The sequence below is a fragment of the Chryseobacterium sp. 22543 genome, assembly GCF_052044565.1.
GTDB lineage: Bacteria > Bacteroidota > Bacteroidia > Flavobacteriales > Weeksellaceae > Chryseobacterium.
Genome location: NZ_JBQENH010000003.1, coordinates 187,212 through 417,897, shown reverse-complemented (window position 1 = coordinate 417,897; position 230,686 = coordinate 187,212). Strand labels below are relative to the sequence as shown.

The following is a 230,686-nucleotide window of genomic DNA, read 5'->3' as shown; positions in this document are numbered from 1 at the left end:
TCTGTGTTTTGGATAAAGATTTCTCTCTAAAAGATGTCAATCCGACTTTTGAAAGTGTATTTCAATTGGAGAAGTCTCAGGTCATTGACCGGGATTTTCTTAGTGTTCTGGGCAGTCATAACTCCCAGCTGCAATTACTTACCAAAAATCTGCCCACTACAGAGGAAGAAGTAACATTTACCACTTCTACAAACATTGGTGATACACAGACTATTATAGAGTGGTACCTGAAACTGAATCAGGATCATTCTGAAATTTTCTGTTTTGGAATCAATATTACTCAGCGCATCGAAGAGAAACTGAAACTTGAAAGTTCTGAACGCCGTTTCAGAAGCTTCTTCGAAAATGCAATAGGACTGATGAGTATGCATGATATGGAAGGGAATATTACTGCTGTAAACGAAAAAGGCAGAGAAACCCTGCAGTATTCTGCAGAAGAAGTGGAAGGACTGAATCTGAGAGATCTTGTTCCTGAAAAAAACTGGCCTCTGTTGGAGCAGTACCTGGAAAGAATCAACAAAAACCAGGAAGATTTCGGAACCATGATTTTGAAAACAAAAGGAGGTGAAGAAGTGATCTGGATGTACCATAATCTGGTAGAAATCAACAAAGAAGGAAAACCTTATGTAGTAAGTACCGCGCTGAATGTTACCGAAAGAATGACGTTGGAAAAAGATCTTGTTCATACCAAAAAAATGCTGGAACAGACAAGTGCTGTAGCCCAGGTGGGAGGATGGGAAGTGAATCTTAAAAAGAATACCGTATTTTGGTCACAGTCAACCAGAGAAATACATAAAATAGACAAAACATTCCAGCCTGATCTGGAAAATGCGCTGGGCTTCTATAGTGAAAACAGCCGCGAAAAACTGAAATTATTATTCGAAAGAGCTGTAAAAGAAGGAGTTCCTTACGATGAAGAATTACAGCTTGTCCGGAATGACGGTGTGACGATCTGGGTAAGGGTAAAAGGAATACCGGAATTTGAAGAAGGGGTCTGTATCAGAGTCTACGGAATCATTCAGGATATTGATAATTTCAAAAAAATCTACCTTGAGCTGGCCAAAAAAGAGGCGATGCTGCAGTCATTCGTTACATATGTTCCTGCAACTGTGGCTATGTTTGACAAAGATCTTAATTACCTTTCTGTAAGCAGCAGCTGGAAAAATGAATTCCAAATGAATGACATCAGGCTTCTCGGAGAAAATATGTTCAAGATTTCTCCTAATGTACCGGATGAAAGGATAAAGATCTACCAGGATGCCCTGGCAGGAATTGCCTATAAAAATGAAGATATGGCAATAGAAGTTCCCGATAAAGAAATAATTCAGCATTATAATATTGAAGTTACTCCATGGTATCTTTCTACTCGTACAATAGGCGGAATTATTGTTTCTGCACAAAATATTACAGCATCGGTAAGAATCAATAAAGAGCTTAAAAATGCCAAGAAAATGGCCGATATTGCCAATAAAGCAAAATCTGAATTTTTAGCCAATATGAGCCATGAGATCAGGACTCCGCTGAATGGTGTTATTGGTTTCTCTGATCTTCTGTTAAAAACGCCGTTGAATGAGATACAGACTCAATACCTCAATTATATTAATGAATCCGGAGAAAATCTGTTAAACATCATCAATGACATTCTTGATTTTTCTAAAATAGAATCCGGAAAAATGGATCTTTCCATTGAAAAATCCAATGTATATGATATTGTAAGCCAGGTGATCAATGTGATCCTTTACCAGTCGCAGAAAAAGAATATAGAATTACTGTTAAATATAGAGCAGGGACTTCCTGAAACCATCTGGGTGGATGAATCCAGATTGAAACAGATTCTGATCAACCTCCTCGGAAATGCTGTCAAATTTACCGCACAGGGAGAAATAGAACTTAAAGTGGAAAAGCTGAAAACTGACAATAAAGATATCACATTAAGATTTTCAGTCCGGGATACGGGAATTGGTATTCCCAAGGAGAAACAACACTTTATTTTTGATGCCTTCACACAAGAAAACGGCTCTATCAGCAAACGTTATGGCGGAACAGGACTTGGCCTTACTATCTCGAACAATATTCTGAAATATATGGGAAGCAGTCTGTCTCTGGTGAGTGAGGTTGATAAAGGTTCTGTTTTCTATTTTGACATTCAGATCCCTTGTGAAATGACAGAACGCCCTGAAGATGAAGATCTGAAAATAAACAGAGTTCTTATTGTTGATGATAATGAAGCCAACAGAGTGATTCTTCAGCATATGCTTGCCTATAAAAATATAGATTCAAAGCTGGCAGCCAATGGTATGGAAGCCCTTCAGATACTTCTTGCAGGGGAACGTTTCGATGTCATTCTTATGGATTATCACATGCCAATTATTTCGGGGCTGGAAACGATAGAAAAAATCAAGGAACTGTTTAACAAACAAAACGAACTTTCACCTCTGATTATCCTTCACACTTCTTCTGAAGAGCATGATGTCATCAATTCTTTCCGTCAGGAAAACAATTCTTACTTCCTGCTGAAGCCTATCAAATCTGAAGAGCTGTATAAAACATTGAAACAGGCTGTAAAGTACACAGAAAAGGAAATCAGCCAAATTCCACCGCCAGAAACAGAAGCTTCACCACTGATGCAGGCACCTCAGGTTTTGCTGGTAGATGACAACCCCGTAAATATGGTCCTGAACCACAAAATGATGCGTTCATTGATTCCAGATGCAGAACTCACAGAAGCAACAGATGGTCTTCAGGCTTGGGAACACTGCAAAGAAAAAACATTCAATATCATTTTAATGGATGTTCAGATGCCGGTAATGGACGGTATTGAGGCAACAAAACAAATCCGTTTACTGCCTGGCTATGCCAGTGTTCCTATTATTGGAGTAACAGCCGGAAATGTGTTGGGTGAAAAGGAAAAATGTATAAATTCCGGAATGAATGATTTTCTGCCTAAACCTTTAAGACAGGCCGATCTCCTGGAAATGCTGAAGAAATACTTGATGAATAAAGATCACATGGTTTCTGAGGATGCTCTGGATCATTCAAAACATCTGGATATCAATCTTTTGAATGAACAAATAGGTGATGATGATGAAGATTTCAGAAAAGTATTTTTGGACCTCGTAATACAGCAGCTTACTCAGGCTGAAGAAGATATTAAAAAAAGCACAGCTGAAAAAGACAGTACCAATCTGAAATTGATCCTTCACAAACTCAAAGGAACTGCCGGAACTGCCGGACTGCTAAAGCTTACAGAATATACTGCAAATTGGGAAAGAAAAACAGATCCAGATATGGATTTTGCTTCCATGGAACAGGAAATTATCCAGGAAATAACTACAGGACTACAATTAATTAAACATTTAATACAATAAAAAAATAAAACTATGTTGATTCTAATCGCGGAAGACGATGAACTGATTCTAAAAACGATAGAGCACAAATTATTAAAAGAAGGGCATGAAGTGATCCTCACCCGCAATGGTAAAGATGCTATCGAAACCCTTAAAACCAAAGAGGTAGATCTGGCTATTACAGATATTATGATGCCGTTTGCCTCCGGAATTGAAATACTTTCAGCCATCAAAACGATGGACAAGCAGATCCCCGTGATCATGCTTTCCAGTATGGGGCAGGAGGAAGTGGTACTCAATGCTTTTGACCTCGGAGCTGCCGATTTTATAGTAAAACCATTCAGTCCCAATGAATTGATATTAAGAATTAAAAGATTTTCAAAATAAATTACATTCATGTTTCTCACCACTTCCGTGCATTTTCTTTTTCTCGTATTTCTGGGAATGTTGTCCTTAGTACTCTTACTGATCATAGCCGTACTCATTTACAGCTTTTATCAGTATAGAGAATCTGTCCATATTTTCAAATGGTCGGAAATGATCAATAAAAGAATCTCAGAAGTGATTGTATATGGTGAAGAAACCTATGCAGACAGCAACTTTTCATCAGCATCCGCAAATCCTTTATTCAGAAATTTATTCCTTCAGAAACTGGCAGAATCCGAGAAGAAATTTTCCGGTGCAGCACAGCATAAACTTAAAGAGCTTTTCCAGGAATATGGCCTTCAGAAGGAAGCTTTAAAAAAATTGAATCAGAAAAAGATACATTTAATTGCAGGAGGTATACAGGAGCTTACAGCGATGAATGTGGAAGAAGCACTGCCAAAGATTTCTACATTTTTAACACATCCTTCAGCACAGGTTTATCAGGAAGCACAATATGCCATGGTTCATTTTAAAGGATTTGAAGGACTTCATTTCCTTACCAGCTTTTCAACAAAAATATCAGAATGGCAGCAGCTTCGTCTGCTTATTTCAGTCACCAGTATTCCTGAGAACTCCAACGATAGTATTAAAAGCTGGGTTGAAAGTTCAAACGATTCAGTGGTCATTTTCACCCTTAAACTATTAAGAAAATTCCAGGTATTATCTCTTTATCCTACAGTCGCTGACTTACTGGATCATCCCTCTGTTGAAGTGCGGATACAGGCAGTACAGACATTATTATCCCTTGAAAATCCTTCAACTGTTGCTTATCTAATGGAAATGTATCCTCATCAACCTTTTGAAGTACAGAAAGAGATCCTGAAAGTAATGAGGAAGTCAAAAGACCAATGCTCTGTAGATTTTCTGAAAGATCAATTGTTAAAAGACACTGATTCAGGAATAAAGGTTTATGCAGCAGAAGCCTTATGCTCAATGGAAAAGCAGGACTACCTGATAGAAATATCTGAAAAAGAGACCTCATCAGAAGAATTAATTCAAATCATTAAATACGCAGTACAGGAAAAAGTATGTTAGAATTCTCACACATCATCTATGAAGTTGTTATCTGGTTGTTTCTGATTTACGGAACAGCAATAACCCTTATCTATGGCTGGATAGGAATTTATGCACTTGGAGCTGTACTCCGTTATAAAAAAGAAAATACATTTACAGATTACAGCCTTATTGCGGCAAACCCCAATGCTCCGGTATTCAGCGTTATCGCTCCGGCTTATAATGAGGGAATGACCATTGTAGAAAATGTTCGCTCTCTGCTATCCCTTTATTACCATAACCTGGAAATTATTATTGTAAATGACGGAAGTAAGGACGACTCCATCCAAAAGCTTATCGAGGCTTATGAATTGGAATCCATAGCTTACTTCATTCAGGGAAAAATAGAAACCAATACCGTAAGAGGAGTTTATAAAAGTAAAAACCCTGCCTTTAAAAAGCTGATCGTTGTTGATAAAGAAAACGGAGGAAAAGCAGATGCTCTGAATGTGGGAGTGAATATTTCTTCCGGTGAATACCTGGTTTGCATTGACGTAGATTGCATTCTGGAGCAGGATGCGATTCTGAAACTCGCAAAACCAATGCTGGAGCAGACCGATAAAAAGTTTATCGCCTGCGGTGGAGTTATTCGTCTGGCCAATAACTGCGTGATAGAAAATGGTAAAATAGTAAGTGTCAATATGCCGAAAACTCTTTTGGGCAGAACCCAGGCATTAGAATACATCAGAGCTTTTGTACTCGGACGTATGGCGTGGTCCAGGGCATCAGGACTGATCCTAATCTCCGGTGCTTTCGGAGTTTTTGACAGAAATATTGTACTCGCCTGCGGCGGTTATGATAAAAATACGGTGGGAGAGGACATGGAGCTGGTGGTAAGAATGAGAAAGTACATGGAAGAAAAGAATGAACCTTATGAAGTACTTACCATTCCGGATCCTTTATGCTGGACAGAAGTCCCTGAATCTAAAGATATTTTGAGAAAACAGCGCAACAGATGGATGCGCGGAACGATGGAAACCCTGTGGAAGCACAGAAAAATGATGTTCAATCCGAAATATGGAAAATTAGGAATGGTCAGTCTTCCTTATTGGTTCTTTTTTGAATTTCTGGGTCCGCTAATCGAATTTTCAGGATATATCATCTTTATTATTTTTTTACTGTTGGGAATTATTAACTGGCCATTCTTTACGGTTCTGTTTGCCCTGGTGATCTCAATGGGATTTCTTTATTCTATCTATTCAATATTAGTGGATCTAGTAAGCCACCAGGTTTATACCAAAAGAAAAGACTTCCTCACCCTTATTGTAACGGCTTTTTCCGAACCTTTTTATTTCCATCCTATCGTGGTAAAAGCAGGAGTAAGCGGATTTATAGATTATTTCAAAAAATCCCACGGATGGGGCGAAATGACAAGACAGGGCTTCAATCAAAGCACACAGCATTTACCTTTCAAAGAAAGAATGTATGCTATTCTTCAGTCTGGTCTTAAAAAATGGGGAATACTCACATTAGTGTTCTTTGCCTTGTTTTTAGTGGGAGTAACCGCAGAGTGGTTGTGGTACCGGTATAGTTTTTCCAAATTTAACACCTCTGCAATTGTTGGAAACCTTTTTACAGAGAATATTTTATTTGCCCTCAGACTCACATTTTGTGTTGGAATTACTTATCTCATCATCAATTTCATCAGAGAAGGCTGGGCAAAGACTCTGGCTATTGCAGCTTTACTTATTGTGACCGTTACCCAATATATTTTATTCCTGTATTTCTCAGAAACCCGCAACGTATTGGGTGCAGACCTTTTATACTACAGCAAAGAAGAGATGAAGCAGATTTTACAGGCAAGCGGAATGCTTAATTTTAAGAACTTTGCCCTGATGGGTATTTTAATAACAGCCTCTTTCATTCCTATATGGATAGCCGGTAAATCAGCTTTGAAATCCATCTACCCGGGACTTGTATTGCTTGCTTTCGGGTTTGCAGCCTTTTTTATTCCCTCCAATATATTAGGATCCAAAACCTTGAACTCTGAGAATGAATTTAACCAAAATGCGGCAAAAAGTAAATGGGCTTATTTCCTTAAATCCAATGAGGACAATTTCATCAGCGATCATCCTGAACTGAATGAATTACTGAGCGAAAATGAAGATTTCACCACCAATGCCGAAATGCTCAATAAAAATTTCCCTTTCTGGAGGAAAGAAAATACCCCGGATTTTTTAGGGTCTTATTTTAACAGATCTGAGAAAGTTCCCAATCTTGTTTTCCTTGTCATGGAGGGGTTCGGACATGCCTATACTTCCCCAAAAGGATATATCGGTAACTTTACTCCCTATCTGGATTCTTTATCCAACAAAGGATTATATTGGGAAAACTCGTTAAGCTCAGCAGGAAGGACTTTTGCCGCATTGCCATCAATCACAGGATCACTTCCTTTTGGAAAGAATGGCTTCCTTGAAATTGAAAAGACACCGGAAAACTTCAATCTTTATAACATTCTGAAAGCAAACGGCTTTGAGACAGGTTTTTATTATGGAGGTCATACATCCTTTGACCGTTACCGTGAATTCCTGGAATATAGCGGGGTAGACCATATCACAGATGAAACCTCATTCGGCAGTCCTTACCGTAAGCTTCCTGCCAATAACGGAGAAAGCTGGGGATATGAAGATCAGGCCGTTTTTGGTAAGATGCAGCAAGAACAAAAGCCACAGGATAGACCGTATTTCAATATGATTCTCACCCTTTCAACGCACAATCCTTTTTTAATCAACAATAAAGATTATTATGAAAAACTGTACAATCAAAGACTGAATTCAGGTATTTTAAATTCTGAACAGAAGAAATGGGCCGCAGCTCACAAAGACCAGTTAATTTCAGTTCTTAATGCTGATGATGCCATTAAAGATTTCTTCAAAAAATACAGCAAACGTCCGGATTTCAAGAATACCATTTTTGTGATCACAGGAGATCACAGCATGCCTGAAATCACACTACAGGCCAAGATTGATAGATTCCATGTGCCATTATTGATCTACTCACCCTTATTGAAAGAATCAAAACGTTTCTATAAAACCGTAAGTCATTTTGATATTGCTCCTTCTATTTTAGCTTATTACAGAAATAATTATAAAATCAGCACACCTGCTACAATAACATGGGTAGGAAGAGGATTTTCTCCGGATTCTGAAATCAGCAAAACCGGAATTCCAATGATGCAGAGTAAAAACCAACTTATTGATTTTGTCTCTGAAAAGTATTATATCCATGACGGACAGCTTTTTACCCTGAAAAATATGGAAGAAGATGCTTCCAATGATAATGCAGCCCTGAATAAGATGAATGGCAGATTTAATCAGTATAAAAGCATGAATTCCCAGTTTTATTCTACTAAAAAACTGATGCCTGATTCGGTAATGGTGAACTTTAAGAAAAAAGTAAAATCAAAGTTTTAAAACTTTCTGGTGTAGCCTAATGTAATATCAAACTGATTCCCTTTTTCTCCCGGGCGGTATTCCTGGTTATAATACATTGTTCCCACTGAAAACAGATTGGAATGGTAGGAGAAATTGTATTCACCTCCAATTTTAAAAGTTTTAAGCTTAAAGGTTTCGTTTTCCAGAAGATTATTACGGTTTTCTTCCGGGCTGATCCCGGTTCCGATCTGAAAAGCAAAATAATCCTGAGCACCTTTTGTATAATACCTTACAGTTCCCGTATAAGAATGTGAAATATTCTTGCTGTCAGGAGTGATATAAGTACGCAGGTTAAACCAGAAATTTTTATAATATTTCCCTATAGCAGCGGTATACATCCAGATACTGCTGCTGAAATAAAGCTGACGGTAACCTAATTCTGCTTCAAAACTATGGGGAAGGTTTGCATTCAGAGAAACTCCGGTACGGTACTTCGGAAACAATCCCACATCATCAGAATATCCTCCGCCAACATACAGGTAGAACATTTTAGAAAGCCTTGGGTATGCCTCCAGTTCAATCTGTGTGCCGCCCTCGGCAAATTTATTGGCATAATTTCCGCGAACAATCACGGAACCAATAGGAGTAACTCTCTTATAACTTACTCCCACAATATGCCAGTCGTTATCAAACTGTTTGTCAAAATGAGAATAATTATAAACAATTCCTATTGCATTTTTAGACGTAAGCTCATTTATTCTTACTGCAAGAGCTCTTGCTTCAGTGTTTTTAGGATTGATGAATAAAAGAGTACTTACAGCTTTATCTGCTTCCTCGTAATTATCCTTTCCAAAATATACTTTCGCTTTCAACAGTAATAATGTTTCAGATTTAGCATGATAGGAAAGTCCTTTATCTATGATTTCAATAGCTTTTGTATTCTGATCATTCCAATATTCCAATGAAGCATAAGCCAGAAAATAATCTTCATCCTGAATCTCTCTTTTTCCAAGCTCTTCAAATATAGCCCTTGCGGAAACCAGATCTTTATTCCAGGTATATAGCCTTCCCAGGAAAACTGAAATATCAGTATAATTGGGAGCTTTTTCCAATGCCTCTTTGGCCAGAGCAATAGATGCAGGATAATCTTTCTGTTCAAAAGCAGCGGTTCGGGCTTTAAGGAATAGTTCATCAGCTGATAAATTCTGCTGACTGTACATTGTGATTGGAAAAAGTAAAGCAAATAAAAAGGTTGAATATCTTTTCATTGAAAGTTTAATTATTAATGAACTACATCTGGTATCACAAATATATTGAACTTTTACATCACAACCCAGAGATTATTCGTCAAACCTTATTTTTTTTAGATTATTTTTCAATTAAACAATGCTTAAAAAGCAATTATGATGGAATAATTATTGCCATAATTAAAAAAAATTAATTTCTTCAAAATTTCATTATGAAAATAGCCACATATAATGTTAATGGAGTCAACGGCCGCCTGCCTGTTTTATTGAAATGGCTGAAAGAAGCCTCTCCAGATATTGTCTGTCTTCAGGAACTAAAAGCACCTCAGGAACGTTTTCCTGTAGAAGAAATTAACAAAGCAGGTTATGAAGCTGTCTGGAATGGACAAAAAAGCTGGAATGGAGTTGCTATATTGGCAAAAAACAAGGAAATTACAGAAGTACAAAGATCTTTACCGGGAGATCCTGAAGACATTCAAAGCCGTTATATTGAAGTGATTATTGATAAAATGGTCATCTGCTGTCTTTATCTCCCGAATGGCAATCCTTATCCAGGACCTAAATTCGACTATAAATTATCCTGGATCAAACGTTTTAAAAGAAGAGCCAGCCAACTCATCACCATGGAACTTCCCGCCATCCTTATCGGCGATTTTAATATTATTCCGGAGCCTATTGATGTGTACAAACCTGAACGCTGGGAAAATGATGCCCTGTTCAGAACAGAAGTAAGAAAAGCGTATAAAGATCTTCAGAAGAAAGGATGGCTTGATTCGATACGAAGTCTTTATCCCGAAGAAAAAGTATACACATTCTGGGATTATCTATATAAAGCTTATGACAGGAATGCAGGCATAAGGCTGGACCATATTTTATTAAGTTCTTATCTACAGAGCCGGCTGAAATCAGGTGGAGTAGACAGCCATGTGCGCGGCTGGGAGAAAAGCAGCGATCACGCTCCGGTATGGATTGAACTTGCGGACTAATTGTAATTCAAGAATTGCAGGATCATATACATTATAATATGCTCCTGGTTTATAAAATCAGGAGTATACAATATATAATACGTTGGTATGAATACTAAGACTGTTTTCGGCGGCGACCAGAAACCTTTTTATCAAGATCCCTGATGTCCTGTCTCAGTTCGCGGAACATTTCTTTAAAATTATAACTTTCATAGTCACCAGGCTCAAAATCTTCCGGGAAAATTCCTGAAGCATACTGCCAGATTTCTACAACTTCCTCAAACGGAATCTCATAAGACTCATAAAAAGAATTGTCAGCACTTACACAGATTGCATTTTCTTTTCTTTCCTTAAAACGTTTATAGGTAATCCCGTCATTCAATGTTACAAAAACATAGGTTTTTCCCTGTTTCAAATCATTGATTCCTTCCACATATTTTCCTACAATATAAGACCCGTTTCTGAATGGAGGCATAGAATCTCCATCTGCAGGGAATGCCCTGTATTTTCCATTAGTAAGAAAGGGAAGAGCGATACGCTGAAGGCTCTCAATATAATCTACATCACTGTAACCTTCCAGATATCCCATAGAAGCTTTTTGAGGGATAATTTCTATTGTATCATTTCCATGGGTATCTACTGCCACAGGAAGAACAATTCTGTTGTCAGGCAATTTCAGCATATCATCCATAGGGTACTTCTGGATATCTACGGACAGCATAAGATCAATGCTTACATGAAAATATTTAGAGATTTTTATAAGAAGTTCGATAGGAGGTTCAGATATTCCGTTTTCATATTTTGAATAGCGAACTCTGGAAATCATCAGTTCATCAGCTACATTTTGTTGGGAAAGCTTTCTCCTGGCTCTTAAGAAGCGTATATTATTTGAAAAAATTGACATTGATAAAAATATGTAAGCAAAAATACAAAATTTGAATGCGTTACCAACCACCGAAGCAGGTTTTACTATAAGATATAAGGAAATTTCACCACTAAGGTCTCCATTTTTACTAAAACGGGTAAATTTTCATGCCTGGATATTTAATTTCCGCACGCTGAAAATTGATTTATGAACAAATATAGAAGGCTTTACATAGTTTAAACAATAATCATCAATAAATAGAATTTAGTGCATAAATAATAACTCTAAATTTCATAAATTGAGTTATTATTTTTAACATTTAGTAAATCAATCACATATAAGTGAAAATCATATTTATACTAAAAAACATATATATTAATGAAATATTAAATAATAAAAACATATAATTAATTTATTGAAAATAATTTGCAATTGTATTATTATTATTCATATATTCGTGATGTAATAATCATATAAAATTATAGTTATGAAAAACTTAAAAAAATTAGACAGAAACGAATTAAAAGCTATTTCAGGTAACGGATTACTAGATCCAATCGGTACTTTACTAGGTGGACTAGGAGGTGTAGTTGGTGGAGTAGTAGGCGGAGTAGGTACTATCGTAGGTGGTGTAGTTACTGGCGTAGGATCTACTGTTGGTGGTGTAGTTGGCGGTGTAAGCACTGTCGTAACTAACGCTTTATGCCAAACACAATGTGTTGTAAATGGTGTAATTCACATCAAATTACTTGAGTGTGGTTCTACTTGCTAATCTGCAAGAATAGACATTAAAAATCATTCCGCTCTTTTCAGAGCGGATTTTTTTTATATCCCAAACAGAAAATAAAAGCAACGTATTACACTTACAATCAATCATTTATTTTTATTTTGAGATCTTTTGATTGAAAGAATATCAATCCTGAGCTTCCTATGCCGGCATTTCATTACTGAATGTACGTTTAGCCTATAAAGACAACCGTTTATCCCTGGAATTAATATTTCAGCAGGTATGAAAATAACAATATAAATAATCTCATTTCTGCAGTTGTCATTCAATGATAGCTGCATATTTTTTGTGGTTTTTTATAAGGCTAATTAATCAAAAAAATATTAAAAAAAAGTAATAAAATTTTAATACGACATGTTTTGACGCTGCGCGTCTATATCTTTATGTTAGAGATAAGATAAAGAATCCCGGGAAATTATTGTCTTACTAATCCAAAATTAACTTTTTTAACAACTATTTTTTAAATTATGCACAAAAAACAACTAGTAATCATTTTTCTATTTCTATTTTTCTGTTCTTATGCACAGACTGAATTTATTACTTTATGGAAACCTAATGTAAATGGTACCATTGACCATGCAATATCTTTTGGCGGTACAGGAACCAATTATACCATTAGCTGGGAAGAAGTGGGATACCCACAACATAATGGAGTCCTTAATTCTGTTACATCCAATAGCACCAATCCGATTACCATTCTTTTTGGACCTTCATTACATACAAACCCTATCCAGGCAACCTACAAATTGAAAGTATACAATGGCAACGGGCTATTTTACGGGTTCAGGGCCAGTACAAACTTTATTGATCCTAATGCTAATCTGGAACTCACCGAAATCAGTCAGTGGGGAGACATCATTTGGCTTCAGCAATTTAATCAGGGATTTGCGGGCTGTCCAAACCTTAATGTAACTGCTGCAGACATTCCCAATCTAACACAAATAAACAATTTATCGGAAATGTTCTATAATTGTTCATCTTTGATCGGAAATAATTCATTTTCAAGTTGGAATACAAGTACAATTACTAATATGAGTAATATGTTTAGCAGAGCAAAGCTATTTAACCAGAATATTGGAAGCTGGAATACAGCGAATGTAAAAGATTTTAATGGAATGTTTTCTTTTGCCTCTGCTTTTAATCAGAATATTTCCGCCTGGAATACTGCATCCGGAACTAATTTCTCTGCAATGTTCAAAGATGCAGTAGCTTTTAACCAGCCATTAAATTCATGGAATACATCAAATGGTGTCAATTTTCGCTATGTATTCTCTAATGCAGCAGCATTTAATCAACCTCTTAATAACTGGAACACCGCTAAAGTAACAGATTTTGAACATATGTTTGAAAATGCAGTCTCATTCAACCAGCCGATTGGAAACTGGAATGTAGCCAAGGTTAGTTATTATTCAGGTTTTAACATGTTTAATGGTGCTGTACTTTTTGATCAGGATCTTTCCGGCTGGAATATCCGACTTCAGAATTTCTTCGGAGGATCAATCGCTTTCGGATTAAAAAATTCCGGTTTATCATGTACAAACTATAATAATTTTCTAATTGCTCTCAATAATAATCCTACATGGGCGAACACAACATTAACATCTGGAAGTATAGATGCAACAGGGCTGATCTATTCTACACCGCAGGCCATTATGGCAAGAGCTCAATTGGTTAACAGAGGCTTTACTATTGTTGGAGACACTTATAACCCGGGATGCTACTTATCAACAGCAGAAGTTTCAAAAAAACTAAAAACTCCAGCTTATCCCAATCCAACAACAGGAGTGATAACAGTGGAGGCAGCTGTAAATGAAAATGTTTCTTTATATGATATCAACGGCAAACTCATTAAAAATGTGACGTTTATAAAAGGAAAAAACACGATCGATCTTACCGGATATCCCTCAGGGAATTATCTATTAAAAGGCGAAACTATTTTCAGTAAAATAATTAAGAAATAATAGATCAGCCGAAAGGTTACCTCTATCAATTAAGCTCCAAGGTCTTTGTACTTTGGAGCTTTAATTTTAAGTGTGTTATATTTGTGTCAACTAAGAAGAATAACCAACGACTCACTAAGAATTGATGACAGAGAAATTCCCCACAATAAACAGTACACTTTCACCAAATGTGCTCGGCAAATTTATTCAACGAAATTATGGACTAATTGACAAAACGGAATGCAGCATATTTCGGCTTGCTATGAATCATTTATACATTGTTCATGATGATGAAAACAAATACGTTTTTAGAGTGTACACCCATAACTGGCGGACAAAATTAGAAATTGAGGAAGAATTAAGACTTTTAATCCTGCTAAAAGAAGCAGACCGACAAGTTGCTTTTCCAATAGCTGATCAATCGAACAAATTTATTCAAGAAATTGATGCTCCGGAAGGAAAGAGATTGGGCGTTTTATTTTCGTATGCTAAAGGCATAAAGACAGCAAAATTTTCATCCCAAACAAGTTTTCTAATTGGACAGGCATTAGCAAAAGTTCATCAGTCCACAGAAAATATTGAACTGATGAGAATGTCTTACAATGTTCAAAACCTGCTTAAGAACCCTGTCTTAAAAACAAAAGAATTCTATAGTAAAAATGTTGCTGAAATTGAATTTTTAGAAACCCTTTCTGCTTTTTTAATGCTAAAAATGGAAAATACAGACAAACAGAAAATGAGATATGGAGCCGTTCATCTTGACGTTTGGTTTGACAATTTGCACATTGACGATGAAAAGGAAATAACATTTTTTGACTTTGATTTTTGTGGAAACGGTTATTTATGCTTTGACATTTCTTATTTCCTGTTTCAGCTATTTACTACCAATTTGAACGAAGAGGAATATCAGGTAAAAGCAGATAGTTTCATAAAAGGTTACGAGACTGTAACTAAAATTAGTAGCGAAGAGAAAAAGTTTTTACCCTACGCATGTTTAGCAATTATGACCTATTACATAAGCGTTCAGTGTGACAGATTTGAATATTGGACAAATATTTTCCTGAATGAAGATCATTTAAAAAGAATGGTTGGAAATTTAAAACGATGGATTGTTTACAACCACATTGAGATTAATAACAAACTTGTAACAAACTAAAAGGGATAGGTTTAACAGTTATTATCTACTCATTTCTGTATTTTTTCCCCCAGTATCTTAGGGTTATCAGCACATCCTGAAGGCTTCTGCCTTTATCACTGATGCTGTAATGAACCCGGGGAGGCACTTCTTTATAATCTTTCCGGATGATAAGTCCTTCATCCTGCAGTTCTTTAAGCTGTTTGATCAGCATTCTTTCGGTAATGTTATGCAGCCTCCCTTTTATTTCAGAATAACGGAGTTCATCATTATCCAGCAACGAAGCCAGTATGCCCACTTTCCATCTACCTCCGATAACTGATAAGGTATAGAACATCCCGCAGTTTTTAATAAGGTCTGTTTCGTTTAAAAAATTTGTTGAATTTTCTTTTCTCATATACATGGGTGGGTACATACAATTTTGTAGGTACTTGTTTATGGTAAAGGTATAAAATATTTTTGTCTAGATATAAAACAAAATTAAAATGGGACAAAAAGTATGGCTAATTACAGGTGTTTCCAAAGGATTGGGAAAAGAACTTTCAAAACAAATCCTTGATGCCGGGGATATTGTTATAGGAACTGTGCGGAATGAGGAGGATCAGCAGACCTTCGACAAGAATGTAAATGCAAAATCTTTTATTATTGATCTTGCCAAAACAGATCATATTGATTCACTTATTAAGGAGGTCATTGAACAATACGGTCAGATTGATGTTTTGGTAAACAATGCGGGTTTCGGTGTATTTGGAATGATTGAAGAGTTTGAGGAACAGGAGATTATCAGGCAATTCAATGTCAATTTTATGTCTGTATGGAAACTTTGCCAGGCCGTCATTCCATATATGAGAAATAAGGGACAGGGAGTGATTGTGCAGCTTTCTTCAAGGGTTGGCATTACGGCTGGTATTGGGAACGGTATTTATGCAGCCAGTAAATTTGCTCTTGAGGGAATGAGTGAATCACTTGAACAGGAAGTGAAACAATTTGGTATAAAAGTGTTGCTGGTAGAGCCTGGTGCTCTGCGTACCGATTTTTTTGGGGAATCTGTGCATTATGTCCGGAACAAATTTCCTCTATATGCAGAAAAATTAGGGGATATAAGGATAAATACAAAAAAGATCAACGGTAATCAACCCGGTAATCCTGTTGCCGCTGCACAGGCTATCATCAGGGCTGTAAATAATGATGTTCCAACCTTCAGGTTACCTCTTACAGCGGGTACTATCGAAACTATGAAAGCTAAAATTGCTGATTTACAGAATTGTATAGCATTAACCGAAGAGATTGCAGTAAGTGTGGATTATTAATAGCTGAACAATGAAAATAACTTTTAAAAACATTCTGTACTGGGTTTTGTACATAGGATACCTGTACATCATAGTACCATCCTCATTGTTTAAAATTTTTCAACGTCCGGCGATGATGCAAAGCATGGAATCATTAGGTTTTAACAAAACATGGACTCTTGCCATCGGAATTGCCGAAGTGATCGGAGTTGTTCTGGTGATTCTGGGACTCTACAGGTCTCAATTCAGAACTATAGGCATATTATTCCTGTTTCCCTTTGCGATTGGTGCCTTTACTACTCACATGGCACATCAGGAGTATCATCATTATGGGCATTCACTCATCATGTGTTGTCTTTCTGCAATCCTTTTATTTTTAGACAACAGGATCAAAATAAATCTTTCCAGTACTAAAAAATTATAAAGAAATAAAGCAGCCTAGAAAATGATCATTTTTTTATCATAATAAAAGTATTCAGCATAAATGAAAGCAAAATACTTTTAATAGATATTTATTTTAATTAATTTAATATAAAATAACATTTTTCAATACTGTATAATACTGATAATGAGCGACTACTATTAATTATTTTTTCTTGTCAAAGTGAAATAATTTATTAATTTAGCTATACAAAGTTTTGTGAAAAAATCAGTAAACAGAAAAGTTCTTTCCAGAGAAGGATTGAAACAAATTTCAGGAAATAGATTTATCTTCCCATGCACTTACAAATGCTGTGATGATAGCTCATTACCACGATGTTCCGATTTTCAATGTCCCGCAGTAGTACAGCCTAAATAATTTAATATGAATGTTTTAAAGTTTAAATTATTAGCATTAATTATAACAGGTATAATGTTAATTTCCTGCTCTTCAAGAAGTAAATTCACCTCTGAATCATTGAGCATTGGAATGACAAAAGAACAGGTTATATCAAAATTTGGAAAACCCTATAAATCTTCATTTACAGAAAATAAAGAAGCCGGAGAAATTAAAGAATCTTTATACTATAGAGAAAGTTTAAATATGGGAAATAGATCAATAACAAATATTTTAACTTTTAAAGGTGGAAAATTGGTTTCTCTTGAACAAGGGCAGGAATCTGAAAACAATTCTCCGGTTATAATTCATCCCTAATCAAATGCTTACTGTAAAAGAAAATTGAGTAGCAACTCTCATCAAATCTGAATTACATTTAGATTAACATAACAATTTTATTATTTTGTTCTGTTTTTGATTTCATCAGAAGCATTATTGAAATCACGTATTTTTTCAATTTTTTTGTTTCCGAAGTTATAAGAGATAGAAATATTTAATTGACGTGGATAGTTATAAATATTGATATAATTGTAGTTTCCGTTTTGTTGCGGATCATTAATTATAACCCTATTGGTATTTAAAACATCATAAACAGTGGCTGCAAAGGTCCAGTCATTCCATATTTTTTTGAGCCCTATTTCCAAACTACCGAGAGGCCTTAACTGGCCCAGTTCTATCTGGTAATTGCCAACGTACCAATAGTTAATACTGGCAAACCATGTTTTAGCCTGATCAAGTCTTATATTATTATTAGTTGAAATTGTTATTCCATTTGATTTTCTGGAATTAATATATGCCGGAAACTTTTCACCTGTTAACGGATCCGTATCAATACTTCCATCATTAATATTATGCTGTAAACCAATACTTACATTGGTATTCCAATACTGTTTAAAAAATGATTTCTGGAAACCGATTGTAAAATTGAATTCTTGACGGTTGCCAAAATTGGTTCTTATATACCTTAATACATTTACATGGCTGCCGTTACTTTCAATTATTCCCTGCAAAGGTATTTGCAGGATAACATCTTTATAATATTTATGACCGACAATGAAAAAATATGAATTTTTGAACATATAATTAAGTTCCTGGGAATAAACTGCGGAAGCTTTCATAAACGGATTATTCTGAACATAATTGGTTTCCGTTAAATAAGTTCTTACAGGGTTTACTTCCCAAAATGAAGGTCTTTTCATACGGCCTGAAAAAGAATATGAAAGATTATGATCTTTATTGATAGAGTAGTTCAGGTTTAGGTAAGGTAAAATATTATGATAGTTTCTCGTAAGATTTTTTAAGTTGTCATCCTGAGCATTATAAGAGTTTCCTTTATTTTGTGTTAATTCATAACGGATTCCGGCTTTTGCAGAGATTTTATCGTTTACTTTTTTTTCAACAGTCAAATATCCTCCGTAAATATTCTCCAGATAAAAAAAATGATTTGGATTTCTAACTGCTACACCGGTAGCCAATTGATATAGACTTGTTTCTGTATCATTATCTGTTTTCGTATAGCTGTAATTTCCTCCAAAAGACAGTGTGAAATCATTTTTAAATTTCTTATAATAATCTACCGTTACAGAAAAACTGTTAATAATCTGTGGTGTTTCCTGAATAATCTGGCTTATATCTTCTCCCATATTTCCATTGGAATCTGATGCTGATGTCGTATTGAGGCCATTCTGTTTTTTTCTGAAGTTTAGATAGGCTGCATTTAGATTTAATTTACTGCCGATAGAATCCGTTTTTAATTCATAGTTTAAATTGACAGAATTATTATAAGATTGAGCGTTTTCATGATTTATGCTTCGGTTGTAAGAAGTTTTCCAGACGGTATCATTTAATACATTTACAGTGTTAAATAAATTGGTAACCGAAGTAAAATTTTTGTTATACCAGTTGTTATAGCTCAATGCAATGCTGCTTTTGTCATTTAAAGCATAATCTATATTCAGATATCCTCCATAGTCCTTGTTCGGAATAGATACGGTTCCTTCCGAACGATTTGAAGCTATATTGCTGCCATTTTCCAATATATAATACTGCCGTTTGGTGTTTTCACTACTATTAAAACTTGAATTAATTCCGAGATTATTTTTTCTGTAATTGATAGAAAATCCCATTCCCGGATTGTTATAATATCCCTGATTATTGCTCATTCTTAAGCTTCCGTTCAAGCCATTTTCTGTTATCTTTTTTAGAATAATATTAATAACCCCATCTGAAGATTCAACTTGAAATTCGCTGCCGGGCATCGTAATAATCTCTATTTTCTGTATGCTTTCAGATGGCATACTTTTTAAAAAGGCTGCCAGAGCATCAGCATCCATTTGATTTTTTTTACCATTGATATATATTACAGCATTTGATTTTCCGGCAATCCGTAAAGTTTTATCATCCATTGATGAAATCAGGGGAGTTTCTTTTAAAAGACTAAAGACCGTAGTCCCTTTTGCTGCCGGGGAAGCTCCTACATCATATATAAACCGGTCATTTTTTCTCTGGAATTTATTTTTTTTCAGTACAATTTCATTTATTTTCTTTGTTGCTACTGTATCTTTTTTTTCTTGTGCAGTTACAATTGTTCCGCTCAGTACAATGATTAAATGGATCAGACGTTTCATATATTTATGTTTTTTATTTTATGCATTACAATGTAGCTTGTTATGCAATATACATGTATACAATTCATGAATTAATCATGAATCTATTTAAATAAGACATTCGAGATATCACAAGTATTACATCGCGAGCCAAATAGTACTGCAGATGTCCTGAATTATAATGAGAAAAGCTATAAACAGAAACCCACTCAATAGAGCTATATGCAGAATGTGTATATATAATCAGCCCGGATAGATTATTTGTTTATCCGGGCTGACTGAAGTTTAAATAAAAATTAAATCCTTAAGCAGGACAGATAGGATATCCTCCGTTTGGACATTTTAATGTACAGTCTCTTATCACATAGCTACCATTGGAAAGTCTGCAGACTCCTTGTACATTACCTCCGGCAATGCTTTTCAATTGTTCTCTGGAAAGGCTTTTTTGGTTTTTTAAATTTTTCATTGTAATATTTTTTGGTTAAGAAATATGTTAATTATTGTGGACATACCACTGCTGGGCATGCACTAAGGCTTGGGCACCGGGGGATCCCGGCAGGAGGGCAGCATTCATATGAACATTCTTTGATAGTGATATTCATTCCATTGCCCATTACATTTTTTAAATACTCTCTTGAGAGCACCTTTCTGTTTTCTGATTTTTTCATTTTTAAAATTTTAGATTAGTTATAATTTATATGATTTATGAATAATTACTTATTTTTTCTATCATGTATTTTGATCTTTTTTGGAGATTTGATTCGAACGGATAATCATTACCGTTGGAGTAAAGATCATATTATAATTGATTAATAATGCTTTATTTTTTAAAGAATAAAGGCCGAAAAACCTTTGAATCAAATTTTTTACTACCAGATTGATAAAGATCAGAACAATAAGTTGAAAGTCTCTTTTGCATTAAGTAATGCAACTACTTTTGGAGACCATGTGTTGAGAAGTATGCATACCGTTACTTTTTGCTTTGGGAAATAATAGGATTTACCGCCAAAGCCGAATACGTGTCCGTCATGGCCCAGGGCCACTCCCTGGTTGGTATCCAGTTTCATTAATCCCAATCCATATTGTTTATTGTATTTTAAGTCTGGTTCCAGGCGATCAGGATCATTATCTACAAAAGTCTGAAGCTGCTGCATTGAAGCAGGAGAAAGTATTTTATTCGTTAACAGGGTCTCCAAAAATTGAGCTACATCAGAAGATGTTGAAATCATTCCACCGTCAATTGCTCCTTCACCACCGATTCCGTTATTATCTATATGCGTTACTTCAGTCAATGCCTCATTAGCGGTTTCAGCATAATAGGATCGGGTGAGCTGATCGGGGAGCAGAGTGCTTGCTATTGTGTTTTTCAGCCCCAGGGGGTTGATTATTTTCTCGGTAATTACCTGATAGGAAGGTTTTCCCGTTACTTTTTTTATAACCAGGGAAAGCAGAAGATAATTGGAATTACTATAATATCCCTTTCCAACCGGATCGTCGGCAGGTTTATCAAAGATCAGCTGAAGAGTCTGCTCTGCGGAATAATTGACAATACTCCCGTCAAAAACACCGGGGGCGATATCCTGTAAATAATTCCGGATTCCCGCTCTGTGATTAAGGCACTGCTCAATCGTTACCTCATTAGCATTGGCAATACGATCTGTAATAGTGTGAGGAAGATATTTATTGATTTTATCCTTGATATTCAGGAGACCTTCTTCCTGCAATTTCAGAATAGTTGTGGAGGCAAACATTTTCGTCATACTTCCGATGCGGAGCCTGTTATTAGCAGACATCCTGATACCTTTTTCCCTGTCGGCTAGTCCGCCTGAACCGCTCCATATTCCTTCAGGAGAAATGACTGTAATGTTAACGCCCACAGCACCGGCCGCTATAAACTGATCAACGATACGCTGATATTTTTTTGCATTCGGATGCTCGGCAGGTACATTAATAGATTGATCATCCCTGCAGGAATTCATTGCAGCAAAAGCAGCAGTTAGAAATGTTAGAAACCATAGTTTTTTCATAGAAAAATTTTAATGAATTAGTATTAAATTAAACTGAAGCAGATAAATTTTTCTTCTTATGGTATTCTTTTATATTTTCTTAAGATATCGATCACAGGCTGATGGGGAAGGGCATACGATTTATTTCCATTGACACCTTCCATTGTTTCGGCGGCGATCATGGCATTAATGATAGATTCTTCGACGGCTTGTACAGTTGCATCAAATAGAGGATCTATCAGATCATTGGGAAGCACCTTCACTGTGGAAAAATCTTTCCTCTGGAAAGCTGTGGGATTGGCTGTTGAAAAAGCAATGAAAATGTCCCCTGAACTGTTCATTCCATAGCCGCCTACATTCCCGATTCCCAAAGGAACTCTTGATGCAATACGTTTTAATTGATGGGGTAATAACGGCGCATCGGTTGCAATGACCACAATAATGGAACCGTCACCTTCCTGCCGGTAAGACTGTGAAGGCAGTTTTAATTCGCTGCCCACTGTATGCTCCAGTTCTTTTCCTACCGGTACACCTGCGATCTTCAGGGATTCTTTTCTCCCAAAATTAGCCTGTACCAGAGCACCAACGGTATAAATAGAATCTCCGGTTTTCACAATCCTTGATGCCGTTCCGGTTCCGCCTTTAAAACCAAGGCACATCATTCCGGTTCCTCCGCCAACATTTCCTTCCTGGATTTTACCAGATTTCGCACTATTTAACGCCTCGTAAACATTACTTTCTTTTACCTGAAAACCATAGATGTCGTTTAAAAAACCATCATACGTTTCAGCCACTACAGGATAAGTGTACCACCAATCTTCTTTATACCAATGTTCCTTCACAAACCATTTGAGAACTGCATCTCTCACTACTCCCACACTATTGGTATTGGTAATCATGATAGGGGTTTCTAAAAAACCGGATTCCGTTACCCAGGTAGTACCTGTCATTTCGCCATTCCCGTTCAGTGAGTACCAGTTGGCAAAAACAGGATTATTATTCCGGCCCCTTGGTAAAATAGCTGTAACTCCTGTCCGGACAGGTCCTTTCCCGATTGTATTTTTACCTTTTCCCGAAATAATTGTACTATAGCCTACCTCAACTCCCTTTACGTCTGTTATAGAATTAAATGTGCCAGCGGTTCCGCTAAATGGAATTCCTATATCCCTGGCCCGTAATTTCTGTCCAAATGTTAAACTTTGCATATATATTAGTAAAAAAGAGAATATTATATTTTTCATAATTATCAGTTATAGAAGGCGATCAGGCAGCATGAAATACCTTTGAAAACTTCTATATTAAAATTAAATTATTGATTTTTAGTTTATTCGTGTGATGATTATTTAACCGAGAAACGTTAAGAGTTCTTTTATAAATGCCTCCGGATTTTCTTCAGCTATCCAATGTGCTGTTTTAGGAATGCGTACTGATGTAACCCTTTCGGCTACTTCTTCCATCATTTCTTTCATAAAAGGTCCACTTGTACTTATTTCTCCTCCAACTACCAGAACGGGAATAGTTAGTTTCCCATTTTTGGCCAAGCTTTCTTTATTGTCCAGTATATCTTGGTCAAATGCCCGGTAAACTTCCAATCCGGCTTTCATAGCACCGGCTGAAGAATATGCCTGACTAAAAACATCCATATCAGTTTCATTAATGGCAGCTGTATTATAAATACGATAGTTGAAAAAATAATGTAAATATTCCCGTTCACGACCAGTAATAAGCATTTCAGGCAGGTTGTGTACGTTATGGAATGCAAAATGCCAGACCCTGTGATCTGTTCTTATTTTATCAAATATTTTTGTGCCGGGTAAAGGAGCATCTATTACCACCAGCTGAGATACAGATGTACGGTATTCTTGTGCATAAGCATACGCAATCATTAAACCTATATCATGTCCTATAAGGACTACAGGGGTTTGTATCTTAAGGTGTTCCTTTAACAGGTGGTGAATATCACTGGCCATAGTGCGTTTATCATATCCACCCGCAGGTTTCCAGGAATCTCCGGCTCCTCGGTAATCCAAGGCAATAACTCGAAATCCCTTATTAACCAATACAGGTATTACAAATCGCCATTCCCACCATGTCTGCGGAAAACCATGTATCAGAATAATTATAATCTCTCCATTTCCTGCTTCTGCGTAATGTATACGTAATGTACTGCTGATAACAGCCATCCCATGATTCAAGCTAACATCACCAGGTAATTCTTTATCTTTCATATTCTTATAGGTATGTTTCAGTATTAAATTTTTATCTTTACAAAGATCTGACAGGGGCATTTAAATCGGGCTATCATTTTGATAGAAGTAGCTGCTTCAAACTTTCGAATCAATGTTTTTTAATTATTTTTATTTCGATATGCAATTAGATAAACTGCACTACGCAATTTTAAACGAACTACAATTAAACGCCAGAGCGAGCAATGCTGAAATAGGCAGAAAAATAGGACTCACAGCTCCGGCTGTTGCAGAACGTATAAAAAAGCTGGAGGAAGCAGGGATAATAAAAGGCTACACTGCTGTTGTGGAATATACAAAACTGCAATACACACAAAATGTTTTAATTGCAATAAAATTACACCCCAATATTATGATTATGTCCTTTTTGAAAGAAACTGAAGAAATAGAAGGGATTGTAAAAATGGTACATACTACAGGAGAATATTGTTTCTTTTTACATATGTTTCTGAAATCTACACAAGAAATTACTTTAGTTCTGGACCGCTTGAATAAATTTGGCACAACAACAACTTATTCTATTCTGTCGGTGCCTATTGATCACAAACCAATTACTTTTAAGTAGTGTTAGCCTCCATGAAAGAAATAAGACAAAATGAGGCAGTAGGAGTTTTTTTCTTATCAATGATTATTTAATTATAACAAAACTTCCTTCAACAAGGGTTTTGCAATAGTGGTGCGAAACTGCAAAGTTCAACGGTATTTTTTCAATTCAACTTTTGTATAAAATTGAAGATTTGAATTTTATTGCTGCACCATCACAAAGCCACAAATAACGTTTAAAATGAATATAAAAATCTCATAAAACGATTATATAAAAAATATTAGGAATAATTTTATTTCATATGTGATGGAAATTCTGACTCAAAGAATAATTAATTATTATAAAAGAGTAAATAAAGAAGTCAATACAAAATCTCAAAAACGATTAATTAAATTTTAATTTAAATTCCGAAATTCATTAGGGGTAACACCAGTTCTCTGCTTGAATAATCGAATAAAATGCTGCGGATATTTAAAACCCAATTCATAAGCAATCTGACTAATAGATTTATCAACATTGAATACTCTTTGCTTGGCTATATCAATAATTTTATTCTGTATGTATTCCTGCGCAGTTTTCCCTGTTTCTTTCTTAATCAGATCTCCAAAATAGTTAGGCGAAAAATGTAATTCATCTGCACAATATGCTACAGATGGAAGCCCAATAGTATTAGGTTTCTCAGATGAAAAATAGCTGTTTAGTAATTCTTCAAATTTTTCTAAAATACCTTTATTCACATTTTCTCTGGTGATAAACTGACGGTCATAGAAGCGGTCACAGTGATTAAGAAAAAGTTCAATATTCGATGTGATGACTTTTTTACTGTGTTTATCTACTGGGCGGCTCAATTCAAATTGAATATCAGCAAACATTTCCAAAACCATTTGTTGTTCTTTTGCTGATAGATGCAGCGCTTCATTGGTCTGGTAACCAAAAAATCCATATTCAGAGATGCCCTTACCTAAAGAAGTTCCTTTAATTAAATCCGGATGAAATACTAATCCATGCCCCAAAGGCTGATACTTATCAATTTTGTTTTCTACATCAACAACTTGTCCCGGAGAAACAAAAACCAATGTTCCTTCCTGATAGTCATAAGTTGCCCGACCATATTTCAGATCACCACATTTTACATCTTTTAAAAAAATGCAATACAGATTAAAATACATTTTAGATCCTGTTCTTTTATGTGCTTTCGAAAAATCTATTACACTTACCAAAGGGTGAAGGGTCTCGTGATTATTAAATTGATTATAATCGTTTACTGTTTCAAAATAGATTGATTGGCTCATAACGGTATCATTTTGTAATACAAATCTAAAGATAAAAATACCCGCTTTTTTACATTATTCCCCAGAACAGTAATATTGGTTACAAGTTCCGTAATCTATCTACCAACAGGCTTGTCAATAAGTTGGAAATTTGCAGTAACAAATTGATTAACCAATTTTATTCTTTGCGAAACAAAAAATAAATAAGATAAAAAATGAAAAAAGTAATATTGAACAATAGCATAGAAATGCCGGTTTTAGGATTCGGAGTATTTCAGGTCCCGGATCCCGCAGAATGTGAAAAAGCTGTTATTGATGCAATTGATACAGGCTATCGATTAATTGATACTGCTGCATCTTACGGTAATGAACAAGCGGTTGGTAATGCCATTAAAAACAGTGGAATTGCGAGAGAAGATTTATTTATCACGACAAAACTTTGGGTACAAGACACAGGATATGAAAAAACTTTAAAAGCTTTTGAAACATCATTGAATAAACTTCAGTTGGAATATCTGGATTTATACCTTATTCATCAGCCGTACGGAGATATTTTCGGATCTTGGAAAGCAATGCAGGAATTGTATGAACAAGGAAAAGTAAGAGCTATAGGAGTTTCTAATTTCCATCCTGACAGGATCGCAGATTTGATTGCCAACAGTGGATTTACACCAGCAATCAATCAAATCGAGACTCATCCTTTCCATCAACAGGTTGAAACACAAAAATTCCTAATTGAAAATAATGTACAGATTGAATCCTGGGGGCCTTTTGCAGAAGGAAAGAATGATATTTTTAATAATGAAGTTTTAAAAACGATCGCAGAAAAATATAACAAATCTGTAGCTCAGGTCATTTTGAACTGGTTGACGAGTAGAAATGTTATCGTTATTCCAAAATCTGTAAGAAAAGAAAGAATGGCTGAAAATTTTGACATTTTTGACTTTGAGCTTTCTTCTGAAGATATGGATGCTATCGCAACTTTAGACACTGAATCCAGCTTGTTTTTTGATCATAGAGACCCCAATATGGTTAAATGGCTAAGTGAAAGAAAATTGGACTTGTAATCCAATTTCATCAGTAAAAATATGATCAAATGAATAGGTTAGCAATGAAAAATAAGACAATAAAATATATAAGTTTAATCACCTTAATTTTAGTCTCCAATTTTTTTGTTAAAGCACAAAATAAGGTGGCACAAAAACCAATTACTATTGCGTCACAAGGCAATTTCTCAGCCGGAGGTTCGGTTATCAAAAGTGAAGGCGTTTTCGATCCGTTAAAACCATGGAATGTGTCTCAAGGAGGGCAAACAAGACACGGAGATCACGCTGATGTTTTTTACCAAATTCCTGTCAAATCTAAAAAACTTTCGATGATTTTCCTGCACGGTTACGGACAGTCTAGACGAAGCTGGCAGACCACAGCGGATGGAAGAGAAGGTTTTGCCAATATTTTTTTAAGAAAAGGTTATAGTGTCTATCTGGTTGATCAACCAGGTCGTGGAGAGGCTGGGCAAACTACAAAACCAGGACAAATTAGCGGTACGCCAGATGACCAGACTTGGTTTACCCAATTTCGAATTGGTCTATATCCCAAATTCAATGAAGGCGTTCAGTTTCCAAAAGACAGCATTTCTATGGATCAATTTTTCCGTATGATGATACCGGATACAGGAAATGTAGATGAAGCAACGATTGTGAATGCAATGTCTTCTGTTATGGATAAATCCGGAAACGGGATTCTTTTCACACATTCGGCAGGAGGCTCACCTGGATGGAAAACAGCCATTAAAAATGAAAAAATTAAAGCTGTCGTTGCCTATGAACCCGGAGGATTCACCTTTCCGGAAGGAGAAGAACCTGAAGGAAACCGAGGAGGAAAAGGTGTTCCGATGAACGAATTTATGAAACTGACTAAAATTCCCATTGTAGTTTACTATGGGGATTATATTCCAACTGAAGAAACTAATGCAGCATCATTAAATTTTTGGAAAAACGTTCTTACGACAGCAAGACAATGGGCAAAAGTCGTCAATAGTCACGGTGGAGATGTTACTATTGTTCATCTCCCTGAACTGGGCATTAAGGGGAATACCCATTTTCTAATGTCTGATTTGAATAATGTAGAAGTTGCAGAGCTATTATCAAAATGGCTGAAGGAGAAAGGTTTGGATAAGTAATATTGATTAAACAATAATTGATATATGGAAAAGTTGAAAAATTTTGGCGTATGGCTTTGTGCAGTACTTCTACTATTATCATCTTGCTCAAAAGCTCAGAAATCAATATCTGAAAAAAAAGAAATGTTGAAAGACAAAAATGTATTGATTGTTTATTTATCACGAACAAAAAATACAAAAACAATTGCCGACATCATTCATCAAAATATTGGTGGAATCTTAATTGAGTTGGCATTACAGAATCCTTATCCCAAAGATTACAAAGCAACTGTAGATCAGATAGCGAAAGAAAATGAAACCAATTTTTTACCTCCGCTTAAAACAAAGATTGAAAATATTGAAAAATATGACGTGATCTTCTTAGGGTTTCCAACCTGGGGAATGCAGTTACCACCTCCGATGAAAAGTTTTTTAAGCCAGAATAATTTTAAAGGAAAAACAATTATTCCTTTTAATACCAATGCTGGCTACGGGATTGGAAGCAGCTTTGAAACTGTGAAAAAGCTAAGTCCTGAAAGCAGAATATTAGAAGGTTTTACGATTAAAGGAGGAGTTGAACGGGATGGAATTTTATTCGTAATGGAAGGAAAGAAGAAAGTTGAAACGGAAAAGAAAGTGAAAGAATGGCTGGCTAAAATCGGGATGTCAAAATAGCATAATTATAATAATTTTTAAAAGTAAAAAGAATGAGACAACTGAAATATTTGGGTTTTATAGCAGTATTAATGTGTGTTTCACTATTTACAAATACCATAAACGCACAAAAAATGACAAGCTCCAATTCGCAGCTAAGCGAAAAAGATAAAAACATCATCATCATTTCTTCATTTACGGCACAAGGTAAATTAGAGGAATTAAAAGCAAGTTTAAATAAAGGTCTGGATTCAGGATTAACAATCAATGAAATAAAAGAAATTTTGGTACACACTTATGCTTATTGTGGTTTTCCGAGAAGCATAAGAGGTTTACAGACTTTTATGGAAGTTCTTGATGAAAGGAAGGCAAAAGGAATTAATGATACTGTGGGTAAAGAAGCTTCAACTATTGCAAATGACAACAGCAAGTACGAAAGAGGAAAGGAAATTCTGGCTCAACTTACCCAAACACCACAGCCAGACAAACTTTCGGGCTATTCAGCATTTGCACCGACAATAGATACATTTCTAAAAGAACATCTATTTGCTGATATTTTCGAGAGAGATCTTTTGACTTATGCGCAAAGAGAACTGGTGACGATTTCTGTAATCAGTGCTATTGGTAATGCAGAACCAATGTTGCAATCTCATCTAGGCATTTCACTAAACGTTGGTTGGTCACCACCGCAGTTGAACGAGTTTGTTCCTGTTATCAGCTCTACCATTAGTATTGAAAAATCAAATGCAGCAAAAATGGTTTTAAATCAGGTTTTAAAAAATAAATCTAAATAAGCCATAAAAATAAAAAAATGAAAAAGATAACAATATCAATAATAGCATTCATCTTGGTTGCTACAAGCGTTAGCGTTCATGCCCAAACGAAAAAAAATAGTCAATCAAAAATGGGAAAAATTGAAGTAATCAAACGTAATAATCCTTTCGGATTGGTTTATGATGGTGCAATCACAGAAAATGTAACAGGAAAAGTAAATATTCATCCTGTAAAGTATAAATTGAATGGAATTGAAATTGCAGCCAATGTTTATACTCCTGCAAATTATGACTCTTCAAAAAAATATGCAGCAATCACTGTCGCACACCCAAATGGAGGTGTTAAGGAACAGACTGCGGGACTTTATGCACAACGCTTAGCGGAAGCAGGCTATATTACAATTGCTGCAGATGCATCTTATCAGGGAGCAAGTGGGGGAGAACCTCGTCACACAGATAAACCTGTTTATAGAACAGAAGACATTCACGGAATGGCAGATTTTATTTCACAATATCCCGGAGTTGATACCAATCGAATAGGCGCATTCGGTATCTGTGGTGGCGGTGGCTATACTTTGAAGGCGACTCAGTCTGACAAAAGATTTAAAGCGATTGCTACTTTAAGTATGTTTAACTCCGGTGAAGTACGAAGAAACGGATTTCAAAATTCGGGATTAAAAACCATCCAGGAACGATTGAAACAAGCTTCTGACGCAAGAGCACAGGAAGCTGCAGGTGGTGAAATTCTTTATTCCGGTGTTGCAAGCATTACCGATGAAGAAATTAAAAAGATCAGTAAAGATCTTTATCGTGAAGGATATATTTATTACTACAGAACCAATGCACATCCCAATTCAACATTTTTATATCCGACCAGTAATTTAATGGATTTAATGACCTGGGATGCTGTAGAAAATATGGATTTGATCAATCAACCTTTATTGATGATGACTGGCAGTAAAGCAGATACAAAATATATGACAGATGAAGCATTTCTAAAAGCGGTAAATGCAAAAGAAAAAGAATTGTTCATTATTGACGGTGCAACGCATATCCAAACTTATTGGAGACTAGAATATGTAGAAAAAGCAATGCATAAACTAACTGAATTCTTTGAAAAAAATTTATAACCAATAAAAGCTCTAATATAAAATGAAACAAGCAGTTGTATTATTTCTATCAGTGTTATTGTTATCAAGCTGTTGTACTAAGTCTATATTAGAAGTTGGAAGGACTTACATTTTTCCAAAAGGTGAAAAAGTTACCAATAAAAATTTTACAGGTAACGTCTGGCTGCAAATGCTTGCCCAGGATGAGCAAATGAGTATAGGTAATGTAACTTTTGAACCAGGAACAAGAACCAAGTGGCATTTGCATCCTGGAGGGCAGATTATACTTGTAACTGAAGGTATTGGTTATTATCAAGAAAAAGGTCAATTGAAAAAAGTATTGCATAAAGGCGATGTTATAAAATGTCCACCAAATGTTGAACATTGGCATGGAGCAAGTCCAAACAGTCATCTTGTTCATTTGGCAATTTCAAATAATGGCAAAGGCGCAGTAGTGTGGTTAAAACCTGTAACTGATACTGAATATCATAAAGGTGATTGAAAAGCAAATACTACATTCTATTTAACATAATATAAATTATAGGACATTTATTATACCATTTGAAAGAGAGTACTAACCACTCCAGAATCCGTTATTTTTTAATTTTTCCTTCATATATTCTTTAACGGTTTCTAAGAACTCTTCTTTAGTCATAAATCTGTCCAGAAAATTTTCCAGCTTTCCTTCATTCTCGATTTCCTGAAAATAAACTTCGTGGTCTGTGCTGTATACTGTTGGATTGGTCTGATCCGGATCTGTTGTGCAAACAAAAAAATGATCAGGATATCCATAAAAATAAAATATACAGATGAAATCCATTTCAGAGCCTTCTACCATTTTTTTTACTTCATGTTCCTCTATAAGTCCATCTAGTTCTTCGTAATCGTCTGTATCTTTCTTAAACGGCGTAAAAAACCAATCTTTGAAAAAATATTGTCCGTACGCCAATTCATGGTCAGAAAAATAATGCTTCAATAATTCTTTATAAAAACTTTCCTGATCATTATGATATACGGTTGAATTTTCTTCATAATACTGATCTATCCCGTAGACATCCCAATCTCTGTCATAAAGATGATGTCCAAATATGATACTCCGCCAATTCTCTGCAAAATTTTTGTCAGTATGTACAGCGTCTGTATTTCCTCCTAACATTCTGATTTTATTTACAATACTCTCATTCATAGGCTATAATTTAGTCTTCCAATATATTATGTTAAATTGAAACCACTATGGAAACTAATCTCTCTTTGATCTAAAAATACAAAATCTTGCCACATGGCAGTTTTTATAATCATGAAACTGAGTACCTTTATCCTACCAAAAATAAGTAATATGAAACCAAAAATGATCTGGGCCAATCTGGCAGTAGCCGACCTTGAACGCACACAGAAATTTTATACAGAGCTGGGATTCAAGCCCAATAATCCGCACAGCTCTAATGAGTTGGTAAGTTTTTTTATGGCTGGAAATGAATTTATTATTCACTTTTTCTTAAAAAATATCATAGAGAGAAATTTAAAACCCATGAAATTCGGGGATCCTCAAAGTTCCAACGAAATCATCTTCACCCTCTCTGCAGAAAATAAAGAACAGGTAGATGAATGGGCTCAGGAAGTAAAAAAAGCCGGTGGAACTATTGTTTCGGAACCTGAGAGTTTTGGAGAAAATTATTATGGATTTGTGTTTGCAGACCCTGATGGGCACAAGTTTAATGTATTTTTTATGTAGAATTAAAAAATATCTTCCAGTGTTCGGGTTTCAATTTATAATAAAAAGTAATCAAATATTATCAGATAACTACGATATTTTATGCTGAACGCGTTTTGCCCATATACCCCCTCTATTTTTAGTAAGATAGCATAGTGTCTAACTTGAAAAACAGGGCTTATTTGGGCTTTTAATCGCTTTTTTGTACAGTTAGCTTAAAGGTGATGTTTTCGGAGGTTTTGAAGAAAACATCTGTATTTACAGTTAAAGAAAGTAAAATAAAAGCTATTTTATTTATTTATTCCCAAACTGTTATATAATTGCACCTGCCATATTCCCACTATCTCCTTAAGCATGACGAATGTAAACGCAGCATTATAAGTGTTAGGAAATACCGTTATTTCAGTATCTATAAAATCTGATGCCTGCGGAATGGGCTTTAATCCAAATATCTGAAACAGAGCAACAGATCTCTTTATATGAAAACCCGAAGTAACCAAATAAACACTTCCAGGAGCCATCTTTTTTACTATCGGACTTGAGAATTTTGCATTCTGATAGGTATTCATGCTTTTATCTTCCTTAATAATATCAGAATCTGACACCCCCATTTTTTTGAAATTTTCACTGAATAATTCCGCTTCACTGGTATGTCCTCTGCCCTTTCCGGAAATCACTATTTTGCAGGGTATATTCTTTTTCTTGAATTCCTGATACAATTGATAGGCTGTGACGATTCTTGAATAAGACATCGTATGCAGTTTTTCAGTATTGTCAATATCTACAACTCCACCACCCAATACAACAATAACGGGGTTCTGAGAAGCGGTATTCTTTATTGCAGAAGTATGGATATAGCTTTTCTGCAGATATTCTGAAGTTAATTTACCCAAAAAGCCATTTCCTATAAAGATGATCATTAAAACGACCGATACACCAATTCCAATTCTCAGATTTTTGCGTTTATTTTTTCTTTTCAGCAGAGCGATTATAACTACCGCAAGAAATAATAAGAAATAAGGTTCTGCAAAAAGCTGTAAAACACGAAATAAAAGATCCAATAAAAATTTCATTTAAGATAATATTGATTAATGTATAGAAAACATCAGAACCTCAAAGGTAGGCATTTCTAAACTTTACCAACGACAAAAGTCACAAAAGCACTATTTGAAAACACTTAAGTAAGTTTTAAATAATGCCGAAGAAAAGATCATATTAAGATGAAAATCAAATATTTTCACAAAACTTAGGTGTACTTATTATACATAAAGCCTGGTTCTAAAATAATTTAAACGTTACAAACTTTTGTGTCTTTTGTGGTAATGAAGTTCAGATAACTTAAATTTTATAATCAGAACAAATTTCGTATCATTTATCTTTCTGTTTATACAATTATTTTATACATTTGCACTCACTGAACAGCACACTTTTTGGTGTGCTAATGAAAAAGATAAATACCACCCAATGAAAAAGCAGAAAAGCATCACCGTTTTGATGACCGTATTCCATATATTTTTGGACAGGCATTTTTGTAAAGAAAAAAACAAAAACTCTTCCTTAAATCTCAAGAAACGATCTCTACCTTAAATAGATGGATATTTCTGCGATAACCATCAAAGAAATATCATCTCCCGCTGATCAAGCAGACAGCACAGATTATCACATTCCCCAAAATCAGTATAATCTGTGGGAGACAATCAAAGATCAAATTTTATTCCTCACAATTTATTTCCCTTTTCAAAATAAGCTGGTTTCTACTTGCCGAAACTACTATTGATCTGCCCAAAAACCACATTGCCGTACCCACTGCAATCTTCATCTCCGTAAATTAAAGAAAATCACCACGTTAAAATTTTATTTTAAATTAAAAATAAGATATCTCACTGATTAATTACAGGACCATATTATTAATACGATTTTAAAAAAACTTAATATCAAAATTAATATTATCTAAATGCGATATGGTTTTAAAAAAAATACATTTGTCTTGTAACCTTAATATAATCAATGAAATGTCAACAGTTCTCAAAACATTTGTAGCTTATCTCAAAAGACCTGCTCTCTATCCTGAACTGGGCAGAAAAATCATTAAAAATACGGTAAGCAGAAGAAGTCCGTTCAAAGGAAAAGCAAAAGCAAATTTCTGGGCTGCATCCATAGCAGTTTCCCAAAAAGAAGTAATCTCCAGACTTTTCTCTATGGATACCGATCGTTTCAGATCTATCTATGCTGAGACCCTTGAAAAAGCCAGTTTAAAAGAAAAAGAATGCCCCATTACAATGGGTGGCCCTGGTGCTCTGGAGCTTATTTATTATGCATGTGAATTCACCAAAGCACAAAACGTTCTTGAAACAGGAGTGGCTTATGGATGGTCTTCCTTAGCCATATTGCTTTCGCTTCAAAAAAGAAATGGTACGCTCTATAGCTCAGATATGCCTTATCTTGCTCAGGATGGTGATCAGTATGTAGGATATATTGTTCCTGAAAACCTTAAAAAATATTGGCAGCTGTTCCGTTTTGCAGACAGAGAATCTTTGCCTAAAATTTTGAAAAAAGTTTCCTCTTTCGATGTTTTCCACTATGATTCTGACAAAAGCTATCACGGAAGAATGTGGGCTTATCATAAGATCTATAAAAGACTGAGACCTGGTGCAGTGTTTATCAGTGATGATATTGGAGACAATTCCGCTTATCAGGATTTTTGCAATAGAATGAATATCAGCACTCTTGTTGTAGAATACAATGGGAAATACATCGGCGTTTTTGTAAAACAATAGCCTATTACTGATCAAGCATATATAAATAATCAAAAAAAATCTGCGGAAAGCTATTCGTTCGCTTCATCTGGCAAGCCAGTAGTCAATAAAAAATATATAGAAGCATTATTTAAATAATAAAATGGAGAGCATTAAGCTCTCCATTTTTCTTTTAAAAAGCATACTTACAATTAATTAATAAAAATTTTTTCAAAAAAAAGCTTGCGTAGCTAAATAACTACACATATATTTGTAGTCAAATAACTACACGATGAATTTAAGAAGAGATGTATTTCAGGCGATAGCAGATCCTACAAGACGATCTATATTGATGTTGGTGGCGGCACAGTCGATGACAGCAGGAGCTATTGCCTCCAATTTTGATACGGCGAGACCTACCGTTTCAAAGCATCTCCAGATTCTTACAGAATGTGAACTGCTAAGATCTGAACAAAACGGCAGAGAAATAATCTATCACCTAAATCCCAATAAAATGAAAGAAATAGCCGATTTTATAGAACCTTTCCGCAAAATGTGGGACGAAAAATTCAACAAGCTGGAAAGTGTGATGAAAGCGTATCAGAACAATAATGATAAGAGATAAAAGATGAGAGACGCTTATATTCTCAAACCCTCAAACTCTCCCACTCTCAAATCCAAGAAACCCTCAAACACCAACATCATGGAACTTAAAACAAAAATCCACGCCGAAGACGGAAAACAGGAAATTTTCATCACCAGAGAATTTGATCTTCCGGTAGAACTCCTTTTCAAAGCGTATACAGAAGCTGAGCTTTTCGAACAATGGATGGGTACCAAAGTGACAAAATTTGAAAACAAACAACACGGAAGTTACCGCTTTGAAACCTCCAATCCACAAGGTGACATAGTTTTCAGTGCCAATGGAACTATTCATGAAGTGATAGATAACGAGAAAATTATAAGAACTTTTCAGATGGAAAACACTCCTTTTCCGGTTCAGATCGAGTTTTTAGAATTTGAAAAAATAACGGATACCACCAGCAAAATCACGATCCAAACCATCTATAAATCTGTAGATTTCAGAGACCAACATATGAAAATGCCATTCGCCCAGGGTATTAATATGGCACATAATCGTTTGCAGGAGATGTTAGGTAGCAGATAATAGTAGAATACGTTCGATCCGGAATCCGGGATACGAGCTTCGAGGTTTAAATTCCATCTAAATAACCCGAACCCCGTAACTCGCAACATAAAAAACTCAACCACATGAATCCAAAAGTTAATTTCTTCTTTGATAAAAGCCATCAATGGCACAAAGAATTTGAAAAATTAAGAACAATTGCCCTAAGCACCGATCTTGTAGAAGATTTAAAATGGGGATGCCCGTGTTATACCTATGAAGGGAAAAATATTTTCCTGATCCATGGTTTTAAAGAATATTGTGCGATCCTTTTCTTTAAGGGTGCTTTGATGAAAGATCCCGATCATATTTTGATCCAGCAGTCTAAAAATGTACAGGCTGCAAGGCAGGTTCGTTTTACAGAGGTAGAGCAAATCAATGATTTGGAAGATATTCTTCGCAGCTATATGTTTGAAGCCGTTGAAATTGAAGAATCAGGTGCTAAAGTTGAAATGAAGAAAACTAAAGAGTTTGAAATGGCTGAAGAGTTTCAGAATAAGCTGAATCAGGATCCGGCATTGCAAGAAGCTTTTAAGACACTAACTCCCGGAAGACAAAGAGCCTACCTACTCCACTTTTCCTCTGCCAAACAGCCCAAAACCCGGGAAGCCCGTATTGAAAAATGCATTCCACAAATCATGGACGGTATAGGATTAAACGATTCACTATAAAAAATTAAATCATGAACACACCACAATCACAAAAAAGAACAAAGATCATCTATTGGATATTCACACTTTGGATGGCCCTTGGAATGGTTTCCACTGCAATTGTCCAGCTGATGAAAAGTAAAGATGAACTGCTGAATTTTACCAATTTGGGTTATCCTTCTTACCTGATGACCATTATTGGAATATGGAAAATATTGGGCGTAATTGCCATACTGATTCCCAAACGCCTGCTTTTAAAAGAATGGGCGTATGCAGGATTTTTCTTTGTGATGTCAGGAGCTGTTATTTCCCATCTGATCGTAGGTGATACGGCAGGAAGAACTTTTCCGGCAGTATTATTACTGGTACTGGTTATGATCTCCTGGTATTTCAGACCTGCAGACAGAAAAATTACTAGTACTGATTAATCATTTTTAAGATAAAAAGCCATAAATTTTATCGCAGATAAAATCCTTGCGCCTTAAAAACTTTTATTTGTAAAACCTGCGCCTTTGCGATTATCCAACAAAATAAACCAATTCAATCAATAGTAAAACAAAATTTGATATGAAAAAGAAACTGACACAGGAGCAAATCAACGAACTTTTAAAAACACTAAAAGCCCGTTTTGAAAAAAATATGGACCGTCATAAAGACCTGAAATGGGAAAAAATACAGCAAAAACTGGAAGCCAATCCTGAAAAAATAGGGTCTCTATACGAAATGGAAACTACAGAAGGTGAACCCGATATCGTAGATTACAATAAAAAAACAGATGAATATTCTTTCGTTGACTGTTCCCCGGAAAGCCCGAAACGAAGAAGTCTATGCTATGATTATCAGGCTTGGGATGCCCGAAAAGCCAATAAACCGGAAAGCAACGTCATTGACAAAGCTAAAGAAATGGGCATTGAACTTTTAGCAGAAGAACAATACCGCAATCTTCAGGAACTTGGAAAGTTCGATCAAAAGACATCAAGCTGGATAAAAACGCCATCACAGGTAAGAGAGCTTGGAGGCGCCCTTTTCTGTGACAGACGATACAACACCGTATTCACCTATCACAATGGTGCAGATTCTTATTATGCAGCAAGAGGATTCAGAGGAGTACTAAAAGTATAAAAAGGAGAACTGACTGAGATTTTTTCTCAGAATATATCAGGAATCTCTCAACCAGGGAGATTCCACACTCCAGAAAATAATTCTTACTCCCAGATAATTTTCACCATATTCTACAAATTCTTCCTTGGTAAAAGGTTTTTTAGTTTTAGGATTTTTGTACGTAAGAGTTGGCTCCTGAACCGCCATAGCAACTAAAGGCAGCTTCCCTTTGTATTGATTAAAGAAAGGATAAGAGTTCTTCATCTGCCCTTTTTTATTCGGAACAATATCAGGCCCTCCCAGCCCTATATTATTTTTATACGCAAAATCAAACAGTCTGGACATGTATTGATGGTCATTGTCCCATTCACACGGAAAAAAGTTGACATACTGCAATACATTGGATTGATGGAAAGCATCTCTCGCAAACTTCAGATTTTCCAGTTCGGCCTGGAAATAACGGTCACAGCTAAAACCTGTTTTATCTGCTTTCATTTCTATATCTATTGATGTTTCGGGAAGATTAATCCCTTGAATTTTACCGTCAAACTTCTGTGCCAGCGCTCCTATAAGCTTCTGGAACCTTTCGCGGACAGCAGGATTCCATTGCTGGGTAACCCATCCGCTTCCTACAGGTCTATTTTCCCCGGGATTATCATATTGGGGAACCAACCCTCCTGTATACTCTTTATCATTCAATACATAATCAGGAATATATCTGGCCTGCGGTTCAAAAAATCTATCCTGAAGCTGAATAAATAGTTTTCTGTTGATGGAAGTTAAATATTCCAGATCTTTTTCAATAACAGAAAAATCATACACATCTTTTGAAGTTTCCAAAGCTCTCCAGTTGTAAACAATCTGTACCCCTCCGATATCCTTGCGAGTGATCATTTTTTCTATTTTCTTAAGGTCTCCTGAAGAAGTATAAATATAATTCTGAGGGGTCTGACCCGAGATAAAATACAACCCAAGCATAAGCAATCCCAATCCCAGCGCTTTAGTAATCTTTTTCATTAAAATCAATTTTGCTAGGCAAATCATTTTCCGTGCCTAAATCCGTTTAATAATTAAAGATTAGGATTACAAGGTTATAGGAACTGAGTCCTGTGATAGAAAAAATAAGAATCAATTGAACATATAAAACCATATTCTAATTAATATTTTTTGTTAAAATCTTTTCTAAAAAACACTAATTTTCATCATAAAATGATTATCTCTTTATATCCTATTTTTAATATACAAATACTATTGTTATTTTAGCAGAATAGAAATTTGATTTAACAATTAAGGATATGAAAAAATTAATCTTATTGGGCGCTGTATCAGCTTTTTTAATCAACTGTAATAAGAAAACTGAAGCTCCGGCTCCCAAAGCAGCTGCAGATACCATAGCTGTTGAAGAACCTGTGATAGATACTCTTGGACCAAAATCGTTCTGCTATATCGGGGTAACAGGAAAAGATAGTGTTTTTGCTTCTATTGATGACAATTTAGGAACAATCACCGGAAAATTATCTTATAAAAACAGTGAAAAAGACAGTTCAAAAGGAGATGTAACCGGTTTCAAATCCGGAGATACCCTGAAACTGACTTACGAATTTGCTTCAGAAGGTAAAAAAAGCAAAAGAGATATTTACTTCATCCAGAAAGACAATGCTCTGACAGAAGGAATTGGAGATCATAAAGAGGAAGACGGGCAGTCTAAATATGCTGATGAGAAAAAAATCAGCTATAAAGATGGACAGAAGCTAAGCACTGCAGACTGTAAAGTAGTGAATGAAGCCTTAAAAAAATAATGCATTATCAATAAAAAACAGCCTTAAAGATAAGGCTGTTTTTATTTTATGGTAATTCCGTTTCTATAATTTCAATAAAGCGGTTTACTGCTTCATCACCTGTATTCCAGGAAGTAATAAGACGAATGGCCGAAAAATTCTCATCTACTTTTTTCCAGACATAGAATTCAAATTTTTCAGACAGAATCTCAATAAGTTCGTTACTCAGAATAGGAAAAATCTGATTGGTATAGGTATCTGAAAGAAATGCCGTTCCTTTTTTCTGCAAAGCATTCTTAATTTTCATAGCCTGATGATTGGCATGCTTTGCCAGATCAAAATACAGATTGTCCTTCATCAGTTCCATAAACTGTATTCCCAACAGCCTTCCTTTCGCTAATAATGCACCTTTCTGTTTGATATTAAATGCAAAATCCTCCTGAAGAACCGGATTATTAATAACAATAGCTTCTCCTATCAGCGCACCGTTTTTGGTTCCTCCAAGGTAAAAGACATCCGTCAGAAGAGCTACTTTTTCCAGGGTAAGATCACTGATTTCTGATGTCAGCCCATGTCCCAATCTTGCTCCGTCCATAAACAGGTATAGCTTATTTTGCTTACAAAATACTGAAAGCTCTTCCAGTTCTTTTGCCTGATAAATAGTTCCCAGCTCTGTAGAATTGGATATATACACCAGCTTAGGCATCACCTGGTGTGGTACATTGCTATGTCCTTCTAAAACCGGGATGATGTCTGACGGTCTTAGTTTTCCATCTGCAGTTTCAATACTCAATACTTTATGACCTGTGGCTTCAATAGCTCCTGTTTCATTATTTAGAATATGGCCGGGAGCGGCAGAAATCACACATTGATAAGGTTTTAAGATTGCTGAAATAACAATTAAGTTAGCTTGCGTTCCTCCTGAAACCAGAAAAACTTCAGAATTGTGATTGTTGATTTTTTCTTTAATTAATGTTTTTGCTTTTAATGAATACTCATCTTCTCCATATCCGGCCTGCTGATCTAGATTATGCTGTAAAAGAGCCTGTAAAATATTGGGGTGGCATCCTTCAGAATAATCATTTTTGAATGAAAATTTCATAGAGTAAAAGTAAAAAAAGTTAAAATAACAAGAGTAAACTTTTCATTTTATTTTGTTAGATTTGTATTGAAAATCATCTAACATTTTGAAAACAACCCTAACAGAAGAGAATTACCTGAAAGCTTTGTTTCATTTAGTTGACAATGAAGGAAAGGTTACGATTAATGAGCTCAGTAAATTTTTGAATGTAAAAATGCCGAGTGTCAATAATATGATGAAAAAGTTTGCAGAGAAAAAGTGGGTCATTTATGAAACCTACAAACCTTTACTTGTTACAGAGAACGGAAGACGGGAAGCTGCTCTGGTAGTTCGAAAACATAGACTTACCGAAATGTTTCTGGTCAAAAAAATGAATTTTGGCTGGGAAAACGTTCATGAGATTGCAGAACAACTTGAGCATGTACATTCTCAGATCTTCTTTGATAAAATGGATGAAATCCTGGATTATCCTAAATTTGATCCTCATGGAGAACCTATTCCTGACAAAGACGGAAATATTATTTCTCAGGATCTACAGAAACTAAGCAACTGTGAAGCTGGTGAAAACGTTACTTTTGCCTCAGTCACCTTATCTGATGATGCTTTTTTAACTTATCTCAACGATAGGAAACTTCTCCTCAACACTAAAGTAAAAGTCGTTAAAGTAGAAAGTTTTGATAAATCTATGACCATAGAAATTGATGGCAAAACGGAAATTTTAAGCAAAAAAGCGACTGAAAAAATATTGATTAAGAAATAATCTTAAACAATCAAAATAAACCTCACAGACTTTACAATCTGTGAGGTTTTTCATTCCGGCAATATCCATACTAAATATTTTTTGAACTCTTAAAATAACATATTTCTATTCCTATAACTGTTAAAAAACGGTTAAACTCTCTTTCATAAAATACCTGAAAATTAATTTTTAATTAGGTTTGCAAAATATTCTACAAACTTTGTCTTTCTGACAAATACCAACATTTTAATTATTACCAAAAAAAATTATGAAAAAAAGCATTCCGTTTTTTATTATTTCGATGTTATTAAGTCCATTTACAAACGCTCAGACAACTCAGGTAAGAGATTTTGTGATTGAACCACAGATTAAACCCAACTTTTATATTTACAAAACTTTTGGCGTATTTGGAGGTAAAGAATATTCTACCAATGCTGTTTATCTGGTTACAAAAAAAGGAGTGGTCTTATTTGATGTGCCATGGCAGAAAACCCAATATCAAAGCTTACTGGATACGATTCAAAAGCGTCATAATCTTCCTGTTATTGCAGTATTTGCAACACATTCACATGAAGACAGAGCCGGAGATTTAAGCTTTTATAACAACAAAGGAATCAAAACTTATGCAACAGCAAAAACCAATGAACTGTTGAAGAAAGATGGAAAAGCTACTTCTACAGAAATCATTAAAACAGGGAAACCTTACCGTATTGGCGGGGAAGAATTTGTGGTAGACTTTCTTGGAGAAGGACATACCGCCGATAATGTAGTGGTATGGTTCCCAAAATATAAAATTCTGGACGGAGGATGTCTTGTGAAGAGCAAAGCAGCAGTTGATCTCGGCTATACCGGAGAAGCCAACGTCGCACAGTGGCCACAAACCATGACAAAGCTGAAAAACAAATATTCACAGGCAACCCTGATTATTCCAGGTCACGATGAATGGAAAGGAGGCGGACATGTAGAGCATACTCTTGATCTTCTTGACAAAAACAAAAAGCCGGAATAATAATTTATTTCCATAATCTGTATATACCATAAAAAATCCCGAATTTTCATTCGGGATTTATATTTTTAATGATGGGCTGTATTAGTCTAATACACTCCAACCTCTCTTAGGGTTTGTATTTGTAGAAACCTCTTGTTCGTTAACGATGATGTTTTCTTTTCTCTGACCGATGTAATCAAGCTCGCTCAGTTTAGAGAAAATTGTTTCAAGGCTTCTCAGCATCTGCTGAATATAAAGCAATGGCTCACCACAGTTATGATGATCATAATTGGTCTCTGCTACAATAGAAAGCTGGTTCAATAAGGTGTGGGGAGCAATCTCACTCCACTCTAAGCTATAATTCAGCATTTCTTCCAATTCAGCAGGAACAAGAAGCTGGGTAGAATTATATAAATGAAGGGCTAATCTCGCAAAAGACTCGATCAGAAATACAGGTGGCTGCCATGGAGTAATATTTCTGAACTGGAAATACATATCTCCAAATGTATTCACCATGGTACTGCACAGAAACTTAACATTTTGTGCCAAAGCTGTATTTTGATTTTTGTGAGAGGTCTTCTGAATAATTTTAAAAGCATACTGCTGAAGATTCCCGATAGACTTTGCATAGCTGCTGTAATACTCTACCAAAGCCGGATGACTCTGTACAGAAGTACATGGCGGAATAAAGTTGGAATCTACCTGAGCAATATTTCCTTTTAAATCTACTTTTCCAATGATTAGGTAGTTCCCTCCCGAATAGCTGCTGTTTAAAGAAGTTACAGGAAGCAGTTCAATATGGTGATTCGGCTGTGCACTTGGGTGGCGCGGCGGAATTTCTTCAGGGTCAATATCTCCAAAAGGAACTTTATCAAAAGGATTTACTGAGATTAAGATATAATATTCTCCGTCTGCCTGCTCTTCATTCATGGATTTTGCCAAAGACTTCACGCTGATTCTTCTGTCTGTCAGCTCAATACGGTATCCAGCCATTGTCACAGCGCTGCAACGCTTGATAACAAGCTGTACATCATTGGTTGCCGTATTGTGAACATCAAAAATGGTACGGTCTGTAAATTCGTTGGAAATAGGCAGAAGTCCGTAATTATATGTAGTAATTCCAAGGGAATTGGAATCTCTGATGGTATCAATTAAGAAATTATCCTGATCATTCAGATGTCTCTGGGAAACCTTCATCCCATCCACCCAATTGATTGCAAAATGTTTAATAGGCTGTATCATGTTTAATACTTTTTAATTTTTTGTGATTATGATTTTTTTGCGACTCCCTCCTCTTCATGCTGAATAACTCTCTTACAAATCACCACTTCATTTTCAGAAATGCTGTTTGTTGTAATGTCGTGGTCGAAATCTATATATTTTCTAAAGCTGAAAAACGATTTTTTAGTGTAAAAGATCCAGTAATAAGGTTCATTTCCTTCGTCTGAAAGATGAATAACAGAACCCGGATTCTTATGGTTATAATCATCCACTACCCTGTAGAACCAATCTCCGAAAGTAACTCCCGTTGGAAGTGTTTTCGCCTTGATTCTGAAACGGTTGGTATCTTCTAATTTTTTGCTCAATTCAACATTCAATACCATTAATCGGTCAAAATCGGCACCCTCGAAATCAGGCAGCTTCTGCTCCGGTGAATATCTCCATGTTTTATAAATATCAAAAGGAATCGTGATAAACTGGATATAACAGTAATAAAATACCATTGGAACTACAAAGATCAGCATACTTGTTGCCGCCATTACAGAATATCCCAATCCTTTACTCATCCAGTTAAAGATCAGTGTAAAAAGATACCCTCCCAAAGCAATACACGTTAATGAAAGTATAGACTCAAACAGAATACTCATTGCCAGAGATTCGATATGTTTTTTGAAATATTTATGCAATAAATTCACATGAATAATCCCAAAAATAAGGTAAATAACCTGTGCGATGAGATACCAGTACGGATTAAAGAGATTTCCGGCAAATCCAAAAAATCCCGGAATAGCCAGGCATAGACTGCACAGAAGCACGTATATAATAATTACTTTAATTTTTATTGCAGGTTTATTTCTCCGGATTACACCCAGTATAACCATCATAATAATTGCGATTAAAGGCATTAAGATATACCTTAGAAAAATACCTTTTACTGAAGAAATTTCCATTTGTTTCTTTTCGAATTTATACTTTGTTGGTAGCTGTAAATATAATAAAATAATTTAGAGAAATGTAGAGTATCCAAGGCGGCTGGCATTTCTTCCATCGTCTTCAAGACTGAATGAATATTCCTCTTTTTCTGTAACAAAATTCTCTTCCACGTCAACTGTTACCGGAAGAAAATAATCATAGAGTGACTGAAGTACATTTCTGAACGGACTTCCCGGGATATATTTTTTCATATCTTCATATCGAATAGGACCAATATTCACCACCCAGTTTCGCTGCCCGTCCATATGCGGACCACTTGGAATATAGGTTACTCCTAATCTTGAATTTCCCAATAGCATGGAATTATCATTTTTCTCAATCTCATCAATGATGTTGGGTGAAAAAGTTACGTTTACCGGTACCTGCAGAAAAGCAGTCATACACCTTTCAAACCATTTTTTGTCTCCCCGGATCTGGTGGAAAAATGGCAGAATATGCATAAAAATATAAGCACTCTGTTTATCCAGCATCTTTATCAGAGGCCAAAGCTCACTTACCGTTTCCAATAAAGAATCCGTATTGCTCGTAATATCAAATTCTGATTCTTTAAGTAAAGCACTGATTTCCGTAAAAAAAACTTCCAGTTCAAAAGGGCGGAAAAACTTACGGGCATCATCTTCTACTCTTTTCTGTTTGCGGATTTCCCTTACCACAGTATCTACATTCTTTCTGGAAGCTCCAAGAGATGGCGGATGAAATAAGCCTTCCGGAAGATAGTCATAAATACCCTCCCTGTAACTCTCTATGGTAAATACTTCCTCATCAAATCCCAAATAACTGCTTGAAATGCTCTTTATATCCTTCAGGTAAGCACGGTCGTTCACGCCAACACGCTCAATGAATATATTACTTACCGCACGATGGTATTTCAATAGATTAACAGCCACAGCTTCAGCTTTAAAGTCTGTCTGCAGCTTATTGTAATGCATATCTACAATATTAGTCTCATACATAGTGTTTCCTCTGATTATGACTTGTAAAGATAATATATCTCATAAGTTTGAAAAAATATTTTACTAATAATTTTATCCTAAAAATAATAATTTATTGACATTAAAAGGAATAAATTCAAGCAAATTCCGTAAAAATACGGTAAATAGAAGGTTCGTTTGTTTTTTAAAATATAAAATTAACTATTCATAATCAAATGGTTAAGGGTTCAAAATTCTAGGCTTAGGGTTTAAGGTTGAGATACCGTTTTTTAGGTCTTCCTTATATAAAGAACCTTATGCTCTCCTACTTCTCATCAGTTATTTATCCTCTTTTTCTGAAAAATATCAGTTTTCAAACGTAATATAAATAGGTCTTTTATTTAGATTAAATTTTATTAACATCATCTTATGGAATAAATTCAGGATAATGCATGCTCATTCCGAAAGCGGGCCGTATCTTTGCAGCCTGAAAATTGTTATTTAAAATGAAAAGTATTTATTCTAAAATTCTGATTTTAGCATTCATGGCCTCTTCACTTTATTCTTATGCATGGGGATTAACGGGACACAGGGTTATTGCAGACATTGCAGAAAACCATCTTTCCCGAAAAGCAAGAAGAGAAATTAAAAAGATGATGGGAAAAGAACGCCTGGCGTACTGGGCCAACTGGCCGGACTTCATCAAATCTGATACCACTGGAGCATGGAAACAGGCTTCATCATGGCATTATGTAAATATTGATCCGATGACCGACTTTAAAGCTTTTGAACAAAACTTAAAAGCACAGGCAGGACCAAGCCTTTACACTCAGGTAAACACATTATCCAGCCAGATCAAAGACAAAAAGACTTCTGAAAAAGACAGAAAAATTGCTTTAATCTTCCTTATCCATATTATGGGAGATCTTGCACAACCCCTTCATGTGGGAAGAGCAGAAGATTTAGGTGGAAACAAAATCAATGTGACCTATTTCGGGGAAAAAACTAATTTACACTCCGTTTGGGACGGGAAATTGGTGGATTCTCAAAAATACAGCTACACGGAGTATTCTAAGCTTCTGGATATCAAATCTAAAGAAGAAGTAGCACAGATACAGTCTGGGACACTGGAAGACTGGTTGTACGATTCTCATAAAATTGCCAACAAGATTTATGCACAGACTCCTAACGATTCTAAATTATCTTACGACTATCAGTATAAGTTCAATGATACTGTAGAAAGACAACTATTGTACGGAGGATTGAGACTGGCAAAAGTATTAAATGAGCTTTTCTAAATACGGATTGTAAGTTGTGGATTAAGTAAAGACAGCTTAAAAAGTATTCTTAGATATAAAAACGAGACTTCGGTTTCGTTTTTTTTGTTTAAAGTTTAGGGTTTAGGGTTTAGGGTTTAGGGTTTAGGGAATTTACGAGGTTTTTTAAAGAATTTCAGACCCTCTTATTGATGTATACTTTGGTTTTTAAATGAAATAAATCATAACATGCTATTTATCAATTTATTAAAATATATCTGAAAAAATATTCATTTATTTTACTTTTTACATTATAAAAAAACACTCTACTTAAATCATTTTAATTCACTTTTTATCAATCAATTACATAAAAACAAAAAGACATTCATACATTTTACTTTGTACATTTTACAAAAAAAATAAAACTTGTGTAACCTTTTTACCTTTTCATACGTATATATTATAGTAACTCTTTTTTGAGGATAAAATAAATGAGACAATTAAAAATCACTAAGCAGGTTACCAACAGGGAAACTGCTTCATTAGACAAGTATTTGCAGGAAATTGGTAAAGTGGAACTGATCACTGCGGACGAAGAAGTAGAATTGGCACAAAGAATACGTGCAGGCGACAGAGCCGCACTGGAGAAATTAATCAAAGCCAACCTTCGTTTCGTAGTTTCTGTATCCAAGCAATACCAAAATCAAGGTCTTTCTTTACCCGATTTGATCAATGAAGGTAACCTAGGATTGATGAAAGCGGCAAAAAGGTACGATGAAACTAGAGGTTTCAAATTTATCTCTTATGCAGTATGGTGGATCCGTCAATCAATTTTACAGGCATTGGCTGAGCAGTCAAGAATTGTAAGACTACCATTGAACAAGATTGGTTCTATCAACAAAATCAATAAAGCATACGCTCACCTTGAGCAGGAAAATGAAAGACCACCTTCTCCGGAAGAATTGGCTGAAGTTCTTGACATGAGCGAGGAAGATATCAAAGAATCAATGAAAAACTCCGGAAGACACCTGTCTATGGATGCACCTTTAGTAGAAGGTGAAGATTCTAATCTTTATGATGTATTGCGTTCAGGAGAGTCTCCAAGTCCTGATAAAGATCTGATGCTTGAATCTCTGCAAATTGAGATTGAAAGAGCATTGAATACTTTGACGCCAAGAGAGGCTGATTTGGTAAGATTATACTTCGGACTGAACGGAAAACACCCAATGACTTTAGAAGAAATTGGTGAAACTTTCGATCTTACAAGAGAGAGAGTTCGTCAGATCAAAGAAAAAGCAATTAAGAGACTGAAACACAATACCAGAAGCAAGATTCTTAAATCTTACCTGGGTAAATAATTTTAGCGTAAAAAATTTTATAGGCGGAGTCTGTTTTTCAGGCTCCGTTTTTTATTGTAATTCATCGATAAAGCAACCTATTTAATATGTATTGTATAATTGATGTAACATTTTTAGTTGGTTCAAACAACACATCAATTTCACTTTCTTTGAGATCAGATACACAAAAAACCCGGAGAAATATCCTTCTCCGGATAACTAAGTACCGTAATATTATCGTCAATTTATTCGGAGACGATATCCCGATTTCAAAAAAACAAGCTGGTTTTAGTCATTTCTAGTAAGAGTTACTTTGTAATTTCTCGCTACGTTTCCGTTATTTATTATATTGATCTGTCCTGCAGTTGGCATAGTTACCGTATAATTAAATGCTGTTGCATTACCACCATCAGCACACCCTCCAAGGCCTGACCATGTCACAGCAACAGTATTCCTTGATGTCTGAGCATATGTTGGAGAGCCAAAAGTACTGGTTAAAAAACCATTTATTCCTTTAAGACCGTAATAACTGTTAGTTGAATAACTATGAACCAAATAATTTACAGTAGTAGCATCACCACAACCGTTAACATTTGTAATAGTAAGCCTGTATAAACCATTCGGGATACCTGACAAATATAAACCATTAACGCCCGCACCAATAGTACCGCTATGAGATCTTACTTCACCAGTGGTTGAACTTTCTTGTTTCATTACAACCCCCGTAGCATCTACATAAACAGAAGACAAAACGGTTCCTGATGAGGCAGAATTGATAGTTCTTATTCTTGCAGTCCCATTAACATCAAGAGTGTTAGTCGGAACCGTTACCCCAATTCCCACAGCTCCGGCAGGAGTTACAGTAAAATCATTAGCCTGTTGAGCTGTGGAAGGAGCTCCTGTAGAAGGATTGTCTTTAGCTCCATCAACATGGAAAGTGCCTTGAGGGTTAGTCGTATTAATTCCAACCTGAGAATATGCCACTGATGAGATGATCAAAGAGCATATGAGAATAGTTTTTTTCCCCATTACTATTTTTTTTAATATTTAAGCCGCAATAATATAAAAGAGTAAAACCCACTTCTAAAAAATGCCTATTACACAGATATGACATGGGTATAGCACAGGTATGACATTTTTAAATATGTCATTAATTTTATAAGCGGAGTCTGCTTTCTTGTTTACATCAGAGGTTATAAACAGGACTAATTACATTCAATCTGCAGATTTATGTAACATTCTTCACCATTTGTTCAACTAATCAAAATCATATCCTTTACTCATTTGCAATAAAATCTAAATGAGTAATTTTAGTTGTTGGGATATGACGTTGATAATACACCAAAATAAAACAGACTATGAAAAAAATACTTTTCGCCTCTATCCTGGCTTTCTCCGTAATTTCCTGCAAAGAAAACAAATCACGGCAAGCTCCTATAGTAGAAAATGCAGTTGACAATGCTGAATCTTCAGTTTCAGGATCTATTAAGAAAAATGCCACATACTCACGTGGTGGAAACCTTGTTAATGAAATCTATGAGGAACTTATAAAAAATGATAAATCCTTACAGGAACTGGACAACAGAATAGAAAACATTCAAAAAGAAACCGAAACCGCTATTTCGGAATATGATGATATTATCGGAAAATCAGAAATATATTATAATGATGCTACTACATTATCTAGCTCTGTAACCGATTCCATTACCAAAAAGCAGATTGAAGAAGAAATAAAGGCAAGCTCTAAAAAATATGATGTAAAAACACAAGCTATCAGAGATCTCATCGGCAAAATAAAGGCGAATAAAGCAGTGCTTTATGATCAATATATTGTATTCAAAATCAGAAATACTCTTCCTGAAATTGAAAAATATCAAAATGCTCATCCTTTGAAAACGGACAGCCTTAACCAATTTATCAATAAGCAGAATCAACTGCTGGGAGAATTGAAAAAATTAAAATAAACACCATTACACCTCATGAAATATACTACAAAATGGCTCACTGATAAAGCCCGCGTTAAAGAACTGGTAGACTTTTTTATTACCCATAAAACAGATTCTTATATTTCCCATGGCGAAATGATGTCCGGCAGAGCTATTGATTCCCATCACTGGAATCCGGATCTTGAACTGATTCTTACCGAGCAGCTGATTACTGATTTTAATTCTGATGGCAGCTCCAAGCTGAATATTTTAATTGCAGAAAATGAAAATGGGGAAATTGTTGGAATGATGGTTTTCAATGTGATCAACAGCCCTTTTAAAAAGTATGCAATTCTGGAGGATATGCTGCTGGATCAGTCTGTAAGAGGTCAGTCACTTGGAAGTAAGCTTTTGGAGAAAGCTATTCATGAATCTAAAGACTGGAATATCAGCTTTATCCTATTGGAAAGTGGGGTCAACAATCATGGAGCTCACAACTTTTTTAGTAAGTATGGTTTTAAAAAGGTATCGGAAAGCTATATTTTAACAATATAAATTTAAATATGCAGAATCAAATTTTAAAGGTAAAATCCTCGCCTTAAAAACTGCATAACATCAAGAGTCTCAATCATCCAACAAAAAACTTATGAACACCATTTCAATCATCGGGGCCGGAATCGGAGGGTTAACTCTCGGAAATGTACTGAAACAGCATCAGTATGATTTCACGATCTATGAATCCGCTTCCGAAATAAAACCTGTAGGAGCCGGGATTATGATGGCGGTAAATGCGATGCAGGTCTTTGATCAACTGGGTTTAAAGGAAAAAATTGAAAAAGCAGGTAATAAAATTCACAGAATTGTTATTGCCAATGAATCGTTACAAACTATCTCCAAGACAGAAATTCTGGAACTTGAAACTCAATACAATTCATGCAATGTTGCAATTCACCGGGCTGAGCTCCAGAAGATTTTAGCTGAAAACCTTCCTTCCGATTCCATTAAACTGAATCATTCTCTACAAAAAATTGAAAAAAAGGGAAACTATATTTTAGATTTTGAAAACGGAAATCAATTTGAAAGTCAGATTGTTTTTGGAGCTGACGGCATAAAATCCCCTATCCGAAACCAGATTCTAAAAACCGGAATGATCCGTAATTCAGGGCAAAAATGCTGGCGTGGTCTTTTAGATTTCGATCTGCCTGAGAAACATCATCAGGAGGCCTTTGAAATGTGGGGAAAAGGAAAACGTTTTGGATTTGTAAAAATTTCTGATAAAAAAGTATACTGGTATGCCTGCGTGAATGAAAAAAGCTTTGGGAAATATACTGAAATCGCAGAGATTTTTAATGATTTTGATTCTTTGGTATTACAACTTATCGAAGCTACCGCAGACGAAAATATTATTTGTAACACAATTTCTGACCTCTCACCTATTCCCAAATGGTATTCTGAAAATTTATGTCTGATTGGAGATGCTGCTCATGCCACAACTCCCAATATGGGACAAGGTGCCTGCCAGGCAATTGAAGATGCTTATATCATTGGAAAACTGCTGGAAAAAAATCAGGATTTCAATGCGGTTTTTGAAGCATTTCAAAGCATCAGAAGAAAAAAAGTAGATTATATTGTCAACACAAGCCGAACCATAGGAAAAGTTTCTCAATGGGAAAGAGGAAATTCAATACGTAATTTTCTGATGGATATGATTCCGGAAAGCATCAATCAAAAAATGGCTAAAAAGATTATACAACTGGAAATGTAGAAGTCCGGTTTAAGAAAAATTTAAAAAATTATATTCGATTTATTAATAACAACTAAAATTAAAAACATGAAAAAAATCTTTTACGTATTGCTCTTATTCATAGGAGTACATACAGCACAAGCACAGGAGGTCCCGGTACTGGACAGAGGATTATTTTTTGGAAATCCGGAAATTTCCGGAGGACAGTTGAGCCCGGATGGAAAATGGATTTCCTTTACAAAAGAATATGGCGGTATCATGAATATATGGGTAAAAAAAATTGATGAACCTTTTGAAAAAGCCCGTCCACTCACGGATAGCAAACGCCCGATGAACGGATATTTCTGGTCAGAAGACGGAAAGTATATTCTTTATGTAAAAGATGGTAACGGGGATGAAAACATGAATATTTTCGCCGTAGATCCTATGGCAAAAGTTACCACCGGAGTTCCGGAATCCAGGAATATAACACCTCTTAAAGATGTTACAGCACAGATCTATATGGTGAGCAGAAAAGATCCTGATTTATTGATGATTGGATTAAATAACCGTGATAAAGCATGGCATGATTTATATTCATTGAAAATTTCTACAGGTGAGCTGAAAAAGATTTATGAAAATACAGACCGTATCACAAGCTATGAATTTGACTGGGATGAAAAATTGAGAGTCCTTTCCAAAACGGATGATAAAGGAACTACCCAGTTTTTTTATAAAGAAGGCGATAAACTGACTCCTATTTATGAGACTTTGGTAACAGAAAGTGCCTATATCTCAAACTGGAATGAAGATAATTCTAAATTCTATCTGGTAACCAACAAAGGGAATCTTGATAAATCTACCTTATTCCTGATGGATCCGAAAACCAAACAGATTACAAAAATAGAAAGTGACCCTAAAGATAAAGTAGATTTTGGAGGGCTGTTTCTGGACAGAAATACCAGAAAGATGATCTACACCTCTTACACCGGAGACAAAACAGAATACTACTGGAAAGACAAAACATGGGAGGACAATTATAAATTTCTGCAAAGTAAATTTCCTGGAAGAGAAGTTAATTTTTCAAGCTCTACCAAGGATTATTCTAAATTCTTAGTTGCTGTTGGAGGGGATAAATATGCTTCTGAAGCGTATTTTTTTGATGCAAAAACAAAACAGCTGATTTTCCAGTATACCCCAAGAACAGAATTAAAAAAGGTTGAAAAGTATCTGGCTGCAATGACTCCTATTTCTTATAAAAGCAGTGACGGACTTGAAATTCCGGCATATCTGACTCTACCTGTAGGTTCATCAGGCAAAAATGTTCCTGTCGTTGTTCTTGTTCATGGAGGTCCGAAGGGTCCAAGGGATTATTGGGGGTACAATTCAACGGTACAGTTTTTAGCCAACAGAGGATATGCAGTATTACAGCCTAACTTCAGAGCGAGTGGTGGTTATGGTAAAAAGTTCCAGAATGGCGGAGATCTTCAGTGGGGAAAACTGATGCAGGACGATATCACATGGGGTGTAAAATACCTGATTGATAAGGGAATTGCAGACAAAAACAAAGTAGTGATCATGGGAGGAAGCTATGGTGGATATGCAACACTGGCAGGTTTAGCCTTCACTCCGGATGTATATGCTGCGGGAGTAGATATTGTAGGACCAAGCAACCTCTTTACTTTATTGGATTCTGTACCTGCTTACTGGGAAGCGGCACGTGCTTTCCTGTACGGAATGGTAGGTGATCCTAAAACCGAAGAAGGTAAAAAACGTATGCATGATGCCAGCCCTTTATTCAGTGTGGATAAAATCAACAAGCCATTATTGATTGTTCAGGGAGCTAATGATCCAAGAGTGAAGCAGGCTGAAGCAGATCAGATTGTCATTGCGCTTCGTGATAAGGGTAAAAAGGTAAATTACATTCTTGCTGATGATGAAGGCCATGGATTCCGTAAGCCGGTTAACAGCATGGCAATGTATGCTGAAACGGAGAAATTCCTTGCTGAAGTAATCGGAGGTAGATATCAGAAAGAAATGCCTGAAAATGTGGCAAAACGTCTGAAGGAAATGACCGTTGATATTTCAAAGGTGACTTACACACCCAAAAGCGAAAAAACTGCAGGAGCTTCTAAATAAAGCTGCTGTATAAATAAAACAAAGCCATCTCATTTTTACGAGATGGCTTTTATTTTTTAAGTCCTTATCTTTCATTTTCAACCTGCATTTGCTCTACCCAACGGACCATTTCTTCTATCTGTTTTTCGGAAAGTTTAGCTTCCGGATGAAGATAAGTATAAGAGGTAAGCGGCATTTTCTTCTGTTGTATCTGATGAGCAATAGATTCTAATTTATTGGCCTGTTTACGGCGGCTGTAACTACCCCATTCATTAAAATTCAATTCTTCTTTTCCTTTTTTAATATGTTTTTCAAGATAATAACTTAAAGGCTGTATATAGGAATAAAACGGATAATGAGTAGAATTGCTATGACAATCATAACAGGAATTTGTAAGAACAGATTGCACATTCTCAGGAAGTTTGTACACCTTTGAAATATCTGTTGAAGGAACCTGCCCGTAATCAATATTACGGGCAGGCTGAATGATCTGAATAAGTAAAAAAATTAGAACAAACCCTAACAATATGTTTTTCATGTGCCGGTTCATCACTTTTTACAATTTTAAAATACTTTTTTTATAGATCCACAGTTGATCATTTTTTGCCCTTCATACGGATTGATGATCTCTTCCGACTCACTGATCCAGGTTCCTCCTTTTCCATTATTGTACATTGGACAAAAGTCCTGGTATAATTTTAATCCGTCGGTTCCTTTTTCTTTGATTAAATCGGCAATATCATTACTCAGGGACAGCAGATGTTCCCTCTGATGGGCTATATCGTCAGATTTTTCACCTATATGTTCTGCATTCTCTGCTGCACTTTCCAAAATATCTTTTACTTCAGAATTTAGCTTACTTCCATCCTGTTTTTTTAAGATAGAATACAGTTTTTTAGCTTCTAATGAGGCTGTTTTAGAATCATCCTTTGTTAAAGCATTTTTTAAAGGCAGATACCCCTCCACAATTTGCTTTATTGAAAATACTGAAGAAACTGTTGATTTTTTTATATCTTTTTCAGAATCATTCTCTGCTTTTAGTGGTACAGCTTCTACAGACTGCTCTTCCTGCGTTTTAAGATCAGTTTCTGCTGTCTTTTTTGAGGAACTGTTTTTATTACACGAGTATAAAAGAACTCCTATTAAAAGAACGGTTAATATGTTTTTCATTTTTTTTTAATTAATTTTATAAAATTCTATTGTGTATCAGTAGGTTAAAGTAACACCTGCACCCCAGCCCATTTCATTATCATAGTTTCCGGAAACGGATAACCATTTTTGAAGAATATATCTCATTCCTGTTGAGAATTCCCCATCAGAATTGACACTGAAATTTCCTCTCAGTCTTCTGGAAAGTGGAATATCCTCACGGCTCAGCTCCAATAATACTTTTCCGTTTTGGTCCACACTTGCATCAGCGGTAATCAACATGGGAAGTACATACTGCATACCTATCATGAATGCAAATTTGTTTTTGGAAGCTTTCTGCTGTCCGAACCAGGTTTTTTTACCATGAAAATCCATACCCATATCCTCTGTCATCTGTCTTTCCATGATCTCATGATTTTTTTGAACTCTGACTCCTGCATAAGGAAGCGCCCATTGGAATTTTCCTAAGAAGCGTCCTACTTTTGCACTTCCTTCAAAATGATCAAAATTCCAGTTGGAATGAAACTCGTTAAGGTTTGCCCATCTCGGTCCGAACATTGTCATTGTTTCTGCATGAATTTTATTGCTTGCTATATCCAGCATCGCCATAGAACTGGTCATTGTATTATCCTGTATAAAATTTTTCCAGGCTAATTTTCTGTTCGGAAGCTGTGGATTCGGTTTTGAATTTTCATAACTGAAAACTCTTCCCATTCCTGCCATCATATGATATAAAATATGACAGTGGAAAAACCAGTCTCCATCCTGATTGGCAGCAAACTCTATTGTTACGGTTTCCATCGGCATGATATCTACCACATTTTTCAATGGAGAATACTCTCCTTTTGAATTGATTAATCTGAAATCATGCCCGTGAAGGTGCATCGGGTGGCGCATCATAGAATTATTATACATTTTAATTCTAAGAATTTCTCCCTTTTTTATCAGTATTTTATCTGTTTCTGTAACAGTTTTGTTGTCCAGCGTCCACAGATAATGGTTCATATTTCCTTCCAGTATAAATTTCATTTCACGAATGGTATCCGTAGGAAGAATGGTTTTTTCAGGAGATTTTAAAATATTGTAAGACAATCTCTTGATTGTTTTTTCTTCCTTCATCTCCATTTCTGAGTGTTGAGAGTGATCTTCTTTTTTATCTTCCTTTGTCTTCATTCCCATCATTTCATTGATATGTTTCGCTGTAGTTTTTCTTTGATTTTCAGATAATTCCGGGTACATCACTTCATTCATATCCATCATCTGATTTCCCATCGTCATATTCATCGGTTTCATATTTCCGCTCATCTCCATCATTCCGTTCATCATTTTCATTCCTTCAAAAAGCATCAGCCTTGGAAGATTGGGTGCTTCAATTTTTTCACCTGAACCCAGCCAAAGGGAAGCATGTCCTATTCTATCTTCAGAAGTCGCTCTGAATTCAAAGCTTTTATTCTCAGGAATGGTAACTTCAATGTCATACGTTTCGGAAACCCCAACAATCAGACGGTCAACTTCTACCGGGACAACATCATTACCGTCATTTCCAACTACTTTTATCTTTCCTCCACCATAATTCAGCCAGAAATAGGTGGATGAACCTCCATTGGCGACTCTCAATCTTACTTTATCACCAGCTTTTAGATTAGAATAATCAGAACTGGGAGTACCATTAATCAGAAATTTATCATAATAGACATCACTTACATCCATGGCTTCCATTCTTTTCCATTCATTCAATGCTTTTGTCCCGAAGTTTCCGGACTTGATGGCTTCCCAATAACTCTGTACTGCATTTTTCTTTACCGCATACCAGTCTGTATTGGCCATATGAAGTCGTCTTGCAATCTGCATGGGATCATCATCACTCCAATCGCCCAGCAAAACAGGAATTTCCGCATTGTATTCTGTTTTAGGCTCACCTTCTCTTTTATTGAAAACCAGTATTCCATTCATTCCTATCTGCTCCTGAAGGGCTTCATGGGAATGATACCAATACGTTCCGTTTTGGGAAACTCTGAATTTGTATAAGTGGGTTTCTCCCGGTGTCACAGGTTTTGTAGTAAGATAGGGAACTCCATCATGCTCATTGGGCAGAATTACTCCATGCCAGTGCAATCCTGTATTTTCTTTAAGCATATTGTGCAGGTAAATCTCGGCAGTATCTCCTTCTGTAAAATATAAAGTAGGAGCCTGAAGTTTCCCGTTGATCGCAATAGCTCTCCTGCTTTTTCCAGTGAAATTGACAATGGTATCTTTTACATACAGATCATAACGAACTGTTTTCCCACCAAAAGTAATTCTTCCGTTTTCAGAATTACGTTTTAAAATAGATTTCTCCTCTTTCGGATTTTCTGCCTTTACATGAGAATGATCTTCCTTTTCAACCAGATCCATCCCACATTTAGGACATTTTCCCGGCTTATCGGAAACTACTTCAGGATGCATCGGACAGGTATAAGTAGTTTGAGCTTGAGTTAAAACCTGGGTTTTAGCTGGTGATAGAGCTTTTTTCTCTGGCTGAACAGAAGGCTTTATTACTTTTGCTTTCTCAACCTTATTGGTTTCCTTTGTTTTACTTGCCTTTTTAAGGTCTCCATTTCTCTCAACTTTTACCTTATTTATTTTTGTTTCTGCAGGCTTTGTCTTCGTTTCTGTTTTAAGTATAGGTTTCGCATAAGGCTTTACAACGACCGTCTTTTTAACCAGAGTCATTCCGCATTTCGGGCAGTCTCCAGGTTTTGAGGACACCACTTCAGGGTGCATCGGACAGGTATAATATGTTTTTGTAGTTTGTGCGAAAGTAAAAACAGAGAATAAAAGCACCAGAAACATTATCAGTTTTTTCATAATATTTCAAAGTTTTAGAAGCTGCACAACTTAAAGTTAATTATAACTTAAGATATACAACTTATTATTTTAAAGAATAATAGACTAATTATTTAATCTCTGACTTTACACTTCCGCATGAAAGCATAGACTTCCCGTAGTATGGATTAAGGATCTGTTTTTCGTCGCTCAGCCAGCTTCCGTCAGCCATTGGGCAATATTGTACATAGACTGGTTTTTCAGAAAGTTTGAACTGCTTGGTCAAAGCGATCATATTATCTGAAAGATTGAAAAAAGTTTCTCTTTGGGCAGCAACGTTTCTTGCTTCAGAAATAGCAGACGCATCTTTTCTCAGAACATTCAGGTTACCTTCTGAAACCATTTTATAATCAATGGTTGAAGCTGTTTTAATGAATTCTGTTGCGGCTTTTAATGTTTTGTCAGCATCATCTGAAGCTAACGCTGATTTGATTGCGATATAGTTCTGATACAGCTTAGAAACCTGAGCATCCTTTTTAGATTGTGCTGATAATGAAATGATTGAGAATAAAGATAAGGCTGCTGTGATGATATATTTTTTCATTGTTTTAAATTTTAGAATTAATTTTTAATAAAGAATAATGGTGACGCATCAGAAATATGCGTCAGAACATGTCGCCAGTAGCTGTATACGGTAATGATACAGAAAACGACAGACGGATTCTAAATTCTAAAATTACAATGATTGATGTAGATAGGAACCGGCCGGTATTCTGGTGGTCCATTAATCTGAATTTGAGTATACTTGGTTACTGAAAAAGACTTGTCAACAACAGCAAACTGATGTTTCACCGGGACTTCTGAAATTGAACTTAAAAAATCGATGTTCAGAAGATCAGACTTCTGGGAATCATCTACTTTTACTACTTTGATCTCTGTTTTGCAGCATCCTTTTTTGTCTTTAACACCGCATTTAGCACAGATACCATCAGTTTTCTGGCTTACAGAAACAAATTCCTTCATGCAATAATGAATGCTAAAAGCTGCCCCGGAAGAAAATCCGAAGTAGAAAATAGAAAACAATATGGCAAGAATCTTTTTCATTGATAAGACAAAATTAAAAATATCTTTGAGACCATTGTTATAAAATTTGGTAATGTTGTTATAAAATTCGGGTAAAATAAAAAGCTTCCGAATTTTTCCGAAAGCTTTTATTTATTTTTTGAGAGATTAAAGTCAACCTCAACCTCTAATTTTTACAGTTTGAATTCCAGTTTCACATTGAAGAAACGTCCTGTAAGACGTACTGGAACCGGATACATATAATTGCTGTTATAATCGGTGATCCATTGGTTCGCTACCGTGTTGTTGATGTTGAATGCGTTGAAAACCTGAACTCCTAATGTCAGTTCTTCAAAATTACCCCAGAAACCAGATCTCTTATTCTTTTCTTTCGGATCGATAAATACTTTTGTCAATCCTAAGTCTACTCTTTTATAGGCAGGAAGAGTCTGCTGATAATTATAAGCAGAACCAAAATCCGGCTGCCCGTTACTGTTGAATAGTACAGGAGCTCCTGTAGGCAATCCCATAGCATAGACCAAAGTAAGATTCACGCGCATAGACGGAAAGCTTGGCATATAATCCTGATAGAACATGGCAAATCTCAATCTCTGATCTGTAGGTCTCGGAATATCTCCCCTTCCATCAATATTTTCATATACTCTGGCATAACTTGCAGACAGCCAAGAATCTACACCAGGCACAAATTCTCCGAATAATCTGGTATCAATACCATACGCATATCCTTTGGAATTATTCTGCCCGGAATAACGGATCCTCACATTATCCATATAATACGGAATCAGATTATCCATTTTCTTATAGTAAAGCTCTGTTGTAAGCTTAAATGGTCTGTCATACATCTGGAACTCATAATCGTTGGCAAGAATTACCTGGATAGAGCGCTGTGACTTTATATTAGAATTAAAATTACCGTCTAAATCTTTAATTTCTTTATAGAAAGGAGACTGATAATAGATCCCTCCTGAAATTTTGAACAACATATCACTGTCCCAATCAGGCTTTATCGCAAACTGGACTCTTGGAGAGAATATTGTTTCTTTATTGAAACTCCAGTTGGCAACACGTACTCCGGCATTTACAAACACTTTGCTCGCTCCCCAGTAGAATTTCTGCGAATACTGTGCATAGGCTGAAAGTCTTGTAGGTTCAATATTGTTTTGTCCGGCAATATAATAAGCAAGCTTAAGATCTCCTGTAGTTCCGGTTCTGGGATCAATAATTTCCGGTCTTGGAATACTATATCCTGCGGAATCTACCAATTTCCATTCGTTGGTAAAATCTTTCAGGTTTTCTTTCTCATATTTAAATCCAACTTCAAAGTCGGTATTTACATTAGGAGAAAATTTGGCTCTGAACTGTGTTCCGTATGTTCTTACAAATAAATCATTCCTTGCATGTTCTATCTGTCCGCCAACATCGAAAGATGTCACAGGCTGCTGTGTTACCGGATCAAATGTCTGAAGCTCATATGCTGACTGTATTGTATAATATTCTCTTTCTCTGTTCTGATAGGCAAAGGCATCCAAAGTAAGCTTCCATTTGTCGGTCGGCTTATAATTCATGGAGAATGTACCCATCATATTTTTATACTGGTCATTTTCTTTACCAGCATATCCTATATTTACTGTAATAGGCTGTTGAAGGCTTCCGAAAGTAACACTTTTTGCTTTAGGAATCATTTCGTAATCATTCTTGGAATAATATCCGATGAATGACACAGAGAATTTATCACTGACATGATAATTCAGATAAGACTGGAAATCCCAATACGTAGGGTTAAAGTCTGTATCTTCCTTCAAGGTATTAAGAACAAGATTGGTATTTCTGTATCGTCCGGAAAATAAAGCTGTAAATTTTTTATTTTTTGAAGCCAGCCCTGTTGTCAGCCTGCCTCCTATTAAACTAGCCTCTCCTGAAACTTCAAATTTTTCAGGTTCACGATAATAGATATTCAAAGCGGAAGACATTTTATCACCATACTTGGCTTCAAATCCTCCTGCAGAGAAATTCACTGCAGAAACCATATCCGGATTGATGATACTCATCCCTTCCTGTTGTGAGTTTCTGATCAGGAAAGGTCTGTAGATCTCAATATCATTGATGTAGATAAGATTTTCATCATAGTTTCCACCACGAACCATATATTGGGAAGACAGCTCGGTATTGGAGTTTACGGAAGGAAGTGTCTTAAGCAATCCTTCAATTCCACCGTTGATAGAAGCTATAGATTTTGCTTCTTTTGCTGAAATTCTCACATTGGTAAGGTCGTTGGTTCTTCCTGTTGTTTTTTTCTGGAAGACAACTTCCTCTATATCGGTCACTTTAGTGGTCGCTGTATCCTTTTTTCTGTGTTGTGAGAAAATCAGAAACGGGACCATAAGGCTTAGCGGTAAAACTAGTTTTTTCAAAAGAAATGTTTTAGAATTTCTAAAATTAATGTTTTTTTAACAATTACAAAATTGATTCTCTAATTCTTGTTAGTTTTTGTAACAAATCTTCTAATAAATCTAATCTTAACATGTTGGCACCATCAGACAATGCTGTTTCCGGTGTAGGGTGTGTTTCTATGAAAATTCCGTCTGCTCCTACTGCAATTCCTGCTTTGGCAACGGTTTCAATAAGGTCCGGTCTTCCACCTGTAACCCCTGAGTTCTGGTTAGGCTGCTGCAGAGAGTGTGTAACATCTAAAATAACAGGAGCATATTCTCTCATCGTTGGAATTCCTCTGTAATCCACGATAAGGTCTGTATATCCGAAAGAATTTCCTCTTTCAATGATCGCTACTTTCTGGTTATCAGAATCTGTTACTTTCTGAACAGCAAACTTCATGGCTTCCGGTGAAAGGAACTGTCCTTTTTTCAGGGTAACACATTTTCCTGTTTTCGCTGCTGCGATTAATAAATCAGTCTGACGAACAAGAAATGCGGGAATCTGCAGAACATCTACATACTGTGCTGCCAGAGCTGCGTGTTCATTTTCATGAATATCTGTTGTCGTAGGAATGTTAAATGTCTCTCCTACTTTTTTTAGAATTTCCAGTGATTTTTCCTCTCCAATAGTTGTGAAAGAATCTACACGGCTTCTGTTGGCCTTTTTGAAGCTTCCTTTAAAAATATAAGGAATATTATATTTATCCGTGATATTGATTACTTTTTCAGCAATTCTTAGTGCCATATCTTCCCCCTCAATAATACAAGGTCCGGCAATAAGGAAAAAGTTCTTTGAATCTTTGTGCGAAATATTATCTAAATACTGAATCATTTTATTGTAATTAAAAAGTTCAGTAAAAATACTGAGAAAGTTTCACAAATGGAAATTATTTGGTACTAAGAGTAATTAAAGATATCCTGCATCAATGCTGCAAAGAAAACTGTAATCAAAAATGAAGCAAGGAAAAAAGCAATGATATAAAAAGGATATTTATTGATTTTAAACACTTTCCTTAATAATAAATGTATTCCAAAAAGCAAAGTATAATACCCGGTGAGTGTAATGAAACCTTCCAATACACTTGCTGAATAATTAAGTGAAACCACTAACGAAATAATAGAAATAAGGATAAAGAAAAGGATAAAAAGCTTAAAAATCTTTGAGGGATTCTTAAAAACGTAATAATAGAAATTAGCAATTGCGAACATCACTATTAGATAAATCAACAACCCAGGCATCAGAACTTTTTCAAAACCTTCTCAAACGTATTCACATTTCTGCTGGTAAACTGATCTTTAAGGCTTTTTTTGCCCAGCACCTTTCCAAAAGTAGAATCCAAAGTATTGCCTTTCGGAACCTGCCAGTAAAATATATCATTGCCAATTTCTGCCTTTTCATTTTCAACCTGAGCAGCTTTTTGAAATTCTTCCATCAGAACTTTTTCAATCCCTGGAATACCAACAAAGCCGTAAATATGAAGTTCTTCATTCTTTTCAAAAGGGATACTTTTCCAGAAAACCTCAGTCTCTTCCTGAGATTTTACAAACAAAAATGCTTCATAAGAAAAGTAATCTGACATTGCCTTTTCCAGAATCACCTTTAAATCCTGAGTATTTTTATCCGAAGAAAAAACAATATTTCCTGAAGCCAATATTGAAACCACATCAGTCATTCCGGCATCTTTAAAGACCTTGCAGACATCAGCCATTTTCATATTGGTTCCTTTTACGTTGACACCACGGAGAAAAGCACAGTATTTCATTTTTTCAGGGATTAGGGATTAGATCATAGGTTGCAGGGTTTGGAGCTAAGGGAGTTCCTTATTTTTTAAATCTTTAAATGCTTAAATATTTTAATCAACTCTAATGTACAAATTATAGTCTGTACCGGAAGGTTTCAGGTTGTAAATTTTCTCTAAAATTTTATTGTCACTTCTCAGATGATCTTTCACTCTGAATTCTTTCAGAAGTTTATAATGAGTTTTATAGTACTCTGAATTTGTATTGTTCCCGTCATATAGATTTTGGTAAGAAAGAAGGTATTTCGGTTTTCTTGTCTTTACCGTATTGATCCAGTAATTTACTTTGTCTTTTTTAATTTCTGACTGAATCTGCTTATCTACCAATCCAACCTCATCAATCGTTTTTAATCCTGAAAAATAAGGTACATAACCAGCAGGTTCCAATAGTATCCACTGGTTTTTATCCTTTTCATATTGATTTAAAAAGGTACCAATCGTTCTGCGGTAGTTCCACTCTCCGTTTCCGGTTGCAATACAGTGAACAGTCTGGAAAACAAGCATCGGAAAAATATAAAATACAACAAGTAATGACAGCCATAAATTTCTCTTTTCTTTCTGTTCCAGTACAAAAATAAGAATAGGAACGAAAAGCAAAAGCTGAGGCACCCAGTAATACCAGTCGAACAAGCTTTTCTGAGAAATAAAAATAATCTGTTTTACCCATCCGAAAATGAAGATCATCCATAAGAAGTAGTTTCTCTTTTCTCTTTGTCTGATCAGATAAATGAAGCAAAGAAGTTCAAAAATCAATATTACAACTGTCATAGGATTGAAATCTCCGGGAACTTTCAGCATTCCCCAGAAGTTTCCGAAGCTCTTAAAAAAGTAGCCGATATGCTGCTGGATCGTAAAGTTCTCGCTATAAAGAAGTTTTTTTGCTGTAATGGTATTATTAACCAATTCGCCAAAGTAAAACCAGTTGAAAGCAACCGTGGATAAAACACCCAGAATTCCGCCAAAAATATAGTTCCATCTGATTTTTCTGTTCCAGCATAGATCTACGAGAAATACAATTCCCAGGAATATCACAGTATCAATTCTTGTAAACATAATTAACACTGGAAGAAGTGTCAGCATCCATTTTTTTCCTTTATGGAAACCATAATACAACAATGACATCTCAAGGAAAAACAAGATTCCATACTCCATTCCGAGAATTGAAATTTTAATGGCTGGAGGTAAAATGCCGATCAAAAATATAAAGACTGCCTTATGCCATGGGTTTTTAAGAACCAAATGGGAAAGAAGCAACGTTCCTATCGTAAACAGTATAGAATTGAATATTAAAAGAGGTTCAATAAAGTTTTCTTTTCCAAAAACAAGATTGAAAAGGTAAGATACAAAAACATAAAAATGGGTAGTAGATGCAGAAATTTTGGCATCACCATTGAAACCGATTACTCCGTAATCCAGTAAATTCTGAGCCACTCTCCAGGTAATAAACGCATCCTCCTGGATATAATGTGTCAGTAAAAAAAGAAGTTTAAAAGCAACTGTAGCAATTACGGCATAGATAGGGAATCTGCTATTTTCTGTTTCAGCCATTATGTATTTTTAGTTTCACAAATATAATCTTAATATTCAGGAATCCCAATAATAAAAAACGGGACCGAAGTCCCGTTTTAAAGTATGTTATTTAGTTGCTTTGATAATTGCTGTCGTTATCTGATTTTCTTTTTCTTTTGAATACGTAGAATCATATGGTTCCATCACATCAAATAAGTACTGATAGAATGGCGTGATCTGCTGAACATTTTCAGACTCTTTCATCGCCTTTTCTTTGCCCATTTCCTGAAGATCTTTGACAAATACATTGAACTTCTTGTCAATAGGCTCTATAGATTTTACCAGATAAGCATATGCTTTTTCTTTCTGCCCGATCTTCGTGTAAGCATCCGTTACAGCAGCTACTACAAGAGAATATTCCATAGGTTTTGTTCTCATTTGTCTTCTCAGGTAGCTTTGATCTGCTTTGGAAAGGCTTAAATAATAATCGTATTCTTCAAAGATTCCTTTTTTAAGAACCTCAGCAAGTTGAAGACCTTTCTGCTCCTGTCCTGCAATAATATATCCTGATACAATTGAGCTTAATGAACGAGGGTCGTTATATTTCTCAGCAGGAATTTCTTTTGCTGCAAGATCCAGAATTTCTAATGCTTTAGCTTTCTGTCCGTTTAATGCAAGTGCAGCAGCAGCTCTGCTCGCCGACATTCTATAGCTGATAATATTGGAAGTCGCTGTTTCATCAAAGTGAGCATTTAAGTTTTTGAAGTTCCCCCATCTGAAGCTTTTCACCACGTTATAAAGAGAATTAGCATCTACTCTTCCCATGTCTCCATCAGCTGTAGGAGGTGTTTGGATGGGAATTAATCTGTAGCTGAATCCGTCAAACTGAAGGTAATCGTTCAGATAGAAAATATTCTCACTGTCATAGATACCTCCTGATGAGAAGTTGATTGGACGTTTCCAATCGAAGTTTGCCAAAAGATCCATCAAAATAAGGTTGTTCTTATATAATGTATTTCCTTTGTAAGTAATCATGATCTGATTCGCAACATTTGGAAGATCTTCTTTGTTGATGATTCCTGCTTTTAAAGCATTTTCTTTATTTACCGGAAGAATGAATTTATTTACCGGAAGAATATTATACTTTTCAAATTTCTCTTCCCCAAAATACATTTTCAACAATTCGTCTTTCTCAGGAGATTTGAATTTAATGAAATTGATTGCTTCTTTCAATGTTAAAGAATCCTGAGTAAGATACTTTCTGAAAGACTGGAATTCTGTCTCAGGAGCTCCCTGCTCTTTCAACATAGAGAAAACACCTTCCCAATCTTCTTTCTTCATCATATAGATCTGGTCATTTACACCGTCTCTGTAATCTTCGTGGGTCAGCTGGCTAGGGATTCCCATAGCGTTATAAGTTCTTCTTTTTATCTGATCAAGGTTCCATGGAGTTGAAGCAAGGGTAAAGTTCACTACCTTCACATCATCTCTGAATCTTTCTGTTTCCTGGATCGCCCAAACCGGATAAGTATCGTTATCTCCGTAAACGAAAAGAATATCGTTTTTCGGTAATGATTTTAAAACTGAATACGCGTAATCATACGCTGTATATCTGTTGCTTCTGTCATGAACATTGTAGTTCTGGAAGCCCATCATGAAAGGTACACCTAATAAAACCACTCCTAAAGCAATATTAGCTCCGTTTGATTTTATTTTAGACTGCAGGAACCATAGAATTGCTCCTGCTCCCATACCAATCCATATTGCAAATGCGTAGAATGAACCTACCATTGCATAATCTCTTTCTCTCGGTTCAAAAGGTTTTACTCCTGTATAGAAAACAATCCCGACACTTGTTAAAATAAATAAAGATAACAGTGCATAGAATCTTCCGAAGTCTCTGTTTAATTGGAAAAAGAATCCAATAAGACCTAAAATTAACGGAAGGAAGAAGAATTTTACCGTACTTTCATTTTTGAATTTAGCAGGCATTTTATCCTGGTTTCCTACAGTTACATTATCTATAAAAGGAATTCCTGAAATCCAGTTTCCTTTTGTGCTTTCCATGTTTCCTTCAAGATCATTCTGTCTTCCTACATAGTTCCACATCAGGTATCTTACAAAGTAATATCCATTTTGAAAAGAAATAAAATACTCCATATTCTGAAGGAATGAAGGCTTCTGAACATTGATAAGGTTATAAGGTTTTACTTTCAGATAATCTGCAGCAGTAATTGACTTGTCTTCATATTTTGCTCTCAGCTCGTCAAAGATCTGCTTGGCCTGTGGATTATCTGCCACATCTTCATTAGTATAATTAAATGTAAAATCAGGCGCACCATACATTGAAATATAGTTAGCCATTACATCCTTATCCTCATTAAACATTCTCGGCATTAAGCTTACCTGAGATTTATTGAAGACATAATTGAAACGGTCTCCGGTCTTTCTGTACGTTCCGGTTTTTTCATCTTTTTCGTAGATCTCTCCGGTTTTTTGTGTCTTAAAGCTTCCGTCTTCGTTTTTCTCAATTCCGTTAGCATCAAGGAATGCTGTATAGTTTTGTCCGTAGATTGTAGGCCAGTCACCATACTGCTCTCTGTTATAATAATCCAGCATACCAATTGCAGTATCCGGATCATTAAGGTTCATCGGTGGATTAGCATTGGCTCTGATAGGAATAACCATCCAGCAAGAGAATCCGATCATCATGAAAACCACAGATAAAGCTGCAGTCTGGTAGATGTTTTTCTTTGCTTTCTTTGCATATTTGATTAAGAAATAGCAAATCGCTACCATTAAAACAAAAGCGGCAATCGTTCCTGAGTGGAAAGGTAGTCCAAGACCATTCACAAAGAAAATCTCAAGTCTTCCGAACATTGTCATAATCAAAGGGAAGATAATTTTGAAAACAATAATCAAAATCCCCAATGTAATAAGGTTTGCCCAGATAAAATTTTTCCAGGTAAACTTGTAGTTTCTTGCATAATATACCAGACATACTGCAGGAATTGCCAGCATACCCATCATATGCACCCCTACAGAAAGTCCTAAAACGAAGAAAATAAGAATAATCCATCTTTCACTGTCTCCCGCTTTGTACTCATTTTCCCATTTAGTGATCAACCAGACCAAAAGCGCGATAAACATAGAAGCCATAGAGTAAACCTCTCCCTCTACTGCTGAGAACCAGAATGTATCTGAAAAGGTAAAGCAAAGTGCTCCTACCGCTCCGGCAAATAAAATAGAGATTTCCTGATGTTTTGTAATTTCTTCAAAATCTTTGTTCAGAAGTCTTCTCACAAAATGTGTGATCGTCCAGAACAAAAATAAAATAGTCAGCGCACTGAACAATGCAGACATCGCGTTGATCACGATAGAATAATTTTCGCCCTTCCCTAATGCAAAAATGGCTGCCACGGCACCCACTATCTGGAATAAAGCTGCTCCGGGAGCGTGCGTTACTTCAAGTTTTACTGCAGAAGAAATGTACTCGCCACAATCCCAAAAACTGAAATTGGGTTCTATGGTGGACAAGTACGTGAAAAACGCAATGACGAAAATCACCCATCCTGAAACGGTGTTCCATTGCCTAAAAGTCCAATTTTTCATAGTATTAAATCAATTATGCGAAAATAAGGCTTTTATCTTATTTTATGCGGGTTTTAACAAAATTTAAAAATTTTGGCGTAGTATTTGCGATTATAGACGTGTCAAAACTGTAAATAAGAAAATGACTTTTTACAAAACTATGCCCTAGAAACCAAACAAAAGTTTAGTAATTATTTATTTTTTTGTATTTTTGCAGTCAGATTTTTATTGAAAATAACAAATAATGAGTAATGTTTACGATAATATTCTTGGCCTAATAGGACATACTCCGATGGTGAAGCTAAATACTGTTACAAAAGATATTCCAGCAACCGTTTACGCCAAGTTAGAATCATATAATCCTGGACATTCCACCAAAGACCGAATCGCACTTCACATTATAGAGAACGCAGAGAAAAAAGGCCTTTTAAAAGAAGATTCTGTAGTTGTAGAAACTACATCAGGCAATACTGGGTTTTCTATTGCGATGGTATGTATCATTAAGGGATATAAGTGTATTCTTGCAGTAAGTGATAAAACAAAACCTGAGAAAATTGCTTATCTGAAAGCATTGGGTGCTACGGTGTATATATGCCCAGCCAATGTACCTGCAGATGATCCGAGATCATACTATGAAGTTGCTAAAAGAATTGCCCAGGAGACTCCTAATTCTATTTACATCAATCAATATTTTAACGAGCTTAATATTGATGCGCACTATCAGACGACGGGTCCAGAGATCTGGGAACAGACAGAAGGTAAGATCACTCACCTTTTTGCCTGTACAGGAACTGGTGGTACACTATCCGGTTCTGCCAAGTTTTTGAAGGAAAAAAATCCGGATATCAAGATCATTGGTGTGGATGCAGATGGTTCTATATTGAAGAGCTATCACGAGACAGGAGAAATCCATAAAGAAGATGTACATCCTTATCAGATTGAGGGAATGGGTAAAAACCTGATCCCTGCTGCCCTGCTTTTCGACAAGGTAGATGAGTTTGTAAGGGTAAATGATGAAATGTCCGCGTACAGAACCCGCGAAATTGCTTTGAAAGAAGCCATTATGGGAGGTTATACTACCGGAGCAGTAACGCAGGGTCTGATACAGTATGCCCAGTCTCATGAGCTTACAGAGAATGACCTGATTGTTTTAATATATCCTGACCACGGTTCCAGATACATCACTAAAGTATACAGTGATCAATGGATGGCCGAACAGGGATTTGTCAACAACTGTGTTCACAATTATGACGAAGTTTTCAAAACGGAGTTTATCAAATAAAAACGAATAAAATCAAAATACAAATAAAGCCTTTTGCGTGTTCTGACAAAAAAGGCTTTATTACTTAAAAATTACGATACAATGTTGGATATTTTTGAAAGAATAAAAGAAAATCCAGGACCACTTGGACAATTTGCAGATTATGGTGAAGGCTATTTTATTTTCCCAAGATTAGAGGGACCTATTGGCCCTAGAATGCAATTTCAGGGTAGAGAAGTAATTTTCTGGAGTGCCAATGACTATTTAGGATTGTGTAATCATCCTGAAGTAATAGAAGCGGATGCAAAAGCGGCGGCAGAATACGGAATGTTCTATCCAATGGGAGCAAGAGCAATGTCTGGTGAAACAGATCAGCATCTTCAGCTGGAAAGAGAATTGGCAGACTTCGTACAAAAAGAATCAGCATACTTATTGAATTTTGGCTACCAGGGAATGGTTTCTACCATTGATGCTTTGGTGAGCAGAAATGATGTAATTGTTTATGATATGGATTCTCATGCCTGCATCGTGGATGGAGTAAGACTTCATGCCGGTAAAAGATTTACCTACAAGCACAACGATATGGAGAGCCTTGAGAAAAACCTTCAGAGAGCAACTAAGGTGGCTGAAGAAACAGGAGGAGGTATTCTTGTGATTACAGAAGGAGTTTTCGGGATGAGAGGCCAGCAGGGAAAAATCAAAGAGATTTGTGATCTTAAATCAAAATATCAGTTCAGACTATTGGTAGATGATGCACACGGTTTCGGAACACTTGGTAAAACGGGTGCCGGTGTGGGTGAAGAGCAAGAATGTAATGATCAGATTGATGTGTACTTCTCTACGTTTGCTAAATCAATGGCAGGTTTCGGAGCATTCCTTGCAGGTGATAAAGAAATCATCAGATATCTGAAATTCAACCTGAGATCACAAATCTTTGCAAAATCTCTTACAATGCCAATGGTAATCGGAGGATTGAAAAGATTGGAACTGTTGAGATCAAAGCCTGAGATCAAAGCTAAACTTTGGGAGAATGTTTACAAACTGCAAAACGGACTTAAAGAAAGAGGATTCAACATTGGAGATACCAACACTTGTGTAACTCCGGTAATGATGCAGGGAACTCCGGTAGAAGCAACTCTATTAGTAAAAGACTTAAGAGAGAATTACGGTATCTTCACATCAGTGGTGGTATATCCGGTGATTCCGAAGGGAATGATTCTTTTAAGATTAATTCCTACCGCTTCTCATACAGATGCAGAGATTAACGAAACTCTGGCCGCATTTGAAGCGATTCATGATAAATTAGTAAGTGGTTACTATAAAGAGCAGGAACAAAAATTACTGCAGGAACAAGGATTAAGTTTTAAACCGATTTAATTTTAAAATAATAAAAACCACTGATTGATTCAGTGGTTTTTTATTTAATACCGATAACAATACATGAAACTTAGAGGTTACGCATTGGGGATTCTGTCAGCTGTTTCATATGGGCTGATTCCGATTTTCATCCTGCCTATCAAGCAGGTACATTTTTCAATGGATATTACATTGTTTTATAGATTTTTCTTTTCAGCTTTGATGGTGGGAGGATATCTGCTGTATTCCAGAGAGAGTTTTAAAATCAATAAAAAAGAAGCATTAATTCTGGCAGTGCTTGGGACCTGTTATGCTCTTTCTTCGGATTTTTTGTTTTTGGGTTATGATTTTCTTACTCCGGGAATTGCTTCCACCGTGTTGTTTATCTATCCGGTTATTGTAGCTTTGATCATGTTTTTCTTTTATAAGGAAAAACTTTCCAGATTATCTGTAGTTTCATTATTGTTTGCTTTTGCAGGGGTGATTGTTTTATGCTTAAAAGGAAACGGATTGGAAATTAATTTCACAGGTTTAGGAATCGTGATGCTGAGTTCTCTTTTTTATGCCCTTTATATGGTCATTGTGAACAAGGCAAACCTAAAGGTATCAGGATTTAAGCTTACTTTTTTTTCCATGTTTTTTACTTCGCTGTTTTTTATGACAAAGGCAGTTATGGGTCATGAATCATTTGCTATTCCTTCCATATCCATCTTTCTGAACTTTCTTGTTTTTGCATTTCTTACTACAGTGATCTCAAGTTTATGCCTGGTATATGCCATTAAACATATTGGTTCTACACCAGTGGCCATTTTAGGAGCATTAGAACCGGTAGTTGCGGTAATGGTAAGTGTATTGCTATTTCATGAAAAATTTACTACAAACCTGCTGATAGGAATCACTTTGATCCTTTTGGGAGTTACCCTAAATGTAATTAGTAGTCAAAAGAAGATAGAACATATCTAGAAATTAATATAAAAAATAATACAAAAAGCCGGGTTCTTAATGAATCCGGCTTTTTGTATACTTAAGCAAGTGTTTTCTATAATTTAGACTTCGCTTCTGAAAGGCTCACTGTTTTCCCCAATGCACCGAATTCATGCAAATCTCCAAAAACTTCAATACGAATAGACTGATCAATCCCTCCTACTTTTAAAGGATCAAATCCTGCATTTTCTATCACTTTTTCAATATCCTTGTCAATAGATGAATCATCTGAAGCATAAAACAATACTGCTTTTTCAGGATTTCCGTTGGATGCTCCGGCAAGATTTCCAGCCCCTAATGTTCCGAATGCTTTTACAAGCTTGGCTCCCTGGGGAAGTACAGATCTATTAAGCTCTCCAGCAGATTCTTTCTCTCCGATAATCTTTTTAAACCCTCCATTTCCATCTGGAGCAATAGGATTGGATACATCAACAATGATTTTATTTTTCAGCATATCCCCATAATCATTGAAAAATTCCTTAAAAGCCCCAAACCATATTGCAGGTATCACAATATCTGCCTCGTTGATTGCCTGATCAATATCCATACTTTGAGCAAAACCGTTGGATTGCTGAGCGAAGTCCGCAGAATCTTCATTATTTCTTGATGCTACAATCACCTCATGACTGTTATTGACCAAATCACCTGCGATTGCTTTTCCAATATTCCCCAGACCGATAACGGCCACTTTTTTTAATGTTTCCATTTCTTTTGATTTTTAATTATTTATCTAGATCAAAATTAGGAGGAAAGTCATTCAAAAAAGGGCAAACTAGTTTAAGAAATAATCTTGATAAATGGTAAGGCGAAACATTAAACTAGTTTCATATAAACATCATTCTTGAGATTGAAACGTAATAAAATAAACGTTTTGGGCATGTGATGGTAGGCAAAACGAATACGAAACTTTCAACTATATCACAAAATTGTAACAACACACAATCGTGGATTGAAAAATTTCAGCCCCGCTGTTGCTAATCCTTATCAGCACAAGTATTATTCTTAGTTATTATTGTTAATAATTGGAGCGAGTTCTTTTTTTAATTCTTCAAACTGTTCTTTGCTCATCATCTCAATTTCCACTAGTTCTTTCGCTTCTTTTAATTTTGCAATCGCTTCATCTCTGGTCATTTTTTTATTTTTTAAAAGAATTTCACCAGACTCAATCCCTAATTCGGTATCCATTACACTTAAATATTTATTTATTCCAAAAGCTCTGCCATTTATTTCTCCCAGAACCATAACTACATACAGAGGTTTATTTTTACTGCCTCTATGATATGTTTTTATTTCATTGACAATAACTCTAGTATTTTTTAAACTGTTATCTGCCATATTCTGTGCATCACCACCCATAGCAGACATAATACTTCCAAATCCAGCTGGTCTTCCCATTTGTATAAATTCATACGTTTTTTTTGAAGTACTTCTTGATTGTGAAATACCCCCTCTTGCCTTATTTCCATAACTCCCTGAATAAGTTCTTGTATTCAGTTCTTCAGAGGTAGGAGATCCTAATATTAAAGTGTCCCCCACCTTCACACTATTTTTACTCGTTGTTATATATTCCTTAACCTGAGTGCCACTTTTAATAGTGTTAAAAAATTTAATATCCTGAGTGTTTTCGTATGTCAATAAATCAATATTTTCCTGAGCTTGAATATTAATTACTGATAAAAGAATAGTAAAAAAAGCAATTGTTTTTTTCATAATTGTTATTTAATATAGTTGTTTTACTTAATATTTCTACTAACCTGTAAATTTATGTATTACAGAATCAAAAGTCCCATCATCAGTCATCGATCTATTAATTCCAAGGGTTCTTACCTTTCACTTCTTTTTGATATTTAGAAAATATGATGAGATTCTTTAATTAAAATCATCAGTAATAATTAAAGAATAATTTCAGTAAATATCCTTCAAAAAACTATGAAATTGAAGTCCTATTAATTAGTAAATCAACTATGCTGTCGGCTATTTGCTCAAGTTGTCGTTGTATCAATTCTTCATTATCAGAATAAGGATTTGTTATTAAAAATCTTTCATTCCAGTCAAGCGAAGAGATTTGAGAGTTTGCAGTTCTATTGCTATCTATAGAATTTGTCCAAAAAAGCCCATTCACGTTATAAAACATATTTCTGCCATTTGTTATCATTTGTTGAATATCTGAAAGAACTAAATGCGAAGAAATAAAAGCAATATCTGCTGGATGAAAATGATTTTGAAAATAATTATCAACCGTTTCATAGTCGCCAATTTTTTCTTGATAACTTCTATTACCAAAAGAAATACTTTGATACTTTCTTTTTATTTCGGGATGGTTAATATCAAACAGTTTGTTTACTGGTAAACGTTCATAGCCTAAACCACAAAGTCGATCAATTAAAAGTTTCTGAAGTGTTGTCTTACCTGTTCTGTCATCTCAGATGATAATGAAAAGTTGTTTAGATTTTATGGTCATTATATTTAATTTTGTTAATTAATAGCTAAAAAAATAATGTTTTATTCCTAAATATCGGGTTCACCTATTTAATCGGACAATATTAATTATTTGTTTTAGACATTAATTATGGAAAACCGTAAATAATTCAAATCAATCCCTCTCATTAAGAGTTTGACCTCAACAAAAAATCCCGGATTAACGGGATTTTAATTTCTTATATTTAAATTTATTTTACCTCTACAGGAACTGAGATTTTATCCCAATCCATTGTGAATCCATTATTGTTTATTTTATAAACTAAAGTTTCCTGTGTTGCCGGTAAAGCCTTTGTTTTTACATCAACACGCAAAGCATCTTTTGCTTCTTCGTATTTATAAGCACCCCATTGTTTTGGCTCTTTGTTGAAAATGGCAGTCCAGGTTCCGGATGCCTTAGGAATTAAGAAAAAGCTGTATTTACCTGCAGGCAGTTTTTTACCCTGAACGGTAATATCTTTATCCGTTTCGAAAGTAGTTGCTTCATTGGCACCTGCACGCCAAACTTTATCATAAGCTTCTAAACCGCCCCAGATTGTACGTCCTTTAACAGAAGGACTGCTATAGGCAATGGTAATGGTTGCATCTTTAATTTTCCCTGTAGCAGTAGCCGGAGGGCTGGCAGGTTTTTTAGTTTCCTGTGCAAAGGCATTCACTGAAATCGTCATTGCAGCAAAAATCATGGTAGCAGACTTAATCATTGTATTCATAATATTTTGTTATTTGGTTATTTTCATTTATCCGTTTACGAATTTACTGCTTTTGGCTTATAAAACAATAACCCAATTGTCGAAAATATAATTACCGCAGCAGCCCCAATTACATTAAGCCAAAGGAAAGAAACGATATCAAACTGATAAACGGCAATGACGGCAATTTCTGATAAAATGGCAGCAATAAATACATTCGCACCATTGATTTTTTTATAGTAAAATGCGACAAGAAAAATCCCTAATATCGGGCCATAGAAAAGAGAGCCTAATACATTCACCGCTTCAATAAGGGAACCCATCTGCGTGGCAAACATGGCTACACCAATTGAGAAAATACCCCAGACTAAAGTGTGCAGCCGGCTATACTTCAATTCGGTTTCCTGATCAGGAAGTTCTTTGCTAAATATCAAATGAACATCTTTTAATGAGCAGGCGGCAAGAGAATTCAGCGCTGCAGAAATTGAACCCCAGCTGGCCAGAAAAATGACGGCAAACAGTAAGCCGATCATCCCTACAGGCAAGGTATTTTTTACGAAATACAGGAAAATATAATTGGTATCCGTTTTCTCCGCATTATAGTTTGAATTATTGATCGCTTCCTCTACCCTTCCGTGAAGCGCTTTTACCTGGGTTTGTGTATTTTTAAAATCCTGAATTGTCTTTTTAAGTTGGGGAGAATGAGTTTCTTTCAACTTTAGAATTTCTTTAGATTCTGCATTAAATTTTATTTGTAAATCCTGATGCTCTTTTTCAAAAATCGCAGCCTGTTCAGGTTGTGATTCCTTTAAATATTGATAAGATCTTTCATTAAAATAAATCGGAGCCGGTTTCAGAGAAAAGAAAGCGAAAAGCAAAGCACCGATCAGGAGAATAGCAAACTGCATCGGAATCTTAACCAATCCGTTCAACAGCAAGCCCATTTTTGCATTGGTATTGTCTTTCGCGGTAATATATCTCCCAACCTGACTCTGGTCCGTACCGAAGTAAGAAAGTGCCAGAAAAAAACCGCCAATAATCCCGCTCCAAATATTGTACTTATCTTTCCAATCGAATTCTGTGGTGATTACATTGAGCTTTCCGGATTTCCCCGCCAGATAAAGCGCATCTTTAAAACCAACTCCATCCGGCATATTTTGAACAAGCAGAAAACCAGCAAAAGCCATGGTTCCCAGAATAATGAGAAACTGTAATTTTTGGGTGTGAGCAATCGCTTTTGCTCCGCCAATATAAGTGTAAATCAACAGAATACCGCCTGTTAAAACATTGGTTAAATAAATATTCCAGTTTAAAACGCTTGATAAGATGATACTCGGAGCATAAATGCTGATTCCTGTTGATAAGCCTCTGGAAAAAAGAAATAGCAGTGAAGTAAGTACCCTTGTTTTTTTATCAAAACGGTTTTCTAAATATTCATAGGCCGTATAAACATTTAAGCGCTGAAAAATCGGGATGAAAGTGATACAGATAACAATCATCGCCAAAGGCAGGCCAAAGTAATACTGAACGAAACGCATCCCGTCTGTATAAGCCTGGCCCGGTGCTGAAAGAAATGTAATGGCACTTGCCTGCGTAGCCATAATACCGATAAGCACAATGTACCAGGGCATTTTATTATCTGCTTTCAGGTAGGATTCGTTGCTTTTTTGGCCACGACCGATAAATACGCCGTAAACAACCACTACAACAAGTGTAAAAATGAGAACTGTCCAATCTATATTGCTCATGCCCAGAATTTAGTAAACAAATAATAAAATGCGATCTGGAATACTAATGCAGCTGCTAATAGTATGTACCAGGTATTCCAATTTTTAAGTTTCTTGTTCATCAGTTTTTCTGTGCAGATAAAAAGTTTAAAAATAAACGTGCCGCCCCAACATTTCCCGCAGGAAGCTGTCTGAAAAATGCCAACGGTGTATAAATAAAATTACCCTTTCCATATTTGGCATATAAAGTTGATCCCTGCAGAGGTTCCTCATCTGTATCGTGCATTTCAAAAAGCGGTTCATACGCTGCATCCCATTGAGCAGGGAAATAGGCACCACGCTCCTGTACCCAGCCTTTAAAATCATCCGCAGTAATTTTATTCGGAAAGTTCAGTACTTTATGATTGGGATTTAAAAACGTAACTGCAGCATTTTCTTCGGTAACCCGCTTATTGGCAATACTGAAATTGTAAATCCCCAATTTGTCAACAGTGGTATCCTGATTGGTGTTGTACTGCATCACCAGATTACCGCCAGCTTTTGCATAAGACCATAAAAAAGGCATCCAGCGACCCAGCTTTTTCTCTGTGTTATTGGCACGAACACCCATTACGATGGCATCATATTGTGACAGCTTGTTTTGACTGCCGCTTCCACCGGATTCATTTACGCTGCCATAAAAATCTTCGTCCTTCAGGACATCTACCTGAATACCTGCTATACGCAGAAAATCAGGAATGAAATCACCAGCACCTTCTATATAACCCACTTTTTTAACCGCTGCCTGAATATCACCTTTCATTACGGTTACCGTTGCAGGCGCAAAATATTGCAAGGTGGGTAAATGCGGGTACTGAATTAATACTTGTTTTTTATTATAAGTTACTCCGTCTGCCACAAAATTTGCATCCAGTTGCAAACGATCCGAATGTATGGAGGCAAGCTTATTTTTAGGAATAATATATTCGATGGTAGTGTCTTTCCCTTTGAGCGAATTTACATCAGCACTTCCCAATCTCTCTCCGTTATACATCAGGTTGAGAATACCGTTGCTGTACTGTTTGTTAGAATTAACCTTAACATTTAAACTCAAATGTAAATCTTCATTTTCTTTGACTAAATAAACCGGTTGTGTAAATTTCAGTTCCAGTGCAGGAACAATGCGCAAAGCTTCGACAACATCACCATGCACCGGATCTAATTTCTTGAAAGATAAAGGAAGCTTAACCTGAAGCTTTTCCGAACCGATTTTTAAATCAAGCAAAACATTAAGTGGTGATTCTGCCTCAGGCAAACCAACTAAAGTATCATTGGGAACAGAGAAAATTGCCGGGTTCACAGCTGGTTTTGCCAGCCAGTAAGGCTCCGTGAGTGCTGCATCTGCAGGAATCTGAATGTCATGCTGAATGGTAACTAAAGAATCTTTTGATAGTTTTTTGTTGATGCTCTCTGACTGACCTAGCCATTTTACATTTTCTAAAACAACAGGATTTACAGTTCTTGAAATCAGATTGAGCCTGAAATTGTAATGATCTCCGGCAACAGCTTCAGCCTGACTGGTAACCACCTCGCCCATAAAACCGGCGCAGCTTAGAATGATATTATCAAGTGCCGTAATCTTATCCTTTTTTAGGTCTGCATCAGGCAGCGCCAGAATCTTTTTTCGCAATGCAAGCAATGCAGGCAGGCTATGTTCCGGATTATTGAAATTGAAAGCAGAAATAATTTCATCTAACGAATGGTCAATATCAGCATTTCCTTTTGAAGTCCAGGTTTTAACAACTCCGTCAAAAAGTGTTTCTTTTGCAGGCTCGCCGGTAACATGGGCAAAATATTCAGTTCTGATGCCAGCTACAGACTGTGTTCCCGCACCCTGGCTTTTATGTAAACTTCTGCTTAATCCTGCAAGCTCACCGTAGCCCATTCCCAGTTGCGCATCATATTGCCCAACGGTAACTTTCAGTTGATTTTCAGCAGTCGTATTGACTCCGCCAAATCGGAAAGTATTCCACAATACGCGTTTTGGCTGCCATACATTCACATATTTTAGTTGATCTGGAAAAGCCGTTTTATCACCTGCCAGCTTAAAAGCTTTTTCCGCTACCACAGCCGAAGCCGCATGTTGTCCGTGGCCTGCCGCAGCAGTAGGAGGAAAACGACAAATGATAACATCTGGACGGAATTTACGGATGACCCAAACTGCATCAGCGATAATGCTGTTTTCGTCCCATTGTTTAAAGGTATCGGTTGTATTTTTAGAGAACCCGAAATCAATCGCCCGGGTAAAAAACTGTTGGGCGCCGTCTAACTTTCTTGCTTCTAAAAGCTCATGTGTTCTGATTAAACCCAATGCAGCACCTTGCTCTGTACCTAATAAATTCTGACCACCATCACCTCTGGTTAAAGATAAATAACCCGTTTCTACATTTTGGTCGTTGATTAACCAGGAAAGTAATCCTGTATTTTCATCATCGGGATGAGCGGCAAGGTATAAAACTTTAGGTAGATGTTTAAGTGTTTTGAGTTCGCGGTAAATTTCAGATGATTTTGAGGGCCGAACCTGTTGGGCCGAACAAAAAACCGTATTAAATCCAAGGATAGATACAATGATTACTTTTTTGAACATTTGAATTTGCTTTGCGAGGCAAATATAAGTAAATCCTCTTTCTTTCAACCGTAAAAGAATCAGACTCTGAATTTCACAAAATTAAATAAGCATTGTTGTTCATTCCTATAAAGCTGTTTAATTTTTTTATTAAACCACAAAAGAGACACAAAAGCTTTTTAAACACTTAAGTTATTTACTTTTTTGTATAAGAAGTACACTAAAGTTGCTGAAAATCAAAGTTTTTCATCTTATGTGAACTTAATTGTAAGGTATTTTCTAAAGTTTTCTAAAGTATTAAAAGAATGAAAAATTTTCATCAAAGAACTTATAATCAATGAATTGTATTTTTAATCAAAGAACAATTAAAGAATTTGATTGAGAGAAAAATAGAATTTGATATAAATAATTTTACCACAGATAAAATATTAAAATCAAATAGAATATTACTAATTAGTTAATTCTTCTCAATTATAAAGGTGTTTTTTTTATTTTCCATAAAAAAAAAGTTATATTTGACTTACCCAAAATAACACCTTAATATGAAAACAAAATTTATACAAATCAGTGCTATTCTTATTTCAGGATTCTCATTTGCCCAAGTAGGGTTCAATACAGCATCACCAAAAACAACGGTGGATGTATCTGCTAAAAGAGATATTTCAGGAGTGATTACAGATAACGCACAAACATTCGGATTACAGGCTCCGAGGCTTACAAGAGCTGAACTTACTGTAAATACGGCTACCTATGGCAGCGATCAGAGAGGAGCATTAATTTATATTACGGATGTTACCGGTGGAGATGCCACAGGACAACGTATCAATGTTACTGCTATGGGCTATTACTATTTTGATGGATCAGTATGGCAAAGATTGACACAGGCAACAAATACCCTCTCTCCTTCTATTTCCGCATTACAATGTACTACAGCTTACTTAAATCCTTCTACTTATACTCCCGGTACTCCTTTCAACGGAAACCTGAGAGTTATCTATAGCCAGGGAAACGGAGGTTCATATAATTCAGGAGCTCCTTTTACAGTAAATGGATTAACCTTCCAACTAAGACCTGGAACGCTAGAGTTTGGTGATGGCGAATTGGTATTCTCAGTGAGTGGAACTCCTACCACTGGTAATGATATGACTCTTCCTATGACCAGCGCTGCAGTTCCTTTCTTAACGGCCGGACAAAACTGTACCGCTACAGTGGGAAATACCAGTCGTGCAGACATTTCATCTGTCGCTGTGATGGGATATCCCACCCTAACAACCGATCCCAATGGGAAACAAGCCTATACTTTTCCTCTTGCTACCCCGGATGGTAAATATTCAATCAGGGTAATATTTGATACCACAAGTGGTACAACCGCTGCAGTTCCTAATGTACAATTATATAATAATACAGGTTCTACCGTTAATCTGTATTGGAATTATAATACCGAATATGGTGGTTATATTGGTTCAGCGGTAACAACAAACAATATTACTTCAGGAGTATGGGGCGGTATGGCAGATTCATCAGCTACCTGGTTTCCTCAAGGTACAGGGGCAGTGGGTAATGCTTACTGGGGGAACGTAGGGATTATAGATGGAGCCGGTGGCGGACCTGAACATAGAAGATATACCTGGATAGACAGTAATTCTTCTTCAAAAACCGCTTATACCGCAACCATTATGGCAGGAGCCCCCACTTCAGGCAGTGCCCAACCCAACCTCTCTAAAATATTCATAAAACTAGAGCAAGTAAAAGCACAATAATATAATGAGGCTGTCTCAAAAAGTCATATAATTGAGTTTTTGTCTTGGCTATGTTGAATCTTCGATTTCTGACGAAGGAAGAATCTTATTAGGAATCAATTATTTGAGATTCTTCATTGCATTTCATTCAGAATGTCATTTTTGAGACAGCCTCATTTTTTATTTATCTACGAAGTAAGATAGATATAATTAAATATGCAAAATATTGCTGCCACCCCGAAAGTATACCATAAAAAATGTGTTCCGAAACTCAACCATTCCTTTCTTATCATTTAATCGTATGCTTTTAAATGAGCTTAAAAATTTTGATACAATTCCCATACTATATTAAGACATTTTGAGGTTAGGGAATCTATCCTGAGAAATTTTTACAAATTTTTCACCAACTACCTGATATTTTGTTCTTGTTTCCAATTGCTTTTTTAGATGGAGCATATCTTCCGGATCAACTCCGTAATTAAGTCTATCATGAATTGCAAGAGATAATGAACTTCCGTCAATATCAAAGGTGATAATATATATTTTTGGTAAATATTCTTCTGATGATTTTGAATAAACACCCAGTTGTGATTTCAAGAGACCTCCATATTGAAGGCTTGCTTTTTCAACTCTAAAATTATCAAATACAATGTGTTCATTTAGTTCTCCAACAGTATCGGTACTGAAAAAATGCAGATCATTTCCACTTAACACCCAGAAACAATCTGTTTCAATTCGTGTAAGCTTTACCCCAATCGTGGATAATGCTACATTTTTTATCCCGTCGGTTACGAGGTCCTGCACTTTATTGGCTGTTGACTGGGGAACAGAGGCCGAAGTAAAAGCATCAATGGACTTACCTTCCATCCACTGTTTCAATTTTGAAAAATCCTGAGCCAGAAGCTCTTGTTTGTACCGGTCATATTTAGTTCTTTCAGAATCTAAATCAATTTCTGATTTTGCAGCTTTATGCTTATTATTCATGATAATCATGAAAGCTACACCTGCAATTATTACTACTATTGGAATTAAAAATAATAGGTTCATACTTTTGGGGGTTAAGTTTTTGTTTTTTAAATATTTATTGGATCTATTTTTTAATAATCTTGACTTCTGTTTTCAGCGAATCTCTTGTTAAGATGACAGAGTTTACCTTTCCATTGCTAAAATCAAATTTTAACAGGTTCGGATAATCTACAATTCTGAAGGTTCCATTTTTCAGATAGAGTAATTCATACTCATTTTTCCCTTTAAAATGTTCTAAAATTGGAGACTCTACATACAGACGGTTATTCTTTTCAAGAATTTTCGTTTCCATTCCCTGTCCATACAGAAAATCATCATAGGTTCCGATGAGTTGTTTTTTAAGATTTAATGGGAGTTCCTGAATATCTTCATGAATTGTTTTATTCCAATCCATCAATGTGAGAACCTTTGTTCTGGTATAATTCATTACAGGAAAACGATTCGGTTTCTCACCATTGGCAAGATATACCATCCCATTACCATCTGTCATAGAAGCCAAAATATTGCCACCAACTCCAGTATTGGAACCATTACACGAGAACCAATCATAATTACTATATCCAAAAGATTTTTGCCAGCCATAGCTCCATCCTCCAACTGCATTTTTCAAAGCAGTCACTTTTGTTACTTCTTTTGCTACCTGATGAGAAATCACCTTATTGTTTTTATTGCGTAGCGCATTTTGGATCTCAATGGAAAGCTTAGCTAAATCTGTAGGAGTAGACCATAACCCTGATGGTGCAACCTGAGGCGTGATGGGTAGACCTGTTTTTATCACTTTTCCTTCTTTATCATGTACAAAAGCCACATTCTTTAGAAATCCTTTTTCATTAGGCTGAATCATTGTGGTATTTTTCATTCCAAGAGGAGAAAAGATATATTCTTGTGCCAATTCTGCAATAGATTTATTCAAAGTATCTTCTAATGCCATTTGGATGATTACATAGCCACCACCGCTATATTCAAAGCTGGTTCCCGGTGTGAACAAAAATTCAATTTCCTTATCATATCTGGGAATCTGCCCTAAAAGGCTTTGTGTTATCGTTGGAATTTTTTCTCCTTCATAATGATCTTCAAATCCCCCCTGACTTGTACCGGCTGTATGATTTAAAAACTGTTTCCAGGTTGGGCTATTATTTTCAGTAAACTTACTTTTTGGCAAATGCCATCGCTTTAAGTATTTATCTATTGGATCATTCAGGTTGATTAAGCCTTTTTCTTCAAGAATATGGCAAAGAAGTGCGGTGATTGGTTTTGTAATAGATGCTGTAGAAAAAGCAGTGTTTTCATCTAACTTTTCTTTAGAATTCATTGATTTTACTCCCACCTGGCTTGAGTATACAATCTTATAATTTTCAAAAACAACAAGGCTGAATCCAGGAAGTTTGTACTTTTCTAATTGGGGTTCAATATTTAAACTATCAGTAAGAAAGCTGTAATCTCTTTTTTCCGAAAAAACTTTTTTACTTGTTTGGCAGCTTGAAAGAAACGCTATAAGAATTAGTAAATAAAAGGAGCTTTTCATGGTATCGTTTTTTTATGTTAAAAATTATTTCGATACAAAGATGTGGAAGACATTAAAGCTATGCGACCGAGTACATGTAATCGGTCAGATTTGTCTAAAAAAATGAGTACGAATCTTTATAAAAAAGAGTACGGATAATTACAAAACACTGTCTTGTAGATTTTTGCGGTAGGAAGTCGGCGTATTGCCAGTGTGCTTTTTAAAAGCGGTATTAAAGGAAGATTTTGAATTAAAACCAACTTCGTATAGAATTTCTAAAATCGTTACCTTACTTTTTGAAGTATCTTTTAAAATATCCTTAGCACTTTCTATCCGATAAGCATTTACGAAATCATAAAAATGCTGCCCTAATTGATGATTGATTAAAAGAGATAAATCCCGGACAGGAATTTCAATATCATTGGAAACATCCTGAATGGTTAGCGAAGAGTTCAGAAAAGGTCTTTTCTCAACCATATATTTTTTCAATTTCAAAAGTTCTTCATTATATTCTTTTTCATCTCCCATTGATTGATTACTGCTTTTTTCTTCGGAAACAATCTCAGAAACAAGTTTTAGTTTTGAATCAATATTTCTAAAAAGATCAGGGTTATTTAACGCTTTGAACAGATACCAACAAAAAATAAAAAGAGATGATACGAAAAGTCCGATCTTGATCCATTCCGAAACATTTTGATAATCAGAGAATTTCAAAATATTTTTTAAAAGAGCTACCGCATATAAAATGCTCAGTACAACGGTAAACTGGAATAACCAGTTATAGGAACTGATGTTTTTTCCTGCATAGTTTTCAAGATATAATTTCTTCGATTTTCTTAGTACTCTAAAAACGGCAATGATATATAGAACCATCTGCAGATGTATTAAAATATGAATAAACTGAAACTCTATCATATTTTGACGATTCTGAATAAAACTCATTTTTGATGCCGCGTCCACAGTATAAAAACGAGGCAGTAAAACAAGATTAACAATCAAAAACGGAAGCAGATGCAGCAGATATTTTGGCTTTAGCTTAAAATCAGAGTAACAGACTGATATGATATAAAGATAAAAAACAGGAATCTGCAGAAAAGCAAAGGTGGTCCTAAACATTCCCAGGTTGGACGGACCATCAGTTACCATGCTAAACAAAGGCTCACTAATATCTATTGCATTTAATATTAGAAAAAAAGCAAATAAAGAATTACTTATTTTGTACTTTGTTTTAAGGGTAATCAGGAAAAATGCCAGAAACAACGAGATGAATAAAGAGATTATATTTACAATAATTAATAAACTAATATTATCCATTCTTTATTCTTATTTGTTTATTGCTATTTTATTTTTAAATTTTTATTGGAATTCCGAAAGTCTATCAAGGTTAAAAATCCAACAGGTGCAAATATAAAAATTAGATTGACTTTTGTTTGAGTTTTTTTCATCAAAAGTATATTAAATAGCTATCCATCAGACGAGCAAATTACAAATTGATGATTTTCAACAATATAAATGCAAAATATTTCCAAGATTAAGATTATCCATTTCATACTTTATATTTAAAACGATCTCACTCATCCGGTCTTCCCAACTGAAGTAAAAAAAATATGATAACTATTACTGATTAGTTGTATCAGTTTATATGAAAGAACTATATTTAAAAACATCTTTTATATTCAAAAATTGATTTATACAACACTTTTAAATATTGCGATTTTCCAGGGAATAATCTTAGGCTTAATTATTTTAAAGTCTTCCCTATTCAATAGCAATTCAAATAAATATTTGGCATACTTGCTATTTGCACTTTCCATTGTCTTACTAAATTATGTTTTTGAAATTGAGGGAGCTTTCATATCCTATCCTTTATTGCGTTTTATAGACAATATCGACTGGGTATTTTTGTTACCCGTTTTTACATTTTTGTTTATTATAAATCGTATTGATAATGCAGTTAAAAACAGGCAAAAAACGTATTTGTATTACATTCCATTTGTCTATAATAGTATTCTTAATACTGCCATCTGTCTTGATACTGTAGCAGGAATTTATAAAATCCCTGAATCTTACATGTATCTAGTCAATATACTTCAAATGATTCAGCTTTTATTGGCGGTAATTATTATCTTGTTTCTTCCTTTCTATTCTTATTTTATGATAAGGCATTTAAAAGACTCACAAGAGAAAAAATGGGTCATTACCTTATTAACCATTATCTATCTGGTGTTACTTGTCTGGCTTACGACCTATATGACTGGTTTGTTTTTTGGATTAGATATTTCCTCTACCATGAGCGTCCTTGCTTTATGTGCAACATTCATCATGCATTGGACAGCTTATATAGGTATTTACAAATATAAACTGGCCAAAAACAAAGATGCTATCTATAATTTACTAAATAATAGTTCTGTTATTTCATATCCCGATTTGCAAATTGTACAAAATAGTACACCGCAAGAATATAAGGAATCTATCACCGCTGATAATCTTTATTTTCAAAAACTGGAACTTCTTTGCAAAGATCAGCACATTTATACTGACAGTACATTAAACAGAGAAAAAGTGGCTGAAAAACTAGGCATAAGCGCGGGATATCTTTCACAAATTGTAAACACAATAACAGGAGATAATTTTGCCCATTATATCAATCAATATCGAGTGAAAGCCGTCAAGGAAATGATATCAGATCCTGAATTTGAAAACTATACTTTGCTGACGATGGGATTAGAATCCGGGTTTACTTCAAAAACAACTTTTTATAATTCCTTTAAAAAAGTGACTGGTCAGACGCCAAATGAATATAAAAACACCCTCAAATAAGTACCATTTTCTCCATTTTTAAGCTTTTGAAACCCGTTCTAATTTGAATTATTTGAGTTTTGCATTCAAATAATTCAAATTAATTTTTATGAAAAAACCCTTTTTACTAGCCATCATTTTGTTTGCTTTTAATTCTGTCAATGCTCAAAATGGACCTGATGCAAATCCTTATCAGAAAAACAATGAAATTAAACTGAATCTAATTTCGCCATTATCCGGTGCTGTAGAAGCAGGTTTTGAGCGGTACCTCAGCAAAAATTCGTCACTGGGAATTTCTGTATTTAAGGTTTATGATAATACAAGAGAAAAAGATATGAATTACTACATCTCTCCCAATTACAGATATTATTTGGGGAAAAAATATGCTTCCGGTTTTTTTGTCGAAGGATTTGGAATGTTCACTTCCATTGATGGAAAAAAAATATATGCCGCAGACAATCTGACATTCACTGAAGGTAAAGATGTATATGATCTTGCACTGGGTGCAGGTTTGGGATGGAAACTGGTTACAAAGAAAGGATTGGTTTTTGAAGCCAACACTGCCTACGGAAGACTAGTCTTCAATGCAGATAAAACAGATCACAATCAGGTTCTAAAGCTAGGCTTAAGTATTGGTTATCGATTTTAAAATCAACTCTATCTAAAAGAATAAATTATTTATTAAAGTATTTTGATGATGTCCTTGTTTTGGTCACTGAAGGAGACAATTATTTCATAGTTGTCTCTTTTTTCACAGGTATAAAAAACTGTTGAACAAAAATTACAGTAAAACATCAAATATTTTAATTTGGGAAGAATTAAATTTGTATTTCTATTAGAAACAATGGACAAATACAACTTTTTAGAACTCGTTTCCTCTATTGGGATTTTCATGGTACTTTTGCTTGCCTTGTTTTTGATTACCGTAAAAGCCAAGCACAGACTTTCAAATTGGCTTTTTGCTTTTTTTGTTTTTACCAATGCCGTAGATGCATTAAAATTTTTACAGCGAGAATTTCCTGTTAATTATATCAACCTGGAGGCGTTTCGTTGGAGTATTGTTTATTTGGTCCCGGCATCGTTTTATCTCTATGTATTGTCTGTTTGTTACTCCAATTTTCGCTTAAAACCGAAATATTTACTGCATGCAATTCCCTTTGTTGCTTACAATTTGTATTTAATGTGGGGAATCTATTTTGTAGACAGAGCCTCGAAAATAGATTTTATAAATGGCATGAATGATATGCCTTTAATGCAATTTTTTCAATTTCTTTTTGAATTTTTGTTTCAAGTGTATTTTATTGCTTCATTTCTAGTTATTAGAAAATCCAGAACGGTCTATCTCGAGAATTATACGAATCCGAATATTTCCGTACTTAACGCGCTATACAAAATAACAATTTTATATTATTTCATACATTTTTTAGTACTTCTAAGATGGCTGGTTACTTTTACATTTGGTTTAGGAGAGGTCAGACAATGGATTGTAATCCTTGATGGGTGTGCGTTTTTATTTTGTACCTGCTGGTATCTATTTACTGCATTAAACAATCCGGAATTTTTTCGAGGAGTAGATTCTGAGCTGAAACCTATCACAGAAGTTGTTCCAAAACAAAAAACCAGCCTTCTCCCAGTTGAAGAAAAAAATAAGGAAATTAAATTTTTAAAAGATTTTATGGTTGAAAAAGAGCCTTATCTGGATTCCTCATTAACCATTCAGGATTTAGCAGAGCAAGTAGAAATGCCTGTTAAAGATTTATCTACTTTGATTAATTTGTATATGGATAAACACTTTTTTGATTTCGTGAATGAATACAGAATTGAAAAAGCAATGCAAATCCTAAAAGATCCTTCTCAAAAAGAACTGACGGTTTTGGAAATTTTGTATCAGGTTGGTTTTAATTCCAAATCTTCCTTTAATACCTCTTTCAAAAAATATACAGGAAAAACACCAACAGATTACAGAAAACAAACTTTGTAAAATCAAATTATTTTCAAAAAATGAGTTCGATTTTTTTTAATCGGTCGCGTCCTGAGACTTTCTGAAGCATATTTGCATCAAAAAAACAAATTCAAAAAAACTCATGAAAAATATAATTGTACCCTTTCTTTTTCTATTTTCAATACCTGTATTTTCTCAAAAAAGTGAGAAAAATATTCAATTCGTTACGCAACAAAAAAAAGATATCACATTTGATAAAACGAAAAATAGACACGTTAATCAAATTGATTCCTTAATGGCAAAATCCTATGAAAGAGGTTTATTCAATGGAAATGTCCTGATCGCTAAAAATAATAAAATCATCTATCAGAAATCATTTGGTTTTACAGATGAAACGCATACAACTTATTTAAATGATAAGTCGATATTTAATATTGGCTCCATTGCAAAGGAATTCAATGCTGTTGCCATCATGATTTTAGTGGAACGTGGTCTTCTTAGTCTTGATGACAAGGTATCCAAATTTAATTTGGGCCTGCCGAAATGGTCTGAAAAAGTGACCATAAGACATCTTATTAATTATGCCAGTGGTATTCCTCCCATCGAACAATTAAAACCCGAAAATGATGCGGAGGCGTGGGATATTTTGAGAAGTAATGACAGCCTGCTCTTTGAACCGGGAACCAGTTACAGGTATGATAATGGAAATGTATTTCTACAAAGAAGAATAATTGAAAAGGTAACCGGAATATCATTTGAGGAATTTGTTATTAAAAATATAGTGAAACCATTGAAAATGACCAATTCTGTATTTGAACCCAAATTGGGTTATAAAAACCGAACATCGTGTTATGATATGGACAATGCCCGATGCCCGGAATTGAAATTTATCAGCGGATGGCTCTGGGTAGATAGTAATGATCTCTATAAATGGATTGAAGCACTGAATTCTAATCGATTAATATCCAAAGAATCTCTTCAGACTTTGCTGAATAACCCATACGCAAAAGATGAAGGCGGGTCACTTGGCAGATACTTTGAAAATGACGAATTGCAAAGACATAATGGAGTCTCTTATAAATTTGAATCTATTTATTTAAACGATTTTAAAAATAATATTACCATAATTCTGGTGTCTAATAATCTAAATAGAGTGTGGGACCTGGGGCATATTATTCACAACCTAATGTTGGGAAAAGAGTACGAAATTCCTAAAAAATCTATTTATCAACAGATCAGAAAAGAATCTCTGGGTGACGTAAATAAGGCTATAGAAACCTACCATGTACTCAAAGAAAAATCTAAAAATGAATATAGCTTTGAGAACCCAGGCGAGCTTAATAAACTAGGATATGAACTATTAAGGGGTGGAAATGTAGATTCAGCCCTTAAAATTTTCAGCCTTAATGTTTCTGAATTTCCCGCATCAGCCAACGTTTATGACAGTCGCGGTGAAGCCTATTTCAATAAAAAAAAATATCAATTATCAAAAGACGATTATCAGAAATCATTAGAGCTGGACCCCACCAATCAAAATGCGAAGGAAATGATTTTGAAAATCAACCCACTTTTGTCTTCTAAAAAATAACAATTAAAAAGCACTACTTTAAAAAGTGGTGCTTTTTTCATTCCAGATCGATTTGTCTGTATTCGACTTATTGAAATTTATAAAATCATTTTTTCTATTCAGATGAATTAAAACTTTTATTTCTTCCCAAGTTTTGAGACTGATCTACAACTCCTACTTTTTATTTGCGCACAACCTTCTTATCCTGAAATGGTATCAGCCATTTTCTTTTCTCTCCTTCTTTGAAGAATAAGGTGTGCTGCATCCAGCATTTTAACCGTATGGATGTAGGGCATCACGATATTCCTTTCCGGTAGATTTTCATACACACCCATTGAGAAATAGACGATTCCGGACATAAAATAATCATATTCTTTGAGGGTGTATTCCCTGAATGCTGTTTTGAACACCAGCAGCGGATTCCGGTATTCTTTCTCCGAAAGCAGGCCAAGAATCCACGGGGAAATCTTTTCCTGCCGGGTATCGACCGTCCATTGCCTTTCCTTCAGCATGATGAGATACCCTGCCCGGATCAACGACCTCATCGAATGGTAAAACTCAAAGATCACCGCCGGATCTTCATTGATCCAACTATTCCTCTTTACCGCATAATTCATAATATTACTGAGCAATTCTTTGGAAACATCCAACTCATTGAAATGAAAGAACGTTTCCATCAGTTGCAAACCGGAGCATTTCTTACCTGCCCGAAACCGGGTATTAAAATCTGTTTTTATCCTTTTCATTGTTTGTATTTTTAGAATGCATGAAACCACCAGCCTACCGATGTACGCTGAGCTGTATGATAAATAGAAATAAAATCTATGTTCCCGTGAAAGCCCTGAAGCCGCAATGGATTGTACACTCCATTGTATCCTATCATGATACTTTATGTAGTGAAGCAGCTTAGAAAAAGATGATTGTAGAAAAGCAGAACAGCATGAAATAAAAACGGCATGAGACTCTACAATATCCGTCATTGAGGCACTGGTATACCTTGCACACAGATAAGAGAGCCCACGCCTAGGTCGTGAGCTTCCTGCTTATCGTCTTGTGTGTCTAAAAATTACCAGTTTTCAATGACAAGATTCTAAGCAATAGCTTCTATTATTCTTTGAAGTATCGCAAAGCTACATTTATTGTAGCTTATTGTACAAATATAATAAAAAAAATCAAATCATTCGCTATAACGAACAGTAAATTTCATTTTAATCTTTTCATTTGAAGAATGATTTATAAGCATATGCAGGATAAAGAAATTTTTAATAAAAAAAATGCCCTACTCAACAAGCGTTTATGCAATTTTATCGCAACAAAATTTCTACGTATATATTATGATCAAGAAAATAATATCATTTCACAAAATAACTATGCTAAACTTTGTGGGATAACTTCTTCTACTATTTCAAAATTGAAACTTCCTGATGGATATGATGTTCCGATGTCGACAATTTATAATATATTAAGACACGAACGCTATTCACTAGAAAAATTTTTCAAAGAATTTGAAGATGAAAATGGCATGAATATACCTAACTAAAATATATCGACTTTCCTAAGTCTCATTACTTTCGGTTAAATTATATTTCAATAAAATATAACACCAATAATATTTGTGAAAATTTACTTATTGAACTTACATATAAAGCTTTAAGTGCGGCTTCATATCATTTATTTTCATTTTTACACAATGATTAGTATTATAAACTATCACTATCTGACTCATAATCTGATAGTCATTAATCGAGACAAAGATAATCTTCGGAGCTATAAAAATTAAACACTTACAAAATAATGTAAGTGCTTTTTATTTCTTGTAAGAAAGTTGAAAAATTTATCTAAAAAAACAAATAAACTTGAGAAGATTGAAATTGATAAAACAAGAACAAATAATTAATATTATAAAACTTCGTTCGAATATCTATTTCTCGTAATAAACTTCACTTATAATAAAGGTATCATCATCAAATGGTTCTCTTGGATAAGGATTTATATCTTCACCAGAACCAATTCTCCATATTTCAATATCAGGAAACATAATTGATAATATCATTGAAACGAAAGTAAATGGTTTCGGACCAATCGGTGAAATTATGATGTTATATTCACCACAAAACTTGTAATAAATGGTTTTTAACTTATTTTCTATATCAACTAAATCACTAAAATTATATGTTTCCGTAGTATCTGAATAGTATTTTAATACATTTTCATTGTTAATCTCAATTGAATTAGTAAATTTTTCATCAAGGGTTGGTTTGGAATACATTAAAAAGACTTTTGCTGGGTCAATTTGGTCTATAATTCCTTGTGCCTTATTTTCTTCATATCCAATTCCTACGATTAAGGCTTTTGGGCGATTATTTGGAATCGTTATTTTCCCTGGTAAAGGACTTATATCAGAGTTAGCTTTAGGACGTAAGGGTTCTGAAAATTTAGAAGGTGTATATGAAAAGATACATGTTACTTTTTTTAAACTAAACTCCTTGTTTGAAAGATACAACATTATAATATAATACCATGATTTTGTCATGCAGGAGTAATCTACAACTATTTTTAAACTATCTTTTTCACAATTCATTATGTAGTCATCTAATAGATCCTCAATTTCGTAATGGTTCCTTATGTACTTATTTTCAATACCAGAAATTTCTTTAAATTCATTTTGATAATAAAGAGAGATAGTTTTTAATATAAGATTATTACTTTTAATCTTATTATATAGACTATACTTTCTTGATTCATTATTATTTGCAAAAAGGAATAAATCTATTTCTAAATCTTTTAGATCATCAATAGATAATTGATAACCATACTTAATTTTCATCATAGTTAAATAAATTTGGCATTGTAGTGTTAGTATTATCAGAAATTATTTTATCTAATTTAATACCTTTATTAACACGTAATGGTAGTTTAAATTGTGGACTATATAAATATGAAAGTTTAAATCGTTTATTTTTTAAATCAAAGTCAAAACTTTCCTGATTTTCATTAACCAATATAAAAGCACCTTGCAAAAGACCTTTTTCAATAATATCCGTTAATTCAATATTTTCAGGATCATATATGAAAGTAGAGTAAGGTTCTGAATCGAAATTTTTATTCAAAAGTGCATTTTCAAAAAAACGACCAATTCTGATTATAAACTCCTCCATATTTAGCTTATACTTATCATTATTATAAGGGGTATTATTGATAAAATTACTAAAACGGTTTGATGTTTTTAAAATTTCGTCAAATTGTACATTTGCATCTGCCTTTATAGTATCCGATCTATCTAGAATAGAATTGATTAAACCTATTAACCACCTTGGGTTTCCATCAGTTATAGAAGATAATATTTCGTACCCGCTGTATAATTCTATGAATTTCTTATTTGTATTTAAAGTAATTTTACTTTTGTTATTTTCTTTTATGAAATAATTCCGGTAATAAACAACTGGTTTTATTTTTCTGAAAACTGAAGATAATTGTTTTTTATCTGTAGGAATTGGATTGTCAGGATCAATATTTTTAGATAATAAATATTCTTTAAATGATATGTCTTTGGAGGCTAGTTCTTTAATTTGAATTATATAATCACTATCACTCGTATATGATTCTTGCCCTTCAAGAAATCTATAATTTGATCCAAAATAGTCTTTTGGCTTTATAGATATTTTACGTTTTTGTAGTAGTCTAATGATTAATTCTTTTGCGAATTCATTATTAGATTGTGCATGAATTTCCCACATTTTAATAATATCAAAATCATTACCAGGAGTAGCACCAGATTCATCTTTTAAAACTTCATCAACTTCTTTTGGTAAAATAGGACTTGAACTCAATTTAAATAATATTCTTTGATCAGTACTACGTAATAATCTATAAAGTTGCTTTTTAAGCCAAGTAGGAGCAAATTCAAGTTCGTCAAAACATAATGCCCAAAATTTCTTTTTTGGTTTATATATTCTTTCAAATAGATCAATAATTAAAGGAATAGTATCAACATAATTGAGGTGTAAGAAATCAAAATTTTCAAACTCATAATTCTTATTATATATAACCTTTGAAAGATTTTCATTAATTACATTACGTCTAAGTTTTAAAGACTCCTTAATAGATGTCAACTGTGGAACTGTGTTATTACCTAATTTTAGAAAATCAATAAGTCCAAAACAAAATTCAATATCTATTAATGCAGATTGCTCATTAATATGAATTTCATATGTCAATACATTTAGAAGTGTATCGCAAAGTGATTCAAATATATTTGTTGTTACGCTAAATTTAGATATCAATTCAATTAGCTGATTATCAATTCTTGTTTCATGAATTGCTATATCCTTATAGAGCCACGAAATATCAGTTGGAATATAAACAGCATAAAATGGGATATCTTCTCTAAATTTTTCTGCTATTTTATTTTTCCAATTATGAAGTGCAGGAAGTGTCAACATTTTCATTAAAGTAGTTTTACCACAGCCCCTTGCACCTAGAATTACGGTGTGAGATTGATTTTTTAGAATATCAAAGCTCGGAGAAAAAATAAATGTTTCAGCTATTTCCTTTGGATCTAGATTTCTCGCATTAAAGCTATTTTGAAAATTAATTGCCATGAGCTAATCTTTCTTTAAGTTTTGCATTGTTATAAACTACATCAGGATATTTACTTTCATCAAAGGTAACACCATAGTTTATCTCCTTTAAGTTATCAATAATTTCTTGTAATTCATTAGCCATTAAAAATTTTAAATCTTCGATTTTATTGCATAAATCTTCCCAATTAATTATAGGCTCATCATTAGTGATTTTGGTTATCTCTCTTAAAATTTCACTTTTTTGTTTTCTTGAACCAAAACCTGTTTTATAATCAAAGCCTTCAGAATTATTGTGCCATCCAATCTGAAATTTATAATTGGGTGTTTTAATAATGCCTCGAGAAACTCCATCTTTTTTTTCAATTTCTATGAGATGTACATAGTTAAATTTGCTAGCAAATTGTATTTGGTTTGTTGCAGAAAAACTACCAGAGGAAAGAATTTGAATTTCTCCAGAGTCCGTAGAATATTTTTTAAATTTTGGAAAATGTTTATGCCCATGAATTATTAAATCGAATTTATGCTTTGCTAATGTTGCAACAAGTTGATCTCCATTTTCAACAAAATCATATGCGCCTAAATTTTTGTCATCATGTTGTATGGGATGATGGTGACACATCATTATTTTAATCTTAGTATCATCATGATGCGCGATTAGATATCGGTCAATTTCTTGAATTGCAGCTATTGTGATTAAACCTTTTACAGTAGGGCTATCTACTTCGTCTGTATGGGTATGAAAATGAGTTGTATTGATCACTAATAATTGTAATTCTTCCTTTTCTATAAATGTAAACCCTTTTTCCCAAAAAGTTCCTATTTCTTGATCTGAGATAGGATAATTTTTTTTTATGCCTTTTGGAATAGTTAAAAAATATGCAGTATTAATATGGCGTGAATCAATATCATGATTTCCTAATGTTGCATATGTTTCACCAGCTTGAAATAAAGATGAAATTTCTTTAACATAATCCCATCCAGATATAAAACCCTGCAAATCAGAATAATTAGTCACATCTCCTGGGCACAATAAATAATCTACAGTAGGAAAATCATCTTGAAGAGAACCATTATAGTATTCGATGAAACTTTGAACTGGATGTGAGTTTATATCATCTCTTAGTATATTTGTAAATAAAGTTGTGCAATTCTCTTTTTCAGATTTTTTAGGATGACAATGTAAGTCACTTATCACAGCAATTTTAATTTTTTTCATCTTGATGATTAAAGTTTTTTTCTAGATTATTAATAATAAGTAGTTCCTTTAAGTCTCCACGCTTTTTTGGATCTGAATTTATGTATCTTTTTGCATTTACGCAATCAATTTGGTAATTACTATAAAGATCATCAAAAAAGCTATGATGTTTTTCATGTTCAGACATGTCAGAATTGCTCAAAACCCATAAGTGTTTATCCTGATTTAATTTGTCACAAAAGTCTCGTAGCCTGAATTGCTCACTATCATCAAAGTTAATGTGTGAATACGAATTAAATTGTGACGTTTTATTTAGTGGTTTATAAGGTGGGTCTATATAAAAGAAAGCTTTTTCACTTCCAAGAATTTCATATGTTTTTTCATAATCGCCACTTAATATTTCAACGTTCGTCAAAATTTCACTAACATTAACCAAATTTTCTTTATTACAAATTTCCGGTTTTATATAGCTTCCTATTGGAACATTAAATTCATTTCTTTTATTGACCCTATACAAACCATTAAAACATGTTCTGTTTAAAAATATAAAAAGAGCTGCTTGACTAATATTGTCACTATTCCTAAGATTATATAATTTTCTTTTTGAATAATAAAATTCTGATCTAGTTTCTAAATCTAAAATAGAGTGATATTCACATTGAAGTTCTTCAAGAATTTTTATTAATTCACTAACATTATCTCGAACCGTTATATAACTATTAATTAAGTCTACATTTATGTCGTTAAGGATTACCCTATCGAAATTATTGTAGTACTGGTATAAACCAAAAAAGACAGAACCTCCACCTAAAAATGGCTCAACATATGTCATTTTTTTATTTTCAAATTTGCTAGGCAAGACATTAATTATTTCATTGATAATTTTACTTTTTCCCCCTGCCCATTTTATAAATGGTTTAGCTTTCATTCGCTGATATCTCCACTGATGTAAGTTGGAATTTCTAAGTTTTAATATATTCTGCAAAGTTACCGTTCGTTTTTAATATACATAAAATTTTTATATATTTTCTTCTTATAATATTTTTCAAATACTTAAGGAGTGTAGTATCATTTTATTAATAATGGAAAGATATATTTAAATTTTGATTGGAATATTTCTAATAATAAAAATTTCCACCTAGATCCCCGAAGTCTCCCAACTTTGGAGATTTTATTTCAAACAAGTAATTAAAACTCAATCCCCCGCTCTCCTAAGTCTCCCGACTTTGGAGCAAATTTAAAGGAAATAATACTTGCTAGCTCAAAGTCGGGAGACTTTCCTCACCAGAAATCAAAACAAAATATCCCAGCATTCGTTGGGATTTTTTAAGCAAAATAATATCTAATCCTGTATTCTTATAAGGTTTATATTATTTTTTCACCAGCTCTACTTTATGGTTTTCCGCCTTTCCTTTTTCATAACTATTATCTGTATATCCGTTAGTAAATACCTGTAAAACATACAATCAGCTGTGGCAACTTTATGCCCCCATATGTTTTAATATCCAGTTTAAACATTCTTTAGAATCCATGATACTCCAGGAATGAGGATGTCTTGTACCGTCCGGACGAATTCCACGGTCATTGGTGATGACAAGATCAGCGTTTTTGTGGCCTTTTAGTCGTAATAGATTAATCATAGCTGTAATATCTGCCACATTAAGGTCGTAAATATCCCTTCCTCTGTTTTCCATCTGCCATATAATCCCCGGTTCTGTATACATCAGAATAGGGATATTCAGAAGATATTTTGCATTGCCGCCATCTTTTTCACGATAAGAAAACATGGATTCTCTTAAGTAATTGGCTCTGTTTTTATCCGGTGTACCCATAGCATCAACCATTTCAGCAGTTAAATATTTAGCTTCATTAGTTCCAATATCAGAATAGTTTCTTTCCATCTCTCTCTGCAACCTGTAATACATATTCTCGTAATCTAACGGTGTGTCAAGAGCGAATACAGAATTGGGTATAAAATAGGTGTTTTTGTCCCTGATTGCCCTTTCAGCATAGGTAAAAGCCAGCATTCCACCGCCGGAAAGTCCTCCAATTGATATTTTATCTTTGGAAATTTTATGCTTTTCCACTGTATCTTTTACCATTCTGTCTAAAAACTTCTGCTCTATATGAAATCCAAAATCCCCATCTTCCCAGGTTGGGAGTAATACGATAAGATTCTTCTCCAATGCCAGATCATCCAGATTAATCTGATTCATTACTTTTTTGCCATTTTCACCTCCACCCGGTAAAATAACAAGTATTCCTTCAGGTTTATCCTTCGGAAGTAATTTCAAATAATGGTTCTGAGTATCTTTAAAAGTGATTTTTTCAGGAGTCTGCCCAAAAAGGTTAGTACAAAATAGGCCCAGGAGAAGGGTAAAGCATCTGATGTTCATCATTAAATAGGTTATTAGTGGTTATAACGCTGATTCCCAAAAAATATTTGATTCATAAAAAGAAAACAATTTTATTGACCAGCTCAAAGTCGGGAGACTTTGCGCAGCGGAAGGTAGTAGATCTAATTTATTTTTGACTGCTGACACACTGCTGTCACGTTGCGGGTGTAAGTTTGCATCATTAATTAATCTTTAAAAGAATAAAAATGACAAACGAAATTAGCTCAGTATTTAAGCCAACCCATTTTCCCAACCCTACTCTTATTTCAGTCAATGGTGTAGAACTGGAAGTTTTTGAAGCAGGTAAACAGAATGCTGGAAAACCTATTGTACTCTGCCACGGCTTTCCGGAACATGCTTTTTCCTGGCGTCATCAGGTTTCAGCATTGGTTGCAGCCGGGTATCATGTGATTATTCCCAATCAGAGAGGGTATGGCAACTCATCCCGTCCGTCCGAAGTCACTGAATATGATATTGTACACCTTACGGGTGACCTGGTCGCACTACTCGATTACTTTGGATATGAAGATGCCACTTTTGTTGGTCACGATTGGGGAGCCAATGTTGTTTGGAACCTGGCACTATTGCATCCTGAGCGGGTAAATAAAATAATAAATCTGGCCTTGCCTTACCAGGAGCGCGGAGAACAACCATGGATTGAGTTGATGGAAGCTATATTTGGAGGAGACTTCTATTTTGTCCACTTCAATCGACAGCCAGGAGCAGCAGATGCTATAATGAATGAAAACACCTCTCAGTTCCTCCGTAATATATTCCGCAAAAATGTACCTGCAACACCACCAGAACCCGGAATGCTGATGATCAATCTTGCAAGAGCAGAAAATCCACTGGGAGAACCCTTAATGAAAGACAACGAACTGTCTGTATTTGTTTCTGCTTTCGAAGCATCAGGATTTACAGGAAGCATCAATTGGTACAGAAACCTTGATAGAAACTGGCACTTAATGGCGGACGTAACCCCAATCATTCATCAACCAACTCTTATGATATATGGTGAACAGGACACAATTCCCAAATCCGAAAACCTAAAAAATATTGTTCCTAATCTGGATATTGTGAGTCTGGATTGCGGCCATTGGATTCAACAAGAAAAGCCAGAAGAAACTACCCAAGTAATTTTAAAATGGTTAGAACAACAGAATGCTTAACAAAGAAGTAAAAACGTATTTTCCTTAAAGCCAAACAAGTCTAGCCTTCCTTCAATAAGTTGGAATGAAGCCGCTCTCAGGAGACATTGTGCTGCAGAGAAATAAAAAACACTTATATTTTTCTAATTGTATTCCGCGTAAGACTGATATAATTAAACATACAAAACGTTGCTGCCGCCCCGAAAGTATGCCATAAAAAGTGGGTTCCGAAACTGAACCATTCCCATTTGTCAGCGATACGGAAGGTCAATGCAAAAACAAATGACAATACAGCAAAGCCTACCCATTTACCAGCTTTCCATTGGGTGTAGATTAAATAACGCAATACCGAGAAAACTACAAATGAAGCCATGATTGCATAATTTAGGTTGATGAAAAGTGAAGGATTATCTATCAAAATCCAGTTTCTCAAAGCAAACATGAGCAGTACATATATGAGAACCATTACAACAGCATAATACCATTTCGTACTCTGTGCTATAAAATAAAATCCGGCAGACAGGCAGAGCAACATAATGGGCAGCCAATCCATCATAATAAATACCGGCCATTGTCTGAATGAATGATAAACAGTTCCCCCTATGGCACCAATATATAATAAAACCAAACAGTAGGTTAAAAAAGGATATTGTTTAAAATTACCTTTCATTTTAAGGGTCCAAAAAATGGCTATGGCTAAAAAAAATACAGCTGTCACCGCATTTAACGGCTCAGGAAAAAACTGAGCCATATCTGTTTCTTTATATAACATGCCTCCGTCCGGAGGTAACTGATGTATTGGCATTGTCCTTTTTATATTTGTTCATAGGCATGCTGTAGAACACAAAATGCAAACAGAGCCAATTTTATTTAACATGAGTAAATTATTCTAAAATACTTATTTATTTCTCAAAATATTGAAATCTGATGTAATTTTTTAATTAATTCTTTATAAACACTTTTTCCGGCGCATAATCATCAGTTTTTGATCCGCCGCTGACGGATTTTACTTAAGAATTGCGGAGTAATTCCAAGATAGGAAGCAATCTGTGTATTGGGAAGCCTGTTGGCCAGCTGAGAATAATGTTTAAGGAAAAATTCATATTTTTCTTCTCCTGTTGCACTTATATTCTGAAGTACCCTATTTTGGAGCTCGATGAATTTCTGTTCGATAATTATTCTGAAGTTTCTGTCGAATTTGGGATAATACGTATAAAGAAACCAAAGATCATTTTTTTCAATCTGCAAAACAGTGGAAGTTTCAAGAGCCGCAATATACAATTGACTTGGTTTTTTATTATGAAAACTGTCTATATCCACAATCCAGTCATTCTCTGCCGCAAACTGGAGATTATGTTCTTCGCCGTTACCATCTATATTGTACATTTTTAAACATCCTGAGACAACAAATGTATAATATTGACACACTTCATTTTCTTTCAGAATAAACTGTTTTCGTTTGATTCTCCTTTCAACAAAACGTTCATTCAACACTTCAATTTCTTTCTTTGAAAGCGGAATATAGCTTTTAAAATATTCTACAAGCGGAATGGTTTCTTTTGACATTGTAAATAAAACTTGTTATATAGATTCTGAATAAATCACCATAACAATATATCAAAAAAAACTGAACAGATACACATATGAAAAGCTTCAAAAAAAATAATATCAAAATATAAGCTCAACAATGTTCTTTTTTATATCAACAATCATAAAACAATATGCAGAAGCTCAAAAAACAGATTATTTGTGAAAAAAATATAATATTTGAACGTAAGAAATCACCCATAAGAAAAATATTTGAAAAAATAAATACCTTACTTTCTGGCATAACAAAATTTATCTGATTATATTGCATCTGTCTATTAATAGGTGTTTCCCCCACTGAACAGACCAATGTATATACTTTTAAAAGCCGATGAAAGAATTACAAAAACTCACCAAAGATCAATTATACAAAAAACTCAAAGAAAAATCTGAAAATCTATATACCATTGCCCATGAAGCGCTGGAAAATAATTTCTTTAATGAAAGTTCTTTAGATGAAGAAAGTCTTGCCGAGTTTCTTGAAATGCTGGATGAGGAAACAGCAGAAAAAATAAAAGATGCTTCCCTTCACATTAATAATGAAAATGACGCTCCAGAGATTGTCCTCATAGAGAACGAAAACAGCACTTCCCTTGAATTGATTACCGATGAAAATGAGGGCTATAAAATCATTTTCATAGAAGGTGACATTCATTTATCCGAAACCCTTTTTGTTGAAGACTATATCGTTCTTATTGCAACAGGTAATATACAGGCAGAAAATATTATCATCAACGGTTCACTGTACTGTTCCGGAAATGTTACCAGCAAAGTATTATTCGGAGCATCTGGTAATGATAATGAAACGTATATCGGTGGAAGTATTATGACTTCTCTGATTGCAGAAAACGGACATTATACGGTTGCAGAAGGCAATATATATTCCAGGTATTTAATTAGTTTTCATAACGAAATAACAGGAAAAACCGGAAAGTTCATCGAAAATATCAGCCTGGAAAAACCAAGTGAAATTGGACTGCTGAATCCCGAAATTCTTGACGAAGACGGATATTTTGATGAAGATTCTTTTTTAAACTTTATTGATACCAATCCTCCGGATGCCTTATTTGTAAAACCTACTAACTTATTTTGATATCCCCCACAGCAACAGATTGTTATAAACCAGAACCCTAAAGACTTTTCATCACTGTTTATAATCAGGAGAAAAAATTTTTTTCTAAAAAAACTTTAGAATAACTTTGCAAAAAATTTCTGTTGAAAGACCTGCTTCTTATTACTCCGCCTTTTACCCAACTTAATACTCCTTATCCTGCAACGGCTTATATTAAAGGATTTTTAAATACCAAAAATATTTCCGGTTATCAGGTAGATTTGGGGATTGATGTTATTTTGGAATTATTTTCAAAAGACGGAATTCAGAAGGTTTTCAGCAAAAAAACTGATCTTCATGATACCTCTGAAAATTCTCAGAGAATCTATGCCTTAAGAGAAGAATATATCAAAACCATAGATCAGGTTATTCTGTTTTTACAGGACAAAACGCCCACTTTGGCAAGACAGATCTGCAGTATGAACTTCCTTCCTGAAGCTTCCCGTTTCAACCAGCTGGATGATATGGAATTTGCTTTTGGAAATATGGGACTGCAGGATAAAGCCAAACATCTGGCAACCTTATACTTAGAAGACATATCTGATTATATTGTTGAAAATATTGATCCTGATTTTGGTTTCAGCAGATATGCAGAACGTCTCGGAAAAAGTGCCAATTCTTTTGATGAATTGTATTCAAAATTATCTGGAGGCTCCACATTTATTGATGAATTTACTTTAAAAATTCTTCGTGAAAAAATAGAAACGGTTCAGCCGAAACTGGTTTGCTTTTCAATCCCTTTTCCCGGTAATCTGTACTCTGCTTTCAAATGTGCGCAATGGATCAAAATGAATCATTCTCACATCAAAATTGCGATGGGTGGAGGTTTCCCCAACACCGAATTAAGAGAAATTAAAGATCAGAGAGTTTTTGAATTCTTTGATTTTATTACCCTAGATGATGGCGAACTTCCTATTGAACTTCTTCATCAAAATTTAGAAATTTCCAATGGAGAAGGTGAATTTAAAAGAACTTTTCTTCTCGAAAATAATGAAGTTGTTTATAAGAATAATTCAAAAAGACACGACTACAAACAGGCTGATATCGGTACTCCGGATTATACAGATCTAAGACTGGATCAATATATTTCCGTTATCGAAATCGCCAATCCCATGCACAGTTTATGGAGTGACGGAAGATGGAACAAACTCACGATGGCCCATGGATGCTATTGGGGAAAATGTACATTCTGTGATATTTCTTTAGACTATATCAAAATCTACGAGCCTATTTCTGCTAAGATCCTGGTAGGCCGAATTGAAGAATTGATCAGAACAACAGGTGAAACAGGATTCCATTTTGTGGATGAAGCTGCACCGCCTGCTTTGATGAGAGAGGTTGCTTTGGAAATTCTCCGAAGAAATCTTGTCGTTACCTGGTGGACGAATATCCGTTTTGAAAAAAGCTTCACCAGAGACTTATGCTACCTCCTGAAACTTTCGGGATGTGTTGCTGTTTCCGGAGGACTTGAAGTGGCCAGTGACCGATTGCTGAAATTAATTGACAAAGGAGTTTCTGTAGAACAGGTTGCCAACGTAACAAGAAATTTTACAGAAGCCGGAGTTATGGTGCATGCATATCTGATGTATGGCTACCCTACCCAAACCGTTCAGGAAACAGTTGATTCTTTGGAAATGATCCGGCAGATGTTTGAAATGGGAATTCTTCAAAGTGGCTTCTGGCATCAGTTTGCAATGACTGCCCATTCTCCTGTTGGAATGAAGCCTGAGGATTTTGGAGTAATTCCTATAAAACAAGAAATTCTGTTTGCCAATAATGATATAGACTTTCAGGATAAAACCGGAATTGATCATAACAAGTTCAGTTTCGGATTGAAAAAATCTTTATTCAATTTTATGCATGGAGTGAATTTTGAACTGCCACTTCAGGAATGGTTTGATTTTAAAATTCCAAGAACAACTATTCATCCGGATTATATCCACGACTGTCTTTTAGAAGATGGGCAGTTTCAACTGAAGACCAATTCGAAAGTTGTCTTTCTGACCAAAAATGTAATCGCTGAGAATCGCGTAAAAAATAAAAAGAAATACTCTGGTACATATACAATCCTTACATTCCACCTAAAAACCAATATTGTAAAGGTTGAACTGGAACAGGAAAAGGCAGAATGGCTGATGAATGTATTGGAAGAAAATTCTATTGAAAACTCAAAAAAACCTACTATTCAACAACTTAAGAATCACTTTGAAGAGAATTTTGAAGATTTTGAGCTATTCTGGTTCTCAAAACCAATGCAGCAGTTGAAGGAAAATGGAGTGATTTTAAGTTTATAAAAATTTTCAATTTTTTCTCAGGGATTTTTAAAAATAGGAAGTTTTGTGCTTTTTTATATCCTATGGGATGATTAAGCTCCGTTTTACTTTATGAAAATTATTTTGGCTGAAGCCAATTGTCACTTTATTAAACGAACAAACGGGCTAAAGCCCGTTTCTATTAAATATTATTTCTCTCGAATACAGATTACAAATTTTACAAATCTGTTTTCTCTTTAAAGCATTAATTAGGGGTTTCTTTTGAAACAGTACCCACAGATACTTTTTCCTGAATTTTAATAAAATTAGGATCCATAATAGCCATGCGTTCTGCAAGGGCTTTATAAGTCGGGAACTTTAGAATAGAAGCTCTCCCAGACATTTCTTTGTAAATCGTGAAAGATTTTCCGCCTGCTGTCTTTAATTGCTTTGTGGTCGTAATATACCTGCCGATTAGTTTGCTTTTGGCATCATAAATCTCAATATCTATAGGTGTTTTATCCATAATTATATCTTGTGAACCGAAACTTACAGGCAGATTGGTAAAATATCCCACCGGAACACCATTACTTAAGATCTCTCCCACTTTATTGACCTCAATATTCAGTTTATCTATTTTCTTTCTGATCGTGTAAGCATCTTTCGTTTTACTGTCCAGCTTTCTTTTCGGAACATTTGAAAAGATCTCATCCAGGTTTTTCACATTGATCCCTTTATTATCAATGATTTTAAGATCCTTAACCGAAGTAAAAACTGCTGACTTTTCTTCACCGGAGAACGCTGAAGGTGATGAATAATCAATTTCAATCGTTTTGTCCCTGTTATATACTCTATTGATACTGATATAGCTGTCGCGAACAGAATCAACGATACTTTTATCAATGAATTTTATAATATACATTGGGGTTTCCTTCAGATCCATAAACGTATATTCGCTGGATTTGTTAGACAGTTTCGCTACCGGAATACCATCCAGATTGATTATTCCTCTTTTGGTTTTGATATTCTGAGCTTGAAGGAAAACACCCAGAACTGTAAAGAATATGATTATGCCTCTCTTCATACAATCAAACTTTTACAAATAAAAAAAGTGTAACACAAAGTTACACTTTCTTGAAAATATATTTAGCTTTTCATTTAATTATTCACAAAGGATAATACCTTTATCATGATTAAATTCTACAACACCGCTTTTGATAGCATAAGCAAAAACAGAGTCTTTTCCAGCTTCTTTGGTAAAGTTTTTAGCAAAAGCCTCATCAATAGAATTAGCAAAAAGCTTTACATTACCTCCGATCAAAGAAGAAACAATTCCCGCGTGGTTTTTCATGATGTGAAATTCACCATTTTTTCCAGGCAACAATACTGAGTCTACTTCTCCTTCAAAAACTACGTATTCTGGTGTTAAAATTTTTATATTCATTTTAATTTAGATTTGAAGATTTCAGATTTCAGATTTCAGACAACCTTAAAGTCTCATGTCTGGTATCTTTTATCTTTATGTCTAATTATTAAGCGTTTTCAGCTAACATTTTTTGTCCTGCTTCGATAGCTTCTTCGATAGTTCCTTTCAAGTTGAAAGCAGCTTCTGGCAAGTGATCTAATTCACCATCCATAATCATAGTAAATCCTTTGATTGTATCTTTGATATCTACCAATGATCCTGGAATACCTGTAAACTGTTCTGCTACGTGGAAAGGCTGAGATAAGAATCTCTGAACTTTTCTTGCACGGTATACAACAGATTTATCTTCTTCAGAAAGTTCTTCCATACCAAGGATTGCGATGATATCCTGAAGAGCTTTGTATCTTTGAAGAATTTCTTTTACTCTTTGAGCACAGTCATAGTGTTCCTGACCGATAACTTCCGGAGCAAGGATTCTTGAAGTAGAAGCCAATGGATCTACCGCTGGGTAAATACCTAATGAAGCAATCTTTCTATCAAGTACCGTAGTTGCATCCAAGTGAGCAAACGTAGTTGCAGGAGCCGGGTCAGTTAAGTCATCCGCAGGTACGTATACCGCTTGTACTGAAGTAATTGAACCATTTTTAGTTGAAGTAATTCTTTCCTGCATCGCACCCATTTCAGAAGCAAGAGTTGGTTGGTAACCTACCGCTGATGGCATACGACCAAGAAGTGCAGATACCTCAGAACCAGCCTGTGTAAAACGGAAGATGTTATCTACGAAGAAAAGTACGTCTCTACCTTGTCCGCTTTCTCCACCGTCTCTGTAGTACTCAGCTAATGTAAGACCAGAAAGTGCTACTCTAGCTCTTGCACCTGGCGGCTCGTTCATCTGTCCGAAAACGAATGCAGCTTTAGAATCTTTCATAGCTTCTAAATCTACTTTAGAAAGATCCCAACCTCCGTTTTCCATAGAGTGCATGAAATCATCACCATACTTGATAATTCCTGATTCCAGCATCTCTCTCAAAAGGTCATTTCCTTCTCTCGTTCTTTCACCTACTCCGGCAAAAACAGAAAGACCTCCGTGTCCTTTTGCAATATTGTTAATCAACTCCTGAATCAATACTGTTTTACCTACACCGGCACCACCGAACAAACCAATTTTACCTCCTTTTGCGTAAGGCTCAACTAAGTCGATTACTTTAATACCTGTAAATAAAACTTCTGCAGAAGTTGAAAGTTGATCAAATTTTGGAGCTGGTCTGTGAATTGGTAGACCACCCTCCTTAGAAATATCTTGAAGTCCGTCGATAGCATCACCAACAACGTTGAATAGTCTTCCGTTTACAGCCTCTCCGATTGGCATCATAATAGGATTTCCGTATCCAATTACGTCCTGCCCTCTTTTAAGACCGTCAGTAGCGTCCATTGCGATACATCTTACTGTATCTTCGCCAATATGTTGTTCTACTTCTAAAACTACTTTTTCACCGTTTTCTTTTGTAATTTCTAACGCGTCATAGATTGCTGGAACAGCTTCCACATCTGTGAAGACAACGTCGATTACCGGACCAATAATTTGAGAAATTTTACCTTTAATTTGGTTTGCCATTGCTAAATTTTTTCTTGGTGCAAATATAGTGATTCTTCATAAACCCGCAATTGGTAAAAAAAAGATTTTTATCATGCTTTTGAGAATAGATTATTTTAGTATTATAAACGATATAACAATGAATAGGTGCTGCAATAGTAAGGTTATAGGTATTACTCCATTGTTATATTGATACATTGGCACATTATTTCTATATTTGCAGTCAAATTTTTCCGTTTTGAAAGTTTTCAAGAATTTTACAGATTATTCCTCACAGAAGCCTTTAGCATTGTCTTTAGGAATGTTTGACGGGGTACATCTCGGGCACAAGAGTATTATTGATGAACTGACGAAAGTAGGTACAGAGAACAATCTGGAAACTGCTATCCTTACTTTCTGGCCGCATCCAAGGTTTGTTTTTAATCCTAATGAAGATTTAAAACTTCTGAATACCTTAGAAGAAAAGAAACAGCTGGTTGAGAAGTATGGTGTTGATAATCTGTTCCTGAAGGAGTTTGATGAAGAGTTCAGAAACTTAACCGGAGAAGAATTTGTACGTCAAATTTTAATTGATAAACTCAACGTTAAATACCTTATTATAGGATATGACCATTCTTTCGGAAAAAACAAGAGTGGAAATTTTGAACTTCTTCAAACATTATCCAAGGAGCTTGATTTTGATGTTGAACAAATGGAAGCAATCAATATTCACGAAAACAATATCAGTTCCACGAAAGTACGTAATGCCCTTTTAACAGGAAATATTAAGGAGGCCAACGAAATGCTGGGATACTCCTACTCTGTTTCAGGAACGGTAGTTCACGGGAAGAAAATCGGAAGAACAATTGGCTATCCAACGGCCAATATTGATACGGAATCAATTAAACTTTTACCTAAAAAAGGAGCTTATATTGTAGAAGTATTCATAAAAGGCGACCAATATAAAGGAATGCTGAGTGTGGGAACCAACCCTACGGTAAATGGAGAGAAATTAACTGTGGAAGTTTATATCCTTGATTTTGATGGAGATATCTATGATGAAGAAATTACGGTAAGTTTCAGAGATTTCCTTCATGATGAAATCAAATTTGAAGGTCTTGAAAAATTGATTGAAAGACTGGACGAAGATAAGAGGTTAACAGAGAAATTTGATTTTTAAGATATCAAAAAGGCTATTCAGTGATGAATAGCCTTTTTATTTATTTCAATATTTTTAAGTATATTTTCTGAGGTTCACTACTTAGTTTCACGTTAGGAAACTGTTTGTCATAATCAACAAAAATATCCCCTTTTTCATCTGCTTTTCCGTTTCCGTCAGAATCCCAGCTTATTGTTACATAATATTTTGCCGGTCCTGCAGGTTTTGGATTGATTTTGCTTTCAGCATCTTTGGGTACTGGCAGGTCAATAGTGAACGGTACAGATTTCTGCTCATACTCTTTTTCTGTAATTAAAGTGGCAGGAGCATCTGCCAGTTTTTCATCCATTCCGTATAAGCTTACTTTAAGTTTTGGATTTTTAATCGTAAAATTCTCTGTTCCTGAAAATTCTATTTTAAGATTTTCTGAAGCTGAGACAGCAGAAGCCGGATTTTCAGCAGTGCTTTTCTTTACTGATTGGGTGCAGCTTGACAACATCAATGTACCTGCTGCTACGAATAATAAAAGGTGATTTCTCATTTGTTATTTATTTTGTTAACATTAATCATGTATTTCACTGACCATATGTAACAAATTCCATACCTTAAATTATTTTTATTATTTTATAAAGAATTTACTGCATTCTGAGCCTTCTTTGTCAGGGATTTAAAAACCAAATCATAGGAATGGTCAATGAGTTTAAAGATCAGATCTCTTTTCAAACCATCTGCTGTTACAGAATTCCAATGGGTTTTGTTCATATGATAAGCCCCTGTAATCTGAGGATACTGTTCACGAAGCTCTGCACTCCATTCAGGATCTGTTTTTACATTAATCGCTAAGGGTTGTCTTTCAAGCCCCATCAGTAAAAACATTTTGGTGTCTACTTTCAACACAAGAGTCTCGTTATCAAACGGAAAGCTTTCCGTAACTCCTTTTTTCGCAAGACAGTAATCTAAAATTTCGTTGGCATCCATATCAGAGATAAGTAATGAGTGATCAATAATTAGTAATGATTAAATGATATAATTCTTTAATCTTTAATTCAAATTTAGTAAATTTAAGAAAGAAATAATCTCACAAATCACAATTATTATGAAAGCTTTGGTAATAGGTGCTACAGGCGCCACGGGAAAAGATCTTGTCAATCAGCTATTGAATGACAAAGAGTTTGACGAAGTGGATATTTTTGTTAGAAAACCTGTTGATATTCAGGATGAAAAGCTTAAGGTTCATATTGTGAATTTTGAAAAGCCTGAAGAATGGAAAGATATGGTGAATGGAGATGTGGCGTTTTCGTGCCTGGGAACTACTTTAAAAGATGCAGGAAGTAAAGAGGCTCAAAAGAAAGTAGATTTCGATTATCAGTATGAATTTGCAAAAGCTGCGAGAGAAAATAATGTGGAAGATTATATTCTGGTATCCGCTTATGGTGCCAATCCGCAGTCCAAAATTTTCTATTCTAAAATGAAAGGTGAGCTGGAAGAAGCCGTAAAGCTGCTGCATTTCAATAAGATCACTATTTTCAAACCGGGAATGCTTGAACGAACAAATTCTGAGAGAACCGGAGAAGTTCTTGGCAGCCGGATTATAAAATTTGCCAATAAACTGGGGTTATTAGAAAGCCAGAAGCCACTCCCCACCAATATTCTGGCAAAAGCAATGATAAAATCTTCAAAAATAAAAAGTAACGGATACTCCAGTATAAAACTTGGAAATATTTTCTGTTTTGCGGAAAAGACTAATGAATAAAAGATTAGAGGTACTGGCTTCGGGATAATGCGGTTTGGCTTTGTTATTAATTTCCCTAAAACCTAAGCCCTACCCCCTATTACCTATTACCTATTACCTATTACAAAATTACTTTGTGGTTTTACTTCCCATTTTTTGCCCCAGCTTTTCATATTCAATATCATTAGGTTCCCAAAGTTCTATTTTGTTGCCTTCTATATCCATAATATGGACAAATTTCCCATATTCATAAATCTCCATTTTATCAACAATGGTTACATTTTCTTTTTTAAGCTGCTCGATCAGTTTTTCAAGATTTTCTACCCGATAATTGATCATGAAATCTTTCTCAGAAGGCTGAAAATATTTTGTTTTTTCACTGAAAGGACTCCATTGGCTAAATCCTTTTTTAGATTGATCTGCTCCCTGATACCACTCGAATACAGCTCCGTATTCATTGGTCACAAGTCCCAGATGGCTTTCATACCATTCTCTCATCTTTTTAGGATCTTTACATTTAAAAAAGATTCCGCCGATACCGGTTACTCTTTTTGTTTCATCAGATTTATTTTCTGTAACGGCTTTAAAAGCAAATCCTGACATAAAAGCTGCCAGAATAGAAAGGGTAAAAATTATTTTCTTCATAAGAAATCATTGATGGTTATAAAAATAAAAAAAGTGGATGTAAACACCCACTTGTAAAAATATACTTTTTTCTCTTTATTTCAGATACTTTGTAATCGCCTCATCAGTAGGCTTTGTAGTACTTACAAAAGAATCAATCAATTTTCCGTTTTCATCAACCAGGAATTTGGTAAAGTTCCAAAGAATGGTTGTATTTTTTACTCCGTTTAATTCCTGTTCTGTTAAATACTTGAAGATCGGGGCGGTATCATCTCCTTTTACGGAGACTTTAGCTGCCAAAGGGAATGTCACTCCGTAATTTTTCTGACAGAAAGCGCCAATTTCGGTATTGGTTCCAGGTTCCTGTCCGCCAAAATTATTGGCAGGGAATCCTACTACAACCAGCTTATCTTTATATTCCTCATATACTTTCTCAAGATCAGCATACTGAGGAGTAAATCCACATTCTGAAGCGGTATTGACAATCAGGATTTTCTTTCCTTTGAAATCTGCAAAATTGATTTCTTTCCCGTCAAGACTTTCTACTTTGAAGTCATATATTGTTTTTCCCATAAGTTCAGTGGTTTTGGCTTTAGAAATTTCACTTTTTTGATTGGTGCAGCTTTGCAGGAATGCTATACAAGAAAGCAGCAGTAAAAAAATATTTTTCATTTTTTATCATTTTATGCAGCCGGGCTGCAGTTGAATTAAAACTTAAAAATGTTAGCCGGAAAAACTTTGTTGATTTCTACTTTGTTCAGTAACATCACATAATCTCCGTCTTTTTTGGTACTGGAAGATTCAATTCTGAAAGGCATAATAATATTTCCTACTTTTTTATAGTCAGAATATATCAGCGTTTCATCTTTTTTCACTTCTTTTAAAAGCATATAAGTCTTTGTATCAAAATAATACATATTCTTATTCACATTTTTGGTAAGTTCTACTTTATGACAGTAGATGTCTCCTACTTTTTCTTTTCCAAGATATTTGGCATCAAAACCTTTGTTTTCCCAATCAATGAAGTCATTATCAAAACTTTCCGGTACATATTCAGGGTATTCCTGAAGTTTATTGGCGGCATAATTCATTGCATATCCTTTGGTACCGTCAAAACCTTCAATTGCAGTTTCTTTTCCGCCGGTAGTAATTAATGTTTTAGTAAGATTTGGACGCTGCTGATAAATTTTTATCGGATATTCATCTTTGATTCCCAATACTACTTTTCCCTGAAGCAATACTGAATTCAAAAGTTTCCAATTGGTTAACCCTCCGGATAATTCAATGTTTTTGTCTATAATTTCCTTTGCAGTCTGCGCAAATGTTAAATACGAAAATATCAGTCCAAATACTAATAGTAACTTCTTCATTAATTTTATTTATAAATTCAAATATAGGGGGATTTATGTACAATTGCAAAAAAAGGCGAAAGAGCGAATCTGTGAATCTGCTTTTTGCCTCTACATTATTTAAATCAGCTTTCTGGCTTTTTCAAGATCTTCCGGTGTATCAATACCCACTCCTACGAAATTGGTTTCTATCATTTTGATCTTCATTCCGTATTCAAGATAGCGGATGCATTCGATTTTTTCAGATATTTCCAATGGTTTCATTTCCAGTTTTGAAAACTGCAATAGCGCTTCCTTCCTGAAAGCATATACCCCAATATGTTTAAAATAGCTTATACCATAGGAAACTTCCCTATGAAAAGGGATTACAGAACGGCTGAAATACAAAGCAAAACCATTGTTATCTGTAATAACTTTTACATTATTAGGATTTTCAACTTCCTCTTTCTCATGCAGCTGTATTTTTAAAGAAGCTAAAGAAATTTCCTGCTGATCATCATGTTTAAAGACTTCAATCAGCTGATGTAAAGGTTCCAGTTTAAGGAAAGGCTCATCACCCTGAACATTGATCACGATATCGCAGTCTATATTCTGTACAGCTTCGGCAATACGGTCGCTTCCAGTCTCGTGCTGTCCTGTCATAACAGCTTTTCCACCGTTTTTTTCGATTTCATCAAAAATAATTTCAGAGTCTGTTGCCACAAAAACTTCGTCAAATAGCCCGGTTTCCACTACGTTCTGATAAGTGGTAGTGATAACGGTTTTTTCTCCTAAAATCTGCATTAGTTTCCCTGGAAAACGGCTCGCTTCGTAACGTGCAGGGATGACAGCTATTATTTTCATTCAATAAAAATATTAAGTAAATCTCTTTAATTCAACAGGTTTCATTGCAATATTTGTAAAAGCTGCAATAATCCTTTTATCTTGAGATCAAATGTAGTGAAAAGTATCTTATTTACTCTACAAAACAGAGTTTTTGGCAGCTTAAAAAGAGAGTTTTACACCTACCATATTATATTCCCATTGGCGGGATGCCGTAAAATTCAGATTATATTTTGTTTTTCCGATGGTGCCTTCTGATGAAGTATATCGGCTTTTTGATATTGTTTTTCCAATAAAATATCCCATTAATAAAGCGAGCGGATAATCTGAAGCCCAGTGAACTTTACTTTGCATCATCTGAAAACATAAAGCTCCTGCTAAAGTGTACCCTATCGGTTTGATCCATACTGCATCCGGATAATTATCTGCAATCACTGTAATTCCAGCCATAAAGGTTGTTAAATGTCCTGACGGCATCGCATCATAGTTCGAGGTATTCCTGCCAAATTCTGAAAAGCTTGGAAAAGGATTCCAGGCACCTCCTTTATTTCCGTTGATCTCTGCAATAAAAGGACTTTCTCTTCCGGTAATTCTTTTGATAGTTTGGGTGAAAACTCCGGAAAGAATTAAACTTTCCATCAAACCACTGGCTGTAGCCTGTGCCCTGTAATCATTTTTAATCAAACCATACGTTCCAAAACCAATGCCCAGTAAGACCAGTGTGGAACCATTTCCTATCAGATATAAGGTAGATCCAATATCTTTAGGGATTTTAAAAACACCACCTATTTTGTTGTAGTTATTGTCTTTATCCATTCCCCATCTTTCTCCCAACTCTCTTGAATTGTCAATCAGTTTCTGATCAAATGGCAAGAGAATCAGAGTAGCAGCAACGGCACCTCCAAGATAATAAGCATGATCTTTGGCAACGAAATCTTTATTTGTATTGATAAAGTTTCTGGGTAATTTCGTTACAAAGTCCAATAATTTGGGTTTTGGGTAAGTTCTGACAGAACCGTCTTTCAAGGTATAAGTCTGTACTTTTTGCAGCTCAGATTCCTTGGGCAATTCTTTTACTTTCAGTGTGTCAACTTCTTGTGAGCATACCAATATTGAAACTGGTAAGAGTAGAAATCTCAGTTTTTTCATCGTGTAATTTTCAACTTTATTATATTCAGGTGTGTGTAAAAGCCTCAAAGGTAATTCCTAGTTGAGCTTAGTACAAAGAAGTTGTTTAATTTTTAATATTTATTTAATCTTTTACGGATAAACGCACATCTAATTCAAATATTTGATGAGAAAAATAACTCCGTACATCCAGGAAATGTACAGAAAAGAGTAAAAAAAACCGAATCCAATGCTTTTTAAGAAATCGCCTTTACATTTTCCTAAATTTTTAAAAACCAATCTGAGTGCCCTGAAAAACACCCAATACAAGCTGGCAGTCAATAATAATATAGCCGACCAAAAGAAAAGTCCCAAAAAATAAGAAAGAAAGATCAACAAAATTGAAAATACAATCCACAAAAGAATGGAAATGATAATGCCTCCTATTCCATCGCCTACAGCTGGGGGATCAAATTCAAAACCATTAAGTTTTGGGGTTTTATCAGTATATCTTTGTATTCTTTCTTTGTTTAAAACATTCCCGACATTGTCTTTCAATTTCAAGCCATAATACAGTCCTGCACTGATAAACAGAAAAAATGTTCCAGCCAAAAAAGAGGTTGATACAATAGAATTCTGAAATAGAGAGCGATGTGCTGCTTTTCCGGAAAGCCAAACGCTTAGAATTACTACTGCAATAATCACCAGCGTTGAAAAAAACAGATATTTTGTTTCCAGAAAAGATTTCCGTGGAAGTTTCATGGTTTATATTGTATTTGAAACGCTTCGACTCCGCTCAGCCTGACACTATTAATATAAATTTAATTTTAATGATGTCATGCCGGACAGAGTCGAAGCATATTTTTATGTAAAGCCTATTTTAAATTGTTCAAAGCACTTTCCAGTTTTGGAAGCATTACTTTGATCTCATCTGTAGCCAATCCTCCTACAGAAGCACGGAACCAAGGTTCAGATTTGTCTTCTCCGAAGGCTGAGAATGGTACTAAAGCCACTCCTGCTTCATTGATCAGGTAAAATACCAGGTCTGAAGAGTTTTCAATGATTCCTCCATCGGGTTTTGTTTTTCCGATATAGTTTAACTTAATCGTAAGATAAAGAGCTCCCATGGGTTCGATACTGTCTACTGAAAGTCCTTTTCCTTTTAAATCCTGAACTCCGTTGTGAAGAACTTTTAAACTTTCTTCAAGTTTACCTTTAAAATCCTCAACAAAAGTATCTACATTCTCTGGGTTTGCATAGAATTTAGCCGTAGCTTCCTGCTCTGGTTTTGGTGCCCATGCTCCAACGTGAGTAAGAAGTGCTTTCATTTTATCAAGAATATGAGCAGGCCCGAATCCCCATCCTACACGTACTCCTGTTGCTGCAAGGCATTTGGAAATACCATCGATGTAGATTGTATAGTCTTTCATTTCAGGGAAAAGAGAAACAGGATCTACATGCTCAGCGCCAAAAGTAAGACAAGAATAGATCTGGTCATACATTAAGTATAACGGTTTTTCGTCTGCCCCTCTTTTTTTGTTTTCAGCGATGACCAATTCACAGATTTCTGAAAGCTGCTCTTTTGTAAACATTGTTCCTGTAGGGTTCAATGGTGAGCAAAGTGCTAATAATACAGCTCCATCCAGGTGAGGTCTTAGATCATCTGCTGTCGGAAGAAAGTTAGTTTCAGGTTTTGTTTTTACTTCTACAGCATTGGCAGAAGTAAGATAAGCATAGTGATTGTTGTTCCATGATGGTGTAGGATAAACTACTTTATCTCCTTCGTCTACAATTGTTTTGTATACCGCATAAATCAAAGGTCTTGATCCTGCCGTAATCAAAATATCTTCTGGAGAATAGTCCAGGTTCCATCTTTTTTTAAGGTCTTTGGAAACTTCTTTTCTTAAAGATAAAAGTCCATTTGCAGGCGGATAATTCGTCAGATTATTCTGATATGCTTTCTGAATCTCTTCCTTCAGCAATGCCGGAATAGGATAGATATTAGAATTCAGATCACCAATAGTAAGATTGGCAATTTCTGCTCCCTTTGCTTTTAGATCATTTACTTCGTTACCAATTTTTACAATTTCAGAACCGATCAGGTTCGCTGCTAATTTTGAAACTTTCACTTTTTCTTATTTTAAATTTATATTATCGTTCTCCATTGATCTTTTCATCTATTTGATCTACCGGCGTTTGCGCATCAAAAAGAGTAATTATTTCTTTTGCTTTTTTTGCCGTATTGGAATTCGGATATTTTTTAATAATCCTGTTGAATTCCGCTCTGTTTTCATCGTTTAGTTTTCCTGTTCCTTTGTCCTGATCTCTTTCGTAAGTGGGTGTATTATCCATTCCCAAAAGATAATCAGACAAATATATTTTATAATCCTGTTCTACAGCTTTTAAAAGGTTACTCTTAGGATATTTCTTCATGAAATTTTCCCAAAACATGAGCCTGTCTCCAAGCTGTTCCCAGGTAATTATCAGTCCTGCATCTGCAGCATAATTGGATTCACTTTCTTTATCAGTCTGTGAAATGTAGACTTCATAATCAGGAGTTACCTTATTTTTAAACAGAGAAGAATAATATCCGGGCACAGTCCATATTTCAGTCATCCCTTCTCCTACTTCCCTGAACTCAAGGCCTTCTTTTTTCAGTTCTGAAGCTATTTTTTTAACATTGTCCGGCAAATTGTACTGATCCTTATCATAGTTATAATAATTCACATATTTATCTAAAATATCAGTATGTAAGCTCATCAGACATTCTGTATACTTTCCTCTTATTTTTAAATAATCTTCGTATACATTGTCATTCTGCTCCGGACTGTTTCCAGCCATTTCTTTTTCGATTTTTGTACGGTACCATTGAAGTGATGTGATATAATCCTCCGTTTTATGAGCTGGAGAACATGCTGTATCTATCGGTTTGTACTGATCTTCTTTGGTTTCTGTAGTAGCAATCGAATCATTTTCAAGTTTTGTCTCTGAAACTGCAGTTTCCTTTTTACAGGAAACTACAGCTGCAGAAAGCAGGCAAACCGCTATTATTTTTTTAATCATCTACTATTTTTGGGGAAATTAATCCAGTTTCAAATCTGTTTTAACGGCCCCTATTTTAGTTTCCAATGATTTTAATTTATCTCTGAAATCCGCTTCTGAAGTAATAGAATCCTTCACTGAAACATAGAACTTGATTTTTGGTTCTGTTCCTGAAGGTCTTACGCATACTTTTGTTCCATCCTGTGTGTAATAAATCAATACGTTGGACTTTGGAATATCATTCATTACTTTTTTCTCGTTGGTAGAAATGGTAAGGCTTGTCTGTTCTTTGAAATCCTTTACTTCTTCCACTAATGATCCTGCCAATTCTTTTGGAGGGTTTTCACGGAAGTTTTTCATCATATTCTCGATCTCTTCAGCGCCTTCTTTTCCTTTTCTTACAATGTTGATTAATCCTTCGTAATACATTCCAAGATCTTCATAGATCTCGATCATGTACTGATACATTGTTTTTCCGTTGGCTTTGCACCACGCTGCAATTTCGCAAGCTAAAAGGATACTTCCACAAGAATCTTTGTCACGAACGAAATCTCCGGTCATAAATCCGAAACTTTCTTCACCTCCACACACAAATTTTTGTGTTCCTTCTGCTTCACGGATCATTTTTCCGATCCATTTGAATCCGGTAAGACCTACTTTGCACTCTACTCCGAATTTCTGAGCGATATCAAAGAAGATATCTGAAGTTACAATCGTAGAACCTATAAATTCTTTTCCTGTAATTCTTCCCTGTTTTCTCCATTCATTCAGGATATAGTAGGTAAGAATGGTATTGGTCTGGTTTCCGTTCAACAGCTGCATTTCACCATCAAGATTTCTTACCGCAATTCCCAATCTGTCACCATCCGGGTCTGTGCCAATCACTATATCTGCATTCGTAATTCTTGCAAGATCCATTGCCATTTCCAATGCTGCAGGCTCTTCCGGGTTTGGAGAATCTACAGTAGGGAAATTTCCGCTTGGGATCATCTGTTCTCTCACAAGATCTATTTTTTTGAATCCTGCTTTTTCAAGTGCTTTAGGAACAGTGGTATATGTTGTTCCGTGGATTGATGTGAAAACTATATTTAAATTTTCTTTTCCAACATTCTGATAGGTAGAGTTTTCAATACATGCATCGATATATACATCGTCCTGCTCCTCTCCGATCCACTCGATAAGATCGTCATTTCCGTTGAATTTAATTTCTTCAAACTTTACAGAATATACTTCATTGATAATGGCTTCATCATTAGGCGGAACAATCTGAGCTCCGTCATTCCAGTATACTTTATAACCGTTGTATTCCGGCGGGTTATGAGAAGCTGTCAATACAATTCCCCCGTTACATTTTTTATCACGTACTGTGAAAGACAATTCCGGAGTAGGTCTGTGATCTTTGAAAAGCAGTACCTTGATTCCGTTTGCAGTCAAAACATCAGCTACCAGCTTTCCGAATTCTTTTGAGTTATGACGAACATCATAAGCAATAGCTACTTTGATCTCTTCTCCTTTGAATTGCTGCAGCATATAGTTCGCCAATCCTTGTGTAGCCTGTCCTAATGTATATTTATTCAAGCGGTTGGTTCCTACTCCCATTATTCCACGCATTCCTCCTGTCCCGAATTCCAGTTCTCTGTAGAAAGAATCTTCCAGATCTGGAGAATTGCTGTCAATCAGTGATTGTACAGCCTCTCTTGTTTCTTTATCGAAGGTATCACTTAACCAAAGTTTCGCTTTTTCTAGTGTATTCATATTTATGTCTAAGTTTTTTAAGCTGGAAGAGAGAAGCTGGAGGCTAGAAGTTATATTGTGCCTGCTTCAAAATTCTGGCTTTGTTTTTATTTTTTCTATTTTTATTTTTAAATATGTTTGGAAGCAAATTTCTAATCTGGAAAATAAGAAGTATGAAAAACTAATAGTACTCCCATCTTCCAGCTTCTGACTTCCAGCCAAACTACTCTAATTTCTTATTTTCAACTTTCGTTGTTTTCTCTATTTTAAAAGCTCTGATAGGGTCGTTGTAATAGATAAATTTTGCAGTATTCTGAATATGTCCTTTTAAAGAATCTTTTACATTTACTTCTGCATAATTCCCGTTTTTAGAGTCGATATTCAAATTGGTAATTTTCCAGTATGGAGCAATTAAACTTGCTGTATCTGAAATCTTTATAACGGCATCTTTGGACAATCCAAGGAAATTGGCGCGGCTTCTGTTGTGCATTTCCACCTCTGCTCTTCTGGTATTTACAGACCCCATGAAGCTTGCATTATTTTTCATGCTAAGTCTGAAATTGTCTGTCTTTATTTCACTTGAAATATTCACTTCCACAGAATCAGAAACAGCTACTTTTTCCAGGTTATATTTTGAATAAATTGTTACATTATAAAAATCCACTCCTTTAGTACCTCTTTTTTCTTTGATGAAAAGGGTCTTATCTTTTACATCTACATCAAGGTTATTAGCAACATTCGGATAGGTTTCTATTTCCACAAAATTCTTAGGCCCTTTGGCATAAAATACACGGAATTTCCCTTCCAGATCAAGGTTTACAAACTCCGAAACATCCACATCCTTCTTTTCAATATTTCCTTTCGGAGAAACTTTTCCACAGGAAACTACTGCCATCAGCATTAATGTGTATACAACTTTTTTCATATTTAATTTTAAATATTCTATATTATAACCGTAACGATCTTTACTGAAAATCTATAAAAGGTTTTTCATGTCTCTCACAGGACTTTCAATATTATTTTAAACAAAAATAGGATTAAAATTTCTAAAAATCTTTGTCTTTTGACAATAAAATACCTGATAATTTTCAATTTTTTGCTTTTCAGAAAAAGACTATTTCTTATTTCTCCTTTCCTCTTACTTTTTTATAAAACCATGTTTTAGGACTTCCGGCCATTGAAAATAAAAGCAGGTAATCTTTACTGATATTAGAAATTCTCATGGATGTTACTTTTTCATCACCATGATACTTCATTTTCAACAAATTATTTTCTATCTGATAAGTCCCGTTATTCCCCATCGAACTGAAAGTTTTATCCCGATAAAAAGTGAGAATTCCTGTTCCGTATCTGGAATTGTTTGTCTTGGTCTTCAACGTATCCGTCTGACGGATTTCCCCGTCATAAATATCAATAAACTCCCAGGAACCAGAAAGTTTGTTGGATGAGCAGGAAGCTGTAAAAAGTAAAAGAAAATAAAAAAGAATAGGTTTGAGGTTAAACATGAAGGTTAAAAGTTTTTATAAATTACAAAAAGCACCCTGCTGACAGAGTGCTTTCATTTATTAAGATGAATTTTTATAATTAATTGTGGTGTACTATTATTTAGCTTAAAAACCACTAAGTACACTAATTTTTATACACTAATATCACAAACACCAATAGTGTCATTTGTGAAACATTTGCGTCATTAGTGTTTAAATTATATCACTTCATCAATATTATAATTCTTGTGTTCGCGGTTCGTTCTGATAATCATTTCTCCTAAGAATCCTGCTACAAACAGAAGACTTCCCAAAATCATCATTGTTAAAGCAATAAAGAACCAAGGATTATTGGTAATTAAATGTCCGTAAATTCCTCTTGCAACATCAATCAATTTTGAAATTCCCAGCCAAAGTGCAGAAAGAAAACCAACAATAAACATTAAAGTCCCTACTGCTCCGAAGAAATGCATTGGTCTTCCTCCAAAACGACTTACAAACCAAAGAGTTATCAAATCCAGAAAACCTCTTACAAATCTTTCAGTTCCGAATTTTGAAGTTCCGTAAGGCCTTGCCTGATGCTGTACTTCTTTTTCAGTAATTCTTCTGAAGCCTGCATTGGCAGCTAATACCGGAATATAACGGTGCATATCTCCGTAAACATCTACAGATTTTACCACCTGCTTTTTGTAAGCCTTCAAACCACAGTTGAAGTCATGAAGATAAACTCCTGAAACTTTTCTTGCTGCTGCATTGAATAATTTTGACGGAATATTCTTCGTCATTACATTATCAAAACGCTTCTTTTTCCAACCGGAAACGATATCGTAGTTGTCATGGATTACCATATTGTACAGTTCCGGAATTTCTTCAGGGAAATCCTGCAAGTCTGCATCCATGGTAATAACTACATCTCCGTTTGTTCTTTCAAAGGCTGCATGAAGAGCCTGAGATTTTCCATAATTTCTGGAAAATTTAATAGCGTGGATCTGAGGATACTGAACTTTCATATTCTCAATAATGCTCCACGACAAATCCGTACTTCCATCGTCTACAAACCAGATTTCATAAGATAAATCGTTGGTTGTGCATACTTTATCAATTCTTGAAAAAAGCTCTTCCAAAGAGTCTTCTTCGTTCAGTAACGGAATAACTATAGATAAATTCATTTAATTTTAATAAAAATTAGGCTTGATTTGTTTCTTCGGGCTGATGTATTGTTCTTGTTCTGAAAAATGCTCCGAAAAACACCGACAAAACTACGTAAAATATAAGAATTGCTGCAAAGTATCCTGAAAAATGACTTGCGGTAAGCATATCTTTTCCTTTAACCGCCTCTGGAGTGAAGCTTTGTAATCTTTCTGTGTACTTCTGATCCAGCTCATCAATATCTTTCTGATGCTTCAGAATTTTTCTTGCAGAGGTGTATTCTGTATCCAATTCTGATTTTTGTCTCTGAACATATTGGTAGTTCAACAGCTTTTTGGCCGCCGGATCTACAAAGTTTAAAAAGGCATAAATACTGAAAATGGAAAGAATTCCTCCGACAAACATCGGAACGAATGCTCTTTTGAAAGCTTCTTTGAATTTTACTACTCTATGGTTGTTCCAATAGGATTTTACAGACCAGAAAGCAGCCCCTGCATAGAGAAGAGGCAAAACAAAAGCATTGGATTTCAGAGAGATATCAAAATAATTGATTCCTGAGAAAAAAGTGTATACTACAAAGAAAACGATCATTGTAGCGATAAAAAGTATAATTCCTAGTGTTGATGGACTTTTCGTCATATTTAAATTTTTAGAAAAAAGTTGAAAAATTTTCCCTCTAAATGTCAAGTGTTTAGCTTTACCACGGCATTTTTTCGACTAATTTTCTTTGATAAAGTTTTGAAGTTTATAAAATATTCCTACCTTTGCAACGGCAAGTCCTAAACAACCAGCTCCTGAGAATCCTCCAGGGTGGGAACGCAGCAAAGGTAATTGGTCGTAGCGGTGTGATTTAGGTAGCTTGCCATTTTTTTTTGGTTTAAATTGAGAAGAGAGGTAATTTTATAATTATCTTTTTTTGTTTTTAATACCTTACGCATCATTTTCATTTTTCTAATTTTTCAGATTACCTATTCCCGTTATTGATTAAAACTCGAATGTCTCGCCTAATTTTGGTAAAACAAGTTCTACATTTTTATCTGCAAAATGTTTTAATGCACTTTCATGATTGATCTCAATTGCCGGGAAAGTATCAAAGTGACATCCGATTACTTTTGGAGTTTTCAACAGTTCTGCAGCAGCAAAAGATGCTTTTCTAGGGCACATTGTGTAGTGGCTCCCGATTGGAAGGATAGAAAGATCAATGTTTCCGTATAATCTCGGGAACAGCTCCATATCTGCCATTACTCCTGTATCTCCTGCCAAATAGATATTCTTACCTTCAGGCAATCTGAAGATATACCCTACAGGAACGCCACCATAGCTTCCATCAGGGAAAGAACTTGTATGGTGAGCCGGAACCATGGAAATTTTAAGATCGTCAATTTTTGCAGATCCTCCTAAGTTCACATCGTCTCTATTTTTAGCCTGTTGAAAATAACCGCATACTTCTGGTACTCCAATGATGGTAGCTTCCGGATAATGCTGCAATACTTCTGCTACATCGGCAATATGATCACCATGTGCATGAGTCAACAGGATGTAATCAATTTTCTGAGCAGAAATATCAAAACCTGATTCTGCTTTTTTGTAATTGTAAAAAGGGTCGCTCAAAATTGTTTTGTCCTTGTACGTAAACAGGAAGCAATTTTGCCCTAAGAATTGTATTTTCATTTTAAATTTAGTTTAAAATTTTGAATAATGATGTCTCATCCCTTTAAGGAAAAGAATCATCTTTTTATTTAAGAACATCCCATGGGTGGCTTTATAAAAAACTCATATATCAACAGACATGTGGGTATTATTATTAAAATCTGGAGACCCAATAACGGTTTCATTATTTGTACTTTCCCGATTAATACATAAAAAGCTAACACAGCATTAGAAATGATAATCAAAGTAACCAAGGCAGGAATGAAATCAATTTCAAAAACTGACATACCCCCCATTAACTCTTCTATCAAATAATAAATAAGTAATAAAGCTAAAACAATAGACAGACAAGAAGTTATCTTTAAAGCAGTCTTCATGTGTTCTATTTTTGCGGGAATTTATCTTCAATCAGTCTGAGATTTATTCCATGTTCCAGATATGCTTTACAGCCGTCTAAAACTGTCGTAAAACCTCCTGTATTGTCATTAATTACTTTTAACAGATCTTCACCTGTCTGGCTGAATCCGTAGCTTTTAATCACAACAAGAGTGCCTTTTTCCATGGTTTTGAATTCATAATCTACGTTCGTTGAAGGCTCTCCCCACTCTGTTTTGATCAGTTGGTATGGGATGATCTGATGTACATTTACTACGTTTTTTACTCCGTACATTTCCCATTCCCAGGTAACTGTTTTACCTTCTTCTAATTTTCCGGTAGATTTTGTGAACCAGAAATGAGTTGTTATTTCAGGATTGATAAATGCTTCAAAAACATCTTCAACCGGTTTCCTGATAAGCATTTGAGCTTCAACATAGACATTAGAACTCATGGTATAATATTTTAGATTTAGTTAAATAAATTAAGTCCGGCTGCTGTAAGAATTGCCATTACAAACGTCATGATGCCTACCTGCTTTAAATACTGGTCTAATTCTTTTGGCTCTTTTACCGATAGAATCTTTCTTCTCAGTTTTGATAGTGGGATCAACAGAATCATTACGATGAAAACGTAATAGTTTTGCTGCTGCATAAATCCGTTTATTCCTAAAAACGCAAGAATCAGCAATAAAGGAAGCTGTAACAGGACCATTTCATAAATCATTGCATTTCTGAACCCCATTCTTAAAGCAAGGCTGTTTTTTCCTGAAAGTTTATCACTTTCAATATCTCTCATATTGTTCAGGTTAAGAACCGCCATACTCATCATCCCAACAGCTGTTCCAGGTAATAGCATATCCCAGCTGAAAGTTTTCGTGAATAAAAAGTAACTTCCACATACAGAAACAAGTCCGAAGAAGATAAACACGAAGATATCTCCCAACCCCATGTATCCATATGGTTTTTTACCTACTGTATATCCAATTGCTGCCAGAATACTTGCTACTCCCAATCCTATGAAAATATAGAATTCATTCATGTAGTTTGGAATGAAAGCCACATACAATAAAGCAATAGTAGCAATGAAAGATAATGCTGCGAAAAGGATCACTGCATTTTTCATCTGTTTAGCCGTAATTTTTCCTGATGCTACAGCTCTCGCTTCAGCTTCATTGATTCTTTTGGCGTCGGTACCTTTTACTCCATCACCATAGTCATTGGCATAATTTGATAAAATCTGGTATAAAAGTGTTACCAAAAGGGCCAGAGCAAAAATTTTCCAGTCCCAGATTCCACCTTCTCCGTAAAGTCTCCATTTTGCAATGAAAGCTCCCATAATAATTCCGCTTAAGGAAAGCGGTAAAGTTCTTAGCCTTGCGGCTTTTATCCAATCAGTCATATAATTATAATTGATAATTGATAATTGATAATTGATAAATGATGATTGAGCGATCATTTATCAATTATCAATTATATTTTTAAGATATCCATTGATCTTCTCCGAAGTTCGGTTTTCTTTTTTCAAGGAATGCATTTCTTCCTTCTTTAGCTTCTTCAGTCATGTATGCTAAACGGGTTGCCTCTCCTGCAAATACCTGCTGTCCTACCATGCCATCGTCTGTAAGATTCATGGCGAATTTCAGCATTCTGATAGACATCGGAGATTTTCCTAAAATTTCTTGTGCCCATTCGTAAGCTGTATCTTCTAATTCTGCATGCGGAACTACTTTATTTACCATTCCCATTTCAAAAGCTTCCTGAGCGGAATAGTTTCTTCCTAAAAAGAAGATTTCACGGGCTTTTTTCTGACCTACCATTTTAGCAAGGTAAGCAGAACCATAACCACCATCAAAGCTTGTCACATCAGCATCTGTCTGCTTGAAGATTGCATGTTCTTCACTTGCTAAAGTTAAATCACATACTACATGAAGTGAGTGTCCTCCACCAACTGCCCATCCCGGAACCACTGCGATAACCACTTTCGGCATGAAACGGATCAAACGCTGAACTTCAAGAATATTTAAACGGTGTCTTCCATCTTCTCCAACATATCCCTGATCTCCTCTTGCTTTTTGATCTCCTCCACTACAGAAAGCCCAACCTCCGTCTTTTGGACTTGGTCCTTCTCCTGAAAGTAAAACAACACCTATTGAGGGGTCTTCAGAAGCGTCATAAAAAGCATCATATAATTCTGAAGTTGTCTTTGGCCTGAACGCATTACGTACTTCCGGTCTGTTGAAAGCAATTCTTGCTACTCCGTTAGATTTTTTATAGGTAATATCTTCGTATTCCTTGGCGGTTTTCCACTCGATCATCTTATAAAAATTTTTCTCAAAGATACGGAATTACAGAGAAATTCTCTGTGTGAAATTCACCCATCATTTCAATAAAGAAGAGAAATTTTGAATGAAAAATTTCTGCTTGTAGATATTGAGTAAGAATGTGTTTTTCAGAATGGGCAACGGACTCTGTTTTCTTAAAAAATAAAAGCCGGAACATTGCTGTTCCGGCTTTTTATAGTTAAGTTATCAAATGATTACTTAGCAGCTGCACTAAGCTCAGCTTCTTTAGCTTTCATTTCTTTAACTTTTTCAATGTTTTTAGTTACTACATAAATTTCCTTCAATGCAGAAACAGCGTCAATACTCTTTGGATTTGCTTTATACCATCCTTCTGCATATGGTAATGCTTTTCCAAATCTTTCTCTTCTTGCGTCGATCAATTTAGAAGCTTCATCCGGTTTGTCTTTTCTCAATGCATTGATCTCTCCTACTACTTTAGCATCATCACCAATAGTTGTATACACTAAGTTCTGATAAGCATCAGAGAAATCAGGTTTAAGTTCAATTGCTTTTTTAAATGCTTCTAAAGCATCATTAACAGTAGCAGGATTTTTAGCCTGCATTACCCCAAGATTATACCAATTTGTTGGGTCGTTAGGGTTCTTAGCTAGTTGTTCTTTCAATCCGGAAACGAATTTATCTGTATTTCCAGACTGAAGATATGCTGTAGTCTGAGCTTCTTTAAGTTTAGCACTGTTTGGAAATTTAACTAATCCTTTTTCGATAACAGCAAGAGCTTCAGGTCCTTTTTTCGCATTAAGAAGTAATGAAGCCAGAGTTTCATATAAATCTCCCTCTATACTTTTAGTCTGCTCTGTTTTGAAATCAGTATAGTCAGCATTCTTCTTCATAAGCTCCCAAGTCGCTTTATCAAGATTCACTACCTGTCCTGTTTTCTTTTCTTTTGCAGTATAAGTTGTTTCTACTCCTGTAAATCCGGAATTAACAAGGTCTGTATATATTTTGATAGACTGGTCACTGTTATTTGCTAACGCATGGCTAAGTCCTGCATAATACATATATATTTTGTTGTCCTGTCCATTAGCCTTCAATAGGTCATAAACTTCTATAAACTTAGGTGCTGCAGCTGCATAGTTTTTTGCATTATATGCATCCATAGCAACCTTATTAGCTTCCTGAAGCTGGGCATTCAAAGCAGCTGCATCTTTTTTCTGCCCAAAAGCAAAAGCAGACGCTACGATAGCCATTCCTAAAATTAGTTTCTTCATAATAACTATTTTATATTTATATTGTACAATTTATTCTTCAGAATCAGAATTCTCATTTTCCTCTGCTGGAGTTTCATTTTCAGCCTGAGGTATTGTATTGTCTTCCTGGTTATCAGCTACAATGTCTGTTCCTTCTTCAATTTCTTCAGAATCTTCTTCTACATCTTTGTCCATTGCTACTTTTGCGATGGCTGCAATTTCGTCATTTTTCTTAAGATTGATCAGTTTTACTCCCTGAGTATTTCTACCCATTACTCTCATTTCATCCATTCCCATTCTGATCGCAACACCGGATTTATTGATAATCATCAATCCATCTTCGTCTGTTACATTTTGAATAGCAATCAGGTTTCCTGTTTTTTCGGTAATGTTCAGGGTGATAACTCCTTTTCCTCCTCTGTTGGTAATTCTGTAGTCTTCTACTGCAGTTCTCTTTCCATATCCTTTTTCAGATACTACAAGTACTGTTTCGTTTTCTACATCGTTCACAACAATCATACCAATAGCTTCATCATTGTCTTCCATCGCAATACCTCTTACCCCGATAGATCCTCTACCTACCTCTCTTACCTTTTCTTCAGGGAAGCGGATACATTTACCATTTTTGGTAGCAATCATGATCTGAGATGTTCCATTGGTAAGGTAAGCACCTAATAACTGGTCATTATCCCTAATCTCGATAGCATTTACCCCGTTTACTCTTGGTCTTGAATAAGCTTCTAATGATGTTTTCTTGATAGTACCGTTTTTGGTAACCATCACAACACTCATCTGATTTACATATTCTGAATCCTTCAGGTTGTTGGTTCTGATATAAGCTTTGATCTTATCATCCGGTTCAATATTGATAAGGTTTTGTACCGCTCTTCCTTTTGCTGTTCTGGAGCCTTCCGGAATTTCAAATACTCTTAACCAGTAGCATCTTCCTTTTTCTGTAAAGAATAACATATACTGGTGGTTGGTGGCAGAAACGATATATTCAAGGAAATCGGAGTCTCTTGTTGTTGCTGCTTTATTTCCTACACCTCCTCTACTTTGAATTTTATATTCTGAAAGGGAAGTTCTCTTGACATATCCTGCGTGAGAAATGGTAAGAACTACAGCTTCGTTCGGGATAATATCTTCGATAGACATTTCTCCTCCTGAGTAATCAATTTCTGTTCTTCTTTCGTCTCCGTATTTTTCTTTGACTTCGATCAATTCATCTTTAATGATCTGGAATCTTCTTGGCTCATTGGCTAAGATATCTTCCAGATTTTCAATCTCTTTCATGATTGCGTCATATTCATCACGGATTTTATCAAGCTCCATTCCTGTTAAACGAGCCAATCTAAGATCAAGGATCGCCTGAGCCTGAATGTCTGAAAGTTCAAATGCCTCAATAAGGCCTTCTTTTGCAGCCTGAGGGTTTGCACTGTGACGGATAATAGAAATCGCTCTGTCTAAAGAATCCTGAGTTCCGATTACTTTCATGAACCCTTCAAGGATATGTGCTCTTTCTTTTGCTTTCTTAAGTTCAAACTGAGTTCTCCTTACGATTACCTCGTGTCTGTGCTCTACAAAGTGATGAATGATATCTTTAAGATTCAGCTGCTCCGGTCTTCCGTGTACCAATGCAATATTGTTTACACTGAAAGAAGTCTGAAGTGATGTATATTTATATAATAGGTTAAGAACAACATTCGGGATAGCATCGTTTTTCAATTCATAAACAACACGAAGTCCTTTTCTGTCCGATTCGTCTCTGATCTCGTGGATACCAGGGATTTTCTCATCTTTGACAAGCTCTGCTGTTCTGGCGATCATTTCCGCTTTGTTAACCTGATAAGGAATCTCGCTAACAATAATAGCGTTTCTGTTTCCAATTTCATCAAAGCTAACCTTAGCTCTTAAAACAACTCTACCTCTTCCTGTGTGGAATGCATCTCTTACTCCATCATAACCGTAGATAATACCTCCTGTAGGGAAATCCGGTGCAATGATGTGCTGCATCAGCTCGTCTATTGTAATTTCCTTATTATCAATATAAGCGCAGATAGCATCTACAGACTCAGATAAGTTGTGTGGCGCCATATTAGTTGCCATTCCCACTGCAATACCAGAAGTACCGTTTACCAAAAGGTTCGGAATTTTAGTTGGCATTACTGTCGGTTCCTGTAAACTGTCATCGAAGTTATTCTGGAAATCAACTGTTTCTTTGTCTAAGTCTGAAAGCACCTCATCAGAGATTTTTTTCAATCTTGCCTCAGTGTAACGCATTGCTGCAGGCGGGTCACCGTCCATTGAACCAAAGTTACCCTGGCCGTCAACCTGAGGATAACGTAAGCTCCAGTCCTGGGCCATTCTTACCATAGCATCATATACAGAGGAATCTCCGTGGGGGTGATATTTACCCAAAACATCCCCAACAATTCTCGCAGATTTTAAATATTTTCTATTAGAAAACACCCCTAATCCATACATACCATAAAGTACTCTTCTATGAACAGGTTTTAAGCCGTCTCTTACATCCGGCAACGCTCTTGAAACGATAACGGACATCGAATAATCGATATAAGACGACTTCATTTCATCAACAATGTTGATAGGAATCAGTCTTTCTCCTTCTTTTTGCATAAACAAATTTTATTGTAATGATATTCAAACTCTTAGCTGTAAGTCTGAAAATTATTTATTTCCAATTTTTATTAACGGGCTAATTTACGAAAAAAATGCCGATTTTTGCTGTAGAATTTATCCAAAAAAATCTTAAAAATTCATAAAAATATGAGCGTATTAAGTATAACTTTCCACTGTACGAAAGACAACCTAGAAGAATGGGAAAATTATATTGATGAAACACTGGTTTTAATGACTGAAAACCTGATGGATGTAGACAAATATATTCTTTCTGAAGTACACAGTGACTTTATTGAGGAAGGTAAAAACTACAATCTTCTGTTAATCTTTGATAATGATCAACTGAGGGAAGACTTCATTCAAAGTGAACTTCTGAATATTTCTGAAAGAATTGAGAAAAAATTTGGACAGGAAGTTATGATTTTTAATACTTTTCTGAATCCAAAAAAGTCGAGATTATAATTTATAATAAAAAAGCACTGAAAAAATCAGTGCTTTTCTTTTTTATCTGTGATGTCCATGACCACGGCCTCTGTGATGATGGCCACGATCGTCATAAATATACACTTTCTTAACCTGGCCAGGTGCATAGTATCTTGCACTTCCACCATAATATCTTTTTGCATGACCCGGCGGCATTCTTCTTCCATGAGGCTCATGCACTATGCAAGAGGACAGCATTAATAGGACCACTCCTACCCCAACAATTTTAAACATACTTTTCATTATTTTCACTTTTTCAATCTCGATAGCGAAATATATCAATGTTAATGCCAAAAGAAATTGAAATTAGGCTAATGTATGTTAAAACTGAATGCTGGTGTTCTTATTTTATAAGTTAGTAACCACTTCTCTTTTTCACCTGCCCAGGGGCATAATCTTTTGCGCTTCCACCATACACTTTTTTAGCCTGTCCCGGCGGAAGTGTCTTACCACGATGTCCATTGTCATGAACTACGCAGGATGAAAGCATAAATGCCACAATAAGTACTCCGGTAATTTTAATTATATTTTTCATTATTTCTATTTTTTCAACTTTATTATTACAAGGGTAATGCCAAATTGAAAAGTTCAAAACGTAAGGTTTAAGGTTTAAAGATATCGAGTTATAGTGAAGCTATCCCTAATTCATAACTCATCATTTATAATTTTTTAAATGATTTCGCTTCTTTTTTCCATCAAAACAAGATCTTTCCACTCGCCGTTGAGCTTTCCGATTTTTTTTCGGACACCTACCACTCTGAACCCATTTTTCTGATGAGACTTGACGGCCATCTCATTTTCGGAGAAGATATTGGTTTGTAATGTCCAGAATCCGTGGTCTTCGCTATCCAAAATTATCTTTTTAAGCAACACGGAACCCAATCCCTTACCCTGGTATTCGTTATCAAAATAAATGCTTACTTCTGCAACTCCTTTAAAAGACTCCCTTTTGCTCACTGGCTTCAAAGCGCACCATCCTACCACATCATTATTTTCATTTTCCAGCACCCACCGGCAGTCATTGAAATATTCCATACTCCAGGCTTCAGCTGTAGGAACTTCTGTTTCTAAAGTGGCGATTCCACCATCTACTCCTTGTCGGAAAATTTCAAGCACACGGCTTTCGTCACTGGGAAGCATTTCTCTTAATTCGTAATTCATCGTATTTAATGGTATTTTCTTTTCATTTTTCTTTTAATCCTTGAATAATGGGTCTGCTTGCTCTTTTCATCTTCAGAAACAACACTGATGTTGCCATCAACTTCCAAAACGGAAAGTTTTACATTCTGTATGTTTTCAATCCCATGTTCCCTTATAGCTTCTTCCAGTTCACTTTCTGTAATTTTCACACGATTCAGGGCTGCCAGATTAGCAATTCCATCTCTGATAAGAATTACCGGCTCATCTTCCATAAAGGTCTGAAAGGAACGGCTGGAAAACATGATCCTCTTTAAAATAAAATTAGCAACAAACAAAACCAATGCCGCAATAATTCCTCCCTGAAGAGAGGTATCAGGACCTACCATCGCATTCTGGACAGCATTTGAAATCAACAGCAGCAACACAACATCTCCCGCATTGAGCTGGGAAAGCTGATTTTTACCAAATAAACGGATAGCAATTACCATGAACAGGTAAACGCAGAGGGAACGGACAGCAACGTTAAGAATAGGATCCACAATTTTTTTATCTACTCAAATGTATTGATTTTTGTGATTCTTAAAAAATATTTTATTGACAGATTTTGGTATACATTTTGAGCCTGGGATTCTGATAAATACCGCAAAAAATTATATCAAATGAAAAAATTATTTCTCTTTTTAGGAATTTTCCTATTCCTTGTATCCTGTAAAAAGAATAAAGTTCAGTCTGCTTTATCCCAAGATACAGTTATTCATGAGAAAGTAAATGAGTTTTATACTCAGTATGGCAAATCCAATGAAGCTATTTATAATCAACCGATTCCGGATAGTTTGTTTTCCCCGGGTTTAAAAAAAGTTTTAGACGAGGCAATACATGCATCAAAAGCGGATATTGAAAAGGTAAAAAAGAGTGATCATCCTGATGAAAAGCCATTAATCTTTGAAGGGGCTATTTTTTCCAGTCTTTATGAAGGGTTTACAGGTTATAAAATCAAATCTGTCAAGATACAGGATAAAACTGCTGAAGTACTGATAGCGTTTGAATACAATTCCTCTATTCCTAAAGAAACCTGGATGGATACCGTACATCTGATCAATACAGAGAAAGGATGGAGAATAGATAATGTTACTTTTGATAAGATAGGGAATTCTAAAGATCTTAAAGCAAGATTAACAGAATTTGTTCAAAGTACAAAATAATAGAAAAGCCGCTTATAAAAGCGGCTTTATTTTTTTATGGACACTGCACGATTGGAACATCACTGCAAATTACTTTATTTGCCCATTCGCAAAACGTACAGTATTTTTTAGGTTCTCCTCCGTACACTGACTTCAAATCTGACTTCGTCAGTTTCTTTAAATTTTTCATATAGTTTTAATTTTATGGTAGCCCAAAATTAAAACCTTGCTGTTTATTCTTTATTACAACTTAATCTGATAAGTTTTCATTATTCACACTTTTTTGAATAATATGCTGTAAATACTATCTGCTGTGAATTTCTACTGTTACAGGCATTACGTAAGTGTAGGCAACCATATTTTCAGTCAGTTTATTGCGATCTACTTTATAATCAAGATCACTTAATACTGTTTCAATTTCTTTGCTTACGGTTTTGCAGTCTCCTGTGGAGTGAACATTTACAATTTTACCATTTTTTGCAATATCAAATTTCACTACTGAGTTTACTGTTCCCTGCTTGTAATCAGGATTGGTAAGGTCAAAATTAGCTTCCAGTTTATTTCTTATATCTGTAAAAGTCTCACTTCTATTCAGCTGAATAGGTTCAATGGTATTATGATTGGTAGTTTGGGCTTTGGCAGTGTTCAAAACGGCAGCAAATCCACAAACGAAAAGTGAAGCAAACAATATTTGAATTCTATTTTTCATAACTAATTGGTTTTAAATATTATACTAACCTTTTTTTGTATCTCTTACCCAAAGTTATTAAAAATAATTCATATTAATTTTACATTCAGTTAACATTGAGTTAACATTGTGATTTAATTAATTGATTTTCAGTGCAATAAATTTTAAAAATAATTGAAAATTTAATATTGGGAGACGATTTTAAGCATGAAAAAGGCTAAACCCGATGAGTTTAGCCAATATTATAGGAATTTTATTTTAAAAGTATTTCAACATTGCAACGGAAACTATTTAGATTCCTTCGGAATGACATACTGTATAATTTTTATAAATATTTACTCCAGTTCCCTCTTCAAAAACTTCCCTGTCAAGCTCTTCTTAGACTTCACAATTTCCTCTGGAGTTCCCTGTGCAACAATCTGTCCACCGTACTTACCTCCTTCTGGTCCCACATCAATAATATGGTCTGCTAATTTGATTACATCCATATTATGTTCAATAATAATGAACGAGTTTCCAAGTTCTACCAATTGGTTGATAGCATCCATCAGGATTTTTACGTCTTCAAAATGTAGTCCTGTCGTTGGTTCATCAAGAATATAAAGGGTATTTCCGGTTTGTCTTTTTGACAGTTCGGTTGCTAACTTGATACGCTGGGCTTCACCTCCTGAAAGAGTTGTTGATTGCTGTCCCAGGGTAATATACCCTAATCCTACATCCTGTAACGTTTTTACTTTTGCAAAAATCTTAGGAATCGGTTGGAAGAAATCTACCGCTTCATCAATAGTCATATCCAAAACATCAGAGATTGATTTTCCCTTGTAACGAACTTCAAGGGTTTCTCTGTTGAAACGTTTTCCGTTACAGGTTTCACAATGAACGTATACATCCGGAAGGAAATTCATTTCGATCACTTTCAATCCTCCACCCTGACAGGTTTCGCATCTTCCGCCTTTTACATTGAAAGAAAATCTTCCCGGCTTATACCCACGGATTTTACTTTCCGGAAGCTCAGCAAAAAGGTTTCTGATATCGGTAAACATTCCGGTATAGGTAGCAGGATTAGAACGTGGTGTTCTTCCGATTGGAGTTTGGTCTACATCTACAATTTTATCAATATTCTCCAGCCCTTCAATCTTTTTGTAAGGTAAAGGTTCCTGAACTGCTCTGTAGAAATGTTTGTTAAGGATTGGATATAAAGTACCATTAATCAAAGAAGATTTTCCACTTCCTGAGATTCCGGTTACTACTACCAGTTTTCCAAGAGGAACATCCAGGGTTACATTTTTAAGGTTGTTTCCTGTAGCTCCTTTTAAAACAATATTCTTACCGCTTCCCGCTCTTCTTTCTTCAGGAATTGCAATTTTTCTTTTACCATTGATATATTGAGCAGTGATGGTATCTGCTTTCAACAAATCTTTTGGTTTTCCCTGCCAAAGAATTTCTCCACCGAATTTTCCGGCTCTTGGGCCAATATCCAATACCTCATCGGCTTCAAGAATCATGTCTTTATCGTGTTCTACCACCAATACAGAGTTCCCGATGTCTCTAAGGTTTTTCAGGGAATGAATCAATCTTTCATTATCTCTCTGGTGAAGCCCGATACTTGGTTCATCAAGAATATATAAGACATTCACCAATTGAGATCCGATCTGTGTTGCCAGACGGATTCTCTGTGATTCTCCTCCCGAAAGGGTTTTTGAACTTCTGCTCAAGCTTAAATAATCCAACCCTACATCCAGCAAAAACTGAAGTCTGGTTTCGATCTCTTTTAAAATCTCGTGAGCAATGATTTTATTTTTTTCTGAGAATTTATCTTTAACATCAGCTAACCAATCTTTTAAATCTGCTAAACTTAAACCATTAACCTCAGCAATATTCTTTCCGTCAATTTTAAAACTTAAACTTGAAGGCTGAAGACGTGTCCCATGACATTCCGGACATGTTTCTTCTGTAGTGAAGTGTCTTTCCAGCAAAATAGCTTCATAAGATTCTCTTTCATCAATCATTTCCTCCATGAAAGCAATCAGCCCGTCAAAACCAATCTTAATCTTCTTGGTAATTCCCGCGTATTTAAGATCTTTATTAAATTCTTTATGACATCCGTTATAGATGTAATCCAGTGCTTCTTCAGGTATATCCTGCAAAGGTGTTGTTAATCCTAGTCCGAAAATCTCAAGAATATTTTTGATCTGTGAAAGAATCCATTTGTTTGATTTGATATCTTCCAATGGTAATAATCCTCCCTGATTGATTGATAGTTTTGGATTATCAATAAAATAATCGGTATTTATCTTTTTAATTGTTCCCAATCCTTTACAGTTCGGGCAGCTTCCTTTCGGAGAGTTGAATGAGAAAGTATTCGGTTCCGGCAAAGCCAAAGAATGTCCCGTTTCCGCATCCATCAGGTTTTTGGAAAAGTATTCAATGTCTTTACTTCCCAATTTCTGAATTCCGATAATTCCTTCTCCCATTTCCATCGCGGTACGCAATGATTTTTCCATTCTGCCTTCTGAGGCACTCTCCCCTATAATCCAACGGTCGATAACAATATCAATATCGTGGGTTTTATAACGGTCAAGCTTTAAATCGTATTCAATATCCTGCAATTCACCATCAATTCTTGCCTGTCCGTAGCCTTTTTTAGCCATCTGTACAAAAAGTTCATGATAGTGCCCTTTTCTGGAACGCACTACCGGCGCCAAAAGCATAATTTTCTCTTTTTTATAGTTTTCTTTGATGGTTTCCAGAATCTGATCTTCCGTATAGCTTACCAGCTTTTGCCCGGTAGACAAAGAGTACGCATCCGAAACTCTTGCATACAAAAGACGAAGAAAATCGTACAGCTCGGTTACAGTTCCTACGGTAGAACGAGGGTTTTTATTGGTTGTTTTCTGCTCGATGGCGATAACGGGTGAAAGTCCTTCAATTTTATCTACATCAGGACGTTCCAATCCACCCAGAAACTGACGTGCGTAGGCAGAGAATGTTTCGATATAACGGCGCTGGCCTTCTGCAAAAATGGTGTCAAAAGCCAATGAGGATTTTCCACTCCCGGAAAGGCCTGTAATAACGACCAATTCGTTGCGTGGAATTTTAACATTAATATTTTTAAGGTTGTGTTCACGTGCTCCGTAAACTTCTATATATTCTGTTGATTTGCTCATAATTCGGGATGATTTTGCCTGAAAATCACAACGTGCAAAAATACGAAATTTTATAGACTTTTTTTGAATATAAAAAGTATAAAAATTTCATAAATTCATAGAGGTTTGTAAAGTAATGTTACAGGGTGGTCATACAGGTTTTGGCTAAAGCCGGATGAATTTATTTTTTTGTTAAACGGGCTAAAGCCCGCTTTTATTGAATATTGTGCCTCACGCTGATTTGGCTGATCCCGCAGATCTTTCAATTTAATGAAATAAGAAATGCCGTATCAACTACGGCATTTATATTTTAAACTGATTTTAATTTTATTTAAAGGTTACATATCCTGAAAATCGACATCTTCATTGTTTATTCTTACTACATATTCAATCCCGTCAATGGCTTTGGCGATAATCTGATTTCTGATAATATTGGCCATGTTCTCCCAATACGCTCTTCCGTAGAAAGAATAGTTCTGCGGAATAATTTCTACCTCAACAGTTCTTACAAAACCTTCTTTGGGTTTATTGCTGATCATGGTTCCTCTTCTTACTCTCACTTCTCTTACCTCATCTTTCAGAATCATGCGGCAATAGTTTTTTACATCTTCTAAAGAAATAATTTTATCTCTTGTTGTAAGTGCATATTTATAGGCCTGAATACTGTCTGTTCCTTTCTGTTCTTCGGCACCACCTAACGTTTCGCTAAGCAATACAACAGTTTGTGATTTCAACTGATTGGAAAGTTCTGTTCCCGGGCGCATATGATTGGCCAAAGTACAATGGGTAACCCAGAAAGAAGCATAGGTATGGTCGGTTTTTTCTACCGGTTCCATGATAACATAATTCAGTTCCTGTCTGATATTCCTTTTGGCATTGTTTACTTTCTGCACCATGGTTTTCATTTTATCGGACATTTCACTGAGAACTCCTTTTACGTTGTCTCTGTTCAAAAGGGAAAATGCTGCAATTTCGTCTCTTGTCAATTCAAGAACATTAGCAATCATGTCAACTGCATTTCTGCTTGTGAAGCGTTCCATTCCTCCTTTTCTTACGGTATATAAACCTTTTTTAAGATCATCTGCCGGTGTAAAAGGGATTTCGGTGTACTTTCTTCCGTCACCGTCCTGTACCTCATCTACATAAAGGAAATGTTCTCCTTCATCGGTTACCAGAGGAATATTATTTCCCATGATATCAAGACTGTATTCTGTTTTTTTCCATCCTCTGTTGTAGATTGGGAAAGCATTCAGTACAAACGAGAAGTTATCAAGGATTTCTGCTGAAAACTGCGGTGGAAATTCAAAGGTAAGCCACAAGAAACTTTTATTATCCAGAAACTTTGTAATTTCTTCCTTTCCTTCTAAGAAATCAAGATTCTGAGGAAGTTGTCCGGGTTCTGAGAACAAGCTTCGGGAAATTCCTGTTACTTCAATAAATTTATGGCGGTAAATGCTTTTAATATCGTCAATCACCTTATTTCTAATGGACTGCTCTTTGAACATCTGTTCGTAACCGTCAGTCTGGCTTTCTGCAAGATAGCTTAATCCTTCTCTTACGAATAAAGGGTTTCCATTGCTGGACACTGAAATGTACGGCAATAATTTATAGACAAAATCAAGGTGTTCAAAAGCCGGATTGGAACAGAATATACTTAGATATTTAGGAAAACTTTCACTGATATACTTGCTGACATCTACTCCTATTGTGATTTTTCTATAATCTTCGGGTCTTCCCTGGAACCTTGCAATAGGAATTTTATTAAATCTGTCATCTATGCTATAGCAGGTATTTCCTACAAACATGATAGAGGTATGAACTTTATTGATTCTTACATTTCCTACCGGAGTAAAAGGGATATTCAGCTGTTTATCGGATTCTGACTTTACTGTGGAAGTCATCTGTTTACGGAAGAAAAACTCCGTATGTTCCAATAAAACTTCCGATGAATCATAAGGCTGTGTAAAAGCCACGGAATGCGCCGGGATAGGATGTGTATAGATGGACGGTGTCAGCAGTTTTGCAAGCTTTTCCAATATACGGGCATTCACCGTCTGTATTTCATTATTCGCTTTAAAAACTTCTGTACTGAATGCATCTATCAACAGTTTTACAAAAGGATCTAAAGACTGCGGGCTTCTGAGTCCCCAAACTTTAGTTGCATTCTGAAGCATTCTTGCTTTTACAGATTCTTTGGAATAAATATTCTGATCTAAATTCATAATTTTCTTTCGCTGTTAAAAATATTAATCAATAGACATCGGGCTTAGAAACAATTCGGTTGAAAAACTGAAACGTTCTCCTGTTTCCTCCATTTTTGCATTGATGGCAATTCTTACTTTCTTTTTAATTTCGGTGTGTTCTTTAGTATCGTAGCTGTGCTCTACAAATTGTATATGGGCATCGATCTGCGGGCTTACAATTCTTGGTTCATATTCCTGGATTTGTCTTCTTAAGCTTTTCACAAAAACGTTTTCCCAGATGGCGCTTGTTACTCCGTTATCGAATTCAAGATTCCAAACATCGTTTCCATAGTTTTCATCATATCTGTTCTCCCCTTTTTTGGTGGTGATCAGCAGCATAATATTGTGAGCAATACTTTCTCCCATATCGCAGGTATCGATACTTCCGCCTTCGGTCATTAAAGTAGACGGTACGAAAGGCATTCTGTAATTTGGTGTATCCATAACTTATAGTTTTTACTTCATGGTTCCGCTTATTTAAAAACGGAATACCAAAGTACGCATTTTCACCAAATAATTGTTACAATACATTAAAATATTATTCAAAAGAAGGGCCTTCAAACTGAATTGAAAGCCCTTAATCTATAATATATTTATTTTATTTAAGCATCCGCCTTTTTTCGATTGATAAAATAATATACCGGAAGTCCCAGCAATACCAATACAAAGCCCGGCCACGTATATTGCTGTTTGTAAATTAACAGTAAAATACAGAAACATGTTCCTATGATAAGATAAATAACAGGGGTCACCGGATAAAGCCATGTTTTATAAGGTCTTTCCAAGTCTGGCTGTTTCATTCTTAAGTAAATAACTCCAAAAACCGTAATCATATAGAACAGAACAATCACGAAAGAGATCATATCCAATAAATTCCCGTACTGTCCGCTCAGACACAAAATAGAAGCCCAGACTCCCTGCATCCATAAAGCATTTTCCGGAACTTCATTTTTATTATTTCTTACCGCTGACTTAAAAAACATTCCGTCTTTTGCCATGGTCTGAAAAACTCTCGCTCCTGCCAGAATCAATCCGTTATTACATCCAAATGTAGAGATCATTACCAATAAAGCAATGATGATAGTTCCTGCACTTCCAAAAATATTCTGTGAAGCCGCTACCGCCACCCTGTCGTTGGCCGCAAATGCAATTCCGTCTCTGTCTAATGCATTTAAGTATACATAGTTTACTGCAATATAAAGAATCATTACAGCAGAAGTCCCATAAATCATCGACTTTACAACGTTCTTTTTAGGGTTTTCAATCTCACCGGAAACAAAAGTTACACTTTCCCAGGCAACAGAGCTGAAAACAGAACCTACCATTGCGGCGGCAATTCCTCCCAGCAAAGTCATTCCTCCAATTGGTTCCCAGCCTTCTTTAATGAAATTACCACTCAAATCTTTTTTAAGATTACTAAAAGAATCTGTTCCCCAGCTGAAGTTTTCTGATAGGTGAGAAATATCTACCAATATAAAACCGGCAGCTATCAAGCCCAATAATGCAATGATTTTGGAACCTGTAAAGATGTTCTGAAGGATTTTACCACTCTCTACCCCTCTGGTATTGATATAAGTAAGCAAAACAATAACTGCAATCGCCAGAATCTGTATCCAGGTGATTTTGAATTCACCACTTTGAAAAATTGGGGCAGCATCATTAAGTGAAGGGATCAGATAGGCTGTAAATTTACCAAAAGCCATTGCTACGGCAGCAATCGTTCCGGTTTGTATTACGGTAAACAATCCCCAGCCATAAAGAAATCCCATCCTTTTACCGAAAATCTCTTTCAGGTAGGTATATTGTCCGCCGGCTTTCGGAAACAGTGCAGAAAGCTCTCCATAGCTTATTGCCGCTGCCACGGTCATCACTCCTGTGATAACCCATACCACAATCAGCCAAAAACCTGATCCCAGGTTTCGCGTCATATCAGCACTTACAATAAAGATCCCGCTTCCAATCATAGAACCCATCACCAGCATAATGGCGTCCCATAGTTTCAGTTTTTTTTGCATAGTCAAGTATAGGGGTCAAATATAATCAAATCTGTCTTTCATTTTGAATTTTATTGAAAAATCCTTGAAACAGTTGTTTTTTATCATTTTTAAATCGGTTATGATTCAATATTAATTAGTATTTTTGGGAAAAATATTAAAAATGAAATTTAAAGCTATATTATTTGCAGCCGCTGTAAGTGTTTCTACTTTAGCATTTGCACAGGAATCCGGTCCACCGGCAGGAAAAGCTTTGGTAGGTGATACTTATGGAGGCCAGGTAACTTCATCTGCCGAATCTAAAGCAATCACAGTAGATAATCTGAATAAACAGCTTAAAAAAGACAACAAAAAAGTTGAAAATGTAGCTGTTAAGGGAAAAGTAACTGATGTTTGTGATAAAAAAGGATGCTGGCTTACGATTCAGACGGAGGACAATTCTAAGTTTTTTGTAAAAATGAAAGACTATGCTTTCTTTGTACCTACCGCTTTAAAAGGTAAAAATGTAGTATTGGAAGGTAATGCAGAAAGAAAAGTAACTTCTGTGAACGAGCAGAAACATTATGCAGAAGATGCTAAGAAGCCACAAGCTGAAATTGATGCAATTACACAGCCAAAAGAAGAGATCAGGTTTGTAGCCAATGGAATTAAAGTTGTGAACTAAGCTTTAATCATTGAATAAAAATCTTAATTCTAAAAATTTCTAAGGTTTAGTTTGGCTAAAGCCGGATGAATATTTATGAAACTAAAATGGGCTAAAGCCCATTCCTATTGAATATCAAAAAAAGCAAAATCGGCTGTCCTGCGGGACAGCCGATTTTTTAATCTTCAATTTTAAAATCCACCACGGAATCCAGTTTCGGATATTTAGCCGCAGAAATAAATTTCTTTCCGGTACAGTCTATTTCCAGCCAGCCTTTTCTTTTCTTTACATCTCCGGCCTCCATTACAAAAGGAATAAAAGAGATATCATCCTTCCCTTCTTCTTTGATCTCCCTGTATTGAACCGCTATATCCAGAATACAGACGTGTTCTGTGTTCAGTTTTACATTTCTATAAATAATATCATAATGGGTTTCCTGATTTTCAGGAATTTCAAGGTAAGTTTCCCAGCCTGTAATATCAGAATTCAGTTCGCTTATTGCCTTCAATGCATAACAAAGAGCAATAGTATAATATTTTCTCGTTCCTTTTCTGGTGTAATCATCTACAAAGTGTCCACCTTCAAATAAGATAGTAGGCATTCCGGCTTTGATAAAATTATCTCCTGTGGAAGTAGGATAAAATTCGTCAGAATATCTTCCGATCTGGTTCGGGATCATTTCCTTCAAATGGTTATATATATTTCCGATCACTGCCATACATTTTTTTCTGTTTTCAGTAACAGTACGTTCTACATTTTCGGAAGGAGCCAAAAAGGAAAGCGTAGCAGGATGAATACCGTCAGTAGTAAAGATCGTTCTCTGCTCATGAAGGTTTAATGCATAATCATATTTCTTTGAAGCTGCTGCATTTTTCAGAAACTTAATCTCTTTACTGGCTTCATTATGAAAATCTCTGTTCAGATCAATATCGGCTGCATTCAGTCTCGTCCATCTTTCAGAGCCGTCCGGATTTAGCATGAATATAAAATCAAGCTGTATTTTACTGAACAAATCCTCTTTCATTTCAGGTGCCTTATCAAGAGTTACTAAAAGGTCCAGCATGGCATGAGTCGCGTTGGATTCATTTCCGTGCATTTGTGACCAGGCCAATACCTGAATCTTTCCGGTTCCTATAGTTAGCTGGTAAATAGGCTTATCTAAATAGGATGTTCCGATCTCCTGAATATAATCGCTGAGATTGGTCTGTAGATAAGAAAATAATTTTTCAGGGGAAATATAGCGATTTGAGAAATCGGGGGTCTGAGAATAGATCTGTTCAAAATTCATCTTGAGAAATAATTTACAAGAATCAAATTTAACCATTTTTAGGCAAAAACTTAAATTAACATTTGTGAATATTGTCAAAATACAATGATTTACATTTGTTTCAGGGTTTAAAAAGAATTTACAAAGTTTAAACCTTGATAGCATTCTGGCTTAAAAATAATTTAACAATTGTAACATTATTAAACAGTAGCAGATGACATATTGTCTGTTGATAAAATTGTGGATTGCGAATAATTTAATACAATGTATTTAAAATACTAAAAGTCAATACTTTATGTAATCCATCTAAACTGTATTTATAAGAATACTTGAAGTGTAGAAAAGGCTGTTTTTGGCCATTTGAGGGTTATTTTATCAAACATGAAAATTGTGGAAAACTTTGTTGCTTATCATATTATACAAATGTAAAAGGCCTTAAAATCAAAATTCTCTTCTTAATTTTAATCAATCTATGGTTTTTTGAAACAATTTAGCTGGCGATAAAAATAGTTGTTTAATAGAAATACTACTTCTCCTTAATCAAGAGCTATATTGATTGAAAACAGGGTGTTTACATTAGTAATTTACACTTGTAGTATCTATAAAATATCTATTATATCGCTTAATACAGGCATTTATCCGTAATCATATCCCTGGAAAAAGATTTAGGTTGATTAATAATGTAAATAGTAAATATCAAGAGATTTAAGGGACAAAATACCCTCTAAAAACGTATGAATTTACATTTATAAACTATAAATAGCAGCCCTTTATTGTAACCTGAATGAATCTTGATAAGTTCTATAATAGATTAATATAATCATTAAATACAATTGTAACTTATTTGTAATAGACTGGATTAAAATACATTACTATTATGTTACAAATGTATATTGGAAGTTATTTCAATTATTTACATTTGTGTTTTGCATTTGTAAATTATATGAGTTACATTTGTAAAATAATTAAAGGCTTATTTTTATGAGTTTAAATGAAAGAATTTCCAAAATTATAGAGTATTCCAATCTTACTCCTTCTGAGTTTGCTGATGAGATTGATGTACAGCGTTCATCCATTTCGCATATCACATCAGGAAGAAACAAACCGTCTCTTGAATTTATCATAAAAATAAAATCCCGTTTCCCGGAGCTTCTGTGGGATTGGCTGGTTACCGGTGAAGGAGAGATGCTGAAATCCCAGCTGCCTGAAACGGAAATTCCTGAGGAATATACTGAAGAGGAAAAAATAAAAACAACGCCTCTCCCCGACTTGTTTACCATGATGAACGATGATGATGAATTCGGGAGTGCTGAAACTGAAATGGAATCTCCAAAATCAAGCCCAGGAGAATCGTTTATACCGGCCCAAGATAAAGCTCCTGAAAAAATATCAGATTCTCAGCGATTAGAAAATCCAGGAGATCAACTGTTAGGGCAAATAATTGGTAATCAGACTCATAAGATAAAGCGTATTGTTTTGTTCTATGAAAACGGAAAATTTGAAAGTTTTGAGCCTTAAAAAATAAAAAACCTGATCAAAGAAAATGATCAGGTTAAAAAATATTTGAAGAAGAAAACTAAAGCTATTGCTTTATTTTGTTTTTTAAAATTGAATAGGATATCCAGCTGATGAAATTTTTATCTCATGATGACCATCTATCCCATAATATACTTTTTATAATTTCGGCTATTTATAAGAGTGTTAAGGTGTCTATGTATTTGGAAAAATTCTGTCACAGGCAGTATCCTAAAGGGTAAATGAAAATATTTTCATACATTGGTTTTTTATGGCTCTATCAAATATAAATATTTAAAGTTAAATCAACAATAAAAATCGTATTATTTTAACATATAATTAGTGTAAATAATAATTGAGTTGATTATTGTTAATTTCATTTTACAATCTAAAGTCTGCTTCTTCAGAAATAATGGAGCTTCTGTATTGAAGTTGATTGCAATAAAAAGGCCCGCAAATCTGCAGGCCTGTTAGGTATAGTAAGAACAATATTGTTATTTCTTTCTTCTTTCCAGTTCTTTTTTGATAAGTCCCAGCTCTCTTCCGGTTTGTCCGGCTACAGAAGTGTTTTCTCTGGCTCTTCTTGTAAGATATGGCACAACATCCTTTACAGGTCCATATGGAAGATATTTAGCCACATTATAGCCTTTATCAGACAAATAGAACGTAATATTATCACTCATTCCGTAAAGCTGCCCAAAATAAACGTGTGGATTGTCAGTATCCAAAGATTTTGCTTTCATTTTATCCATAATCAGCTCTGAAGAGATTTCGTTATGGGTTCCAAAGAAGGCAGAAACTTTATCCAGATGATTCATCACAAAGTCGATTCCTGCATTGTAGTTTTTATCTGAAGCATCTTTACTTGGCTGGATAGGATCTGCATATCCTTTCTCTGCTGCTCTGGCTCTTTCTTTTTCCATATAAGCACCACGAACAATTTTGTAACCGATGAAGTAGTTTTTCTCTCTTGCTCTTTGAAGATTGGCTTCCATATATTCCAGTCTTCCTGTTCTGTACATCTGGATGGTATTCCAAACGATAGGTTTTTGCTGGTTATATTTCTCCATCATTTCTTCACAAAGATGGTCTGCCGCATCCTGCATCCAGGTTTCTTCAGCATCTACCATTACTTTTTTATCATTCTCGTGACAAAGACTGCATACTTCATCAAATCTTTTTACCACTCTTGCCCATTCTTCTTTCTGGCTGGTAGTAAGCTCCGCTCCTTTTCCAACGGCTTCATAAAGATCAATTCTTCCGAAAGCAGTAGGTTTGAATACAATAAAAGGAATGGCCGGATTTCCCACTGAGAATCTAACAATATCTTTAATTTCTTTGCAAACCGCATCAAAAGTTTCTTCATCTTCTTTACCTTCAATAGAATAATCGAAAATACTTCCAACTCCTCTTTTAAACAGCTGTTTCACAGCCTTCATACTTTCTTCACGGGTTTCACCGCCACAGAATTGCTCAAATAAGGTATTTTTTACAATTCCGTTAACGAAAGGAAAATTGTTGTGTACTGTAAAATTCAGAACAGAAGTTCCAAGGCTTGTAAGAGCGGGCTGTTCAATCATTTTAAACATCCAGTAAGCCTTTCTCAATTGTGCATCAGACTTGTCTGCAAATGCAACTTTAGTATCATTAAAAATGGGCATTCCTATTTATTAAATTTAGTTATGCAAAGGTAATAATAACCTCAGTTTATTTAAAGATTTTTTTTATAATTTATGCTCTATTCCGTTTAAAAGCATTGCAATAATTCCTACGAAAACCCAGAATCGTAATATATTCAATGTAAAGAAGTTACTTCTCCGGGAATCATTGATAAGAAGATAAATACATACTATCATGATAAAAAGTCCTCCGGCAAAATAATAGGCCATGAATCCTGTAACACCGGTTTTGGTAATGAGTTTCATAGAAACTACCATGGTAACCATGAGTAAAGAAGTCAGGATCAATTTTGTATTTCTGCTTTTAAAATAATTAGGAATTGTGGTATATCCGAACGTTTTGTCTACACTTCTGGTAAGGGTATCTTTCACTATATCAATGCACAGTAAAATAAGAAAAAGAAAAACAGCCATCAGAAATACCTTTTTTGAAAAGGTTTCATAGTACACCATCATTCCAAAGAACGGATACAAAGTAAGACTGACGAAAGTAAGGTTGTTTACAATGAGTATTCTGCTCAATTTGTGGCTGTAAAACCACATAAAGAACTGATAAATCACAAAAAAAACAAAGACATTATGGGAAATCATCCAGGCTACTCCCAAAGAGATAGCACTGAGTGCGAGATACGCGTATAGAAAATATTTCTGCTTGATAAAACTCTGAACTCTGGTTCTGAAAGGTTTTACGACGTGGTCTTTCTCCAGATCATAGAACTGATTGATGATGCCACCGGCGAGAATAGTAAGAACGGTACAGAAAATAATACCATGTACTTTGAAATCAAAGACGAATTTTCTGAAAGATTCATCCTGATTAAACAGGAAAAAAGTGGAAACATAGAGGGCAAATGTCAGCAGAGCTGCTACAAAAAACCGTGCTCCGAGCAGAAAGCCCACAAATTGTGAAAATCTGTACAGTAAAGATTTTGATATATAATTTTTAGATTGGAAAGTTTCTTTTTCAGAATTCATTCCAACCTGTTTAAAATCTGTAAATCACTTCTTTTTGGAAGCCTTCAAGCATTTTTTCTGCTTTTGCATAGTCTTTGGTAAATCCTAAGATGTAGCCGCCTCCACCGCTTCCGCAGAGTTTAAGATAATAAGCGTTAGAATCCAGACCTTTTTTCCAGATATTAAAAATACTTTCAGGAATCATAGGCCGGAAATGTTCATAGGCCCAGTGAGAAAGTTTTTTCAGGTTTCTAAAGAAAGGATTCATATCTTTTTTAAGGAAAGATTCAATACATGCGTTGTTATAACGGATAAATTCTTCTTTCAGGGTTTTACGGAAACCTTCTGTTTTCATTTTTTCAAAGAAAATCTGAATCATAGGACCTGTTTCCCCTGTTATCCCGGAATCGATCAGGAAAATAGCCCCTTTTCCTTCTTCTCCTTCGGGAATATTTACCCTGTCTAAATTTTCTTTATTTTCGATAAGGATTGGAAGATTCATGTAACAGATCAAAGGATCCATTCCCGAACTTTTCCCATGGAAATAACTTTCCATTTCACCGAAAACAGCTTTTAATTTTTTAAGATTATTTTTTGAAATGTTCTCTGGATTCAGCTTACTGATTGAATATTTTTCAAAAATAGCTGCTACCAAAGCTCCCGAACTTCCAACTCCGTATCCCTGAGGAATATTGGAATCAAAGAAAAGTCCGTTAGAAATATCATTTTTGAAACTCCCGATATCCAACTTAAAATCGTCAGAAAGATCAAGTGCTGTAAGATATTCAGAATATTTCTGCAGATGTCTGTTGGAATTAAGTTCAAATTCAGAACTCAGATCTGAAAATTTCAAAGTTCCTTTGTAGAAGCTGTAAGGTACTACAAGCCCCTGGGAATCTTCAATCATTCCATATTCTCCAAACAGGATTATTTTTGCATAAAATAGAGGGTTGGTCATATTGACAATAAATCTTTTTGCAAAGTTAAAAATTATTCCGCTGAATATAAGCAAAACTCAGGCCGAATTTTTTCTATATTAAAGATAATAAAAAAGCCTGATATTATCAGGCTTTTGCAAAGATATATTTAAAAATTACTGTTTGATGAGCTTCTTATTAACTGTCTGCTTCTCTGTTTCTACGGTAATTACATAGTTTCCTGTCTGAATTGAGGAAAGATTTATTTCCTGTTTATTACCTTTCAAGGAAGAATCAGAAGCGACCAATCTTCCTGCTTCATCATAAATTTTATACCCTTTTAATCTTTCTTTTGAAGAGAGGGTTATCATATTTTTGGCAGGATTCGGATAAATATCTATTGAATTATTTTTGGTGGTGATATCTTCTACTGCTAAGACACCGCAAGAGAAATTCACCTTCCAGCCATTTCCTGTAACTCCTCCATCTGAAACAAATCTTACGGTTATAGCACCTGAAGGATCTGTTGATGTAAAAGGACCGGGAACTGTGCTTCCACTCAGATTATTTCCATTGGCGAATAATGGTGAAGCTGTAGAAGAGCCATTATACACATACATAAAATCATAGCCCTGTTCAAGATCGAATGTTGTAAATGTCATTGTCATAGATGAGCCGGGAGTAGGATAAAATGTTTTTACAAGGTCTTCATTATCTCCATACTGACCTGTGGAACCGCCTGTATCTAAAAACTGAGTTCCATCACACCATGCTCCATCAGTCAGAAAAAGCTTTGATAGCTGGAAGGCATTAGGCCCGCTGCAATCTGTTCCTACACTTAGTCTATAATAAGATGCCGGTTGAAGGTTTGTAAAATTAAAAGATTGTGTACTGGCATTTCCGGAAGATACTGCCGTTCCGCTACCTGTCGCCAGTTTATATTTCCATGATGTTGAAGCAGCATCTGTAAAAGTGGCATTTGCAGAAGTCTGCGTGATATTGTTAATGTTAAAATTTGTGATGGATGTAGGACAAGACGCTGTGCAGTTCGTACCTAGACATCCTTTTGAATCTACCGTATTTTTGATCAGTGTTCCTGGCTGTATCCCAAAGCCATTTGCAAAATTAATTCCTACACTGCTTACCAAATGACAGTAACTCATAATAGTACCACCGCCTGCAGGAGGAAGAGCTGCAGTACATCCTTCGTTATTTCCTGAAGCAGGTCCGCACCCGTCAATAGCTGTATTATTACCGTTCCAGAAACAAGCGTGAGTATGTGGTGAACCTAAATTATGCCCAAGCTCATGCGTCATAGCTTCTATATTCCATGAATAAGTGGGTACATTTTGATAATTAAAATTCATACCACAATAAGAATATCTGTAATCGGTACACAATGAATTTACGTATGCGATACTTGTTGTAGCAGGATTTCTTAATAATTGTGCCAAATCGCCATTAAAAGTGGTTCTGGTGGTTCTAAACTGGTTCAGAATTGCACTTGGTGAGCCTGAATAAGGATCGGTGGTTGTCCAAACAAAAACTTCACTTAAAGCTACATTAACATTCTCATTGGCGTACAATGTTGTAACATTATTGTGCATAGCAGTCACCCAATTGGTGGTGGTAGTCGTATTGCTTCCATTTTGGGTATAAGGACCAAAGCCTGCTTCGTAGTAAATTCTTACGCAATTATCCGTTTTTTTATTATGGGTATTGTTAGGGTTAAAAGCAGGTCTTTGGGTCTGATTTTCTTTTAGTCCGTCTATCTCACAGGCAAATGGATTGGGGCCTGTTAACTTAGAATCTGAATAGTTTACAAAATCTTCAGAATTTTTAGCTTTTCCAAGTACTATATTTCCTAATTCGGGAGTAGAAGCAACTCCTACGATATCGTTATTAAAAAAGCTAAAAGCTACAATAGAGGCATTATCTCCTTTTACAATTCCCTGATAATAAACGCCTGGAGTATACTCTACTGCTTTTCCTTTTTCTGTTACAACTTTAAAATCGTTGGTTAAGATCTGATGTCTGTACATTTCAACAGTGATCTGCTTCCCACCGTCAAAAGGAAAAGATACTTCAAGAAAATCAGGTTTTTCTCTGATTAATCTTTTCAATTCTGCTGGCTTCAAAGACATAACAGTAATATCTGTTGCTGCCCTTTTGTATTCAGCCAGTTTATCAGGATTTTTATTGATCTCAAACAGATCATAACTTTTAAAGTCTATTTTTCCATTACGATATTCCGAGACTTTTTGAGAAATTGGTTTTAATTTCTGAGAAAAAACAAAAATAAAACATCCCAAAAAATAAATTAATAGAATTTTTTTCATGATTTAATAATTTATATTTTCACAAATAAACAAAAAAAATCAACATACAGTGAAAAATAGCTACTACATTCTAATATTTGTAGCAACCCTATAAATAAATTAAACCAAATAACTAAATGAATGTTTTTTATTCGTTAAAATAAAAAAAGACGTTAAAAATAACGTCTTTTAATTTTTATAAAGTTTCTCTGTCGGTTCTCATTTTGACCTTCAGGAATCTGATTAAAACTAATCCTGCCGCAAAGAATATGGTCATTGATAATGCTGCGATACGCATATTATTGAAATGCTCAATTAATGTTGCAAAGATGAATGTCCCGATGATGATCGCAATTTTCTCCAATACGTCATAGAAACTGAAGTAGGTTGTGTTTTCCATCGAGTTTTCAGGAAGCAGCTTTGAATAGGTAGATCTGGACATCGCCTGAAGGCCACCCATCACCAATCCTACCACTGCAGCTACCCCATAAAACTGGTATTCTACTGTTGGATTTTCTTTGTTCAGGAAATAAGCCCAAAGACAAGCAACGATCCATAGGATGATGGCAATTGAAATAACGTTTTTGTTCCCGATTTTCTTAGATAACCTTGAGAAAATAACAGCTCCAATGATCGCTTCAATCTGGATTACCAAAAGGGTTCCGATCAGTTTATCCTGAGCAAGGTTGATCTCACTTTTCCCAAACAGGGTTGCCATAAGGAAAATCGTCTGCATTCCTACACTGTAAAAGAAGAAACTCGACAGAAAGAATTTAAGATTTTTGTCTTTGAAAAGTTCCCCTCCTACTTTAAACAGTTCATGGAAACTTTCCTTTGCAATATCTTTATAGAAGCTAAGGTTATCTTTAAATACTTCAAAGAAACCTCCCTGTTCTTCATGTTTCTTGAAGATATTCTTATAATTCAGTAATACAAGATCTTTAGGAAGCTTATCTTTCACATCCCCAAACTGAGGAAGGTGTTTGAATGTATATTGAGAGAACCCAAACCACCATGCTCCCGTTAACAGGAAACTGATTCTTGTAAATAATAACTGCTGAGCCGCTCCTTTTGCAAAAACCTGAATAAGAATTAAGCATAGTACGACTAAAACTACAGAGCCAATATATCCGTAGACATATCCTCTTGCAGAAAGCGCATCCTGCCTGTCCGGTGTGGCAATATCCGGAAGAAAGGAGTTGTAAAACACCAAACTTCCCCAGAAGCCGACACTGGCCGTAATACTGAAGAGAAGTCCCAGAAATACGTTGTGCATCCCTGTAAACATGGCTAATCCCATACATGATGTTGCTCCCAGATAGCAGAAAAACTGCAGGAAAGACTTTTTGTTTCCGATAGTATCTGCTAATGAAGATAAAAATGGAGACAATAATACTACAATAAAGAATGATATGGTAAGTGAATATCCATACACAGCATCTGGCTGATATCCTTCTCCAAAAATTTTGATCGTATGCCTTACGGGAACATCAATCCATGTTTTGGTTTCTGCTATATATTCCTTTTTCTCGTACGCTGTGGTAAGGATAGAGTAATAAATAGGGAAAATAGTAGAGGTAATAACCAGGGAATACACGGAGTTTGCCCAGTCATATACAGCCCAGGCTTTCATAATCTTCGGATTATTCTTTATGTTTTTAGGCTGTCGATTCTCAGTTTCAGACATTTCAAATATATATTAGTAGCACAAAAATAGAAAAACCATTAAGAAATGGATAAGTTTTTAAAAAAATTATCAATTCCTTAATGGTAATGTATTCGTAAACAGAATATTAGATATTTTCAATCACGATAGCGGAAGCACCTCCACCACCGTTGCAGATTGCTGCGGCACCGTATTTTGCATTATTTTGCTTCAATACGTTAATCAAAGTAACGATGATTCTTGAACCAGAACTTCCCAGTGGATGTCCCAGTGCTACAGCACCACCGTTTACGTTTACTTTAGCAGCATCTAACCCTAAGATTTTGTTGTTGGCCAATCCCACTACTGAAAAAGCTTCATTGAATTCGAAGAAATCGATATCAGAAACTTCTAATCCTGCTTTTTTAAGAGCGATAGGTAACGCTTTTGCCGGAGCCGTTGTAAAGTTTTCAGGCTCATGCGCTGCATCAGCATAAGAAACGATTTTTGCAAGAGGCTTCAATCCCAGTTCTTCCATTTTTTCTTTTGAAACAAGGATCAATGCAGAAGCACCATCATTCAAAGTAGATGCATTAGCTGCAGTTACTGTACCTTCTTCTTTTTTGAATACGGTAGGAAGGGTTGAAATTCTGTCGAAGTTTACTGCTTTGTATTCTTCATCTTCAGCAAAGATTACAGGCTCTCCTTTTCTCTGAGGAATAGAAACCGGTACAATTTCTTCACTGAACTTCCCTTCGCTCCAAGCTTTAGCAGATCTTTTATAAGATTCTACAGCGAAGTTATCCTGATCTTCTCTTGTGATATTATAATCTACTGCACATTTTTCTGCACATACTCCCATATGTACTTTGTTGTATACGTCTGTAAGACCGTCAAGCACCATTCCATCAAGCATTTTGATATCGCCTAATTTTGTAGCCACTCTTGCATTGTAATAATGAGGAACTAAAGACATATTCTCCATACCTCCTGCAACAATTACTTCTGCATCACCAGCTTTGATCGCCTGAGCAGCCATTGTCACAGCCTTCATTCCTGAAGCACATACTTTATTAACTGTAGTAGAAGGTGTATTGATTGAAAGACCTGCTCCTAAAGCTACCTGACGAGCCGGCGCCTGGCCTTCTCCTGCCTGAAGAACATTCCCCATATAAATTTCCTGAACAGCATTAGGATCTAAACCGATTTTATCTAATGCTCCTTTTACAGCAGCTGCTCCCAGTTTTGTAGCCGGAACTGTTGACAAGCTTCCCATAAAACTCCCCATAGGTGTTCTTACTGCGGAAACGATGAATACTTCTTTCATGTATATAATTTTTATTTTTAACGAAACGGAACAAGAGTTCCGTTGTATAGGTTGAATTTATTTTACTTTTACATAGACCACATCAAACTGAGATCCTTCAATTTTAGTATTAACTTTCAGAAGGTTATCCTGAGTTGCTAAAATTTTATTATTGAAGACATCTCCTATCTGTATGGGATTGTTTTTATCGGATTTCTCCATAATGATTGCTTTGTAATTGCAGTCATCCACAAAAACCAATGTTGATTTGATATAGTCTTTTCCATTATTGAAATATTCAGTCTGAACATTATCTTTAATGGTCATATGCCATATTCCTTCCGGGTAATTGGGTCTTACAAATTTACCTTCTTTTATATTGGCACATTTAGCCGGATTATCCGGTTTTTTCTGATTTGCTGTCTGCGCGTTAGCCTGTGCGGCTGCCACCAACAAAATTCCAGCGGAAAATATTTTTAAGAAGTTCATTTTTATAGTTGTGTGCGATTATTTATTTTTTTGTTTCCTCCTGCAAAAACCAAAAGGAAAGCTCCTAAAAATTCTACAGCCCAGCCCCATTTCAGTTTAACAATTCCGGCAAAAGTTTCCTGCCAGGATTTGAATGGTAAAAAACTAAAGTATTGCAAAGACTGCATCTTCACAGCGAATAAGGTAAATGCAAATAAAAGGATAAGCAGAATACCAAAAAACCTTACGATTTTCACGCTGTTATTGACAATTCCAAAAACGGCACATGCAGCCAATATCCAGCATGCGATCGCCAGATAATGATCAAGCTTCCAATAGTTCCAGTTCCCAATGACAGGCACATGTACCAAGGGTAAAAAACTGCCTATTACGACTAACAGTAATCCCAATAACTGAATATTTTTCATATTTACTAAAGTGCCAAAATACAAAAAAAAACACACTTTTAAATAGTGTGTTTTAAAAATAGGATTTCACGACCCGAACGCTTGTTAGTGACAAAAAAGCCTTCATATTATTATTTATTATACAAATAAATAAGTAATTTATTATCAAATTAAAAATTAACATTTGCGATCTCTATCCCAATCTGAAGTCCATATTTTTTCTTCAGCAAAGCATTGTCATTGAAAGCGGGTGTAAAGTCTTTCTGCACAAACAGATTGAACCCGGCATAACTGATTCCCAATTTTCCTCCGAAAACAATATCGTTGACTCCATGCATTACTTTTTCTCTTTCAACAATTCTATCGGAAAATTCATTGGAATACTTGGAATAATTCACACTCCCTATTTTAATGCCCCCATAAACACCCAGAATAATGCACAGCTGATTCTTATTATTATCCAGGTATTTAACACCTTCATAGTCTTTATATTTTGGATTTAAAACAAATTTCAGATCTGCAGGAACAGTTATATATGTATTATAAAGCATACTTTTTTTAAGGGTTCCACGGTCAAAATCACCAACGAATAAGTTATATTTATCCTGTTTGAATGCCTGCCCATATTTGGGTGTAAGCTGGTCTGATCGTACTCCCAATCCGAAACGATAGAAAAAAGGGCTGGTGTAACTTCCGATCTGGTTACCGTACCATAATGTCAGCTGCCAGGAGTTGATAACACTGTTTTTTATATCAGAGTTCTTACTGTAAAAATCAAAAGGCTTGTTCTTTGAAGTTAATCCTGCTCCGCCCATACTCACGGAAAGTTCTAAGGTTTCGAGATAATTTTTCGGGTTGTTCTTCTTTTTCTTCTCGTTGAGTTTCATATTAAATCCATTGAGTCCCAGCCAAAGTTGATTTTTTCCATTTTTTACAGAATCTTCAGATTTAAAAACAGCGTCTTTAACGAGTTCTTTGGTTGCCATTTCAAGATCCTGCTTTTGGGAATCTATTTTTTCATTAATAATCTGCTCGTATTTTGAAGCAATTACTGTACGTTGTTTTTGCTTTTCATCGGGGGTAATTTTCTTTTCTTTAAAGCTCTTATCAATCTGATCCAGTTCTACATTCATTTTGCCTTTTTCAGACATCACTATGCTGTCAATCTTTTTTGAATAGACAGTCAGGTTATTCTCCGGAGTTTCCTGGCCAAATCCATAGCTAAAAGCTATTACAGCAGCCATCAATAGTAACTTTGGTTTCATATTTTATTAATTTTTAGACAATATTTGATTGCTGTCCCTGTTCCGGGGCAGTTTCTGTAATACAAAAGATGATTGTTTATTTGCTTTCCAGTGAGTCTGTGTAGACAGTTACTCCAAATATCTTAAGAGAATTGGGACTTTTCACCTTAATTTTGGTCATATCAAGCGCTCCGAATTTTCTGATATCCGTTCTGTTCTCTTCCCGTTTTTTCTGGAACTCTCTTCCCTGCAGGAGCTCATCAGCATTGATATATTCAGTTTTTTTATTCTCTACAAGAGCAGGTTTATCTGCTATAGGAATTATATTTTTATCCAATACCGGGGCTTTGATCTCATAATCAGCAACTATAATCTGCTCTTCTTTACCCATACTTAATCCTTCTTTCTGCAGAGTTTCTTTCTGTTGATACACTCTAGGAATATCTGGAATTACTTTTAATTTCTCTTGGCTGGTATTGTTTTCTGTTATGATGTTCTGAGCAGCATCTATTTTCTGACCCGTTAAAGGCGTCTTTATATCCTTTTTTGGCAGTTCTGTATGAACGATTGGATTGTCTGTATTAGCAGGATGATTTCTATTAAAATAAAGCAATACTCCTACAGAAACCAACAGAACTAATACAGCAGCGTATTTCCACCTCTGAAAAGCCTTTTTAAAGCTTATATCAGCACTTTTCTCTTCTCTCTGGTCTATTTGCTCTATCCTGCCCCAAAGATCTGCAGAAGGCTTTATTTCAAGCTTTTCGTAATCAGATTTTAACTGTTTCAGTATTTCTTTTTTCATTTTCTTTTGCTTTTAAAAATTCAGCAAGCCATTTTTTTGCTTTGCTCAACTGGCTTTTGCTTGTTCCTTCAGAGATATTAAGAATTTCAGCAATTTCACTGTGTTTTTTGTCCTCAAAGACGTAGAGATTAAAAATCAATCTATATCCTATTGGCATCTGGGAAAATATTTCTTCAATATTTATTTCTTCCGGATATTCTTCATCAAAGCTTTCACTATAATCATCGGCAATTTCCACATCTGCGTAGAGAATATTTTTATTCTTCCGGATGAAGGTAATAGAATCATTAACAATAATTTTTCTAAGCCAGAACGGGAAACTTTTCCAGTCTCTGCATTCATCTATTCTGGTAAAGCATTTCATCAAAGCATTCAGGAGGATGTCTTCCGCATCATGAAGGTTATTGACATAAGAATTTGCAATGGCCAGCATTTTGGGAGCAAACATCTCGTAAAGAGCTTTCTGCCCTCTCCGGTCTTGTTTTTTAGCCAATAAAAAATTCTCTTCGAGATTCTTCATGTTTCAGTTTCTATCTATAAGACGGTTTATTGTACAAAAGGTTGCCTGAAAATAAAAAAAATTGCATTTTTTTTCAAAAATGCAATTTAATATCTAAAGAATGTTAGTTTTAATTAATGTTTTACTGACGAAACATCTTCCGGATTGTGCTTGTGTTTAAACAATACAGCAAAGAATATAGCCAGTACCAGCGAATAAATAGCAAATGAAAGCCATATCTGCTGCCAGTCTTTTACCATCACTACAGACGAAAGGGTTCCGTCTGAATTAACCGCTGCATTGAAACTATTTTTCAGAATTTCAAGGAAAGTAGGATTATCCGGTGTAGTTTCCAGATAAGTAGATAATTCTGAAACGGTTGCGAATTTATGGGTAAAGAATTTATCAATAGCCCAACCTGCAATATAACTTCCAAAAACAGCTCCGAAACCGTTGGTCATCATCATAAATAACCCCTGAGCTGAAGAACGTATTTTTTTATCTGTAGTTGTTTCTACGAAAAGTGACCCTGAAATATTAAAGAAATCAAATGCCATTCCATATACAATACATGAAAGGATGATCAGAGAAAGTCCAAATCCGTCCGGAACGCCATATGCAAAGAATCCGAATCTTAATACCCAAGCCAGCATAGACATCAGCATTACTTTTTTAATTCCGAATTTCTTCAGGAAGAAAGGAATCGCCAAAATAAACAAGGTTTCAGATACCTGAGAAATTGACATGATAATGGTAGATCTCTGTACTACAAATGAGTCAGCATATTTAGGAAAATGGGCAAATTCACTTAAGAAAACATCTCCATATGCATTGGTAAGCTGAAGTGCAGCTCCCAAAAGCATTGAAAATAAAAAGAACAAGGCCATTTTATAGTTTCCAAAAAGTTTGAATGCATTCAATCCTAATTGTTCAGATAGCGGCGAATTTTTATCAATCAGCTTTTGTGGCGGACATTTTGGTAAGGTAAGTGCATAAATTCCTAAAAATATTGCGATAGCTCCTCCAATATAAAACTGTCCTTCTGTAGCTTTGTTTCCGCTAAGATTTGTAATCCACATGGCAACAATAAAACCAATAGTTCCCCATACACGAATCGGCGGGAAGTCTTTTACAACATCCAGATTGTTATTTTTCAGGATCGTATAAGAAATTGAGTTGGCAAGTGCTATCGTAGGCATGTAAAAACACATCGCAAGAAGCATTACTGAAAAGAAAGAATTTGGATCTGTGGAATGAGGTAATATGAAAAGAGTAACCCCATAAAGAATGTGTAGTACTGAAAATATGCGTTCCGCATTGATCCAGCGGTCAGCGATAATTCCAGTAATGGTTGGCATAAAGATGGAAGCTATTCCCATGGTTCCGAACACAGCTCCAAACTGAGTTCCTTCCCAATGTTTTGTGCCAAACCAGAAGTTTGCCATCGTAATCAGCCATGCTCCCCAAACAAAAAATTGAAGAAAACTGAGGATGGTCAGTCGTAATTTTAAATTCATAGTTTATATAAAAAGTATCTCTTTAGTCAATTGTCTTTTTCCTTCTCTTGATCTCTTCCTGAATTTCAAGAGCAGTATCATAATCTTCCTCTTTAACGGCATCTTCCAGTAATTTCTGAAGTTCTTCCATAGAAAGAGATTTTAAATTATCTTCCGTCTGTACAGTTTCTGAGAAAGATTGGTCTTCTTTGGCAACATCTTCCAGTTCTAATAAAATCCCTGCTTCATTCAAAACCTGCTGTGTTGTAAATATAGGTGCATCAAATCTTACCGCCATTGCAACCGCATCAGAGGTTCTGGCATCAAGAATCAATTCTTCGTCGTTCGCTTTATTTTTAAAGTTGATATTTGAAAAGAATACTCCGTCTACAATCTGATAAATAATAACAGAGATCAGCTCATAGTTGGCAGAGACTATAAATTTTGTGAATAAATCATGAGTAAGAGGACGCGGTGGATGGATATCTTTTTCCAATCCGAGAGAGATAGACTGGGCTTCGAAATTTCCTATAACAACAGGTAATTTTATGTGTGTTTCTTCATGCTCCAGTAACAATGCGTAAGCCCCCGACTGGGTCTGGCTGTACGATATTCCGCGAATAATTAGCTGTTTATAATCCATAGCTACAAATATAGATTAATTTTTTATTGTGATTTTACTTTTTTACGCAAAAATAAAAGCCCGGAAAGCCGAGCTTTTATCTGTATTGTTGATGATTGTCAAACGTCAATAGTGAATTTTGCTTTGCAAGTGAATTATTTAATTAAAAATTGACGAGCAAAGCGAATTGACTATTCACTTTCTTATCCTTTTATTGCTTTAATTTTCTCTGTTAATGCAGGAATAATCTGGAAAGCATCTCCTACTACTCCATAATCAGCAGACTTGAAGAATGGTGCTTCAGGATCGCTGTTGATTACTACGATAGTTTTTGAAGAGTTTACTCCGGCAAGGTGCTGAATAGCTCCTGAAATCCCTACAGCAATGTAAAGATTTGGAGAAATTGCCTTACCTGTTTGTCCTACGTGCTCTGTGTGAGGTCTCCATCCGATGTCAGAAACCGGTTTAGAACATGCTGTAGCTGCTCCTAACACGTTTGCTAAATCTTCAATCATTCCCCAGTTTTCAGGACCTTTCATCCCTCTACCAGCAGAAACAACAACTTCAGCTTCTTTAAGGTCTAGTTTACCTGAACTCTGCTCGTGAGAAATCACTTTAGTATCTTCATTAGCTACTGATAAGTTTTTCACTTCTTCTGAACCTGATACTGCATTTTCTTTAACACCGAAAGCGTTTTGAGAAACCGTAACGATTACTCCGTTTCCTTCAGCTTTTGCATGCATAAAACCTTTTCCGGAGAATGCTCTTCTCTTAACCTGGAAAGGAGAAAGGCTTTCAGGAGCTTCTAAAGCGTTAGTAATTAAAGAATAGTTCTTCATTACAGAAAGCATAGGAGCAATTGAAGAAGCATCAGTTGTATGAGGGAAAACGATGATGTTTCCGTCTGCTACTTCACTTACAGCCTGTGCGAATGCTTTTGCTGAGAAGTTTTTAAGACCTTCGTCTTTGATATTGATTACATTTGATGCTCCATATTTGTATAATAAATCTGAAGAATCTGTTGGGTTTACAGAGATTGCTGTAACGGTCTCTCCAGCATTATCAGCAACAGCTTTAGCGTAAGAAACTGCTTCAAAAGCTGCCTTTTTGTAAACTCCGTTTATATTTTCTGCGTATACGAATACTGCCATTGTTTATATTTTTTAGGTTGTAGGGTTTAGGCTATAGGGATTAGGTCTGAGAAGTATGTGTAAAAACTGCTACCTATCACCTCTTACCTGTTATCTTTATTAGATTACTTTAGCTTCTTCGTGAAGCAATCTTACCAATTCATCCAGGTTGTCAGGAGAAACCATTTTCACAGCTGCTCTTGGCGGAACACTGTCATAAGATACACCCTGAACTTTTACTTCTGAAGAAGAAGGCTCTACTACCTGCAGAGGTTTTGTTCTTGCAGACATAATTCCTCTCATATTCGGGATGATAAGGTCTTTTTCATCTACCAATCCTTTCTGACCTGCAATAATTGCCGGTAATTTTACAGAAATAGTTTCTTTTCCTCCTTCAATTTCTCTTACTGCAGTAGCTTCGTTTCCGTTTACGTCTAATCCTACTGAAGCGTTTACGAAAGGCTGGTTCAATAGCTGAGCCACCATTCCTGGCACGGAACCTCCGTTATAGTCGATAGATTCTTTTCCGCAAAGGATAAGATCATATCCTCCGTTTTGAGCTACAGCTGCAATTTCTTTTGCTGTAGAATAGCTGTCTTTAGGATCAAGATTTACTCTTACAGCATCATTAGCACCAATTGCCAAAGCCTTTCTGATCACAGGTTCTGTACCAGCATCTCCTACGTTGATTACTGTTACTGTTGCTCCCTGAGATTCCTGAAGTTTAACCGCTTTTGTCAACGCAAATTCGTCTAGCGGATTGATTACCCACTGAATTCCGTTCTTGTCGAAAGCAGATTTATCTGCTGTAAAGTTAATTTTGGAAGTAGTATCCGGAACACTACTAATACAAACTAATATTTTCATGTGTACTATTTTATTTTTTCCCTTTGACGCATAAAATCATGACAGTTTATGCAGAGATTTTGTTTGAATTAATTTTTGCTAATATAAATAAAAAATATATTATGCATGCATAATACTTATTAAATTATTATTCAATACATTAGATGTAGTTACTTCGCTGGTTTTGTTGCCCTAAACTCTATTTTACTTGGCAAAACTCTTGGATTCATCTTTAAAATATCCAATATGAGATTCCCCATATCTTCGGGCTGAATCTTCCAACTGTCTTTTTCTGATGGAATATTTCCGTTAAAATGAGTGGCCACCGAACCCGGCATAATAACCGTAGACTTAATATTATATTTCCTTAAATCAATCATCGCTGCCTGGGTAAAACCTACCACTCCGAATTTTGAAGCATTGTATCCTGTTCCGTTTTCAAAGAAGTTGGCCCCTGCAAGACTTGAGATGGTAATATAGTAACCTTCTGTCTTCTTCAGTTCTTCTACAGAAGCTTTTAAGGTATAGAAAACACCTGTGAGATTGGTTTCTATCATATCATTCCATTCTTCTGCTGTGAGTTCGTCTACGGGTTTAAATATCCCCAATCCTGCATTAGCAATGATATAATTCAGTCTTCCGAACTTTTCAACGGTATATTTTACTGCTTCCTGCTCGCTTTTCAGGCTTCTTACATCAGAAACAATTCCCAAAACATTTTCTGAGTATTGTTTAAGTTCCTCTTCCGCCTTCATGACATCTTCTTTTTTTCTTCCTGAAAACGCTACTGAGATTCCATTTTCAAGTAAAATTTTAGCAATTCCGAAACCAATACCTTTGGTTCCTCCTGTTATATAAGCTGTTTTATTCTCTGCCATTGATTCCCTAATTTTAATTCTCTAAAATAACAAAAACGCTCCAATTGGAGCGTTTTACTGATACTAAGATTTATCAGGAATTATTTTTTTATAAATTTCTCTGTAAAGTTTCTTCCTTCCGTTTCTACATTCAGTAAATAGGCTCCGGAAGATAGGTTGCTTACATTCACCTGATCCCCATTCAATGTTACATCTATTCTTTTTCCTGACATATCATACACTTCAACATGCTTTATCTTGCCAGGAGTTGTAATTTTTATCACTTCAGTAGCAGGGTTTGGATAAATGGATAGTTTCACATCGTTTTTAACGGCATCTTTTGTAGATAGTGATGCTTCATTATTGATTTTAATATTATCAATATAGGCAGAACCTCCATAATTATCATGCACAAAATCCATTCTGTTAATATTATTGTTACTGAATGGTTGTCCTGTGTAGATCAGCGCATCATTCAGGAAATATTGGATTCCTGTAGCAGTAGACACTATTTTCACTCTGTACCAAGTATTGGCATTCCAGGTCTGATTGGTATTTACTAAGTTAGCTGAACCAGCTGTAGCTAGTAAAATTGCACCGTCGTAAGAAAAATCAATATAAGTAACAATCCCTCCTGCTCCAGTTGTACTTACTGTTCTGAATACAAAATCCGAACTTGATGTGCTTTTTTGGGTAAGTCTTACATCAAATGATTGTGTAAAGCTATTATAGGTTAATGGTGTAGTAAAGGTATAGAAACCACCCATTACAGGGCTTTGCTGTGGTCCATAAGGTAAATCTGGTGTTATTTTAAGACTATTTGAACCTTGAGTTGCCATTTCAGCTGAAACCAATTGAGTGGTCAAATATATTGGCGGTACACCTCCATCATTTGTAGTAATCCAACCCTGCTGGCCATTAATATTTCCTGTTGTAAATCCTTCACTGGCTTCAAAAGAAATAGTCTGCTGGGCAAAAGATGTTATGGAAATCAACGAAATTGCGAAAATGTAAAGTTTCTTCATGATATTTTTTAGTTTTGAGCAAATATAGGTATTTTAATCAAAAAAGCAAAATCAACGAATATTTTAAACATAAAAATAAATTAACATAATATATTTTAACCTAAACAAATAAAGATATTAAACCTAAATAAAAGTGTCATTTCCAAAAAATCATCCATAAATCCTACAGCACGCTAAAAAGAACACAGGTTCTCAGAATCAATAAATAATTTATCTGATGATCACTTTTTCTGTAAAATTCCTTCCTTCAGTTTTGATATTAACCATATATACGCCTGCAGGAAAACCTTTTACATCCATTCTGCTACTCTTTGTTTCAGTTTTGATCAGCTTTCCTGATTCATCATAGACCTCAATACTTTTAACTGTACCTGGAGAATTAATCTGTATAAAATCAGTTGCAGGATTAGGGTAAACAGATACTTCTTTAGCAGTAATCTTTGAATCCTTAATCCCCAATACCAATAGTTCACTATTTATTTTAATATTATCAATATAAGCAGCCCCCGACGCGTTATTATGGACAAAACGCAGCTGATCTATATTCATTGAACTTGCGGCTATACCTGTATAAATAAGAACATTATTAACGTAATATCTGACATCTGTGGCAGTTCCTACGACTTTCACTCTGTACCAGATATTAGGCAGCCAGGCTGAAGATATGGAAATCAAATCCTGTGTACCTGATACGGTATTCAGAATTTTGAGCAATCCGGTTTTATCAAAATCCAATCTCACAACCAACTGATCATCAACGTTATTTACTCCCTGAAAACCAAAATCAGAGCCGTTGAGCTGCGACATATTGATATCAAATGATACGGAAAAATTGTTGTAAGCAAGCGGAGCCGGTAGGTTATAAAAACCTCCGATAATAGGATCAGATTGGGTTCCGTAGGTTGCTTCTTTGACAATTTTGAGGGAACTGCTTCCATCACTGGCTTTATCTACGCTGATGGTCTGATGGGTTACGTTTGCAGGAACTCCTCCTGTAGGAGTACTGATCCATCCCGCCTGGCCATGGATATTTCCAGCGTTGAACCCTTCATTGAATTCAAAGGATACAGCCTGCTGTGCAAAAACGCATGCTGACAATAGTGAAATTGCAATTGAGTAGTATTTTTTCATAGGAAATCAAGTTTTGTATTAAAAATATAAACTTTCCATGAATGGTGAAATAACTTATTGCAAATAAAAAATAACGCTTTTATACTCAGTGAATTTAATTTTCAAATCTATTAAAAACGTCTTCCCATACAGGTAAAACAGTTCAATTCAGAGCAAAAAAATAAGGTATCTCTTTCCAGAAATACCTTATTATATCTTATTTTCGTTGAATTACTTTGAATAATTTTCAAAGAACAACGGAATACTTTCAATTCCTTTATAGAAATTAAATAATCCATAGTGCTCGTTTGGAGAGTGGATTGCATCAGAATCCAATCCGAAGCCCATCAATACAGATTTAGCTCCTAAAACCTGCTCAAACATTGCTGTAATTGGAATACTTCCTCCTCCTCTGTAGGGAAGAACTTCTTTTCCGAATGCAGACTCCATCGCTTGTTTTGCAGCCGCAAATTCTTTGGTATCGGTTGGTAAAACATAAGGCATTCCTCCATGGTGAGGAGTTACTTTAATTTTTACTGTATCCGGAGCGATTTTTTCAAAATATTTCGTGAATTTTTCCGTGATTTCCTGAGGAGTCTGGTAAGGAACCAAACGCATGGAAATTTTAGCAAAAGCTTTAGAAGGAATTACAGTTTTTGCACCTTCTCCAGTATAACCACCCCAGATTCCGTTGCAGTCTAAAGTAGGACGGATAGATGTTCTTTCTAAAGTTGTATATCCTTTTTCTCCTTCTATATTACTTAATCCGATTGATTTTTTGAATTCTTCAGGATTGTCTTTCAATTTGTTCATATCAGCTCTGTCTGCATCTGAAACCGTTTCTACGTTATCATAGAACCCGTCAATGGTAATATGACCGTTTTCATCAATCAGATTAGCGATCATTCTTGAAAGAACGTGAATAGGATTTGGAACCGCTCCACCGTAAAGACCTGAGTGCAAATCTCTGTTTGGACCCTCCACTTCTACTTCTACATAGCTTAAACCTCTCAATCCTGTTGTAACAGTTGGCTGTTCGTTGCTGTAAATATGAGTATCAGAAATTAAGATACAGTCGCAAGTTAATTTCTCTTTATTTTCATTCACCCAGTCTCCTAAGCTTACAGAACCTACTTCTTCTTCTCCTTCTAAGATAAATTTAACGTTGCAAGGAAGAGCATTCGTTTTCATCATTGCTTCGAATGCCTTCAGGTGCATGAAAAACTGTCCTTTGTCATCCGCAGAACCTCTTGCAAAAATAGCTCCTTCAGGGTGCAGTTCAGTTTTTTCAATATAAGGCTCAAAAGGTGGCTTTGTCCATAATTCCAATGGATCTGCCGGCTGAACATCATAATGTCCATATACCAATACTGTAGGTAAACTTTTATCTAAAATCTTTTCTCCGAAAACAATTGGATAGCCTTTGGTCTGGCAAACTTCAACATTATCAGCTCCTGCATTTTTAAGGTGCGCTGCCACTACATCTGCACATTTCAAAACGTCATCTTTATACGCCGGATCTGCAGAAATAGAAGGAATTCTCAATAACTCAAATAATTCATCCACGAAACGCTGTTTGTTTTCGTTAATGTAATTTAATGTCTCTTGCATTGTAAAAATTTATTTTGTTAAAATTAAAAAAAATGCCCGGCAGGGACAAACAAAAAGACAGGATTTTACCAATCTTATGCTAATGAGCCTTATAACCATCTTTTTTAATAAAAAATGCCCTGCAAAAACAGGGCATTTGTATATTTTGTACTTCCAATTAGTGTTCAGCTTTTGGAGCCTTTTCAGCTTCAGCAGGTTTTGCAGCAGCAGTACTGTCTGTTTTAGGAGCTGCAGCTTCTGGCTTTACAGCAACTTCTTCCTTATGCTCTGCAGCAGCTGCATGTCCGTGACCTTCTCCCTGAGCAGCATCAGAATATCTGTCTACTCCTTCTTCCAGTTTCAAAGTCCCTTTATTTCCACCAGCTGGTACTTTTTTACAACTTACCGCTACTGTTGCAATTGCTAAACATATAACTAATTTTTTCATATGTAAAATTTATTTTTTTAAGATCATATGAAACCGCTCTATTTTAGCCTATTCTGATTTATCCAAACAGCGGGCGATTTCATGTTTAAATTTTTGATTGCCCAAAAGTAAGAAATCCTGCTTTTTTCGGCAACATTTTTATACTGATTTTAATATTATTTTCCCTTTTTTGGATTGTGTAAAAATAAGGTAATGATCTCCCCCATCTTTCAAACCATACTTTTTCTTGATTTCTTCAGGTTTTAAAGGATAGTTTTTTGAAATGATATTATACTGTTCTTTTTTCTTAATACTTTTAGAGTCAATCAGTTCCACTTCCATAATTCTCCCGGGAAAGTCTCCTTTCTTTTCACTGGAGGTATAGAAATGACTGTTAGGATGAAGCTTTTTTAATCCGAATTTCTGTGAAATCAAATTAAAAACTCCTGCTTTCAAAATAGAGTTATTGGGAATGTAAATGTATTTTTCAGGCTCGGAATATTCAGACTCGGCATTTTCTTCTTCCCCAAATCTGAAAGTAAAGGCAGATTCGCCACTCTCAAGGTTCACACAGCTGCAGATAATCTCGTCCGTATTTTCCTTGGATAAAAAAATGACAACTTCTTTTACATCATTTTTCAGGGCAATAATTTCTATCCTTGAAATACCCGGCAACATTGACACAAGATACTTAAGATCAATAAGTGGAGAGAGTTTAATGACGACCTGATTGGAAATAGACAACAATTTCTCCTGGATTTCGAGAATATCAGGAGACAGGTCTTCTAAAAGAAAAACCTTGTTTTTTTGCTGATCTCTTCTGGCCGGATCAAGATAAATGACATCAAAATGTTCCTGATTCCCGTTCAGGAAATCTTCAAGCTTTTTGTTGATAAAATTTGCCTGACGTCCTAAAGTATTCCAGTTATGCTCAACAATTTCTAAAAGCTCTGTATTCTGCTCTACCAAAGTGATATGATCGAAGTTTTGAGACAGATAATAGGCATCAATACCAAAACCGCTCGTGAGATCAATAAATGTACTCCCTTTCAAGATGTTGGATTTATAAAGAGCTGTTTTTTCTGATGATGACTGCTCGAGATTAAGCTGTGGCGGAAAAATAATCCCTTCTTTCAAGAGAAAAGGAAACTTTCTTTCAGCAACCTGTTTTCCTTTGATCTGCTGTACAATTTCCTGCATAGAAACTTCCGGAAAGGGTGATTTTTTCAGCAGTAATGTATGTAAATCTGCATTCAGATTTGCATTGATATAGTTTTGAATCTCTTTGTTTATTAATTTATTTCCCACAGATTTTACCAGATTGTAAATGATAATATGTTATCAATGCTTCGACTACAAAAAAACAAGTATTAGAAATATCATGCTAAGCAGAGTCAAAACATTATTATATTAAAATTATCTTTTGTAAAAAATATAATCCGTCAATACCGGAGTTATTCCATTCTGCTTAAGCAAAGAATTGATTTGTCCTCTGTGATAGGTAGAGTGATTGACTGCATGAAAAAGCATTTCAAAAATACTGTTTTCAAATTTTGTTCCTCTTGAATTCTGATATTCTACTCTTTTGTCCAGATCAAAATTTCTTATAATATCAATGCTTTTAAGAAAATTTCTATGGTTAATTTCCTCAAGAGATTCAAAAGGATTGATCTGCCAGACTTCAAAAGTAGTTTCTCCCAGAATCCGGGCATTCCAGATCTGTTGTGCATTAAGAGTATGATTAATCAGACTGATGGTTTTATCATCAACAAGTTCTCTGTTTTCAGAAATAACTTTAATCATCTCAACATTGAAATGATAGGTGTATTCAAATAAGTCTACCAGTTTTTCTTTCATTATTCAAACATTTCAGCCCAGCGAACCGCTTTTATCTCCTTTTCGTTATACAGATCTCCGATAGACTTTTTAACGTCTAATTTAGGGTATAAATTTACCCCTATCAGCTTTATTTTTCCTTCTTCAATCCATTGCTGCTCTTCAACAGCATGATCATAGATCTTTTTCTGAACAACTCCCTGTTTCAACAGTTCAAGATACCCTCCGGCTTCCTCGATTTCAACAAATAAAGCCCATGATTTCTCTGCAAACTGCTTCGTAATATCTTCAATATAATAACTTCCGTTCACAGCATCTTCAAATACATTGATGATACTTTCGTAAGCGAGCACAATCTGCTGTTTGAAAGAAATTTCTTCCGAATTATCTGTACTTCTGTTTACAAGATAATTATTGGTAAAAACAGCGTCAGCTCCTCCGATCATTGCGGAAGCAAGTTCTAATGTAGAGCGGATCAGGTTGTTTTCATTGTCAGAAACGGCTTTATTTCGCAGTGAAGTCTCCGCAAAGATGTAAGGAATTTCATCCATACCATATTCCTTAGAAAGCTGGTTGAAAACAATTTTAAAGGCTCTCAGTTTTGCCATTTCAAAGAAATAATTTCCTCCTACTGCTATTCTGAAGATTAGCTTATTCAAAATTTCAGCACCATAAGCTTCTACCAGTTCCTTAGTTTTTGCCAGCGCAATACCAAGCTGCTGATAAATGGCTGCTCCGGCATTCTGATGCAGTGAAATATCAACACAGATATTTCTCTTAAAGTCTTTGGCCAGTAATTCTTTAGCCAGCTGATCGTCTATATTTCCTTCTTTTTCATTAAAAATGTCAATCAATGAAAAATACAGATCTTCTTCTTTAGGGCTGATGTGTCCTGCAAGTTCTTTGTTGTTGACAAAAAGAGTTTTCTGATCAAGATTTTCTACATTATGATCAAGGATAAATGCAAATACTTCTTCTTCTAAACTTTCATGATATTTTGCTACCAAATGGGTACTTTCTTCAACTCTAGGCAGATTTACCAAAGGCTTCTGAACTTCTGTGTAAAAAGGCTTCACCTCTATTCCTTCCAAATTTTGTTTTTCTAAAATAGGGTAAATATCCTCTGTTTTAAGTTGTTTTTTGACTAAACTTTCCCAGTTTGAAAATATATCTGTATTTGACATTAGTTTTTTTATTTGTGAATTGTCAATAGTGAATTTTTAAAAACTAAAAATACATTTCATTATTGACTTAATTCTATTCAACTTTATTATTTTTTGGCAACTTTTGTGCTGTCTACCACCAAAATGAAGATTTCTTCATTCGGCTTTTTCATAAAATAATTTTCTCTTGCGTATTTTTCCTTCTCAGACTTGTTGTTCATCAGTTTTTTATAAAAAGCATCATTTTTTTCGTATTCTTTTTTGTAGAAGTCCAGCTGCTCTTCATATTTCCTGATCTCACCATTCAGTTCATTGATTACAAGAAATGAGGTTTTATCGAAAAAAATCATCCATACCAAAAACAGACAGATCGTAATGGTATACTTGTTCAAAACATATTTCTGTATAAGTTTGAATGTTTCAGATTTCGGCTGAATGTCTTTGATAAGGTTGTTTTCTTCCATTTTTTTAATGTTTTTTCAACGAGTTTTTAATAACAGTAGTTAAAAAATCAATCGCTACGGAATTCTGCTTCATATTTGGGATAATAAGATCGGCATCATTTTTAGAAGGCTCTATGAATTCCTGGTGCATTGGTTTCAATGTAGTCTGATAACGGTGTAATACTTCGCTCAGATCTCTTCCTCTTTCCTGGGTATCTCTCCTGATCCTCCTGATCAGCCTTTCGTCAGAATCTGCATGAACAAATACTTTTAAATCAAATTCTTTCAGTAATTCTTTGTTGGTAAGAACCAAAATTCCTTCTACTACCAATACGTTTTTAGGTTCTACAGTGACATGATCTCCTGTTCTGGAATGAGTGACAAAGCTGTAAATGGGCTGTTCAATAGGCTCATTATTCTTTAAAGCTTTCACATGTTTTATCAATAATTCAAAATCTATCGACTTGGGATGGTCATAATTCAGAGCTTCTCTTTCTGTCAATGTAAGACCTTGGTTGTCGTGATAATAATTATCCTGAGAAAGGATATTCATTCCCTCAATATCAAGCTGCTGAAGTATCTTGTCAACAACTGTAGTTTTGCCGGATCCAGTACCACCGGCAATTCCTATTACAAGCATTATTTTTTTGTTTCTTTATAGTTGGTACAAATATACTATTTTAGATAAAATATGACAATGTAAGAGTATTGAGAAATTAAAAGATTAAAGCATTTAAAGATTAAAAGATTTTCCTGAAGCCTTCTACTCTTTGTCATTTATTGCCATTACTCAACTTTCCCCTTCGGATTCAATAAAAAAACCGGCAAATTTATTGCCGGTTTTTATTTTATACGATTTCGCTTGTTAATTCGCGCGAAATTAATTTTTCATGCATAGGCTTCAAAACATCCATTGAGCCTGTTTTTACGGTACATTTGCCTTTGTAGTGAACAAGCATCGTACATTGTTCTGCCTGCTCCAAGGTATGTTTGCATATTTCGATAAGACAGTCTATTACATAATCAAATGTATGAATATCGTCATTATGCAGTACCAGTTTATAAACTTCATCCGTATCATCCAGAACGAGGACATCTTCTTCATACTGGCGCTTTGGATCTTCATAATCTTTTATGATATTATAAAAATTCATTCTAACTGTTTTAAACTTCTCCAATTTTATCTGCTAAATGATCTATAGCATTAGGTTCCTCATAGACCAGTTCTACAAGTTCTACACTTTTATTATTCATTTTCAGAATTTTAAAGTGGTAGTCCTCAAGATCAAATTCCTGGTTTTCTTCAGGGATATCTTCCAACTCATAAAGAATGAATCCGGCTAATGAATTGTACTCACTTTCTTCTGAAAGCGGAAGTCTTTTAGGCAGAAACTCATTGATTTCGTCCAAAGGCTGCGTAGCCTGTACCCAATAGGTATTATCTGATATTTTATCAACGATTTTTTCTTCATCGTCTTCTTCATCCTGAATTTCCCCTACCAGTTCTTCCAGAATATCTTCTAATGTAATAATTCCTTCAGTCCCACCAAATTCGTCAATAACAACAGCGATATGTTGTTTTTTAAGCTGGAACGTTTTCAGCAAATCTGAAACTTTTTTACTTTCCACAACGAAAAAAGCATCCCGCATTAAATCTTTAAGGTCTTCATGATCCAGATTTCCTTTTCTTTTAACAAATTCCCTGATGATTTCTTTTGTATAGAAAATTCCGATGATATTATCAATAGAGTCAATATATACTGGAATACGTGAATACCCGCTGTCCATAATCTTATTGATGATATCTGTAACATCTTCTTCAAAATCTATGGAAGTAATATTCTGTCTTGGAACCATGATCTGTTTAGCAGAATGATCAGTAAAGTCAAATGCATTTTTGATGATCTCATAGTTTTCTTCTTCAATCTCTCCGCTGTCAGCACTTTGTTTTACCAAAAGCTGAAGCTCTTCTGTAGAGTGAATTTCCTGTTCGGAAGCCGGGTGAATTTTCACCAATCTAAGGAAACCATTTGACATTGAGTTCATCAACCAGATAAACGGTTTAAAAATTGTGTAAAAAACCCTTAGCGGAACAGCAGTTGCCATTGTGGTGGCTTCAGATTTTCTGATCGCAATTGATTTTGGGATAAGCTCACCAAATACAATGTGCATAATGGTAATCAACACAAAACTGGTCACTACAGAGATTGTAGTAATCGTTGTCTGAGTAAGATCAATACTCAGAGATGCGAAGATATTTTCAACCATATGATGCAAGGCACTTTCTCCTACCCAACCAAGAGCAAGGGATGCCAATGTAATTCCTAATTGTGTAGCGGAAAGATATTCATCAAGATGCTTGATGATATGTTCTGCCTGTTTAGCCATAGAATTACCTTCTGCAGCTTTTAACTGAATTTGTGAATAACGAACTTTAACAATTGAAAATTCTGCGGCTACGAAGAAGCCATTTAGTAAAACAAGAAATAAGGCCAGCAAAAGCCTGACTATGTCCGAGTCCATTTAGAGGTTGTATAAATTTTATTAGGTACAAAGATATGCAAAATAAAAATAACCTGAATCCGGGATAGATTATTTTGATTGAGGATTTTTTGAAAGAAAATATGAAGCGATAAGATGTCGCTATTTTTTATTTAAAAAAATAATTGAATACATCCTCTCATTTCTATATAAAAAGACGGTTTTTGAACGGTAAATAGTAGTTTTAGTCTTATAAAAATAAAAAGCACCGAATTTATCGGTGCTTTAATGGTATGTTAAAATAATTCTTTATGAATTTTTCAAAGCTTCTGCTCCGGAAACAATTTCCAAGATTTCGTTGGTAATTGCTGCCTGTCTTGCTTTGTTGTAGAAGATCTTAAGATCATTTCTCAAAGCTTCTGCATTATCTGTAGCTTTGTGCATTGCTGTCATTCTCGCTCCGTGCTCAGATGCTACTGAATCAAGGATTGATTTGAAAACCTGCGTTTTAATAGACTTAGGAATCAGGTTATCCAGAATCTCAGCCCTGTTCGGTTCAAAGATATAATCTGTTTCTACCTGTGATTCTGTATTTTCAGGCATTGAGATTGGAAGAAGTTGTTCTGTTGTTACTTCCTGAGTTGCTGCATTAACGAATTTATTATAAATAACATATACTTCGTCAAATTTACCTTCTCTGAAGCTTGCCATTACTCCTTCAGTGATATGAGCAACAGCATCAAAGTTCAGATTATCATAAACAGAACTTCCATTAGCATATACTGAACGGCTTCTTCTTACAGCATCAAATGCTTTTTTACCTACAGGAAGAACTTCAATCTCATATTGAGAATTGTTCTGGAACTGAAGGTTAAGCTCTTTTACAATTGAAGAGTTAAAAGCTCCCGCAAGACCTCTGTTTGAAGTAACAGCGATGAAAAGTATTCTTTTAACCTCTCTTTTCTGAGCATATACAGAAATCTGATCAGGATCTGAACTAGAATTTACATTCTGGATAAGTTCCTGTAGTTTTTCAGAATATGGTCTTAGCATTACAATTGCATCCTGTGCTTTTTTAAGTTTCGCAGCGGAAACCATTTTCATAGCACGGGTAATCTGCATCGTAGATGAAATTGACGTAATTCTGCCTCGTATTTCTTTTAAGTTTGCCATTAATTTGGGTTCAAAGTTTAAGGTCTAAAGTTTAAGGCTTAAAACGTTATATTTTAAACCTTAAACATTGAATTTTTTAGTTGTATTTAGAAGCTAAATCATTAGCAGCCTGCTTAAGAACACTTGTAATATCGTTATCGATTTTTCCAGCCTTAATAGCAGCCATTGTATCAGGGTGCTTAGATCTTAGGAACTCGATATATTCGTGTTGGAATTCTTTAATTTTTCTGATAGGAACGTTTCTCATTAAGTTTTCTGTTCCAGCGTATACGATCGCTACCTGACTGTCTACAGGAAGTGGTGCATTTACCGGCTGCTTAAGGATTTCTACGTTTCTTTCTCCTTTAGAGATAACTGCCAAAGTAGAAGCATCAAGGTCTGAACCGAATTTAGCAAACGCCTCTAGTTCTTTATATTGAGCCTGATCTAACTTAAGAGTACCAGAAACTTTTTTCATTGATTTGATCTGAGCATTACCTCCTACTCTCGATACAGAGATACCTACGTTGATCGCAGGACGAACCCCTGAGTTGAATAGATCAGACTCCAAGAAGATCTGTCCGTCTGTAATAGAGATTACGTTGGTAGGGATATATGCAGAAACGTCACCAGCCTGAGTTTCAATAATTGGAAGTGCCGTTAAAGAACCACCACCTTTTACAATTGGTCTAAGAGATTCTGGCAAATCGTTCATTTGCTTAGCAATATTATCATCAGCAATTACTTTTGCCGCTCTTTCCAATAGTCTTGAGTGAAGATAGAAAACGTCTCCAGGATAAGCTTCACGGCCCGGTGGTCTTCTCAATAGTAGAGAAAGCTCACGGTAAGCAACAGCTTGTTTAGATAAATCATCATAAACGATAAGTGCTGGTCTACCAGTGTCTCTGAAGAACTCACCAATAGAAGCACCTGCCATTGCAGAATATACCTGCATTGGAACTGGATCTGATGCGTTAGCCGCAACAATTACAGTATAAGCTAAAGCTCCTTTATCAGAAAGAGTTTTAACGATTTGTGCAACAGTAGAAGCTTTCTGACCGATTGCAACATATATACAATATACAGGGTTACCTGCATCAAAAAATTCTCTTTGGTTGATGATTGTATCAATTGCAACAGTAGTTTTACCTGTCTGTCTGTCACCAATGATAAGCTCTCTCTGACCTCTTCCTACAGGAATCATCGCGTCAATTGCAACGATACCAGACTGTAAAGGCTCAGTTACCGGCTGTCTGAAGATAACTCCAGGAGCTTTTCTTTCCAATGGCATTTCGTATAAATCCCCAGTAATAGGACCTTTACCATCGATAGGGTTACCAAGAGTATCTACTACTCTTCCTAACATACCTTCTCCTACTTTAATAGAAGAGATTCTGTTTGTTCTTCTTACTGTATCACCTTCTTTTACTAATTTACTTTCACCAAGTAAAGCAACACCTACGTTGTCTTCTTCAAGGTTAAGTACAATACCTTCTACATCACTAGAAAATTTCACCAACTCTCCGTATTGTACGTTTTCTAACCCGTATACACGAGCAATACCATCACCGATGGTTAAAACTGTACCTACTTCCTCAACGTTTGATTGAGTGTCGAAGTTGGCCAATTGCTGTTTTAAGATCGCAGATACTTCTGCCGGATTTATTTCTGCCATTGTATGGTTGTTTTTCTTAATTTAATTGGAAATCTTTTTTAACTTGGTTCAATTTTGTCTTCACAGACGCGTCTACCTGCTGATCACCTACTCTTAGAACATATCCTCCAAGAATTTCAGGCTTTACATTCACTTTCAGATCAAAGTTTGAATCAGCGTTTACAAGAGTTGTAGATCTTAAAATCTGATCCAGGTTCTCTTTTGAAAGCGGAGTTGCTGTAGTAAGTGTTACTCTCTGTACACCGCTAAGGTCTTCTACTTTGTTGATGAATTCCTGAGCGATATTTTTCAATTGGGTTTCACGTCCGTGTTTAATCACCAATCTGATCAGATTTTGAGAAGAGACAGATAAACCTTTGAAAATTTCATTTGCTACTTCTATTTTCTTTTTAGAATCGATATAAGGAGTCATGAAGAATTTGTTTAAGTCCGCAGACACTTTCATGATCTTTACTACATCTTTCATTTCAGAAAATACAGTAGCCGTTTGACCTGATTCATTTGTAAAATCAAGTAAACCTTGTGCGTATCTTTTAGCTACTTTAGATGTAAGCATTCTTAGTTAAGGTTTGATTTGTTTAAATAATTTTGAACTAATTCGTTTTGAGCTTCGCTGTTGTCTAATTTTTGTTTCAAGATAGACTCAGCAATGTTTACAGATAAAGTACCAATTTGAGTTTTGATGTCTGCCATAGCAGCATTTTTCTCAGCATTGATAGTCTGTTTAGCAGCTTCGATCATTCTGTCTCCTTCAGTTTTAGCAACATCTTTAGCTTCCCCTACGATTCTGTCTTTAATTTCTCTAGCTTCTTTAAGGATAGCGTCTCTTTCGATTTTAGCTTCACGAATGATTCTTTCGTTATCCTCTTTTAAAGTTTCCATTTCTTTTCTAGCTAATTTAGCTTGATTAAGAGCGTCAACAATAGATGTTTCTCTGTCATTGATAGACGTTAAAATAGGTTTCCAAGCGAATTTACCTAACAAAAATAATAATGCTAGAAAAATAACAGACTGGATAATAAATAATCCTGACGAAAACTGATGAATTAATTCCATTATATAAATGTATAAATAATTATTACTTTTTTTTAAAGAACCATTATCTGTAACCAACCGTCACAGATAATGGTCTGATTTCAATTAGTTTACTGCGAATAGAGCAGCAAACGCAACACCTTCTACAAGTGCAGCTGCGATAAGCATAGCTGTTTGGATTTTTCCAGATTGCTCAGGTTGTCTAGCGATAGCTTCAAGAGCAGCAGCTCCGATTTTACCAAGACCGATACCTACACCTAGTACTACGATACCAGCACCTACAATTTTAGGGATTTCCATAATATATAATTTTAAAAAATTTGTTTTACTTTAATTTATAATTTCAATTAGTGAGCTGCATGATGTTCATGCTCGTGCTCTTGTACTGCCATTCCGATAAACAGAGCTGATAACATTGTAAAGATATAAGCCTGTAGGAATGCTACCAATACCTCTAGTAAATAAATTACCAATGTAAGGAAAGGGAATGCAACACCTGCGATAAAATTCTTAAATACATAGATCAATCCGATCAAACTCATTACTACGATGTGACCTGCAGTCATGTTTGCAAAAAGTCGGATCATCAATGCGAATGGTTTAGTGATTGTTCCTAATAGTTCGATAGGAAGCATGATCAGCTTCATTGGAACTGGTACTCCCGGCATCCAGAAGATGTGTTTCCAGTAATCTTTGTTAGCTGAGAATGTTGTAATCAAATAAGTAAGGATTGCAAGGAAAAATGTCATTGTAATATTACCTGTAACATTAATTCCGAAAGGCATTAATCCTAAAACGTTAAGAAAAAGAATAAAGAAGAATACCGTTAATAAATAACCCATAAATCTCTTATACTTATGTCCGATGTTTGGAATAGCAACTTCATCTCTTACGAAAATAATTAATGGCTCTAAAAATCTTGCAGCACCGGTAGGAACCACTGATTTTTTATAAGACTTAGCCATACCACCGAACAACACTAACATAAAGATTGATACTAATAAAATGATCAGTACACTTTTTGTAATTGAAAGATCTAATGGTTTTACGTTAGTTGGGTGACCGTGATCATCAAGAGTTATAGTTCCAGCTGCATCAGTCTTATAGATTTTCTCATGGTGCAATACATAAAAAGAACCGTCTACTTCAGTAGGCTCTCCGTGCATGAACCCTTCTTTGTTACTCATGAAAGAGTGAAAACCATTGTCATATACAATAACAGGAAGAGGGAAACCGATGTGGTGACCGTCTTTATCAACCATCAATGTGAAATCATGTGCATCCAACAAGTGATGATCGATGAACTCTTTGTTTTCTTTGCTTACTTTGTCTTTCTCTGAAAGCTCTTGAGCAGGAGCTGCCCCGGCAGTAGCCTCACCGTGCTGTGCAGACACTAAGTTTAATACAAAAATACTGTAGAATAAAACTGCGAATTTCTTAAACATTGATAGGTTTTTTTCGTTGTGCAAAAATATGATATTTTTTCTAGTTTCAATAAATTATTTTACTGTTTTTTATCATGATTAATCAGCTTGATCGCATAGTATGTAAGCAGTGCTGTCAGGACAAAATAAGGGATGATAAAATGGAATTTATAGCCTGGAATCACTTCAAAGTTCAGTTTTTTTCTGATTAAGTACATCAAACCGAATTTTAAAAGAATCAAACCAATGACAGACAATCCTAAAAATTCCGGCACTACTCTATTGATTAAGATAATAAGAGTAATCATCATCATAAACATGACGCTCAAGAAAAGATAAAACTTAATGATCACAATTTCATCCAGGTGAAAAACAAATTTCCAAAGAGAAAAATGCACCAGGAACGTCAGAAAGAATAAAATGACAACAAGAATATTGGGATTGATTTTCATTCTAAATTTTAATAGACCGCAAAAATAGACTTTTTCTATCGTATTATGATAAGATTTGATATATATCATTTTTTCTTATCTATATAATATTACGTCCCGACACTTTAGATATGCTAAAAATTCCTTATTTTTGCAAACCTATAATTTACAATAAATATGTTTAATAGTTTACAGGATAAATTAGACAAGGCATTACATAATATTTCCGGTAGAGGAAAAATTACTGAAATCAATGTAGCGGAAACCGTAAAGGAGATCCGTAGAGCATTGGTAGATGCCGACGTTAACTATAAAGTTGCAAAAGATCTTACTAAAAGAGTTCAGGATAAAGCATTAGGAGAGAACGTTCTTACTTCCCTTACGCCTGGACAGCTGATGACGAAAATCGTCCATGATGAATTGGTAGACCTTATGGGAGGTTCTCAGGAGGGAATCAATCTTTCAGGAAAACCATCTGTAATTCTTATTGCAGGTCTTCAGGGTTCTGGTAAGACTACATTCTCAGGAAAGCTTGCTAATTATTTACAAACAAAAAGAAATAAAAAACCTTTATTGGTGGCATGTGACGTTTACCGTCCTGCTGCGATTGACCAGCTAAAAGTTTTAGGTGGACAAATCGGGGTTCCAGTTTTCACAGAAGAAGGTTCTACAAATCCTTCTACGATTGCTGAAAACGCAATTAATTTTGCAAAATCAAACGGTCATGATGTTGTGATCGTGGATACGGCAGGTCGTTTGGCAATTGATGAACAGATGATGAACGAGATTAAGTCAGTTCATTACTTCATTAAACCAGATGAAACACTATTCGTTGTTGACTCAATGACAGGTCAGGATGCTGTGAATACGGCAAAAGCATTCAACGATGCTTTGAATTTTGACGGAGTTGTTTTAACTAAATTAGATGGTGACACCCGTGGTGGAGCTGCTTTGACGATTCGTTCTGTTGTTGAAAAACCAATCAAATTCATTTCTACAGGAGAAAAAATGGAAGCTTTAGACCTTTTCTACCCGGAAAGGATGGCAGACAGAATCCTGGGAATGGGAGACGTTGTTTCCTTGGTAGAAAGAGCTCAGGAGCAGTTTGACGAAGAAGAAGCTAAAAAACTTCACAAAAAAATCGCTAAAAACGAGTTTGGTTTTGATGATTTCCTAAAACAGATCAATCAGATCAAGAAGATGGGTAACATGAAGGACTTAATGGGCATGATTCCTGGTGTTGGAAAAGCGATCAAAGATGTAGAAATCAGTGATGATGCATTCAAGCACATTGAAGCGATTATCTACTCTATGACTCCTGAGGAAAGAAGAAGACCTTCTATCATCAATACTCAGAGAAAAGGAAGAATTGCTAAAGGTGCTGGAAGAAAAATCGAAGATGTAAATCAACTGATGAAACAATTCGACCAAATGGGTAAAATGATGAAGATGATGCAGGGCCCTCAAGGAAAGCAGATGATGCAGATGATGAGCAAGATGCCAAATATGCCGGGAATGGGCGGAATGGGAAAATAACAAGACAAAATCATTCATAAAAAAACTCTCAGAATTTCTGAGAGTTTTTATTTTATCTGAATATGGGTTTATTTAAATTTATACCCTAGCCCCAGCTGGAAGAAATTCATTTTTAATGTTTCACCATCTACAGGGTTCTTGATCATATTGGTAAGACCAAAGCTATAGCGTGCATCTACAAATAATCCTTTATGGATGTTGTAATCAGCTCCTAAGAAAATACCAAAATCTGTGGATTTCAATGTATCATTCAGATACCTTTCTACATAACGCTCTCCTTCTCGGATTCCTGAAGGATCTACCATTCCTGCATTCGGACCGCTCATCTCAAATTTCACCTTGTTATTGGTCTTAAAACTCACATACGGACCTGCATAAATACCTAGTTCCGGAGTTACATAATATCTTGCAGACACAGGAATTACAATTCTGTTAAGGTTCATCTTTTCAGTTACTGTAATACCTGGCAATGAAACTTCTGCTTTTCCTCCAAGATTAGCATATTCAAGCTCTCCCTGAATAGCAAATTTGTTATTGAATTTGTGTTCAACCAAACCTCCAACATAAAATCCGGATTTAGATTTCATGCCGCCTTCAATTCCACCAAATTCAAAATCACCTTCATTAGTATTCAATTTTGATAAAGCATATCCTGCTTTTAACCCGAATGTGGTTTGCGCATTTAAACCTGCAAATAAAGCGATTGCAGACGCTAATAAGATTTTTTTCATGATTATTAAATAGTTTTATAGTAAAGAAGTCCTAAGATAGCAATCTCAGGACTAATTCATCTATTTTATTTATTATTTTGCAAATACATATTTAACTCCAAAAGTCACGGAAGTTAAACTGATCCCAAATTTGTAGTCATCAGCTCTTTTGGCACCGTCAATATCTCTTTTGTAAGTATTGTACCCGAACTCTCCTATTGTTGCTTCAATTGACCAGTTCTTCGTTATGAAATAATCCAGACCCGGCTTAATATTCACTCCAATGTTAGTATAGTTATTTTTTTGCATAAACGGAGCGGAAAGTATAGGATCTCCACCATTACCATCACTGTTAAAATCCAACTCTTCCTTGCCAAACTCCAATGGAACCTGCAATTGTCCGAAAATGTATAATTTATCAGATAAAGTCCAGTATTTTCTTATGAATGGAGCTACCACAAATGCGTTATCCGTATTTTTTATTTCAACCGGATTACTGAATTCACTTGCATTTACTTTGTATTTGGTAACAGCACTTTTGTATCCTACTCCTAGTCCCACCGCTAAATTTGTATTAACGAAATAACCTGCTGTAGGAAGAATCCTGATTACATTGTCCTTTCTGTTCCCACCAAATTCATTGGTTTCCTTGTGATAAAACCCTACCTGTCCTGAAAGATAAGCAGTTCCTTTAGCAATCTGTGCGTTTGATAAACCAAAAAGCGCAACAGCGCCCATCAATACGATTTTTTTCATGATTATTATATTAGTTTTATAAAAAAAAGCCCTAAGAATTTCTCAGGGCTTTCTTGCTATATGCTTTGTTTATTATTTTGCAAATACATATTTAACTCCGAAAGTTACAGAAGATAAATTCAATCCGAAGTTATAGTTGTTTGTAGCATCACCATCTTTTGGCTTGTAGTTGCTATAACCGAACTCACCGATAGTAGCTTCGATAGACCAGTTCTTGTTTAAGAAATAATCTAAACCTGGCTTCACAGTAACACCGATTTTAGTGTATTTAGCTTCAGTAGAAGTAGAGTTTGTAACAACTGAATTTCCAGAAGTAGCTACAGAGTTAGTTTCAGTTTCAGTTTTTCCAAACTGCATTGGCACTGCTAATTGTCCGAAGAAATATAACTTGTCAGATAAAGTCCAGTATTTTCTTACGAATGGAGCAACAACAAAAGCTGGAGTTTTAACGATGCTTTCGTTTACAATTGTAGTGTTTCCTAAAGTTGCTGTATTAGTTACAGTGTTCTTTTCAGTTTGGTAACCAATTCCTAATCCAACTGCTAAGTTAGTGTTTACGAAATATCCAACTGTAGGTAATACGTTGAAGTTTTCTTTTTTAATGTTTCCGTTGTTAGATTCTTCTTGAGAATAACCAACAGATCCTGATAAATATGTAGTTCCTTTAGCAATCTGAGCGTTTGATAAACCAAAAAGTGCAACAGCACCCGCTAATAATATTTTTTTCATTTTAAAAAATTTTAATACTTTCTGAGGGCAAATTTACAGTGGTCCCTATTAATATTAAAATTTGTTAATGTGATTAATATCATTGTTAAATTTTAGAGTATTGTAAAAATAAATCATAGTTAAGAGAAGTTATTGAGTTTTTCACAATATTATGAATAAAAAAACTCCATTTTACTAACGAGAGGTGAATATGTTTACTTTTTTAAATTTTCGTTTTTTTTCTAAAACCCCATGAATTCTGGAAAAATGCCAAAATAAGTTAACCTAAAATATTAATTTTTAAGTTATTAACTCTTAAAAATTAAACATTTGTTTATAATATGAAGTTGTTTTTATCTTTCCTAATCGCTGTAGTGCCATTATTTCAAAAATTTCTGATAAAAGGTCTGTACAGTCTGCTTATATTATATCAAAAAAACTCCGGCCTTCGGCCGGAGTTTTTAATATGCAATTGCTTTCTTATTTCAAAAAGAAATTATAACCAATGTTAACAGCTCCTACATTCCAGCTATCTCTGTACCAACCATAGTCACGTCTGTTACTGATTGACTGATATCCGATGTACAACTCTCCTTTAGACATTTGATATCCAAATTTAGGCTGTGCATAGAAACCACCATCTACTCCATCTTTTGTAGAGATACCATATCCCAGGTCTAATCCTACAAAGATAGGAGCTCCAGAGAATCTGTATTTACCGGAAACAGCTACAGGAATAAATCCGAAATCATCAAAGTGATCTTTTCCGAAGAAATGAGAATATCCTGTTGTTACCCCAAGGTCAAGACCTTTAGCAATATTCCACATATAAGCAGCATCCACTCCTAATGTAAATGAAGATACATCACTTGCATCAGACACAGGAACCCCAATATGTCCACCAATTTTAAAACCTTCCTGCGCTTGAGCAGCACCTCCTAAAAGTGCAAAAGCACCTAGTAATAATAGTTTTTTCATTTTTTTAGTAGCTTTGAATTATTCTGCAAAAGTACTAATTATTTTCATCATAAGGATACAACTGCTCTACAACGAGAAAAGCAGAACAATTTTTGTCCTGCTTTTTATTATTTCTAAATAAGATTTTCAGAATTAGTTTCCTCCGAATTTGAAACCTACACCCACCTGAGCAAAGCTGTTCTTTACAGTACCTCCACTATTATCGTTAGATAGGTTGGATACACCTAAGCTGTATCTTGCATCAAAGAAAAGTCCGTTCTCCAGCATATATTCAACTCCTAAGAAAGGAGCAAGGTTTAAAGATTTGATATCTTTTTTAATATCCACATCACCAGTATCTCCTTCCACTTCTACATCAAGGAAATCTGAGCCAATTACAGTTTTTTGTTTAGCCGTAAGAATAATTCCTACGTTAACACCTGCTGCTACAGAAAAACCTTCAGTAATAAAGTATTTTGCAGAAACAGGCACCAAAAGAGTTCCAAAAGTAATTTTAGTAGACTCACCAAAATACATTCCTCCAGCATTTACTCCATCAATTTTTTCTTTAGCTCCAAGTGGTGAGTATAAAACTTCTCCCTGAACAGCAAAGTTATCATTGAATTTGTACTCAGCCATTCCACCGATATAGAAAGTATATTTAGGAGACATTTTTCTTCCGTCAAGATCATCTTGCTTATCATCTAGTTTAATAGTTGACATTGCGAAACCAGCTTTAGGACCAAATCGAAATTCCTGAGCGTTTGCAGAAATTCCCATAACAGCGACTGCTGCAACAAGTAAAAGTTTTTTCATGTTTAATTAGTTTTTACATTCAAGGTCTGCAAAACTAATTATTTTTTTCAAATTAACAAATTTTAACTAACCAATTTAAGGTTAATAAAAGGTTAACGGAAACTTTCACCTATTCTTAACTAGTCGTTTCTTAGTCTTTTGTCCTCATCATTATAAGCAAGAATAATCTTTCTTACCACCGGATGTCTTACCACATCCTCTTCTGTAAGATGCACAAACCCGATCTCCTTCACTCCGTTTAAAATCCTCATAGCTTCTTTCAGCCCGGACTGCTGGTTTTTCGGAAGGTCAATCTGGCTCGGATCTCCTGTGATAATGAATTTAGCATTCATACCCATTCTGGTAAGGAACATTTTCATCTGTGCATGAGTTGTATTCTGCGCTTCATCAAGAATCACAAAAGCATCATCAAGGGTACGTCCTCTCATGAAAGCCAAAGGAGCTACTTCAATTACTTTTTTCTCCATAAAACCTTCCAGTTTCTCATGGGGAATCATATCACGAAGTGCATCGTACAAAGGCTGCAAATATGGATCCAGCTTCTCTTTAAGGTCACCGGGAAGGAATCCCAGACTTTCTCCCGCTTCTACAGCCGGTCTTGTCAGAATGATTCTTTTCACTTCTTTATCTCTTAAAGCTCTTGCGGCCAATGCTACACTGGTATATGTTTTTCCAGTTCCAGCAGGACCAATGGCGAAGACCATATCCTTTTTCTCCGTCTCCTTTACCAATTTTTTAAGATTGGTTGTTTTAGCCTTAATAACTTTTCCATTGACTCCTTTTACGATAATATCCTGATCAAAAACCAGTTGTTTCTCATTTTCGTCTTTAATATTTAGTATATTTTCAACGTCTTTCAGGCCTATTGAGTTGTTTTTGGAGATAAAACTGACAATATCATTCAGTTTTTGTTTCAGTATATCTAAAGCTTCCTTATTTCCCATGGCAAAGATGACATGATCTCTTCCTGTAATTTTAATGGTTGGAAAGCTTGATTTTATTAAGTTGAAATATTGGTTATTAACTCCATAGAAGATTTTCGCATCGATATCTTCCAAATCATATGTTAATTCAAACATGCAGTATTTTTATTTTTAGATTTTAAAATTAAAGCTTTTTTTCAAATTTATATCAAATTCTTTTCAACAATCTTTCGGGCTTTCTTTTTATTTTAAATAACTTTGCAATACTACATTATTCTAGAAATTGCTCATGTCAATTATTACCCTTACTTCGGATTTCGGAAATTTAGATTACAGAGTTGCCGCTGTGAAAGGCAAAATTCTGTCTCTAAACCCTGAGGTTAATATTATTGATATAACCCACGATATCCAGGCATTCAACCTTATACAGACTTCGTATATTGTAAGAAATGCTTATAAATATTTTCCTAAAGGAAGCATTCACATCATTTCCGTAGACAGTTTTCACAACAGATCAAGAAAGAATATCATTTACAAAGCCGATGGATCTTACTTTTTAGCGGCAGATAACGGTCTTTTAAGCCTTATCTTTTTTGATATTAAACCGGAAGCAATCTATGAACTTACGCTTAACAACCGTTTTGATGACATCATCAACTTTACTTCTACAGATATTTTTGTTCCTGCAGCGGTACATCTTGCCAATGGCGGACTCCCTGAAGTCATAGGGCGAAAAATAAGTACAGCCAAACAACTGATGTTCCCAAGAGCAGTTTATAATGAATCGGAAGGCATGATTATCGGCGAAGTAACTTATATTGATAATTTCGGAAATATAATCTCAAATATCAACAAAGACTTTTTTGAAAATATCAGCAAAGGCTATGATAGTTTTACCATAAAATTCAGAAATTTAAGCCTTTCAAGGATATTTTCCAGCCATACGGAGGTTGTTTCAGACTGGGAAAGGGAAACAGAATTCCATGGGCAGTCTGCTGCTATTTTCAATGATAGTCAATTATTGGAGCTTACCATCTATAAAGGAAGTAAGAAAAACGGTGCTAAAAGCCTGTTTGGATTGAATGTGGGCGAAAATATTTATATTGAATTCAGCTAAGATTATATATTTCATAAAAAAACCGATTTTTTTTATATATTTGTCAAAATCTAAAAATCAAAAATGGCAGAATACAAATTATTGCTTCCTTCCATGGGAGAAGGTGTTATGGAAGCGACAATTATCACTTGGTTATTCAATGAAGGTGATAACGTAAAGGAGGATGACTCCGTAGTAGAAATTGCAACAGATAAAGTAGATTCAGATGTTCCGACACCAGTTTCGGGGAAAATCGTAAAAATTTTAAAGCAAAAAGATGAAGTTGCAAAAGTAGGTGAAGCCATTGCTATTTTAGAAATTGAAGGAGAAGGCGCAGCTTCAGAAGAAGTAAAAACTGAAACTCCGGCGGCTACTCCGGATGCTGACACTTTAAAAGCGATTGAAGAGCCTTTACAAACAACAGCTGCTTCAAACGTAGAATTCTCAGGAGATCTTTATTTATCTCCACTTGTAAAATCTATTGCACAACAGGAAAATATTTCTGAAACTGAACTGAAATCTATCAAAGGAAGCGGTTTGGAAGGAAGAATTACAAAAGAAGATATATTAGCATATGTTGCTAACAGAGGAAACCAGCCGGTTCAGCAGGCGGCTCCTGTACAGGCAGCATCCACTCCGAAACCAGCAGTATCTGCTCCGGCAGCTACAATCTCGGTAAGCGCAGGTGATGAGATCATTCCTATGGACAGAATGAGAAAGATCATCGCTGAAAACATGGTAAAAGCAAAACAAATTGCTCCACACGTTACTTCTTTCATCGAAACAGACGTTACTAACGTTGTGAAATGGAGAAATAAAAATAAAGCAGTATTTGAAAAGCGCGAAGGTGAGAAATTGACTTTCATGCCGATTTTCGTAAAAGCTGTAGTAAAAGCAATTCAGGATTTCCCAATGATCAATGTTTCTATCAATGGTGAAAACATCATCAAAAAGAAAAACATCAACATCGGTATGGCTACTGCCCTTCCGGACGGAAACCTTATTGTTCCTGTAATTAAAAATGCTGATCAGTTATCACTTTCAGGTCTTGCAAAAGCAATCAACGATCTGGCTTACAGAGCAAGAAACAAGAAATTAAGACCTGAAGACACTCAGGGTGCAACCTATACTATTTCTAACGTAGGAAGTTTCGGAAACCTTATGGGAACCCCTATCATTCCTCAGCCTCAGGTAGCTATTTTAGCAATCGGAGCTATCGTTAAGAAGCCTGCAGTTCTTGAAACAGCTGATGGTGATGTAATTGCTATCAGAAACTTAATGTTCATGTCTCACTCTTATGACCACAGAGTGGTAGACGGTTCTTTAGGAGGAATGATGCTGAAGCATGTTCACGACTATCTTGAAAACTGGGATCTGAACACAGAAATATAAGTAAATATACAATCAGCAATAAAGTAATTTTTGCCGGTTTTAAATACAAACCTCCGTTTTTCGGAGGTTTTTTTGTTTTTGTTAACCAAAACTCAATGAAATATCAAAAGATCAAACAACATAAAATAACAATTACAAATATTTAAATAAAAGGCATTTAATTTATTAAATCAATAACAAATTAAACACAATTCTATCTACAATAACTTTTTTGGAAGTTAGATTTATTAGCGTTATTTTTAAACTTAAATAATATTCAACAATGGATCTGGATTACAGAAAGTATGACATGACTAAATTTTCTGATTTCACCGAACAGGATGAAAATCTCATTGCTGAAGTCTACGATCAGCTTTCTGCGGTCTATGAAATTTCTGTAATTGATCTTAAAGAGTCTCCCTATGAACAATTCAGTTCTCATGATCTCTATCCCATATTCATCCCTCAAATCTGTTATTTTGTAAAAGACAGAACGACAGGTGATTCTTTCTATCTTTTTATCGTCAGCAAAGTTGGAATGACATCCAAAGGAGGCCGGTTAGGTCGTAAATTTGACACTATTCAACTTTGGGGACTCAAAAAACTGGAGAAAGATTTTGGGTATATCTCCATCAATAAAAAGAAATTAATGGATAAGATTGCAGGAATATTCAGCAGTTTTACTATCAATTTTAAAGATCATGAATTTAAAGATTTCTATGTTTTAGGAAGTGATCAATTTAAAACCATGAATTTTCTAACTCCAAAAAGAAAAGCAGCTATAAAAACTTTTCCGAATGAAAATTTCAAACTTGAAGTGAAAAACAATATTTTAAGCTTTGGTTTACCGGAAATACTTACAATTGGAAACGCTGAAATCATCTCAAAATTTTTAAACCACATATAATTTTCAAAATTTTACCGTAATTTCATCCCTCAAAACAGACAAATGCTGAAAATTTTCATCCTGATACGGAAATCCATCAAAAATTCCTTTGACAATATCCGGAACGAACAGCTGAAGTACAATCTGCTTCAGGCTATTCCTTTTTGGATAGGATCTGTTATTACAGGTTTTTTTGCCGTCATGTATGCACAGATATTTGCCTGGGGTGAACATCTTATGAATTTTATCTTTGACTGGCATGCATGGATGATTTTCATCATCGCTCCCATAGGATTTGTACTTTCCTGGTGGCTGGTGAAAGAATTTGCGCCCAATGCCAAAGGAAGCGGTATTCCACAGGTCATGGTTGCGGTAGAACTCGCCAATCCGAAAGAACACCGCAAGATTAGAAGCCTTCTGAGTATTAAGATTATATTTTTCAAAATCCTGTCTTCAGTCATTCTGGTCATCGGAGGAGGTGCGGTAGGACGTGAAGGACCTACTATTCAGATTGCAGGCTCTGTTTTCAGAAAAGTCAACGAGTATCTTCCCGAATGGTGGCCGAAAATTTCCAAGAAAAACATGATTATGACAGGAGCCGCAGCCGGGCTTGCAGCAGCTTTCAACACTCCGTTGGGAGGTATTGTTTTCGCTGTGGAAGAACTGTCAAAAACCCATATCAATTACTTCAAAACAGCTTTGTTTACTGCAGTAATTATTGCCGGTCTTACAGCACAAACACTTGCTGGTTCTTATTTATATCTGGGATATCCGAAGACCAATGATGTTTCTTTAATGGTTATGTTTCCCATTGTACTTGTTGCTGCAGTTGCTGGTATTCTAGCCAGTCAGCTTTCTGTTGCGATGCTTAAAATCAACAGTTGGAAAAAAAACAAACTGAAAACCGATAAGGCCAATGTTATATTTCTGATCATTTGTGCTTTGATTATTGCCTCAATCGCTTATTTCATCAACAGGGAAATTCTGGGCTCCGGGAAAGAAATTATGGAGCGTGTTCTTTTTACGAAGGACAAGCATGAAGACTGGTATGTTCCGGTTCTAAGAATGCTTGGCCCTGCCCTTTCTTTTACTTCCGGTGGTGCAGGAGGAATTTTCGCCCCTGCTCTCACAGCGGGAGCAAGTATAGGCTCTGTTATTTCAGGCGCCATTCATTTAACACCCAACGAAACCAATGTTGTTGTTCTGGCCGGAATGGTAGCTTTTCTCACGGGAATTACCAGGGCTCCGTTTACTTCAGCAATTATTGTTTTGGAAATGACAGACAGACATTCATTGATTTTCCACCTGATGCTGGCAGGAATGGTTTCTTCCATTGCTTCTATTTTAGTAAGCAGACATTCGCTGTATGATGTATTGAAGGTCAATTTTCTGACGGAGTTAAGACAAAAAGATTAGTCAGAAATTGTCCGTTGAAAGTTGATCGTTTGGAAAAGTATTGTATTGAAAATAGCTTTTCATTAAGAATATCCCCAATATTAAACTTGAAACTATAAACCATCAACATGCAACTATTTCATGAATCCTCTTGCATATAAGAAATATATTCTCTACTTTTGCACCTCGAAATAATTAACAAATTCATTTAACATTATGAACAATTACGAAACTGTTTTCATTTTAACTCCCGTTCTATCTGAGTCACAGGTAGAGGAAGCAGTGAACAAGTATGTAGATCTTATCAAAGAAAAGAACTGCGAAATCGTTGCTAGAGAAAACTGGGGATTAAAAAAATTAGCTTATCCTATCCAATTGAAAAAGAACGGGTTCTATACTCTAATCGAATTCAAAGGAGAAGGTAGTGTAGTAGCTGATCTAGAATTAGCATTTAAGCGTGACGAAAGAGTAATCCGTTACCTTACTACGAAACTTGACAAACATGCTGTTGAGTATGCTGTAACTAGAAGAACTAAAGTAAAAGCAGCTAAAGCTTAATTATTAACCCTATTTTTTTTAAAAAAGACAAGACATGGCAATAGATGAAATGGCTAAACAAGCCTCAGCTGGAGGAGAATCAGAAGTAAAATTCCTTACTCCGCTTGATATCAATACAAAATCTGAAAAGAAATATTGTAGATTCAAAAAATACGGAATTAAGCACGTTGACTACAAAGATGCTGATTTCTTATTACAATTTGTAAACGAGCAGGGTAAAATCTTACCAAGAAGATACACTGGAACTTCTTTAAAATACCAAAGAAAAGTTTCTGCTGCTATCAAAAGAGCAAGACACCTTTCTTTACTACCTTACGTAGCTGACTTATTGAAATAAGACAAATAAATAAAAGAAGAGAGCAGTCTCTTCTTTTGTTGCTGAATAAATAATTAATTCTAACTTGATTTTAGAACACTCTAAAATCTTTAAAAAGGACAACAACAATGGATATCATCCTAAAACAAGACGTAGAAAACTTAGGACTTGAGTTTGATACAGTAAGCGTAAAGCCAGGTTATGCTAGAAACTTCTTACTTCCTCAAGGAATTGCTCTTTTAGCTACACCTAAAAACAAAGCTGCTTTAGAAGCTACATTAGAAGCTAGAAAAGAAGAAGAAGCTAAATTAATCGCTGCTGCTAACGCTGTAGTAGATCAATTAAAGAAAACTTCTATCACTATCCCTGCAAAAGTAGGTTCTGGTGACAAATTATTCGGATCTATCAACAATGCAGATCTTTCTGCAGCTCTTGCTAAAGCTGGAGTTTCTGTAGAGAAGAAATATATCAAAATTCCAGGGAACACTATTAAGAGAACTGGTAAAGTAACGGCAAACATCAGATTACACAGAAACGTTGAGTACAATTTCGAATTCGATATCGTATCTGACGCTCCAGTTGTAGCTGCTCCTGCTGCTAAAAAAGAAGAAGTTAAATCTGAAGAAGCTTAATTTTAAGCAACTGAGATTTTCTCGCAATATCAACCACTTCAATTATTTGAAGTGGTTTTTTTATTGAATTACCCCATCTTCTTGCGTTGCAAAAATCCACCTCTCCAGAGAATAGAATTTCCTCCCGATAAATCTCATAACAAAAAAGCTATTACTGCTCTATCAAACACTTCCACTCACTACTTATCCCCTCTCAGTTTCTGCTGATATTCCGTAGGAGCAATACCGATTACTTTTTTGAAAATATTACTGAAAGACGACAGGCTATTGTATCCTACCATCATTGCTATTTCGTACATATTGTATTTTCCTTCCAGCATTAGTTCAAGGGAACGGGTAATTCGTAATGCCCGTAGAAAACGGACGTAATTCATGCCTAGAATCTCTTTAAATTTCCTCGAAAGGGTTCTGGTACTCATTCCGAATTCTTTGGCCGTAGATTCTATAGTAAGGGGTTTTTCAAGGTTCGCATGAATATATCTTGCAATCTTTAATAGTGTTTCATCCTTAGGAAAGGGATGCTGTATGGGAAATGCAAGGTGTCTGTGCTTTTTCTCGTGTAAAACTCCTTTAAGGGCTTTGAGAAAAAAATATTTAGAATGGTCATTTTTTGTGATTTTCCCATCCCATTCTTTAGTATATAAAATCATCTCCCGAAGTAGATTATTAACAGAATAAATATTAATTTCATCAAAAAAGCCATTTTCGCTTTCTTCCTTCTTAAAATAAAAATTATATAAATCAACTTTCGGACTGGTAGAAAAAATGTAGTGAGGTGTTCCGGCAGGAATCCACATAAAGCACCTTGCAGGAAGATACCAATGCTTCTGATCTGTAAAAACATGCACAATACCTCCTTCTGCATATACTAATTGTGCAGAACTGTGATAATGAATCTCTGTTGTTACATTACCTGTAAGGACATGATAGATGTAAAATTCGGCATCATCCTCTTCTACGGCTTTAAAATGACTGTCATTCATGAAATAAAGATAAGAAGATTTTTCAAATTGGCGTAAATGAGCAAATCTTTTTCTGTTTTCACAAATCAGGTCTTACTCTTGTCGTCGTAACTTTGCTGCATCAAAATCATTTTTAGCAAAAATCCTTTAATTAATTTATGAATATCATATTTAACGCATGCCGATATCTGTGCATGGCGTTGTGCTTATTATTGAGCAGCTTTTTACATTCACAGATGATAGATTATCAGCATCTCGGCTTACAACAAGCTGTAGAGATTGGTCTGAAAAACAACAAAAACATACAGATAAGTCATCTAAAACAGGAAATGTCCGCTACCAAAGAGAAAGATCTCAAAATGGAAAAGCTTCCGGACATTGAATTTCATACCAGCTATACTCAGGTAACCAATTTGTATCAGCATCAAAATGGCGTATTTAACAAAGCGACAAGGTATGATGCGATCAATGGGATGTATGATTTTACATTATCTGCATCAATTCCTGTGTACATGGGCGGCAAAATAAAAAATACAGAAAAAAAAGCGGCTATTGACACTGAAATATCTGCTTTAAGAACGCATTTGGATGAGAGACAGCTTACCATGGAAATCATCACAGCTTTTCTGCAGATCCATCATTTAAAAGAACAACAAAGTCTCATTAATGATAAGATGAAAGAAGATTCTGTTAACATTAAACAGGTAAAAGCTCTTAAAGCCAACGGAGTCGTAACAGTGAATGAAGTATTGAGAACTTCATTACAGCTTTCCAATCATAAAATGAGCTGGACAGAACTGGATAACGATATTCAGATTGCAGAGCACAAACTGAAAACAATTCTTTCTCTTCCGGAAATTCAGGAAATGCATGTGAATACGGAAGATCTTATTTCGGAGAATGCTGCGATTCCTTATATTGATGATTTGACTGAAACAGCTTTAAATAAAAATGAATCCGTTGAAATCACTCACAAAAATCTTTCACTGAAGGAATTGGATCAAAAAATCACCAAAGCGAATTACTTACCTAAAATTACAGCAGGCGGAGAATATTTTTTAAAGTATCCGAATATGATGTTTTTTCCTCCCGAACCTTATGCATACCGTCTGGGAATGATGGGTGTGAATCTTAGCTATCCTATCGAAAATCTGTATAAAAATAAATACAAAATGCAGGAAGCACGGGAAAATATAGACCTTGCCAAGCTTCAGATAGCAGAAAATGAAGAGAAAATAAGACACAGTGTCTACGAAGCCTACAAAAAGTTTGAAGAAACAGACCAGAAAGTGAAAATTGCTGAAGAAGCGATTGACCAGGCTAAAGAAAACTATCGCATTGTAAGAACAAAATATGCGAACAAACTAAGTCTTATCACTGAACTGATTGATGCCGACAATACTTATCTGGAGGCAGAATCTAACCTTATTTCCGTAAAAATAAACCGACAACTTAAATATTACCAACTCCAATATACGATTGGAAACTTATAAAAACTATGGCACAGAAACAACTGACACAAAAGGAAAAAAGAATCAACAAGTCCATTACTTTACTGGCCTGGATCCTGATTATCAGCGGAATTACAGGAATGGTCAGTTTTTATCTTTTTTCAAGAAAGAATGTCACTACCAACGATGCACAGATCGAACAATATATCACTCCTGTATCCAGCAAGGTTTCCGGATTTATCAAAGCAATACAGTTTAATGAAAATCAGTTTGTACACAAAGGTGATACTTTGATTATCATAGACAACAGAGAGTTTGTGAATCAGGTACAAATGGCAGAAGCCAATCTCCACGCCAATACAGCTACCATCAGCACTATTGAAAGCGGTGTCAATACTAAAGAAAGCGATACAAAGATCATTGATGCCAAAATTGCTTCTGCAAGAATTGATATCTGGAGAACAGAACAGGATTTTAAAAGATATAAAAACCTGCTGTCAGAAGATGCCGCTACCGAACAGGAATTTGAAAATGTAAAAGCTTCATATGAACAGTCAAAGGCCAATCTTCTGGCATTGGAACAGCAAAAAAATGCAGTAAGAGCCGGAGCCAATGAACAGCAGACCAAGGTTGCCCCTGTTAAAAGCCAGATTCAGCAGAGTTCTGCAAGTCTGAATAATGCCAAACTCTATCTTTCTTATACTGTAATTACGGCTCCCTATGATGGGTGGGTTGGAAAAAAGACTATTCAGGAAGGGCAATTGATTAAAGAAGGTCAGGCTTTGGTACAGATGGTCAGCAAAGAAAAATGGATCATTGCCAATTACAAAGAAACACAACTTGGACAGATTGATCAGAACCAGGAAGTCATTATTACTGCAGATGCTTATCCCGACGTAGAATTTAAAGGAAAAATACTTTCCGTTTCTCCAGCATCAGGATCACAGTTTTCTTTAGTAAAACCTGATAACGCAACCGGAAACTTTGTAAAAATTGAACAGAGATTTCCTGTAAAAATTATTCTTGATAATAATAAAGACAACGAAAAACTGCTTTCCGGAATGAATGTTCTGGTGAGCGCGAAGAAGATATAAGTTTGAGTGCGGGAGTGAATTGAAGTACTAGAGTACAAAGTTATTCAATTGAAAATCACTTCAAATCAATACATTTCATACTTTACGATTAAATTATTTTTTTAGCGAAAAGACAAGACTGCAAAATAGCGAATCTGCAAATTTTTTCTTAAGCATATTTGCCATTTTACCTTTTACTTTTACACCTTGCTTTTTTGTCTTTTCGCATTTTAAACTCAGGCTGTGAGTTTACTTATCTGCCTTTTCAGCATTTATCTTTTAATGCTTTCAAAAAATTATGCAACACAATACAGTTTATCATAAATGGGTACCACAATGGCTGAAACTGCCGCTTCTTATATTGGCATTGTTTCCCCACCTGATGTTGTTGTCGCTTTTGCATTCCAACAGCGCCTTCACCTCTTCTTTTATGGATGTTGATTCAGATGACATTCAGTATTTAATGATTTTGATGTATGGGACATTTGTGGTTACCCTTTTAGTTTTACAGCGGTTTATGGCTTATTTCAGCGTCAAATATTATGTCCTGCTGATGGCCTCTATTTCTGTTATTATACTTTACATTTTATCGGTAACTCACGATTATCATGTTATTTTGGTGATCCGGTTTTTAGAAGGAATTTTCGGGCTGTTGGAAGGGGCTATTTTCCTTCCTTTGATTATTGCTGAATTAAAAACGAAACACGCCAAAGTCTTAGCCTACCTTTTCATGTATACTATTATGCTCACCGGGGGTACAATAACCACTTCCCTGTTGAAATCAAGCATTGAGAACTACGATTTTCAGCATATGATCCTGATGATGGTCTATTTCCATGTATTTGTACTGATCATTGGCATTGCTTTATTCAACAGAAACAGATTCTTTCCTAAAAAACCTTTGTACCAATTGGATATTACCAGTTGGTTTTTACTTTGGGTATGCCTGCAGGCTGGCGGTTATGCTATTATTTATGGTAAAAGACTGATGTGGCTCGAGTCTGATACCATTATCATGTGTTTATTTATATTCCTGCTTTCGGGAGGATTATTTATGCTTAAACAAAGAAATTCCAAGAGACCATTATTTCATTTTGAAGTTTTCAGTTCAAAAAATGTGATTGCAGGAATGATTCTGTTCTTCATTTTTTACCTGATCCGATCAGGGCTGAATAATGTCTACAGCATCATGGCTACGGTATGGAAATGGCCCTGGGATTATATTGTAAACATCCAGTACTGGAATGTTGCAGGAACTCTTCTGGGTATAGTATTATCAGGAATCTGCCTGGTGCGTGGAGTTTCCTCAAGAATTGTTTTCTTTACCGGATTTCTGTTACTTGCAATAGACTGTGCATGGTTTACCTATACTTTTTATCCTGACACTGCCCTTTCTACGATTTGTCCGCCTTTATTTCTACAGGGCGTTGCTCAGGGATTATTATTTACGCCGCTAGTTTTCTTTTTGATTTCAGGAACTCCGGAAGAATATGTGCCCAATGCTACAGCTTTAGGAACCACAACCCGTTTCTGGACAACAGCTATTGGTTATGCACTAATGCAGAATCTGATGCTTTTTTTAACCTTAAAACATTCTGATACAATTAGTTATAATTTTACAAACACCAATCCCATTTTTTACAGTCAGTGGAATCAGCTTTTCGGTGCTAATATTTCAAAACTGTCAGTTAATGATTCTTTATCAATGACAGCCGGTGCTTTTAAAGCCAAAATAACAGCTCAGTCTATTCTCCTTTCCAATATGGAAATTTTCACGGGACTTTTCTGGCTCGCATTAATTACGGCCATCTGTTTATTGCTGTATCATCCGGTAAAAATAGCTGTGAGAAATATAATGTAAAAGAAGGGAGCTGGAAGATCGAAGTTCCTGAGATAAAAGTAATACTCAAAGTTCATTTGGATCAATATAAAAAGTTTAATAATTTTTTATTGAAGTAACTACTTGTCTTCAAACAACCAAAAGTAACTTCCATCTCCCTTCTTCCATCTTCCAACTCTATCCTCTATCCAATTTGGCCGGTTTATTGTTCGTATTTTTCCAGCAGCAATATTGCGCAAAGCACTACGTTTAATACAAAAGCTTACGAATGGAAATTGAAAGAATTTTACTGAACCAAAGGGATTTTTTTACAACACAGCAGACCAAAAATCTTGCTTTCCGGAAAATGTATCTTGAGAAGCTTAAAAGCCTTATTATTGCTAATGAGAAAATGCTGTATGAAGCGATTAACAAAGATTTTGGAAAATCCGAATTTGATACTTTCACAACAGAGCTATCTTTTATTCTGAATGATATCAATTATTATATCAAGAATTTAAAATCTCTTTCAAAGCCTAAAAAAGTAAGCACCAATCTTATCAACCAGCTCGGGAGCAGTAAAGTTCATGCAGACCCTCTTGGCTGTGTATTGGTAATCGGAGCCTGGAATTATCCTTATCAGTTATCCCTTTCTCCTGTTATTGCGGCAATGGCAGCTGGAAACTGCTGTATTCTTAAGCCTAGCGAAATAGCTGAAAATACGATGAAGGCGATGGCATTTATCATCAATGAAAACTTTCCACCTGAATACCTTTACGTATACGAAGGTGGTATTGATGAAACGACAGCTCTCTTAAAATTAAAATTTGACAAAATATTTTTTACAGGAAGTACAAAGGTTGGAAAGATTGTTTACAAAGCGGCAGCAGAGCATCTTACTCCCGTAACACTTGAACTGGGAGGAAAATCTCCGGCTATTGTCACCAAAAATGCCAATCTTGAAATAGCAGCAAAAAGAATTGTATGGGGAAAATTCCTCAATGCCGGACAAACCTGCGTAGCTCCCGATTATCTGTTGGTAGAAGAAACCATTCAGGAACAGTTTCTGGAAATGCTCAGAAAATATATCAAAGAGTTTAAATATGAAGCGGGCTCCGGGCAATACACAAAAATTATTAATCAAAGAAATTTCCAGCGTCTTATACACCTTATTGATAAAGATAAAATCTATTCCGGAGGATCTTTTGATGAAGAAAAGCTACACATAGAGCCTACTATTCTGAACCCTATAAACTGGAATGACGAAATCATGCAGGAAGAGATTTTCGGACCTCTCCTGCCGGTTATCAGTTTTCAAAGCTACAATGCAGTTCTCAATTCTGTTTTAGAACTTGAAAAGCCATTGGCTGCCTATCTTTTTACCAATAATTCCGAGGAAAAAGAAATCTTTACACGGAAACTTTCTTTTGGAGGAGGCTGCATCAATGATACGGTAATGCATTTAAGCAATGATCATCTGCCATTTGGAGGGGTGGGAAGTTCAGGAATAGGAAATTATCATGGAAAATACGGTTTTGAAACTTTCTCACATCAAAAAGCTGTTCTTGAAAAAGCCACCTGGGGTGAACCGAACATCAAATATCCACCGTATTCTGAGAAAAAATTAAGCTGGATTAAGAAATTAATGTAATACTCATAGAAATAAAAAAACTGCCTCATTTCTGAAGCAGTTTTTTATTTTATCCTTTTTTAGGAGCCCAGGTAGTAAAGAACTCTTTTACTTTTTCTTTGCTATACCCTTTTCCTTCTTCTAAAACATCACTTTGCTGAACCTTGATCATTTTCCCGTCTTTATCTAAAATAATAAAAACCGGATAGCCAAATTTCTCACCCGGATTCCCATATTGGGCAAAAACCTTTTCATTCTTATTATCCGGAGAAAAGTTCAGGTGATAGTAGACATAGTTTTTATCCACTATTTCCTTTAATTCAGGAGTAGTTTGTACATAATTATTAAAACGAAGACACCAGATACACCAGTTTCCGCCAGCCTGGATCATAACGTTTTTACCTTCTTTCTTAGCCTGAGCTACTAATTTTTTAATATCCGCCTCTGCATCCGCTTTTGGATCATAAGGCTTTGGCAGCTTAGCTTTTTCTTCAGCAGCTTTTTTCTTTGCTTCTAATTCTTTCTGCTCAGTCGGAACTATAAGAGCGTTTTTTTGATTTCCTTTATCAGGTGTATTTTTTACATCCTGTGCAAAAGCGATTACACTTAATCCCAGGAAAGCTAACATTGTCAATTTTTTCATAACATAAAAGTAAAAAAATAATATATATCCCTCTGCAAAAATAGAACCATAATTTTATTATCACTAAATTTGCGTGTTTTATGAATTTTCTAATCAAAATATTATATCTGATCTCCAAACTTCCGCTTAAAATATTGTATATTTTTTCGGACGTGATCTTTTTCCTGAACTATTATCTGGTAGGATACAGAAAAGAGGTAATTACCCAAAATCTGAAAAACTCTTTCCCTGATAAATCGGAAGAAGAAATTAAAGAGATCCGGAAAAAATTCTACCTTAATTTTTCAGATTATCTGGTAGAAACTATCAAATCTTTCAGCATTTCTGAGACAGAAGCCAGGGTGAGAATGCAGCACATCAATCAGGAACTGTTTCATGATGCTAAAAAGGAGGGTAAAAACATTATCCTTCTGGCAGGACATGTCTTCAATTGGGAGTGGATCAATGCATTGGCAAAGATTGTTCCCCAGGCGCATTGCCATCCTGTATACAGAAAGGTAAATAATGACTTCTGGGAGAATCAGATGAGGAAGGTCCGTAATAAATTCGGAAATGAAGCATTGGAAGCCAATGAAGTGATCCTGAATATTTTCAGATCTAAAAACAATGGAGATTCAGCCTATATGTTTGTAGCAGATCAGACTCCTCACTTCGCACATGTCACGTACGGATTAGAGTTCCTGAATCAGAGAACTCCTGCTTTTGTTGGATATGATAAGCTGGCTACCAGAATGGATCTTGTTTTCATCTATTGTGAGATGAAGAAGGTAAAACGTGGTTATTATCAGGTAAATTATCATAGAATATGTCCTGATGGTGAAAAGTTTACTGAAAATGAAGTGGTAAGAAAGTTCCATAAATTATTGGAAAACACATTACACAAAAATCCGGACAACTATCTTTGGTCACACAGAAAATGGAAATACCAGGACTCCATCAAAAATTTTGATTCCGAAAAAAATTAGATTGACATGCAGAAAAAACTGGCAGTTGCCATCTTAAACTGGAACGGCAGAAATTGGCTTGAAAAATTTCTTCCGGGTGTGGTTCAATTTTCTCAGAATGCGGATATTTTTGTTATCGATAATCTTTCTACGGATGATTCCATTGAGTTTTTACAAAAGAATTTCTCCACAGTAACCGTTATTAAAAACGATAAAAACTATGGGTTTGCAGGAGGTTATAATGAAGGGTTGAAAGCCATCTCTAACGAATATTACTGCCTTCTCAATTCTGATGTAGAAGTTACCGAGAACTGGATAGAACCTGCTTTGGAATTATTGGAAAAAAATCCTTCCGTTTCAGCAGTACAGCCTAAAATATTATCTTATCACAATAGAAGCTATTTTGAATTTGCGGGAGCTGCCGGCGGATTGATAGACAACCTTGGATATCCTTATTGCAGAGGCAGGGTTTTTGATGACCTGGAAGAAGATAAAGGACAGTATAATGATGAAACAGAGATTTTCTGGGCATCAGGATGCTGCTTTTTCATCCGTTCAAAAGATTTCTGGGAACAGAATGGTTTTGATGCCAGATTTTTTGCCCATCAGGAGGAAATTGACCTTTGCTGGAGACTCATTAATTCCGGAAAAAAGATTTATTATACGGGAAAATCCAAAGTTTATCATGTAGGTGGTGGTACACTTAACAAACAGAGTGCACAAAAAACTTTTTTAAACATCAGAAATAACCTTTCCATGATGCTTAAGAACCTTCCCTTTCCTCAATTGATATGGCTGATCTTTTTCAGATTATGTCTGGATGGTGTTGCCGGAGTTTATTTTGGATTAAAACATGGTTTTCCACATCTGTGGGCTGTTGTAAAGGCTCATTTTGGATTTTACGGACAGCTTCCGGGAACATGGAAACTTCGTCATAAAAGCCAAAAGAATGAGTTCTATCAATCGAAATGGCTTATTTTTAAACACTTTTTAGGTGGCAGATGATAGGTTGCAGGTAATAGGGATTAAGGGAAATAAATCTTCTACTATATAAGAACAGAGATTGCTAGTAAAAACATTTATAACTTCAACTAACTTTAAACTCTAAACTAAAGAACTAGCAACTGGCAACAATTTATAATTTAAAAACAATGGATTTCTGTGCAATAGATTTTGAAACGGCCACTCATGAGAAAAGTTCAGCTTGTGAGATGGGAATATGTGTGGTACAGGATTCTAAGATTGTTGAGACTAAAACCTGGCTGATCAAACCTCCGAGTTTTCCTTATTTTAATAAATTCAATATTGCGGTGCATGGTATTCAACCGGAAGACGTAAAAGATGCACCTACTTTTGATGAGATATGGTATGAAGCCCAGGATATGATGTACGGAAGCCTTATGATTGCTCATAATGCAGGATTTGATGCTTCTGTTTTAAGAGGATGTTTGGAACATTATGGGATGTTTACTCCCCAGCTCAGCTATTTGTGCAGCATACAGCTTGCCAAGAAGTCATGGAACTACCTTCCAAAATACGGTTTGAAACCTTTGGCAGAATATCATAAAATTGATTTTACCCACCACAGAGCGGGAGCAGATGCTGAAGTATGTGCAAAGATCTCTCTCCTGGCTTTTGAGAAATTGTTTCTCACCAGTAATGATGAAGTAAATGAATATTTGAAAGCGAAAATCAAAAAACTTTAATAGAACAGATTATTGAACCCGGGTTCTTATTCTGCAATCTATCAATCATTACTATTGTACTATTCTGGTACAAAAAAAGCTTTAATTACTCAACACTTCAGATAACAGATTGAATTTTGGAATATCAATTTCAAAAGTTTCCTGTGTTTCCAGGTTTTTCACCAGGTATTTTCCGCTCATATTCCCTACTCCAGAACGAAGCATTACATTGGAGAAATAAGAGAAATTTTCATTTGTTCCTATTTCAGGAGTGAGGCCGATCACGCCATCCCCTATAATCTCTGTGTATCCAAATCCTACATCAAAAATCAACCATTTTCTTTTCAATACTTTGATAGGAAAGCTTCCGTCATTTTCTATCGTGATATTGTATTTAAAAACGTAACGGTTTTCGGATGGATAACTGTTTTTACTATCATATTCAGGTATTACTGAAACTTTGATATTGGAAGTCATTTTTGAAAACATCATTGTAGCATTTTCTTAATAAATACAAAAATCTCGCCTTTTTTATAAGGCGAGATAATATATTTACATTATAATTTTATTAAAACTATAAACCAAGGCCTTTTCTTTCGTCACCTCCCAATAATATTTCAACTGGATTGTCGATACCTTCTTTTACCGCAACAAGGAATCCTACAGATTCTTTACCGTCGATAATTCTGTGGTCATAAGACATTGCAACGTACATCATTGGTCTAATTACTACCTGTCCGTCAACAGCAACCGGTCTCTGGATAATGTTGTGCATTCCTAAGATTGCAGACTGTGGAGGGTTGATAATTGGCGTAGACATCATAGATCCGAAAGTACCACCATTTGTAATAGTGAAAGTACCACCAGTCATTTCGTCAACAGTAATTTTACCGTCTCTTACTTTGATAGCAAGATCTTTAATGTTTGCTTCCACGCTTGCGAAAGACATATTTTCAGCATTTCTCAATACAGGAACCATTAATCCTTTAGGACCTGAAACTGCAATTGAAATATCACAGAAATCGTAGTTTACTTTGAAGTCACCGTCGATAGATGCATTTACATCCGGGTACATTTGTAATGCTCTTGTCACCGCTTTAGTAAAGAAAGACATGAAACCAAGTCCAACTCCGTGTTTCTGAGCAAATTCTTCTTTATAAAGTTTTCTCAATCTGAAGATTTCAGACATATCCACTTCGTTGAAAGTCGTCAGCATAGCTGTTTCGTTCTTCACAGAAACCAGTCTTTGTGCGATTTTTCTTCTTAAAACTGAAAGTTTAGTTGTAGTGGTAGTTCTAGCACCTGTAGCTGTCATTGGGCTTCCTCCTAATGCAGGAACAGCCGCTAATTCAGCATCAGTTTTAGTAATTCTTCCGTCTCTTCCTGTTCCTGAAACCTGAGCAGAATCCATTCCTTTTTCATCAAGGATTTTCTTAGCAGCCGGAGATGGAGCTCCTGTTGCATAAGTTTGTGGAGCCGCTACCGGAGCTGCAGGTTTTGGAGCTTCTTGTTTCGCAGGTTCAGCCGCTTTCGGAGCTTCTTCCTGTTTTGGAGCTTCAGCAGCAGGTGCAGCACCTTCTGGTCTTTTAGCATCCATATCAATTAAACAAACTACCTGACCTACCTGTACTACATCACCTTCTTCTGCCTTTAAAGTGATAATACCACTTTGTTCTGCCGGCAATTCAAGAGTTGCTTTATCTGAATCCACTTCGGCGATAGGTTGATCTTTTTCTACATAATCACCATCTTTTACAAGCCAAGTTGCAATTTCAACTTCTGTAATTGATTCGCCCGGTGAAGGAACTTTCATTTCTAAAACTGACATATCGAGTATTTTTTATTTTTTAATTGGATATTATTTAAATTAAGCTGTAACTGGTCTTTTTGCAGGAGCATCATCTCTGTCGAAAACTCTGTTGATCACTGCATTCTGGTTTTTCTCAAACATTTTGTGGCTACCTGGAGCTGGAGCACCGCTTGGTACCGGAGCAACCACCTGGATTCCTGTATCTCTGAAGTTTCTCAGGATATAAGACCAAGCTCCCATGTTTTCAGGTTCTTCCTGAGCCCAAACCAATTGTTTTTTATTTTCGTATTTGTTGAAGATTGCTTCAATAGCATCTGTCTGAAGCGGATATAACTGCTCGAATCTTACTAATGCAATATTTTCACAGTTCAGTTCTTCTTTCTTCGCCAATAATTCGAAGTACAGTTTACCTGAACAAAGAACTACTTTTTCTACTTTTTTAGGATCTGCAGTTGGATCATCCAAGATTGGCTGGAATGTACCGTTTGCAAAATCTTCAATTGGAGAAACCACTTTAGGATGTCTTAATAAAGATTTAGGGCTCATTACGATCAATGGTTTTCTGAAGCCCCATTTCAACTGTCTTCTCAATAAATGGAAGTAGTTGGCAGGTGAAGTAATATTAGCCACTACCATATTTTCATTAGCACAAAGGGTAAGGAATCTTTCCAATCTTGCTGAAGAGTGTTCTGCTCCCTGTCCTTCTGAACCGTGAGGCAATAACATTACCAATCCGTTCTGGATTTTCCACTTTTCTTCGGCTGCGGCAAGATATTGGTCAACAATAATCTGAGCACCATTCACGAAATCTCCGAACTGAGCTTCCCAGATCGTTAATGTATTTGGAGAAGCCATTGCATATCCGTAATCGAAACCTAGAACACCATATTCTGAAAGGTGAGAGTTGAATACATCAAATCTGCTTTCTGATACGTGTCTTAACGGGATATATTCTTCTTCTGTATCTTCTGTTTTTACTACCGCATGTCTGTGAGAGAAAGTACCTCTTTCTACATCTTCTCCGGAAATTCTTACGTTGTGACCTTCTACAAGTAGTGTTGCGTATGCTAACCACTCTCCTAATGCCCAGTCTAATGAATTTCCTTCAATAGCTTTGATACGGTTTTCGAAAAGTCTTGTAATTTTATTGATGAATTTTTTATCAACAGGAAGTGTTGACATTTTCAGCGCTAATTCTTTCAGCTTTGCTGCATCATATTTTGTATCAACCGGCAACTGAACTGCTCCTCTCTTTCCGATTGGGTAGTTAGTCCAGTCTTCAGCCATGAACAGATCCATTACGTTCTTTTCAATTTCCTTTGAAGCATCAAAATCTTTATCCAGAAGAGCTTTGAATTCCGTTTCCATTTTAGCAATTACATCATTGGAAGTAATGCTGTCTTTAAGTAATTTATCTTTATAAATTTCTCTTGGATTCGGGTGTTTTGAAATTGTTTTATATAAGTTAGGCTGAGTGAATCTTGGTTCATCACCTTCATTATGTCCGTATTTTCTATATCCTAAAAGGTCGATATAAACATCTTTTCCAAATTTCGCTCTGAAATCAGCAGCAAAATGGATGGCATGAACAACAGCTTCAGCATCGTCAGCATTCACGTGCATTACAGGAGATTCTGTAACTTTTGCGATATCTGTACAGTATGTTGAAGATCTTGCATCCATATAGTTGGTTGTAAATGAAACCTGGTTATTTACAACGATATGAACGGTACCTCCTGTTCTGTATCCTTCCAGCGTCATCATCTGAGCTACTTCGTAAGCAATACCTTGTCCGGCAATAGCTCCGTCACCGTGAATGATGATTGGCAATACTTTAGAGTAATCTTTGTATTTGTCATCTACTTTTGCACGACAGATCCCTTCTACCAAAGCAGCCACTGTCTCAAGGTGAGACGGGTTCGGAGTAAGGTTTATACACACTTCTTCTCCTGAAGCAGTTTTGATCTTTTTAGATGATCCTAAGTGATATTTAACATCACCTGAGAATACATCTTCTTCAAACTCCTTCCCTTCAAATTCCGAGAAAATCTGCTTGTAAGATTTCCCAAAAATATTGGTAAGTACGTTTAGTCTACCTCTGTGAGCCATTCCTAACACCACTTCATCCACTCCTAACTGAGAAGATCTTGAGATCAACTGATCTAAAGCCGGAATTAATGTTTCACCTCCTTCTAATGAGAATCTTTTTTGTCCTACAAATTTTGTGTGAAGATAGTTTTCAAATGCAACCGCCTGATTTAATTTTAATAAAATCTCTGTTTTTTCGTTTGCAGAAAGGCTTGGATGGTTTTCATTTACCTGAAGCCATCTTTTGATAAAATCTTTTTCTTCAACGTTGTTGATGTATGTATATTCTACTCCGATAGAATCGCAGTAGATACTTTCAAGATGTTTGATCAAATCTGCCAATGTAGCAGGCTCTTTCATTCCTGTTTCAACAGCGCAGTTGAATTTTGTATTTAAATCTTCTTTAGAAAGACCGAAATTTTCGATATCTAAAGTAGGTGTATAGTGTCTTCTTTCTCTTACCGGGTTTGTTTTTGTAAAAAGGTGCCCTCTTGTTCTGTAAGCCTCAATAAGGTTTACTACTTTAAATTCTTTCTTGATATGCTCAGGAACTTCTCCGTTTGATACTGCCTGAGAAATCTGTTGTTGAACTGCCGGGGCAGCGCTGGCCGAAGCCTGAATAAACTGGGTGTTATCGTCATCTCCATAGTTCTCTAAAGCAAAATCGAAGCCTTGAAAGAAGGCTTTCCATGATGGTTCTAGGGAGTCTGGGAATTTTAAGTACTGTTGGTATAAATCCTCAATTAATTGAGAATGAGCTGCGTTTAGGAATGAAAATCTGTCCATTATTACAGTTTATCTATTTATTAAAATTTATTTGTAGAATTAATCTTCAAATTTAATAAAAAAAACCGAGTTAGAACAGTCTGAAACCGTTAAAAAAACTTAAGAAAAAAATAAATAAATAAAAATCACTTATACACTGATAATGAGAGCTTCATGTTCACGTCCTGTCCTTCCATCGGACGTTCAATAAAGGTCTGGCGGATATCCCCGAAGCGCATCTCGTCTTTTTTGGCTTTCTGAATCAGCTGCTGAATTGCCCGAATTCGTCCTTCATAGTTCCCTTTATAGTAGATTACGTAATTTTGAGACGGATTTACAGATCTGAAATTGAAATTATTGTCAGACACTCCAATTTTCTTAGAAAGCGGAATTCCCAGAAAATAAGAAACTTCTTTATCTTTATAATTGTCCGCGTCAGTGATCAGGATGGGATATCCAAATTCATCATCTCTTTTTCCCATATCCATCGTCACAAAGTTATAAGCTTTGTTATAATTCATCACGATATTTTTGTAGAGCGCGTCTTTCTTATTTGAAGTACTTACATTGATCCCAAGCAGCAGTTTGTCTTCTTCATTTTCCACCATCAGGCTGTCATATTTGATTGCTGCCATCTGATTGTCTTTTTCTACTTTATTTCCTAAAGAATTTTTAAGATTCGTCATGCTTTTGTCGATATTTTCAGCAAAACGGTCTTCAGTCCAGAAGTTTTCTACTCTTTTCCAGACAGCCAGTTTAGGTGTATGTACGTACCAGATTATTTTTGTTTTTTCTGCAGAAACAGGCTTAAATTTAACATCAACCAGCGTTGGATTTTCATTTTCATCCTCAAAAAGCTGATATTTCAATGTTTTATTAAGGTTCTCATACCGGATGAACATTTCTCCATCGGTATTATTTTTAGCATCTACATAACTGATGGCACTTCCCTGTCCTTCATAAGGCGTATAGTAATCAATATCGATAGATTGTGAACTGGTAAAAAAGTTGTTCCATCTTGTAAAGTTCTGCAGATTATTAAACTGGGTAAATACCTTATCTACCGGATAATCAATCTCTTTTTCAATGGTGAAATTTTTACTTTCGTCCACAAAATAGTACATGGAAGCAGCATAAGCTCCCCCCAACAAAACAACGATAAAAGTTAATATCTTAAAAATACGCATCGCACAAAAATAGTATAAATAAAAAGAGTGAACAATATGCTGATCACTCTGATTGTATGTTTAACAATAATTAATCTGGTTAAAGGCTGGAAGCTGGGTGAGAGAAGCTGGAGGTTACTATTCCGTGGATAATTACTAATCATTTTTTGATTAAAAACATTCGACCTTACCTTATAAACATGAATTTTATATGATAAGATTACTGGTTCTACATCAGCTTAATATCTTCCAGCATCCCGCTTCCCGCTTCCTTTCTATTATCCGACATGTGTTCCCGGAGCAATTACAGCGCCTTTCTTCACTACAACAATCCCATCCTGTACGGAATAAGTTCCATAGTCGCCATCCGGGATATGTTTTCCTCCGATGATTTTCACATTGTCACCGATGTAACAGTTTTTATCAAGGATTGCTTTTTCTATATAACAATATTTCCCGATTCCCATATTAGGGCGGCCAGCTCTGTCATTCAGCACAATTTCTGTGGTATTCTGGTAAAAATCGGCTCCCATCACATAGGAATTTACAATGGTGCTTCCTTTGTCTATTCTTGTTCTGTTCCCGATTACTGAATTTTCAATTTTATCAGCCATAATGATACATCCGTCACCAAACACAGCCTTACTTACATAAGAACCGTTGATTTTTGACGGAGGAAGCATCCTTGCTCTGGTATAAATGGGTGAAGAAGAGAAAAGGTTAAACTGCGGCAGATCCAGACAAAGATCCAGATTCGCTTCGTAGAAAGATTCTATAGTTCCGATATCTGTCCAGTATCCTTCATACTGATAGCTTAGTGTCTTGTATTTTCCAATAGAGCTCGGAATGATATCTTTTCCGAAATCATCACCAGCTCCTTCATCAAACATTTTTTTTAGGATAGTCTTGGTGAAAATATAGATTCCCATGGAAGCCAGGAACTCTTTTCCTGTATGTTTATTTTCTGCTGAAACCTCAGATTTCAGACCTTCCAGCATATCATAATCCGGCTTTTCATAGAAAGAGGTGATATTTCCTTCATCATCTGATTTTAAGATCCCAAAACCTGTGGCATCTTTTGCATTGACAGGGATTGTAGCAATAGTAAGATCGCCTCCATTTTCAATGTGGAAATCAAGCATTTCCCTGAAATCCATCTGATACAGCTGATCTCCTGAAAGAATCAGGATATAGTCATAATCATATTTTTCAAGATGTTTCATCGATTGTCTTACGGCATCTGCAGTTCCCTGATACCAGCTTTCATTTTCTACATTCTGTTCAGCTGCCAGAATATCGACAAAGCCTTTGCTGAAAATATCAAAGTGATAAGAATTCTTAATATGTGAATTGAGAGAAGCAGAATTAAACTGCGTTAAAACCAGAATCTTATTTAATCCAGAATTCAGGCAGTTTGAAATAGGAATATCTACCAACCTGTATTTTCCCGCGATAGGCACAGCCGGTTTTGATCTGGAATATGTTAACGGGAATAATCTTGTTCCCCTGCCTCCTCCTAAAACTATGGAGATTACATTTCGATTCATAAATATCTTGCGTTTTTTATTGAGTTTATTGTTTTGTTCTTAGTGTTCACCGCTACTTTAAAACATTCTTTATTTTTATTGTATCAGCTATTATATAAAGCTATGTATTTTTCTGCAGATTTCTCCCATGCAAAGTCAAAATTCATGTTGGCATGAATAAGATCTTCCATCACTCCTTTTTGGTTATAAATGCCCAGCGCCCTGTTCATCGCATGTACAATATCATCTACGCCAGGATAAGTAAAGTTAAGCCCTGCACCTCCGGTTGAGATATCTTCTACGGTATCTCTGAGCCCTCCCGTATATCTTACTACAGGAACAGTTCCGTATCTCATGGAATACATTTGATTCAATCCGCAAGGCTCTACTCTTGAAGGCATCAGAAGGAAATCTGCCGATGCGTAGATCTTATGGGAAAGATGTTCTTTATATCCCAGATCCAGAGCAAAGTTGCTATAGGTATAATCGTATTCCTTTAACTTATTCTCAATATAGGTATTTCCAGACCCGAGAATCATAATATTTAAAGCTCCGTAACTTTGTTTAATGCTTTTCCATACTACATCCGGTAAAAAATCGGCTCCTTTTTCTGTAGCAAACCTTCCAATAAAGGCAAATAAAGGCAGTTCCGGCTTCAATCCGTATTCTTTGCAGAGTTGTTGTTTATTTTTCTTCTTTTGAGCAACTGCATTTTTACTGTTAAAATTAAAGTCCAGCATCGGATCGGTTTCCGGATTCCAGACTTCAGTGTCGATACCATTGATAATTCCGTATGCTTTTCCAAATTCCTGGCGAACAAGGCTTTCCAATCCGCGGAAACTTATAAAAAGTTCTTCCAGATATCCTTCTGAAACGGTGGTAAAGGCATCAGCACATTTAATCATACTGGCCAGAGGATTCATGAATCCGTTCCAATCCATCAGTCCCCATTTATAAGAATCAAAAGACGGCATATAGTGCGCCATCCCCCAGCTCATCGTTCCCTGATATTCTCCGTTGTGGATAGTTCCTATTGTTTTCACTCCTTTTAAAAATTCAAATTCCCGGCAGTGTTCTACCATAAAGGGAACCAGTCCGGTGTGATAATCATGACAATGTAAAACATCTGGACGAATTTCCATGGCACACAGCCAGTGTAACACTCCATGCTGGAAGGCCATAAACTGGAAACTTTCGTCCTGATATCCATAAGGATTGTCTCTGTCTAATAATCCGGGGATTCTCACCATATACAGTTCAAACCCCAGAGCGTTTGTCTTTTCTTTCAACACCTGAACCTGCAGCATATTGATTCCCTGATGAATAAATCCATCAAAAACCAAATCAAATTCATGATCATATATAAAGGGCTTGTTGTACCATGGTATTACTACTTTAGCTTCTACTCCTTTTATTTTATTCTGATATTTTGGCAGCGCTCCTACTACATCCGCAAGACCGCCTACTTTTGCTACAGGATAACATTCTGTACTTAAATGATAAACAACCATTCTTTATCTCTTGTGTTTAATTCTGTGTAATTTATACTTTTTATCTTTCTTCTGTCTTAAAATAATTCCTGCCAAGGGCGGTAGTTTTACAGTCATTGATTTCGGGTATCCCCGCCATTCTTCATGCTTCTCTTCCAGTATTTCAGCTTCTACTCCGCTTCCGCTGTATTTTTCATCATCAGAATTTAAAACAACCTCCCAATGAGTTCCTGCAGGAATCCCTATTTTATAATCCAGTACTTTTGGAGCCAGGTTCAAAGCTACCATAGCCACATCATCTTTCTGTTTTCCTTTTCTCAGGTATATATACACTGAGTTTTCCAGATCATCTGCTTCTACCCATTCAAAACCATGTTTATCAAACTGGTTTTCATAAAAGGCAGAGTCTGATGTATACAGGTGATTCAGTTCCTTAACGATTTCCTGCATTCCTTTATGAACAGGATATTTCAGCAAATGCCAGTCCAGGCTTCTGGTAAAGTTCCATTCACTGGTCTGCCCGAATTCATCCCCCATGAAAAGCAGTTTGGCTCCGGGATGGGTATACATATATACATATAAGGCCCGCAGATTGGCAAATTTCTGCCATTCGTCCCCTTTCATTTTATAGATCAGACTTGCTTTTCCGTGTACCACTTCATCGTGTGACAAAGGCATCATATAATTTTCATTATACATATACATAGAAGCAAACGTCAGTTTATGGTGATGGAATTTACGGTTAGGAAAATCTTCTTTAAAATAATCCAGCGTATCATGCATCCAGCCCATCATCCATTTCATTCCAAAGCCTACACCTCCGTCATGAACAGGTTTTGTAAGCATGGGAAAATCTGAGCTTTCCTCTGCTATGGTCATTATATTATTTCCGAATTCCTTATACACTGCAGTATTAAATTCCTGCAGAAATGTTTTCGCTTCCAGATTTACATTGGTTCCATAGATGTTCGGTTCCCATTCGCCCTCATTTCTTGAATAATCCAGATGCAGCATTGAAGTTACGGCATCTACACGCAATCCATCAGCATGGTAGCGGTCCAGCCAGAACATGGCATTAGAGATCAGAAAAGATTTCACTTCATTTCTCCCGTAGTTGAAAATATGTGACTTCCAATCAGGATGAAAACCTTTTCTCGGATCTTCATGTTCATAAAGATAGGAACCGTCGAAGCGGTGAAGACCATTAGCATCTCCGGGAAAATGAGACGGAACCCAATCCAGAATAACGCCTATATTATTTTTATGAAGTTCATCAATGAGAAACATCAGATCCTGTGGTGAACCGAAGCGTGAAGTCGCCGCGTAAAAACCGGTAATCTGATATCCCCAGCTTGGATCGTACGGATACTCCATTACAGGCATGAACTCTAAGTGGGTAAACCCCATTTCTCTGATATAAGGGACCAGCTTTTCTGCAATATCCCGGTAATTTAAAAACTGTCCAGGATTATCACCTTCCCTCACCCATGAGCCAAGGTGCAGTTCATACACTGATATAGGAGCTTCCAGCCTGTTTTTTTCCCAGCGGCTATCCATCCATTCCTTATCATTCCATTCATACCAGGTGGTGGAAACCAAAGAAGCTGCCTGAATATTCTGTTCCCAGCTTACAGCATAAGGATCGCTTTTTTCCAGAATCTCGCCTCTTGGTGTTTCAATGGCATATTTATATAATGTTCCCCAGGTTAAGCCTTCAATAAATCCTTCCCAAATTCCAGATCCGTCCCATCTTGGAAACAAAATGTGATCTTTATGATTCCAGTTATTAAAATTTCCAATAACGGAAACTTTCTTTGCATTGGGTGCCCACACTGAAAAGTACACGCCCTTCACGCCATCTTTTTCAGCAGAATGTGCTCCAAATTTACCATACAGCTTATAATGTCTACCTTCTTTGAAAAGATACACATCATGATCGGTGAAAAGCGTGTAGGTTTTAACAGAATTCATCAAGATCAGTTTATATTTATAATTTGCCTGAAACTACGAAAAATACTGACAATAGCGATTAATAATTCATCAAATAATTATCAATACCATTTCGTGTTTTGTCTTTCTATCAAATATATCATTTTTTACCTCACATTTTTATGATTTCAAAACAATCTTTTTTTATAAATTTAGCATCACTATTTTTATTAAACACATACGATGAGGTTTGAACTTTATACAGAAGAAAAAGACGACAGACCGGTATTTATCACCGGAAATTTCAACAGCTGGAATCCTAAAGATTACAATTTCCAGCTCCAACAAACAGATCCCTCCAATTATTTTATAGAAATTGAAGACCAGATACTTGCCGAAGAAATTGACTATAAATTCACAAAGGGAGGCTGGGAGAATGTGGAGCTGGATGAATATGGAAATATCACTCCCAACCGGAAAGTAAAAAAAGCAGCTGGCAAAACTTCGGATACTGTAAAAAAATGGAGATTAAACTGGGGACCGTTCAAAGAAGAATATTATCCCATTGCTGAAATAATTTCCGAAAATTTTTATATTCCGCAGCTTGACCGCCACCGTAAAGTTTGGGCACTGCTTCCCTACGATTATCACACAACGGATAAGCGATATCCTGTTTTATATCTTCAGGACGCCCAGAACTTATTCAATGAAGGAAGCGGCTTCGGAAACTGGGAAATTGATAAGAAGCTGTCTATCCTTGCAGAATATGGCCGTGGTGACCTTATCATCATTGCTATAGAACATGGCAGCGAGGAAAGAATTAAAGAATATATTTTCGATAATGATCATGTAGCCAATGGTTCTGAGGGAAAAAAATACATCCGTTTTATTGCAGATACTTTAAAACCTTTTGTGGATGAAAATTACAGAACAAAAAAAGACCGTGACAATACCGGAATCGGGGGCAGCTCATTAGGGGCACTCATCAGTATATACAGCGGATTTCTTTATCCTGAAGTATATTCCAAATTATTGATATTCTCTCCTTCACTGTGGGTTGAGCCCAACAACAATTTCCCGATGATGAATTTCCGGGTTCCTTTTAAAACAAAAATTTATCTTTATGGAGGCGGTCAGGAAGGATCTAAAATGGTCAAAAGGATTCATATTTTTGAGGAATATCTGAAAAGATGGGAAGAGAAAAAGCTGTTTGATTTTGAGTTCAAGACCAATATCAATCCTGAGGGCACTCATAATGAATTTTACTGGTCACAGGAGTTTCCAAGGGCCATTGAATGGCTATTCTACGACAATACTGAAAACCCTGTAGAAGTAAAACCACAACAACAAAGCATTAAAAACTAAGCCAGCAAAATTGCTGAAGAAGATTTTCGGACAGACAAGAACAAATGAAGACGACGATTGTCTATGATCTTAGAAAAATATAATATCTACTTATGAAACTAATTAATAAAAAAAACAAAAATTACACCCAGGTCTTCCACCTATTTACAGAGGAAGAATGGACAAAATCCAGTAAAAATTTCAATAAAAACATTTCTACTTTTTTTACGGGAAAGAAGTATGAAGTTTTCATTAATGCTCATGAAGAAGGAATTACCTATTTTATTGGATTAGGAAAATCTACGTTACAGAATTTCGAAATCCAGCAGGTTGCAGCAAAATTTTCACAAACACAGAAAGAAAAACTGCAGGCAGTGCCTACATTAGCTCTGGCAGATTTCATGAATGAAAAACAGTTTGAGGAATTTGTAAAAGGACTTTTAGCAGGAACGTACAACTATCCTTTCGATAAGAAACATGCTTTCTGGAATGTAAAATTTGAATTGCATTTTGAAAATTTAAGCCAGAAAAAACTAGATCATATCAGTCAAAAAACCGAAGCCCTTATTAACGGGCAGACTGCCTGTCAGGACTGGCTCAACAAACCTGCCAATCTTAAAAAACCGGATATTTTAAGTGCATATCTTAAAAATCTGGCAAAAAAACATGAGTTGAAGTACACCGTTTTCAACAGAAAGAAATGTGAAGAGCTTGGATTGGGTGCTTATCTATCGGTCAATCAGGGAAGTGCTTATGATGCTGCGTTCACTATTTTAGAATATAAAACTACGGTTAAAAATGCCAAGACTTTCGGATTGGTAGGAAAATGTATTTTGTTTGATACTGGAGGAATATCAATAAAAAGCTCTGCCAATCTGCATTATATGAAGTCTGATATGGGAGGCGCTACAGCTGTTTTGGGTACTTTAATTTATGCTGCAGAAATACAGCTTCCTGTGAACATTATTGCTATTCTTCCTATTACAGATAATGCTGTTTCTGAAAAAGCCCTGCTTCCGAGTGATGTGATCACAGCCTACAACGGAAAAACCATTGAAGTACTTGATACCGATGCCGAAGGCCGTTTAATCCTTGCAGACGGATTATCTTACCTTTCCAAAAACTACAAAACAGACTTTCTGATTGACCTGGCTACTTTAACAGGAAGCTCTGTACGCATGTTTGGAGATACCTGTGCCGCGATGTTCTCCAATAATGAGGAACTGAAAAATAATCTGATAAAAACCGGAGATCAAACCAATCAGAGAGTATGGAATCTTCCTTTATGGGATGTGTGGAAGGACGACATTCAGTCTGATGTAGCCGATATGAAAAACATCTCCTTAAAACCGATCGGAGACTGTATTATTGCAGCAAAATTCTTAGAGCAATTCATTGAAAACCATCCTAAATGGGCACATTTGGATATTGCAGGAGTAGCCTTTGGGAATGTAGGCTACGCCAAGGAAAAAGCAGCAACAGGTTATGGGGTTCAACTCCTTGTGGATTTAATTGAAAATTATCATTAAAAATTAGTTTTTTACAAAAAAACTCTGTATAATTGATTAGTGAATTTTCAAAAACGCACGATATTGCATTTTTTAATATTAATAAAACAATAAATAAATGCTTTTATTTTTGAAAATTCACTAAAAATTAAAAAACATTATATGGAGAAGAAAACTATTGTGTGTATTTCGTGCTATTACAAAGGCTACGATTTTATGGACGAAATGAAGAATCTCGGCAATAAAATCATCTTAGTAACCTCAGAAAATCTTAAGGAAAAAAACTGGCCCTGGCATGCAATTGATGAGGTATTTTATATGCCGGAACTCAAGCCGTCTGTATGGAATCTGGAGCATCTGATTCAGGGATTTTCCCACCTGATGAAAACCAGAAAAGTAGATGCTGTAGTAGCATTGGATGATTATGACGTAGAAAAAGCGGCATTAATCAGGGAAACATTCCGTATTCCGGGAATGGGACAGACTACACACCGGTATTTCAGGGATAAACTGGCTATGCGCCAAAAAGCAAAAGATTCAGAGATCAGCGTTCCCGAATTTACACCTGTATTCAATGATCATGAAGTCAATGAATTTACAGACCATGTTCCTGCACCATGGGTACTGAAACCCCGCTCTGAAGCTTCAGCATCAGGAATCAAGAAAATAACTTCCAAGGAACAACTTTATGAGGCACTGGAGACACTGGGAGAAGAACGTCATCTTTTTTTACTGGAAAGTTTTAAGCCCGGAGACGTTTACCATGTGGACAGCCTTACTTTTAATAAAAAAATTGTATTTACTTCTGCCTCAAAATACCTTGCTCCTCCTATGCAGGTTTCCCATGAAGGCGGAGTATTCAGATCTAAGACTTTAGGAAGATATTCCGAGGAGTTTAAGGCATTGGAAGAAATTAATGCCCGAGTTCTTTCCAATTTCGGATTGATCAATGGTGCCACCCATACAGAATTTATCCAAGGAAAAGAAGATGGAAAATGGTATTTTCTTGAAACCTCATCAAGGGTTGGCGGTGCTCATATTCCGGACCTGGTAGAGGCCTCAAGCGGTATTAATATCTGGAGAGAATGGGCTAAAATTGAAGATGCACTTCTGAGAAGAAATGATTACAGTATTTCACCACCTACAGGATATTACTCAGGGCTTATTGTTGCGCTGATTAAAGATAAGGAACCGGATTACAGTAATTTTGAATGTGAAGAAGTTGTAAAATTCCTTCCGATAGATTATCATGTCGGGATTGTTTACAAATCCGGAGATGCCTCCATTGTGCAGGACAGACTGGATTCTGCTGCAGATATGATTCATGCAGATATGCTGAACATTCTGCCTCCAAAAGGCAACAAACTGAGTTCCTAAAAATAAAGAGTAACATTGATATTCAAAATGTTATTGAATTCATAATATATAATCTGCCGGAAGATTCCATACTAAAATGTAATTTAGAGAGTATAAGTTCTGGAAAATGGCAAGACATATTATCAGTTCGTTGACTCAACTTTTAGAAAAAAGATCAGCCTGGAGGAATTGAATTTATCAAATAGAAGTACAGTATTAAAATTAAACAAGGAAAAATGCCTCATATAGAACATACAGAATATTATTCAAATATATTGGGAACAAGTCTCAAGGTAGAAGTGACCGGGCATTACGGCCACCCTATTATTATGTTTCCTACTTCCCAGGGACAATACACTCAAAATCATGATTTTCATCTTAACGGAAGTATCAACTGGTTTATAGAACAGGGAAAAGTAAAGCTTTACAATGTTCAGACCATTGACAGCTGGAGTTTTTATGATGACAAAATATCTCCTCAGCAAAGAATAAGAAATTATGAACGGTATGTACAGTTTCTGATCAAGGAATTTGTTCCCTATATTCAGAAACTTCATAAAACCCATCGCGTAGCAGTAGCCGGAGCAAGTTTTGGAGGCTATCACGCTGCCAATTTTGCTTTCAGATTTCCTGATGTGGTTTCTCATCTGTTTTGCCTTTCCGGAGCGTTCAGCATAAGAAATTTCATGGATGGCTATTCTGATGAAATCGTATATTTCAACTGCCCCAGAGAATTTGTAAGAAATGATGAAGCCTGGAAATACAAACACATGCATATTGTACTCAGTACTTCTGATCAGGATATCTGCAAAGAAAAAAATGTTGAAATGTCAGAAATTTTAAGGCTGAAAGGAATCGATTTCTGGTATGACGAAAGAAAATGGATAGGGCACGACTGGCCACTGTGGAGAATGGTCTTCCCAACCTTTATAGGAACATTTTTCTCTTAAACACAATAAAAAAGACAAATAGAAAAAAATATACACCCATCTTAAAAAACAAAAATTATGACAAAAAAAATAGGAATTCTTTTCGGTATGGAAGACACGTTTCCCTGGGCATTTATAGATAAAGTGAATGAACTGGGAGGTGGAGATATCATAGCTGAACCCGTTACCATCGATAAATTAGAACAGGGTGCAGATTATGGGTATGCGGTAATCATCGACAGAATTTCACAGGACGTTCCCTTTTACAGAGCATACCTGAAAAATGCCGCACTCAATGGCACTTATGTAATCAACAATCCGTTTTGGTGGAGTTCTGATGAGAAGTTTTTCAACAATGCCCTGATGTCTAAACTGGGAATCCCACTTCCTAAGACTGTTCTGCTTCCGTCACACGAAAGGCCAGACAACACTTCTGAAACTTCATTCAGAAACCTGAAATTTCCACACGACTGGGAATATATCTTTAATTATGTAGGATTTCCGGCATACATGAAACCTCACGACGGCGGTGGCTGGAAAAATGTATACAGAGTAGAAAATCCGGATGACCTTTGGAACAAATTAGGCGAAACGGAACAGCTGGTGATGATGGTACAGGAAGAAATAATCTTTGATGATTATTACAGAGTGTACTGTTTGGGCAGAAAATATGTTCACATCATGCCTTACGAACCAAGAAATGCACCTCATCTGAGATATGCTACTACGCACCAGACAGAAGGTAAAGAACTTGAAAAACTACTGAAAACTATTCATGATTATACCATTACCATGAATGAAGCATTAGGATATGATTTCAATACGGTAGAATTTGCAGTGAGAGACGGTATTCCTTATGCAATTGATTTTTGCAACCCGGCTCCGGATGCAGACCGAAATTCTGTAGGAGAAGAAAATTTTGCATGGATTATAGAACATGCTGCAAAACTGGCTATAGAAAAAGCTAAAGAATATGTTCCTGGGAAACCTAATATTACTTGGGGAACCTTTGTGAAAGATTCCATAAAATAACATTGAAAAGAAATAAAAAACACAAAAAAAATGCATCATCAGTTTACTATTGGAATTGAAGAAGAATATCAGATCATTGATGTAGAAAGCAGAGATCTGGTTTCTCACGTTTCAAAAATCATCGAAGGCGGCAAAGCGGTTTTAAGTGAAAATTTAAAACACGAAATGCACGAATCTATGATTGAAATGGAAACAGGGATCTGCCAGAATATTCAGGAAGCCAGAGCAGAATTGACGAATTTAAGACGTCATCTTATCAACATCGCTCATGAACAGGGGCTGCGCGTTTCCGGAGGAGGTACTCACCCATTCTCTCATTGGTCAGATAACAATATCACACAGGGAGAAAGATACATCAAAATCGTGGACGACATGGGAGATGTAGCCCGTGAAAACCTTATTTTCGGATTGCATGTCCACATTGGAATTCCTAATCGTGAAGAAGGGGTAAGAATTCAGAATGTAATGCGTTACTTTCTTCCTCACGTGTATGCTCTTTCTACCAATTCGCCATTCTGGATTGGAAGATACACCGGATTTAAATCTTACAGACAGGAAATCTTTGTGAAATTCCCGAGAACCGGTATCCCAAGTTATTTTAACTCTCTGGCAGAATTCGACAGTTATGTAGATCTTCTTGTGAAAACAGGAACCATCGACAATGCCAAGAAAATATGGTGGGATTTACGTGTTCATCCGTTCTACCCTACGATTGAATTCAGAATTTGTGATATGCCACTGAGAATTGATGAAACGGTATGTCTTGCTGCCATTATGCAATGCCTTGTTGCTAAAATCTATAAACTTCATCAGCAAAATCTGAGCTTCAGAAGTTATAGAAGACTGCTGTTGAACGAAAATAAATGGCGTGCTTCCAAAAGCGGTATTGAAGCCCATCTGATCGATTTCGGAAAAGAAGAATCTGTTCCTTATCCTCATTTATTGAAAGAACTTTTAGAGTTTATTGATGATGTGGTAGACGATTTGGGATGCCGCCATGAAGTGGAATATGCCTGGAAAATTCTGGAAAACGGAACCGGCGCAGACAGGCAGCTTCAGATCTTTAAGGAAACAGGGGATCTCACGAAAGTTGTTGATTATATGATCTCTGAAACAGAGTATGGCATAACACATGGTGAAACTGCTTCATAATATTTTTGGTAACTTTACAAAAAATATGATGTAATGAAAGATATTCGAATTGCTCTGCTGGACATGAACAACAATCATGTGAATCAAGGTTTTAGAAACATTAAAGAAATTTCTGAAGCATTTCAGCAGAACTCTGAAGAAAATGTTGTCATCAAGACATTTGATGTGAGATTTAAAGATGAAATGCCGGAGATCGGAGATTTTGATATTTTCATTTCTTCAGGCGGTCCTGGAAATCCACATCGTGAAGGTTTTGCCTGGGAAGACAGATTTGCCCATTTTTTAGATTCTGTTTTTGAGCATAATAAATATAGTGAAGATAAAAAATACCTTTTCCTTATCTGCCATTCATTCCAGCTGGCAAGTATTCATTGGAACCTTGGTAATATCTGTAAAAGAAAGTCTTATTCCTTTGGAGTAATGCCTGTTCATAAAACAGATGAAGGCAAAGAAGAGTTTTTATTCAAAAATCTTCAGGATCCTTTTTATGCCGTAGATTCAAGAGCGTACCAGTTTATAGAGCCGGATCATGACCGTTTTGAAGAACTTGGGATGACTATCATGGCGATTGAGAAGTTCCGTCCTCATATCAATCTGGAAAGAGCGGTAATGGCGGTTCGTTTTTCAGAAGAAATATTCGGAACACAGTTTCATCCTGAAGCTAATCCTGAATCTTTGATCGAAAATCTGAAAGATGAAAAAAACAGAGAAGCTATGATCGAAAATTTCGGTATGGAGAAATATCTTGAAACGATCGACAGAATAGACGATGAGGATAAAATCATTCTGACCAGACATCAGATCCTTCCGAGATTCCTTCAGTTTGCAAAAAAAAACATTTTGAAAGAAGCTGGGACTTTGGCTTAAAAGGCAGGAAGATGGAAGAAGGATGCTGGAAGTTATTTTCAGTTAAGACTACTGAAAATGCTTTTATTCATGAACTGATAGTCTAAATATTTTCATAGTTAAGAACTTCCCTCTCCCAGCTTCCAACTCCTTACTATATATAACAATCGGGCAGAAATGTTCGATTTTTTAACATCACAAAAGAAAAAAAATATGATTCCAAAATACAGAAAACAGTACAATAAGGAGTTTTCGGATGAAAAGTACAATCAATTAAAAAATATACTGGCGGAAAAAGGAGGTACAGCACCTACTTTCAGGGTTTCAGAAAGCCCTATTTTTTTGACTAAAGAATTTGAGAGTAAGCTTATTGATGCCAGCGAAAGTATTATCAGCCAGATTAAGGCAATGTCTGCTGAAACACTTCGGAAAGCCGTTCCTGATAACTGCAGAGTTCCCAATGATACGGATCAGCCTCATTTTTTCACGATAGATTTTGGAGTCTGCAAAAGCGAAAACGGAGCGATAGAACCTCAGCTGATAGAACTTCAGGCGTTTCCTTCTTTGTATGCTTTTCAGAAAGTGTATGAAGAAACTTATTGTGAAGTTTACCCTTTTCTTTCGGAAATCAGAAATCCTATGCCTCATGAAACCTTTAAAAACTATTTGAAGGAGCTTATTGTAGGTGAGGAAAATCCTGAAAATGTAATCCTGCTTGAAATCTTCCCTGAAAAACAAAAAACAGCCATTGATTTTGCTTTAACAGAGCAATTATTAGGAATAAAAACAGTGTGTCTGACCAAAGTAAAGAAAGAAGGCAAAAAACTGTATTATGAAAACAATGGAAATCTGGTAGAAATCAAAAGAATTTACAACCGTATTATATTCGACGAGTTGGATAATATTCCGGATCTTAATACAGAATTTGATTTCCGTGAAGAAGTAGATGTTAAATGGATCACTCACCCCAATTGGTTCTTTAAAATTTCAAAATTTCTTTTGCCTTTATTAAAACATCAGTTTGTTCCAAAGAGTTATTTTCTACATGAATTTCCGGAAAATGAAAATCTTGAAGACTTTGTATTGAAGCCTTTATTTTCATTCGCAGGAAGTGGTGTTAATTTAAATCCTACGAAGGAAATTACAGACGCTATTCAGGATAAGGAAAATTATATTTTACAGAGAAAAGTGTATTATGAGCCCATTTTTGAAGATATCAACGGAGAATTTTCAAAAGCAGAGATCCGTTTGTTGTATATTTGGCGGGAAAATGACGAACGCCCTATTTTATTGGAAAATCTTGGGAGAATGACTAAAGCCGCAATGGTAAATGTTGATTTCAATAAAAAGGATGCCATCTGGATCGGAAGTTCGAATGCATTTTTTGGATAAAAAATTTAAAACTAATAATACATGGAAGAAAAGTCGACTGCTTTTGCAGAATTTGACAACAACGGTTTAACACGAAGAAGAAACTTATTACCCGTGTGGATTAAAATTTTCTTATGGATCTTTTTAATCGGAGGCGCAGTATCTGCTATTTTATTGATTGCAGGTTCTCTGCTGACTCATGTTTCCTTATCGATATATGGGATCAATGCTAATCATCCTTATTCAATGACGGGGCTTTTGATCAGCTTTTTGTTTCTGTTCAAAGGTATTGTTGCTTACGGACTCTGGTTTGAACAAAAATGGGCAGTACAGGCTGCAATAGTTGATGCAATCATAGGAATTGCCGTTTGTCTCATTATGATGGCAATTATCCCATTTACTGTTCCAACGATCAGCTTTACCCTTAGATTAGAACTCATTCCTTTGTATTTCTATCTGATGAAAATGCAGAACATAAAGAAAACCTGGGAAAGCTTATAAAAACAAACCTCCGATATTTCGGAGGTTTTATTTTTTTAATACTAAATATTCTTATTGTCTTCCAGTAACTCTTTGGCCTGATATTCCTGTACCAGATCAATAGCATTGGAAATAACATCACTTAAAGCTGTGATAAACGTTCCTTCTTCAGCCATTCCCATAGCATGTTTTAATGCTTCGATTTCTTTAGGGATAATCTCATAGCTGACATCTCTGCCTGCAGCATTAATACCATCAATAATCAACCCGTTAATTTCATCTTCCGTTCTTCCTCGAAGATGTTTTTCATTCCGGATGATAATATAATCAAACATTCTTCCCGCAATCTTTCCGCATTCTCTGATATCGTTATCTCTTCTGTCTCCAACACCGGATATAATTCCAATTTTCTTTGTAGACTCTACATTTTTAAGATAATCTTCAATGGCTTCGTATCCTGAAGGATTATGAGCAAAATCGATCAGTACTTTAAAGTTTTTAAATTTAAAGACATTCAATCTTCCCGGCGTAAGCTGAGCACTTGGAATAAAGGTTCTCAAAGAATTAGAGATATCTTCAATTCCAAACCCATAAAGATAACTTGCCAAACTAGCCGCCAATACGTTTTCAATCATAAATCGGGCTTTTCCTTCCATCGTAATCGGGAAATCTTTTGCTTTTCCTATTCTGATCTTCCAGTCTCCTTTTTTAATAGTGACGAATCCTTCTTCATACACGCAGGTGATCTTTCCTTCTTTCGCAAATTTTACAATATGAGGGTTATTTTCATCCATACTGAAGATTGCCACATTAGAATCAAGGTCATTCACGATCTTCATAGAATATATGTTATCGGCATTCAGTACACTCCAGCCACTCTTCTTAACACTGTCCATTACGACACGTTTTACTTTGGTAAGATCTCTTAAGCTGTGAACATCATTCATTCCCAGATGATCTTCCTCAATATTGGTAAGAACCCCGATATCACATTGTGAAAAGCCAAGTCCGGAACGTAAAATTCCTCCTCTGGCAGTTTCCAGTACTGCAAATTCTACGGTTGGGTCTTTCAAGATAAATTCTGCAGAAAGCGGACCTGTTGTATCTCCTTTTGACAACATCGTATTTTGAATGTAAATTCCGTCCGACGTTGTGAATCCTACTCTGTATCCATTGCTTTTTACAATATGTGAAATAAGTCTTGTAGTTGTTGTTTTCCCGTTAGTTCCTGTCACGGCAATAATTGGAATGGTAAAAGGTTTCCCTTGCGGATAAAGCATATCTACCACCGGTGCGGCAACATTTCTTGGCAGTCCTTCACTTGGAGCCAGGTGCATTCTGAACCCAGGAGCTGCATTGACTTCAATAATAGCTCCGCCACTTTCTTTTAAAGGCTGAGTTAAATTCTCCGCCATCACATCAATACCGCATACATCCAATCCGATAATTTTGGAAATTCTTTCCGCCATTGTGATATTTTCCGGATGCACCATATCTGTTACATCAATGGATGTTCCTCCGGTTGAAAGATTCGCCGTTGATTTCAGATAGACCACTTCTCCCCTTTGAGGAATGGTTTCCAGCGTATATTGAAGCTTTTCAAGAAGTTCCAGTGTATCTTTATCTACTTCAATCTCAGTAAGGACATTTTCATGACCATAACCTCTTCTTGGGTCTTTGTTTTCTTTTTCAATAAGCTGCTGAAGATTCAGTTCACCGTCTCCTACAACATGAGCAGGAACTCTTCGTGCTGCCGCCACCATCTTATTATTAATCACCAGTATACGAAAATCGTAACCTGTGATATATTTTTCAACAATTACTTTTCTGGAATATTTTTGGGCATGTTCCAGGCCTATTTTAGCAGATTCCCATTCGTTGACATTAATGGAAGAACCTTTTCCATGATTTCCATCCAAAGGTTTTAAAACAATCGGATAACCAATTTTTCTGATCACAGCATTTAATCCTTCTTCGTCTACAACCAAATCACCAATCGGCACCGGAATAGCAGCGTCATGAAGCATTCTTTTGGTTAATTCTTTATTACATGCAATATCAACGGCAATGGAACTTGTTTTTCCGGTAATGGTAGCCTGAAATCTTTGCTGATTCACGCCATACCCCAATTGTACCAGAGAATTTGTTCCCAATCTTATCCAGGGAATTCTTCTGGAAGCAGCTTCTTCTACAATACTTCCTGTAGAAGGCCCAAGACGGACACGTTCTCGGATTTCTTTTAATTTATGAATACAGGCATTTAGATCATAATCCTTCCCTTCTATCAGGGCTTCTGCAATCTTCATAGCTTCTTCAGCAGCGTAGATTCCCGCATTTTCTTCAATATAATTGAAAACTACATTATACACTCCAGGAGTTTTTGTTTCCCGGGTTCTTCCAAACCCCACATCCATTCCTGCCAGGGTCTGTATTTCCAAAGCAATATGCTCTATAACATGCCCCATCCAGGTTCCTGTTTCCACTCTATGAAAAAAACCACCTTCCACTCCTTCCGAGCATCGATGGGTAATCAATGAGGGCATTAATTTTTCAATCCTTTCCCTGAATCCTTCGATTTTATTGGTAGGATAATTCTCCATTTCTTCTAAGTCTAACCTCATCTGTATCAGCTTCTTTCTTCTGATGCTCCAGATGTTTGGACCGCGTAGTGCCTGAATCTTTTCGATTTTCATAGTCTATTGGCATTTTAACAGTTAACAATAACTCCTTTCATAGCCAAAGATAATGTAAAACCCAAAACAAAACCATAGCAAATTTAAAGATTTGTTAAAAAACAATTAATTTCAATTAACATTCTTAAAACATTAAAAATCAATTAAAGATGGCACGAATTTCGCCAAAGAATGTTAATTATTTTTTAATTTTGTACCCATGACGAAGCCTGTTGGAAAATTAATAGTTATCGGAGGAGCTGTAAACAAAGGAAGTTTTGCAGAAACCGATTATGATCAGAATATCGAAAAGAATCTTAATTTTTTTGAACGTGGGATCTTAAGGAAGATCATCAACGAATCAAAACTCAAGGAAGATTCTGTTATTGAAATTGTAACAACCGCCTCTCAAATACCTCAGATCGTAGGTTCTGAATACAAAAAGGCATTTGAATTTCTGGGTGCTAAAAATGTAAATGTTCTGGATATTCACAACCGTGAAGAAGCCAACTCTGATGCGATGGTAGCAAGAGCCAATGCTGCTGATGTCATGATGTTTACCGGAGGAGATCAGTTGAGACTGACTTCTATTCTTGGAGGAACAAGATTTCATGATACAATTCTATTAAAATATCAGGAACAGGATTTCATCTATTCCGGAACTTCTGCGGGAGCTGCAGCGGCATCCGAGAATATGATCTACCAGGGAAGCAGTTCTGAAGCACTTTTAAAAGGAGAAATCAAAACCACCCAGGGATTAGGTTTGATTGATAATGTTATTATTGATACACACTTTGTACAGCGTGGCAGAATCGGTCGTCTTTTCCAGGCCGTAGTCAACAATCCGAGAACACTGGGAATAGGACTTGGAGAAGATACAGGGCTTTTCATCCATAATGATGTGATGACAGCTGTAGGTTCAGGTCTTGTAATTCTGGTAGACGGAAGATTTATTAAAGATACCAATCTTACGAATATCAATCTTGGTGAGCCTATTTCTATTGATAATTTAACGGTACATGTTATGTCTATGAATGATCACTATGATCTTACCACGAAGAAATTAACTATTGAGAATTCTCAGTTTAATCCGATACCGCAGGATAAATAACTCAAAAGTAATTCTTAATTTAGTTGAAAATAAAACTAAATGAGGGAAGAAAAAATTGAACAATTGATTACCCTTCTTCTGGAAGGCTATGATGTGGAAAATAAAGAAGAAATGATTTCAAACTGTTCTTTATGCTATGTAAACCCGGCCCAATATATAAAAGATAATGATGCAGAATGGGTTATTGAAAGCAATGAAGACGGTGCATTTGAATTTTCGGTGACCAATGAACTTTTTGATTTTCTAATCCGGGGTGATAAAATAGATGAAATTCATGAACTTATTGATGAAAGTCTCAATAACCTAATTGGAGATTTCCCCATAGGAATACGATATGCAGGTGATTATTTTAAATGGCTGCAGCCGATTCTTAATCAGGAAGATCCGCCACTGGAAGTTATTGAGCTTGCAGACAGCTATTCTGATGAATTACAACTTATCATTGTAGAAAAACATAATGTAGAAAACATTTCAAAACTTTGTCAAGAATTGAGGGTTCATTTTAAAAGAACTTCAATACCTGCTGATGGTATCTAAAGAAATTAACAATAAAAAAAACTAAACTTTATTTATGAAGCTCATTATCCACGGAGGTTTTTTCTCAGAAAGCGACCAAAGCCATGAAGTAAAAACTGCAAAACAGGATTCTTTAAAAGAGATTGCCCAAAAAGCATTTGATTATCTTAAGACCCATTCGGCTTTTGATACTGCTGCTTATGCTGTATCATTATTGGAAGACGATCCACTGTACAATGCAGGAATCGGTTCTCAGATCCAGAGCGATGGTGTTATCCGTATGAGTGCTGCTATTATGAATGGAGAAACTCAAAAGCTAAGCGGAGTCATCAATATCCAGGATGTGAAGAATCCTGTTTTTGTGGCCAAAGATCTTATTGGAGAAGATGACCGGGTTTTGGGAGGTCACGGTGCGAAAATCTATGCTACGGAACATGGTTTTGAGAATTTTTCTACAGAGATTCCTCAGAGAAGAAGTGAGTATGAAGCCAAATTGGCCAATGGAGGTAAAGGAACGGTAGGCTGTGTAGCGATTGATCAAGACGGAAAGCTGGCTGTTGCTACATCTACAGGCGGAAAAGGTTTTGAGATTCCGGGAAGGATTTCAGATTCTGCCACAGTGGCAGGAAATTATGCCAATGCTTTTTGTGCGGTAAGTTGTACTGGTGTTGGAGAAGATATTGTAAGCAATGCTACTGCCACAAAAATTGTAACAAGGGTTACAGATGGAATGAGTCTTCAGCAGGCATTTATCAAAACATTTGATGAGCTTAAAGCCATAGATGGGTTTGCAGGTGCTATTGCCATTGATAAGGATGGAAATATCTTTCATCAGGATTCCTATCCTACTATGGTTTTCGCCAGTTTTGATGGTGAAAATTTTGAAGTCTTCTCTTAAATTTAACATTTTTTTATAAGTCCGGTTATTTTTTTGGCACGTATTTTACATTATTGATAACAACAAATTTTAATATTAATACATAAAAAAATAGAAATCATGGGAAACAAAGGAAAAGGTTTATTAGCTTTATTAGGTTTAGGTGCATTAGCTTATTGGAAATATAAGAATTCAAGCCCTGAAGATCAACAAGCAGTAAAAGATAAAATCAATACAGCAAAAGATAATCTTAACAAATGGGGAAATGACCTTAAAAACAAAGCCAATGATGTTGCTTCTCAGGTTCAGAATAAAGTGGACGAAGTAAAAACAAAGGCTGAAGATTCTGTAAGCTAAATAAAAGCAGTTTTTTTAACATTCATATATAGGAAAAGTCATCGTAATATTGATTACGATGACTTTTTATTTTGGAAAAATTTCAATTAATATTTATTTTTTCTGGGCTGTTAAAGCAAAGACCAGCGGTATTTTATTTCCAAACTGCGGAATTCTCCATTTTCCTTTTTCAAATTCATCTACATGTCTGAAGCAAGGATATGGCGACCAGTCGAACTCACGGAAAGTATGCAGGTTTAAATCTTTTTTAATCAGATTACCAATAACTTCTGATAATGAGTGATTCCACATTACATATTCCTGTACGATGGGTGCAGACTGATCTGCATAAGTTCCTTCATAAGTTTCTACGATCGGCTTTTCATTAAAATAGTTGTAAGTCACTTTTGTAAAGTCATCATCAAACATCCAGACAACAGGGTGAAATTCTGCCATAATAAACTGTCCACCAGGTTTTAGAAAATGGTTGATAATTCCGGCCCATTTTTCAAGATCAGGAAGCCAGCCTATTGTGCCATAACTTGTATAAACGATATCAAATTTCTGATCCAGAATATTAGGTAGATCATAGACATCTGAACAGATAAATTCTGTATCCGTTCCGCATTTCTGAGCAAGATCTCTGGCCGTATCAATAGCTTTATCAGAAAGATCAATCCCGGTAACTTTTGCCCCCATTCTTGACAGTGAAATAGAATCCTGTCCGAAATGACATTGCAAATGCAGAATACTTTTTCCTTTTATATCTCCAAGAAGCTCCAATTCTATTGAATTCAAAGAACTTCTTCCATCCAGGAATTCATCTACAAAGTAGAAATCCGACTTCAGATGCGGTTCTACTTTAGCATTCCATGATTTTTTATTTATTTCTAAGTAATTTTCCATTGTTGTTAGTTTAAAATAATGTTAGTTCTGCTTTTCATTAAAGCTTCTCTACATCTTGATTATAGTTTCTCCATCAGTTTTTTCTTTTGTTCAAGAAATTCTTCTTCACTTAAAACTCCGGTTTCTTTTAATCTTCCTAACTGTTCGAGTTGGTCTAGAACACTAGTTTCGGGTGTATTCTGAACAGATACTTCAGGCTGGGACATGAAGTCTCTTACCTTTTCACAAAACAGTTCAGCATGGTACTTTCCTACTCCATCAATCTCTACAACATCATCCGTAACCTGAATATCTATAGAAGCCAGTAAAAATGCTGTTTCATATTGTATTGAGCTTATTTTGCTGTAAGAAAAGTCTTCTACTTTCAACCCGTACATGAATTCTTTATCGACAAAGATCAATCTTCTGTCTGTAGCTACTAAAATGATATGATGATTGTTTATTTTATTTCTGCCTTCAACGAGATAGACAATTTTTTCGTCAGCTGAAAGAATATCCGGCAGCTCATGAATTTCTTTTCTGGCAAATATGGTAGGGCTGATATCCAACCTTTTAAGTTCCTCTCTTATTTCGTCAAGTCTTGATTTTTCACTCATAGTAACAGTTTATGAGCCTAAATTACTATTTCTTGGGAAAAGAATAATTTAATTTGGCTAAAATATTATGTTTCAGATGGAATCACAATAGAACTGTGCAAGCAATACATCTTCCAGCCTAATGTTTCGTACAACAGCTTTCCTTCTTCTGTTGCCACTAAAAGATTATTTGAAAATCCTTTTGATAAAGCGATCTTCTCAAGTTCTTTCAATAAAAAAGAAGCAAGCCCTTTTCTTTGATGGTTTTTTTCGGTAATAATCCTGTCATATACAGCCGCACCATTGATAAGAGAGACACGGCCTATAGAAGCCTGTTCCCCATTCTCTGCTACAATCCTGACAACAAAAGTTGTGTTATACTCAGAAAATTCTAAGTAATACCCTTCTGCAAGACTGATTTCCGGGAAATTCATCGGGTGAGAACAGGTCATCATATATCCTTGTGACTGCAATTTCCATCTTTCAGGAATCTTCCCTATAAATTCTTCAGGAGAAATAGATACTTTGAGATAAATCCAGGGCTCATCAATTGAATCTGCAAGTTGGAAAAAGTCATCATTAAGTTGAGGAAATACAAAACGCTCTTTTTGTGTTTCATCTCCCACCATCACGTGGAATCCGGATTTATACTGAACAGGAAAAGAGACTTCTCTTGATAAACACCATCCTTTAAGCCAATTTTCTACGATTTCTGCCGATACTTTGTTCTTCATGATTCCGTATAAAAGTTTTATTATAATTGCTCCAGCAGCTTCTTTTTTTGCTCTGCAAATTCTGCATCGGTTAAGATTCCGTTTTCTCTCAGTTTCCCTAATTTCTCAAGCTGATTAAAAATTTCTTCTGATGGCTGTGAAACACTTTTCCCTGCAGTATGAATTTGTTTCAGAGGTTGTTCCTTAGGATTATTATACATGGCTTTTATGGTGTCATAGAACGTCTCAGCATCTTCTTTATCCATATAACATTCAAACTCAACTACTCTTTCGTCCAAATGCAGTTTAATTATCGGAGATCTCGGATCTGTTACAAAGCTTACGGACTTTATGGTTTCATTACGGTAATCATTAATCTTTGCTGCACCAAACATTCCTTTTGATACAGAAATCATTCTTTTTGGGGTTGCCACCAATACACCTGCATCCAATGTATTGACAAACTGAGCATCTGTAATGGCGATTATTTGTTCCTCCTCGGAAATCAGATAAGGAAGTTCTTTGATCTCTCCTTTGGTGAACATGGAAAGATTGGCGTTCAGTTTTTCCAGTTCAAATTTTATTTTGCGTTGTCTCCGTTTATAAACTTCTTTTGAAATTTGGCTTGAATCAGGCTCTACCATCACAGGGAGATTTTGAACTACCGCTGCCACTGGCAAAACCGTTTCTTTATTCTCTGTTTTCAACATGTCATTAATATCATCAATACTGAATTTATTAAGATTGTACAGCAATTCTTCATTGATATTGCTCGTTTCATTCAAACATTTATTGCATAAAACGTTGCCATCTGAAAGCTTATTAGCTCCCAAAAGCGTATCCATAGAGGTTAATTCTGTTTTACACAATGCACAATTATTACTCATTTCTTCTTTTTTATAATTTATCAAGTAACTTTTTCTTTTGTTCGGCAAATTCACCCTCTGTCAGCACTCCAATCTCTTTGAGTTTACCCAATTTTTCCAGCTGCTCAAAAATCGCTCCGGAATCTCCTTTATCAGTAGAATAAACATTTTCCTGAACCAGATCCGGAATTGTTTGGGAAAATGCCTGCAGTGGAACTGAATCCCTTCTCAATTCGTTTTCAGAATAGTTCGTACTTCGGTTTTTAACATTGGAAAATGCCCTTCCATCATTTTTATTGTGCAGTTTAAACTGTGCATCACCTCTATAGGTATTGATTTTCAGAATTGAATACAAAAGATTTTCAATATGATCAATGGAAGAAATATCCTGAAGGAGAAATTCATTCTTGACAACTCCACCCAGAAATTTTTTATCAATAAAAGCAACCCTTTTCTGTGTTGAAAATATAATTCCCTCCCTGTTGTTTTGAAGATCAATTCCTTCTGCAATAGCCAGCAATTTTTCATCTCTGTCCAGAATATTTGCCAATTCATTCACTTCTTCATTGGCAAGAACACTCAGTCTTGCATTGAGAGCAACAATCTGATCTTTTATTTCATCCAACCTTGTTGGTGCATCATATTCGTAATGGCTGTTCCCTGTATATTGAGGGTCTCTGGTATTTTGGTTTGCATCAATTTTACTTTTCAGAATCATTCCTGTAATTTCTGCAAAATAAAACTGATCAAGATTATGGATAAGGTCTCTGTTGATAGTAACGGCTTTAGTAAAGCATCCGGCACACAAATAACCACCGTCAGCAAGTTTATTTTTACCTACAGACATATCTGTTGCCGTTAGCGGTGTTCCGCACAATGCGCAAATAGTGTTCATCTGGTTTTTATGTTTAAAAGTTTTTAATGAATTCAGAGCATTATTTTCACTCTGTTTATATACATCGATCCAAATTACAAATTCTGAGTCAATTTTAAAGATCAAAAATATTTAAATCTTAATATCAATCAAAAAAAACAGCCACAAAACTTTTTTGTGGCTGTTTTTTCTTTTTATATATCCCAAAGTCAGATGATAATCTATTGGGCAATTTTTGCAATATTATAATCCTAAGAACTCTTCAAGAGAAACGGTTTTCTTTTCACCAGCTTCAAGATCTTTATAAGTAACAGTATTATTTTTAATTTCTTCTTCACCAAGGAAAACCATATTTTTTATCCCTTTCTTTTCTGCGTAAGTAAACTGCTTATTGATTTTTGCATTTTCAGGATATAATTCTGCCGAAATTCCTTTTTCTCTTAGCTGCATAATCAGCTTTAGGGCTTCTATTGTTTCTTCTCCTCCAGAATTA

The 230,686-nt window shown here is 35.6% G+C and carries 217 protein-coding genes and 1 other RNA gene (2 of these 218 only partly in view); 81 read left to right on the top strand and 137 right to left on the bottom strand.

The features are described from left to right. The 4 genes from ACTJIP_RS12710 to ACTJIP_RS12695 all read left to right on the top strand — a co-directional run. A protein-coding gene (locus tag ACTJIP_RS12710; RefSeq protein WP_219072734.1) for a response regulator crosses the window boundary here: on the top strand, positions 1 to 3,368 show its 3' portion. 538 nt of this gene lie to the left of the window's left edge; 3,368 of the gene's 3,906 nt are visible here — the last part of the coding sequence; its start codon lies beyond the left edge, outside the window; the stop codon is at positions 3,366 to 3,368. Positions 3,369 to 3,380: 12 nt separating this feature from the next. Further along, positions 3,381 to 3,734: a response regulator transcription factor gene (locus ACTJIP_RS12705; RefSeq protein WP_047423117.1), complete on the top strand. Its 354-nt coding sequence runs from the start codon at positions 3,381 to 3,383 to the stop codon at positions 3,732 to 3,734. A gap of 150 nt (positions 3,735 to 3,884) precedes the next feature. Then, positions 3,885 to 4,808 carry a HEAT repeat domain-containing protein gene (locus ACTJIP_RS12700; protein ID WP_180563796.1) on the top strand — a complete coding sequence of 308 codons (924 nt, stop codon included), beginning with the start codon at positions 3,885 to 3,887 and terminating at the stop codon, positions 4,806 to 4,808. Then, positions 4,802 to 8,239, top strand: a complete 3,438-nt coding sequence (locus ACTJIP_RS12695) for a sulfatase-like hydrolase/transferase (RefSeq protein WP_440704658.1) — start codon at positions 4,802 to 4,804, stop codon at positions 8,237 to 8,239. Before ACTJIP_RS12700 ends, ACTJIP_RS12695 begins: the two co-directional genes overlap by 7 nt. On the opposite strand, the gene ACTJIP_RS12690 is transcribed toward ACTJIP_RS12695, so the two are convergent. Further along, positions 8,236 to 9,468 carry a YaiO family outer membrane beta-barrel protein gene (locus tag ACTJIP_RS12690; protein ID WP_180563798.1) on the bottom strand — a complete coding sequence of 411 codons (1,233 nt, stop codon included), beginning with the start codon at positions 9,466 to 9,468 and terminating at the stop codon, positions 8,236 to 8,238. The two genes, ACTJIP_RS12695 and ACTJIP_RS12690, sit on opposite strands and share 4 nt — an antisense overlap. 191 nt (positions 9,469 to 9,659) lie before the next feature. On the opposite strand from ACTJIP_RS12690, the gene xth reads away from it, so the two are divergent. Next, positions 9,660 to 10,433 (top strand): exodeoxyribonuclease III, encoded by a 774-nt coding sequence (gene xth / locus ACTJIP_RS12685; RefSeq protein WP_440704657.1) that lies wholly within the window; start codon positions 9,660 to 9,662, stop codon positions 10,431 to 10,433. A gap of 94 nt (positions 10,434 to 10,527) precedes the next feature. Here the strand turns inward: xth and ACTJIP_RS12680 are convergent, their stop codons facing one another. Continuing rightward, positions 10,528 to 11,316: a LexA family transcriptional regulator gene (locus ACTJIP_RS12680; protein WP_180563800.1), complete on the bottom strand. Its 789-nt coding sequence runs from the start codon at positions 11,314 to 11,316 to the stop codon at positions 10,528 to 10,530. Between the two features lie 448 nt (positions 11,317 to 11,764). Between ACTJIP_RS12680 and ACTJIP_RS12675 the strand changes: the two genes are divergently transcribed. From ACTJIP_RS12675 to ACTJIP_RS12665, 3 genes are all read left to right on the top strand, one after another. Next, entirely contained in the window at positions 11,765 to 12,049 is a 285-nt protein-coding gene (locus tag ACTJIP_RS12675) for a bacteriocin-like protein (protein WP_047374658.1), read from the top strand. A gap of 482 nt (positions 12,050 to 12,531) precedes the next feature. After that, on the top strand, positions 12,532 to 14,025 hold the full coding sequence (locus ACTJIP_RS12670; protein ID WP_077417216.1) for a BspA family leucine-rich repeat surface protein: 1,494 nt from the start codon (positions 12,532 to 12,534) through the stop codon (positions 14,023 to 14,025). A gap of 124 nt (positions 14,026 to 14,149) precedes the next feature. Then, complete coding sequence (locus tag ACTJIP_RS12665; RefSeq protein ID WP_180565741.1) at positions 14,150 to 15,160, top strand: phosphotransferase; 1,011 nt, start codon at positions 14,150 to 14,152, stop codon at positions 15,158 to 15,160. 25 nt (positions 15,161 to 15,185) lie between these two features. On the opposite strand, the gene ACTJIP_RS12660 is transcribed toward ACTJIP_RS12665, so the two are convergent. Next, the gene (locus tag ACTJIP_RS12660; RefSeq protein ID WP_228408832.1) at positions 15,186 to 15,554 is read right to left on the bottom strand and encodes a winged helix-turn-helix transcriptional regulator; all 369 of its coding nucleotides are present in this window, start codon (positions 15,552 to 15,554) and stop codon (positions 15,186 to 15,188) included. A gap of 70 nt (positions 15,555 to 15,624) precedes the next feature. On the opposite strand from ACTJIP_RS12660, the gene ACTJIP_RS12655 reads away from it, so the two are divergent. The 3 genes from ACTJIP_RS12655 to ACTJIP_RS12645 all read left to right on the top strand — a co-directional run bounded on the left by ACTJIP_RS12655 (position 15,625) and on the right by ACTJIP_RS12645 (position 17,563). After that, positions 15,625 to 16,449: an SDR family NAD(P)-dependent oxidoreductase gene (locus tag ACTJIP_RS12655; RefSeq protein WP_077417210.1), complete on the top strand. Its 825-nt coding sequence runs from the start codon at positions 15,625 to 15,627 to the stop codon at positions 16,447 to 16,449. A gap of 10 nt (positions 16,450 to 16,459) precedes the next feature. After that, entirely contained in the window at positions 16,460 to 16,852 is a 393-nt protein-coding gene (locus tag ACTJIP_RS12650) for a DoxX family protein (RefSeq protein WP_077417208.1), read from the top strand. A 381-nt stretch (positions 16,853 to 17,233) separates the two neighbouring features. Then, positions 17,234 to 17,563: a DUF2845 domain-containing protein gene (locus ACTJIP_RS12645; protein ID WP_077417206.1), complete on the top strand. Its 330-nt coding sequence runs from the start codon at positions 17,234 to 17,236 to the stop codon at positions 17,561 to 17,563. An 80-nt stretch (positions 17,564 to 17,643) separates the two neighbouring features. Here the strand turns inward: ACTJIP_RS12645 and ACTJIP_RS12640 are convergent, their stop codons facing one another. The 6 genes from ACTJIP_RS12640 to ACTJIP_RS12615 all read right to left on the bottom strand — a co-directional run bounded on the left by ACTJIP_RS12640 (position 17,644) and on the right by ACTJIP_RS12615 (position 24,085). After that, entirely contained in the window at positions 17,644 to 19,872 is a 2,229-nt protein-coding gene (locus ACTJIP_RS12640; protein WP_440704656.1) for a TonB-dependent receptor domain-containing protein, read from the bottom strand. A 283-nt stretch (positions 19,873 to 20,155) separates the two neighbouring features. Further along, positions 20,156 to 20,317 carry a hypothetical protein gene (locus tag ACTJIP_RS12635; RefSeq protein ID WP_175627252.1) on the bottom strand — a complete coding sequence of 54 codons (162 nt, stop codon included), beginning with the start codon at positions 20,315 to 20,317 and terminating at the stop codon, positions 20,156 to 20,158. A gap of 31 nt (positions 20,318 to 20,348) precedes the next feature. Further along, complete coding sequence (locus tag ACTJIP_RS12630) at positions 20,349 to 20,519, bottom strand: hypothetical protein (protein WP_175627251.1); 171 nt, start codon at positions 20,517 to 20,519, stop codon at positions 20,349 to 20,351. Positions 20,520 to 20,738: 219 nt separating this feature from the next. Beyond that, positions 20,739 to 21,878: a serine hydrolase domain-containing protein gene (locus tag ACTJIP_RS12625; RefSeq protein ID WP_440704655.1), complete on the bottom strand. Its 1,140-nt coding sequence runs from the start codon at positions 21,876 to 21,878 to the stop codon at positions 20,739 to 20,741. Between the two features lie 56 nt (positions 21,879 to 21,934). Further along, positions 21,935 to 23,062 (bottom strand): DmpA family aminopeptidase, encoded by a 1,128-nt coding sequence (locus ACTJIP_RS12620; protein WP_228408830.1) that lies wholly within the window; start codon positions 23,060 to 23,062, stop codon positions 21,935 to 21,937. A gap of 138 nt (positions 23,063 to 23,200) precedes the next feature. After that, on the bottom strand, positions 23,201 to 24,085 hold the full coding sequence (locus ACTJIP_RS12615; protein WP_180563805.1) for an alpha/beta fold hydrolase: 885 nt from the start codon (positions 24,083 to 24,085) through the stop codon (positions 23,201 to 23,203). A gap of 139 nt (positions 24,086 to 24,224) precedes the next feature. On the opposite strand from ACTJIP_RS12615, the gene ACTJIP_RS12610 reads away from it, so the two are divergent. After that, a complete protein-coding gene (locus tag ACTJIP_RS12610; protein WP_180563806.1) occupies positions 24,225 to 24,668 on the top strand; it encodes an Lrp/AsnC family transcriptional regulator in 444 nt (147 codons plus the stop codon). 374 nt (positions 24,669 to 25,042) lie between these two features. Here ACTJIP_RS12610 and ACTJIP_RS12605 read toward each other — a convergent pair whose 3' ends face one another. Further along, positions 25,043 to 25,939, bottom strand: coding sequence for a helix-turn-helix domain-containing protein (locus ACTJIP_RS12605; RefSeq protein ID WP_077417196.1), 897 nt, complete (start codon positions 25,937 to 25,939; stop codon positions 25,043 to 25,045). A gap of 194 nt (positions 25,940 to 26,133) precedes the next feature. Here ACTJIP_RS12605 and ACTJIP_RS12600 point away from each other — a divergent pair, with 194 nt between their 5' ends. The 6 genes from ACTJIP_RS12600 to ACTJIP_RS12575 all read left to right on the top strand — a co-directional run bounded on the left by ACTJIP_RS12600 (position 26,134) and on the right by ACTJIP_RS12575 (position 31,117). Then, positions 26,134 to 26,985, top strand: coding sequence for an aldo/keto reductase (locus ACTJIP_RS12600; protein WP_440704654.1), 852 nt, complete (start codon positions 26,134 to 26,136; stop codon positions 26,983 to 26,985). Positions 26,986 to 27,110: 125 nt separating this feature from the next. After that, the gene (locus ACTJIP_RS12595; RefSeq protein WP_440704653.1) at positions 27,111 to 28,100 is read left to right on the top strand and encodes an alpha/beta hydrolase; all 990 of its coding nucleotides are present in this window, start codon (positions 27,111 to 27,113) and stop codon (positions 28,098 to 28,100) included. Positions 28,101 to 28,124: 24 nt separating this feature from the next. Continuing rightward, positions 28,125 to 28,754, top strand: coding sequence for a flavodoxin (locus ACTJIP_RS12590; protein WP_180563807.1), 630 nt, complete (start codon positions 28,125 to 28,127; stop codon positions 28,752 to 28,754). 32 nt (positions 28,755 to 28,786) lie between these two features. Continuing rightward, on the top strand, positions 28,787 to 29,527 hold the full coding sequence (locus ACTJIP_RS12585; protein ID WP_077417188.1) for a carboxymuconolactone decarboxylase family protein: 741 nt from the start codon (positions 28,787 to 28,789) through the stop codon (positions 29,525 to 29,527). 17 nt (positions 29,528 to 29,544) lie between these two features. Then, entirely contained in the window at positions 29,545 to 30,636 is a 1,092-nt protein-coding gene (locus ACTJIP_RS12580; RefSeq protein WP_077417186.1) for an alpha/beta hydrolase, read from the top strand. Positions 30,637 to 30,658: 22 nt separating this feature from the next. Beyond that, entirely contained in the window at positions 30,659 to 31,117 is a 459-nt protein-coding gene (locus ACTJIP_RS12575) for a cupin domain-containing protein (RefSeq protein ID WP_077417184.1), read from the top strand. Positions 31,118 to 31,189: 72 nt separating this feature from the next. Here ACTJIP_RS12575 and ACTJIP_RS12570 read toward each other — a convergent pair whose 3' ends face one another. Further along, positions 31,190 to 31,801 carry a hypothetical protein gene (locus tag ACTJIP_RS12570; protein ID WP_440704652.1) on the bottom strand — a complete coding sequence of 204 codons (612 nt, stop codon included), beginning with the start codon at positions 31,799 to 31,801 and terminating at the stop codon, positions 31,190 to 31,192. 93 nt (positions 31,802 to 31,894) lie between these two features. On the opposite strand from ACTJIP_RS12570, the gene ACTJIP_RS12565 reads away from it, so the two are divergent. After that, entirely contained in the window at positions 31,895 to 32,347 is a 453-nt protein-coding gene (locus tag ACTJIP_RS12565; RefSeq protein WP_317043617.1) for a VOC family protein, read from the top strand. Positions 32,348 to 32,616: 269 nt separating this feature from the next. Here ACTJIP_RS12565 and ACTJIP_RS12560 read toward each other — a convergent pair whose 3' ends face one another. Next, entirely contained in the window at positions 32,617 to 33,399 is a 783-nt protein-coding gene (locus tag ACTJIP_RS12560; protein ID WP_180563811.1) for a YdcF family protein, read from the bottom strand. A 939-nt stretch (positions 33,400 to 34,338) separates the two neighbouring features. Between ACTJIP_RS12560 and ACTJIP_RS12555 the strand changes: the two genes are divergently transcribed. From ACTJIP_RS12555 to ACTJIP_RS12530, 6 genes are all read left to right on the top strand, one after another. Beyond that, positions 34,339 to 35,103, top strand: a complete 765-nt coding sequence (locus ACTJIP_RS12555; protein ID WP_077417178.1) for an O-methyltransferase — start codon at positions 34,339 to 34,341, stop codon at positions 35,101 to 35,103. 250 nt (positions 35,104 to 35,353) lie between these two features. After that, the gene (locus ACTJIP_RS12550; protein WP_077417168.1) at positions 35,354 to 35,686 is read left to right on the top strand and encodes an ArsR/SmtB family transcription factor; all 333 of its coding nucleotides are present in this window, start codon (positions 35,354 to 35,356) and stop codon (positions 35,684 to 35,686) included. Between the two features lie 78 nt (positions 35,687 to 35,764). Continuing rightward, a complete protein-coding gene (locus ACTJIP_RS12545) occupies positions 35,765 to 36,229 on the top strand; it encodes an SRPBCC family protein (protein ID WP_077418063.1) in 465 nt (154 codons plus the stop codon). A 104-nt stretch (positions 36,230 to 36,333) separates the two neighbouring features. Continuing rightward, positions 36,334 to 36,918, top strand: coding sequence for a YdeI/OmpD-associated family protein (locus ACTJIP_RS12540; protein WP_440704651.1), 585 nt, complete (start codon positions 36,334 to 36,336; stop codon positions 36,916 to 36,918). Positions 36,919 to 36,929: 11 nt separating this feature from the next. Next, on the top strand, positions 36,930 to 37,325 hold the full coding sequence (locus tag ACTJIP_RS12535) for a DoxX family protein (RefSeq protein ID WP_440704650.1): 396 nt from the start codon (positions 36,930 to 36,932) through the stop codon (positions 37,323 to 37,325). 139 nt (positions 37,326 to 37,464) lie between these two features. After that, positions 37,465 to 38,019 (top strand): DUF4256 domain-containing protein, encoded by a 555-nt coding sequence (locus ACTJIP_RS12530; RefSeq protein WP_219072745.1) that lies wholly within the window; start codon positions 37,465 to 37,467, stop codon positions 38,017 to 38,019. Positions 38,020 to 38,055: 36 nt separating this feature from the next. On the opposite strand, the gene ACTJIP_RS12525 is transcribed toward ACTJIP_RS12530, so the two are convergent. Next, positions 38,056 to 39,015 (bottom strand): hypothetical protein, encoded by a 960-nt coding sequence (locus tag ACTJIP_RS12525; protein ID WP_440704649.1) that lies wholly within the window; start codon positions 39,013 to 39,015, stop codon positions 38,056 to 38,058. Between the two features lie 278 nt (positions 39,016 to 39,293). Between ACTJIP_RS12525 and ACTJIP_RS12520 the strand changes: the two genes are divergently transcribed. After that, positions 39,294 to 39,797: a hypothetical protein gene (locus ACTJIP_RS12520; protein WP_077417158.1), complete on the top strand. Its 504-nt coding sequence runs from the start codon at positions 39,294 to 39,296 to the stop codon at positions 39,795 to 39,797. A gap of 46 nt (positions 39,798 to 39,843) precedes the next feature. On the opposite strand, the gene ACTJIP_RS12515 is transcribed toward ACTJIP_RS12520, so the two are convergent. After that, positions 39,844 to 40,878, bottom strand: coding sequence for a threonine aldolase family protein (locus ACTJIP_RS12515; protein ID WP_440704648.1), 1,035 nt, complete (start codon positions 40,876 to 40,878; stop codon positions 39,844 to 39,846). Positions 40,879 to 40,963: 85 nt separating this feature from the next. Between ACTJIP_RS12515 and ACTJIP_RS12510 the strand changes: the two genes are divergently transcribed. Together ACTJIP_RS12510 and blaIND are read left to right on the top strand one after the other, a co-directional pair. Continuing rightward, positions 40,964 to 41,617: a metal-dependent transcriptional regulator gene (locus ACTJIP_RS12510; RefSeq protein WP_077417153.1), complete on the top strand. Its 654-nt coding sequence runs from the start codon at positions 40,964 to 40,966 to the stop codon at positions 41,615 to 41,617. A 247-nt stretch (positions 41,618 to 41,864) separates the two neighbouring features. After that, on the top strand, positions 41,865 to 42,605 hold the full coding sequence (blaIND, locus tag ACTJIP_RS12505; RefSeq protein WP_180563820.1) for an IND family subclass B1 metallo-beta-lactamase: 741 nt from the start codon (positions 41,865 to 41,867) through the stop codon (positions 42,603 to 42,605). Between the two features lie 81 nt (positions 42,606 to 42,686). On the opposite strand, the gene ACTJIP_RS12500 is transcribed toward blaIND, so the two are convergent. From ACTJIP_RS12500 to ACTJIP_RS12490, 3 genes are read right to left on the bottom strand one after another with little or no spacing between them, the layout of a single operon-like run. Next, the gene (locus ACTJIP_RS12500; protein WP_047374599.1) at positions 42,687 to 43,826 is read right to left on the bottom strand and encodes a hypothetical protein; all 1,140 of its coding nucleotides are present in this window, start codon (positions 43,824 to 43,826) and stop codon (positions 42,687 to 42,689) included. Between the two features lie 26 nt (positions 43,827 to 43,852). After that, a complete protein-coding gene (locus ACTJIP_RS12495; RefSeq protein ID WP_077417149.1) occupies positions 43,853 to 44,755 on the bottom strand; it encodes a TssN family type VI secretion system protein in 903 nt (300 codons plus the stop codon). Between the two features lie 54 nt (positions 44,756 to 44,809). Next, complete coding sequence (locus tag ACTJIP_RS12490) at positions 44,810 to 45,751, bottom strand: type VI secretion system baseplate subunit TssG (protein WP_047385188.1); 942 nt, start codon at positions 45,749 to 45,751, stop codon at positions 44,810 to 44,812. Between the two features lie 464 nt (positions 45,752 to 46,215). Between ACTJIP_RS12490 and ACTJIP_RS12485 the strand changes: the two genes are divergently transcribed. Further along, entirely contained in the window at positions 46,216 to 47,007 is a 792-nt protein-coding gene (locus ACTJIP_RS12485) for a S1/P1 nuclease (RefSeq protein WP_077417147.1), read from the top strand. 449 nt (positions 47,008 to 47,456) lie between these two features. Beyond that, the gene (locus tag ACTJIP_RS12480; RefSeq protein WP_002979276.1) at positions 47,457 to 48,323 is read left to right on the top strand and encodes a sigma-70 family RNA polymerase sigma factor; all 867 of its coding nucleotides are present in this window, start codon (positions 47,457 to 47,459) and stop codon (positions 48,321 to 48,323) included. A 267-nt stretch (positions 48,324 to 48,590) separates the two neighbouring features. Here ACTJIP_RS12480 and ACTJIP_RS12475 read toward each other — a convergent pair whose 3' ends face one another. Continuing rightward, complete coding sequence (locus tag ACTJIP_RS12475; RefSeq protein ID WP_440704647.1) at positions 48,591 to 49,331, bottom strand: hypothetical protein; 741 nt, start codon at positions 49,329 to 49,331, stop codon at positions 48,591 to 48,593. Between the two features lie 329 nt (positions 49,332 to 49,660). Between ACTJIP_RS12475 and ACTJIP_RS12470 the strand changes: the two genes are divergently transcribed. The 4 genes from ACTJIP_RS12470 to ACTJIP_RS12455 all read left to right on the top strand — a co-directional run bounded on the left by ACTJIP_RS12470 (position 49,661) and on the right by ACTJIP_RS12455 (position 54,089). Then, positions 49,661 to 50,266, top strand: a complete 606-nt coding sequence (locus ACTJIP_RS12470; protein ID WP_440704646.1) for a hypothetical protein — start codon at positions 49,661 to 49,663, stop codon at positions 50,264 to 50,266. 15 nt (positions 50,267 to 50,281) lie between these two features. Further along, complete coding sequence (locus tag ACTJIP_RS12465; protein ID WP_052198604.1) at positions 50,282 to 50,782, top strand: GNAT family N-acetyltransferase; 501 nt, start codon at positions 50,282 to 50,284, stop codon at positions 50,780 to 50,782. A gap of 91 nt (positions 50,783 to 50,873) precedes the next feature. After that, positions 50,874 to 51,992 carry an FAD-dependent monooxygenase gene (locus tag ACTJIP_RS12460; protein ID WP_440704645.1) on the top strand — a complete coding sequence of 373 codons (1,119 nt, stop codon included), beginning with the start codon at positions 50,874 to 50,876 and terminating at the stop codon, positions 51,990 to 51,992. 66 nt (positions 51,993 to 52,058) lie between these two features. Continuing rightward, positions 52,059 to 54,089 carry a S9 family peptidase gene (locus ACTJIP_RS12455; protein WP_180563824.1) on the top strand — a complete coding sequence of 677 codons (2,031 nt, stop codon included), beginning with the start codon at positions 52,059 to 52,061 and terminating at the stop codon, positions 54,087 to 54,089. Between the two features lie 64 nt (positions 54,090 to 54,153). Here ACTJIP_RS12455 and ACTJIP_RS12450 read toward each other — a convergent pair whose 3' ends face one another. The 10 genes from ACTJIP_RS12450 to ACTJIP_RS12405 form a co-directional block, all read right to left on the bottom strand. After that, positions 54,154 to 54,606: a heme-binding domain-containing protein gene (locus ACTJIP_RS12450; RefSeq protein ID WP_228408826.1), complete on the bottom strand. Its 453-nt coding sequence runs from the start codon at positions 54,604 to 54,606 to the stop codon at positions 54,154 to 54,156. Positions 54,607 to 54,632: 26 nt separating this feature from the next. Further along, positions 54,633 to 55,238, bottom strand: a complete 606-nt coding sequence (locus ACTJIP_RS12445; protein ID WP_440704644.1) for a DUF3347 domain-containing protein — start codon at positions 55,236 to 55,238, stop codon at positions 54,633 to 54,635. A gap of 36 nt (positions 55,239 to 55,274) precedes the next feature. Then, positions 55,275 to 58,049, bottom strand: coding sequence for a multicopper oxidase domain-containing protein (locus ACTJIP_RS12440; protein ID WP_440704771.1), 2,775 nt, complete (start codon positions 58,047 to 58,049; stop codon positions 55,275 to 55,277). A 103-nt stretch (positions 58,050 to 58,152) separates the two neighbouring features. Then, positions 58,153 to 58,626, bottom strand: a complete 474-nt coding sequence (locus ACTJIP_RS12435; RefSeq protein WP_440704643.1) for a DUF3347 domain-containing protein — start codon at positions 58,624 to 58,626, stop codon at positions 58,153 to 58,155. Positions 58,627 to 58,745: 119 nt separating this feature from the next. Next, on the bottom strand, positions 58,746 to 59,126 hold the full coding sequence (locus ACTJIP_RS12430) for an HYC_CC_PP family protein (protein ID WP_228408819.1): 381 nt from the start codon (positions 59,124 to 59,126) through the stop codon (positions 58,746 to 58,748). Between the two features lie 152 nt (positions 59,127 to 59,278). After that, a complete protein-coding gene (locus ACTJIP_RS12425; RefSeq protein WP_077417133.1) occupies positions 59,279 to 61,516 on the bottom strand; it encodes a TonB-dependent receptor plug domain-containing protein in 2,238 nt (745 codons plus the stop codon). A 43-nt stretch (positions 61,517 to 61,559) separates the two neighbouring features. After that, complete coding sequence (gene kdsA / locus ACTJIP_RS12420; RefSeq protein ID WP_047385197.1) at positions 61,560 to 62,369, bottom strand: 3-deoxy-8-phosphooctulonate synthase; 810 nt, start codon at positions 62,367 to 62,369, stop codon at positions 61,560 to 61,562. 406 nt (positions 62,370 to 62,775) lie between these two features. Next, complete coding sequence (locus ACTJIP_RS12415; RefSeq protein ID WP_440704642.1) at positions 62,776 to 63,300, bottom strand: DUF1697 domain-containing protein; 525 nt, start codon at positions 63,298 to 63,300, stop codon at positions 62,776 to 62,778. Positions 63,301 to 63,390: 90 nt separating this feature from the next. Beyond that, positions 63,391 to 64,884 carry a hypothetical protein gene (locus ACTJIP_RS12410; RefSeq protein ID WP_440704641.1) on the bottom strand — a complete coding sequence of 498 codons (1,494 nt, stop codon included), beginning with the start codon at positions 64,882 to 64,884 and terminating at the stop codon, positions 63,391 to 63,393. A gap of 87 nt (positions 64,885 to 64,971) precedes the next feature. Further along, positions 64,972 to 68,457 (bottom strand): glycosyltransferase family 117 protein, encoded by a 3,486-nt coding sequence (locus tag ACTJIP_RS12405; protein WP_440704640.1) that lies wholly within the window; start codon positions 68,455 to 68,457, stop codon positions 64,972 to 64,974. A 223-nt stretch (positions 68,458 to 68,680) separates the two neighbouring features. Here ACTJIP_RS12405 and ACTJIP_RS12400 point away from each other — a divergent pair, with 223 nt between their 5' ends. From ACTJIP_RS12400 to ACTJIP_RS12390, 3 genes are all read left to right on the top strand, one after another. Continuing rightward, a complete protein-coding gene (locus ACTJIP_RS12400; RefSeq protein ID WP_077417123.1) occupies positions 68,681 to 69,718 on the top strand; it encodes a PLP-dependent cysteine synthase family protein in 1,038 nt (345 codons plus the stop codon). An 84-nt stretch (positions 69,719 to 69,802) separates the two neighbouring features. Then, the gene (locus ACTJIP_RS12395) at positions 69,803 to 71,074 is read left to right on the top strand and encodes an aminotransferase class I/II-fold pyridoxal phosphate-dependent enzyme (RefSeq protein WP_440704770.1); all 1,272 of its coding nucleotides are present in this window, start codon (positions 69,803 to 69,805) and stop codon (positions 71,072 to 71,074) included. Between the two features lie 63 nt (positions 71,075 to 71,137). Further along, positions 71,138 to 72,016 carry a DMT family transporter gene (locus ACTJIP_RS12390; protein ID WP_077417121.1) on the top strand — a complete coding sequence of 293 codons (879 nt, stop codon included), beginning with the start codon at positions 71,138 to 71,140 and terminating at the stop codon, positions 72,014 to 72,016. A gap of 76 nt (positions 72,017 to 72,092) precedes the next feature. Here ACTJIP_RS12390 and ACTJIP_RS12385 read toward each other — a convergent pair whose 3' ends face one another. The 5 genes from ACTJIP_RS12385 to ACTJIP_RS12365 form a co-directional block, all read right to left on the bottom strand. Further along, positions 72,093 to 72,743: an NADPH-dependent F420 reductase gene (locus tag ACTJIP_RS12385; protein WP_440704639.1), complete on the bottom strand. Its 651-nt coding sequence runs from the start codon at positions 72,741 to 72,743 to the stop codon at positions 72,093 to 72,095. A 296-nt stretch (positions 72,744 to 73,039) separates the two neighbouring features. Next, entirely contained in the window at positions 73,040 to 73,747 is a 708-nt protein-coding gene (locus ACTJIP_RS12380) for a hypothetical protein (protein ID WP_077417117.1), read from the bottom strand. Positions 73,748 to 74,706: 959 nt separating this feature from the next. After that, on the bottom strand, positions 74,707 to 75,225 hold the full coding sequence (locus ACTJIP_RS12375; protein ID WP_077417113.1) for a DUF2911 domain-containing protein: 519 nt from the start codon (positions 75,223 to 75,225) through the stop codon (positions 74,707 to 74,709). A 35-nt stretch (positions 75,226 to 75,260) separates the two neighbouring features. Further along, complete coding sequence (locus ACTJIP_RS12370; protein ID WP_440704638.1) at positions 75,261 to 76,952, bottom strand: sodium:solute symporter; 1,692 nt, start codon at positions 76,950 to 76,952, stop codon at positions 75,261 to 75,263. 100 nt (positions 76,953 to 77,052) lie between these two features. Next, a complete protein-coding gene (locus ACTJIP_RS12365) occupies positions 77,053 to 79,557 on the bottom strand; it encodes a PIG-L family deacetylase (RefSeq protein WP_440704637.1) in 2,505 nt (834 codons plus the stop codon). Between the two features lie 521 nt (positions 79,558 to 80,078). Between ACTJIP_RS12365 and ACTJIP_RS12360 the strand changes: the two genes are divergently transcribed. Continuing rightward, positions 80,079 to 81,296: a hypothetical protein gene (locus tag ACTJIP_RS12360; protein WP_180563832.1), complete on the top strand. Its 1,218-nt coding sequence runs from the start codon at positions 80,079 to 80,081 to the stop codon at positions 81,294 to 81,296. A 327-nt stretch (positions 81,297 to 81,623) separates the two neighbouring features. On the opposite strand, the gene ACTJIP_RS12355 is transcribed toward ACTJIP_RS12360, so the two are convergent. The 3 genes from ACTJIP_RS12355 to ACTJIP_RS12345 all read right to left on the bottom strand — a co-directional run bounded on the left by ACTJIP_RS12355 (position 81,624) and on the right by ACTJIP_RS12345 (position 84,720). Next, positions 81,624 to 82,322, bottom strand: a complete 699-nt coding sequence (locus tag ACTJIP_RS12355) for a hypothetical protein (protein ID WP_440704636.1) — start codon at positions 82,320 to 82,322, stop codon at positions 81,624 to 81,626. A 43-nt stretch (positions 82,323 to 82,365) separates the two neighbouring features. Beyond that, complete coding sequence (locus ACTJIP_RS12350; RefSeq protein ID WP_077417103.1) at positions 82,366 to 83,826, bottom strand: serine hydrolase domain-containing protein; 1,461 nt, start codon at positions 83,824 to 83,826, stop codon at positions 82,366 to 82,368. A 138-nt stretch (positions 83,827 to 83,964) separates the two neighbouring features. Continuing rightward, on the bottom strand, positions 83,965 to 84,720 hold the full coding sequence (locus tag ACTJIP_RS12345; RefSeq protein WP_228408817.1) for a helix-turn-helix domain-containing protein: 756 nt from the start codon (positions 84,718 to 84,720) through the stop codon (positions 83,965 to 83,967). 768 nt (positions 84,721 to 85,488) lie between these two features. Here ACTJIP_RS12345 and ACTJIP_RS12340 point away from each other — a divergent pair. From ACTJIP_RS12340 to ACTJIP_RS12325, 4 genes are all read left to right on the top strand, one after another. After that, positions 85,489 to 86,625: a helix-turn-helix domain-containing protein gene (locus tag ACTJIP_RS12340; RefSeq protein WP_440704635.1), complete on the top strand. Its 1,137-nt coding sequence runs from the start codon at positions 85,489 to 85,491 to the stop codon at positions 86,623 to 86,625. An 88-nt stretch (positions 86,626 to 86,713) separates the two neighbouring features. After that, positions 86,714 to 87,253 (top strand): DUF3575 domain-containing protein, encoded by a 540-nt coding sequence (locus ACTJIP_RS12335; protein ID WP_077417097.1) that lies wholly within the window; start codon positions 86,714 to 86,716, stop codon positions 87,251 to 87,253. Positions 87,254 to 87,520: 267 nt separating this feature from the next. Further along, complete coding sequence (locus tag ACTJIP_RS12330; protein ID WP_257468920.1) at positions 87,521 to 88,585, top strand: helix-turn-helix domain-containing protein; 1,065 nt, start codon at positions 87,521 to 87,523, stop codon at positions 88,583 to 88,585. A 256-nt stretch (positions 88,586 to 88,841) separates the two neighbouring features. Then, positions 88,842 to 90,134, top strand: a complete 1,293-nt coding sequence (locus ACTJIP_RS12325; RefSeq protein ID WP_440704634.1) for a serine hydrolase — start codon at positions 88,842 to 88,844, stop codon at positions 90,132 to 90,134. A 179-nt stretch (positions 90,135 to 90,313) separates the two neighbouring features. Here the strand turns inward: ACTJIP_RS12325 and ACTJIP_RS12320 are convergent, their stop codons facing one another. Then, positions 90,314 to 90,859 (bottom strand): hypothetical protein, encoded by a 546-nt coding sequence (locus ACTJIP_RS12320; protein WP_440704633.1) that lies wholly within the window; start codon positions 90,857 to 90,859, stop codon positions 90,314 to 90,316. A gap of 11 nt (positions 90,860 to 90,870) precedes the next feature. After that, entirely contained in the window at positions 90,871 to 90,996 is a 126-nt protein-coding gene (locus ACTJIP_RS12315) for a hypothetical protein (protein WP_440704632.1), read from the bottom strand. A 360-nt stretch (positions 90,997 to 91,356) separates the two neighbouring features. On the opposite strand from ACTJIP_RS12315, the gene ACTJIP_RS12310 reads away from it, so the two are divergent. Next, entirely contained in the window at positions 91,357 to 91,653 is a 297-nt protein-coding gene (locus ACTJIP_RS12310; RefSeq protein ID WP_131327963.1) for a hypothetical protein, read from the top strand. 381 nt (positions 91,654 to 92,034) lie between these two features. On the opposite strand, the gene ACTJIP_RS12305 is transcribed toward ACTJIP_RS12310, so the two are convergent. The 5 genes from ACTJIP_RS12305 to ACTJIP_RS12285 form a co-directional block, all read right to left on the bottom strand. Next, entirely contained in the window at positions 92,035 to 92,943 is a 909-nt protein-coding gene (locus ACTJIP_RS12305; protein ID WP_440704631.1) for a hypothetical protein, read from the bottom strand. Further along, on the bottom strand, positions 92,930 to 94,714 hold the full coding sequence (locus tag ACTJIP_RS12300) for an ORC-CDC6 family AAA ATPase (protein ID WP_440704630.1): 1,785 nt from the start codon (positions 94,712 to 94,714) through the stop codon (positions 92,930 to 92,932). The genes ACTJIP_RS12305 and ACTJIP_RS12300 overlap by 14 nt, the downstream gene beginning before the upstream one ends. Beyond that, the gene (locus ACTJIP_RS12295) at positions 94,704 to 95,912 is read right to left on the bottom strand and encodes a metallophosphoesterase family protein (protein ID WP_440704629.1); all 1,209 of its coding nucleotides are present in this window, start codon (positions 95,910 to 95,912) and stop codon (positions 94,704 to 94,706) included. Before ACTJIP_RS12295 ends, ACTJIP_RS12300 begins: the two co-directional genes overlap by 11 nt. Beyond that, positions 95,899 to 96,819: a DNA adenine methylase gene (locus tag ACTJIP_RS12290; RefSeq protein WP_440704628.1), complete on the bottom strand. Its 921-nt coding sequence runs from the start codon at positions 96,817 to 96,819 to the stop codon at positions 95,899 to 95,901. Before ACTJIP_RS12290 ends, ACTJIP_RS12295 begins: the two co-directional genes overlap by 14 nt. Positions 96,820 to 97,372: 553 nt before the next feature. Then, entirely contained in the window at positions 97,373 to 98,290 is a 918-nt protein-coding gene (locus ACTJIP_RS12285) for a hypothetical protein (protein ID WP_440704627.1), read from the bottom strand. Positions 98,291 to 98,493: 203 nt separating this feature from the next. Between ACTJIP_RS12285 and ACTJIP_RS12280 the strand changes: the two genes are divergently transcribed. Then, positions 98,494 to 99,456, top strand: a complete 963-nt coding sequence (locus tag ACTJIP_RS12280) for an alpha/beta fold hydrolase (RefSeq protein ID WP_440704626.1) — start codon at positions 98,494 to 98,496, stop codon at positions 99,454 to 99,456. A gap of 112 nt (positions 99,457 to 99,568) precedes the next feature. Here ACTJIP_RS12280 and ACTJIP_RS12275 read toward each other — a convergent pair whose 3' ends face one another. Both ACTJIP_RS12275 and ACTJIP_RS12270 read right to left on the bottom strand, forming a co-directional pair. After that, entirely contained in the window at positions 99,569 to 100,240 is a 672-nt protein-coding gene (locus ACTJIP_RS12275) for a hypothetical protein (protein ID WP_440704625.1), read from the bottom strand. A 173-nt stretch (positions 100,241 to 100,413) separates the two neighbouring features. After that, positions 100,414 to 101,001: a Crp/Fnr family transcriptional regulator gene (locus ACTJIP_RS12270; protein ID WP_440704624.1), complete on the bottom strand. Its 588-nt coding sequence runs from the start codon at positions 100,999 to 101,001 to the stop codon at positions 100,414 to 100,416. Between the two features lie 352 nt (positions 101,002 to 101,353). Here ACTJIP_RS12270 and ACTJIP_RS12265 point away from each other — a divergent pair, with 352 nt between their 5' ends. Together ACTJIP_RS12265 and ACTJIP_RS12260 are read left to right on the top strand one after the other, a co-directional pair. Then, the gene (locus ACTJIP_RS12265; protein WP_077417080.1) at positions 101,354 to 102,115 is read left to right on the top strand and encodes a hypothetical protein; all 762 of its coding nucleotides are present in this window, start codon (positions 101,354 to 101,356) and stop codon (positions 102,113 to 102,115) included. A gap of 122 nt (positions 102,116 to 102,237) precedes the next feature. Beyond that, positions 102,238 to 104,427 carry a B12-binding domain-containing radical SAM protein gene (locus ACTJIP_RS12260; protein ID WP_440704623.1) on the top strand — a complete coding sequence of 730 codons (2,190 nt, stop codon included), beginning with the start codon at positions 102,238 to 102,240 and terminating at the stop codon, positions 104,425 to 104,427. A gap of 223 nt (positions 104,428 to 104,650) precedes the next feature. On the opposite strand, the gene ACTJIP_RS12255 is transcribed toward ACTJIP_RS12260, so the two are convergent. From ACTJIP_RS12255 to atpD, 3 genes are all read right to left on the bottom strand, one after another. Further along, complete coding sequence (locus ACTJIP_RS12255) at positions 104,651 to 105,469, bottom strand: hypothetical protein (RefSeq protein WP_077417076.1); 819 nt, start codon at positions 105,467 to 105,469, stop codon at positions 104,651 to 104,653. Between the two features lie 78 nt (positions 105,470 to 105,547). Continuing rightward, positions 105,548 to 105,829, bottom strand: a complete 282-nt coding sequence (locus ACTJIP_RS12250) for a FoF1 ATP synthase subunit delta/epsilon (protein WP_077417074.1) — start codon at positions 105,827 to 105,829, stop codon at positions 105,548 to 105,550. Between the two features lie 88 nt (positions 105,830 to 105,917). After that, positions 105,918 to 107,426 (bottom strand): F0F1 ATP synthase subunit beta, encoded by a 1,509-nt coding sequence (atpD, locus tag ACTJIP_RS12245; RefSeq protein WP_077417072.1) that lies wholly within the window; start codon positions 107,424 to 107,426, stop codon positions 105,918 to 105,920. Positions 107,427 to 107,643: 217 nt separating this feature from the next. On the opposite strand from atpD, the gene ACTJIP_RS12240 reads away from it, so the two are divergent. Continuing rightward, complete coding sequence (locus ACTJIP_RS12240; RefSeq protein WP_440704622.1) at positions 107,644 to 108,564, top strand: bifunctional riboflavin kinase/FAD synthetase; 921 nt, start codon at positions 107,644 to 107,646, stop codon at positions 108,562 to 108,564. Positions 108,565 to 108,604: 40 nt separating this feature from the next. Here ACTJIP_RS12240 and ACTJIP_RS12235 read toward each other — a convergent pair whose 3' ends face one another. Together ACTJIP_RS12235 and ACTJIP_RS12230 are read right to left on the bottom strand one after the other, a co-directional pair. Next, complete coding sequence (locus ACTJIP_RS12235) at positions 108,605 to 109,084, bottom strand: YbaY family lipoprotein (protein WP_228408814.1); 480 nt, start codon at positions 109,082 to 109,084, stop codon at positions 108,605 to 108,607. 83 nt (positions 109,085 to 109,167) lie between these two features. Continuing rightward, a complete protein-coding gene (locus ACTJIP_RS12230) occupies positions 109,168 to 109,521 on the bottom strand; it encodes an MmcQ/YjbR family DNA-binding protein (RefSeq protein ID WP_047385226.1) in 354 nt (117 codons plus the stop codon). Between the two features lie 118 nt (positions 109,522 to 109,639). On the opposite strand from ACTJIP_RS12230, the gene ACTJIP_RS12225 reads away from it, so the two are divergent. After that, the gene (locus tag ACTJIP_RS12225; RefSeq protein ID WP_077417065.1) at positions 109,640 to 110,296 is read left to right on the top strand and encodes an NAD(P)H-binding protein; all 657 of its coding nucleotides are present in this window, start codon (positions 109,640 to 109,642) and stop codon (positions 110,294 to 110,296) included. A 108-nt stretch (positions 110,297 to 110,404) separates the two neighbouring features. On the opposite strand, the gene ACTJIP_RS12220 is transcribed toward ACTJIP_RS12225, so the two are convergent. The 13 genes from ACTJIP_RS12220 to ACTJIP_RS12160 all read right to left on the bottom strand — a co-directional run bounded on the left by ACTJIP_RS12220 (position 110,405) and on the right by ACTJIP_RS12160 (position 122,225). Then, a complete protein-coding gene (locus ACTJIP_RS12220) occupies positions 110,405 to 110,920 on the bottom strand; it encodes a VOC family protein (protein ID WP_317043615.1) in 516 nt (171 codons plus the stop codon). Between the two features lie 75 nt (positions 110,921 to 110,995). Then, positions 110,996 to 111,571, bottom strand: coding sequence for a glutathione peroxidase (locus ACTJIP_RS12215; RefSeq protein WP_077417063.1), 576 nt, complete (start codon positions 111,569 to 111,571; stop codon positions 110,996 to 110,998). 35 nt (positions 111,572 to 111,606) lie between these two features. Beyond that, a complete protein-coding gene (locus tag ACTJIP_RS12210; RefSeq protein ID WP_077417061.1) occupies positions 111,607 to 112,269 on the bottom strand; it encodes a histidine kinase in 663 nt (220 codons plus the stop codon). 99 nt (positions 112,270 to 112,368) lie between these two features. Then, the gene (kdsB, locus tag ACTJIP_RS12205) at positions 112,369 to 113,091 is read right to left on the bottom strand and encodes a 3-deoxy-manno-octulosonate cytidylyltransferase (RefSeq protein ID WP_077417059.1); all 723 of its coding nucleotides are present in this window, start codon (positions 113,089 to 113,091) and stop codon (positions 112,369 to 112,371) included. Between the two features lie 141 nt (positions 113,092 to 113,232). Beyond that, complete coding sequence (locus ACTJIP_RS12200; RefSeq protein ID WP_077417057.1) at positions 113,233 to 114,219, bottom strand: phosphatase PAP2 family protein; 987 nt, start codon at positions 114,217 to 114,219, stop codon at positions 113,233 to 113,235. A gap of 129 nt (positions 114,220 to 114,348) precedes the next feature. Then, complete coding sequence (locus tag ACTJIP_RS12195) at positions 114,349 to 114,939, bottom strand: hypothetical protein (protein WP_440704621.1); 591 nt, start codon at positions 114,937 to 114,939, stop codon at positions 114,349 to 114,351. Between the two features lie 113 nt (positions 114,940 to 115,052). Beyond that, positions 115,053 to 116,306: a pyridoxal phosphate-dependent aminotransferase gene (locus ACTJIP_RS12190; protein WP_180563846.1), complete on the bottom strand. Its 1,254-nt coding sequence runs from the start codon at positions 116,304 to 116,306 to the stop codon at positions 115,053 to 115,055. A gap of 22 nt (positions 116,307 to 116,328) precedes the next feature. Then, a complete protein-coding gene (locus tag ACTJIP_RS12185) occupies positions 116,329 to 117,240 on the bottom strand; it encodes a hypothetical protein (RefSeq protein ID WP_077417053.1) in 912 nt (303 codons plus the stop codon). Positions 117,241 to 117,258: 18 nt separating this feature from the next. Beyond that, positions 117,259 to 118,974, bottom strand: a complete 1,716-nt coding sequence (locus tag ACTJIP_RS12180; RefSeq protein ID WP_077417051.1) for a phospho-sugar mutase — start codon at positions 118,972 to 118,974, stop codon at positions 117,259 to 117,261. Between the two features lie 202 nt (positions 118,975 to 119,176). Further along, on the bottom strand, positions 119,177 to 119,878 hold the full coding sequence (locus ACTJIP_RS12175; RefSeq protein WP_077417047.1) for a GIN domain-containing protein: 702 nt from the start codon (positions 119,876 to 119,878) through the stop codon (positions 119,177 to 119,179). A gap of 196 nt (positions 119,879 to 120,074) precedes the next feature. After that, the gene (locus tag ACTJIP_RS12170; RefSeq protein ID WP_219072769.1) at positions 120,075 to 120,458 is read right to left on the bottom strand and encodes a lipocalin family protein; all 384 of its coding nucleotides are present in this window, start codon (positions 120,456 to 120,458) and stop codon (positions 120,075 to 120,077) included. Between the two features lie 197 nt (positions 120,459 to 120,655). Continuing rightward, a complete protein-coding gene (locus tag ACTJIP_RS12165; protein ID WP_077417043.1) occupies positions 120,656 to 121,606 on the bottom strand; it encodes a glycosyltransferase family 2 protein in 951 nt (316 codons plus the stop codon). Between the two features lie 16 nt (positions 121,607 to 121,622). Next, on the bottom strand, positions 121,623 to 122,225 hold the full coding sequence (locus ACTJIP_RS12160; protein ID WP_440704620.1) for a DUF4199 domain-containing protein: 603 nt from the start codon (positions 122,223 to 122,225) through the stop codon (positions 121,623 to 121,625). Positions 122,226 to 122,356: 131 nt separating this feature from the next. Here ACTJIP_RS12160 and ffs point away from each other — a divergent pair. Further along, positions 122,357 to 122,454: signal recognition particle sRNA small type (ffs, locus tag ACTJIP_RS12155), an RNA gene on the top strand. A gap of 116 nt (positions 122,455 to 122,570) precedes the next feature. Here the strand turns inward: ffs and ACTJIP_RS12150 are convergent. The 7 genes from ACTJIP_RS12150 to gyrA all read right to left on the bottom strand — a co-directional run bounded on the left by ACTJIP_RS12150 (position 122,571) and on the right by gyrA (position 129,800). Next, on the bottom strand, positions 122,571 to 123,257 hold the full coding sequence (locus ACTJIP_RS12150) for a metal-dependent hydrolase (RefSeq protein WP_077417039.1): 687 nt from the start codon (positions 123,255 to 123,257) through the stop codon (positions 122,571 to 122,573). A 68-nt stretch (positions 123,258 to 123,325) separates the two neighbouring features. Then, a complete protein-coding gene (locus tag ACTJIP_RS12145) occupies positions 123,326 to 123,613 on the bottom strand; it encodes a hypothetical protein (protein WP_077417037.1) in 288 nt (95 codons plus the stop codon). Between the two features lie 5 nt (positions 123,614 to 123,618). Beyond that, on the bottom strand, positions 123,619 to 124,065 hold the full coding sequence (locus ACTJIP_RS12140) for an SRPBCC family protein (RefSeq protein WP_077417035.1): 447 nt from the start codon (positions 124,063 to 124,065) through the stop codon (positions 123,619 to 123,621). A gap of 17 nt (positions 124,066 to 124,082) precedes the next feature. Then, positions 124,083 to 125,012 carry a 1,4-dihydroxy-2-naphthoate octaprenyltransferase gene (gene menA / locus ACTJIP_RS12135; protein WP_047385242.1) on the bottom strand — a complete coding sequence of 310 codons (930 nt, stop codon included), beginning with the start codon at positions 125,010 to 125,012 and terminating at the stop codon, positions 124,083 to 124,085. A gap of 79 nt (positions 125,013 to 125,091) precedes the next feature. Then, positions 125,092 to 125,928 (bottom strand): 1,4-dihydroxy-2-naphthoyl-CoA synthase, encoded by an 837-nt coding sequence (locus ACTJIP_RS12130; protein WP_077417031.1) that lies wholly within the window; start codon positions 125,926 to 125,928, stop codon positions 125,092 to 125,094. 221 nt (positions 125,929 to 126,149) lie between these two features. Next, entirely contained in the window at positions 126,150 to 127,184 is a 1,035-nt protein-coding gene (locus ACTJIP_RS12125) for a tetratricopeptide repeat protein (RefSeq protein ID WP_440704619.1), read from the bottom strand. A gap of 30 nt (positions 127,185 to 127,214) precedes the next feature. Further along, positions 127,215 to 129,800 (bottom strand): DNA gyrase subunit A, encoded by a 2,586-nt coding sequence (gene gyrA, locus ACTJIP_RS12120; protein WP_077417027.1) that lies wholly within the window; start codon positions 129,798 to 129,800, stop codon positions 127,215 to 127,217. Between the two features lie 150 nt (positions 129,801 to 129,950). On the opposite strand from gyrA, the gene ACTJIP_RS12115 reads away from it, so the two are divergent. After that, positions 129,951 to 130,265: a DUF4286 family protein gene (locus tag ACTJIP_RS12115; protein WP_047385794.1), complete on the top strand. Its 315-nt coding sequence runs from the start codon at positions 129,951 to 129,953 to the stop codon at positions 130,263 to 130,265. A gap of 42 nt (positions 130,266 to 130,307) precedes the next feature. Here the strand turns inward: ACTJIP_RS12115 and ACTJIP_RS12110 are convergent, their stop codons facing one another. The 4 genes from ACTJIP_RS12110 to ACTJIP_RS12095 form a co-directional block, all read right to left on the bottom strand. Further along, positions 130,308 to 130,529 (bottom strand): hypothetical protein, encoded by a 222-nt coding sequence (locus ACTJIP_RS12110; RefSeq protein ID WP_175627249.1) that lies wholly within the window; start codon positions 130,527 to 130,529, stop codon positions 130,308 to 130,310. A 112-nt stretch (positions 130,530 to 130,641) separates the two neighbouring features. Then, complete coding sequence (locus ACTJIP_RS12105; protein WP_077417025.1) at positions 130,642 to 130,821, bottom strand: quinol oxidase subunit 4; 180 nt, start codon at positions 130,819 to 130,821, stop codon at positions 130,642 to 130,644. A 134-nt stretch (positions 130,822 to 130,955) separates the two neighbouring features. Beyond that, on the bottom strand, positions 130,956 to 131,447 hold the full coding sequence (locus ACTJIP_RS12100) for a GNAT family N-acetyltransferase (protein ID WP_180563851.1): 492 nt from the start codon (positions 131,445 to 131,447) through the stop codon (positions 130,956 to 130,958). Between the two features lie 5 nt (positions 131,448 to 131,452). Continuing rightward, positions 131,453 to 131,965: a DUF421 domain-containing protein gene (locus ACTJIP_RS12095; protein ID WP_077417022.1), complete on the bottom strand. Its 513-nt coding sequence runs from the start codon at positions 131,963 to 131,965 to the stop codon at positions 131,453 to 131,455. A gap of 120 nt (positions 131,966 to 132,085) precedes the next feature. On the opposite strand from ACTJIP_RS12095, the gene ACTJIP_RS12090 reads away from it, so the two are divergent. Continuing rightward, on the top strand, positions 132,086 to 132,628 hold the full coding sequence (locus ACTJIP_RS12090; protein ID WP_180563852.1) for a DUF3828 domain-containing protein: 543 nt from the start codon (positions 132,086 to 132,088) through the stop codon (positions 132,626 to 132,628). A 34-nt stretch (positions 132,629 to 132,662) separates the two neighbouring features. On the opposite strand, the gene ACTJIP_RS12085 is transcribed toward ACTJIP_RS12090, so the two are convergent. The 6 genes from ACTJIP_RS12085 to ACTJIP_RS12060 form a co-directional block, all read right to left on the bottom strand. Then, positions 132,663 to 132,797: a bacteriocin-like protein gene (locus ACTJIP_RS12085; protein WP_077417018.1), complete on the bottom strand. Its 135-nt coding sequence runs from the start codon at positions 132,795 to 132,797 to the stop codon at positions 132,663 to 132,665. 114 nt (positions 132,798 to 132,911) lie between these two features. Continuing rightward, a complete protein-coding gene (locus ACTJIP_RS12080; protein WP_077417016.1) occupies positions 132,912 to 133,316 on the bottom strand; it encodes a hypothetical protein in 405 nt (134 codons plus the stop codon). A gap of 314 nt (positions 133,317 to 133,630) precedes the next feature. After that, the gene (gene uvrA / locus ACTJIP_RS12075) at positions 133,631 to 136,462 is read right to left on the bottom strand and encodes an excinuclease ABC subunit UvrA (RefSeq protein WP_219072772.1); all 2,832 of its coding nucleotides are present in this window, start codon (positions 136,460 to 136,462) and stop codon (positions 133,631 to 133,633) included. Positions 136,463 to 136,779: 317 nt separating this feature from the next. Then, positions 136,780 to 138,663, bottom strand: coding sequence for a type VI secretion system baseplate subunit TssF (locus ACTJIP_RS12070; RefSeq protein ID WP_077417012.1), 1,884 nt, complete (start codon positions 138,661 to 138,663; stop codon positions 136,780 to 136,782). Positions 138,664 to 138,687: 24 nt separating this feature from the next. Then, complete coding sequence (locus ACTJIP_RS12065; RefSeq protein WP_047374475.1) at positions 138,688 to 139,128, bottom strand: GPW/gp25 family protein; 441 nt, start codon at positions 139,126 to 139,128, stop codon at positions 138,688 to 138,690. Positions 139,129 to 139,286: 158 nt separating this feature from the next. Then, a complete protein-coding gene (locus ACTJIP_RS12060; RefSeq protein ID WP_077417010.1) occupies positions 139,287 to 140,699 on the bottom strand; it encodes an APC family permease in 1,413 nt (470 codons plus the stop codon). Positions 140,700 to 140,841: 142 nt separating this feature from the next. Here ACTJIP_RS12060 and ACTJIP_RS12055 point away from each other — a divergent pair, with 142 nt between their 5' ends. Beyond that, on the top strand, positions 140,842 to 141,342 hold the full coding sequence (locus tag ACTJIP_RS12055; protein ID WP_077417008.1) for a DUF4920 domain-containing protein: 501 nt from the start codon (positions 140,842 to 140,844) through the stop codon (positions 141,340 to 141,342). Between the two features lie 157 nt (positions 141,343 to 141,499). Here the strand turns inward: ACTJIP_RS12055 and ACTJIP_RS12050 are convergent, their stop codons facing one another. Then, the gene (locus ACTJIP_RS12050; protein WP_440704618.1) at positions 141,500 to 142,609 is read right to left on the bottom strand and encodes a M14 family zinc carboxypeptidase; all 1,110 of its coding nucleotides are present in this window, start codon (positions 142,607 to 142,609) and stop codon (positions 141,500 to 141,502) included. A 960-nt stretch (positions 142,610 to 143,569) separates the two neighbouring features. On the opposite strand from ACTJIP_RS12050, the gene ACTJIP_RS12045 reads away from it, so the two are divergent. Further along, positions 143,570 to 144,106, top strand: coding sequence for a helix-turn-helix transcriptional regulator (locus ACTJIP_RS12045; RefSeq protein ID WP_180563854.1), 537 nt, complete (start codon positions 143,570 to 143,572; stop codon positions 144,104 to 144,106). A 491-nt stretch (positions 144,107 to 144,597) separates the two neighbouring features. On the opposite strand, the gene ACTJIP_RS12040 is transcribed toward ACTJIP_RS12045, so the two are convergent. From ACTJIP_RS12040 to ACTJIP_RS11875, 34 genes are all read right to left on the bottom strand, one after another. After that, positions 144,598 to 145,764 carry a proline dehydrogenase family protein gene (locus tag ACTJIP_RS12040; protein ID WP_077417002.1) on the bottom strand — a complete coding sequence of 389 codons (1,167 nt, stop codon included), beginning with the start codon at positions 145,762 to 145,764 and terminating at the stop codon, positions 144,598 to 144,600. 63 nt (positions 145,765 to 145,827) lie between these two features. Continuing rightward, a complete protein-coding gene (locus ACTJIP_RS12035) occupies positions 145,828 to 146,757 on the bottom strand; it encodes a UbiA family prenyltransferase (RefSeq protein ID WP_180563855.1) in 930 nt (309 codons plus the stop codon). A 10-nt stretch (positions 146,758 to 146,767) separates the two neighbouring features. Continuing rightward, positions 146,768 to 147,694: a mevalonate kinase family protein gene (locus ACTJIP_RS12030; RefSeq protein ID WP_047385257.1), complete on the bottom strand. Its 927-nt coding sequence runs from the start codon at positions 147,692 to 147,694 to the stop codon at positions 146,768 to 146,770. A 135-nt stretch (positions 147,695 to 147,829) separates the two neighbouring features. Continuing rightward, positions 147,830 to 149,992 (bottom strand): M12 family metallo-peptidase, encoded by a 2,163-nt coding sequence (locus tag ACTJIP_RS12025; RefSeq protein ID WP_440704617.1) that lies wholly within the window; start codon positions 149,990 to 149,992, stop codon positions 147,830 to 147,832. A 175-nt stretch (positions 149,993 to 150,167) separates the two neighbouring features. Next, positions 150,168 to 151,658: an MFS transporter gene (locus ACTJIP_RS12020; RefSeq protein ID WP_077416995.1), complete on the bottom strand. Its 1,491-nt coding sequence runs from the start codon at positions 151,656 to 151,658 to the stop codon at positions 150,168 to 150,170. Between the two features lie 106 nt (positions 151,659 to 151,764). Then, positions 151,765 to 152,943, bottom strand: a complete 1,179-nt coding sequence (locus tag ACTJIP_RS12015) for an acetyl-CoA C-acyltransferase (protein ID WP_077416993.1) — start codon at positions 152,941 to 152,943, stop codon at positions 151,765 to 151,767. Positions 152,944 to 153,000: 57 nt separating this feature from the next. Then, positions 153,001 to 153,411, bottom strand: a complete 411-nt coding sequence (locus ACTJIP_RS12010; RefSeq protein WP_077416991.1) for a hypothetical protein — start codon at positions 153,409 to 153,411, stop codon at positions 153,001 to 153,003. Between the two features lie 2 nt (positions 153,412 to 153,413). Beyond that, positions 153,414 to 153,818: a hypothetical protein gene (locus ACTJIP_RS12005; protein WP_180563856.1), complete on the bottom strand. Its 405-nt coding sequence runs from the start codon at positions 153,816 to 153,818 to the stop codon at positions 153,414 to 153,416. A gap of 149 nt (positions 153,819 to 153,967) precedes the next feature. Beyond that, on the bottom strand, positions 153,968 to 155,062 hold the full coding sequence (locus tag ACTJIP_RS12000) for a hypothetical protein (protein WP_440704616.1): 1,095 nt from the start codon (positions 155,060 to 155,062) through the stop codon (positions 153,968 to 153,970). Positions 155,063 to 155,138: 76 nt separating this feature from the next. After that, the gene (locus tag ACTJIP_RS11995) at positions 155,139 to 155,846 is read right to left on the bottom strand and encodes a hypothetical protein (RefSeq protein WP_077416986.1); all 708 of its coding nucleotides are present in this window, start codon (positions 155,844 to 155,846) and stop codon (positions 155,139 to 155,141) included. Next, positions 155,812 to 156,366 carry an RNA polymerase sigma factor gene (locus ACTJIP_RS11990; RefSeq protein ID WP_077416985.1) on the bottom strand — a complete coding sequence of 185 codons (555 nt, stop codon included), beginning with the start codon at positions 156,364 to 156,366 and terminating at the stop codon, positions 155,812 to 155,814. The genes ACTJIP_RS11995 and ACTJIP_RS11990 overlap by 35 nt, the downstream gene beginning before the upstream one ends. A 113-nt stretch (positions 156,367 to 156,479) precedes the next feature. After that, complete coding sequence (locus ACTJIP_RS11985; RefSeq protein ID WP_180563858.1) at positions 156,480 to 157,862, bottom strand: nucleoside permease; 1,383 nt, start codon at positions 157,860 to 157,862, stop codon at positions 156,480 to 156,482. 22 nt (positions 157,863 to 157,884) lie between these two features. Further along, positions 157,885 to 158,484 carry a bifunctional nuclease family protein gene (locus ACTJIP_RS11980; protein ID WP_047385267.1) on the bottom strand — a complete coding sequence of 200 codons (600 nt, stop codon included), beginning with the start codon at positions 158,482 to 158,484 and terminating at the stop codon, positions 157,885 to 157,887. A gap of 182 nt (positions 158,485 to 158,666) precedes the next feature. Further along, positions 158,667 to 159,614 (bottom strand): electron transfer flavoprotein subunit alpha/FixB family protein, encoded by a 948-nt coding sequence (locus tag ACTJIP_RS11975; protein ID WP_219072779.1) that lies wholly within the window; start codon positions 159,612 to 159,614, stop codon positions 158,667 to 158,669. A gap of 99 nt (positions 159,615 to 159,713) precedes the next feature. Beyond that, positions 159,714 to 160,460, bottom strand: a complete 747-nt coding sequence (locus tag ACTJIP_RS11970; protein WP_077416979.1) for an electron transfer flavoprotein subunit beta/FixA family protein — start codon at positions 160,458 to 160,460, stop codon at positions 159,714 to 159,716. Positions 160,461 to 160,609: 149 nt separating this feature from the next. Then, positions 160,610 to 161,317, bottom strand: coding sequence for an SDR family oxidoreductase (locus tag ACTJIP_RS11965; RefSeq protein WP_440704615.1), 708 nt, complete (start codon positions 161,315 to 161,317; stop codon positions 160,610 to 160,612). Positions 161,318 to 161,397: 80 nt separating this feature from the next. Beyond that, positions 161,398 to 162,321, bottom strand: coding sequence for a T9SS type A sorting domain-containing protein (locus ACTJIP_RS11960; protein WP_440704614.1), 924 nt, complete (start codon positions 162,319 to 162,321; stop codon positions 161,398 to 161,400). 210 nt (positions 162,322 to 162,531) lie between these two features. Continuing rightward, positions 162,532 to 163,452 (bottom strand): T9SS type A sorting domain-containing protein, encoded by a 921-nt coding sequence (locus tag ACTJIP_RS11955; protein ID WP_428168492.1) that lies wholly within the window; start codon positions 163,450 to 163,452, stop codon positions 162,532 to 162,534. A gap of 210 nt (positions 163,453 to 163,662) precedes the next feature. Next, on the bottom strand, positions 163,663 to 165,042 hold the full coding sequence (locus tag ACTJIP_RS11950; protein ID WP_077416971.1) for a dipeptidase: 1,380 nt from the start codon (positions 165,040 to 165,042) through the stop codon (positions 163,663 to 163,665). 157 nt (positions 165,043 to 165,199) lie between these two features. Beyond that, entirely contained in the window at positions 165,200 to 165,469 is a 270-nt protein-coding gene (locus tag ACTJIP_RS11945; protein WP_077416969.1) for a hypothetical protein, read from the bottom strand. A 138-nt stretch (positions 165,470 to 165,607) separates the two neighbouring features. Beyond that, positions 165,608 to 166,756 (bottom strand): class I SAM-dependent methyltransferase, encoded by a 1,149-nt coding sequence (locus ACTJIP_RS11940; RefSeq protein WP_428168493.1) that lies wholly within the window; start codon positions 166,754 to 166,756, stop codon positions 165,608 to 165,610. Between the two features lie 108 nt (positions 166,757 to 166,864). Next, on the bottom strand, positions 166,865 to 167,305 hold the full coding sequence (locus ACTJIP_RS11935; protein WP_077416964.1) for a DinB family protein: 441 nt from the start codon (positions 167,303 to 167,305) through the stop codon (positions 166,865 to 166,867). Continuing rightward, the gene (locus tag ACTJIP_RS11930) at positions 167,305 to 168,468 is read right to left on the bottom strand and encodes a methylmalonyl-CoA mutase family protein (protein WP_219072783.1); all 1,164 of its coding nucleotides are present in this window, start codon (positions 168,466 to 168,468) and stop codon (positions 167,305 to 167,307) included. Before ACTJIP_RS11930 ends, ACTJIP_RS11935 begins: the two co-directional genes overlap by 1 nt. An 86-nt stretch (positions 168,469 to 168,554) precedes the next feature. Next, positions 168,555 to 168,911, bottom strand: coding sequence for an FtsB family cell division protein (locus ACTJIP_RS11925; RefSeq protein WP_047374422.1), 357 nt, complete (start codon positions 168,909 to 168,911; stop codon positions 168,555 to 168,557). A gap of 4 nt (positions 168,912 to 168,915) precedes the next feature. Further along, the gene (udk, locus tag ACTJIP_RS11920) at positions 168,916 to 169,530 is read right to left on the bottom strand and encodes a uridine kinase (RefSeq protein WP_045497309.1); all 615 of its coding nucleotides are present in this window, start codon (positions 169,528 to 169,530) and stop codon (positions 168,916 to 168,918) included. Between the two features lie 208 nt (positions 169,531 to 169,738). Continuing rightward, positions 169,739 to 170,044 (bottom strand): ATP-dependent Clp protease adaptor ClpS, encoded by a 306-nt coding sequence (locus ACTJIP_RS11915; protein ID WP_077416960.1) that lies wholly within the window; start codon positions 170,042 to 170,044, stop codon positions 169,739 to 169,741. Positions 170,045 to 170,054: 10 nt separating this feature from the next. Beyond that, complete coding sequence (locus ACTJIP_RS11910) at positions 170,055 to 171,413, bottom strand: hemolysin family protein (RefSeq protein WP_077416958.1); 1,359 nt, start codon at positions 171,411 to 171,413, stop codon at positions 170,055 to 170,057. Between the two features lie 267 nt (positions 171,414 to 171,680). Beyond that, entirely contained in the window at positions 171,681 to 172,544 is an 864-nt protein-coding gene (gene atpG / locus ACTJIP_RS11905) for an ATP synthase F1 subunit gamma (RefSeq protein WP_077416955.1), read from the bottom strand. Between the two features lie 76 nt (positions 172,545 to 172,620). After that, positions 172,621 to 174,198 (bottom strand): F0F1 ATP synthase subunit alpha, encoded by a 1,578-nt coding sequence (gene atpA / locus ACTJIP_RS11900; RefSeq protein WP_047385277.1) that lies wholly within the window; start codon positions 174,196 to 174,198, stop codon positions 172,621 to 172,623. Positions 174,199 to 174,214: 16 nt separating this feature from the next. Beyond that, positions 174,215 to 174,754, bottom strand: coding sequence for an ATP synthase F1 subunit delta (atpH, locus tag ACTJIP_RS11895; protein ID WP_426482631.1), 540 nt, complete (start codon positions 174,752 to 174,754; stop codon positions 174,215 to 174,217). Between the two features lie 2 nt (positions 174,755 to 174,756). Continuing rightward, on the bottom strand, positions 174,757 to 175,254 hold the full coding sequence (locus ACTJIP_RS11890; protein ID WP_077416951.1) for a F0F1 ATP synthase subunit B: 498 nt from the start codon (positions 175,252 to 175,254) through the stop codon (positions 174,757 to 174,759). 84 nt (positions 175,255 to 175,338) lie between these two features. Further along, the gene (gene atpE / locus ACTJIP_RS11885; protein WP_002979108.1) at positions 175,339 to 175,533 is read right to left on the bottom strand and encodes an ATP synthase F0 subunit C; all 195 of its coding nucleotides are present in this window, start codon (positions 175,531 to 175,533) and stop codon (positions 175,339 to 175,341) included. Between the two features lie 47 nt (positions 175,534 to 175,580). Further along, positions 175,581 to 176,678 carry a F0F1 ATP synthase subunit A gene (atpB, locus tag ACTJIP_RS11880; protein ID WP_077416949.1) on the bottom strand — a complete coding sequence of 366 codons (1,098 nt, stop codon included), beginning with the start codon at positions 176,676 to 176,678 and terminating at the stop codon, positions 175,581 to 175,583. A 59-nt stretch (positions 176,679 to 176,737) separates the two neighbouring features. Further along, the gene (locus ACTJIP_RS11875; protein ID WP_428168495.1) at positions 176,738 to 177,109 is read right to left on the bottom strand and encodes a hypothetical protein; all 372 of its coding nucleotides are present in this window, start codon (positions 177,107 to 177,109) and stop codon (positions 176,738 to 176,740) included. 156 nt (positions 177,110 to 177,265) lie between these two features. Here ACTJIP_RS11875 and ffh point away from each other — a divergent pair, with 156 nt between their 5' ends. After that, complete coding sequence (gene ffh, locus ACTJIP_RS11870) at positions 177,266 to 178,624, top strand: signal recognition particle protein (RefSeq protein ID WP_077416947.1); 1,359 nt, start codon at positions 177,266 to 177,268, stop codon at positions 178,622 to 178,624. A 68-nt stretch (positions 178,625 to 178,692) separates the two neighbouring features. Here ffh and ACTJIP_RS11865 read toward each other — a convergent pair whose 3' ends face one another. The 6 genes from ACTJIP_RS11865 to ACTJIP_RS11840 all read right to left on the bottom strand — a co-directional run bounded on the left by ACTJIP_RS11865 (position 178,693) and on the right by ACTJIP_RS11840 (position 183,650). Further along, positions 178,693 to 179,355, bottom strand: a complete 663-nt coding sequence (locus tag ACTJIP_RS11865; protein ID WP_077416945.1) for a porin family protein — start codon at positions 179,353 to 179,355, stop codon at positions 178,693 to 178,695. A 72-nt stretch (positions 179,356 to 179,427) separates the two neighbouring features. Further along, entirely contained in the window at positions 179,428 to 180,090 is a 663-nt protein-coding gene (locus ACTJIP_RS11860; protein WP_219072784.1) for an outer membrane beta-barrel protein, read from the bottom strand. A gap of 72 nt (positions 180,091 to 180,162) precedes the next feature. After that, complete coding sequence (locus ACTJIP_RS11855) at positions 180,163 to 180,819, bottom strand: outer membrane beta-barrel protein (RefSeq protein ID WP_077416940.1); 657 nt, start codon at positions 180,817 to 180,819, stop codon at positions 180,163 to 180,165. A gap of 459 nt (positions 180,820 to 181,278) precedes the next feature. Beyond that, positions 181,279 to 181,776 (bottom strand): hypothetical protein, encoded by a 498-nt coding sequence (locus ACTJIP_RS11850; protein ID WP_047385284.1) that lies wholly within the window; start codon positions 181,774 to 181,776, stop codon positions 181,279 to 181,281. A 132-nt stretch (positions 181,777 to 181,908) separates the two neighbouring features. Then, positions 181,909 to 182,571, bottom strand: coding sequence for a porin family protein (locus tag ACTJIP_RS11845; RefSeq protein ID WP_077416938.1), 663 nt, complete (start codon positions 182,569 to 182,571; stop codon positions 181,909 to 181,911). A gap of 119 nt (positions 182,572 to 182,690) precedes the next feature. Beyond that, on the bottom strand, positions 182,691 to 183,650 hold the full coding sequence (locus ACTJIP_RS11840) for a PhoH family protein (RefSeq protein WP_077416937.1): 960 nt from the start codon (positions 183,648 to 183,650) through the stop codon (positions 182,691 to 182,693). A gap of 133 nt (positions 183,651 to 183,783) precedes the next feature. On the opposite strand from ACTJIP_RS11840, the gene ACTJIP_RS11835 reads away from it, so the two are divergent. The 7 genes from ACTJIP_RS11835 (at position 183,784) to rplI (ending at position 189,748) form a co-directional block, all read left to right on the top strand. Next, entirely contained in the window at positions 183,784 to 184,611 is an 828-nt protein-coding gene (locus ACTJIP_RS11835) for an SAM hydrolase/SAM-dependent halogenase family protein (protein ID WP_077416935.1), read from the top strand. Between the two features lie 63 nt (positions 184,612 to 184,674). Beyond that, on the top strand, positions 184,675 to 185,982 hold the full coding sequence (locus ACTJIP_RS11830) for a dihydrolipoamide acetyltransferase family protein (protein ID WP_440704613.1): 1,308 nt from the start codon (positions 184,675 to 184,677) through the stop codon (positions 185,980 to 185,982). Between the two features lie 262 nt (positions 185,983 to 186,244). After that, positions 186,245 to 186,868 carry a hypothetical protein gene (locus ACTJIP_RS11825; RefSeq protein ID WP_219072785.1) on the top strand — a complete coding sequence of 208 codons (624 nt, stop codon included), beginning with the start codon at positions 186,245 to 186,247 and terminating at the stop codon, positions 186,866 to 186,868. 42 nt (positions 186,869 to 186,910) lie between these two features. Next, positions 186,911 to 188,263 (top strand): chloride channel protein, encoded by a 1,353-nt coding sequence (locus tag ACTJIP_RS11820; protein WP_440704612.1) that lies wholly within the window; start codon positions 186,911 to 186,913, stop codon positions 188,261 to 188,263. A gap of 195 nt (positions 188,264 to 188,458) precedes the next feature. Continuing rightward, complete coding sequence (gene rpsF, locus ACTJIP_RS11815) at positions 188,459 to 188,800, top strand: 30S ribosomal protein S6 (RefSeq protein WP_077416927.1); 342 nt, start codon at positions 188,459 to 188,461, stop codon at positions 188,798 to 188,800. Between the two features lie 34 nt (positions 188,801 to 188,834). After that, positions 188,835 to 189,137 carry a 30S ribosomal protein S18 gene (gene rpsR, locus ACTJIP_RS11810; RefSeq protein WP_034706728.1) on the top strand — a complete coding sequence of 101 codons (303 nt, stop codon included), beginning with the start codon at positions 188,835 to 188,837 and terminating at the stop codon, positions 189,135 to 189,137. Between the two features lie 107 nt (positions 189,138 to 189,244). Continuing rightward, the gene (gene rplI, locus ACTJIP_RS11805) at positions 189,245 to 189,748 is read left to right on the top strand and encodes a 50S ribosomal protein L9 (RefSeq protein ID WP_077416925.1); all 504 of its coding nucleotides are present in this window, start codon (positions 189,245 to 189,247) and stop codon (positions 189,746 to 189,748) included. Between the two features lie 179 nt (positions 189,749 to 189,927). On the opposite strand, the gene ACTJIP_RS11800 is transcribed toward rplI, so the two are convergent. Next, the gene (locus ACTJIP_RS11800) at positions 189,928 to 190,731 is read right to left on the bottom strand and encodes a helix-turn-helix domain-containing protein (RefSeq protein WP_077416923.1); all 804 of its coding nucleotides are present in this window, start codon (positions 190,729 to 190,731) and stop codon (positions 189,928 to 189,930) included. A gap of 137 nt (positions 190,732 to 190,868) precedes the next feature. Here ACTJIP_RS11800 and ACTJIP_RS11795 point away from each other — a divergent pair, with 137 nt between their 5' ends. From ACTJIP_RS11795 to ACTJIP_RS11780, 4 genes are all read left to right on the top strand, one after another. Continuing rightward, positions 190,869 to 192,203: a TolC family protein gene (locus tag ACTJIP_RS11795; RefSeq protein WP_232538965.1), complete on the top strand. Its 1,335-nt coding sequence runs from the start codon at positions 190,869 to 190,871 to the stop codon at positions 192,201 to 192,203. A 5-nt stretch (positions 192,204 to 192,208) separates the two neighbouring features. Further along, positions 192,209 to 193,255 carry an HlyD family secretion protein gene (locus ACTJIP_RS11790; RefSeq protein WP_440704611.1) on the top strand — a complete coding sequence of 349 codons (1,047 nt, stop codon included), beginning with the start codon at positions 192,209 to 192,211 and terminating at the stop codon, positions 193,253 to 193,255. 277 nt (positions 193,256 to 193,532) lie between these two features. Beyond that, entirely contained in the window at positions 193,533 to 195,095 is a 1,563-nt protein-coding gene (locus ACTJIP_RS11785; protein ID WP_440704610.1) for an MFS transporter, read from the top strand. A 247-nt stretch (positions 195,096 to 195,342) separates the two neighbouring features. After that, entirely contained in the window at positions 195,343 to 196,704 is a 1,362-nt protein-coding gene (locus ACTJIP_RS11780) for an aldehyde dehydrogenase (protein WP_440704609.1), read from the top strand. A gap of 49 nt (positions 196,705 to 196,753) precedes the next feature. Here the strand turns inward: ACTJIP_RS11780 and ACTJIP_RS11775 are convergent, their stop codons facing one another. After that, a complete protein-coding gene (locus tag ACTJIP_RS11775) occupies positions 196,754 to 197,326 on the bottom strand; it encodes a thioredoxin family protein (protein WP_077416913.1) in 573 nt (190 codons plus the stop codon). An 80-nt stretch (positions 197,327 to 197,406) separates the two neighbouring features. Between ACTJIP_RS11775 and ACTJIP_RS11770 the strand changes: the two genes are divergently transcribed. The 3 genes from ACTJIP_RS11770 (at position 197,407) to ACTJIP_RS11760 (ending at position 199,976) form a co-directional block, all read left to right on the top strand. After that, positions 197,407 to 198,291, top strand: coding sequence for a lysophospholipid acyltransferase family protein (locus ACTJIP_RS11770; RefSeq protein WP_077416911.1), 885 nt, complete (start codon positions 197,407 to 197,409; stop codon positions 198,289 to 198,291). Between the two features lie 6 nt (positions 198,292 to 198,297). After that, positions 198,298 to 199,275 (top strand): glycosyltransferase family 2 protein, encoded by a 978-nt coding sequence (locus ACTJIP_RS11765; protein ID WP_440704608.1) that lies wholly within the window; start codon positions 198,298 to 198,300, stop codon positions 199,273 to 199,275. Positions 199,276 to 199,421: 146 nt separating this feature from the next. Further along, positions 199,422 to 199,976: a 3'-5' exonuclease gene (locus ACTJIP_RS11760; protein ID WP_047385300.1), complete on the top strand. Its 555-nt coding sequence runs from the start codon at positions 199,422 to 199,424 to the stop codon at positions 199,974 to 199,976. A gap of 81 nt (positions 199,977 to 200,057) precedes the next feature. Here ACTJIP_RS11760 and apaG read toward each other — a convergent pair whose 3' ends face one another. The 7 genes from apaG to glgB all read right to left on the bottom strand — a co-directional run bounded on the left by apaG (position 200,058) and on the right by glgB (position 210,771). Next, positions 200,058 to 200,447, bottom strand: coding sequence for a Co2+/Mg2+ efflux protein ApaG (apaG, locus tag ACTJIP_RS11755; protein WP_077416907.1), 390 nt, complete (start codon positions 200,445 to 200,447; stop codon positions 200,058 to 200,060). 82 nt (positions 200,448 to 200,529) lie between these two features. Then, on the bottom strand, positions 200,530 to 201,783 hold the full coding sequence (odhB, locus tag ACTJIP_RS11750) for a 2-oxoglutarate dehydrogenase complex dihydrolipoyllysine-residue succinyltransferase (protein WP_077416905.1): 1,254 nt from the start codon (positions 201,781 to 201,783) through the stop codon (positions 200,530 to 200,532). A 39-nt stretch (positions 201,784 to 201,822) separates the two neighbouring features. Then, on the bottom strand, positions 201,823 to 204,639 hold the full coding sequence (locus tag ACTJIP_RS11745; protein WP_180563872.1) for a 2-oxoglutarate dehydrogenase E1 component: 2,817 nt from the start codon (positions 204,637 to 204,639) through the stop codon (positions 201,823 to 201,825). Positions 204,640 to 204,764: 125 nt separating this feature from the next. Next, the gene (locus tag ACTJIP_RS11740) at positions 204,765 to 205,805 is read right to left on the bottom strand and encodes an SRPBCC domain-containing protein (protein WP_077416902.1); all 1,041 of its coding nucleotides are present in this window, start codon (positions 205,803 to 205,805) and stop codon (positions 204,765 to 204,767) included. A gap of 257 nt (positions 205,806 to 206,062) precedes the next feature. Beyond that, positions 206,063 to 207,331, bottom strand: coding sequence for a glucose-1-phosphate adenylyltransferase (locus tag ACTJIP_RS11735; protein ID WP_047385305.1), 1,269 nt, complete (start codon positions 207,329 to 207,331; stop codon positions 206,063 to 206,065). A gap of 83 nt (positions 207,332 to 207,414) precedes the next feature. Then, entirely contained in the window at positions 207,415 to 208,821 is a 1,407-nt protein-coding gene (locus ACTJIP_RS11730) for a glycogen synthase (protein ID WP_440704607.1), read from the bottom strand. A 3-nt stretch (positions 208,822 to 208,824) separates the two neighbouring features. Then, on the bottom strand, positions 208,825 to 210,771 hold the full coding sequence (glgB, locus tag ACTJIP_RS11725) for a 1,4-alpha-glucan branching protein GlgB (protein WP_440704606.1): 1,947 nt from the start codon (positions 210,769 to 210,771) through the stop codon (positions 208,825 to 208,827). Positions 210,772 to 210,972: 201 nt separating this feature from the next. On the opposite strand from glgB, the gene ACTJIP_RS11720 reads away from it, so the two are divergent. The 9 genes from ACTJIP_RS11720 to ACTJIP_RS11680 all read left to right on the top strand — a co-directional run bounded on the left by ACTJIP_RS11720 (position 210,973) and on the right by ACTJIP_RS11680 (position 220,768). Next, positions 210,973 to 212,094, top strand: a complete 1,122-nt coding sequence (locus ACTJIP_RS11720) for an alpha/beta hydrolase-fold protein (RefSeq protein ID WP_077416896.1) — start codon at positions 210,973 to 210,975, stop codon at positions 212,092 to 212,094. Positions 212,095 to 212,186: 92 nt separating this feature from the next. Next, positions 212,187 to 213,602, top strand: coding sequence for a leucyl aminopeptidase family protein (locus ACTJIP_RS11715; RefSeq protein WP_440704605.1), 1,416 nt, complete (start codon positions 212,187 to 212,189; stop codon positions 213,600 to 213,602). A gap of 141 nt (positions 213,603 to 213,743) precedes the next feature. Continuing rightward, complete coding sequence (locus tag ACTJIP_RS11710) at positions 213,744 to 214,958, top strand: ATP-grasp domain-containing protein (RefSeq protein ID WP_077416892.1); 1,215 nt, start codon at positions 213,744 to 213,746, stop codon at positions 214,956 to 214,958. Between the two features lie 215 nt (positions 214,959 to 215,173). Continuing rightward, a complete protein-coding gene (locus ACTJIP_RS11705; protein WP_077416890.1) occupies positions 215,174 to 215,887 on the top strand; it encodes an alpha/beta hydrolase-fold protein in 714 nt (237 codons plus the stop codon). Between the two features lie 57 nt (positions 215,888 to 215,944). After that, a complete protein-coding gene (locus tag ACTJIP_RS11700; protein ID WP_440704604.1) occupies positions 215,945 to 216,898 on the top strand; it encodes an ATP-grasp domain-containing protein in 954 nt (317 codons plus the stop codon). 30 nt (positions 216,899 to 216,928) lie between these two features. Continuing rightward, positions 216,929 to 218,050 (top strand): carboxylate-amine ligase, encoded by a 1,122-nt coding sequence (locus ACTJIP_RS11695; RefSeq protein WP_047385313.1) that lies wholly within the window; start codon positions 216,929 to 216,931, stop codon positions 218,048 to 218,050. A gap of 33 nt (positions 218,051 to 218,083) precedes the next feature. Then, complete coding sequence (locus ACTJIP_RS11690; protein ID WP_077416886.1) at positions 218,084 to 218,917, top strand: type 1 glutamine amidotransferase; 834 nt, start codon at positions 218,084 to 218,086, stop codon at positions 218,915 to 218,917. A 192-nt stretch (positions 218,918 to 219,109) separates the two neighbouring features. Next, complete coding sequence (locus ACTJIP_RS11685) at positions 219,110 to 220,288, top strand: hypothetical protein (protein ID WP_077416884.1); 1,179 nt, start codon at positions 219,110 to 219,112, stop codon at positions 220,286 to 220,288. 21 nt (positions 220,289 to 220,309) lie between these two features. Further along, positions 220,310 to 220,768 (top strand): hypothetical protein, encoded by a 459-nt coding sequence (locus ACTJIP_RS11680; protein WP_077416883.1) that lies wholly within the window; start codon positions 220,310 to 220,312, stop codon positions 220,766 to 220,768. A 41-nt stretch (positions 220,769 to 220,809) separates the two neighbouring features. Here the strand turns inward: ACTJIP_RS11680 and cphA are convergent, their stop codons facing one another. Further along, the gene (gene cphA / locus ACTJIP_RS11675) at positions 220,810 to 223,440 is read right to left on the bottom strand and encodes a cyanophycin synthetase (protein WP_077416881.1); all 2,631 of its coding nucleotides are present in this window, start codon (positions 223,438 to 223,440) and stop codon (positions 220,810 to 220,812) included. Between the two features lie 199 nt (positions 223,441 to 223,639). On the opposite strand from cphA, the gene ACTJIP_RS11670 reads away from it, so the two are divergent. The 4 genes from ACTJIP_RS11670 (at position 223,640) to ACTJIP_RS11655 (ending at position 226,280) form a co-directional block, all read left to right on the top strand. Beyond that, entirely contained in the window at positions 223,640 to 224,530 is an 891-nt protein-coding gene (locus ACTJIP_RS11670) for a cyanophycinase (RefSeq protein ID WP_077416879.1), read from the top strand. 39 nt (positions 224,531 to 224,569) lie between these two features. Continuing rightward, positions 224,570 to 225,067 carry a hypothetical protein gene (locus tag ACTJIP_RS11665; protein WP_428168504.1) on the top strand — a complete coding sequence of 166 codons (498 nt, stop codon included), beginning with the start codon at positions 224,570 to 224,572 and terminating at the stop codon, positions 225,065 to 225,067. A gap of 34 nt (positions 225,068 to 225,101) precedes the next feature. Then, a complete protein-coding gene (locus tag ACTJIP_RS11660) occupies positions 225,102 to 225,944 on the top strand; it encodes an isoaspartyl peptidase/L-asparaginase (protein WP_077416875.1) in 843 nt (280 codons plus the stop codon). Positions 225,945 to 226,043: 99 nt separating this feature from the next. After that, entirely contained in the window at positions 226,044 to 226,280 is a 237-nt protein-coding gene (locus ACTJIP_RS11655) for a YtxH domain-containing protein (protein WP_047385320.1), read from the top strand. A gap of 93 nt (positions 226,281 to 226,373) precedes the next feature. Here the strand turns inward: ACTJIP_RS11655 and ACTJIP_RS11650 are convergent, their stop codons facing one another. The 6 genes from ACTJIP_RS11650 to hisS all read right to left on the bottom strand — a co-directional run. Continuing rightward, positions 226,374 to 227,165 (bottom strand): class I SAM-dependent methyltransferase, encoded by a 792-nt coding sequence (locus ACTJIP_RS11650; protein ID WP_440704603.1) that lies wholly within the window; start codon positions 227,163 to 227,165, stop codon positions 226,374 to 226,376. A 59-nt stretch (positions 227,166 to 227,224) separates the two neighbouring features. Next, positions 227,225 to 227,761 carry a PH domain-containing protein gene (locus tag ACTJIP_RS11645; protein ID WP_440704602.1) on the bottom strand — a complete coding sequence of 179 codons (537 nt, stop codon included), beginning with the start codon at positions 227,759 to 227,761 and terminating at the stop codon, positions 227,225 to 227,227. Positions 227,762 to 227,826: 65 nt separating this feature from the next. Next, entirely contained in the window at positions 227,827 to 228,474 is a 648-nt protein-coding gene (locus tag ACTJIP_RS11640) for a GNAT family N-acetyltransferase (RefSeq protein ID WP_428168861.1), read from the bottom strand. Positions 228,475 to 228,494: 20 nt separating this feature from the next. Next, the gene (locus ACTJIP_RS11635; protein WP_440704601.1) at positions 228,495 to 229,340 is read right to left on the bottom strand and encodes a PH domain-containing protein; all 846 of its coding nucleotides are present in this window, start codon (positions 229,338 to 229,340) and stop codon (positions 228,495 to 228,497) included. Between the two features lie 10 nt (positions 229,341 to 229,350). After that, positions 229,351 to 230,214 (bottom strand): PH domain-containing protein, encoded by an 864-nt coding sequence (locus ACTJIP_RS11630; protein WP_139348530.1) that lies wholly within the window; start codon positions 230,212 to 230,214, stop codon positions 229,351 to 229,353. A 222-nt stretch (positions 230,215 to 230,436) separates the two neighbouring features. Beyond that, positions 230,437 to 230,686 carry the 3' end of a histidine--tRNA ligase gene (hisS, locus tag ACTJIP_RS11625; RefSeq protein ID WP_077416863.1) on the bottom strand. The gene runs 1,103 nt beyond the window's last position, so 250 of the gene's 1,353 nt are visible here — the last part of the coding sequence; its start codon lies beyond the right edge, outside the window; the stop codon is at positions 230,437 to 230,439.

Bases quoted from the DNA above. Each gene is read 5' to 3' on its own strand.
- kdsB (WP_077417059.1), bottom strand. From the start codon at position 113,091: ATGAAAATAATAGCTGTCATCCCTGCACGTTACGAAGCGAGCCGTTTT.
- cphA (WP_077416881.1), bottom strand. From the start codon at position 223,440: ATGAAAATCGAAAAGATTCAGGCACTACGCGGTCCAAACATCTGGAGC.
- ACTJIP_RS11910 (WP_077416958.1), bottom strand. From the start codon at position 171,413: ATGGACTCGGACATAGTCAGGCTTTTGCTGGCCTTATTTCTTGTTTTA.
- ACTJIP_RS12645 (WP_077417206.1), top strand. From the start codon at position 17,234: ATGAATGTTTTAAAGTTTAAATTATTAGCATTAATTATAACAGGTATA.
- ACTJIP_RS12635 (WP_175627252.1), bottom strand. From the start codon at position 20,317: ATGAAAAATTTAAAAAACCAAAAAAGCCTTTCCAGAGAACAATTGAAA.
- ACTJIP_RS11960 (WP_440704614.1), bottom strand. From the start codon at position 162,321: ATGAAGAAACTTTACATTTTCGCAATTTCGTTGATTTCCATAACATCT.
- ACTJIP_RS12145 (WP_077417037.1), bottom strand. From the start codon at position 123,613: ATGAAGACTGCTTTAAAGATAACTTCTTGTCTGTCTATTGTTTTAGCT.
- ACTJIP_RS11690 (WP_077416886.1), top strand. From the start codon at position 218,084: ATGAAAGATATTCGAATTGCTCTGCTGGACATGAACAACAATCATGTG.
- ACTJIP_RS11990 (WP_077416985.1), bottom strand. From the start codon at position 156,366: ATGAAGAATCTCGAAGAGAATTTTTTATTGGCTAAAAAACAAGACCGG.
- ACTJIP_RS12630 (WP_175627251.1), bottom strand. From the start codon at position 20,519: ATGAAAAAATCAGAAAACAGAAAGGTGCTCTCAAGAGAGTATTTAAAA.
- atpD (WP_077417072.1), bottom strand. From the start codon at position 107,426: ATGGCAAACCAAATTAAAGGTAAAATTTCTCAAATTATTGGTCCGGTA.
- ACTJIP_RS12690 (WP_180563798.1), bottom strand. From the start codon at position 9,468: ATGAAAAGATATTCAACCTTTTTATTTGCTTTACTTTTTCCAATCACA.
- ACTJIP_RS12210 (WP_077417061.1), bottom strand. From the start codon at position 112,269: ATGAAGAAGTTACTATTAGTATTTGGACTGATATTTTCGTATTTAACA.
- ACTJIP_RS12640 (WP_440704656.1), bottom strand. From the start codon at position 19,872: ATGAAACGTCTGATCCATTTAATCATTGTACTGAGCGGAACAATTGTA.
- ACTJIP_RS12010 (WP_077416991.1), bottom strand. From the start codon at position 153,411: ATGAACTTCTTAAAAATATTTTCCGCTGGAATTTTGTTGGTGGCAGCC.
- ACTJIP_RS12480 (WP_002979276.1), top strand. From the start codon at position 47,457: ATGAGACAATTAAAAATCACTAAGCAGGTTACCAACAGGGAAACTGCT.
- ACTJIP_RS12130 (WP_077417031.1), bottom strand. From the start codon at position 125,928: ATGATCGAGTGGAAAACCGCCAAGGAATACGAAGATATTACCTATAAA.
- ACTJIP_RS11835 (WP_077416935.1), top strand. From the start codon at position 183,784: ATGTCAATTATTACCCTTACTTCGGATTTCGGAAATTTAGATTACAGA.
- ffh (WP_077416947.1), top strand. From the start codon at position 177,266: ATGTTTAATAGTTTACAGGATAAATTAGACAAGGCATTACATAATATT.
- ACTJIP_RS12560 (WP_180563811.1), bottom strand. From the start codon at position 33,399: ATGAAATTTTTATTGGATCTTTTATTTCGTGTTTTACAGCTTTTTGCA.
- ACTJIP_RS11730 (WP_440704607.1), bottom strand. From the start codon at position 208,821: ATGGTTGTTTATCATTTAAGTACAGAATGTTATCCTGTAGCAAAAGTA.
- ACTJIP_RS12705 (WP_047423117.1), top strand. From the start codon at position 3,381: ATGTTGATTCTAATCGCGGAAGACGATGAACTGATTCTAAAAACGATA.
- ACTJIP_RS12235 (WP_228408814.1), bottom strand. From the start codon at position 109,084: ATGAGAAATCACCTTTTATTATTCGTAGCAGCAGGTACATTGATGTTG.
- ACTJIP_RS12230 (WP_047385226.1), bottom strand. From the start codon at position 109,521: ATGGATGCCAACGAAATTTTAGATTACTGTCTTGCGAAAAAAGGAGTT.
- ACTJIP_RS12360 (WP_180563832.1), top strand. From the start codon at position 80,079: ATGAAAACAAAATTTATACAAATCAGTGCTATTCTTATTTCAGGATTC.
- ACTJIP_RS11770 (WP_077416911.1), top strand. From the start codon at position 197,407: ATGAATTTTCTAATCAAAATATTATATCTGATCTCCAAACTTCCGCTT.
- ACTJIP_RS11685 (WP_077416884.1), top strand. From the start codon at position 219,110: ATGATTCCAAAATACAGAAAACAGTACAATAAGGAGTTTTCGGATGAA.
- ACTJIP_RS12300 (WP_440704630.1), bottom strand. From the start codon at position 94,714: ATGGCAATTAATTTTCAAAATAGCTTTAATGCGAGAAATCTAGATCCA.
- ACTJIP_RS12430 (WP_228408819.1), bottom strand. From the start codon at position 59,126: ATGAAAAAGATTCTTGCCATATTGTTTTCTATTTTCTACTTCGGATTT.
- ACTJIP_RS11695 (WP_047385313.1), top strand. From the start codon at position 216,929: ATGCATCATCAGTTTACTATTGGAATTGAAGAAGAATATCAGATCATT.
- ACTJIP_RS11760 (WP_047385300.1), top strand. From the start codon at position 199,422: ATGGATTTCTGTGCAATAGATTTTGAAACGGCCACTCATGAGAAAAGT.
- ACTJIP_RS12290 (WP_440704628.1), bottom strand. From the start codon at position 96,819: ATGAAAGCTAAACCATTTATAAAATGGGCAGGGGGAAAAAGTAAAATT.
- ACTJIP_RS12675 (WP_047374658.1), top strand. From the start codon at position 11,765: ATGAAAAACTTAAAAAAATTAGACAGAAACGAATTAAAAGCTATTTCA.
- ACTJIP_RS12220 (WP_317043615.1), bottom strand. From the start codon at position 110,920: ATGAAGAAAATAATTTTTACCCTTTCTATTCTGGCAGCTTTTATGTCA.
- ACTJIP_RS12140 (WP_077417035.1), bottom strand. From the start codon at position 124,065: ATGAGTTCTAATGTCTATGTTGAAGCTCAAATGCTTATCAGGAAACCG.
- ACTJIP_RS11710 (WP_077416892.1), top strand. From the start codon at position 213,744: ATGGAGAAGAAAACTATTGTGTGTATTTCGTGCTATTACAAAGGCTAC.
- ACTJIP_RS12520 (WP_077417158.1), top strand. From the start codon at position 39,294: ATGAAAAAATTAATCTTATTGGGCGCTGTATCAGCTTTTTTAATCAAC.
- ACTJIP_RS11830 (WP_440704613.1), top strand. From the start codon at position 184,675: ATGGCAGAATACAAATTATTGCTTCCTTCCATGGGAGAAGGTGTTATG.
- ACTJIP_RS12150 (WP_077417039.1), bottom strand. From the start codon at position 123,257: ATGAAAATACAATTCTTAGGGCAAAATTGCTTCCTGTTTACGTACAAG.
- ACTJIP_RS11890 (WP_077416951.1), bottom strand. From the start codon at position 175,254: ATGGAATTAATTCATCAGTTTTCGTCAGGATTATTTATTATCCAGTCT.
- ACTJIP_RS11970 (WP_077416979.1), bottom strand. From the start codon at position 160,460: ATGAAAATATTAGTTTGTATTAGTAGTGTTCCGGATACTACTTCCAAA.
- ACTJIP_RS12105 (WP_077417025.1), bottom strand. From the start codon at position 130,821: ATGAAAAATATAATTAAAATTACCGGAGTACTTATTGTGGCATTTATG.
- ACTJIP_RS11875 (WP_428168495.1), bottom strand. From the start codon at position 177,109: ATGAAAATCAATCCCAATATTCTTGTTGTCATTTTATTCTTTCTGACG.
- ACTJIP_RS11995 (WP_077416986.1), bottom strand. From the start codon at position 155,846: ATGAAAAAAGAAATACTGAAACAGTTAAAATCTGATTACGAAAAGCTT.
- ACTJIP_RS11775 (WP_077416913.1), bottom strand. From the start codon at position 197,326: ATGAAAAAATTGACAATGTTAGCTTTCCTGGGATTAAGTGTAATCGCT.
- ACTJIP_RS11955 (WP_428168492.1), bottom strand. From the start codon at position 163,452: ATGAAAAAATACTACTCAATTGCAATTTCACTATTGTCAGCATGCGTT.
- ACTJIP_RS12350 (WP_077417103.1), bottom strand. From the start codon at position 83,826: ATGAAAAGCTCCTTTTATTTACTAATTCTTATAGCGTTTCTTTCAAGC.
- ACTJIP_RS12325 (WP_440704634.1), top strand. From the start codon at position 88,842: ATGGCAAAATCCTATGAAAGAGGTTTATTCAATGGAAATGTCCTGATC.
- ACTJIP_RS12335 (WP_077417097.1), top strand. From the start codon at position 86,714: ATGAAAAAACCCTTTTTACTAGCCATCATTTTGTTTGCTTTTAATTCT.
- ACTJIP_RS12275 (WP_440704625.1), bottom strand. From the start codon at position 100,240: ATGCCAATACATCAGTTACCTCCGGACGGAGGCATGTTATATAAAGAA.
- ACTJIP_RS12355 (WP_440704636.1), bottom strand. From the start codon at position 82,322: ATGAACCTATTATTTTTAATTCCAATAGTAGTAATAATTGCAGGTGTA.
- ACTJIP_RS11740 (WP_077416902.1), bottom strand. From the start codon at position 205,805: ATGCGTATTTTTAAGATATTAACTTTTATCGTTGTTTTGTTGGGGGGA.
- ACTJIP_RS12670 (WP_077417216.1), top strand. From the start codon at position 12,532: ATGCACAAAAAACAACTAGTAATCATTTTTCTATTTCTATTTTTCTGT.
- ACTJIP_RS12100 (WP_180563851.1), bottom strand. From the start codon at position 131,447: ATGAATTACGAATTAAGAGAAATGCTTCCCAGTGACGAAAGCCGTGTG.
- ACTJIP_RS12495 (WP_077417149.1), bottom strand. From the start codon at position 44,755: ATGGAAATTTCTTCAGTAAAAGGTATTTTTCTAAGGTATATCTTAATG.
- ACTJIP_RS12035 (WP_180563855.1), bottom strand. From the start codon at position 146,757: ATGAATTCTGAAAAAGAAACTTTCCAATCTAAAAATTATATATCAAAA.
- ACTJIP_RS12215 (WP_077417063.1), bottom strand. From the start codon at position 111,571: ATGAAAAATATTTTTTTACTGCTGCTTTCTTGTATAGCATTCCTGCAA.
- ACTJIP_RS12660 (WP_228408832.1), bottom strand. From the start codon at position 15,554: ATGTACCCACCCATGTATATGAGAAAAGAAAATTCAACAAATTTTTTA.
- ACTJIP_RS12315 (WP_440704632.1), bottom strand. From the start codon at position 90,996: ATGATAGGATACAATGGAGTGTACAATCCATTGCGGCTTCAGGGCTTT.
- ACTJIP_RS12165 (WP_077417043.1), bottom strand. From the start codon at position 121,606: ATGAATTTATCTATAGTTATTCCGTTACTGAACGAAGAAGACTCTTTG.
- ACTJIP_RS12455 (WP_180563824.1), top strand. From the start codon at position 52,059: ATGAAAAAAATCTTTTACGTATTGCTCTTATTCATAGGAGTACATACA.
- ACTJIP_RS12680 (WP_180563800.1), bottom strand. From the start codon at position 11,316: ATGTCAATTTTTTCAAATAATATACGCTTCTTAAGAGCCAGGAGAAAG.
- ACTJIP_RS12265 (WP_077417080.1), top strand. From the start codon at position 101,354: ATGAAAGAATTACAAAAACTCACCAAAGATCAATTATACAAAAAACTC.
- ACTJIP_RS12365 (WP_440704637.1), bottom strand. From the start codon at position 79,557: ATGTTCAAAAAAGTAATCATTGTATCTATCCTTGGATTTAATACGGTT.
- ACTJIP_RS12620 (WP_228408830.1), bottom strand. From the start codon at position 23,062: ATGCAAAGTTTAACATTTGGACAGAAATTACGGGCCAGGGATATAGGA.
- ACTJIP_RS12415 (WP_440704642.1), bottom strand. From the start codon at position 63,300: ATGAAATACTGTGCTTTTCTCCGTGGTGTCAACGTAAAAGGAACCAAT.
- ACTJIP_RS12390 (WP_077417121.1), top strand. From the start codon at position 71,138: ATGAAACTTAGAGGTTACGCATTGGGGATTCTGTCAGCTGTTTCATAT.
- ACTJIP_RS12185 (WP_077417053.1), bottom strand. From the start codon at position 117,240: ATGATTAAAAAAATAATAGCGGTTTGCCTGCTTTCTGCAGCTGTAGTT.
- ACTJIP_RS12460 (WP_440704645.1), top strand. From the start codon at position 50,874: ATGAACACCATTTCAATCATCGGGGCCGGAATCGGAGGGTTAACTCTC.
- blaIND (WP_180563820.1), top strand. From the start codon at position 41,865: ATGAAAAAAAGCATTCCGTTTTTTATTATTTCGATGTTATTAAGTCCA.
- apaG (WP_077416907.1), bottom strand. From the start codon at position 200,447: ATGATGTTTTCAAAAATGACTTCCAATATCAAAGTTTCAGTAATACCT.
- atpE (WP_002979108.1), bottom strand. From the start codon at position 175,533: ATGGAAATCCCTAAAATTGTAGGTGCTGGTATCGTAGTACTAGGTGTA.
- ACTJIP_RS11845 (WP_077416938.1), bottom strand. From the start codon at position 182,571: ATGAAAAAACTTTTACTTGTTGCAGCAGTCGCTGTTATGGGAATTTCT.
- ACTJIP_RS12535 (WP_440704650.1), top strand. From the start codon at position 36,930: ATGAACACACCACAATCACAAAAAAGAACAAAGATCATCTATTGGATA.
- ACTJIP_RS11735 (WP_047385305.1), bottom strand. From the start codon at position 207,331: ATGAATCGAAATGTAATCTCCATAGTTTTAGGAGGAGGCAGGGGAACA.
- ACTJIP_RS12610 (WP_180563806.1), top strand. From the start codon at position 24,225: ATGCAATTAGATAAACTGCACTACGCAATTTTAAACGAACTACAATTA.
- ACTJIP_RS12650 (WP_077417208.1), top strand. From the start codon at position 16,460: ATGAAAATAACTTTTAAAAACATTCTGTACTGGGTTTTGTACATAGGA.
- ACTJIP_RS11980 (WP_047385267.1), bottom strand. From the start codon at position 158,484: ATGGATTATAAACAGCTAATTATTCGCGGAATATCGTACAGCCAGACC.
- ACTJIP_RS12385 (WP_440704639.1), bottom strand. From the start codon at position 72,743: ATGGAAACATTAAAAAAAGTGGCCGTTATCGGTCTGGGGAATATTGGA.
- ACTJIP_RS12465 (WP_052198604.1), top strand. From the start codon at position 50,282: ATGAAATATACTACAAAATGGCTCACTGATAAAGCCCGCGTTAAAGAA.
- ACTJIP_RS11640 (WP_428168861.1), bottom strand. From the start codon at position 228,474: ATGAAGAACAAAGTATCGGCAGAAATCGTAGAAAATTGGCTTAAAGGA.
- ACTJIP_RS11795 (WP_232538965.1), top strand. From the start codon at position 190,869: ATGAATATCATATTTAACGCATGCCGATATCTGTGCATGGCGTTGTGC.
- ACTJIP_RS12255 (WP_077417076.1), bottom strand. From the start codon at position 105,469: ATGAAGAGAGGCATAATCATATTCTTTACAGTTCTGGGTGTTTTCCTT.
- ACTJIP_RS11975 (WP_219072779.1), bottom strand. From the start codon at position 159,614: ATGGCAGTATTCGTATACGCAGAAAATATAAACGGAGTTTACAAAAAG.
- ACTJIP_RS11720 (WP_077416896.1), top strand. From the start codon at position 210,973: ATGAGGTTTGAACTTTATACAGAAGAAAAAGACGACAGACCGGTATTT.
- ACTJIP_RS12530 (WP_219072745.1), top strand. From the start codon at position 37,465: ATGAAAAAGAAACTGACACAGGAGCAAATCAACGAACTTTTAAAAACA.
- gyrA (WP_077417027.1), bottom strand. From the start codon at position 129,800: ATGCAAAAAGAAGGAGAAAGACTGATTCCTATCAACATTGTTGATGAA.
- ACTJIP_RS11765 (WP_440704608.1), top strand. From the start codon at position 198,298: ATGCAGAAAAAACTGGCAGTTGCCATCTTAAACTGGAACGGCAGAAAT.
- ACTJIP_RS12285 (WP_440704627.1), bottom strand. From the start codon at position 98,290: ATGATGAACATCAGATGCTTTACCCTTCTCCTGGGCCTATTTTGTACT.
- ACTJIP_RS12115 (WP_047385794.1), top strand. From the start codon at position 129,951: ATGAGCGTATTAAGTATAACTTTCCACTGTACGAAAGACAACCTAGAA.
- ACTJIP_RS12605 (WP_077417196.1), bottom strand. From the start codon at position 25,939: ATGAGCCAATCAATCTATTTTGAAACAGTAAACGATTATAATCAATTT.
- ACTJIP_RS12625 (WP_440704655.1), bottom strand. From the start codon at position 21,878: ATGAAAAAACTATGGTTTCTAACATTTCTAACTGCTGCTTTTGCTGCA.
- ACTJIP_RS12125 (WP_440704619.1), bottom strand. From the start codon at position 127,184: ATGAAGAAACTAATTTTAGGAATGGCTATCGTAGCGTCTGCTTTTGCT.
- ACTJIP_RS11860 (WP_219072784.1), bottom strand. From the start codon at position 180,090: ATGAAAAAAATCGTATTGATGGGCGCTGTTGCGCTTTTTGGTTTATCA.
- ACTJIP_RS12575 (WP_077417184.1), top strand. From the start codon at position 30,659: ATGAAACAAGCAGTTGTATTATTTCTATCAGTGTTATTGTTATCAAGC.
- ACTJIP_RS11935 (WP_077416964.1), bottom strand. From the start codon at position 167,305: ATGAAAGAAAAACTGGTAGACTTATTTGAATACACCTATCATTTCAAT.
- ACTJIP_RS12475 (WP_440704647.1), bottom strand. From the start codon at position 49,331: ATGGGGAAAAAAACTATTCTCATATGCTCTTTGATCATCTCATCAGTG.
- ACTJIP_RS12380 (WP_077417117.1), bottom strand. From the start codon at position 73,747: ATGAAAAAAACAATTGCTTTTTTTACTATTCTTTTATCAGTAATTAAT.
- ACTJIP_RS11985 (WP_180563858.1), bottom strand. From the start codon at position 157,862: ATGAATTTAAAATTACGACTGACCATCCTCAGTTTTCTTCAATTTTTT.
- ACTJIP_RS12665 (WP_180565741.1), top strand. From the start codon at position 14,150: ATGACAGAGAAATTCCCCACAATAAACAGTACACTTTCACCAAATGTG.
- rplI (WP_077416925.1), top strand. From the start codon at position 189,245: ATGGATATCATCCTAAAACAAGACGTAGAAAACTTAGGACTTGAGTTT.
- ACTJIP_RS12085 (WP_077417018.1), bottom strand. From the start codon at position 132,797: ATGAAAAATTTAAAGAAACTGACGAAGTCAGATTTGAAGTCAGTGTAC.
- ACTJIP_RS11650 (WP_440704603.1), bottom strand. From the start codon at position 227,165: ATGGAAAATTACTTAGAAATAAATAAAAAATCATGGAATGCTAAAGTA.
- ACTJIP_RS11925 (WP_047374422.1), bottom strand. From the start codon at position 168,911: ATGGAAGAAAACAACCTTATCAAAGACATTCAGCCGAAATCTGAAACA.
- ACTJIP_RS11635 (WP_440704601.1), bottom strand. From the start codon at position 229,340: ATGAGTAATAATTGTGCATTGTGTAAAACAGAATTAACCTCTATGGAT.
- odhB (WP_077416905.1), bottom strand. From the start codon at position 201,783: ATGTCAGTTTTAGAAATGAAAGTTCCTTCACCGGGCGAATCAATTACA.
- ACTJIP_RS11785 (WP_440704610.1), top strand. From the start codon at position 193,533: ATGCAACACAATACAGTTTATCATAAATGGGTACCACAATGGCTGAAA.
- ACTJIP_RS11745 (WP_180563872.1), bottom strand. From the start codon at position 204,639: ATGGACAGATTTTCATTCCTAAACGCAGCTCATTCTCAATTAATTGAG.
- ACTJIP_RS12025 (WP_440704617.1), bottom strand. From the start codon at position 149,992: ATGAAAAAAATTCTATTAATTTATTTTTTGGGATGTTTTATTTTTGTT.
- ACTJIP_RS12500 (WP_047374599.1), bottom strand. From the start codon at position 43,826: ATGATACAGCCTATTAAACATTTTGCAATCAATTGGGTGGATGGGATG.
- ACTJIP_RS11915 (WP_077416960.1), bottom strand. From the start codon at position 170,044: ATGAATTTTTATAATATCATAAAAGATTATGAAGATCCAAAGCGCCAG.
- ACTJIP_RS11790 (WP_440704611.1), top strand. From the start codon at position 192,209: ATGGCACAGAAACAACTGACACAAAAGGAAAAAAGAATCAACAAGTCC.
- ACTJIP_RS12160 (WP_440704620.1), bottom strand. From the start codon at position 122,225: ATGACGAAAAGTCCATCAACACTAGGAATTATACTTTTTATCGCTACA.
- ACTJIP_RS12195 (WP_440704621.1), bottom strand. From the start codon at position 114,939: ATGAAACTTCCACGGAAATCTTTTCTGGAAACAAAATATCTGTTTTTT.
- ACTJIP_RS12295 (WP_440704629.1), bottom strand. From the start codon at position 95,912: ATGAAAAAAATTAAAATTGCTGTGATAAGTGACTTACATTGTCATCCT.
- ACTJIP_RS11660 (WP_077416875.1), top strand. From the start codon at position 225,102: ATGAAGCTCATTATCCACGGAGGTTTTTTCTCAGAAAGCGACCAAAGC.
- glgB (WP_440704606.1), bottom strand. From the start codon at position 210,771: ATGAATTCTGTTAAAACCTACACGCTTTTCACCGATCATGATGTGTAT.
- ACTJIP_RS11680 (WP_077416883.1), top strand. From the start codon at position 220,310: ATGGAAGAAAAGTCGACTGCTTTTGCAGAATTTGACAACAACGGTTTA.
- ACTJIP_RS12700 (WP_180563796.1), top strand. From the start codon at position 3,885: ATGATCAATAAAAGAATCTCAGAAGTGATTGTATATGGTGAAGAAACC.
- menA (WP_047385242.1), bottom strand. From the start codon at position 125,012: ATGACTGATTGGATAAAAGCCGCAAGGCTAAGAACTTTACCGCTTTCC.
- ACTJIP_RS12590 (WP_180563807.1), top strand. From the start codon at position 28,125: ATGGAAAAGTTGAAAAATTTTGGCGTATGGCTTTGTGCAGTACTTCTA.
- ACTJIP_RS12490 (WP_047385188.1), bottom strand. From the start codon at position 45,751: ATGTATGAGACTAATATTGTAGATATGCATTACAATAAGCTGCAGACA.
- ACTJIP_RS12090 (WP_180563852.1), top strand. From the start codon at position 132,086: ATGAAAAAATTATTTCTCTTTTTAGGAATTTTCCTATTCCTTGTATCC.
- ACTJIP_RS12030 (WP_047385257.1), bottom strand. From the start codon at position 147,694: ATGACCAACCCTCTATTTTATGCAAAAATAATCCTGTTTGGAGAATAT.
- ACTJIP_RS12110 (WP_175627249.1), bottom strand. From the start codon at position 130,529: ATGAAAAGTATGTTTAAAATTGTTGGGGTAGGAGTGGTCCTATTAATG.
- ACTJIP_RS12615 (WP_180563805.1), bottom strand. From the start codon at position 24,085: ATGAAAGATAAAGAATTACCTGGTGATGTTAGCTTGAATCATGGGATG.
- ACTJIP_RS12525 (WP_440704649.1), bottom strand. From the start codon at position 39,015: ATGAAAAAGATTACTAAAGCGCTGGGATTGGGATTGCTTATGCTTGGG.
- ACTJIP_RS12320 (WP_440704633.1), bottom strand. From the start codon at position 90,859: ATGAAAAGGATAAAAACAGATTTTAATACCCGGTTTCGGGCAGGTAAG.
- ACTJIP_RS12200 (WP_077417057.1), bottom strand. From the start codon at position 114,219: ATGAAAAAACTGAGATTTCTACTCTTACCAGTTTCAATATTGGTATGC.
- ACTJIP_RS11645 (WP_440704602.1), bottom strand. From the start codon at position 227,761: ATGAGTGAAAAATCAAGACTTGACGAAATAAGAGAGGAACTTAAAAGG.
- ACTJIP_RS11840 (WP_077416937.1), bottom strand. From the start codon at position 183,650: ATGTTTGAATTAACATATGATTTGGAAGATATCGATGCGAAAATCTTC.
- ACTJIP_RS11700 (WP_440704604.1), top strand. From the start codon at position 215,945: ATGACAAAAAAAATAGGAATTCTTTTCGGTATGGAAGACACGTTTCCC.
- ACTJIP_RS12370 (WP_440704638.1), bottom strand. From the start codon at position 76,952: ATGAGCAATATAGATTGGACAGTTCTCATTTTTACACTTGTTGTAGTG.
- rpsR (WP_034706728.1), top strand. From the start codon at position 188,835: ATGGCAATAGATGAAATGGCTAAACAAGCCTCAGCTGGAGGAGAATCA.
- ACTJIP_RS12550 (WP_077417168.1), top strand. From the start codon at position 35,354: ATGAATTTAAGAAGAGATGTATTTCAGGCGATAGCAGATCCTACAAGA.
- ACTJIP_RS12450 (WP_228408826.1), bottom strand. From the start codon at position 54,606: ATGAAAAACATATTGTTAGGGTTTGTTCTAATTTTTTTACTTATTCAG.
- ACTJIP_RS12065 (WP_047374475.1), bottom strand. From the start codon at position 139,128: ATGGATACACCAAATTACAGAATGCCTTTCGTACCGTCTACTTTAATG.
- ACTJIP_RS11630 (WP_139348530.1), bottom strand. From the start codon at position 230,214: ATGAACACTATTTGCGCATTGTGCGGAACACCGCTAACGGCAACAGAT.
- ACTJIP_RS11670 (WP_077416879.1), top strand. From the start codon at position 223,640: ATGACGAAGCCTGTTGGAAAATTAATAGTTATCGGAGGAGCTGTAAAC.
- ACTJIP_RS11945 (WP_077416969.1), bottom strand. From the start codon at position 165,469: ATGAAAAAATTAGTTATATGTTTAGCAATTGCAACAGTAGCGGTAAGT.
- ACTJIP_RS12060 (WP_077417010.1), bottom strand. From the start codon at position 140,699: ATGCAAAAAAAACTGAAACTATGGGACGCCATTATGCTGGTGATGGGT.
- ACTJIP_RS11800 (WP_077416923.1), bottom strand. From the start codon at position 190,731: ATGAATGACAGTCATTTTAAAGCCGTAGAAGAGGATGATGCCGAATTT.
- ACTJIP_RS12470 (WP_440704646.1), top strand. From the start codon at position 49,661: ATGAAAAAAATACTTTTCGCCTCTATCCTGGCTTTCTCCGTAATTTCC.
- ACTJIP_RS11950 (WP_077416971.1), bottom strand. From the start codon at position 165,042: ATGCAAGAGACATTAAATTACATTAACGAAAACAAACAGCGTTTCGTG.
- ACTJIP_RS12580 (WP_077417186.1), top strand. From the start codon at position 29,545: ATGAAAAAGATAACAATATCAATAATAGCATTCATCTTGGTTGCTACA.
- udk (WP_045497309.1), bottom strand. From the start codon at position 169,530: ATGCTTGTAATAGGAATTGCCGGTGGTACTGGATCCGGCAAAACTACA.
- ACTJIP_RS12270 (WP_440704624.1), bottom strand. From the start codon at position 101,001: ATGTCAAAAGAAACCATTCCGCTTGTAGAATATTTTAAAAGCTATATT.
- ACTJIP_RS12410 (WP_440704641.1), bottom strand. From the start codon at position 64,884: ATGGCTGAAACAGAAAATAGCAGATTCCCTATCTATGCCGTAATTGCT.
- ACTJIP_RS12600 (WP_440704654.1), top strand. From the start codon at position 26,134: ATGAAAAAAGTAATATTGAACAATAGCATAGAAATGCCGGTTTTAGGA.
- atpA (WP_047385277.1), bottom strand. From the start codon at position 174,198: ATGGCAGAAATAAATCCGGCAGAAGTATCTGCGATCTTAAAACAGCAA.
- ACTJIP_RS12045 (WP_180563854.1), top strand. From the start codon at position 143,570: ATGAGTTTAAATGAAAGAATTTCCAAAATTATAGAGTATTCCAATCTT.
- atpH (WP_426482631.1), bottom strand. From the start codon at position 174,754: ATGCTTACATCTAAAGTAGCTAAAAGATACGCACAAGGTTTACTTGAT.
- ACTJIP_RS11655 (WP_047385320.1), top strand. From the start codon at position 226,044: ATGGGAAACAAAGGAAAAGGTTTATTAGCTTTATTAGGTTTAGGTGCA.
- ACTJIP_RS12040 (WP_077417002.1), bottom strand. From the start codon at position 145,764: ATGCCCATTTTTAATGATACTAAAGTTGCATTTGCAGACAAGTCTGAT.
- ACTJIP_RS11705 (WP_077416890.1), top strand. From the start codon at position 215,174: ATGCCTCATATAGAACATACAGAATATTATTCAAATATATTGGGAACA.
- ACTJIP_RS11665 (WP_428168504.1), top strand. From the start codon at position 224,570: ATGAGGGAAGAAAAAATTGAACAATTGATTACCCTTCTTCTGGAAGGC.
- ACTJIP_RS12565 (WP_317043617.1), top strand. From the start codon at position 31,895: ATGGCAGTTTTTATAATCATGAAACTGAGTACCTTTATCCTACCAAAA.
- ACTJIP_RS12585 (WP_077417188.1), top strand. From the start codon at position 28,787: ATGAGACAACTGAAATATTTGGGTTTTATAGCAGTATTAATGTGTGTT.
- ACTJIP_RS12485 (WP_077417147.1), top strand. From the start codon at position 46,216: ATGAAAAGTATTTATTCTAAAATTCTGATTTTAGCATTCATGGCCTCT.
- ACTJIP_RS12020 (WP_077416995.1), bottom strand. From the start codon at position 151,658: ATGTCTGAAACTGAGAATCGACAGCCTAAAAACATAAAGAATAATCCG.
- ACTJIP_RS12545 (WP_077418063.1), top strand. From the start codon at position 35,765: ATGGAACTTAAAACAAAAATCCACGCCGAAGACGGAAAACAGGAAATT.
- ACTJIP_RS12050 (WP_440704618.1), bottom strand. From the start codon at position 142,609: ATGAATTTTGAACAGATCTATTCTCAGACCCCCGATTTCTCAAATCGC.
- ACTJIP_RS12005 (WP_180563856.1), bottom strand. From the start codon at position 153,818: ATGAAAAATATTCAGTTATTGGGATTACTGTTAGTCGTAATAGGCAGT.
- ACTJIP_RS12345 (WP_228408817.1), bottom strand. From the start codon at position 84,720: ATGATAGAGTTTCAGTTTATTCATATTTTAATACATCTGCAGATGGTT.
- ACTJIP_RS11825 (WP_219072785.1), top strand. From the start codon at position 186,245: ATGGATCTGGATTACAGAAAGTATGACATGACTAAATTTTCTGATTTC.
- ACTJIP_RS12440 (WP_440704771.1), bottom strand. From the start codon at position 58,049: ATGTTTCTGGTGCTTTTATTCTCTGTTTTTACTTTCGCACAAACTACA.
- atpG (WP_077416955.1), bottom strand. From the start codon at position 172,544: ATGGCAAACTTAAAAGAAATACGAGGCAGAATTACGTCAATTTCATCT.
- ACTJIP_RS12080 (WP_077417016.1), bottom strand. From the start codon at position 133,316: ATGAAAAATAGAATTCAAATATTGTTTGCTTCACTTTTCGTTTGTGGA.
- ACTJIP_RS11965 (WP_440704615.1), bottom strand. From the start codon at position 161,317: ATGGCAGAGAATAAAACAGCTTATATAACAGGAGGAACCAAAGGTATT.
- ACTJIP_RS11850 (WP_047385284.1), bottom strand. From the start codon at position 181,776: ATGAAAAAACTATTATTACTAGGTGCTTTTGCACTTTTAGGAGGTGCT.
- rpsF (WP_077416927.1), top strand. From the start codon at position 188,459: ATGAACAATTACGAAACTGTTTTCATTTTAACTCCCGTTCTATCTGAG.
- ACTJIP_RS12280 (WP_440704626.1), top strand. From the start codon at position 98,494: ATGACAAACGAAATTAGCTCAGTATTTAAGCCAACCCATTTTCCCAAC.
- ACTJIP_RS12175 (WP_077417047.1), bottom strand. From the start codon at position 119,878: ATGAAAAAAGTTGTATACACATTAATGCTGATGGCAGTAGTTTCCTGT.
- ACTJIP_RS12515 (WP_440704648.1), bottom strand. From the start codon at position 40,878: ATGAAATTTTCATTCAAAAATGATTATTCTGAAGGATGCCACCCCAAT.
- ACTJIP_RS12170 (WP_219072769.1), bottom strand. From the start codon at position 120,458: ATGTTTAACCTCAAACCTATTCTTTTTTATTTTCTTTTACTTTTTACA.
- ACTJIP_RS12695 (WP_440704658.1), top strand. From the start codon at position 4,802: ATGTTAGAATTCTCACACATCATCTATGAAGTTGTTATCTGGTTGTTT.
- ACTJIP_RS12055 (WP_077417008.1), top strand. From the start codon at position 140,842: ATGAAATTTAAAGCTATATTATTTGCAGCCGCTGTAAGTGTTTCTACT.
- atpB (WP_077416949.1), bottom strand. From the start codon at position 176,678: ATGTTTAAGAAATTCGCAGTTTTATTCTACAGTATTTTTGTATTAAAC.
- ACTJIP_RS12435 (WP_440704643.1), bottom strand. From the start codon at position 58,626: ATGAAAAAATATATCATCACAGCAGCCTTATCTTTATTCTCAATCATT.
- ACTJIP_RS12555 (WP_077417178.1), top strand. From the start codon at position 34,339: ATGTCAACAGTTCTCAAAACATTTGTAGCTTATCTCAAAAGACCTGCT.
- ACTJIP_RS12375 (WP_077417113.1), bottom strand. From the start codon at position 75,225: ATGAATACAATGATTAAGTCTGCTACCATGATTTTTGCTGCAATGACG.
- ACTJIP_RS12180 (WP_077417051.1), bottom strand. From the start codon at position 118,974: ATGAATACACTAGAAAAAGCGAAACTTTGGTTAAGTGATACCTTCGAT.
- xth (WP_440704657.1), top strand. From the start codon at position 9,660: ATGAAAATAGCCACATATAATGTTAATGGAGTCAACGGCCGCCTGCCT.
- ACTJIP_RS12225 (WP_077417065.1), top strand. From the start codon at position 109,640: ATGAAAGCTTTGGTAATAGGTGCTACAGGCGCCACGGGAAAAGATCTT.
- ACTJIP_RS12655 (WP_077417210.1), top strand. From the start codon at position 15,625: ATGGGACAAAAAGTATGGCTAATTACAGGTGTTTCCAAAGGATTGGGA.
- ACTJIP_RS11930 (WP_219072783.1), bottom strand. From the start codon at position 168,468: ATGTCAAATACAGATATATTTTCAAACTGGGAAAGTTTAGTCAAAAAA.
- ACTJIP_RS11820 (WP_440704612.1), top strand. From the start codon at position 186,911: ATGCTGAAAATTTTCATCCTGATACGGAAATCCATCAAAAATTCCTTT.
- uvrA (WP_219072772.1), bottom strand. From the start codon at position 136,462: ATGAGCAAATCAACAGAATATATAGAAGTTTACGGAGCACGTGAACAC.
- ACTJIP_RS12540 (WP_440704651.1), top strand. From the start codon at position 36,334: ATGAATCCAAAAGTTAATTTCTTCTTTGATAAAAGCCATCAATGGCAC.
- ACTJIP_RS11865 (WP_077416945.1), bottom strand. From the start codon at position 179,355: ATGAAAAAAATCTTATTAGCGTCTGCAATCGCTTTATTTGCAGGTTTA.
- ACTJIP_RS11855 (WP_077416940.1), bottom strand. From the start codon at position 180,819: ATGAAAAAAATATTATTAGCGGGTGCTGTTGCACTTTTTGGTTTATCA.
- ACTJIP_RS12305 (WP_440704631.1), bottom strand. From the start codon at position 92,943: ATGATGAAAATTAAGTATGGTTATCAATTATCTATTGATGATCTAAAA.
- kdsA (WP_047385197.1), bottom strand. From the start codon at position 62,369: ATGATTCAGTATTTAGATAATATTTCGCACAAAGATTCAAAGAACTTT.
- ACTJIP_RS12570 (WP_440704652.1), bottom strand. From the start codon at position 31,801: ATGAATGAGAGTATTGTAAATAAAATCAGAATGTTAGGAGGAAATACA.
- ACTJIP_RS12445 (WP_440704644.1), bottom strand. From the start codon at position 55,238: ATGAAAAACATATTAACCGTTCTTTTAATAGGAGTTCTTTTATACTCG.
- ACTJIP_RS12400 (WP_077417123.1), top strand. From the start codon at position 68,681: ATGAGTAATGTTTACGATAATATTCTTGGCCTAATAGGACATACTCCG.
- ACTJIP_RS11715 (WP_440704605.1), top strand. From the start codon at position 212,187: ATGAAACTAATTAATAAAAAAAACAAAAATTACACCCAGGTCTTCCAC.
- ACTJIP_RS12310 (WP_131327963.1), top strand. From the start codon at position 91,357: ATGCAGGATAAAGAAATTTTTAATAAAAAAAATGCCCTACTCAACAAG.
- ACTJIP_RS12000 (WP_440704616.1), bottom strand. From the start codon at position 155,062: ATGAAACCAAAGTTACTATTGATGGCTGCTGTAATAGCTTTTAGCTAT.
- ACTJIP_RS11780 (WP_440704609.1), top strand. From the start codon at position 195,343: ATGGAAATTGAAAGAATTTTACTGAACCAAAGGGATTTTTTTACAACA.
- ACTJIP_RS12070 (WP_077417012.1), bottom strand. From the start codon at position 138,663: ATGAATTTAGATCAGAATATTTATTCCAAAGAATCTGTAAAAGCAAGA.
- ACTJIP_RS12250 (WP_077417074.1), bottom strand. From the start codon at position 105,829: ATGAATATAAAAATTTTAACACCAGAATACGTAGTTTTTGAAGGAGAA.
- ACTJIP_RS12405 (WP_440704640.1), bottom strand. From the start codon at position 68,457: ATGAAAAATTGGACTTTTAGGCAATGGAACACCGTTTCAGGATGGGTG.
- ACTJIP_RS12015 (WP_077416993.1), bottom strand. From the start codon at position 152,943: ATGAAAGAAGTATTCATCGTTTCCGCAGTAAGAACACCTATGGGGAGT.